Below are 226,833 nucleotides of genomic sequence, written 5' to 3'. Positions count from 1 at the left end.
GATCATCTTCGCCCAGCAACTACCCGCGGCGCTCGGCGTCTCCGCGCCCCCCGGCGGCCGAACCCTGAGCACCTCGGTGCATGTCCTGACCCATGCCGACTGGGCCGCCGCCGCGAACACGCTCGCGGTCGTGGGCTTCGTCGCCGTGGTGATGGTCGCGCTGCCCCGGCTGAGCCCCAGCGCACCGGCATCGCTGCTCGCCGTCGTCGGAGCTACGGTCGGCGTGATCGCGTTGCACGTGCCAGTCGCGGCGATCGGTGAGCTGCCGTCACACCTGCCCGCGCCGGTGCTGCCGACGGTCGACACCGAAGCGCTGCGGACGCTGCTGGGGGCGGCGGTCACCGTCGCCGCGCTGGCGGCCGTCGAATCGCTGCTCTCGGCCCGGGTCGCGGCCACGATGTCACCGACGGGTCGGTACCACCCCGACCGCGAACTGCTGGGCCAGGGACTGGCGTCGGTGGCGTCCGGGGTCTTCGGTGGGATGCCCGCGACCGGCGCGATCGCCAGGACGGCCGTCAACGTCCGCTCGGGTGCACGGACCCGCGTCGCCGCTATCGTGCACTCGGTGGTCCTGCTCGGGGTGGTCTATCTGCTCAGCGGCCCGGTGTCCCGGGTTCCGCTGGCCGCGTTGGCGGGTGTCCTCATGGTGACGTCGTTCCGGATGATTTCGGCGGGCACCATCCGGTCGATACTGCGGTCGGGCCGTTCCGACGCGCTCACGTTCGTGGTGACGGCGGTGATCACGGTGAGTTTCGACCTCATCGAGGCGGTGATGATCGGCGTGTTGGCCGCGGCGTTCTTCGCACTGCGGAATCTGGCAGGCCGCAGCAGCGTAACCCGCGAGGAATTGCCCGGTCCGCGCTCCGAAGGGGACGAACACATCGCTCTGCTGCGGCTCGACGGGGCGATGTTCTTCGGGGCCGCCGAGCGCATCTCCAGCGCGATCGCCGAAGCCTTCGGGGCCGAAGCCGCCGGAATCCGGGTCGTGATCGTCCGGATGTCACAGCTGGGCATGCTCGATGCCACCGGCGCACGCACACTCGCAGAGATCACCGCCGAACTGGAGGCCCGCGGAATCACGGTGATCATCAAAGGTGTGCGCCCAGAGCACCTGAACATGATCACCAGCGTGGGAGTGCTCGACTCCCTCCGTCACGAGAACCACTTGATGGACTCGCTCGACGACGCCATCGCGCACGCCCGAAGCCACGTGGCGGCCAACGCGTCGTGAGGGCCGTCATTGTTCGCTCACGGGGGGAAGCAGTGCCGCATTCGGCGCACAGTCGTAGCGTGGAGTGGTGACCCAACCCCACGATCTTCCCCGGACCGTCGGCGAACTACGCGCCTCCGGTCATCGCGAGCGGGGCGTCAAACAGGAGATCCAGGAGAACCTGCTGGCCGGATTGGCCGAAGGCCGCGATCTGTGGCCCGGGATCCTGGGTTTCGAGGACACGGTGATCCCCCAACTCGAGCGGGCGCTGATCGCCGGACACGACATCGTCCTGCTCGGTGAGCGCGGCCAGGGCAAGACCCGGTTGCTGCGTGCGCTCACCGGACTGCTCGACGAGTGGACGCCCGTCATCGAGGGTTCGGAACTGGGCGAGCACCCGTACAGCCCGATCACCCCGGAGTCGATTCGGCGCGTCGCCGATTCCGGCGACGACCTCAAGGTGGCGTGGCGGCACCGCAGCGAGCGCTACACCGAGAAACTCGCCACCCCCGACACGAGCGTGGCCGACCTGGTCGGCGACATCGACCCGATCAAGGTGGCCGAGGGCCGCAGCCTCGGTGACCCGGAGACCATCGCCTACGGCCTCATTCCGCGCGCCCATCGCGGCATCGTCGCGGTCAACGAACTCCCCGACCTCGCCGAGCGCATCCAGGTGTCGATGCTCAACGTGATGGAGGAGCGCGATATCCAGGTCCGCGGCTACACGCTGCGGCTGCCGCTCGACGTCCTCGTCGTCGCCAGCGCGAACCCGGAGGACTACACCAACCGCGGCCGTATCATCACCCCGCTCAAGGACCGGTTCGGTGCCGAGATCCGCACCCACTATCCGCTGCAGCTCGACGCGGAGGTCGGCGTGATCACCCAGGAGGCGCAGCTCGCGGCGGCCGTCCCCGAGTATCTGCTGCAGATCCTCGCCCGCTTCGCCCGCAACCTTCGCGAATCGGGTTCGGTCGACCAGCGTTCGGGCGTCTCCGCGCGGTTCGCGATCGCTGCGGCGGAGACCGTCGCCGCGGCCGCCCGGCACCGCTCGACGATCCTCGGGGAGCAGGAGCCGGTCGCCCGCGTGGTGGACCTCGGCACGGTCGTCGACGTGCTGCGCGGCAAGTTGGAGTTCGAATCGGGTGAGGAGGGCCGGGAGCAGGCGGTGCTGGAGCATCTGCTGCGCCGCGCCACCGCCGACACCGCGCAGCGGGTGCTCGGTGGTCTCGACGTCGGGCCGTTGGTCGCCGCCCTCGAGGACGGGTCCCCGGTGACGACGGGTGAGCGGGTGTCGGCCAAGGACGTGCTCGCCGCGCTGCCGGACGTGCCGGTGATCGACGCGATCGCGACCCGCCTCGGCGCGCAGACCGACGGTGAACGGGCCGCCGCCGTCGAGCTGGCGCTGGAGGCGCTGTACCTGGCCAAACGGATCGACAAGGTCTCCGGAGAAGGCGAAACGGTCTATGGCTGAACGGGCCTCGGCGCGCGGGCACGGCCGGTCGTCGCGGTACTCCCGCTACACCGGCGGGCCGGATCCACTTGCCCCGCCGGTCGATCTGCGGGAGGCGCTCGAGCAGATCGGCGAGGAAGTGATGGAGGGCAGCTCGCCGCGGCGCGCCCTGTCCGAACTGCTGCGGCGTGGCACCAAGAACATGCGCGGAGCCGACCGGCTGGCCGCCGAGGCCAACCGGCGCCGTCGAGAACTGCTGCAACGCAACAGCCTCGACGGCACGCTGCAGGAGGTCAAGAAGCTGCTCGACGAGGCCGTACTCGCCGAACGCAAGGAACTCGCCCGCGCCATCGACGACGACGCGCGATTCTGCGAGCTGCAGATCGAGGCGCTGTCCCCGTCACCGGCCAAGGCCGTCCAGGAACTGTCGGACTACCAGTGGCGCAGCCCCGAGGGCCGCGAGAAGTACGACCAGATCAAGGATCTGCTCGGCCGCGAGATGCTCGACCAGCGGTTCGCCGGGATGAAAGAGGCGCTGGAGAACGCCACCGACGAGGACCGCCAGCGCGTCAACGACATGCTCGACGACCTCAACGAGTTGCTCGAGAAACACTCGAAAGGACAGGACTCCCCGGAAGACTTTCAAGACTTCATGGCCAAGCACGGCGAGTTCTTCCCGGAGAACCCCCGCAACGTCGACGAACTGCTCGACTCGCTGGCCAAACGCGCGGCGGCCGCGCAGCGCTTCCGCAACAGCCTCTCGCCGGATCAGCGGGCTGAACTCGACGCGCTGGCGCAGCAGGCATTCGGGTCGCCGTCGCTGATGAACGCGCTCAACAGGCTCGACTCCCATCTGCAGGCGGCCCGCCCGGGCGAGGACTGGTCGGGTTCCTCGGAGTTCTCCGGCGACAACCCGCTGGGGATGGGGCAAGGCGCGCAGGCGCTGGCCGACATCGGTGAGCTCGAACAGCTCGCCGAACAGCTGTCGCAGAGCTACCCGGGCGCCACGATGGACGACGTCGACCTCGACGCGCTGGCCCGTCAGCTGGGCGACCAGGCCGCCGTCGACGCGCGGACCCTGGCCGAACTCGAACGCGCCCTGATGAACCAGGGCTTCCTCGACCGCGGGTCCGACGGAAAATGGCGGCTGTCCCCGAAGGCCATGCGTCAGTTGGGGCGGGCCGCGCTCAGCGAAGTGGCGCAACGACTTTCGGGCCGCCACGGTGAGCGCGACACCCGTCGCGCCGGCGCGGCGGGGGAGTTGACCGGAGCCACCCGGCCGTGGCAGTTCGGGGACACCGAACCGTGGAACGTCACCCGCACCCTGACCAACGCCGTGCTACGACAGTCCGGTACGGGCGAACGCGAGATCCCGGTGAGCATCACCGTCGACGACGTCGAGATCTCCGAGACCGAGACCAGGACGCAGGCCGCGGTAGCGCTGCTCGTCGACACCTCGTTCTCGATGGTGATGGAGAACCGGTGGCTGCCCATGAAGCGGACCGCGCTGGCGCTCAACCATCTGGTGAGCACCCGATTCCGCTCCGACGCACTGCAGATCGTCGCGTTCGGCCGGTACGCCAGGACGGTGAGTGCGGCCGAACTGACCGGTCTGGAGGGCGTCTACGAACAGGGCACCAACCTGCACCATGCGCTGGCGCTGGCCACCCGGCATCTGCGCCGGCACCCGAACGCCCAGCCGGTGGTACTGGTGGTGACCGACGGTGAGCCGACCGCCCACCTGGAGGACTTCGGCGGACGCGACGGCGCCCAGGTGTTCTTCGACTACCCGCCGCATCCGCGGACCATCGCCCACACCGTGCGGGGCTTCGACGAGGTGGCCCGCCTCGGCGCGCAGGTCACGATCTTCCGGCTGGGCAGCGACCCGGGGCTGGCCCGCTTCATCGACCAGGTGGCCCGGCGGGTGCAGGGCCGGGTGGTGGTCCCGGACGCGGACGGGCTCGGCGCCGCGGTGGTCGGTGACTACCTGACCTCACGCCGCCGGCGATAATTGCTACGCAAACCCGCGCTTGTGCGTTATCGTTTGCTGAATTCATACCGTCCGGGTGAAGACAGTGGAGGCTCTCCGCGGACGGATCGCACGCAAATTCTGCCGAGGGGAATCAATGGCGAAGCACCGCGCTGAACCGCGTCGTCGGGTCGACGCCGCACCCTCGGGGCGGCTGCACCGGGCGGTGTTGCCTGCCGCGCTGAGCAGCGTGATCGTTGCCAGTGTGGCCACCGCCGGTGGTGTCGCGGTGGTGCACCCGGAGGGCGTCGCCTCGACGATGTACGACGTGGCGGCGCTGATCATCGAGGGCAGCTCGACCAACCCGACCGGGGCCGGGATCGCAGAGTTCTACGGCGGCAAATTCGCCACCGGCAGCCGTGAGGTGGTGCAGGTCAACTTCTTCACCGGACCGTTCGGTGTGTACGACGCGCTGAAGAACCCCACCGACGAGGACGACGAGGACAACGTCGTCATGTCCTCGGGATGGGGTGCGGCCAACGTCAGCCTGCTGCTCAGCTACCTGGAGGCCACCGGCGACCCCGTCGCCGCCAACGCCGTCTACGTGCTCGACAACAACGTCGCCCGCCCCAACGGCGGCTTCGGCACCCGCTACCCGGTGTTCGCGTTGATCGGGGTGAACCCGCTGCCCACACCGACGTCGCCCGGCGCGAAGGTCATCGACGTCGGCTACGAGTACGACATCAACGGCAACACCCCGGCATACGTGCTCAACCCGTTCGCGATGGCGAACTCGCTGGCCGCCTACTTCGGCAACCGGCTCGACCAGGAGGCGGTGGACCTGCCGGTCGACGCGAACGGCAACCTCGACCTCAGCGGCGCGGATTGCGCGGGCGAGTGCCCCAAAGAACTGACTGACGGCGAGGAGATCACCGCCGTGATCGACGGCGAGACCGTCGTCATCGAGCAAGTGGGTGACACCACCTACATCAGCTATCGCAGCGACGGCCTGCCGCTGCTACAACCACTGCGTACCTATGGCGGGGAGGCCGGCAACAAGGTCGCCGACGCGATCGAGGATCCGCTGACCGACGTCGTCAACTACGGCTACCCGGGCAACGACCCCTTGGCAAATCCGGACGTCTACCAGCCGGCTGCGCTGCTACCCACACCGGACGAGACCGAGACGTTCCTGCGCAACCTCGCCGACCCGGACAACAACGCACGTCCTCCGGCGGGCGAGGCCGAGGTCGACGGCACCAGAGTGGAATCGGGTGTGCCCCAGAACAGAGTGGCCAGCTTGCCTACCGGCTTGGTCTCTCCGTCAGCGGACGACAAGACCGCCAACTCCCCGAAGTTCCTGCGCAAAGTGGGGCGCAACGTCACCGGCGCCACATCCGACTCCTCCGCCGAGGCCGGACCGCGGCAGCGGATCGACGATGTGGCAAAGAAGGCGACCGACCGCGGGTCCCAACGTGCTGAAAATAAAGATGGTGACCCGCCCACGAACAAGTCAACCGACTAGTCGGTGGCGGCGGCGCGCTTGCGCCGCCGGCGCTTGACCCGCACGTTTCCCCATAGCGCGAAGCCTGCGATCCGCACGCAGGGCGCGCCGGGTATGCCGTCACCCACGACGCTGTGGTCGAACGATCCCATCAAGGCGCCTCCGTGCAGGTCGACGTTCACCTCCGGCGGCAGCAGGATCGTCTGGCTGCCGAACACGGAGTACGCCCGGATCTCGACCTCAGGGGCGGTGAAGTCCGCGTAGCGCAGGTCCAAGACACCACCGCCGAACAGTGCGACGGTGGTGACCCGCCGCGGCACGTTCCACCGGCCGCGGCGTTCGAATCCGGTCATGATCCCCAGCAACACCGTCGACGGCGCAGGCCGGTACGGTCCGATGCGGCGTGGAGCGGTCATCGCGCCCGGCAGGTCGGCGCTCAGCGAGGCGAGTTCGTCATAGGTCTGGGCGGCGTACGCCTTCTTCAGACGGCTCTCGTACTCGGTCATCTGTAGGCGCCCCTGCGCCGCGGCGTCAGTGAGCAACTGCGCGACCTCGATTCGGTCGGTGTCGGCAGCGCACTTGGAGCCGTTCCGCGGCGTTGCAGGTGTGCTCATCAACCACGAGCCTACGACGAACGCCGGCACATGCAAGGGGGTTGGCTGAACTGTGCCCTTGCCCGCGCCGGCGAACCCTCTAGTCGGTCGCGGTTTCCGTCGCCGTCACCGCATCCGCGCCAAAGTCCGAACATGCGTCGGCAGTTGGGATCCCGGCGATGTGGAGCACCTCAGGGCGACGTGGACCACATCAGCCAGCCCACCTTGGGGGCCGCTTCTCCAGGAACGCCAGCATGCCCTCGCGTGCTTCCTCGGAGACGAACAGCGCGGCGGACTGTTCGGTCAGCGCCGCGGCGTCGCGGTCGAACGCGCGCAGCAACGCCGCCGTCGTCAACGCCTTGGACGCCGCCAGGCCCTGCGGCGATCCCCGGCCGATCTGTGCGGCCAACTCCGCGACCGTGGGCTCGACGTCGTCGGTCGCCACGGTGACCAACCCGATGCGCTCGGCCTCCTGCGCGCCGAACTTCTCGCCGGTGAGGAAGTACCGGCCGGCGGCCCGCGGTGTCATCTTCGGTAGCAACGTCATCGAGATGATCGACGGCGCGACGCCGATGCGGGCCTCGGTCAGCGCGAAGGTGCTGCCCGTGCCGGCCACCACGATGTCGCAGGCACCGACGAGGCCGAGCCCGCCCGCGCGCACATGCCCGTCGATCGCCGCGATCACCGGCACCGGCGACTCGAGGACCGCCCGCAGCGTGCCGGTCAGTTCCCGCGCCCGGTCCACTGCGACCTCACCCGGTTCGCGTCCGGCGGCCTCGCGCAGATCGGCGCCCGCGCAGAACGTGCCCCCGGTGTGACCGAGGACGACGGTCCGCACCCCGGCGTCTTCGCGAGCCTTGCGAAGACCGCCGTGGAGCTGTTCGACCAGCGCCGTCGACAGCGCGTTGCGGTTGTGCGGAGAGTCGAGCGTCAGCCGGGCGACGTTGCCGTCGACGGTGTAGCGCACCAGCTCGGACATCAGCAGGACTCCATCAGTACGACCGAGGCAAGCCGAGCGACGTCTGCGCGACGAAGTTGAGGATCATCTCCCGGCTGACCGGGGCAATACGCGCCAGCCGTGACGCGGTCAACACCGCCGCGACGCCGTACTCCTTGGTCAACCCGTTGCCGCCCATCGACTGCACGGCCTGGTCCACCGCACGAACCGATGCCTCGCCGGCCGAGTACTTCGCCATGTTCGCGGCCTCGGCGGCGCCGGCGTCGTCCCCGATGTCGTAGAGCGCCGCGGCCTTCTGCGTCATCAGCTTGGCGAGTTCGATCTCGACGTGGTTCTGCGCCAGGGGGTGCGCCAACCCCTGGTGCGCGCCGATCGGGGTCTTCCACACCTGGCGGGTCTTCACGTAGTCCACCGCACGGCTCAGGGCGAAGCGGCCCATTCCCACAGCGCTGGCGGCGCCCATGATCCGCTCCGGGTTCAAGCCGGCGAACAACTGCGCGATCGCGGCGTCCTCGGAGCCGACGAGCGCATCGGCGGGTAGCCGGACGTCGTCGAGGAAGAACTGGAACTGGTTCTCCGGGCTGACGAGCTCCATGTCGATCTTCGTCCAGCTCAAACCCGGGGTGTCGGTGGGCACGACGAACAGCGCCGGCTTCAGGTTGCCGGTCTTGTGGTCTTCCATGCGGCCGACCACCAGCACCGCCTGCGCCTGGTCGACGCCGGAGATGTACACCTTCTGACCGTTGAGGATCCAGTCGCCGCCGTCGCGGCGCGCGGTGGTGGTGATTCTGTGGCTGTTCGACCCGGCGTCGGGTTCGGTGATCGCGAAGGCCATCGTGATCGACCCGTCGGCGATTCCGGGCAGCCACCGTCGCTTCTGGTCGTCGGTGCCGAACTTGCTGATGATCGTGCCGTTGATGGCGGGGGACACCACCATCATCAGCAGCGCCGAACCTGCCGCCGACATCTCCTCCATCACCAGGGACAGTTCGTACATGCCTGCGCCGCCGCCGCCGTACTCCTCGGGCAGGTTCACCCCGATGAACCCGAGCTTGCCCGCCTCGGCCCACAGTTCGGTGGTGTGCTCACCGGCGCGGGCCTTGCCCAGGTAGTACTCCTGCCCGTAGTTGGCGGCCATCGTGGCCACCGCCTGGCGCAGGGCCTTTTGTTCTTCGGTTTCGACGAAACCTGTCATGTGTCTTCTCCTTCGGTCTGGACGCGGGCGAGTACTCGCGCTAATACCTGGCCGACCTCGACCTGCTGGCCGATGGTGACGTTGAGTTCGGCGAGCACGCCGTCATCGGGTGCGGTCAGCGTGTGCTCCATCTTCATGGCCTCCAGCCACACCAGCGGCTGGCCGGCGGTGACGGTGTCCCCGACGGCGGCGCCGACGCGCACCACCGCCCCGGGCATCGGCGCGATCAGCGAACCGCGCGCGACGGCGGCCTCCGGGTCGGGGAAGCGCGGCAGTGTGACGAATTCGGCGGCACCAAGCGGGGAGTCGACGAACACCGCATCCCCGTGGCGGGCGACGTCGAACCCGAACTCCACCCCGCCGGTTGCCAGCACCACCCGGTGCGGGGTCGCCGACACCAGCTCCACGTCGTCGCGGTCGGCGAACCGCACACCGGCACGGGTGAACCGGTACCGTACGTCGTGCTCGTCGCCGGCGGTGTCGCGGTACCGCTTGGTCTGATACCCCGAGGCAAGGTTGCGCCAGCCGCTCGGCGCGGCCGCGAACACCGTTGCCGCATGGCGGTTTCGGGCGGCGTCGGCCAGTGCGGCGGCGAGCACGGACAATCCGGCCGCCCGGGGGTCACCGGCCGGTGCGGCGAGTCCGGCCAGGCCGTGGGTGTCGAAGAAGGCGGTGTCGGTTGCCCCGTCGAGGAACGCCGGATGCCGCAGCACGTTGACCAGCAGGTCGCGGTTGGTGCGGACGCCGTGCAGTCGTGTCCGCAGCAGCGCGTCCGCCAGGATCGCCGCGGCCTGTCTGCGGGTGGATGCGTACGAGATCACCTTGGCGAGCATCGGATCGTAGAAGACCGACACCACCGTTGCGTCGACGACGCCGGAGTCCAGCCGCACCCCCGCCCGGGTCTGCGGGCCGAACTGCACTGCGGCGCCGGGCACGTCGAAGTGGTGCACGGTGCCGGCCTGCGGCTGCCAGTTGCGCGCCGGATCTTCCGCGTACAGCCGCACCTCGATCGAATGTCCGCGTGCTGACGGCGCTTCGGCGTCGAGTCGCTGACCGTCGGCCACCAGGAGCTGCAGTTCGACGAGGTCGAGCCCGGTGGTGGCCTCGGTGACGGGGTGCTCGACCTGCAGGCGGGTGTTCATCTCCAGGAAGAAGAAGTCGCCGTTCGAGTCGGCCATGAACTCGACCGTCCCGGCCCCGGTGTATCCGATCGCCTTGGCGGCGAGGCGGGCCGCGTCGAACAGCTTGACGCGCATCCCGGGCGTGCGTTCGACAAGCGGTGACGGCGCCTCCTCGATGATCTTCTGGTGCCTGCGCTGGATCGAGCACTCCCGCTCGCCGACCGCCCACACGGTGCCGTGTGCGTCGGCCATCACCTGGACCTCGATGTGGTGGCCCGCAGCGAGGTATCGCTCGCAGAAGACCGTGGGGTCTCCGAACGCCGACTGCGCTTCGCGCTGCGCGGCGGCCACCTCGTCGGTCAGCGCGTCGAGGTCCCGGACCACCCGCATGCCGCGACCGCCGCCACCGGCGGAGGCCTTCACCAGGACCGGCAACTGGTCGGCGGTCACACCCGCCGGGTCGAGTTCGTCGAGCACCGGCACCCCGGCGGCGGCCATCATCTTCTTGGCCTCGATCTTGCTGCCCATCGCCGCGACGGCGGCGACCGGCGGGCCGATCCACGTCAGCCCGGCCTCCTGCACGGCTGCGGCGAATTCGGCGTTCTCGGAGAGGAAGCCGTATCCGGGGTGGATTGCGTCCGCCCCGGCGGCGCGGGCGGCGGCGACGAGCTGACCGCTGTCGAGGTATCCGTTGTTGCCCTGCAGCCGCACCCGCGCGTCGGCCTCGGCGACGTGCGGGGAGTGGGCGTCTGGGTCGGTGTACACGGCCACGGTGCCGATGCCGAGCCGGCGGCAGGTCGCGAACACGCGGCGGGCGATCTCCCCGCGGTTGGCGACCAGGACTCTGGTGATCACTGTGCCCTCCCTCGCCAGCATCGGCGGCCTCACATCCGGAAGACGCCGAAGTTCGACGTCCCCTCGATCGGCCCGTTGGCGATGGCCGACAGGCACATCCCCAACACGGTGCGGGTGTCGCGCGGATCGATCACCCCGTCGTCGTAGAGCCGCCCCGAAAGGAACATCGGCAGCGACTCGGCCTCGATCTGCGCCTCGATCGCCGCCCGCAGCGCGGCGTCGGCCTCCTCGTCCACCTGCTGGCCGCGCGCCTGGGCGGCTGCGCGGCTGACGATCGAGATGACACCGGCCAGTTGCGTACCGCCCATCACCGCGGCCTTCGCGCTCGGCCAGGCGAACAGGAACCGGGGGTCGTACGCGCGCCCGCACATGCCGTAGTGCCCGGCGCCGTAGGAGGCGCCGATCAACAGCGACAGGTGCGGCACCGTCGAATTCGACACGGCGTTGATCATCATCGCGCCGTGCTTGATCATCCCGCGCTCTTCGTACTGCCTGCCGACCATGTATCCGGTCGTGTTGTGCAGGAACAGAAGTGGGGTGTCCGAGCGGTTCGCCAACTGGATGAACTGGGTGGCCTTCTGCGACTCCTCGTTGAACAGCACCCCTCGGGCGTTGGCCAGGATGCCGATCGGGTAGCCGTACAGCCGCGCCCAGCCCGTCACCAGCGACGAGCCGTAGAGCGCCTTGAACTCGTCGAAGTCTGAGCCGTCGACGATCCGGGCGATCACGTCGCGCGGGTCGAACGGGATCCGCAGATCGGGTGGGACGATGCCGAGCAGCTCCTCGCTGTCGAACAGTGGCTCGGTGACCGGGGCCGGGACCGGTCCCTGCTTGCGCCAGTTCAGTCGTTTGACGATCTGCCGGCCGATCCGCAGCGCGTCGAGTTCGTCGACGGCGAAGTGGTCCGCCAGACCCGATATGCGGGCGTGCATCTCGGCCCCGCCGAGCGATTCGTCGTCGGATTCCTCGCCCGTGGCCATCTTGACCAGCGGCGGCCCGGCCAGGAACACCTTCGAGCGCTCCTTGATCATCACGACGTGGTCGGACATGCCGGGCACGTACGCCCCGCCTGCCGTGGAGTTGCCGAAGACCAGTGCGATCGTGGGGATCCCGGCCGCCGAGAGGCGGGTGAGGTCGCGGAACATCTGCCCGCCGGGGATGAACACCTCTTTCTGGGTGGGCAGGTCGGCGCCGCCTGATTCGACCAGGGAGATCACCGGGAGCCGGTTCTCCCACGCGATCTGGTTGGCGCGCAGAATCTTTCGCAGGGTCCAGGGGTTGCTGGTGCCGCCCTTGACGGTGGGGTCGTTGGCGACGACCAGGCATTCGACACCGTTGACGGCGCCGATCCCGGTGACAATGCTGGCGCCGACGGTGAACTCGCTGCCCCAGGCGGCCAGCGGGCTCAGTTCGACGAAGGGGGAGTCGGGGTCCAGGAGCAGTTCGATGCGCTCGCGGGCGGTGAGTTTGCCGCGCGCATGCTGGCGTTCGACGTACTTGGCGCCGCCGCCGGCGAGCGCCTTGTCGTGTTCGGCATCGAGTTCGGCGAGCTTCGCGGCCATGGCGTCGGCGGCCGCGACATAGCCCGGCGAGGACGGATCGAGCGTGGACTTCAGCGCCGTCACGACCGGTATCCCGATGTCTTGGCGGCCAGGGACGTGAAGATCTCGCCGTCGCCGCCGCCGCCGGACTTCCGCGACTGCTCACGTTCGGCGGTATGCCAGTTGCTCACTGCGCCAACAACTCCTCGGGGATGTCGAGATGACGGCTGCGTAGCCATTCGCCGAGTCCTTTGGCCTGCGGGTCGAACCGGGCCTGGTAGGCCACGCCCTGCCCGAGGATGCCCTCGATGACGAAGTTCACCGCCCGCACGTTCGGCAGCAGATGGCGGGTCACCGGCAGATCGGCGGTCTCCGGGAGCAGGCGGCGCAGCGCGTCGACGGTCAACGTGTGCGCGAGCCAGCGCCACTGGTCGTCGGTTCGCACCCACACCCCGACGTTGGCGCTGCCGCCCTTGTCTCCGCTGCGCGCGCCCGCGATCAGGCCCAGTGGTGCGCGCCGCGTCGGCCCCGGCGGCAGCGGTTCGGGCAGTGCGGGTTCGTCGACCTGCTCCAGAACGCGGGTGTCGGTAGCGGCGGGGATGTCGGTGCGGGTGCCGTCGGCATGTACGGCGATGTGGGGCACCTCGGCGGCGTCGACGTGGCCGGCGGTGAACACACCGTAGACCTGTCCGTCGCTGGGCGGTGCGGTGACGTGGAAACCGGGGTAACTGGCGAGCGCCAGTTCGATTGCCGCGGAGGAGAACCGGCGTCCGACATTGGACGGGTCCGGGTCACGGACCACACAGCGCAGCAGTGCGCTGGCCGTCTCCTCGGTGTCGGCGTCGGGGTGATCGGTGCGGGCCAGTGTCCATTCCAGTTCGGCGGGTTTCACGGTCAGCTCTGCTTCGAGTTGCCGGCGCACGAGGTCGGCCTTCGCCTCGATGTCGAGGCCGGTGAGCACGAACGTCATGGCGTTGCGGAACCCACCCACGCTGTTGAGCGACACCTTCGCCGTCGGTGGCGGTGGTTCGCCCCGCGCACCGCTGATCCGCACCCGGTCGGGCCCGTCGTGCTGCAGTCGCAGTGAGTCGACCCGCAAGGTCACGTCGGGGTTGGCGTAGCGCGCGCCGGCGATCTCGTAGAGCAGCTGTGCGGTGACGGTGTCGACGCTGACGGCGCCGCCGCCGGGGTGCTTGGTGATCACCGACGAGCCGTCGGCGTGGACCTCCGCGAGCGGGAAGCCCGGATGGGTCATGACGCTGAGATCGGGGAAGTCTCTGGCGAAGAAGGCATAGTTCCCGCCGCTGGCCTGCACACCGCATTCGATGACGTGCCCGGCGGCGACGGCCCCGGCGAGGGCGTCGTAGTCGGTGCGCTTCCAGCCGAAGTGCGCGGCGGCGGGGCCGAGCGTCACCGAGGCGTCGGTGACTCGGCCCGTCACCACGACGTCGGCGCCCGAGTTCAGGCAGTCGACGATGCCCCACGCGCCGAGGTAGGCGTTGGCCGCCAGCGGCGTGCCCAACCCGAGTTCACCGGCGCGGCCGATCAGGTCGTCACCTTCGACATGGGCGACGTTGACGGACAGGCCGAGGCGATCGGCCAGCGCACGCACCGCCGCGGCCAACCCGGCCGGGTTCAGGCCGCCGGCGTTGGTGACGATGCGGACGCCGCGCTCGCTGGCGAGGCCGAGGCAGTCCTCGAGTTGGGTGAGGAACGTCTTCGCGTAGCCGCGGTCGGGGTTCTTCGCCCGGTCACGCGCCAGGATCAGCATGGTCAGTTCGGCGAGGTAGTCGCCGGTGAGGAAGTCGAGTTCCCCACCGGTGAGCATCTCGCGCATCGCGGCCAGCCGGTCCCCGTAGAAGCCCGAACAGTTGCCGATGCGCACCGGGTCAGCCAATCCGTACTCCCATGCCCGCTCCCAATCGTCTCGCCCTGTCAACCAACCGGGCCCCGTCAACCAACCGGTAGGTTAGCCGCTACTGCCGGTCCCACGTCAAGGACTTCGGAGCGATTGGTGCCTCCGGCCACCGCACGGTCGTGTGGTTCGGTGTGGTGGTGGCCAGCCTGGTCGTCGCCGCCTACCCGATGCTCTTCGACACCGTGCGCCACCGTCTGGGGCGGCGCTGAACGCCCAGGTTTTGGAGGCGGCGCAGCTCACCGGCTATCCTGGACAGTACTTGCCTGCGGCCCGCGCTCAACCGGGTGGCGCGTGGCACCCAGACCCTTCAGAGGAGAAGCTCGATCATGGCTGTGCCCAAGCGCAGAATGTCGCGTTCGAACACTCGTAGCCGCCGCGCGCAGTGGAAGGCCAAGCCGGCCGAACTCGTCGGGGTGACCGTCGACGGTCAGCACCACAAAGTGCCCCGTCGCCTGCTCAAGGCCGCCCGGATGGGCCTCATCGACCTCGATCGCCGCTAGCCCCACTTCGAGGACCGTAGCGGCGCGCCTCTCAGCCAAGTCTCAGGCGTCGAGGTGAAACTGTGCCTGTGCGCATACTTGTCGTCGACGACGATCGTGCGGTGCGAGAATCCCTGCGCCGGTCTCTGTCTTTCAACGGGTACTCGGTCGAGTTGGCCCAGGACGGTGTCGAAGCTCTCGACCTCATCGCCAATAATCGGCCCGACGCCGTGGTGCTCGACGTGATGATGCCCCGGCTCGACGGCCTCGAGGTGTGCCGGCGGCTGCGCAGCACCGGCGACGACCTGCCGGTCCTGGTGCTGACCGCCCGGGACTCGGTGTCCGAGCGGGTCGCCGGGCTCGATGCCGGCGCCGACGACTACCTGCCCAAACCCTTCGCGCTGGAGGAGCTGCTCGCGCGGATGCGCGCCCTGCTGCGCCGCACCTCACCCGACGACGGCGCGGACTCGCCGGCGCTGACCTTCCTGGATCTGACCCTCGACCCGGTGACCCGCGAGGTGACCAGGGGTTCTCGGCAGATCAGCCTCACCCGCACCGAGTTCGCGTTGCTGGAGATGCTCATCGCCAACCCGCGCCGGGTGCTCACCCGCAGCCGAATCCTCGAGGAAGTGTGGGGCTTCGACTTCCCGACCTCGGGGAACGCGCTCGAGGTGTACATCGGCTATCTGCGCCGTAAAACCGAAGCGTCCGGGGAGCCACGACTGATCCACACCGTGCGCGGTGTGGGGTACGTGCTCCGCGAGACGCCGCCCTGATGACCCTGCCGTTTCCGCCCGCTCCGGCGCCGACGCGGCGCAAACCTCCGCGCAACACCAGCTCGCTGTCATTGCGGTGGCGCGTGATGCTGCTGGCGATGTCGATGGTGGCGATGGTGGTCGTGCTGATGTCGGTCGCCGTCTACGCCGTGGTGTCGCGGGCGCTCTACGACGACATCGACAACCAACTGCACAGCCGAGCGAGGCTGCTGATCGAGAGCGGGTCGCTGGCCGCCGACCCTGGTAAGGCGATCGAGGGCACCGCGTACTCCGACGTCAACGCGATGCTGGTCAATCCGGGCCGGTCCATCTACACCGCCAACCAGCAGGGGCAGACGCTGCCGCTCGGTGAGGCCGAGAAGGACGTCATCTCCGGGGAGCTGCTGCTGTCGCTGCGCACCGTCAACCATCAGCGCATCCTCGCGGTACACCTCACCAACGGCAGTTCGCTGCTCATCTCCAAGAGTCTCGCGCCGACGGGTCAGGTGCTGGGCCGCCTCGGCACGGTGCTGCTGATCGTCGGCGGGGTCGGAGTGGCCGTGGCAGCCATCGCCGGTGGGATGGTCGCCAGTGCGGGGCTGCGGCCGGTGGGCCGGTTGACCCAGGCGGCCGAACGGGTGGCCCGTACCGACGACCTACGGCCCATCCCGGTGTTCGGCAGTGACGAGCTGGCCCGGCTCACCGAGGCGTTCAACATGATGCTGCGGGCGCTGACGGAGTCGCGCGAACGGCAGGCGCGGCTGGTGTCCGACGCGGGTCACGAACTGCGGACGCCGCTGACGTCGCTGCGCACCAACGTCGAGTTGCTCATGGCCTCGCAGGCGCCGGGTGCGCCGCGGCTGCCCGAGGACGAGATGGCCGGTCTGCGATCCGACGTGATCGCCCAGATCGAGGAACTCTCCACTCTGGTAGGCGATCTGGTCGACCTGACCCGCGACGAAGCGGGTGGGGTGGTCTACGAGACCGTCGACATGGCCGAGGTGGTCGACCGCAGCCTGGAGCGAGTTCGTCGGCGCCGCAACGACATCGAGTTCGACGTGAACACCGTCGGCTGGCAGGTCTACGGCGACGCCGCCGGGCTGGCGCGCGCCGTGCTCAATCTCCTCGACAACGCGGCGAAGTGGAGCCCGCCCGGCGGTCGCGTGGGAGTCCGCCTGACCCAGACGGACCCGGTCCACGCCGAACTCGTCGTATCCGATCAGGGGCCGGGCATCCCGGAGGCCGAGCGCGGGTTGGTGTTCGAGCGTTTCTACCGGTCGACCGCCGCCCGCGCGATGCCCGGCTCAGGTCTGGGGCTGGCCATCGTCAAACAGGTCGTCCTCAAACACGGTGGCGCGCTGCGGGTCGAGGACACAGTGGCGGGCGGCAACCCGCCGGGCACCTCGTTCTACGTGATGCTGCCGGGCCGTCCGCTGTCCTCCGACGGCGGCAACGGGGCTCCGGTGCCGACGGCGCAGTTCGACCCCGACATGCGTTCGGCCGGCTCACGCGCGGACCGGCGGGTGATCAAGAACGCCGAAACGAACGGCATGTCTCGGTCCGCTTCGAAGGAACTCTAAGTGGATTCTCAGTCCATCTGGGCACTGTAAGCACACGCCCTTTCGTTGGACGAACTGTCGGATCATCTACCAGGAAGAGCATCGACCGCTATGACGAACCACCCGCGGTACTCGCCGCCGCCGCAACAGCAGCCGCAGCATCGTCCGGTCGGCTCGGACCCGGGCTATCCGGGCGCCCAGCGGGCGGACACGTATTCGCAGCAGCCCTATGACTGGCGTTACGCCGCCCAACCGCAGCAGCAGTTCCGGGCGCCGTACGACCCGTACCGGGGCGCCGTTCAGCCGACCGCGGTGATGCCGCAGCCGCGGCCCCCTCAAAAGCGTTCGCGGGCAGGTCTTCTCACGGCCGGCGCGCTCGCGGTGGCGGTGCTGTCCGCGGGTATCGGCGGCGGTGTGGCGACGATGGTCCACCAGGACCGGCCGTCGTTCGGCAGCTCGGTCACCGGTGCGGCGCCGAGCGTTCCCGCCGCCGCCCTGCCTGCGGGCTCTGTCGAGCAGGTGGCCGCCAAGGTGGTGCCCAGTGTGGTGAAGCTCGAGACGAATCTGGGCCGTGCGTCGGGGGAGGGTTCGGGCATCGTCTTGACCTCGGACGGTCTGATCCTGACGAACAACCACGTCGTGGCCGCGGCCGCCGCCCGGCCCGGCGCGCCGGGTGGCGCCCAGACCAAGGTGATCTTCTCCGACGGCCGCAGCGCGTCGTTCACCGTCGTCGGCACCGACCCGAGCAGTGACATCGCGGTGGTGCGCGCAGAGAACGTCTCGGGACTGACACCGATCGCGCTGGGGTCGTCCGCCGATCTGCGGGTCGGTCAGGACGTGGTCGCCATCGGTTCGCCACTGGGCCTCGAGGGGACGGTCACCACCGGCATCATCAGCGCGTTGAACCGGCCGGTTGCCGCGGGCGGCGATACGCGCAACCAGAACACCGTCCTCGACGCCATCCAGACCGACGCCGCGATCAATCCCGGCAACTCCGGCGGGGCACTGGTGAACATGAACGGCGAGTTGGTCGGGGTGAACTCCGCGATCGCCACCATGGGCGGCGATTCGGCGCAGGCGCAGAGCGGTTCGATCGGCCTGGGCTTCGCGATCCCGGTGGATCAGGCCAAGCGCATCGCCGACGAGCTGATCCGGAACGGCTCCGCCTCACACGCGTCGCTCGGGGTGCAGGTCAGCAACGACGCCGCCACCGACGGCGCGAAGATCGTCGAGGTGAACGACGGCGGCGCCGCGGCCGCGGCGGGGCTGCCCAGCGGCGTGGTGGTGACCAAGGTCGACGACCGGGTGATCAACAGTGCCGATGCGCTGGTGGCGGCGGTGCGGTCGAAGGCGCCCGGCGACAAGGTGACGCTGACCTATCTCGATCCGTCGGGTGAGCCGCAGAGCCTGCAGGTGACGCTCGGAAAGATGCAGCAGTGACGACCGGCACCGGAGCACCGCGAACACTGCGAGTGGCTGCGCCGCTGTGCGTGCCCACCTATACGGTTGAGCTCATGGAGCAGCCAGGGGAGTTGGTGGGCCGCGCGCTCGTCGTCGTCGTCGACGACCGCACCGCCCATGGCGACGAAGAGGACCACAGCGGTCCGTTGGTGACCGAGCTTCTCGGTGAGGCCGGTTTCGTCGTCGACGGTGTCGTGGTGGTGTCCGCCGACGAGGTGGAGATCCGCAACGCGTTGAACACCGCCGTGATCGGCGGGGTGGATCTCGTCGTGTCGGTCGGTGGCACCGGGGTGACGCCGCGCGACGTGACGCCCGAGGCGACGCGCGACATTCTCGACCGCGAAATCCTCGGCATCTCGGAGGCGCTGCGCGCGTCCGGGCTGTCCGCCGGCATCGTCGACGCCGGGGTGTCCCGTGGGCTGGCCGGCATCTCGGGCAGCACCCTGGTGGTCAACATCGCCGGGTCCCGCGCTGCGGTGCGCGACGGCATGGCCACCCTGAGCCCGTTGGCCGTGCAAATCATCGGACAGCTCTCGAGCCTGGAGATCTGAGGTCGATGCGTCGTTTCTGGTTCGCCTCCGTTACCGCCGCTGTCTGCGGCGTTACCGGGAAGTGAACATTAATCGTTGTGGATTTGTGACCTTCGTCACATACGAGGGCTCCGGTGTGTGAGCAACCACACCCGGCCGCCGGTTCAGTTAACAAAATTTTCGGCGACACCCTGCCCGAGACGTCCTCCGACGAACGCGACGACCGGGCGTTCGGGGATCACGCCGAGCACGAGCGCTGGCTGCGCGACAACGTTCCGCCTCACCACCACTGACCGCTGCTTCATGATCAAGCAGGCAGTTCGCTCCGGTCGGAGATAATCCGAGTCATGTCGGGGCCTTTCCGGCGACGTCGAGGACTGTGAACGGTCGGCGTGCCCGGGTGCCGCCTCCTTGCACCGTCCACGGGAAGTCTCAGCAAACCTCGACCGGTGCGGGTCCCTGGTCCGCCGCCGGACTGCGTACGCGTTGCCGCCGGGGTGGCTCCCCGATATGTTCCTCCCGTCACGATGAGCTAGGCGTAAGAACCGTCTGTGGAGTCTCTAATCCGGATCACAGGTTGATCTTGCGGGGTGTTTGGTAAGAGCCGTAGATCAGGCGCCCAACGACAAACTCGGTGAGCAGTCACCGCCATAACAGCTAGGGAGATCATGAAGGCAATCAGTCGGGTGCTGATCGCGTTGGTTGCGGCCATCGCGGCTCTGTTCACGAGCACGGGCACCTCCAACGCAGGTTTGGACAACGAGCTCAGCCTGGTCGACGGGCAGGGCCGGACTCTCACCATCCAGCAGTGGGACACCTTCCTCAACGGGGTGTTCCCGCTCGACCGCAACCGCCTCACGCGCGAGTGGTTCCACTCGGGCCGCGCCAACTACATCGTGGCCGGCGAAGATGCCGACGACTTCGAGGGCACGCTCGAGCTCGGCTACCAGATCGGCTTCCCCTGGTCGCTCGGTGTGGGTATCAACTTCAGCTACACCACCCCCAACATCGCCTTCGATGGGGCGGAGACAAACATTATCGAGAACAACGGGGGAGACTTAAACCTCGACCTCGTGCCGATCGAAGGCATCCAGACCCCGCCGCTGTTCCCCGGTGTGTCGATCAGCGCCGACCTCGGTAACGGCCCGGGCATCCAGGAAGTGGCGACCTTCGCGGTCGACGTCGAGGGTGCCGACGGCGCGGTGGCCGTCTCCAACGCCCACGGCACGGTGACCGGTGCGGCCGGTGGCGTGCTGCTGCGCCCCTACGCCCGGCTGATCGCCTCGGAGGGTGACAGCGTCACCACCTACGGCGAACCGTGGAACATGAACTGACGCTTACAGCGTCACCGAACAGCCCCCGGAGAGATCCGGGGGCTGTTTTGTGTTCGGCCGCTCAGTGGGTGTCGGCGCTGGTGGTCTCGGCGGTGTCGGGGCTGGGGCCGGTGCTGGGGCCGGTGCCCGGTCCGGTGACCGTCGGCCCGGCCGGCCCGTTGCTCTGGGCGAGAATGTCGCGGATCTCGGTGAGCAGGCTCAACTCGGTGTCCTGGGCCTGCTCGACCTGACCCCGTTCGCGCAGCCTCTTGTACGGCAGCACGATCAGGAAGTACACCACCGCCGCCACGAGCAGGAAGTTGATGACCGCGGACAGCAGCACGTTGAGGTCGATGGTCTGACCGCCGCCGATGCCGATCCGCAAGATGCCGTAGTCCGCGTCACCACCGGCTCCGATGCGGCTGATCAGCGGTTCGACGACGCTGTTGGTGAAAGCCGTGACGAGCCCGGTGAAGGCGGTGCCGATGACCACCGCGGTGGACAGGTCCACGATGTTGCCGCGGGCGAGGAACTCCTTGAACCCTTTCAGCATGCGCTCATCCCCTTACTCGTCCGCATGACCGGTGACGGTGCGCCACCTTAGCCCGCTGTTCGGGCGCTCAGTGGAAGGGCTCAGTGGAAGGTGAGCGTGACTGCCTGCGTCAACGATGCGCCCGCCACGTCGTTGGCCGCCTGCGCCGGCAGCGCCACCAGCACGGCGCGCTCACCGGCAGCACCGGGCCCCTGCCGCTTCTCCGACACCAACACCACCACGGCGCGGGTGGCGATCACCCGCGGCCGCGCGTCCACCCCGGGATCCGACATCGGCGCCGCCAACACGTCGACCACGTCGCCGGCGCGCACCAGATCCACCAGTGCGCCGTCGGCCAACTGCAGGGACACAATGCGGGCGTCGGGACCCGCGGCGGCCTCGGCGATCCGCGGCCCGAGCAGCCGTACGTCGGTGAGAACCTCGCCGCGGCGAGCCGGTCCGGCGACCGTCGCGCCGACCACTTCGGCAGGGTCGGCGGCGGCGCCGTCGGGCACGGTCGTCAGTGGGCGGCGCTCCACCCGCACATGAGTTTCGGCCAGCTCGGTGCCCGGAGTGAGATCGTTGGCTGCGACGACGACGTCGACCTGGTCACCGTCGGGATCCGAACGCGCCGCGGCCACCGCGGCGAGCACCACCAGCGCCGCCGCCGCGATGCGGCGCGCTGCAACGGTGCGGCTCCAGTCCGGCCGCAGCCCGATCAGCCGTGCCAGCGGTGTCGGATCCAGTGATTCACCCATGCCGCCACGCTAGGCAGCGGCCGACCCGGCGCGCGCCTGGTCGGCGCGGGCCTGTGGATAACTTCGGGGATCAGCTCGATGCGGCGGCGGGAGTGGAACTCGACGAAGTCGATGACGACCCGGAACTCGACCCCGAATTCGACCCCGACTCGCTCGACGACGAGCTCGACTTCTCCGCAGAACTCGTGGACTCCGAGGCACTGTCGGCCGAGCCGTTGCTCGACGTATTCGCCGGCTCGCGGCTGTCGGTGCGGTAGAAGCCGCTGCCCTTGAACACCACTCCCACCTTGCCGAAGAGCTTGCGCAGCCGGCCGCTGCACTGGGGGCAATCGGTCAGCGCATCGTCGCTGAACGCCTGCACGGCATCGAACCGATTGCCGCATTCGGTGCACGCATAGGAATAGGTAGGCACGAAAACCTCCGAGGTCGTCAAACTTGTTAGCACTCTACCGGCTCAAGTGCTAGAACCGCTACGCGGTCACTCTGATTCCCGCAGCGCGACCAGTCCACACCCCGGTGTGAGGGCATGCGTCATCGGCACGTCGTGACCTTCGGCCGGGACCCGTTCGACGAACTCCTCGTCACGCACCACCGCCACCAGCAGCGCCGCGGGATCCGCCCGCCGCAGCGAGCGGTCGTAGAATCCGGCCCCGCGGCCCAGGCGCACCCCGCAGCGGTCCACCGCCAAGGCCGGAACCAACACGACGGCGGCGTCGGCCACGGCAGCGGCCGGAAGCCACGGTGGTGCCGGTTCACGTAGACCGAATTGTGCGTCGACCAGCAGACCCGGGCGGTACACGCCCCACCGCAGCGGCGTCGGGGCGCCCGCCTCGTCGTGGCGCGCCACTGGCAACAAGACCCGTGCGCCCCGCGCCAGCAGTTCGTCGAGCATCGCCAGCGATCCCGGCTCCGAACCGACCGGCACGTATGCGCACACGGTTGCACCGGCCACGGCGATTCCAGCAAGGTGCGCGGCGAGCGCCGCGGCCTCCCGTTCGCGTGTTTGCGGCGGCACCGTGCGGCGTGCCCGCGACACCTGCGCACGCATCTCGGATTTCGTCGGCGGCCTCACCTCTCCACGATGACATCCCGCCCGCGGAATACAGGTGCCGCCACAACCGGTTCAACCAGCGCACAGCGGTTAATCTGTCTGCGATGAGTCGACCAGAAGTACCCATCCCGTATACCGCCGTCGTGCCCGCCGCTGGGCTCGGTACGCGTTTCCTACCCGCCACCAAGACGGTGCCCAAGGAATTGCTGCCGGTCGTAGACACCCCCGGCATCGAATTGGTGGCCGCCGAGGCCGCCGAGGCGGGCGCCGAACGGCTCGTCATCATCACCTCCGAGGGCAAGGACAGCGTGGTCGCGCACTTCGTCGAGGACCTGGTGCTCGAGGGAACACTCGAAGCCCGCGGCAAGAAGACGATGCTCGAAAAGGTCCGTCGCGCGCCCGCGTTGATCAAGGTGGAATCGGTCGTGCAGGCCGAACCGCTCGGCCTCGGTCATGCCGTCAGCTGTGTCGAGCCCTCGCTGTCCGACGACGAGGACGCCATCGCGGTGCTGCTGCCCGACGACCTGGTCCTACCGACCGGGGTGCTCGAGACGATGTCGAAGGTGCGCGCCAAACGGGGAGGTTCGGTGTTGTGCGCCATCGAGGTGCCGCCCGAGAAGATCAGTGCCTACGGCGTCTTCGACGTCGAGACGGTGCCCGACGCCGCCAACCCCAACGTCCTGCGGGTCAAGGGGATGGTCGAGAAACCGGAGGCGCAGGACGCGCCGTCGCCGTACGCGGCCGCCGGCCGCTACGTCCTCGACCGGGTGATCTTCGACGCGCTGCGACGGGTGAAGCCCGGTGCCGGCAACGAGATCCAGCTGACCGACGCGATTGCGCTGCTCATCGAGGAGGGCCATCCGGTCCACGTGGTGGTGCACCGCGGAACCCGACACGACCTCGGAAATCCCGGCGGCTACCTCAAGGCTGCGGTTGACTTCGCGTTGGAACGCGACGACTACGGCCCCGAGCTGCGGCAGTGGTTGGTTGAGCGATTGGGCCTGCCCGAGAACTAGAACTGCGCGACAGGCCCGGCAGAAGTGGAGAAAGGCGTGTTGTGCGTTCGGTTGAGGAGCAGCAGGCTCGGATAGCGGCCGCCGCGGTGGCTCCGCGACCGGTACGAGTTGCCATCGCCGAAGCCCAGGGCCTGATGTGCGCCGAAGAGGTGGTCACCGAGCGGCCGATGCCCGGTTTCGACCAGGCCGCGATCGACGGTTACGCGGTGCGCAGCGTCGACGTCCTCGGTGTCGGCGGCGGTGTGGGGGCCGATGACCACGATGGCCGCGACGTCAGCCTGCCCGTGATGGCCTTGATCGAGGCGGGTGCCCGGACTCCCAGCCGGTTGCAGCCGCGGCAGGCCGCCCGGGTCCAGACCGGTGCGCCGATGCCGACGTTGGCCGACGCGGTGCTGCCGCTGCGGTGGACCGATGGCGGCGCGAACCGGGTGCGGGTGCTGCGCGGGGTGCGCTCCGGTGCGTACGTCCGCCGTGCCGGCGACGACGTGCAGCCCGGTGACGTGGCGGTGCGCGCGGGCACCATCATCGGTGCAGCACAGGTAGGTCTGCTCGCGGCGGTCGGACGTGAGCGGGTGCTCGTTCACCCACGCCCGCGACTGTCGGTGATGAGCGTGGGGGGTGAGCTGGTCGACGTCTCGCGCACCCCGGGCAATGGCCAGGTCTACGACGTGAACTCCTACGCGCTGGCCGCCGCCGGTCGCGATGCCGGTGCGGAGGTGAACCGGGTCGGCATCGTCGACACCGATCCCGTCCAGCTCCGCGAAGCCGTCGAGGGACAGCTCAACCGCGCCGAAATCGTGGTGATCGCGGGCGCGGTCGGCGGCGCCGCGGCCGAGTCGGTTCGCGCGGTGCTCTCGGAGCTGGGGGAGATGGAGGTCTCCCGCATCGCGATGCACCCCGGTTCGGTGCAGGGCTTCGGCCAGCTCGGCCGCGACCGGGTTCCGGTGTTCCTGTTGCCCGCCAACCCGGTCAGTGCGTTGGTGGTCTTCGAGGTGATGGTGCGGCCGTTGATCCGGTTGTCGCTGGGAAAGCGGGCGCCGATGCGCCGGGTGGTCACCGCGCGTGCGCTGTCTCCGATCACCTCGGTGGCGGGCCGCAAGGGTTACCTACGTGGTCAACTGATGCGCGATCAGGACACCGGCGACTACCTCGTCCAGGCGCTCGGCGGCGCCCCGGGGGCCTCGTCGCACCTGCTCGCCACGCTGGCTGAGGCAAACTGTCTGGTGATCGTCCCCACCGACGTCGATGAGGTCCGTACCGGTGAAACCGTGGACGTCGCCTTCCTGGCGCAACGCGGCTGAGCACGGCTGATGTGAGTCGAGGTGAACCTGCTGCGGTCGAGTTCTCTGCATCCCGGATGGCCGACACCCGCGGGCCCGTTGCGGGTGCCCGCCGGAGTGGTGCGGTTGCGTCCGGTCCGGCTGCGCGACGCCGCGCAGTGGAGCCGCATCCGGTTGGCCGACCGTGCCCATCTGGAACCGTGGGAACCGGTCACCGGCGTGGATTGGCCGCTGCGGCATGCATATTCGTCTTGGCCGTCGGTGTGCTCGACTTTGCGGTCGGAGGCCCGCAAAGGGCGGATGCTGCCGTACGCCATCGAAGTGGACGGGCATTTCGCCGGGCAGTTGACCATCGGCAACGTCACCCATGGCGCACTGCGCTCGGCATGGATCGGCTACTGGGTGGCCAGTGACCGCATCGGAGGCGGCGTGGCGACAGCGGCGCTGGCGCTCGGGGTGGATCACTGCTTCGGTCCGGTGATGCTGCACCGGGTCGAGGCCACCGTGCGACCGGAGAACGCGCCGAGTCGCCGCGTACTGGCAAAGGTCGGCTTCCGCGAAGAGGGTCTACTCAAGCGCTACCTGGAGGTCGACGGTGCGTGGCGTGACCACCTGCTGGTGGCGGTCACCGTCGAGGAGATCAGCGGGTCGGCGTCGTCGACCCTGGTACGTTTGGGCCGCGCCGACTGGGCCTGACTGCTGTTACTGATGTGACATATGTGACTGATGGTGCTTGTCACAAGCGAATTACAGGTGTGTAATTGTCTCGGCGCGTCGACCCCACGTGCGCTGGTCAACCGACCTAGTTTGTAGGGGAAAGGAGCAGGCGCATGCCAAGCATCCCCCAATCTCTGCTGTGGATCTCCCTCGTGGTGCTCTGGCTCTTCGTGCTGGTGCCCATGCTGGTGAGCAAGCGCGATGCCGTGCGGCGCACCAGTGACGTCGCGTTGGCCACCCGCGTGTTGAACTCAGGGCAGAGCGCTCGACTGCTCCGTCGGTCCCGTCCGGCGGCCGGCCACCACTCCGATCCGCAGTGGCGCCCGTCCGCCGACGAACTCGACGAACCCCTCGACGACCGCGAATCCCTCGGCGCCGAGCCTCAGGGCACGGTGGTCCTGGCCGCCGCGCCGCAGTGCGAAACCGAGCCGGACTACCTCGACGTCGACATCGTCGAGGAGGGCTCCGACGCGCTGCCCGTCGGTTCCGCCGCCGACGAGCCGCTCGAAGAGATCCTGCCCACCGCCGAGGGGGCACCGGAGTTCGACGCCGAGTTCGACGCCGAGGACGAGGTCGAGGTCGACGACGAGGATGAGGTCGACGACGAGGATGAGGCCGGCGACGAAAGCGGCGACCAGAGCGCCGAGGGCGCAAAGGGTTCCGACGGCGCCGAGTTCGCCGAGGACGGCACCGAAGACGAATACGAGTACGTGCCGGACTCGTCGGGGATCGAGGCCGCTCCGGACGCCGAGCCGGCCGGTGATTCGCTCGGTGCGGCGCGCCGACGGCGGTACCCGTCGAAGACCGCCGAGGCCGTCAGCGCCCGCAAGTACCGTTTCCGCAAGCGCATGGTGACGTCGATGGCGGTGGCGCTGCTAGCCTCGGCCGTCCTCGCCTCCCTCGTCGTGCCGTGGGCCTGGTGGCTGTGCGGTGCGGTCGCTACGGTGACCGCCCTCTACCTCGGCTACCTACGCAGGCAGACCCGCATCGAAGAACAGGTGCGGCGTAGGCGCGCGCAGCGCGTCCGCCGCTCGCGGCTGGGTGTGGAGAACACCGACGACCCCAAACTCGACGTGGTGCCCGCCCGCCTACGCAGGCCCGGTGCGGCGGTGTTGGAGATCGACGACGATGACCCGAGTTTCGAGCATCTCGACGAGGTTGCGTTCGCCCGGCACTTCGACCTGCCCCGAGCCGCCGGGCAGTAGGTCGGTTTCGGCCGGTGCGCGACGGCTGGTAGCCTTTCGTTCCGGTATCAGGGGCTATGGCGCAGTTGGTAGCGCGACTCGTTCGCATCGAGTAGGTCAGGGGTTCGATTCCCCTTAGCTCCACTGTTCGGCGCCTAAGAAGCCTTACTCGAACCCGCCAGTTTGGCTGTCTACAAGCGGAAAATAGGGCCTGATGTCAGTCGCGGGACTGCCGTTTGACTCGGGTGAGTGGGGGACTCTGAATGTGTGCGCCCTCCCGCTAAGCAGCAAGTAGCGTCTCAGAAACGTGTTGCCGGGTGCAGGAGGTTGAACGGTGCCCCAAGCCGCCAGGTGGTTCCACGCTGCCATGCGAGGAGCACGCTAGCCACGGTGCCGCGGCGCAGGTTGGCGTGGCCAGCCAGGGGCCGACGTCGCATACGCCTCATCAGCACCACTTCGGATCGACACGCCGCGCGACCGACCAGCTATGTCGGGGTCCCCCTCTATCGTCTGAACCCATGCAGACGTTGACCTATCCGCGGATCTCGCTAGACGACGCCGTGGCGCGGCTGGGGCGTGACACGGTTCGCCACGGGACCGAGTACGCCCACAGCGGCCGGGTTCTGCGCTGCCTGTGGAGTCCTAACCCCGGCAGCTTGGTCGGATCTGTTCGCGGAAACCACGGCCGCACGTACGCCACCACCGTGCACCTGGTGCGCGAGCCGGCCGGCACGTGGGCTCTCAAGGGCGGACGGTGCAGCTGCCCGATGCAGCTGAACTGCAAACACGTCGCGGCCTTGGTGGTCACGGCAGCCGGCACCGACCAGACACCCGCGCCACGTGCCGACTGGCGGCAGTCGCTGGACGCGCTGCTGCCTGAGGCCGTCGGACGCACCGGAGCCAGCGCACCCTATGGGGCGGCCATTCCGTTGGGCATCCAGCTGGAGTTGGTCGCGGGCGACAGCTCGCCGACGCTGGAGGCCCGCGTCGTGCGCCCGGGCAAGCGTGGCGGCTGGGTGGGCAGTGACGTGAACTGGTCCAACCTGGCCACTTTGGTGCATAACGGATATCACCCTGAGCACATCGAGAAGTTGCGCAAGTTGTTCGCGCTCTTGCAGTCTCCCGCCACGGGAGGCTACCTGCCTTACTCACACGGCCCTTACTCATACGGCGTCGTGAAGACGATCGACCTGGGCCGGTTGAACAGTGCGCAACTCTGGCCGCTGTTGACCGAGGCCAGGCGAGTGGGTGTGCGGTTGGTGCACGCGGGGACCGGGCAGAAGGTGGCCATGGGCGCTGCGGCGAGAGTAAATCTCGACGTGGCCACCGACAGTTCGGGTGCCCTCACGGTGCGCCCGGTGCTCGAGGTGGACGGCGCATCCGTGACTGTGGCGGCGTTCATCGGATCCCCCGCGCACGGCGTCGCCTACGGCGACCAAGTGCTCCGGATAGCGCCCCTCGCTGCCGCGGCACCAACCGCGCTGCAGAGTCTCATCGTGCGCAACGAGACGCTGGTGATTCCGGCCGATTCGGCCGAACAGTTCGCCGTCGAATACTTCCCTCGGCTCCGCTCGGTCGCCGCGGTGACGTCGTCGGACGGCTCGTTCACCGCCCCGGAGATCACCGGCCCGCAACTGGTGCTGAGTGCCGACTACCGCGCCGCGCATCAACTGGCACTCACCTGGTCTTGGTCGTACCGGGTGGGCGACAAGGAACTCCGCACCCCATTCGACACCTTCGACGACATCGGTGTTCGTGATCTGGACGCCGAACGCGAGTTGGCTGCCGACATCAGTGCGCCCCTGGAGCGGTGTGGTCTGCGCGACGACACGGGAGCGCTGACCGCGACGATCCTCGCCGGCGTCGACACCATGCGTTTCGCGACAGAATTGCAGCCGATGCTGGGTGCCACGGACGGCGTCACCGTCGAGATCACCGGCGAGCCTGCCGATTACCGGGAGGCCGGCGGCTCATTGCAGATCGGAGTGAGGGTTGCCTCGGTCAGCGGCGAAACCGACTGGTTCGACCTGGGAATCACGATCAGTGTCGAGGGCAACAAGATTCCGCTGCCCCGGGTGCTGGCGGCGCTGACCGCCGGCCACGACTACCTGCTGCTCGACGACGGCGCCTACATCGCGCTCGACAAGCCGGAACTGCTGAAGCTGCGTGCGTTGGTCGAAGAAGCCCGCGCTCTCAATGACGGCGACGACCGACCGCGAATCAGCCGTTTCCAGGCGGGACTGTTCGACGACCTGGCTGGCCTGGCCACGGGGGTGCGTCAGGCCAAAGATTGGCGGCGTCAGGTGGCGGGGCTGCGTGAGCTGCAGACCCTCGATCCGATCGCCGTGCCCAACACGCTGAACGCCGAGCTCCGTCCGTACCAGCACGATGGGTTCGCTTGGCTGGCAACGCTCTACGACCACGGCCTGGGCGGAATCCTGGCCGACGACATGGGCCTGGGAAAGACGGTGCAGACGCTGGCGCTGATGTGCCATGCCCGCCAACGGGCTGCGGGCCGGCCATTCCTGGTGGTGGCGCCGGCCAGTGTGTTGTCGAACTGGGTGGTCGAGGCCGCGCGGTTCGCGCCCGGGCTGAAGGTCGTGACGGTGACCGACACCCTGGGCCGGTCCGGTGCGAACCTGGACCAGCTGGTCTGCGATGCCGACGTCGTCGTCACCTCCTACACGCTGTTCCGGCTCGACTGCGACGCTCACGGGGCCCAGGCGTGGTCCGGGTTGATCCTCGACGAGGCGCAGTACGTCAAGAACCGCCACGCCAAGACCCATCAGTGTGCGCGCAAACTTCAGGCACCGTTCAAACTCGCCATCACCGGCACCCCGATGGAGAACAATCTCATGGAGCTGTGGTCGCTGCTGGCGATAACCGCGCCCGGACTGTTCCCCGACCCCGACAAGTTCGCCGGCTACTATGCCAAGCCGATCGAGAAATCGGGTGACGCCGAACTGCTGGAGTTGTTCCGGCGCCGCATCAAGCCACTGGTGAAGCGCCGCACCAAGGCCCTGGTCGCTCCCGAGCTGCCGGCCAAGCAGGAACAGATTTTGAACGTGGAGCTCACCCCACGCCACCGCAAGATCTACGACATCCGGTTGCAGCGGGAGCGTCAGAAGGTGCTCGGCCTGCTCGACGACATCCAACACAACCGGTTCACCATCCTCAAGTCGCTGACCGTACTGCGGCAGCTGGCGCTGCATCCTGGACTGGTCGACCCCGCCCACACCGGGTTGCCCAGCGCCAAGATCGACGCGCTCGTCGAACATCTGCGTGAGGTCGTCTCCGGCGGTCACCGCGCGCTGGTGTTCAGCCAGTTCACCCGATTCCTGGGGCAGGTCCGCGACCGTCTCGACGCGGAGGGCATTGCCTCCTGCTATCTGGACGGCCGAACCCGGGACCGCGCCAAGGCGATCCAACGATTCAAGGACGGTGACGCGCCGGTCTTCCTGATCAGCCTCAAGGCGGGCGGGTTCGGGCTGAACCTCACCGAGGCTGACTACTGCTTCCTTCTCGACCCGTGGTGGAACCCTGCGGTGGAGGCGCAGGCCGTCGACCGCATCCACCGGATCGGACAGACCCGCACCGTCATGGCGTACCGGTTGATCGCGCGCGACACCATCGAGGACAAGGTGCTCGCGCTCAACACACGCAAGGCGGAGCTGTTCGCCAGCGTCATCGACGGCGGCAACGCGTTCGGTTCCGCCCTCAGCGCCGACGACATCCGTGAACTGATCTCGTAGCTGTGCCGACCGGTTCCCGAGGGCGCAGCTGTTCTATGGGCTGCCCGCCACAAGACGGAGTCGAAGTCGTGGACAGGCAGGACCGTTAGGCAGGCGAACTTGGTGGTTACGCCACCGGCAGCTCCTGACTTGCAGGCGCGCCACGTTGACCAGGACCGGCCAAGCGGCATTGGCACGTGGACGCCGTCGACCTGCGCCACGGCTGGTATCCCGTGGCATCGACGCCGACGTGTGGAAGAGTCGACGTGTAGAAGAAGCGAAGCGCCGATCTGCTTTCGTTGCCGGAATCCGACCCCAGAAGTTCACCGAATCTGATGGGTCCGTGCAGGTGCGGGGTATGTCCTTGCCTGATAATCTGCGTCAGCGCGCTTGACGTCAACAGTCCGGGACCAGATCCCACAGAGAAAGGGGAGGCAGATGGCCGAACACGCCGAAGCCCTCGTCCGCAGAACCAAGAAGCTGGGCATCATGGGACTCGGTGCGGTCGCCGTCACCGGAGCCTTCTTGGCGTTCGGAGCCGGGACCGCAGGCGCCGACGTCGACGACGTCGAGGGTGACCCAGCGGCGCCGTCCGCGTTCCCCGTCGCCGAAGACGGCATCCGCGTCGCCGATGTCGGTGTCGTGAACGCCGGGCCCTCGGAGGTGCGCGCGGCCGACATCGGCGCACCGCTGCCGCCGGCCGGCGGTGAGTCGAAGGACTCGCTGCGCGCCGTGCCGTCCGTCACCGCCGGCGAGCTCGGGTGGGGGCCCATCGACGACAATATCTTCGACTCGGGCGGGCCCGAGCTGTTCGAGTGGTGAGCCGCTCTGAGCCGATCTGATTCAACGAGCAGCGCCCGGATCCGTTACCACGGACACCGGGCGCTTTTTGTTGCGGGCAAGACGTCACCGGCCTTTCCTCGTCGGGTCTGGTGCATCTCCGTAGCCTCGGACCCATGTCCGGTATGGCTGCCGTCTGCCCGGACGATCTCGCGGCACTGGACTTCTTCGCCGGCAACTCCACTGAGGACCTGCAGCCGCTGGCGGCGCAGCTGCAGCCGCTGACCGCGGCGCCCGGCGAGATCCTGATGCGCCAGGGCGAACACGGTGTCGTTCCTGCTGATCGGTTCCGGGCGGGTCCAGGTCAGCCACACCGGCGCTGAAGGTCTGCACGCCGTCATCGACGTCCACCACGGCATGATCGTCGGTGAGATCGCCCTGATGCGGGAGACCACCCGCACCGCGACCGTCACCGCGCTCGACGAGGTGACCGGCTGGGTCGGTGCCCACGAAGCGTTCGCCACCATGCTCGACGTCCCCGGCATGATGAACAAACTCGTGCGCCTCGCCCGTCAGCGGCTCGCCACGTTCGTCGCGCCGATTCCGATGCCGCTGCGCGGCGGCACCGAGCTGTATCTGCGGCCGGTGCTGCCCGGCGACAACGAACGTACCGTCAACGGGCCGGTCGAGTTCTCCAGCGAAACGCTCTACCGGCGGTTCCAGTCGGCCCGCAAACCCACGCCGCGGCTGATGGCCTACCTCTTCGAGGTGGATTACGCCGACCATTTCGTGTGGGTGATGACCGACGGCGCCCACGGTCCGGTGGTAGCGGACGCCCGGTTCGTCCGGGACGAAGCTGATCCGACGACCGCCGAGGTCGCGCTCACGGTCGGAGACCACTACCAGGGCCGCGGCGTCGGGACGGTCCTGATGTCCGCGCTCGTCGTCGCGGCGAGCTATGACGGGGTCCGCCGGTTCACCGCCCGGGTGCTGACCGACAACTACGCGATGCGCAGGATCCTGGACCGGTTCGGGGCGCTCTGGCGCCGTGAGGATCTCGGGGTGGTCACCACCACCGTCGACGTGCCAGACCCCGCCACGCTGCCCTTCCCGCCGGAACTGACCGCCGAGATTCGTGACGTGACCCGTCAGGTCATCCGGGCCGTCGGCTGATGGGACGGCCGCCGCTGAGCACGGACGCCCGGCTGTGCAGACCGCTCCAACACCGACTACCTCAATAGGCATCCGCCGTCGGCGCGGCGTTTCGCGACCTCGGGTTCACCTCCGGGACCGTGGCGGCACGCGACGCGAGTAACCGACGAGCTCGCGAAGACCGCCTCGCTACGACTACTACTACTACCGGCGAAGTGTTGGCACGGTCTGCCGAGGTGATCGTCAACGTCACGCCGATCGGCCTCGCCGGAGGCCCCCAAGAGCAGGAGAGGAGCTCGCCCGGGTCGCCGTCCGCCACGGGTCGGCAGAAGTCATCGCCGCGGATGCCGTTTTGGCGTCGCGGACCATTACTGTGCTGGTGGAGTCCGGTGTTGTCGTTCCCCAAGCAAACAGTTGCTTGCAGTCGACAGCATTTCCCCTGTGAATCTCTCAGATGACGCGTGGGACTCGCCTGGCATGCTGCGCAGCTCCCTGGATCGGAAGTGCGCTGAAGATGGTCAGCCTGCAGAATTCCTAGGGGAGGTCGATGGTTCGGAAGTCCGTCCGTTCGCTGGCGCTCGTGATCGGTGCCATTTCAGCGGCGCTGGCGATCGGGTGGTCGGTGACTCTGCCGTCGGCGGTGCACCTGCTCGCCACGGTTCTCGTGATGGGTGGCACGGAACATCCCCTGGTGGGCGAGGACGGCGAATGGGCGGACGACCTTACCTTCGTCGACGAATACGCCACCAGCGCGATCCGGGTGTACGTCGCGCCGAGCGGAATCGGCGGGTCCACCACCTCCGTGGGCTACACCGCCGTCGCGGTTCACACGCCGGAGGAGTTCGCCCCCGTCTTCGGCACCATGACGTTCGACGACTCGGTCGACGCCGGGGTCGTCAACCTGGACAATTGCATTCAGGGCAAGCCGTGCGTGGCGCGATCGGTGCCGGACGATCAGAGACAGAGGCGGAGCCGGAGCCGGTCACACTGCAGGGTCCATTCGTCGTCTACGGCTACTCCCAGAGCGCGGTCATCGCGACCATCGAGAAGCGCAAGCTCGTCGAACGCGCCACAAAATGGTGCGCCGCCGGAGGTCTCCGTCGTGTTGATCGCCAACCCCAACCGGCCCAACGGCGGTGTCCTCCAGCGATTCGCGGGCCTCTACATCCCGCTGCTCGACGTCACCTTCAGCGGAGAGACACCGACGGACAGCCCGCTCGTTGACGCCGAGTACCTGTTTCCCACCATCGACATCGCCCGCCAGTACGACGGCTGGGCGGACTTCCCGGTGTACCCGCTGAACCTCGTGGCCACGACAAACGCGCTGCTCGGGATCTACTACCTGCACGGCGACTACTGGAGCGAAGATGTCGGAACCCCGCTGGAGCAGGGCACTGAGGGGGACACCACCTACTACCTGATCCCCACCGAGCGTCTGCCGCTGCTGATGCCGTTCGAACAACTCGGGGTGCCGTCGCCCATCCTCACCGCACTTGACGCACCACTGCGCGTGATCGTCGAGTGGGGCTATGACCGGGACCCCGAAAATGTCGGCACCCCGACCCGCGCCCGCCTCATCCCGCTGGTCAACCCGGTCACCGGCGTCGTCGACCTGCTTGTCGCGATCCCCACCGGCCTCGACGACGGCCTTGCCGAGGCTGCCGGCGACCCCAGCTTCCGTCCCCTCGGCACGGACCCGGTGACGAGCCCGTACGGCGTGGGCGGCGAAGACCTCGGCCCTGAGCTCGGCGCGACGGAGGTCAATCCCGCAAGTGCAGTAACGGTGGCCGACGACAACCAGGATCTCGCGACGCCACACCATCCGCGGACGCCGATCACCGACCGCCCGCGCGGCTTGAGCAACCTGGCGCCGCCGCGCGAGGACACCGTGCCGGCGGCGCTGGCTGAGCGCCGTGCGTTCGAGCGCTTGTCCACCGGCTCCACCGGCCGTCGTGAACAGAGTCCACAGGACGCCGCCGACACTTCGGAGCAAAACGAACAGGATCGCCCACGCGATAGGGACCGGTTTGCAAGGCACTCCCGGAGTGACCGGGCCGAAAACGACCCGGGCGCAGCCTGACCGAGCCGCGGCGCACGCTGTGATACCGACTGTGGTATCAACGCGACGTGCGCCGCTTCGCGGTCATCTTGGCCGTCGCCGTCAGTGTCTCGTCATGCGGTCAGCCGTCGCCACCCCCTCCTGCCCCGTCGACCGCCGAATCGGCCGGTCCGATCGACCCATCCCGCATGGACCGGGTCCGATACGAGTTGCCGCCGGGTTATGAGGTGGCCGAACTGCAGGGCCGCGTCACACCGCTCGCGCAGTGGGGATACGGCCCCAACTGGACGGCGGACCCGCCGCAGTGCGGCGTGCTGGCCGCGCCCGCAGTCGAGCCGTCGACGGTGCGCGGGCTCTCGGCGTCCGGAGAGGGTGGCATCGTGTACGCGGTGGCGGCCGACGGAGCGGTGCCCGCCGACCGCGCGCTGCTCGACGAGTGCGGCGCTTGGACCATCACGTCAGGTCCGACAACGGGCACCGTGCGCCTCGCCGAGCCGCCGCCGGTGGCCGGAGCCGCCGGCCTCGGCATGGTGGCCGACACCGTCACGGTCGTCGAAGGGGGAGCCGAAACTCGTTCGCACGCCCGGACGTTGGTCGCCTATGAGGACATCCGCCTGGTGTACGTCACCGTGGTCACCGACCCCGGGTCGCCGCACCCTGCGCTCGGCGACGACTTCGCCACGGATCTGCTGACCCGCACCGTGGCGGCGTTGCGGGGTTGACCGCCGCTCGCCCGGTACATTGGCGGCGATGTCCACCTGTAAGAGGACCGCGGCCACGGCCTGCGTCGGACTGCTCGCCGCATGTGGGCCCACCCCGGACGCCGACGCCGACATCGCGCGCATCTCGGAAGTCAGGGCGACGTTCGGGGAACGGTTCCAGTACCGCGACATCGCGCCGACGGGTATCGACCCGAAACTGCTGCAACCGCAGGAGTTGCCGCCCGGCATGACATTTGAGCCTCCTGAGTGCGCGAAGCTGGCCGAAGGACGACTGCCCGAGGGAGATCTGAAGGGCAACATGGCCGCTGCCACCGCCGAAGGTGAAGGCAACCGGTTCATCGCCCTCGCGGTCGAGACGAACGCGCCGTTGCCGGTCACCGATCCGGGAGACTCTTGCAAGAAGGTCGAGTTCGGCGGCCCGGGGCTGCGCGGGGCCGTCGAGGTGGTCGAGGCGCCGCAGATCGACGGTGTGCAGACCAGCGCAACGCACCGCGTCCTGCAGACCGTGGTGGCCGGCGCGCCGCGCACCGGGGAGCTGTACAACTACACCGCCCGCTTCGGGTCTTTCATGGTGATCGTGACGGCGAATCCCCTCGTCATCCCGGACAAGCCGGTGGCGCCGGTCGACACCGAACGGGCCCGCCGGCTGCTCGTCGACGCGGTCGCCGCCGTCCAGGGCTGACCGTCACCGCACGTCGTGCGGCCGGAACTGGATGCTGATCCGCGGGCCGGTCGGCCTGGTGGTCTTCGGGATCGCGTGTTCCCATGTGCGCTGGCACGATCCCCCCATCACCAGCAGGTCGCCGTGGTGGTGCTGGATGCGCAGCGACGGGCCGCCGCCGCGTGGCCTCAGCGCGAAGATCCGGGTGGCGCCCAGGCCGACGATCGCGACCATCGTGTCCTCGCGACTGCTGCGGCCGATGTTGTCGCCGTGCCAAGCCACGCTGTCGTTGCCGTCGCGGTAGAGGCATAGCCCGGCGGTCGTGAACGGTTCACCGAGTTCGCCGCCGTAGGTGTCGTTGAGCCGCCGGCGCATCTGCTTGAGGCGGGGATGGGGCGCCTCGTCGTCGACGAGATCGTGGAAGCTCAGCAGCCGTGGCACGTCGAGCACCCGGTCGTACATCTGTCTGCGCTCGGCCCGCCACGGGATGCCTTCACGGAGTTCGTCGAACAGGGTGGCGGCATCGGTCAGCCAGCCCGACCGGACGTCGAGCCATGCGCCGTTACCGAGCACGCGGCGCTCTGCGTGCTCGAAAAGCGAGGCCTGTAGAGCCAGCTCCATGGAACGCAGTGTATCGCACAAGCGTTCGACAGCTCAGAGGCGAACGGGTCCGGGCCCACTGCCGGCGAGGACGTCGCCGGGGTTGGCGAGGCTGCACGTCTTGAGGCTCAGGCAGCCGCAGCCGATGCAGCCCGCCAGGTTGTCGCGCAGCCGCTGCAGGTGCAGGATCCGATCGTCGAGGTCCTCGCGCCAGCTCTCGGATAGCTTGGCCCAGTCCTTGCTCGTCGGCACCCGGTCGGTGGGCAGGGTGGCCAGCGCCGCGCGGATGCGGGCCAGCGGGATCCCGAGCCGCTGCGACATCCGGATGAAGGCGACCCGCCGCAGCGTCTCGCGTGCGTAGCGGCGCTGGTTGCCCGCGGTGCGCCGGCTGCTGATGAGCCCTTCGCGTTCGTAGAAATGCAGCGCCGAGACCGCGACACCGCTGCGGGCAGACATTTCGCTCGGGGTCAGCTCATGGCCGTCCATGACCTGAACTTTACTTCAGGTCTTGACGGAGAGGTGTTGGCGCTACGGTGCTAAGTGTGACACTGGGCTGCGATTCCGAGGTCGGCGCGCTGCGTGCGGTCATCCTGCACCGCCCCGGCGCGGAGCTGCAGCGGCTGACCCCACGCAACAACGACGCGCTGCTGTTCGACGGGCTGCCATGGGTGGCCCGAGCGCAGGAGGAGCACGACGCGTTCGCCGACCTGTTGCGGTCCCGCGGTGTCGAGGTGCTGCTGTTGGCGGATCTGCTGAGCGAGGCGCTGTCCAGTGGGGCGGCGCGGATGCACGGTATCGCCGCCGCCGTCGACCCGCGACGGTTGGGTTTGCCGCTGGCGCAGGAACTTTCCGCGTATCTGCGGACGCTGGAGGCCGGCGCCCTGGCGCACGTGCTGGTCGCCGGCATGACGTTCAACGAGTTGCCGTTTGCGGCGAGCGACCTGTCGCTGGTGCGTCGGATGCATCACGGCGGGGATTTCGTGATCGAGCCCCTGCCCAATCTGCTGTTCACCCGCGACTCGTCGTTCTGGATCGGCCCGCGGGTGGCGATCACGTCGCTGTCGCTGCCGGCCCGGTCGCGGGAGACGTCGCTGACCGACCTGATCTACGCCCACCACCGGCGGTTCCTCGGTGTGCGACGCGCTTACGAATCCCGGTCGGCCCCGGTCGAAGGTGGTGACGTGCTGTTGCTCGCCCCGGGAGTGGTGGCCGTCGGGGTGGGGGAGCGCACGACGCCCGCGGGAGCGGAGGCGTTGGCGCGCAGCCTGTTCGACGACGATCTGGCGCACACCGTGCTTGCCGTGCCGATCGCGCAGGAGCGGGCGCAGATGCATCTGGACACGGTCTGCACGATGGTCGACGTCGATGCTGTGGTGATGTACCCGAACGTGGTGGACTCGCTGTCGGCGTTCACGATTCGCCGCAACGGCGACGGCGGGGTTCGCATCGACGACGCCGCGCCGTTCGTGAGCGCCGCCGCCGACGCGATGGGGATCGACAGGCTGCGGGTCATCGACACGGGGCTGGACCCGGTGACCGCCGAGCGCGAACAGTGGGACGACGGGAACAACACGCTGGCGCTTGCCCCGGGTGTCGTGGTTGCCTACGAGCGCAACACCGAAACAAACGCCAGGCTTGCGGATTCGGGTATCGAGGTGCTTGCGATCGCCGCGTCGGAGCTGGGGACCGGACGGGGTGGGCCGCGGTGCATGTCGTGTCCGGTGGCCCGTGACCCGCTCTGACGCCGGTTAGCGCGAAGCCCGAAGATTGCGCCGACGGCTGTGGTTCGACTCGTTTCGACGACCGTCAGCGCAAAGTCTGAGGGCCGCACCCGCGGCGGATGAATGCCTCGCGGACCCGGTGCAGGATGAATCGTCGACTGTGCTCCTTGACCACCTTGATGTCGATCCAGCCCTCGCTGTCGATGAGTTCCGCGCGCCCGATGTCGTAGACGTACCGACCCCGATCGGTGCTGTGGTGGGTCCCCTCGTAGTCCAGCCCCACCTTCGGTTCGTCATACCCCATGTCGATGAACGCCTCGCGGTATCCGTCAGTCACGCTGATCTGCGTACGCGGCCGGGGAAGTCCACCGTCGATGAGTGTCAGGCGAAGCTCGGACTCCTTCGGCGACTGCGCCCCGCCGTCCATCAGATCGAGCGCGATGCGTGCACGTGGCAGCCCGCGCGCCCGTGGATACCGCTCGGCAAGAGCGAGCACCTCCGCTGCGGTGATGCCGGTGGCCCGTGCCAACGCGTCGAGATGAGCCACCGCGGAGTCGCGGGGCAGATGCCTCGCGAGATCGAAAGCCGTCCGCCGCGGTGTCGTGACAAGGAGACCGTCCATTACGAGCATTTCGTCGTCGGCGATCCGTTCATTCCGGACGATGATCCCGTCCGGCGGCCGCCCGCACTGCCACAGCATCTCGATGGGCGTTGTCGCGCTCACCCACAGCGCGCCGTGTGTCGCCGCGGCGGCGCGGCCGGTGATCACGCCGTTTCTCCCCGACCACAACCAGGCGCCGGCGACCCTCAGCCGCAGCGTCGGCGGCGACTCCTTCCGCGCGTAGACATCCGGGAAGAGCCGGCGATAGTTCCATCGCAGCTGCCCACGGGTGAGCACTCCACTCGCCAGCATTTCGCCGCCGACCACCGCCTCCGACATGGCTCGATGCTGGCGGGAGTCGCCGACAGATCCGGGTGGCCAGTGGAGATATTGCGCCCAGGGCTGTGGATGATCGTCCGGCAACGACCATGTGTGCAATAACCAGACCGTCGCGCAAACGACCAACGCACAGCTAGCGCCAGCTCGGGAGCCAGATCTGCATGTTCCACGTCGACTGGCTGATTGGGATACCCGTGAGGATCGGGAAGAGCCAGGCGAAATTCGTGACGACCAGCGCCACATAGCCGGCGACGACGATCAGCCCCAGCGTGCGCCGCTCCGCGTTCTGCCTCGGCCCGTGCAGGATGTCGCCGAGGATCAGCGCGATCGTCATCACCAGGAACGGTGCCATCACCGCGGCATAGAAGAAGTACATCTGCCGGTCGATGTCGACGAACCACGGCAGGAAACCCGCCGAATAGCCGACCAGCACAACCGCATAGCGCCAGTCACGCTTGACGAACGCGCGCCATAACGCCCAGCCCAGGATGGGTACCGCGATGAACCACATGGCCGGCGTGCCGACGAGCATCACGGCCTTCACACACGACTGCGCACCGCAGCCCGGCACGTCCTGGTTGTCGATCGCATAGAGCACCGGCCGCAGCGACATCGGCCACGTCCACGGTTTCGACTCCCACGGATGGTGGTTGCCGTCGGAGTTGGTCAGCCCGGAGTGGAACCGGTAGGCGGCGTAGGTGTAATGCCACAGCGACCGAACGGCGTCGGGCACCGGCCACGGGCTGTCCTCGCCGATGGACTGCCCGGCCTCGTGCCGGTTCACCCCGGTCTCGGAGGCGAACCACGGCGTGTACGACGCCAGGTACACGCCGAACGGGACCAGCACCATCGCGTACAGCGACGGCCCGAGGTCTCGCCGGAAGGCCCCCACCCACGGCCTGGGCACCCGGTACTGCCGGCGCGCCGCGATGTCGAGCGCCAACGTCATGACGCCGAAGAACGCCACGAAGTACAGCCCCGACCACTTCGTGGCGCACGCCAGCCCGAGCAGCACACCCGCACCGAACCGCCACCACCGCACGCCCAGTCGCGGACCCCACGGCGTCTCGGCGATCCGGCCCTCGAGCAGCGCGACGTGCATCCGCTCACGGACCTGGTCGCGGTCGACCATCAGGGCGCCGAAGGCCGCGACGACGAAGAACGTGAGGAACCCGTCGAGCAGCGCGGTGCGCGACGTGACGAAGCTGACGCCGTCGGCGATCAGCAGCAGCCCGGCGATGCCGCCCACCGCAGTCGAACGGCTGATCCGCCGGGTGATCCGCGCCACCAGCAGGACCAGCACCACCCCGCACACCGCGCCGGAGAACCGCCAGCCCACCCCGTTGTAGCCGAACAGCGCCTCGCCGATCGCGATCAACTGCTTGCCGACGGGCGGATGCACCACCAACCCGTAGCCGGGATTGTCCTCGACGCCGTGGTTGTGCAGCAGTTGCCAGGCCTGCGGGGCGTAGTGCTTCTCGTCGAAGATCGGGGTGCCCGCGTCGGTGGGCGAGCCGAGGTTGAGGAACCGGGTGATCGCGGCCAGCGCGGTGATCACGGCCGTCATCGCCCAGCCCTGCAACCGGTCGACGGGTCCGAAGTCGGCCACCGGCACCAGAGGGGCGGGGCTGATGACCGGAACCGCGCGCGGAGCTTCGGTGGCGGGGGCGGTCACGTCTTCAGATCGTAGGCTGTGCTGATGGACACCCCCCGGTCCCTGCACTCCTGCCCGCCGAAATGACCGCTGGTCGTCTGCTGCTCGGTGCCACCCCGCTTGGCCAGCCCGGCGACGCATCGGAGCGGCTGGTGAACGCGCTCGCGCGGGCGGACATCGTCGCCGCCGAGGACACCCGCCGTGTTCGCCAGCTGGCTCAGTCGCTGGGCGTTCGGCCGGTGGGCCGGGTGCTGAGTTTGTTCGACCAGAACGAGGCGACGCGCGTTCCGGCGCTGGTCGAGGCGGTCAAGTCGGGGGCGACGGTGCTCGTGGTCAGCGACGCCGGGATGCCGCTGATCAACGACCCCGGATACCGGCTGGTCACTGCCTGTGTGGACGCCGGGCTGACGGTCAGCTGCCTGCCGGGGCCCTCGGCGGTGACGACGGCGTTGGCGGTCTCCGGCCTGCCGTCGGACCGGTTCTGTTTCGAGGGCTTCCCACCGCGTAAACAGGTGGCCCGCACCACCTGGCTGCAGGCGCTCACCACCGAGCAGCGCACCTGCGTGTTCTTCGAATCACCCCGCCGCCTGCCCGACACCCTGCGCGACGCCGCCGGCACGCTCGGCGGCGACCGCAGGGCGGTGGTCTGCCGAGAACTGACGAAGACCCACGAGGAGGTCAGACGCGGCACGCTGGCCGAGCTCGCCGACTGGGCCGCCGACGGTGTACTGGGGGAGATCACGGTCGTGCTCGCGGGTGCGGTGCCGTCCGCCGACCTGGACGTCCTCGTCGCCGACGTCAACGACCGCGTCGCGACCGGCGTGCGCGTCAAGGATGCCTGCGCCGAGGTGATCGCCGCCAACCCCGGCGCCCCGTCGCGGCGCGAACTCTACGACGCGGTGCTGCGCTCGCGCGGCTAGGACTGGCCGGTGGTGATAACTCCGCGGACCGTCGGGTTCGGCGAAACTCGAGAGCGCCTGACGGGAAGCGGCATGGAGGCCGACGTCGGTCTGGTCAGTCACACCGGGTTGACTACCGCGGATCGGTGGGTGCGCCGAACCGGCGAACAGGGCCCGACGATGGACGCGGCCTTGTGCAGGCATTCCTCCCACTCGCGGTCCGGATCGGAATCGGCGGTGATGCCTCCACCGACGCCGAGCACCGCGGATCCGTCCGCGCCGAACTCCACCGTCCGGATCGCGACGTTCAGTTCGCAACCCGCCACCGGAGAAGCCAGGCCGATGGTGCCGCAGTAGACACCGCGTCGATCCGGCTCCCAATTCCGCAGCAGGCTGCGGGCTCGGCCCTTGGGGGTGCCGGTGACCGACGCCGGTGGGAAGGTGGCGTCGAGCACCTCGGCCATCGGCAGGCCGCGGTCCACCTCTGCGGTGACCGTGGACACCAGGTGCCAGACCCCGGGCGCCCGGCGGACGGTCAGCAGTTCGGGCACCGTCACCGTCCCGGTTCTCGCGACGCGACCGAGGTCGTTGCGGACGAGGTCGACGATCATGATGTTCTCCGCCACATCCTTGACCGAGGTGCGCAACTCGGTCGGATCCGCAGTCGACGGCAGCGTGCCCTTGATCGGGCTGGACGTCACCGCCGTGCCGCGGCGGCGCAGGAACAATTCCGGCGACAGCGATGCGACCGCACCCCAGTCACCCGCCAGGTACGCGGCCCGGGCCGGGGTGGTGCGCCGCGCGGTGTCGACGAAGAAGCCCAGCGGGGACCCGTGCAGGCGGCCGGTGAACTGTGTGCACACGCAGGCCTGGTACACCTCGCCCGCGCCGATCGCGTCGAGGCAGTCGGTCACACCCCGGCGGTGGGCGTCGCGATCCGGTGGCCTCCAGTGGATCTGGTGGGCCGGCGGCGCCGTGGGCTGTCGAGCAGCCGCGCACAGCCACGCGGGAGCGGCTGTCCCGCCGAGGCTTTCGTACCACCAGCAGCCGTCGCGGTCACGTCGCAGCACGCAGTCCGACCAGCCGCCGGCCGCCACCGGAATACGCGGGCCGACACCGTTCGCGCCGGGGTCGGGATACGACAGGTAGCCGAACCACCCTCCGCCGACGGTGTTCCCGGCGCCCGGCGGCACGTCGAACACCTCGGTCGGGTCGACGGGAGCGATCGCCACCGACGGGGCGATCACCGCCGAGGATCCGAACCAGTCCCCGATCAGTGCCGCGGGCGGCGAAAGACCGAGCGCGGCACCGGCTGAGGCAACTCCGGCGAGGACCGCCGGCGCGTCGCCGAGGTCGCCTAGCCGCTCCATCCACACTGCCTCAGCTTCTCAGATCATGCGGGTGATCTCCCGGGGGGCATCCACGCCGACCAGCTTGTCCGGGTTGCGCATCGCGTAGAAGTGGCTGATCTTCCCGTCGACGATCTCGACGGTGATGACACCCTCGAAGCTGTCCCCGCTCGACTACGACTCTCTGATCTACGCAGTCGGCAGCACCGGCGCCGCCCTCGATGTGCCGTTGCAGCCGGTCGATGAGAAGACGTCGACGGAGATCACCATGCGGTTTTTCACCGCAGCGTCGACCGGCGACGTCGACGGGCGCGCGAGGTGTTCGGCTTCAGTCAGGACGAGATCGCTGCCGGTCAGCTTTTCCGGATTGGCCATCGCCGAGAGGCCCTTCATGGGCGCGGTTTCGGCGATGCGGATGTGAGCTACATCGCTCAGATGAGGCCGAGGGCGAGCATCGCGTCGGCCACCCGGGTGAAGCCGGCGATGTTGGCGCCGGCCACGTAGTTGCCCGGTTGACCGTATTCGTCGGCCGTCTGCAGGCAGCGGTCATGGATGCGGGACATGATCTCGGCCAGCTTCTGCTCGGTCTGGTCGAACGTCCACGAATCGCGGGAGGCGTTCTGCTGCATCTCCAGCGCGCTGGTCGCCACACCGCCGGCGTTGACGGCCTTACCGGGCGCGAAGACGGTGCCGGCCTCGGCGAAGAGCTTCACCGCCTCCGGGGTGCACGGCATGTTCGCGCCTTCGGCGACGATGCGGCAGCCGCCTTTGACCAGCCGTGCGGCGTCGGCGCCGTTGATCTCGTTCTGCGTGGCGCTGGGCACCGCGATGTCGCACTCCACGTTCCACACGTTGCCGTGGGCGAAACGCGCTCGCCCCTTGCGAATCTCGGCGTAGTCCGCGACGCGGCCGCGCTGGACCTCCTTGACCTCCTTGAGCACCTCGAGGTCGATACCGTCGGGGTCCACCACATAACCGTCGGAGTCCGAACACGCGACGACCGTGCCACCGAGTTGCTGGATCTTCTCGATCGCGTAGATGGCGACGTTGCCCGAACCGGACACCACGGCATGCTTGCCGTCGAACGACTCTCCGCGGGCGCGCAGGATGTCGGCGGTGAAGTAGACGGTCCCATAGCCGGTGGCCTCGGTGCGCACCAGCGATCCGCCCCATGTCATGCCCTTGCCGGTGAGCACTCCGGATTCGTAACGGTTGGTGATGCGTTTGTACTGACCGAACAGGTAGCCGATCTCCCGCATGCCGACGCCGATGTCGCCGGCCGGCACGTCGGTGTACTCGCCGATGTGGCGGTACAGCTCGGTCATGAACGACTGGCAGAACCTCATGATCTCGCCGTTCGAGCGGCCCTTGGGATCGAAGTCCGAACCGCCCTTGCCGCCGCCGATCGGCATACCGGTCAGCGAGTTCTTGAAGATCTGCTCGAACCCGAGGAACTTCACGATGCCGAGATACACCGACGGGTGGAACCGCAGGCCACCCTTGAACGGGCCCAGCGCCGAGTTGAATTCGACGCGGAACCCGCGGTTCATCTGGACGGCGCCGCTGTCGTCCACCCACGGCACCCGGAACAGGATCTGCCGCTCTGGTTCGCACAGCCGGCGGATGACCGCGGCGTCGGCGTACTCGGGATGTTTGGCCACCACCGGTCCCAGGCTCTGCAGCACCTCGTAGACGGCCTGGTGGAACTCGGTCTCGCCGGCGTTGCGCCGGGCGACCTCTTCGAAGATGCCCTGCAGGTTCTCGTGCAGTCCGTTCACGCTTCGTCCACCTGATATCTCGGGAACACCCCAACGGGCTTCGGCAGTGCGGTGCCCGGGGCCAGGCGTACCGAAACGGCGGCGAAGGTGCGCTGATCGGCGGGCTGGCCGAGCAGGTAGAGCAGGGTGGCGGTCGAATCCGGCATCACGGGCTGGGTCAGCAGCGTCGCGATCCGCACGGTCTCGAGCGTCGTGTACAGCACGGTACGGAACCGCACCTGATCGTCGGGCGCCTCCGATTTGCGCAGCACCCACGGCTCCTGGGCGGAGAAGTACCGGTTGGCCGCGCCGAGCACCGACCAGATCGCCTCGAGCGCAAGGTGCATCGCCTGGTGGTCGAAATGGCCGCGGACCCGGTCCAGCAGCGCGTCGGCGGCCTGCAGAAGTGCGACGTCGTCGGGCGTGAACCCGCCCGGCTCCGGCACGGCACTGCCGAGGTTCTTGGCCACCATCGACAGCGAGCGCTGCGCAAGGTTGCCCAGCTCGTTGGCCAGATCGGCGTTGATGCGGCCGATGATGGCCTCCTCGCTGTAGCTGCCGTCCTGGCCGAACGGGACCTCGCGCAGGAAGAAGTAACGCACCTGGTCCAAGCCGAACGTGTCGACGAGGTTGACCGGGTCGACGACGTTGCCGATCGACTTGCTCATCTTCTCGCCGCGGTTGAGCAGCCAGCCGTGGGCGAAGACCTTGCGCGGGAGCTCGAGGCCCGCCGACATCAGGAAAGCGGGCCAGTAGACGGTGTGGAACCGGATGATGTCCTTGCCGATCATGTGCAGATCGGCCGGCCAGTAACGCCGGAATGCCTCTGAGTCGGTGTCCGGGTAGCCGACGCCGGTGAGGTAGTTGGTCAGCGCGTCCACCCACACGTACATGACGTGGTCGGGGTGGCCGGGAACCGGAACCCCCCAGTCGAAGGTGGTGCGGGAGATCGACAGGTCCCGAAGCCCACCGCTGACGAAGCTGACTACCTCGTTGCGCCGCACGTCGGGCTGAATGAACTCGGGGTGGGCTTCATAGTGGGCGAGCAGCCGGTCGGTGTAGGCCGAGAGCCGGAAGAAGTAGGTCTGCTCCTCGGTCCAGGTGACCGGCGCCCCGGTTTCGGTGGCGATGCGGGCGCCGTCGGGCCCGACGCTGGTCTCGCCCTCGGTGAAGAACCGTTCGTCACGCACCGAATACCAGCCGGAGTAGACGTCCAGGTAGATGTCGCCGGCGGCGTTCATCCGCTGCCAGATGTCCCGTGAGGCCGCGTAGTGGTCGGCGTCCGACGTCCGGATGAAGCGGTCGAACGAGATGTTGAGTTTCTCCTGGAGCCGCTCGAACACATCGGAGTTGCGCCGCGCCAATTCGGCGGCGGACACACCGAGCGCCGCCGCCGTCTCGGCCATCTTCTGTCCGTGCACGTCGGTGCCGGTCAGGTAGCGCACGTCGGATCCGTCGAGGCGCTTGAACCGGGCGATCGCATCGGTGGCGATGTACTCGTAGGCATGGCCCACATGCGGATCGCCGTTGGGATAGGCGATCGCGGTCGTGATGTAGAACGGGGCCCCTTGGGTGCTCGTCCCGGCGCCGGGGAGGGTGGTGCTCACGTGGACTGACTCTATGGTGTGGGACGTGAGTCGATCGAACCGTCCGGCGCCGCCGGCTCCCGAACCGCTGGGGCCGCTCATCGATGCGCACACCCATCTGGACGCCTGCGGCGCGCGTGACGGTGACGACGTGCGGGCGGCACTGGACCGGGCGGGCGCGGTCGGGGTGCGCGCCGCAGTGACGATCGCCGACGACCTGGCGTCCGTGCGCTGGGTCACCCAGGCCGCCGAATGGGATGACCGGGTGTACGCGGCGGTGGCTCTGCACCCCACGCGCGCCGGCGCGCTCACCGACGAGGCGAAGGCCGAGATCGAGCGGCTCGCCGCCCACCCGCGGGTCGTGGCGGTCGGCGAGACGGGAATGGACCTGTACTGGCCCGGCAAGCTCGACGGCTGCGCTGAACCGGGCGTGCAGCGCGACGCCTTCGCCTGGCACATCGACTTGGCCAAGCGCATCGGCAAGCCGCTGATGATCCACAACCGCGACGCCGACGCGGTCGTCCTCGACGTGCTCGCGGCCGAGGGTGCACCGGAGACGGTGATCTTCCACTGCTTCTCCTCGGATGCGCAGATGGCGCGCACGTGTGTGGACGCGGGCTGGCTGCTGAGCGTCTCGGGGACGGTGAGCTTCCGGAACGCCCACGCGCTGCGCGAGGCGGCGCAGTTGATCCCCGCCGAGCAGCTCCTCGTCGAAACCGACGCACCGTTTCTCACCCCGCACCCGTACCGCGGGGCACCCAACGAGCCGTACTGCCTGCCGTACACCGTGCGGGCTCTCGCCGAGGTCCGGAGCGGGTCGGCCGAGGAGTTGGCTCGGCAAACCACCGACACCGCCATCGGCGCATACGGGATCGGTGGGGGTTGCTCTCGGTAAGGGAGTTCGTTACCGTCTCGTGATCGTAAGCGGAGTTGGCCGCGCATTCTTCGAAGCGTTCGTACCGAAACCAGGGATTCGACCTTAACTTGACTGCTCTGAACAGGCTGCACGAGGCGCGCTCGCCCATGCTGCGTATCGTCGTGGGCGCACTGCTGGTGGCACTGACCTTCGCGGGGGGTTACGCCGTCGCCGCCCACAAGACGGTCACTCTTTCGGTGGACGGCACCGAGACCACCGTGTCGACGATGAAGTCGCGTGTGATCGACGTCGTGGAGGAGAACGGTTTCGAGGTCGGCGACCGCGACGACCTCTTCCCGGCTGGTGACGCCCAGGTTCGTCAGTCGGAGACCATCGTGCTGCGGCGCAGCCGGCCGCTGGACATCTCGCTCGACGGCCAGCACACCCGGCAGGTGTGGACCACGGCGTCGACGGTCGACGAGGCGCTGGCGCAACTGCAGATGACCGACAGCGCCCCGGCCGCTGCCTCGCGCGCCAGCCGCGTACCGCTCGGCGGGATGTCGCTTCCGGTCGTCACGCCGAAGACCGTCCAGATCGACGACGGCGGAGCGATCAGCACGGTGCGCCTGGCCGCGCCCAATGTGGCCGGTCTGCTCGAGGCCGCTGGCGCACCGCTGCAGCAGCGGGACCAGGTCGTGCCGTCCGCGTCGGCCCCGGTGGTCGACGGAATGCAGGTCCAGGTGACTCGGATCCGCGTCGAGAAGGTCACCGAGCGGCTGCCGCTGCAACCGGCCGACACCCGCATCGAGGACGTCAACCTCAACATGAGCCGGCAGATCGTCGAAGATGCCGGAACTCCCGGTGTACAGGACGTTACCTTTGCGGTCTCAAAGGTAAACGGTGTGGAAACAGGCAGGCTGCCAGTAGCTAATGTCGTCGTTTCCCCTGCAAGGAACGCGGTTCTGCGGGTCGGCGCGAAGCCGGGTACGGAGGTGCCCCCGGTGCGTGCAGGAGCGACCTGGGATGCCCTCGCTCGGTGTGAAGCCGGAGGTAACTGGTCCATCAACACCGGTAACGGTTACTACGGTGGGGTCCAGTTCGATCACAACACCTGGGAGCGCAACGGGGGTCTAAGGTATGCTCCGAGGGCCGATCTGGCGACGGGAGAAGAACAGATCGCGGTTGCTGAGGTCACGCGGGCAAGGCAAGGCTGGGGCGCCTGGCCCACGTGTAGCGGAAGGTTGGGGGCGTCGTGACAATCCGACTACTCGGGCGGACGGAGATCCGGCGCCTTGCGAAAGACATCGATTTCCGCCCACGCAAGTCCTTCGGGCAGAACTTCGTCCATGACGCCAACACCGTGCGCCGGATCGTCTCGGCGTCCGGTGTGCACCGCCATGACCACGTGCTTGAGGTGGGGCCGGGACTCGGATCACTGACGCTGGCGCTCCTCGACCGCGGTGCCCATGTGACCGCGGTGGAGATCGATCCGCTGCTCGCCCAACAGCTTCCGACCACGATCGCCGATCACTCGCACAGCGAGATCAACCGTCTGACGGTCATCAACCAGGACATTCTGACGCTGACGCCGGCGGATCTGGAGAACCAGCCGACCGCACTGGTCGCCAACCTGCCGTACAACGTCGCGGTGCCCGCGCTGCTCCATCTACTCGCGGAGTTCCCGACGATCTGTTCGGTGATGGTCATGGTCCAGGCCGAGGTGGCCGAGCGGCTCGCCGCCGACCCCGGCGGCAAGGACTACGGCGTGCCGAGCGCCAAGGTGCGGTTCTACGGCAACGTCCGCCGCTACGGCATGGTCTCGCCGACGGTCTTCTGGCCCATCCCGCGGGTGTACTCCGGTCTGGTCCGCATCGATCGCTATGAGACGTCCCCGTGGCCCACGGACGCCGATTTCCGCGCACAGGTGTTCGATCTGATCGATATCGGGTTCGCGCAGCGCCGCAAGACGTCGCGCAATGCGTTCGCCGAGTGGGCCGGATCCGGCAACGAATCCGCGCGCCGGCTGCTGGCGGCCAGCATCGACCCCTCGCGGCGGGGCGAGACCCTCGCGATCGCGGACTTCGTTCGGTTGCTGAAGCGCTCTGGGGAGAGCGAGGAGCAGGTTCGCGTCCTCTAGTTCGCATTCGGTTCTCGGTTGGAGTTTGCGCCGCCCACATGCGGCGATAGTGTCGATCGGTGCGCAACGGCAACACCGCCTTTGAGTGGGTGCCCACCGGCTCGGTCACCGTGCGGGTGCCCGGCAAGGTCAACCTCTTCCTGGGCGTCGGTGATCTGCGCGGCGGCTACCACGACGTGACGACGGTCTTCCACGCCGTCTCCCTGTTCGACGAGGTCACCGTCTCCACCGCCGACACGCTGTCGATGGAACTGGCCGGCGAGGGCGCGGAGTCGCTGCCCGCCGACCGCCGTAACCTGGCGTGGAAAGCCGCCGAGCTGATGGCCGAACACGTCGGCAGATCGCCCGATGTGACGGTCTCGATCGAGAAGTCGATCCCGGTGGCCGGCGGCATGGCCGGCGGCAGCGCCGATGCCGCCGGGGTCCTGGTCGCGATGAACCACCTGTGGGAGATCGGTGTGCCGCGGCACGACCTGCACGCGATGGCCGCTGAACTGGGCAGTGACGTGCCGTTCGCCCTGCACGGCGGAACGGCGCTGGGCACTGGTCGCGGGGAGGAGCTCGCAACGGTGCTCGCCCGCAGCACGTTCCACTGGGTGCTCGCCTTCGCGCACAAGGGTCTGTCTACGCCGAAGGTGTTCGGTGAGCTCGACCGCTTGCGCGCGACCGCCGGCGGCACCCGCCCGCAACCGCCCAGGCTCAGCGACCCGGAGCCGATGCTGGCGGCGCTGGCGTCCGGGAATGCCGACCAACTGGCGCCGCTGCTCGGCAACGACCTGCAGGCGGCCGCGCTGAGCCTGTACCCACAGCTGCGCAGGACGCTGCGTGCCGGTTTGGACGCGGGTGCACTGGCCGCGATCGTGTCCGGCTCCGGACCGACGTGCGCCTTCCTGTGCGCCTCGTCGCCACAGGCGATCGACGTCGGCGCGCAGCTGGCCGGCGCGGGCGTGTGCCGGACCGTGCGGGTGGTCAGCGGACCGGTCCACGGCGCGCGCGTAGTGCCTGCCCCGTCGCCGTCGCCGTCGGCGTGAGCCTTTGGGAACCCGGAGGTGTGACGAACGCCTCAATCGGCGCGAGAGTTTGGTAGTTACTTAAGGGTCTCTTAAGATGGTCGACGGTGAAAGTCAGCGGTCGAGCGCCGGACGCGCGTCCTTTCCCCGCCGGCGCCGTCGGCGGGTTCCGACGTGGACCCGCAGCACCCGGGCCAGCCGCGGCGAAACGCCGGGCCGACCGGCCATCACCGTTTCGATACCCAACTGCTCCCCAACCGTGTGCGCGTGCCTACTCGGCAACGCTCGTGGACAGGCGGAGCATGAGAAGCCGGGCAGTGGCGCCGGTCCACAGGAGGATGTCGTGAGCAGGTTCACCGAGAAGATGTACCGCAACGCGCGAACCGTGAGCACCGGCATGGTGACCGGCGAGCCGCACGACCCCGTCCGCCAGACCTGGGGTGAGGTGCACGAGCGCGCCCGCCGCATCGCCGGTGGTCTGGCTGCCGCCGGTGTCGGCCTGGGTGACGCCGTCGGTGTGCTGGCCGGCTTCCCCGTCGAGATCGCCCCCACCGCCCAGGGCCTGTGGATGCGCGGCGCGAGCCTGACCATGCTCCACCAGCCGACCCCGCGCACCGACCTCGCCACGTGGGCCGAGGACACCGTGACGGTGATCGGCATGATCGAGGCCAAGGCCGTCATCGTCTCCGAACCGTTCAACGTCGCCATCCCGGTGCTGCAGGAAAAGGGCTTACTGGTCCTGACGGTCGCCGATCTGCTGACGGCCGCGCCGATCGATCCGATCGACGTCGGGGAGGACGAGCTGGCGCTGATGCAGCTGACGTCCGGGTCCACCGGATCCCCCAAGGCCGTGCAGATCACCCACCGCAACATCCACTCCAACGCCGAGGCCATGTTCATCGGCGCCGAGTACGACGTCACCAAGGACGTCATGGTCAGCTGGCTGCCCTGCTTCCACGACATGGGCATGGTCGGCTTCCTCACCATCCCGATGTACTTCGGCGCCGAGCTGGTCAAGGTCACACCGATGGACTTCCTGCGCGACACCCTGCTGTGGGCGCGGCTGATCGACAAGTACAAGGGCACGATGACGGCCGCGCCGAACTTCGCCTACGCGCTGCTGGCCAAGCGGCTGCGCCGGCAGGCCACCCCCGGTGAGTTCGACCTGTCGACACTGCGGTTCGCGCTCTCGGGCGCCGAGCCGGTGGAACCTGCCGACGTCGAGGACCTGATCGACGCCGGCCGGCCGTTCGGCCTCAAACCGGAGGCCATCCTGCCCGCGTACGGCATGGCCGAGACCACGCTGGCGGTGTCGTTCTCCAAGTGCGGCGCCGGTCTGGTGGTCGACGAGGTCGACGCCGATCTGCTGGCCGCGCTGCGTCGCGCCGTGCCCGCGACCAAGGGCAACACCAAGCGTCTCGCTACGCTGGGACCGCTGCTGGAAGGCCTGGAGGCCCGGATCATCGACGAGCAGGGCAACGTGATGCCCGCCCGCGGCGTCGGCGTCATCGAACTGCGGGGTGAGCCGCTGACCCCCGGCTACATCACGATGGGCGGCTTCGTGCCCGCGCAGGACGAGCACGGCTGGTACGACACCGGTGACCTCGGCTATCTGACCGAAGAGGGCCACGTGGTGGTCTGCGGCCGCGTCAAGGACGTCATCATCATGGCCGGGCGCAACATCTACCCGACCGATATCGAGCGGGCCGCCGGCCGCGTCGAGGGGGTGCGCCCCGGCTGCGCCGTAGCCGTCCGCCTCGACGCCGGACATTCGCGGGAGACCTTCGCCGTCGCGGTGGAGTCCAACGCCTGGCAGGACCCCAACGAGGTGCACCGCATCGAGCGGCAGGTCGCCCACGAGGTGGTGGCCGAGGTCGACGTGCGGCCGCGCAACGTGGTCGTGCTCGGCCCCGGCACCATCCCAAAGACGCCGTCGGGCAAGCTGCGCCGCGCCAACTCGGTCTCGCTGGTCATGTAGCTCGCGGGAACGTCGCTGGCGGTCCGCTACCGTCGTGCACGACACCGGCCATCGGAGCGATCGACCCGGTGAAGCGGTTCGGCGATAACACTGCCGTCGGCGGAATGAAATCAGCGTGCCCGAGGGCTCGGGCTGCACGGCCCCCACGGTAGGGGACAGACCACCGCAGCCGCACCGAGCTGTGGGAGGTGCGCTGCGGCCGCGGCGAAGACGGGGAGTCCGGTCGCGGTGAATGACTACCCTGGCGTTCCGGTTGACACGGCAACTGCAGCGTGGGACGCTTTGCTGGTCTACAGGTGACTAACAAGGGGGGGGATATGTCGACTATGGCGACGCAGATTCGTGGAGGACTTACTCGAGTGCAGGTGGGCGCCGCGGCGTGCGCGGTCGTTGCCGCCGCCGCGTTTCCGGCGGTAGTTGCTAACGCCGAAACCATCGCGCCGGCGCCCATGGCTCCCGCCGTGACACAGATTCTGATCGACGGGCCGTTCGTGCCACTGAGCCCGGTGATGGACATCGCTGAGCAGCCCGTGTGGCTGGAGAACCGGATCGAACGCTTCCAAGCTGTGTTCTTCGAAGTGGTCGAGAGGGTCGACGGATCGCCGTTCCTCAAAGCCATTTTGCCGCCGTACACCGACATCGGAAGAATGATAGTCGACGCGATACTTGCTCGCATTGGGCCGTACGGAACCAGCGACTAGCTGGCCTTTGGCGACGCGGCGAGCGCGGCACGGAACGGACCCCGCACTCGTCGCGGGCCGTACTGGTGCTGGTCACGGAGCGTGCTGGTTAGATCCCGTAGCGCCTGGATCGGTGTCGGCGCACGAAGGACGCCATAACCAGCGCACGAAGGACGCCGTAACCAGCCCATGGGCACCCAGGTCGGCTGGTCACGTTGCTTCGGAGACATATTTGCGCCCGGGTAGGTTGCGCACCGAGGCGGCGTTGACCAGCAGCACGTCGTGTCTGTCGTCGAGCAGGTAGGACACCGGTTTCCAGTAGTCGCTGGGCGCCGCGAGGTGTCAGGGGCGCCCACCGAGGCCGATCGTCCGCTCGGCTCCTGCCCGTGTCCGGCGGTCAGCAGCGTCATGGGGAGTCATGCCCAGGCGTGCACGAGATTCTGAGCCGGCTCCAACCCTTGGGTGATCAGGAGTTCGGTGGCGTCGGCGGCCTGTTCACAGATCGTCGGCACCTCAGTGCGTTCGACGGCCGTGAACGGTTCCAGCACATACGTCGCCGCGTCCTTACGGCCGGGCGGCCGGCCGACTCCCACCCGGACACGCTGAAAATCTTTGCTGCCCAATGCCGCTGCCACCGACTTCAAGCCGTTGTGGCCCGCAACGCCGCCGCCGAACTTCAGCCTGATGCGGCCGAAGTCGATGTCGAGCTCGTCGTGGATGACGATGACGTCGGCGGGCGCGACGGAATAGAACTGCGCGAGCGGGCCGACGTTGCGGCCCGACTCGTTCATGTACGTGCGTGGCTTGGCCAGCACGACGGCCCTGCCCGCCAGGCGACCGGTCGCGATCTCGGCGCCGGACTTGCGGTGCGCCTTGAATCCCGAACCGATCCGCCCGGCCAGCAGGTCCACCACCATGAAGCCGACGTTGTGGCGGGTCTTGGCGTAGTTGGGCCCGGGGTTGCCCAGGCCCACCACCAGCAACGGCTCGGCCATGTCGTCTTACTCGGCCGATCCCTCGGCGGACGCGGAGCCCTCGGCGGCCTGCTCGTCGAGCGACGCCCCGCCGCCCTCGGACTCCAGTTGCTCGGCGCTCGGCGCGCTGACGATGTTGACGACCAGCGTCTCCGGATCGGAGACCAGGGTGACGCCCGAGGGCAGCTCGACCTGGGCGGCGGTGATCTGGGTGCCTTCCTGGGCGCCCTCGACCGACACGACCAGCTGCTCGGGGATCGACTGCACGTCGGCTTCGACGTCGATGGCATTGGCCTCCTGGGTGACCAGCGCGCCCGGCGTGGCCTCACCCTCGACGATGACGTTGACCTCGACGGTCACCTTCTCGCCGCGGCGCACGACCAGCAGATCCGCGTGCTGGATGTTGCGGCGGATCGGGTGGATCTCGAGCGACTTGGTCAGCGCGAGCTGCTCGTCGCCGTCGATGTCGAGGGTCAGCACGGCGTTGGTGCCGGAGTGACGCAGCACCGCGGCGAAGTCGCGGGCGTTGACCTCGAGGTGCTGAGGATCGGTGCCGTGCCCGTAGAGGACGGCGGGCACCTTGCCCTCGCGGCGGGCGCGGCGGGAGGCGCCCTTACCGGTCTCCGTGCGGACCGCGGCGGTCAGCTTGTTGGGCGCATTCTTGGCCATGACGTGTTGCTCCTGTATGCCGGTGGTGGACACGGCAGGGCGGACAACAGCATGAACAGTCTGTTCCCCGTCGATAACGGTGGCCGTGCCACCCTCGCCGTGATGCGGCGTCGAGGTTACCGCAACACGGGGGTCCGTCGGAAATCCGCGGCGGAAGCCTAGAGCGGGAAGGTGGTGCCGGTGAGCTGCTCGGACAGCTCCCACAGCGCCGCGGCGGTCTTCATGTCCCGGGCCCGCGGGGTGCGCCACGCCGGACCGGTCGAACCACGCAGCATGAACCTCGGGCCGACGAAGGTGTCGCCGGGCAGATCCTGGGCCACCGCGTACAGCGTCTGGCGCGCGCCGAAGTCGGCGTCGGTCGCGAAGTACCTGCCGCCCAGGGCCATCACCGCGTCACCGAGCTTGCGGCCGGACTTCCCCTGCAGGTTGGTGTGCGAATAGCCCGGGTGGGCCGCCAGGGCGCGCACCGGCGATCCGGCGCGCCGCAACCGGTTCTGCAGTTCGCTGGTGAACAACAGGTTGGCCAGTTTCGACTGCCCGTAGGCCAGCCACGCCGAATACGGCCGGGCCTTCCAGTTGAGGTCGTCGAGGTTGATGCGGCCGAAGATGTGCATGAACGACGACACCGTGACCACCCGGTCGGTGATCTCGGGCAGCAGCAGGTTGGTCAGCGCGAAATGGCCGAGGTGGTTGGTCCCGATCTGGCTTTCGAACCCGTCGACGGTCCGCGCGTAGGGCACGGCCATGATCCCGGCGTTGTTCACCAGGATGTCGACCCTCCCGGTGCCCGCGGCGAACTCGCGCACCGACGCGAGGTTCTGCAGATCGAGTTCGCGGACGGTGACGTTGCCGGACATGGTTGCCGCCGCCTCGGCGCCCTTGGCGGTGTTGCGCACCGCGAGTACGACGTCGGCGCCCACGCGCGCCAGTTCTCGGGCGGTGACCAGCCCCAGACCGCTGTTGGCGCCGGTGACGATCACCGAGCGGCCGGCGAAGGAGGGAAGGTCGGCTGCGGTCCAGTGACTCATGTCTGCCACTGTATCGGCGCGTGCGGCTACGTCTTCAGCGCGACCGTGAAGCCGGCCAGGATCGCCTCGATGTCCTTGCCGTATTTCTCGGACTCGTTGGCGAAGCTGGTCACGGTCAGCTGGACGAGGTAGCGCTGGTTGGCCGGCGGCGACCCGGTTGCGATGACGATCCGGTTGTAGGTCTGCATCCGCTGGCCGTTGAGGTCGTAGGTGCCCTCGACCATCGCCGACGGCAGGCCGCGCCAGTTGTCCTGCGAGGCGTTGAGTTCCTTGAAATTCTCCGACAGCCGGGCGTCGTCGTCGCCGTGTTTGACCGCCTCGGCGGGGTCGAACTGCCCGCTCAACTCGAACACCATGAGCACCGCGATCGGATACGTGTCACCCTTGGCGATCACCCGGGTGCCCGGTTCGAACTGCCGGCCCGGATACGGCTGCCAGCCGGGGGGCGTGGGGATGCTGACGGTGAGGTCGGGCAGCTTCTCCGGGGCGACCGTGCGGCCGGTGACACCCACTTCCTCGAGGTACTGCGCGATCGGCACCGGCGCCTCGGTCGGTGTCTCCGACGGCGGAGGTGCGCTGCTCGACGTGCTCCAGACCGATTGGTAGTCAGGGGCTTGCGCGCCGCAGGCAGCGGTGGCGAGGACCAGCAGCGCGGTGCCCGCCGCCACGCGGAGAGCCGTCACAGGATCTGTTTCACCGTGTCGATCGGGCCGGCCGACCGGGTGCCCGGAGATGCCGAACCCATCTATGCTGACCCGTCGAAAAGGCTTGTCACCGAACCGTTGTCGAACACCGCACGAATGGTGTTGGCCAGCAGCGGCGCGATCGACAGCACGGTCAGCTGCGGGAACTGCTTGTCCTCGCCGATCGGCAGGGTGTTGGTGACGATCACCTCTCGGGCACCGCATCCGGCGAGCCGCTCACCCGCGGGGGCGGACAGCACACCGTGCGTCGCCGCGACGATCACGTCACCCGCACCGTTCTGCTTGAGCAGCTTCACCGCTCCGGCGATGGTGCCGCCGGTGTCGATCATGTCGTCGGTCAGCACGCAGGTCTTCCCCCGCACGTCGCCGACCACGCGGTTGGCCACCACCTGGTTGGGCACCAGCGGATCGCGGGTCTTGTGGATGAACGCCAGCGGCGTGCCGCCCAGCGAGTCCGCCCACTTCTCGGCGACCCGGACACGACCCGAGTCGGGGGACACCACGACCATGTCCTCGCACGGGTAGTGCTCGGCGATGTAGCCGGTCAGCAGCTTCTGCGCCCGCATGTGGTCGACGGGTCCGTCGAAGAAGCCCTGGATCTGGTCGGTGTGCAGGTCGACGGTGAGGATCCGGTTGGCGCCTGCGGTCTTGAGCAGGTCGGCGACCAGTCGGGCCGAGATCGGCTCACGGCCACGGTGCTTCTTGTCCTGGCGCGCGTACGGGTAGAAGGGCAGGATCGCGGTGATCCGCTTGGCGCTGCCGCGTTTGAGCGCGTCGATCATGATGAGCTGTTCCATCAGGTGCTGGTTCAGCGGCGCCGGATGGGACTGCAGGACGAACGCGTCGCAGCCACGCACGGATTCGTCGAAGCGCACGAAGATCTCGCCGTTGGCGAAGTCGCGGGCGGTCTGCGCGGTCACCGGGGTGTCGAGCTCTTTGGCGACCTGTTCAGCCAGTTCGGGGTGCGCGCGGCCCGAGAACAGCATCAGGTTCTTGCGGTTGTCGGTCCACTCGGTGCCCACTGTGCGCCCTCGCCGGTCGGGGATCGTGTCGGCCCAATCGTACGTAGCGAATCTGAATGTTCGTGGCCGGGTTGCCGGAACGCGAACAGAAGTGGTCGAGGTCACGACCCCTGGTGGTCGTCGCGGTGACCTCGGGCCTGCTCGGCCGCTTCGGCGGCCGCGCGGGCAGCGGCAGAGCCCGGGCGTTTGCGGATCACCCACCCCTCGATGTTGCGCTGCGATCCCGAGGAGACTGCCAGCGCACCCGGCGGGACATCGTCACGGATCACCGTGCCGGCACCGGTGTAGGCGCCGTCGCCGACGGTCACGGGCGCGACGAACATGGTGTCCGACCCGGTGCGGACGTGCGAACCGATCGTCGTGCGGTTCTTGGTCTCGCCGTCGTAGTTGACGAACACGCTCGACGCGCCGATATTGCTGTGCTCCCCGATGTCGGCATCACCGACGTAGGTCAGGTGCGGCACCTTGGTGCCGGCGCCCACCGTCGCGTTCTTCGTCTCGACGAAGGCGCCCAGCTTGCCCTCGGCGCCAAGGACGGTGCCCGGCCGCAGATAGGTGAACGGGCCCACGGAAGCGCCGTCGCCGACGACCGACTCCGAGCCGTGGGTGCGGATCACCGAGGCGGCGTCGCCGACGGTGACGTCGCGCAGCGTGGTGTCCGGTCCGACATCGCAGCGGCCGCCGATGCGGGTGCGGCCGAGAAGTTGAGTGCCGGGGCGGATCACGGTGTCGCGACCGATGGTGACGTCGACGTCGATCCAGGTGGCGCGCGGATCGATCACCGTGACACCGGCCCGCTGGTGGGCGTTGACGATGCGGCGGTTGAGTTCGGCGCCCAGCGTCGCCAGTTGCACGCGGTCGTTGACGCCGGCGACCAGGGCGCTGTCGTCGACGTGTTCGGCGCGCACGCTGCGGCCGTCCTGGCGGAAGATCGCGACGACGTCGGTGAGGTACAACTCGTTCTGCGCGTTGTCCGACCCCAGCCGGCGCAGCGCCGAACGCAGCGCGGTGGTGTCGAAGGCGTAGACGCCGGCGTTGACCTCGCGGATGGCCAGCTGCGACGGGCTGGCGTCGGCCTGCTCGACGATTCCGGTGACCTCGTTGTCCTGGCCCCGCAGGATGCGCCCGTAGCCAGTCGGGTCGTCGACCGTGGTGGTCAGCACGGTCGCCGCGGCCGAACCATGGGTGGCCAGCAGGTTGGCCATGGTGTCCGCGTCGAGCAGCGGGACGTCACCCGCGGTCACGACGACGACGCCGGCGAAGTCTTCGGGTAGCGCCGAGAGCCCGCATTCGGCGGCGTGGCCGGTCCCGAGTTGCCGGTCCTGGATCGCGATGTCGATCGGGCGGCCGAGCTCGATGGCCAGCGCCTCGACCGCGGGCGCGACGCGCTCACGGTCGTGCCCGAGCACCACCACCAGGTGCTGCGGGGCGAGCTTGGCCACGGTGTGCAGGGCGTGCGCGAGCATGCTGCGGCCGCCGAGCGGGTGCAGCACCTTCGGGATGTCCGAACGCATCCGGGTCCCGGCGCCGGCAGCCAGTACGAGGACCGCGGTATCGGTCGATGTGGTCATGTGTGCTCCGTCGCCAGGACTCGAACCTGAACTATCTGAACCAAAATCAGAGGTGCTGCCGATTACACCACGACGGATCGATCACCCGAGATCGTAGTCCAAGCCGATACGCTCCAAGAATGGCAGCGCCCGACAAAGAAGTGCGCGTACCCCGCGCCCGGATGACCGGCAGCGAACGGCGCCAGCAGCTCATCGAGATTGCCAAGTCGCTGTTCGCCGAGCGTGGTTACGAGGGGACCTCCATCGAGGAGGTCGCACAGCGGGCGAACGTGTCCAAGCCCGTGGTCTACGAGCATTTCGGCGGTAAGGAGGGGCTCTATGCGGTGGTGGTCGACCGCGAGATGTCGGCGTTGCTCGACGGCATCACCTCGTCGCTGACCAACAACCGCTCGCGGGTGCGGGTGGAGCGGGTCGCACTCGCGTTGCTGACCTACGTCGAGGAGCGCACCGACGGCTTCCGGATCCTGATCCGGGACTCCCCTGCGGCGATCACCTCGGGCACCTATTCGACGCTGCTCAACGACGCCGTCAACCAGGTCAGCTCGATCCTGGCCGGCGACTTCTCGCGGCGCGGGCTGGACCCGGAACTGGCGCCGCTCTACGCCCAAGCGCTGGTCGGCTCGGTGTCGATGACCGCGCAGTGGTGGCTGGCCACCCGCATGCCCGAGAAGGAGGTCGTCGCCGCGCACCTGGTGAACCTGATGTGGAACGGGCTGACCCACCTCGAAGCCGACCCCGGGCTGCACGACGACGAGTAGCCGGTCCCACCAGGGCGGGCGGCTCCCGGGCGGGGGCGCCTAGGATGGGGTCATCATGACCGTATCGGGGCACCCATCTGTCCAGACCCCGATCGCGGGTCTCGTCGAATTCGCGCTACAGGATCCGTGCCTGGCCGATCTCGCGCGCCGCGCCGCCGGCAAACCCGACGACCTGTCGATGGTCGGGCCGGCCAGCGCGCGGCTGTTCGTCACCGCGGCGCTCGCCCAGGCCGGTCCGCTGCTCGCCGTCACCGCCACCGGCCGTGAGGCCGACGATCTGACCGCAGAGCTGCGCGGTGTCCTCGGCGACTCGGCGGCGCTCTTCCCGTCCTGGGAGACGCTTCCGCACGAGCGGCTCTCACCCGGAGTCGACACCGTCGGGGCGCGGATGATGCTGCTGCGCCGGCTGGCGCATCCCGACGACCCGCGCCTGGGCCCGCCGCTGCGGGTGGTGGTGACCACGGCACGCTCACTGGCGCAGCCGATGGCGGCCGGTCTGGCCGAGGTGGAACCGGTCACGCTGGCCGTCGGCACCGAGATCGAATTCGAGCAGGTGATCGCCCGACTGGTCGGTTTGGCCTACACCCGGTGCGACATGGTGGCCAAGCGCGGTGAGTTCGCCGTCCGGGGCGGCATCCTCGACGTCTTCCCGCCGACCGCCGAACATCCGGTCCGGGTCGAGTTCTGGGGTGACGAGATCTCCGAGATGCGGATGTTCGCCGTCGCCGACCAGCGGTCCATCCCGGAGATCGAGGTCGACACCGTCATCGCGGTGCCCTGCCGCGAGCTGCTGATGAGCGACGAGGTGAGAAGTCGCGCCGCTGTGCTCGCCGCAGCCCACCCGACCCACGAGCACACCGTCCCGGGCAGCGTGCCCGACATGCTGGCCAAACTCGCCGAAGGCATCCCGGTCGACGGGATGGAGGCACTGCTACCGCTGCTGCGCCCGACCGAGCTGGCGATGCTGTCCGACCACCTGCCGGACTCGGCGCCGATCCTGGTGTGCGACCCGGAGAAGGTGCGCACCCGCGCCGGGGACCTGATCAAGACCGGGCGGGAGTTCCTCGAGGCGTCGTGGTCGGCTGCTGCATTCGGTGACGCCAGCACAGCCCCGATCGACCTGGAGGCGATGGGCGCGTCCGGCTTCCTTGGGTTCGAGGAGGTGCGCACCGGCGCTCGGGCCGGCGGCCACCCGTGGTGGACGCTGAGCCAGCTGTCCGACGAGAAGGCGATCGAACTCGACATCCGGTCGGCGCCGTCGGTGCGCGGACAGCAGCACTCGGTCGAGGAGATCTTCGCGATGCTGCGCGCGCACGTGGCGACGGGCGGCTACGCCGCCGTCGTGACACCCGGTGCGGGCACCGCCCAGCGCGTCGTCGAACAACTCGGCGAGAACGACGCTCCCGCAGCGAGGCTGGAGCCCGGCGCGGAACCGGAGCCCGGTGTCGTCGGCGTGCTCAAGGGCCCGCTGCACGACGGGGTCGTCCTGCCGGGCGCCTCGCTGGTGATCGTCACCGAGGCCGATCTGACCGGCAGCCGCGTCGCGGCCACCGAGGGAAAGCGGCTGGCCGCCAAACGTCGCAACGTCGTCGACCCGCTGGCCCTGACCGCCGGCGACCTGGTGGTCCACGATCAGCACGGCATCGGCCGGTTCCTCGAGATGACCGAACGCGTCGTCGGCGGGGCGCGCCGTGAGTATCTCGTGCTGGAGTACGCATCGGGGAAGAGGGGCGCTGGAAAGGACGGCTCGGACCGGCTGTACGTGCCGATGGACTCCCTCGACCAGCTGTCGCGCTATGTCGGCGGCGAGTCGCCGTCGCTGTCCAAACTCGGCGGCAGCGACTGGGCCAACACCAAGACCAAGGCGCGCCGGGCCGTTCGTGAGATCGCCGGCGAACTGGTGTCCCTGTATGCCAAGCGGCAGGCCGCGCCGGGCCACGCCTTCGGGCCGGACACGCCGTGGCAGAACGAGATGGAGGACGCGTTCGGGTTCACCGAGACCGTCGACCAGCTCACGGCCATCCAAGAGGTCAAGGCCGATATGGAAAAGCCGGTGCCGATGGACCGGGTGATCTGCGGTGACGTCGGTTACGGGAAGACCGAGATCGCGGTGCGCGCGGCGTTCAAGGCGGTGCAGGACGGTAAGCAGGTGGCCGTGCTGGTGCCGACGACGCTGCTGGCTGATCAGCATCTGCAGACCTTCACCACTCGGATGTCCGGCTTCCCCGTCACCGTCAAGGGCCTGTCGCGGTTCACCGACCCCGCGCAATCGCGTGCGGTGCTCGAGGGGATGAAGGACGGGTCGGTCGACATCGTGATCGGCACACACCGCCTGCTGCAGACGGGGGTGGTGTGGAAGGACCTCGGGCTGATCGTCGTCGACGAGGAGCAGCGGTTCGGCGTGGAGCACAAAGAGCACATCAAGTCGATGCGCACCCACGTCGACGTGCTCACCATGAGCGCCACCCCGATCCCGCGCACGCTGGAGATGAGCCTGGCCGGCATCCGGGAGATGTCGACGATCCTGACGCCGCCGGAGGAGCGTTACCCGGTGCTGACGTACGTCGGGCCGCAAGACGACAAGCAGGTCGCCGCCGCGTTACGCCGCGAACTGCTGCGCGACGGGCAGGCGTTCTACATCCACAACCGGGTGCGCACCATCGATCAGGCGGCGGCGAAGATCGCGGCGCTGGTGCCGGAGGCACGGGTCGTGGTAGCCCACGGCCAGATGCCCGAGGAGATGCTCGAGAAAACCGTCGAGGGATTCTGGAACCGGGAGTACGACATCCTGGTCTGCACCACGATCGTCGAGACGGGTCTGGACATCTCCAATGCCAACACGCTGATCGTCGAGCGCGCGGACACGTTCGGCCTGTCCCAGCTGCACCAGTTGCGGGGCCGGGTGGGCCGAAGCCGCGAACGCGGGTACGCCTACTTCCTGTATCCGCCCGACCAGCCGCTGACCGAGACGGCCTACGACCGGCTCGCCACGATCGCCCAGAACAACGAACTGGGCGCGGGGATGGCGGTCGCGATGAAGGACCTCGAGATCCGCGGAGCCGGCAACGTGCTGGGCGCCGAACAATCGGGTCACGTGGCCGGCGTCGGATTCGACCTCTACGTGCGACTGGTCGGTGAGGCCGTGGAAGCATATCGGGCGGCGTACTCCGCATCTTTGGAGGGCAAAACCGTTGCCACACCAGAGGAAACGAAGGATGTGCGGATCGACCTGCCGGTCGACGCGAACCTGCCGCCGGACTACATCGGCAGTGACCGGCTGCGGTTGGAGGCGTACCGGCGGCTGGCCGCGGCCGCCGACGACGCCGGGGTGGACGCCGTCGTCGACGAGCTCGTCGACCGGTACGGGCCGCTGCCGGAACCGGCGCAGCGTCTGGTCGGCGTCGCCCGGCTGCGTCTGCTGTGCCGAGAATTCGGCATCACCGACGTCAGCTCGGTGTCGGCGTCGACGGTCAAACTGTCGCCGATGGAGCTGCCCGACTCCGGGCAGCTGCGGCTCAAGCGGATGTATCCGGGCGGCGGCTACCGTGCGACGACGCGGACCGTGACGGTGCCGATTCCGCGGGCGGCCGACAGCGTCGGGTCACCACGCATCCGCGACGCCGAGCTGGTCGCGATGGTGGCTGGTTTGATCCTGGCCCTCAACGGAAAGCCGCAGGCGCAGGTCGACATGGCGAAGATCGGGGGGCCACGAGCATGACGGTCGTCCTGGTCGATCCCCGCCGTCCCTCACTGGTCCCAGTTGAGGCGATCGGACTGCTCGCCGGCGACGTGCAGTACACCGAGGAGATGCCGATCAAGGTTCCGTGGTCGCTGCCGGCGGCCCGGCCATGGTTCTCCGACCCGTCGGACGACGAGGCCGCGCCGGTGCTGTTGTCGTCGGATCCCGACCACCCCGCGGTCAGGTCGCGGCTGGCGGCGGGTGACCGGCTGATCTCGGCCCCCGAACCGCAGCCGGGCGAACGCCTCGTCGACGCCGTCGCGATGATGGACAAGCTGCGCACATCCGGGCCGTGGGAGAGCGAACAGACCCACGATTCGCTGCGCCGCTACCTGCTGGAGGAGACCTACGAAGTCTTCGACGCCGTGCGCAGCGGTGACGCGGACGAACTGCGCGCCGAACTCGGTGACGTGCTGCTGCAGGTGCTGTTCCACGCCCGCATCGCCGAGGACGCGTCGCAGCACGCATTCACCATCGACGACGTGGCCGATTCCCTGATCCGCAAACTCGGCAACCGGGTGCCGGCAGTGCTCGCCGGAGAATCGGTGTCGCTCGACGAGCAGTTGGCACAGTGGGAGGAGCGCAAGGCCGCCGAGAAAGTGCGCGACTCCTGTATGGACGATGTGCCGACCGCTCAACCGGCATTGGCGCTGGCGCAGAAGGTGTTGGCCAGGGTCACCGCGGCCGGCCTGCCCGCCGAGCTGATCCCCGAAACGCTGACGACGGTCAGCGTGTCGGCCGATCACGATGCGGAGAACGCCTTGCGCGCGGACGTTCTCGAATTCATGGACACTGTCCGCCGCGTCGAGCGCGCGGTGGCGGCCGCCCGCCGCGACGAGGACGCCCCGGACGGACTCGACAGCGCGCCCGGCCCGATCACCGAAGCGGAGTGGCGGACGCACTGGCCGTCGGGCGCGGCGCGCGCCGACGAGTCCTAGCCGACGAGTCCTAGCCGACGAGCTGATCCCCGAGGAAGCGATCCTCGCCGGTCACCCCCGGCAGCATGAAGAAGAACCCGCCACCGACGGGCAGGATGTACTCCTCGAGCGGTTCGCCCTTGAGGCGCCGCTGGACGGTCAGGAAGCCCTTCTCGAGGCTGCGCTGGTACGACACGAACGCCAACCCCTGGTCGAGGCGGCCGGCACCGTCGAAGCCCCGCGAGTACGAGAAGCCGCGGCGCAGAATGAGATTCTGTTCGGTCTCGGCCGTGCGGGGGTTCGCCAGCCTGATGTGGGCGTCGAGTTTGATCCGCTTGCCGTCCGGGTCCTGCGCGTAGTTCGGGTCGGCGAACTCGTCGGTCATCCCGATGGGTGCGCCGCTGAGCTTGTGGCGCCCGAAGATGGCTTCCTGCTCGGCGAGCTGAGTCCGGTCCCAGAACTCGACGAACATGCGGATGACGCGCACGGCCTGATACGAGCCGCCGACCGCCCATTCCGGTTCGCCGTCGTCGGGACCCACCCAGACGTGGCGGTTCATCACCGCGTCGTCGTCGGCGTCGAGGTTCGAGGTTCCGTCCTTGAATCCCAACAAGTTTCGTGGTGTCGCTGCCTCCGTCGCCGGGCCCGCGCCGATACCGCGGGCGTAGCCGTCGATCATCCACCGCAACACCAGGTGGCTGCGGGTGCGGCGCATCAGCTGGCGCAGGGCGAACTGCAGGGTGTCGTGGTGACCGGCCTCGAGGATGATCGACACGTCCCCGTGCGAGCGCTTGGGGTCGAGTCGATCGTTCGCCAGGAACGGCATCGTCTCGAGTTCCCGGGGCTTGCGGTCGGCCAGGCCGAACCGCTCGTCGAACAGCGACGCCCCGACGCCGACGACCACCGACAGATCGTCCGGTGGTGGCTTCTCTCCCAGGATCCCGGAGTCGACCGGGGGATAGGCGGGGTCGCGCACCTCGGGCGCTCGGCCGGCCATCAGCCCGCGGATCTCGTCGGTCAGTGCGGCCAGCGTCGCCGCCAGCCCCGCCCGGTCCTGCGACAACACGTTGAAGGAGGCGATCAGCCCTTGCTCGGGGATCGGCACCGCCGTGATCCCGGTCTGGTGCGGGCCGTCGAACGGGACGAACCGCGCTCCGGACACCGGCGCGGCCGGCTGCGCGCCCGAACATCCGGACAGCGCGGCACCGACGCCGACGGCGGCGCCGGTGCCCAGCGCGCCGGTGAGCAACGATCGGCGTGAAAAACCTCTACGCCGCGAACCTCGGGTCACGTCAGCTTCAACACTCCTGACACCTGGGACAGGTTCTCGGACAGGCCGGCCAGCTGCGCCTTCATCTTGTCGATGGTCGCCGGGTCGACGGTCACCTCGGGACAACGCGGCGACGGGTACGGGTCGTTCTCGGTGCAGAACAGCACGAAGCCGTCACCGCGGCGCAGCGGACCCAGGGTCGCGAAGATCTCCGAGAAGCCGGCCTCGATCTCGCCCAGCAGGGCGGGGTCGGCCTCGACCAGTGCCGGCGACAGCCGGTTCACCGCGGCCTGCGAACCCTCGAGGTTCGCCTGGAAGTCCCACAGGTCGGTCTTGGCGTAGCGGTCCTCCTCGCCGGTGATCTTCCCTTCGGACACCTCTTCGATCAGCTCGGCAGCGCCGGTGGACACGTCGACGGGCGTGACGTCGACCGTCGGAAGCTGCGTGCGCAGTGTGGCGATGTCGGCGTCGAGCTGATCGGCGAACGGCGCGCCACCCTCGGTGGTGTTCTGCGAGAACAGCAGGTACTCGAGGCGGTGCCATCCGGTGAACGCCGGGTCGTCGACGCCGGCGAAGTCGTCGACGCGCGCGTCGACCTTGCCGTCGATCTCCTCGACCAGCCCCGCCAGCGGCTCGATGCGCTCCCACGGCAGGCGCGACGGGGCGTAGGCGTCCTGGGCGGCCTGCAGGTTGCCGGCCCGCACCGCGTCGGTCAGCGTCTTGACGGCCCCGACGAGCTCACCGGCCTGTGCGACCGCGTACGCCTTGTAGTCGGCCGCCGCCTTCTCGGCTTCTGGACTCACCGCCGCGGCGGCCTCGGACGTCGTGGTCGTCGACGAGGTGTCGGGTTCGCCGCCACCCTCGCTGTTGCTCGAACAACCGGCCAGAACCACAGCCAGTGCCACCACCGGTACCTGCCAGGCGATTTGCCGTCCCATCGGACCTCCTTGATCGGAGCCGAACATTACCCCGCATCGACGCCAGAGGATAGGCATACCTAAAAGTCGGCCGCGCAATGCCAGTCCACGGCCGCATTTGCGCGAAGTCGATACCCTGGGAGCCGGCCTGTCGACGCGTCGCAGCAACCTCGCCACGGCTTGTGGAAGGGCCGGTTACGTACCGTCGCATGGGAGCATGGAGCGACGACAGTCGGTTGAGGGAGTGCTTTGTCTGACGAGGGGAGCCTGTCGACGCGGACGAAGAGTCGCTTGGTGACCGTGGCCGCCGTCGTCGTCGCGACGCTCCTGGTGCTGGCCTCGAGCTGCTCATGGCAGATGGGCATTCCCATCCCTGAGGGCGTTCCGCCGCCGCCGGGAGATCCCGTGCCCGCGGTCGACACGTACGCCGACGGCCGGGCTGCCGATGCGCTGCACGAGTGGGCCGCGGAGCGGGCGCCGAAGCTGGGCATCCCGGTGACCGCGCTGGAGGCTTACGCCTACGCCGCCCGGGTCGCCGAAGTGGAGAATCCGGACTGCCACCTGACCTGGACCACCCTGGCGGGGATCGGCATGGTCGAAAGCCACCACGGCAACTACCGCGGCGCGATGGTCGCCGCCAACGGTGAGGTCACCCCGCCGATCCGCGGTATGCGGCTGGACGGTTCGAGCGGCAACCTCGAGATCGGCGACACCGACTCCGGGCTGCTCGACGGCGACGACGAACTCGACCGGGCGATGGGGCCGATGCAGTTCATCCCCGAGACCTGGCGGCTGTACGGCGTGGACGCCAACGGCGACGGCAAGGCCCACCCGGACAACATCGACGATGCGGCCCTGTCCGCGGCCGGCTACCTCTGCTACACCGGCAAGGATCTCGCCACTCCACGCGGCTGGATGAACGGGCTACGCGCCTACAACTACTCCGAGCAGTACGCCCGCACGGTGCGCGACTGGGCCACCGCGTACGCCGAGGGCCGCCGACTGTAGGCGGCCAACTCCTGTGGCGCCGCCGACGGCCACAGCATCTAGGCTGATGGGCGCATGCCCGAGCCCACGCAGATCACTCTCAAGGAGACGCCAGTGCCCATCATCGAGCAGGTCGGAGCCCGCGAGATCCTCGACTCCCGCGGCAACCCGACGGTCGAGGTCGAGTTGGCGCTGACCGACGGCACCTTCGCGCGCGCCGCGGTGCCCTCGGGCGCGTCCACAGGTGAACACGAGGCCGTCGAACTGCGCGACGGTGGTGCCCGTTACCTCGGCAAGGGCGTCGACAAGGCCGTGCAGGCCGTCCTCGACGAGATCGCACCCGCGGTGATCGGGATGAGCGCCGACGATCAGCGGATCATCGACCAGGCCCTGCTCGACCTCGACGGGACCCCGGACAAGTCCCGGCTGGGCGCCAACGCGATCCTCGGGGTCTCGCTGGCCGTGTCCAAGGCCGCGGCCGAATCGGCCGGTCTTCCGCTGTTCCGCTACCTCGGTGGCCCGAACGCGCACATCCTGCCGGTGCCGATGATGAACATCCTCAACGGCGGTGCGCACGCGGACACCGGCGTCGACGTGCAGGAGTTCATGGTGGCCCCGATCGGCGCCCCGTCGTTCAAGGAGGCGCTGCGTTGGGGTGCCGAGGTGTACCACTCGCTCAAGTCGGTGCTCAAGAAGCAGGGGTTGGCCACCGGGCTCGGTGACGAGGGCGGTTTCGCGCCGGACGTGGCAGGTACCAAGGCCGCGCTCGACCTGATTTCCTCGGCGATCGAGGCCGCCGGGTTCAAGCTCGGCACCGATGTGACGCTGGCGCTCGACGTGGCGGCCACGGAGTTCTACACCGAAGCCACCGGGTACAGCTTCGAGAAACAGACCCGCACCGCCGAGCAGATGGCCGAGTTCTACGCCTCGCTGCTGGAGGCCTATCCGCTGGTGTCGATCGAGGATCCGCTGTCCGAGGACGACTGGGACGGCTGGGTGTCGTTGACGACGCGGATCGGCGACCGGGTGCAGTTGGTCGGTGACGACCTGTTCGTCACCAATCCCGAGCGTCTGGAGGAGGGCATCGAACGCGGAGCCGCCAACGCGCTGCTGGTGAAGGTGAACCAGATCGGCACGCTGACCGAGACACTCGACGCCGTCGCGCTGGCCCACAACAGCGGGTACCGCACGATGATGAGCCACCGCAGCGGCGAGACCGAGGACACCACGATCGCCGACCTCGCCGTCGCCGTCGGCAGCGGCCAGATCAAGACCGGCGCGCCTGCGCGCAGCGAGCGCGTCGCCAAGTACAACCAGTTGCTGCGCATCGAGGAGACCCTCGGTGACGCGGCTCGCTACGCAGGCGACCTGGCCTTCCCGCGCTTCGCCCCGGAGACCAAATAGCCCGTGCCGGAATCGAAGCGGCCCGATCCGAAACGTCGGTCCCCGGCCCCCCGGCCGGGTAAGCCCGGCGGTGCGAATCGGGGCCGCCCGAAGGGCACGTCGACTCAGCGCCGGGAACCGCGCGCCATCGAGGCCAAACCGGCGTCCGAACAGCACGACACCGAATCGGTCGGTCATGCGATCGTGCGGCGGGCCGAACGGATCGCCGAGGAGCAGTCCGAGCAGCGTTTCGGTTCGGCCGCGCGCCGGGCCGCGATCCTGGCAGCCGTGGTGTGTGTGCTGACCCTGACGATCGCCGGGCCGGTGCGCACCTACTTCGCGCAACGCACGGAGATGCAGCAGCTCAAGGCCACCGAGGAGCAGTTGCGTGAGCAGATCGCCGAACTCGAGGAGCAGAAGGTGAAGTTGGCCGATCCGGTGTTCATCGCGGCGCAGGCGCGTGAGCGGCTCGGTTTCGTGATGCCGGGAGACATCCCGTTCCAGGTGCAGCTGCCGCCCGGGGCGGTGGCGCCCGGCAGCCGACCGGCAGACGAACAGCCGAACGGCCCGTCCGGGCAACCCTGGTACACCGCCCTGTGGCAGACGATCGCCGACGACCCGCACGGTGCACCCGCCCCACCCCCCGCTCCCGGGCCTGCGCCCCCACCACCCCTGCCGCCCGGTGGTTGAGCGAAGCGACCTGGACGCCGTCGCACGGCAGTTGGGCCGCGAACCGCGCGGTGTCCTGGAGATCGCCTACCGCTGCCCCAACGGAGAGCCCGGTGTCGTCAAGACTGCGCCGCGGCTGCCCGACGGCACCCCGTTCCCGACGCTGTACTACCTCACCCATCCGGTGCTGACCGCGGCGGCGAGCCGCCTGGAATCCGAGGGCCTGATGCGGGAGATGACCGAAAAGCTCTCGCAGGACCCCACTCTGGCCGACGCGTACCGGCGGGCGCACGAGTCGTTCCTGGCCGAACGCGACGCGATCGAACCGCTGGGGACCACCTTCTCCGGTGGCGGAATGCCCGACCGGGTGAAGTGTCTGCACGTGGTGATCGCACACTCGCTGGCGAAGGGGCCGGGGGTGAACCCGTTCGGTGACGAGGCGCTGGCGATCCTGGCCGCGGAACCGGGTATGGAGGGGATCCTGGAGCGGGACAGGTGGGGGCGCGCGTGAGGAACAGAGTTGCGGCAGTCGATTGCGGGACGAACTCGATCAGGCTGCTGATCGCCGACGCGGCCGACGGCCGGCTGACCGACGTACACCGCGAGATGCGCATCGTGCGGTTGGGTCAAGGGGTTGACGCCACAGGCGAATTCGCGCCGGACGCACTGGCCCGCACGCGGGCTGCGCTGGCCGCGTACGCGGAACTGATGCGTGCGCACCAGGTGGCGAAGGTACGCATGGTCGCGACGTCGGCGGCCCGTGATGTCGCCAACCGCGACGCGTTCTTCCAGATGACCGCCGACGTGCTGGGTGAGGTGGCCGACGGGGCGGCTGCGGAGGTCATCACCGGCATCGAGGAGGCCGAGTTGTCGTTCCGCGGCGCGGTGGGTGACCTGGATCCGGCCGACGCGCCGTTCGTGGTCGTCGATCTCGGCGGCGGGTCGACAGAGGTGGTGGTGGGCCGGGAAGCCGTGGATGCCAGCTTCTCGGCCGACATCGGCTGCGTGCGGTTGACCGAGCGGTGTCTGCACTCCGATCCGCCGACCGCCGGGGAGGTGGCGGCCGCTCGCCAGGTGATTCGGGGTGCACTCGACGAGGCGCTGCGGCACGTGCCGGTGGCGGGTGCGCGCACCTGGGTAGGGGTGGCCGGGACCATGACGACGCTGGCGGCGCTGGCGCATCAGATGACGACATACGACTCAGACGCGATCCACTTGTCGCGGGTCGGATTCGGTTCGCTGCTGGCGGTATGCGACGAACTCATCGCGATGACGCGTCAGCAGCGGGCGGCGCTGGGCCCGATGCACGAGGGGCGGGTCGACGTGATCGGTGGCGGCGCGATCATCGTCGAAGAATTGGCACGTGAACTCGGCGAGCGGGCCGGTATCGACGAACTGGTCGTCAGCGAGCACGACATCCTCGACGGCATCGCTCTGTCGATCGGTTAGCGCACGGCGACGATCGGTAGCGCGGCACCCGCGGTGGCCGGAAGCCGTTGGCGCGCCGACGCCGGCCACGCATGCACGGCGCCGAGGTGCTACGCCAGGCGTCATTGACGGAACGGCGGCCCACCGACCCGCGGCGGTTCGGTTCACGAGGCGAGGGACAGTCCGGCGGCCAACGCGAAGCCGAGGACAGCGGCGAGCCCGGCCTGTTCGCGGGCCTTCTCGGTGGCTTCCGGGATCATCGAGCCGACGAGCATGACCAGCAGCGCACCGGCCGCGAAACCGTCGATGCCGCCTTGCAACGGTGCGCCTGCTATCTCCTGCAACTGGTAGCCACCCACGGTGGCGGCGGCGCAGAGCAGGGCGACCGCCGTCCAGCCGAGGACGACGCCCCTGGTGCGGTGACCGGCGGCGCGCAGATCGCTGGCCGATCCGATGGCCTCGGGAAGGTTCGAGACGAAGATCGCCGTGAGCAGCGCAGGGCTGACCGACCCACCGCCGGCAATCCCGATCCCGAGCACCGCTTGTTCGGGGATGCCGTCCAGCAGGGCACCCAGTAGTAGGGGTATGCCCGCTGCCTCTTTGCCCCCGCTGCCGAGGCGGTCGACGAGATGATCGGCGACGAAGAACGTCACCGCCCCGACCGCCAGGCCGAGGGACACTGCAAGGGCGCCGCCAACGCGGAAACCCTCCTCCGCCAACTCGAAGGAGATGCTGGCGACCAGCGCACCGGCGCCGAAGCCGAGAACCAGTCCGACCAGGCGCCGGTTCCAGTCGCGTGCGACACCCGCCAGGGCACCGATGATCAACGACGAGGCGGCGACGAGCCCCCACAGCAGCGCGCTGAGCACCGGCTAGGCCCGGGGCTTGGCGCGTGAAGGAGATCGCGGCTTCGTCGGGTCGTGTTGTGCGGCAAGGGTCAGAGCCAGCACCAGCATCACGACGCCCAGCGCGAAGTGCAGCCAGTTGTCGGCGCGGTTTAGGGGGAACACGTCCGCGATACCGCTGCGTCCGGAGAGGGCGCGGTAGATCCATACGCCGAGCAACGCGATGCCGCCGGCGAGCAGGTACGCCCGCGACGCCGCATAGGTACGCGCGCAGAACAAGCCGGCAACGCCGAGCAAGAGATGGAGCACGTTGTGGAGCCCCGAGACGGCGAAGACACCGAACAGCAGCGCGTCGGACTGATGCCCGGCCCACCGGAGACTCTCGTAATCGGTGGTCACGCCGGGGAGGAAGCCGAGGGCGCCGAGGAGGAGGTACCCGGTACCGACGATGAGTGCCGCACCCTGGACGGCCATCAACGTGGGCCTCTTCACCATCGCTTACCTCTTGTCGACCTGACCAAACCGACAACGCAACACCCGGGCGGGTGCCTGATCAGTCGGAACCGCCCGAGTATCGCCTCGAATCAGCGGGTGCTCGGCGGCGCCGTGCCACCCGTCGCGAGGGCATTATTGCCACGACTGAGCGCGACGCCGAGGCCGATCATGCCGATGGCCAGCACGAGGTGCAGCCAGTTGTCGGCGTTGTTGACCGGGATGAAATTCGCGCTACTGTCGGGATCGATCAGCAGACCGTAGATGAACAGCAAGAGGTAGATGACGCCGCCGCCGATGAGATAGACGCGCGCCCCGTTCCAGCTGCGTGCCATCAGGACTCCCGCCACGCCGAAAGCCAAGTGCACGATGTTGTGCAGGATCGACACGTTGAAGATGCCGAGTAGAGCGGCCTCGGATTCGTGCCCGGCGAATGTCATCGTGTCGTAGTCGGTCGTGATGCCTGGGATGAATCCCAGGATCCCGATGAGGAGAAAGACGGCGCCAACCGCGGCGGCCGCTTTCTGCAGCGTGGTCGTGTAACTCCCCATTACTCCGCCGGCCCTCGCCGAATTGCTGTATGCCATGGTCACTCCTTTTCCTGGGTGGACGTCGGCACAGGTACCCGAGTACAGCCGGTGCAAACCCACACTTATACGCCAGCACACGCGGTCTGCAGGTCATGGCCCTTTATTCAGGTTCGTCGTCGTCGTCGTCGTCGCCGTCGCCGTCGCCGTCGCCGTCGCCGTCGCCGTCGCCGTCGCCGTCGCCGTTGTCGCCGCCATTGCTGAGGTAGCGGTGGGGGTGGAAGTGGTGGTTGAGGCGGGGTTGGCCGGTGTCGTGGTGTTTTGGTGGGTTCCAGTGGGTGCGGCCGTTGCCGGGGCGGTGGGTGGTCCAGCCGGTTTTGTCGATCATGAGGTTGGCGGGTTGACAGGCCAGGGTGAGGTTGTTTGCAAGTCGGGAAGCTACCCCCTGGCGGACCAGAGGGCGTCGATGGGGACGGCTGCGAGCCGGTCGCCGAATGGCTGGGCTTGTGGACCGGTGTGGAGGATGAGGCCGCCGGCGAAGCGTGTCCCGACTCTGTCGCGGAGTCGGGTGATCCAGCGGGTGTCTTTGCTTCGGAGGGTTGCCGCCGACTTGATCTCGATCGCGGCGATGAGGCCGTCGGCGGTTTCCAGTATCAGGTCTACCTCGGCGCCGTCTCGATCGCGATAGTGGAAGAGTCGAGGGGTCTGTTGTGACCATCCGAGTTGTCGCCGGAGTTCCGAGATCACGAAAGTTTCGATGATGGCCCCTGCTGCGTCCGGGTTGGCATTCGGCCCGGCTCCAGTAGGTGAGACGTTGACGAGGCGAGCGGCCAGTCCGGAATCGAGGAGGAGGACTTTCGGTCGATCGACGACCCGCTTGGAAAGGTTGGTCGACCATGCGGGTATGCGATCGATGAGATACAGGGTCTCGAGGAGATCGAGGTAGGGCGGCAGGGTGCGCACGGGGATCTCCGCGTCAGCGGCCAGGGAACTCAGGTTGAGCTCGGATGCGCTGCGTGCGGCCAGGAGTCGGATGAGCCGCGGCAGGTCGGCGATGCGTTGGAGATTGGAGACGTCCAATGCATCGCGTTTGACGATGCGGTCGACGTAGTTATCCAGCCATGCATTTCGGCGTCTGGTTGACGTTCGGTTGACAGCCTCGGGGTAGCTGCCGGTACAGGCGCGGGTGAGATAGTCATGACGGGTCAGGTCGCTTTCGTGACCAAGGAAGAGATCGCCGGCAAACAGCCGGTCGATGAAGGCATCAGTAACTCCGGCGAGTTCGCCTTGGCTAAATCCGAAGAGTTCGAGGCTCTCAGCCCGGCCGGCGAGGCTGTCCTCGGTCGCTGGGAGCTGCAAGAGATTGGCGGATCCGGTGAGCAGATACTGGCCTGGCCTCTGGTCGGCGTCAACGGTGGCCTTGAGCGCAAGGACCAGTTCTGGGGCCCGTTGCACTTCGTCGATCGTGAGTAGTTCGTCGGGGAACTGGCGAACGAAACTGTGGGGATCTGTGGCCGCTGCCGTTCGGGTCACGTCATCGTCGAGGGTGACTAAACGCCCGCCGCGGTGGCGTGTGATCTCGGCCGCCAGCGTGGACTTGCCAACCTGTCGCGCGCCCTGAACGACAACGATCCGCGTGTCGGCCAGCGCCTCTTCAACCCTCGGACGCAGGTTTCGAGCGACACGGTGCGGCACATTCACTGCGACAATATATCCAAGAGCTCGCCGATCCGCGATGGCTGCATCGCCGATTCGCGTTATCTACTTCGCCGATCCGCGGGATATGTGGTCGCCGATTCGCGGGATGTAGCCGGAGCCGGTGCCCTCGCAGCGGCCCTCTCGACCGAAGCCATCGGCGACCTGGAGGTGTCCGCGCATGTGCGCGCCATCCTGGGCACCATCAGCGATCTCGCCGACCAAGGAGTTAGCGGCATCAGGCGCTGGCTACACACCCTCGGTTTCCGCGGCCACATCACCAGCAAATCCCGGCGCTACTCCACCACCATGACCGCACTGCGCGAACGACGCGCCACCTGGACCCACGAACAACACGCAAAAAACGCTGCACAACAGACTGATTCAACATTGGGCGACGACTCCACTAGCTCTTTTGATGCTGACGATCTGGTGGCGTGGGAGTTTGACCGCGCCGGCCACCCCAGCGTCGGCGACCGCACGTTGATCATCAGTGCATCACTGCGTCGCATCCAGCAGCGTCATACCGCGCGCGAGGCACTGCAACCACAGCGCCGTGACGCTCCTGTCGGGGTGCCCGATGGCTAGCATCCATAAGGGCAACGCGGAGCGGAGGATCGAGAAGTCCTATAGTCGTGAAGAATTCACCGCCTGGCTGGTCGAATCCTGTGAGCGCCAACAACTCGCCGTCACCATCACCAATCCCGCCATTCTCCCCGATATCGCCACCCTGCTGCGCTGAGCACGGCAACCGACAGATCTGAGCGAGTGCCAGCACGAAGGAGCCCCAACAGCTATGTTGTTTCTCGCCTGGTCATATCAGCGCAGTCCTGTTGGCTGGCAGTTGGTGTCAAGGCCAGCGCCGCGTGCGGTCAACCACCGGGTTGAGCCTTGACATCGACCGTCAGCCAACACGCTCGACCGCGACCAGGCAGCAGCACGAACCACGATTCAATGCCGGTTCACTCGCGACGTGAAGTGGCCGTCATCCGCATCGCCAGCGCAACGAGCGATAGGGTGCCGCCCGGATACCCCGCTACGAGTGGTCACGGGGTCAGTTCGCCGAGTCCCTCGTCGATGTCTGGGGTGACGTGACGCTCAGTGAACAGCGCATCGAACGCCGACTGGTCGTCATCATCCCAGTCGCGGTAGGCCGCGCGCCGAAAACCCCGCAGGGCGCCATCCGCCGGCCAGGGTAGACGGCTCTCCGACTCGCGTCGATCGCAGACTTTCCGCCAGATTCTGGCGTACACATCGACGGCCTGATCGCGTAACCTGTTGCGCCACAACCACACACTCACCGCGGCGGCCTGATCAGTGGGGCGCAGGTGAGGCTCTTGATTGTGTGACCACCAGGCCAGCATCCGCGTATGGCGCTCATCGGCTTGGGCGTCGGTGAGCATCTCCATGGTCGCGGCATCCATCCTCGACCGCCTCGGTGGACCGGTGCCCCGTTCATCCAGGGCGATCCAGTCGTCCTCCCGATCGGCCGACCAGTCCACAAACCGTGACCACAACCACACCTTGGACATCCCGGCATACGGTTGCAGCGGCCAATCCAGTAGCGGATTGATTCGCCAGCTGTGTGCCGTCACTGGTGACAGTGGCTCCCACGCCGCTCGCACCTGCTCATCGGTCACCGGCTCGGACACCGACCCAGTGGTGTGCGGGCGGGTGCGCTCATGTACCCAGGTGCGCAGCTGATCGCACCACCCGGTCATCGCCACCCCTTCGCTCATTGCTCGTCGGTGTCGGTGACGCGGTCGGCCCCCGCGGCGTGTAGCAGGACGTCACGTGCGGGATAGAGACGGTCCAATGCTGCGGTGAGGTCGAGGGCGGCATCGGCAAGCAACGCCCGCCCGGCCGGATGACCGTGCGCAGCCAGTACTTGGGCCGCGGCTCGCAGATCCTCGGCGTAGCCGAGCAACTGCACCGTGTAGCGGGCGGTGGCCATCGCCGTGGCACCGTCTGGCGTGTGCAGGTGGCTGTTCATCAACCCGAGCCAGTCGTTGACGGTGCGGCGATCACCCGAATACAAGGCATTGAGCACCCAGTTTTGCCACCGTGACGGGCGGGAAGCAGGAACACGAAGCGGAAAAGGTGGAGTAACCATGCCCCGACCATAAGAGGGCGGTACGACACCCGGTTTATACCCGGACCGCAGCTCACGCTCACGGAGGCGATTGCGCGTCGAAATTGCTCACCGACCTGCTGCGATGGGGATGACGTGCGGCGGTAGCAAACCCGGTGCTGCTGACGAACAGGGGTGTGGTCAGGTGATACTGTGCCGGATAGCTATCTGTGGTCGAGGGGGATTGTGGTGCCAGATCGGCTGGCCGTCGATGCGGCAGGACTCAGCGCGGCTGCAACCGCCAGCGTGGACATCGCCCAAGGACTGGCGGCCAACCCCAGCGGCAGCGCAGCGGGTAGCCAACCAAGTCACGCGGGTGTGGCCGCGCTGGACGGGTCACTGGCCGCGGCACGGACGCGCCAAGCCCGACGGGTACAGGGTCAGGGCAGCGATCTGCGGGCCGCGGGCGCGGTGTACACCCGCACCGACGAATCCGCTGCCGAGGACGTGACGAGGACGATATGAGCGCGGTGAAGGCACCGGCAGCTGCGGTACCGACGCGCTCGCAGATCGAAACCTGGGACATCACCCACCTTGAGGACGCCGCAGAACGGTGGCGAACCTCAGCCGGCGAGTCCGACGAACTAATCGACCAGCACCGACAGAATATTGCTGCGCCGGGCGGCACCGGCTGGGAAGGTACGGCTAAAGACGCAGCACTCGACCGTGTTACGCGGGACAGCAGCGTCGTACGCGCGGCCAGCGACACCGTGCGCGCTGCTGCCGATTTGGCGTCAGCCGGTGCGGGTGATCTTCGGGCGGCCCAGCGCGACGCACTGGAGGCGATCCGCGAAGCGGAAGCCGACGGGTTCAGGGTCAGCGACGACTTGGGCGTGACCGATACCCGACGAATCGATATCTCCACCATGGCAGCGCGATACACCGCCACTGCCGAACACGCCGAGAATATCCGGTGGAACGCCGAACAGCTTCTGCCACCGACACCCTCATCGGCCGGCGGATCACCGCCAAAGCCACCGAACTCGACACCGTCACCTTCGACGGGGAGAACAGCGGCCAGGACGCAACAATCCAGCCCGTCGACAACGAAATCGGCGGTGACCGCGACGCCCGCCACCCCGACGGGCGCGAACGCGATCCCGACGGCGAATACGGGCGGCGGGTCCGCGACGACGATTTGTTCCGGCGACCCGAAGGCGGCGATAGCGGCGGCAGCGACTGGCTCGACAGCGACTGGGCCGGACGCGCCATCCTCGACCGCTACCTCGTCGGCGGAGGCCGTGACTGGACCATCCAAGACAACCCCGAATGGTCGCAATACATGATGAACCACAACGGCCTGGCCCGAGAACTCGACGGCCACGTGCACAGCCAAGCTCAACAATCACTCACTGAATACCTGGCGGGTGGTGGCGCTGACCGCGACTACTCTGATCAGTTCGCTGCGACAACGCAGAACGGTGAATCCATCACCGGATACCAGTACCTCAACGGCACCAACGCCGACGCGGGCGGCTTCAAAATTGACGGGACAACCCACGTGGAACCGTTATCCGATGGCGCCTACAAGGTGACAGTGAACGGCGGCTATCAATGGAACGACATCATCGACGCCAATGCCCAGTACGCGACGGATACGTTCAAAGACAAGGTCGCTGAGATCATCACCCTTGGGCAGGCGCAGCCCTACCAAATTCACATCGGCTGGCACAGCCAAACCGAGTTTATCCTCGACCAGAGCGGAGCTTTGGTGAGCGCGAAAGGCTACCCGTACCAATGACATTCCGAATCGTCACCACCGTGACGCTCGTGCTCGCGGTGGCCGCGGCCGTTGTCGGCTGCGGCCTGTTCGGTCGCGACAACGAGATCGACAAGCGTGCCGTGCGCCCCGGAGAACCGAAAACCTCGCCGTCGGGGCTTTACACCGCCTATGCCGAGGACGGTGAGCCGCAGAACACGGTGAAGACATTGGTCGATGTCATCCGCGACCAAGACGGCAACGAGGTCTACCGCGACGATGCCGCCTACAGCACCCGCCACGGCGTGCTGTTCACCTGGCTAACCACCGAACCCCATCAACTGTGGATCCTGTCCAGCGACGTGGGAACCTTCTACGTCTCGCCAGACGACCACGGCACCTGGAACAAACAGCATGCCACCGAGGTCCCCCAGGAAATCAAAGAGCTGCGCGGCTACTGATCCCCTCAACGTTGATGCCCACCGAGCATCCCGATGTTCCTATCGAATTCTGCGGGGTCAGGTAGCTGCGGCGGTCGTCAGTCGGCGTCGGGCCGCTGCCAGTCCTGCCCTTTGCCTTCTTTGCCGTTGGCCAAGCAGAGCGCCGAGCGGGGAGTAAACCTCACTGATCGATCCCCAAGCCATGCTGACGTCATCAGGCGTGTCGACGCCATCAGGGTGGCAAAGGCCGGCTGACCTCGCAGACCCGCCAGCTGCCGACGCGATTCGCAGGCCAGAAGCAGCTGTGACCGCGAATACTGAGCATCGCGGCGCCCCGGGCTTTTCGTTGTCGCGTATATCGTGTAGATTCCAGGTAACAGACCCCGCCAGGGCTAGAGCGCAAGCTTCCCCAACCAGGCGGGGCTTTTTCGTTGGCTAGTATGCCCGGAATGGTGAAACCTGCGCTGCCGATCGATAGGCAGATCGAGCTGCTGGCCCAACGAGGCCTGCCCATTCCGCTTCCGTCCCATGACGACTATGAGCAGCGCAAGGCGAGTATCACGCGGCGGTGCGCCTCTTGATCGACAACAACTACTACCGGCTCTCGGGATACTGGCGATACTTCCAGGTCCGGCCAGGCCACGGCGACAACCGGTTCACCGCTGCGGGCACCGTGGCTCAGATCAGGTCGACCTACACCTTCGACCACGAACTGCGCTGCATCCTGATGGAAGGACTGTCAATCCTGGAAGTGACGTTCCGTTCACGATTGGCCTACTACGTGGCGATGCACATGCCCGTTGACAGCTATCTGGACCCCGCGTCCTACATCGACAAGCGAGACCGCTACGGCAATGTGCTTCGGGACTTCCTGATCACCGACATCGGAGGCGAACTCACTCGCTCCAAAGAGAAATTCGTGGCTCATCACACCGCCAAGAACGAGACGCCACCGATATGGGCAGCGGTGGAGGTGCTCACCTTCGGAACACTATCGAAGATGTATGGGCTGCTCGATCAGCACACCGTCCGAACCGCCGTGTGTAAGACCTTCGGGTTTCCCCACGCCGGGTTCACCGCATCACTGATGAGATCGCTGGTCGTACTGCGCAACATCTGCGCTCACCACTCCCGCGTATGGCACCGCGTACCGGAAATCCCGCCGCCAGTGCTCAACAACTTCAAACGTGCCGAGCCGCAGCTCTATCAGACAGCGTCACCATGGGCGTGGCTGGTGATGCTCGCCGAACTCGTCGACAGCATCCGCAAGGACAAGGTGTACTCGTCGAAGCTGTGGGCACACATCAACTCTCGGCCCGATCTGCGCGACGGCTACCAATACCCACGACACACCTGAACGGTCGCCAAGTCGTTTCAATCTGTTGAATGAGTATGGGGCACAAGTCAAACCGCGTGAGAGCCCTGACCTTACCAAGCGTTTCCGACAATGCCGATCCATGGCTCGGCGGGTACAACCCGATGACATGGCGATCAAACCGGCAGGGGCTCTGATCGGAGAAGCGAAAGGCATCCAACGCTGTCTAGACTAGATGCGCCACGCTGGCTGGACCCGGTTGATATCCAACTTGCGGGAGCCGGGGGTGCCGGGCGCGATCACGGCGTGATCAAGCACCGATTTCACGACCGCTTGCTGGCGGTCGATGTCGAGGTCATTCCATTGGCCGCGCAGCACGTTACCGGTGCCCGCCAAATCCACCACTGCACTGGTGTCAGTGGCCTTGGCGATGTCGCGGCGCGCTGCAGCGCTGCGGTCGTTGATGGGGTCGCGGCAGCGATCCATTCCCGCGCTGATACCGCACCCTCGGCATACAGTCCGGCCAACTCATCCAACCGGGTTGTGTCAGCGTCGAGCTGGGCCGCCAATGCGGCGACATCAGCATCGACCCTGGCCCTACCGTTGAGCGCGTCGGCGAGCTGTGGTGAGTCGAGGCGGGTCAGCACCGCGTCGGTGAGCAGTTCCTCGACCGGTAGTGCGACGACGGTGACTCGGCCGCAGCCGCCATGGTCGGGGCCTTTCAAGCAGACGTAGCGGCGAACCCGGTTAGTCGGATTGTTATGGCGGGCTTGGGAAACAATCGGTTCCCGCAGCGCCCGCACCGCAGCATGCCTGAGAGTAGGTAGGTGCGTGGGGCGCGAGTCTTGGTCACCGAGCGGGCAGTCATCCGGGCCAGGATGCGGTCGCGTTCGGCGGGGGTGATGATCGCCGGCCACGCCGCCGCGCCGATCACCTCGCCATGATGCTCGCGGAGCCCGGCGATACGCCCGGAAATCAGGATTTGGCGCACCGCGGTGGTTTGCCACGACTTCGCTACCGCTGGGGCGACACCGGTGTCGTTGAGCCTGATCGTCAGCGACCGGATCGACGCGCCAGCAAGGTAGCGGTCGACCATCTCCCGAATGACTTTCGCTTCGGCGGGGCGGATTGTGATCTTGTCGGGTTCGTAGCCGAACGGTCGTGCCGAGCCGTGCGGCAATCCTTGTTCGTGCCGGGAGGTGGCGGCCATGCGGATCAGGTCGCGGAGGGGCAGGCGGTTGCCGCCGCCGGTGTGGGCCCATCCGGCGGCGCGTTCGAGTTCGCCGAGGGTGGTGCTGGCGACGATGGTGGCGGGCACGCCGGCGACCTGACCGAGCCGGCCTGAGGCCACGGTGTCGCGCAGGACGGTTTTGATGGCGTCGTGGTGGTGTTGGCCGGCGGTGCGGTGGTCGCGGCCGGTGCGGGCGGCATCGTGGGTGTCGTCGTGGGTGTCGTGGTGGGTGTCGTGGTGGGTGTCGTGGTGGGGCAGGTTGGCGCCGGGGGCGGCGTGTTTGGCCAGCACCACATCGAGGAAGGCCCGGAATTCGGGGTCGATCCAGCCGTCGAGGTGGCTCATCCCGTCGGCCTGCTGGCGGCCTACCGTGACGGTGCGGCGGCGTTGTTGGGTGGGGTAGTCGGGTTCGGCGCCGTCCTGGTCGATGTGGGCCAGCAAGGTCTCGGCGACTTTGCGGAAGTCCTCGGGCACCAACGTCTGCGCGTGGGTGACGAGGTCGTGTTCGTAGTCGTCGCGGCGGGCGAACGACACCCATGTCGGCAGTCTTTTCACGAAGTCCTGGATGATCCGCACATGGGCGACGCCGATCACGCCGCGAGACAACGCGTCGGCAGTATGGGGCAGATCGGACTGCAGTCGTTCGCCGGTGAGGGTGTACTTCGGCCCCAATTGGCGGGCGTCGGTGAGGCGGTCACCGGCATCGGCGTCGGTGATTCGGAGCCGCTCGGTGAGCAGCTTCTTGATCGACGTGGCGCCCATCTCATGGGGATCGGCTTGGTCGATGAGGCGGGCGGTCAGGGCGTGGTCGAGCCAGGTCGCGGCGATGCCCGCGTTCACGCATCTGCAAGACGGTCAGCGTCTGGGCGGCGGTCAGCGACTCCACGGATAAGCCGGCGAGCGCCTCGCGAGCTGCCTCGAATCCGGCAAACGCCGCGAGCACCGCTTCTCCATCCATACCTCGAACACTAGTTCGAACCGCCGACAAAACACCGCGAATTGTGACAGCAGAAACCGAAGTGGCCAAAGTTGTTTGGCGATACCGGGATAGAAGCGGTCGCTACCGCTTCTCACGCAGCACCGGCTGAAGATTGTCCAGCACCGCCTCGTCTTCGATCGTCGAGGGAAGCGGCTCGTCGCGCCCCTCGGCGATACCGCGCATCGTCTTGCGCAGGATCTTGCCCGAGCGGGTCTTCGGCAGCGCGGGGACCACGTCGACCTGCCTCAAAGCCGCCACGGCACCGATGTAGTCGCGCACAGTCGCGACGAGCTGCGCTTCGATCCCCTCCGCGTCGGCGCCGGTCTTGAGGACCACGAACCCTCGCGGGACCTGCCCCTTGATCTCGTCGGCCACCCCGATCACCGCGCATTCGGCGACGGAAGGATGTGCGGCGAGCACCGCCTCGATCGCGCCCGTCGACATCCGGTGACCCGCCACGTTGATTACGTCGTCGGTGCGGCCCATCACGAACAAGTAGCCGTCCTCGTCGATGTAGCCTCCGTCGCCGGTCAGGTAGTAACCCGGGAACGCGCGCAGATACGACGCGATGTAACGGTCGTCGTCACCCCACAGCGTCGGCAGCGTGCCGGGCGGCAGCGGCAGCTTCACACAGATCGCGCCTTCTTCGTTCGCAGAGCACTCCGAGCCGTCTGAACGCAGGACCCGGACGTCGTATCCGGGCATCGGCAGCGTCGCCGATCCGGGCTTCACCGGCATTGGTTCGACGCCCATCGGGTCGGCGGCGATCGCCCAGCCGGTCTCGGTCTGCCACCAGTGATCGATCACCGGGATGCCGAGCTTGTCCGACGCCCACTGGTATGTGTCCGGGTCGAGCCGCTCGCCGGCCTGGAAGAGGTATTCGAGTTTCGACAGGTCGTAGCGGCCCAGCTGACGGCCTTGCGGATCGTCCTTCTTGATCGCGCGGATGGCCGTCGGCGCGGTGAACAGCGCCTTCACCCCGTACTCCGCGGCGACCCGCCAGAACGCGCCCGCGTCCGGGGTGCCGACCGGTTTGCCTTCGTAGAGAACGGTTGTGGCGCCCAACAGCAATGGCGCGTACACGATGTACGAGTGCCCGACCACCCAGCCGACATCCGAGGCGGCCCAGTACACGTCGCCAGGCTGGGTGTCGTAGATGTGACGCATGCTCCACAACAGCGCGACGGCATGGCCGCCGTTGTCGCGGACGATGCCCTTGGGCTTGCCGGTGGTGCCCGAGGTGTAGAGGACGTAGAGCGGGTCGGTGGCGGCCACCGGCACAGGGTCGACGGCCTCGGCGCCGGCGATCAGGTCGGTCCAGTCGTGGTCACGTCCGGCGGTGAGCTCGCAGCGGTGACGATCGCGCTGCAGGATGACGCAAGCGGCCGGTTTGTGCTCGGCCATGTCCAGTGCGGCGTCGAGCATCGGTTTGTACTCGACGGTGCGGGTCGGTTCGACACCGCAGGAGGCCGAGACCACCGCGGTGGGCCTGGCGTCGTCGATGCGTGTGGCGAGTTCATGAGCGGCGAATCCCCCGAAGACCACGGAGTGCACCGCGCCCAAGCGGGCGCACGCCAACATCGCGATCAGCGCCTCGGGCACCATCGGGAGGTAGATGACGACGCGGTTGCCCTTCTGGACGCCCAGCCCGCGCAGTGCGCCGGCGAACCGTGCGGTCTGATCGAGCAATTCTCGGTAGGTGTAGGTGCGTTTGGCGCCGGTGACGGGCGAGTCGTAGATCAGCGCGGCCTGATCACCGCGGCCGTCGTCGACGTGGCGGTCCAAGGCGTTCACGCAGGTATTCAGCTCGCCGTCAGGGAACCAGCGGTAGAACGGCGGGTTGGTGTCGTCGAGGACGCGGGTCGGCTCGCGCGTCCAGGTGACTGCCTCGGCGGCCTTCGCCCAGAACTTCTCCGGTTCGTCGATGCTGGCCCTGAAAAGGTCTCGATAACCGCTCATATCGGCACGGTATACCGATCGGCACCGACCCGGTGAGAAGACACAAAAGTGCCCGAAAATGCCACAGAACGGCACATCCGGCCCGCAGACGGACCACGACGCGGTCCATTCTCAGGGGGCGGGGCTGACACGGCGGCTTGGCCTTCCTGCGCCGCAACCCAGACTTTGCCGCAACCCAGACTTTGAAGACGGTCAGGTAGGGGCGAGGGCTTCTGCGTTTGCGGGAAAGCTGGTGGGCACCTTGGCGATCAGCGCCAGCGACTCGACGAAGAAGTAAATGGCTTTGAAGAACTCCAGCAGATCGCCGCGCTCCAACAAAAGCTTTCGATACATCACCGTCCGCAGTGCGTCGTAGCCTTCGTGCAACGCTTTCCAGTCTCGGAAGTCGGCGGCCAGAACGTAGGTAGCGTCCGCCGTCTCGGAACCGTCGACAATGCGGCAATCCGTGACATGACCGTCGCCCCACGCCACCACGAGATAGCGCTCACCACCGCCCAGCTCCGCGGGCAGATCGCGGACGCCGAGCGCCCACGAGGAGCGGTACGTGTAGCGGATCAGGTTGCAGAAATCCCAGTACTCCGGCAGTTTCCCGGCGAGGGTTGCTTCGTCGGGGCCGGCCTCGAGCGCCTTCCCCACGGCCTCGGCCCATGACGGACTGAAGAATATCGGCGACGTCATGGTCAGCCCCCTGCCAGCACCGGCTGGATCTGCACGAGCAGGTCGTCCAACTCCTGGGACAGAGAAATGCCGACGTCGTTCATCTTTCGACGAAGCTGTTGGATCAGCAGGACACGAACTTCGTCTTCGGTCCAACCCAGCGGTTCGTAGTACAACGTCCGGCTGGAAACGCCGCTGATCATCAGGATGGTGTTGAGTGTGTCGTGGATCTCCTTCAACATCGTCGGGTCACGCCGCACCGCGTCCTGGAGGTACCGCATACCGCCTTGCACGTGTCGCGACTCGTCACGGCACGTCGCGGTGAACCCGGTGTAGTACGCGGGAAGGAAACCGCGCCAGCGCGCGTAGGACAGGGTGACCTTCATGACCGACAGCGCAAGCACACCCTCGATCCACAGGAAGTAGGTCGTCCCGTACCGGACGCGAGCACGCTGGTCATAGGGATTTCTGCGCAGTTCGTCCGCCTGATATGCGAGCAATCCGAACGGACCGACGAACGTTTCCTGCACCCACGGGAAGGTACGGTCGAGCACCTCCATGATGTCGGCGCCCCCGATACCCACCACCTCGCGGTAGAACCGGTCGAAGAACACCGTGTGTCGAGCCTCGTCCTCGATCTGGGCGGCGATGTGGAGCTTCTCCTCCTCAGTGGCGCCGATCATGAACACCGGCAGCTCGATCTCCACCTGCCGTTCGCCGTGATGAAATCCCGACGCGATCCCGACGAAGGACTCCCTCTCCTCCTCGGTCATCTTCTCGGTCCAGTCGATGCGGTCCTGGGTGAAGTCCAGTTCGTAGACGTCCCACCGCTGCTTGAGGTATTTGCGGTACAGGGTTTCGAAGTCAGGGAGTTTCCTCAGGCCGTGGTGCACATACTCGATGACGTCGTCGATGTCGACCTGGCGAATTCCCTTCAGGTCTTGCCGTTCGATATCGGCGGTTTCGGCTTCCGACAGACTGCGGGGGCCTTCGTGTAATACAGCGGTCGGCGTCTTTAGTTCGGACATGGCGTTCCTTCCGTTCCGTCCAATCGATCATCCCATCCGGGGGCTGCCGCGGAGGCGAAATTGGGATGTGGCCGAATTCTTGTTGAGCCCATGAGGCCGGCGGCGAAGCTCGCTGGTGACGCTCCTGCTCCCATCTGGAAGCGCGCCTGTCCGAGCTGTTCACTCGATCCGACTCTGCTGCCAGCCAGCCCCTTCTCAAATATTGATGTTCACGGCTACCCCGGTGCCGGAGTTCGTTCGCCGACCGGGGCTGGGCCTCGACGCGTCCAGCGCCGCGGAGTCGACGCCGCAGTGGTCAGCGGACAGCGCCAACCTTCGGCGACGCCCGCTGGCTGCGCGAGGAGATGGAATAGGGTCTGAGCTGCAACGCCCCCATAGCCCAATTGGCAGAGGCAGCGGACTTAAAATCCGCCAAGTGTCGGTTCGAGTCCGACTGGGGGCACCGACGTGTTCCATGAGCTTAGGACCAGTGTGCCCTGATTTTGCCAGGGTGATGGGACTACCGGGGTTGCCAGTTGTAGGACCACCGGCGCGTCGCGTCGGTGGTCTCGCTCGTAAGTTCGGAAAGCGCCGGGATAAACCGGCATGAAGAAGGAGATGTGAGAGCTCTACATCGAAGGAGTAGCGGTCGACGGTGGCCCCGAGCCATGCGTCGGCGTTCCGTGAGGGCGCAGCGAAGCGTTGGACAGGGGTGGGCTATTGAGCCACGAAATGAGAGAGTCCGGGGGTGCCGACGTCGTCGAACTTGGCGGAAGGCAACATCGTCGGCTGCGCTATCGCGAGTCGTCGATGGACCCCGCGCGGTCAGAGAACCTGTGCATGTACGGAATCTTCATGCGTGAGAACCGGGAGATCCCATGTCTTGCCCGCCGTCGTTGATCGAGGGGCGGGCCGCTGGGGGAACGTTGAGGCGGCATGCCGGAGATGCAAGAGCGTGGGAAGTCGGACATGCCCGTAGTACCTGCGAAGTCGCTGAACAAGGCCACGTCCGTGGCGGCGGAGGTGATGGAGGGAAGGGGGCATGACCAAGGGGAACACGGCCAGCGAAACACGCTCTGGACACAGGGCCGGACCAGGCGTGCCAAGTGCGCTGGATCGTGTGCGTCAGGTAGCACGACAGGATAATGACGTGCGGTTCACGGCGCTGCTGCACCATGTCACCGTCGATCGCCTGCGGGCGGCGTTCTGGGCGCTTCGCCGGAAGGCCGCGCCGGGAGTGGACGGGGTGACGTGGGGGTCTATCGGCATGAGTTGGGGGCCAACCTCGACGACTTGCACGCACGGCTGCACAGTGGGCGCTACCACGCGAAACCGTCACGGAGCGTGTACATCCTGAAGGCGGACGGGCGGCAGCGACCGCTCGGTATCGCCTCGCTGGAGGACAAGATCGTCCAGCGGGCCGTCGTCGAGGTATTGAACGCTGTCTACGAGGCGGATTTCAGGGGGTTTCCTACGGGTTCCGGCCAGGACACGGCCCGCATCACGCGTTGGATGCGCTCGCGGTTGGGATCGAACGCAGGAAAGTGAACTGGGTGCTCGGCGCGGATGTCCGCAATTTCTTCAACCAGCTTGATCACAGTTGGCTGGAGAAGTTTCTCGAGCACCGGATCGCGGATCAACGGGTCCTGCGGCTCATCCGGAAATGGTTGAGCGCGGGAGCCGTTGAGGACGGGGAATGGTCGGAGAGCGTGGGTGGTGCACCGCAGGGCGGCTCCGCGTCGCCGTTGCTGGCCAACGTGTACCTCCACTACGTCTTCGACCTATGGGGCGTTTGGTGTACGGTCCGACCATGACCGCACCCGGCAAGCGCACCGGCAGCCGCGCCGTGATGTATCTGCGCGTGTCCACAGACGATCAGGCCACGTCGGTAGAGGCGCAGCGGGCGGCCTGTACCCGTATCGCTGCCCAAAACGGTTACGAAATCGTTGGTGAGTACGTAGACGAGAACGTGAGCGTAACCAAGCGCATCGATCAGCGACCAGCACTCAAACGCGCACTGGCTGACCTGGCCAGCGATAAGGCCGACCGGCTGATTGTCGCCAAGCTCGACCGATTGGCTCGCAACGTGCGCGTGGCTCTCGAAATCGAAGAGGACTTCGCGACACGTCACGGGTGGGGAATCGTGTTAGGTGACATGGATATTGACACGTTTACCGCGGCGGGCAAGCTGCAACTATCCATGTTCGCGTCTGTGGCCCGATTCGAGCGCGACCGCATTAGCGAGCGAACCCGCGAGGCGCTGGCGGTGAAGCGAGCGCAAGGTGTGCGCCTTGGCAGGCCATCGGCGCTACCGGCTGAGATTGTGTCGCGAATCGTGACCGAGCGAGTCGAAGGCGCATCGCTGCGCGGGATCGCTGACGGACTGACCCGTGACGGGATCGCTACCGCCCAAGGTGGCAAGGCATGGTACGCCAGCACGGTAAGCAAGGTATTGGCCCGCCAACAGGCGAAGGCGAAGACGGGGGAGACGGCGTGACCAGTCCGGCAGTAATCAAGACTCAGCACATCGGGGCAGCCGGTGAATTGCTGGTGCAATATCAGTTGCTCAAGTACGGGATCGATAGCGCACGATTGACCACCGATTCGGGGATTGATCTGGTGATGTACGTACCCGGTACCAAGGTGGCTGCGACTATCCAGGTGAAATCCGTACTAGTACCCAAGTCGCAACAGCCTGGCGGTAAGCCGATATTTGGTCTGAATTTCCCTGACACCTGCCAAGCGCAATGGCTCGCTGGTGCTGACCTGTCTCGGGATCACGTGTGGCTGATCCGTACGGACCATGCGCGACAAATGGCACAACAGCACCGGCCCAACGGAATTCGCGCTCTGTACTGGTACATCAACAGCAGCGAGCGCACGGGCGTGGCCTACGCGGAGGCCGACCTAGACCCGTACCGAATGCCGGTCGTCGCCGCACACCTGTTGGCGGGCGAATCGGTGATAGCCGATGGAGATTCGTAGCTATGGCGTATGTGATAGCGCACGACACGAAAGCCAGCGCACGCGGGCCTCAATAGTTCGTGCGACCAGCAGATTGCGGGTGGCCTTGTGTAGGTGGCCTGTGATCGTAAGCTCGTCGTCGCTTGCCGGTGTAAGTCCGGTCCGGGTAGTTGCCAGGAGGCCCGGTAGCAGACTGGCGGCTTGGTTTGGAAACGGATCAGGTGGAAGCCCAGTGTCGAAAGTCCTTGAAAGGGGAAGCGACTGAGCGGTCCGTAGCATGACGCGAAGCCTGCGGCGTCGTTAGAGGTTCCGCCCGGTGAGGGTGGGGAGCAGGGAGTGCCGAGCCCCCGAAATTGGGGTGAAGGCCATGGAAGGCGTTGAAGACCTGGAAGTGCAGACGCTGAAGGACTCCCCGGCGTATGGGGCGCGGAACGTTCAGATAGTGGCGGCGGGAACTGGTGAGGCCCTCCCCGGCCCGGTGATCTGCGGGATGGTGTTGCTCGAGCGTGGCGCTTGATAACCGATGACCTCGGGAAACGAGTGGCCAGCCGGAAGGGTGTCGGAGGCGGCCATAGTACTGGTTGAGCCGAGCGGACAACATAACCGCCGGGGAGGGAAGGGCCGCTGCTTCGTCGATGCGTGTTGCGTGTTGTGGAGGTGCCCGGTGAGTGCCGTTTCGGCTAGTCCCATCGTTTCGGGGTCCGCGCCTGCGGATCCGGTGCGTGCCCTGCAGCATGCGCTTTACCGGGCGGCCAAGGCCGACCCCGGGCGACGGTTTGATGCGTTGCGGGACGAGATCTGCCGCAGAGATGTCCTGTGGCGCGGGTGGGTCGCGGTGCGCTCCAACAATGGCGCTCCGGGCGTCGACGAGACCACGCTGGATCAGATCGAACAGCAGTACGGGATCGTCCGGCTGCTCGACGAGCTGGCCCTCGAATTGCGGAACGGGTCGTATCGGCCGTTGCCGACGCGTCGGGTGGTCATCCCGAAGCCGGGCACGACCGAGCAGCGCCCGTTGTCGATTCCCGCTGTTGGAGACCGGATTGTGCAGGCCGCGTGCAAGATCGTGCTCGAGCCGATCTTCGAGGCCGACTTCATGCCGTGCTGGTTCGGGTTCCGCCCGAAGCGAGCTGCGCACGACGCTCTACAGGTTCTCGTAGACCAGGCCTGGCGAGGTCGCCGGTGGGTGGTTGAGACGGACATCGCGAACTGTTTGTCGGCGATTCCGCACGATAAGTTGATGCAGGCGGTCGAGGAACGCGCGTGTGCGATCAGGCCGTGCTCACACTGCTGCGCGCGATGCGGCGTGCAGGGGTGATGAGCAACGGTGCGCTCCGGCGCGAGGTGACCCGAACCCCACAGGGCGGCGTGGTCACGCCCCTTGATGTGCAACGTGTACCTGCACCGGATTGACCGGTCGTGGGATGTGCGGGCACACGGGGTGCTGGTCCGTTCGCCGACGATGCCGTGGTGATGTGCCGTTCGCGTGAGCAGGCTCAGGCCGCGCTGGCGCAACTGAGGGCACTGTTGGCCGAACTCGGGCTGGAACCGAAGGCGGCCAAGACGAGGATCGTGCACCTGGCCGAGGGAGGTGAGGGTTTTGATTTCCTCGGCTTCCACCATCGGTGGGTGCGTGCGCGCAGGCGCACCGGCGGCAAAGGTGCCACTTTCCTCGCTCGCTGGCCCGCGGGCAAAGCGATGCAGCACGCACGCAACCGGATTCGTGAGCTCACGGGTCGGCGGCGCACGATGCTGCCGGTGAACTACATCGTGGGAGACGTCAATCGCTTCCTACGGGGATGGGCCGGGTACTTCCGGTATGGAAACTCGATTCAGCAGTTCTCCACGATCAGAACCTACGCGATGATGCGGCTGGCGGGATTCATCGCCAAGAAGCATCATCGTCCCCGAGGATACGGATGGTGGGTGATCGCCTTCGCCGCCGACAACCAACTCGGGCTGATTCGCTTTGCTCGGCTTGTCGCCGCACCCAGGCCGTTCCAGGCTTGGCGGGTGGTGCCGAATGCCGTCGGTGAACGGCGTCGGTAAGCCGTGTGCGGGAGAACCGCATGCACGGATTGACCGGCGGGAGCTGGAAACGGCACACAGATCAGGCCAGGGCCACGGAGATGAAGGACACCAGGGGAAACCCCGGCGATCATAGCGGCTCCGAGACCTACCGCCGATCCGCGTCACCGCGCCAGCTCTCGACCCTCCACGGTCCCCCGAGTTCTCCTCAGCCGCCGCCAGGGGAGAACTCGGGCGACCGTGAAACTTTGAGGCTAGCTAACCCCGATCGGGGGGATGAGATTTGTGATCCACATCACGGAACCCTTACGCTGTTCGCGCGGGCTGGAATAGATCAGTTCACAGGGATATCAGTCCACAGGGATGGGGAAAGAAGTATGTGGTTCCGTCTTTCAGTCGACACACTGGCGATCGCTGCCGCCGCGGTGGCGTTCGCGCCACTTGCAAGCGCCGCGCCGACGGCGCCCTTACCGCAGCAGCCGGCATCGTCATGTGATTCGAACTACTCGGGTGTCTGCGTTCCGATCGACAGCGATGTCGACTGTGCTGGTGGTAGCGGAAACGGACCGTCATATGTCTCGGGTCCTGTGACGGTGGTCGCAACTGACGTCTACGGGCTTGATCGAGACGGCAACGGGACCGGTTGCGAATAGACGGACCGCAACCGCGACACCGCCTTAGCTCCGATTTTCGCGCGACGCGCAAACATGGAGGTTGGCGTGGGGGCGACCATCGTGGCGTCCTCTTGATGGACCATCACGCGGCCTTCCAGCAACTGCAATCGGCCTGGGAAGTCCGACCCCGTCACCGGCGCCACGCCGGCGGCGGGATAGCGGCGGAGGCCCAACGGCCGCAGGGGGACACCCGGCCGCCCAAGCGACGCACCAAAGATATCGACATAGCCGGCAGGACGTACAGCCGCCCGGTCGATCGTGAGCTGCTCATCGCGTCTGTAGCCGCTGGCGCGTCGTGGGAACACGTTCGGCATGCTCGCCGGCGACGTTCGTCAGCAAGGGTAAGGACCGGCCGACTCGGAAACCTCAGCCGTCTCACCCGCAGTTTCGGACTTGTCGCCAACCGTGGACCACCGTCCCTGAGGTGAGAGGCCGCAGCTCGTTGTCAGTGATTCGGTCATTCGGGTGTCAATGCACAGCTCAGACTCAGCTACCTGCGGGCGGTGCGGATCCTGATGCTTCTCGGTGCTGCGGCCATTGAGGTGGCGTCGGGGCTCATTCGTGTGGCGCAACGGCAAACGGACAACTTCCAGCATTGGCCGCCGTGGCGGGCACCTGGTCGTCGAGACTGCCCGCGCGTGCTCGACTGCACCGGCCGCCGGTACCACCGAAGCCGCCCTCGACATCATGGGAAAACCGCACGCTCTCTTGGAGACTCTCTCCGACACAGCGGATTCCGACGATCAGCGCGAAAGGCGATGACGGAGACTTATGCGCTGCTGACCGCCGGGCAGTTGGGGTTCGGCAGTCGATGGGTCGTCGGGTCGGGTCGTGTTTCGACAATGCTGCTGCTACGGAGGCGTCTTATCCTCGCTGGAATGCGAAGTGCTGTCGGGCAATAGCTTTCGTTATCACATTCGCGCAGGCTGGGTTATCGACTGGCACTACACCTTCTACCAACCACCAACGCCGACTACAACCGCCAATGCCGGCACAGTGCCGCCGACGGGCTATTGCCCGTCAACTACGAGATCAGGGAATCCAGGACCAAGCCGGAAGCGGCATAGGAAACCCTTCACAATTTCGGGGGAACCATCGACCGACGCGGCACACCGGCGGACCGGAACGCTCATTGGGACCAGTCGGCGTCGGTGAGGTCGTCGAGCAACCGGAGCCGTCCGGCCATTGCTGCGGCGGCGATGCGGTTGGTGACGCCGAGTTTGTGCAGCAACGCGGCGACCATCCGTTTGGCGGTGCGTTCGGAGACCACCATCCGCCGCGCGATATCGCTGGTCTCCATGCCCGTGGCAACCAACCTCCACAATTGGAGTTCCTGCGTACTGAGATTTTCCCGCAACGCGGGCCGCGGTTCGTGAGATTTGGCCAGCAGCTCGTCAAGAAGCGCGCCGTCGATGACCCGCCACCCTTCGGCGATGGTCCATAGCGGGCCGGCCAGTGCTTCGGGCCGCGCCGTCTTGGGAAGGAATCCGTCGGCGCCGGCGCGCAGCGCGTCCTCGGCCAACTCGAGGTTGCCGGTTCCCGACAGCGTCAATATCCGGGTTTTGGGATGACGAGCCTTGATCTGCCGGATGGCGGCCAACCCGCCGAGTGGCGGCATGGACAAGTCGACGATCGTGACGTCGGCCGCGCAGCGTGCCACCAGCTCGGCAGCCTCCTCGACGTAGGCGGTGTGCCCTCCGACGGTGAACAGCTCGCCCCAGTGCCGGTTGAGCAGCAAAGCCAGCCCTTGCGAGAAGAGCTCGTGGTCGTCGACGATCGCAACAACGTACGGCTTGGTGCTCATTGCCGAGACGCTACTCCGGCCCTAATGTCGGGCCGGTGAGATCGGTCCATCAGCACCGTTGGATGGCAACGGGATACGGCGGCGGGCTGGCTCGCACCGTCGTCGGCGTGCGGGTCGCTGTGGTGATCTCCCTCGGGATGCTGTTGCCCGCCGCCCCGCCAGGGGTCCGCGTGTATCTCGCGGTGCTGGTGGCGACGACGATGGTCTACGCGGTGATCCTGTTCGTGCATCCGCAGCTGGAGCTACGCCGCACGGGTTACCGTTGGCTGGTCACCGGCTTCGACTCGATGTTCGCGCTGGTGTTCGTTGCTCTGACTGGCGGGGTACACAGCCCGGCGGTGTCGGTGCTGATGCTGGTCGTCATCGCCTCCGCGGCTCGGCTGTCGTTTTCTGAGACGCTGGGCTTGGCAATGGTACTGGCCGCCGGGTACATCGCCGTCGCGCTACTGGCCTCCAGTGCCGCGAATGTCGCACTAACGCCGGTGCCCGAGAGCACTTGGTGGGCGCTGTACCTTGTGTTCACGGCGATCATCACGGCGGGGTTGTCTTCCCTAGCCGAACGCGAACACCGATCCGGTGTTCGGGCGTTGGTCGAGGCCGAAGCCGAACACGCCGCCGCCGAAGAGGAACGTGACCTGCGAAACCGATTGTTACAGTCCTATCAGTCCCAGCAGGACGGACTACAGGTGCTCGTGCACGAACTCCGCACCCCGATCGCCTCCTTGGAGGCGTTGACGGACGCGCTCACATCGGCCACACCGATGACGGAGTCCGACCGTTCCGCCAGCATGCGGCTGGCCGGCCGCCACGTTGAGCACCTCGCCGACATGCTTGAAGCCTTGTCCGACGTCGCGTTGAGCCGGCACCCCACCTTCTCGGCGGGCCGAGTCCGCCGCGTCGACATCGTCGGCCTGATCACCGCTGCCGCCGACGCCGTAGGCCGGGCTCCATCGCAGCTGCGGTTGACGGTCAGCGGCGACGTCGGGGCGGTAGCGGTCAACGCTCAGGGGCTGCGGCGCGTGCTGACCAACCTGCTGGAGAATGCCTCCCGGCACAGCCGCGATGCTCCCGTCGAGGTGACGTGCGCGCGCACCGGCAAGGACATCGTCATCGAGATCGCCGACCACGGTCCCGGCATCCCCGCTCAAGGTCTCGGCGGGTTGACGGCCAAGTACGTCAGCGTCGGCGACCGCCGCGGGACCGCAGGGCTGGGCCTCTGGATCGTGCAGCAAATTCTTGAAGCGATTGGTGGACGGGTCGATTTCAGCGCGCGCGACGGCGGCGGGCTCATAGCGACCGTTCGGGTTCCGATCGAGTAAGCAGGTCGGGCGCTGAAGGGACCGGAAGGCCACTGATTGCCATGCGCGCCTCGCATGCCATGCCGCGATCTAGATCGCAGCGGGACCGCCGCATTAGCGGACACGTACGGGTCCATGGGTCTACGCACCGGTCGCGTGTCTGGCGGCGGCGGTAGCCGACGGCGCTGACTGTATTGACGGGAGTCGGGCAGCTCTGCGGGACCGTGAGGATGTATTCGGTGCGGCGGCCTCGACGACCACGATGTGGCGGCTGGTCGACCACCGCGGCGATGCCAAGCACCTGCCGGGAGTTAGCGCTGCCCGCGCTCTGCATCCCGCGAAGGCAAAGCCACTGGGCTGGCCAACCTGCCCTGTCACAGCTTCTGGCGCTGCGCCACAACGGATCACCAACGCGCGGGGCACCGCATCCGCTGTCTTCCCTGACCCGCCAACCAACCCCTACCGGCACAGCACGGAGATGCGGTTGGCCCACGTGGGCCAGAGTTGGCACGAATGCCCGGTGCGGTGATGCTGGTCACTTGGGCAGGTTAGACGTAGCGCAGGACACAACCGTGGGCAACACGACGACGAAACTGTTGTGCCTCACGTACCCAAACGGCTGGAACGCCGGTGAGACCCACCCTGCGTTCGTCGCCTCTACGCGACCGGGTCATCGATCTTGAGGAGCAACAGTGAACAAGACTTCTGCGGCAATTAGCGGGCTCGATTCGGGAGGTGCTTATGCGGTCGCTCTAGACGACATCGACGTCAGCGATCCGGAACTGTACCGAAATTGCACGTGGCAGCCGTACTTCAAGCGGTTACGGGAGGAGGACCCGGTCCACTTCTGCAGGAACAGCATGTTTGGCCCATATTGGTCGATTACGAAGTTCGCCGACATCATGCAGGTGGATACCTCACCCGAACTCTTTTCCTCGGAGGCGAAATTCGGCGGCATTACGATCATGGACGACAACAAGGCCGCGAGCCTGCCGATGTTCATCGCGATGGACCCCCCCAAACACGATGCGCAGCGTCTGGCGGTCAGTCCGATCGTCGCACCGGAGAACCTCGCCAAGATGGAGTCGGTCATCCGTGAGCGCACTGCGAGTTTGCTTGACAGTTTGCCTCTCAATGAGACATTCGACTGGGTCGAAAACGTGTCGATCAACTTGACCACACAAATGTTGGCGACCTTGTTCGACTTTCCCTGGGAGGAACGCGCCAAGTTGACACGTTGGTCCGATGTGACGACGGCCATTCCCGGTGCCGGCTTGATCGAGTCCGAGGAACAGCGGATGGGCGAGTTGCTTGAGTGCGCCGCTTACATGACAGGGCTGTGGAATGACCGCGTTAACGCCGAACCGCGTAACGACCTCATCTCGATGATGGCGCATTCCCCGGCAACCCGAAACCAAACGCCGGAAGAGTTCTTGGGCAACATCCTGTTGTTGATCGTCGGCGGTAACGACACGACCCGCAATTCGATGACGGGCGGCATCGTCGCTCTCAACGAGTTCCCCGATGAGTATCGCAAACTGTGCGGCAATCCTGCCCTGGTCAGTTCCATGGTCCCCGAGGTCATCCGTTGGCAGACACCGCTGTCGCACATGCGCCGCACCGCTCTGACCGACACCGAGATCGGCGGGAAGTCGATCCGCAAGGGCGACAAGGTCGTGATGTGGTACGTGTCGGGTAACCGCGATCCGGAGGCCATCGAGAATCCGGATGCATTCATCATCGATCGTGCCCGGCCCCGCCATCACCTCTCATTCGGGTTCGGGATTCACCGCTGTGTCGGCAACCGCCTGGCCGAGTTGCAGTTGCGAATCGTGTGGGAGGAGCTTCTCAAGCGTTGGCCCAAACCGATGCAGATCGAGATGGTTGGAGCCCCCATCCGGGTGACGTCGCCGTTCATCAACGGCTACGAGTCCCTGCCCGTTCGCATCAACGTTTGATACGGCGAGTTCGAGGAGATGACGCCAAATGAACCAAGCCGTCCTCGTCGTCAGCGGCCGTCACGCCGGCGGGCAGGCGGTGGCCAGCCTGCGACTAAACGAATTCGACGGACGAACCGTTCTCGTCGGGGCGGAGCCGGTGTCGCCTTATCACCGGCCCCCGTGATCGAAGGCATTTCTGGCCCGCCGCCTACCGGTGAAGGGGCTGTTGGGGTCGGTACCACCGAGACCGCCTGCCCGCCTGCGGCCACCGGCCTGAGCCGCGGTTCTGACCGGGTAGCGATTCGTGGCGAGCCGGACACCACGTCGTTCGCAGCGTTTTACTGGCGCGACGGTCGGATACCCGCCGCGGTATCACTCGACTGGGTGCTGCCCTTGTCCGCTATCCAACCCAAATCGGCGACCTTAGTTGCCCTTACTGCAAAAGGATTGAAATGACCAAGATCACCTACGTAGACCACAACGGAGAATCCAGAACCGTCGACGGGATCGCCGGCGAGTCTCTGATGGAGGCCGCGGTGTCGAACCTGGTGCCAGGCATCGACGGTGACTGCGGCGGTGCATGTGCCTGCGCCACCTGCCACGTGCACGTCGAAGCCGACTGGCTCGACAAACTACCGCCGATAGAGCCCACCGAAAAGTCCATGCTGGAATTCTGCGAAGGCGCCGACGGGACGTCTCGGCTGGGCTGCCAGATCAAGATCGGCCCGGCTCTCGACGGCATCGTAGTCAGCACTCCAATCGCCCAGCACTGACTGGCTGGACCTGGCGTCGGCGCGGTCGCGAGGCGCAGTCGATGGCATCGAATGCCGCTGTCAAGCAGTTGGGACGGTGTTCGGTTGATCTCACAGGCCAAGAACCCCCAGATCGACGGCACCTACCGCTTCCATGGCCGTCGACGGCACCTACCGCTTCCATGCCCGCGGTGAGGACATCGGCCAGATGTGCTTGCTGGGCACGTTCTCGGAATACACCGTGGTACCGAAGGCGTCCGTGGTCAGAGTCGACCACGGGACACCGTTGGACAAGGCGGCTTTGATCGGTTGCGGTGTCACGACCGGTTACGGCTCGGCGGTGCACACCGGCGAAGTGCGGGCCGGGGACACGGTGGTCGTGATCGGCGCCGGCGGCATCGGGATGAATGCGATTCAAGGCGCCCGCATCGCCGGCGCGTTGGCCATCGCGGCCGTCGACCCGGTGGAGTTCAAACGCGAACAAGCCGGCGGTTTCGGCGCGACGCATGCCGTTGCCACCGTCGATGAGGCCTGGGCACTGATCAGCGACATCACCCGCGGCAAACTCGCCGACGTCTGCATCCTGACCACCGGCGTCGCCGAAGCGGCCTACACCGCCGAGGCGCTGTCGCTGGTCGGTAAACGCGGCCGTGTGGTCATCACCGCGATCGGACACCCCGAAGACACCTCAATGTCGGGCTCACTGCTGGAATTGACGCTGTATGAAAAGCAGATCCGCGGTGCCCTCTACGGCTCGTCCAACGCCGTACACGACATCCCGCGGCTCGTCGAACTCTACAACTCCGGACATCTCAAACTCGACGAGTTGGTCACCCGTGAATACACCCTCGATCAGATCAACGACGGCTACGCAGACATGCGATCAGGCCGCAACATCCGAGGACTCATCCGATTCTGATCCTCGAGCGCCAGGTCGGCATGTAAGTAGTTGCTAGTCGCGGTTGGGCTGTCGTGACCGAGCCAACGGCGATCACCGCGACGTCGATGCCGGCGCGCAGGAGGGTCATGGTCGCGGAGTGTCGCAAGGTGTGCGGAGTGACAGTGGCCACCGTCCCGCCAAGCAAAGCGCATTGACGGCGTTGTGGGCACGCCGAGGCCGGCCGGGCAAGACAGCCGAGCAGCTCGAGTCGGAGGAGGCTCGGCCCGACACCCACGCCCCGTGCAGCTCCCCTTGCGGTGGCCCCTCAGGGCCAGAGTTGGCCCATGCAGGCCTTCCGCATCATGTGACCAGCGTCATACCCTCACACTGTGACTAGCGTCATAGATCTCATCCATCACGGATTACCTCACGGATTGCACGACGCATATGCGGAAAGGACTCCCACACCATGACCGAGATACTCTCTCGAATGCAGGCACTACCGAGCGAAACTCCGCTCGAAGACGAGGCCTTGGCCGCGTATGAGAAGAAGTTCCGCGAGGACAACACGATCTGGGCCGAGCTGTTGCAGGAAAACCTCGACCGCCTGGGACGCGGCTCGTTCTCGCTGCACTGGATGGACACCGAGAAGGCGAATTGGGGGGTACGGGCGCGGCCGAGTTCGCGGGGATTGACCTACACCGACATCAACCGCCCCCCGGCCTACGGCACGCTGCCCGAACACAACGCGTCACGTAACTTCGCGCCGCGCGGCTCGGTCCGCGACCCTTACGCCGAGCAGATGCCGACCATCGACGCCTACGACATCCTGGACAAGAAGGAAGCGTGGGCGGACAACGTGATGACGCTGTACGAAGAGGCCAAGGCGAGGCAGTGGAACTCCACCAGCGACATCCCTTGGAGCGAGCTGGAGCCGGTCAGCGAGGACCTGGAGAAGGCCGCGTGTCAGCTGGCCACCTCGCTGACCGAGGTCGAGTTCGTCGCCGGTGACTTCCCGTCGCGCTGGGTGTACCGCACCTCACCGGATTTCTACGAGATCAAGAATTTCCTCGTGACGCAGATGATGGACGAGGCCCGCCACATGGAGGTGTTCCGCAAGCGGGCGCTGGCCGGCGGTGGCGGCTTGTTGCACGCCAACCCGGCTCTGGAGTGGGCGCTGAAGGCGATCCTCGAATCGCCGAGCCACACCCAGGGCACGTTCCTTCTCAATGTCTTGGGTGAAGGGCTTGTTCTCACCATCTTCCGGGCCGGTGAATTCCTGGCCAAGACGCATGTGGACAAGGAGATCTTCCGGCGTTGCATGCAAGACGAGGCCCGGCACGTCTCGTACGGCACGCTGGAGTTGAAGAACTTCCTCGACAGCTCCACCAACCGCGACAAGGCGCTGTCGGATATGCACCGCTTCGCCGACCTGGGCGAGCAGATCATCCTCACCGCGCTGAGCAGCCCCGCACTGCTCGAGCCGCTAGCGGTTCTCATGGGCGGTGGAGTCGACAAGATCGACGACGGCATGGAGGGCGTGTCCTTCCTGTGGGGAACCATCGTCGAGGAGTATCTGCAACGCTGCGATCGCGCGGGTTTCGACCGCCGCGAGAAGGTGACGATCCCGTTGGAGATGCCGTGGACGGCGTGAGCACGACCACCGATCTTCCCACCGTCGACTGGCTGACCCGGCTCGCGGAGGCCAGCCAGGAAGACCTCGCCGAGTTCCGTAAACTCGGCGAGGTCGACTGCCGGTTCGCCGTCAACATCTACGACGGCGGCCCCGACGGCTCCGCGCTGATCGTCCAACTGCGTTTCGACGGCTTCGACGTCGACGAGATCAAGCAGATCACCGACACCGACCTGGAGTCGATGGACTTTGTCATCGAGACCGACCGGGACTCGTGGCTGGAGATGGTGGACAACATCCGCGCCGGCAACGGGCAGCCGGACCTCGGTCACACCCTCAACTCGCTGAGCATGGCGGCGACACCGATACGGGTCTGGTCGTCCGATCCGCTGGGCAGGGACATGTTCTTCCGCTACAACCAGAGTCTGCAGCAATTCTTCAACAACTGCCATCGGCTGTGAACCGCCCCATCAGCGAAGAGGAACACACATGAGCGGGGTTCGGCGCGGCCACTTCTACATCGATGACACGTGCATCGGGTGCGGAGCGTGTGAACATGCGTGCCCGGGCCGGGTCGACGCAATATCCAAGAACACCCAGGATTTCCTCGGCCGATTCGTCATCGACCTCGAACAGTGCATCGACTGCGGGAAATGCGTGCCGCTGTGCCCGGTCGACTGCATTCACGACGGCCGAGTGGAACCCGAGTTCGTGCCGGACAACGGCTACACGAAGATCGCCAAGCTGCACGACTGGGCGGCCCGCAAAGACAGCTGAACACATCAAGGGTTTCAGGAACTGAGGAGCTTTATCCATGGGCGTTTTCAAAGACGGCGACGAGGCGGCGAGCTACATCGCCGGGATCTTCGAGGAGGCGGTGGCGGACGAATCGATCGCCGACCAACTCGCGGCATCCGGTGTCGTGCTGCAACTCAATTGCACCGACCCCGACATCCAGGTCACGGTCGACATGCCCAACAAGAAGGTGATCACCGGGAGCTGCGACCTCTCGCCCACCGTGGCAATGTCGATGACCTCCGACATGGCCAATCAATTCTGGCAGGGCAAACTGAACCTGGCTGTCGCGCTGGCCAAGGGCCAGGTCCGCGCCAAGGGTCCGGTACCGAAAATCCTCAAGCTCGTGCCCGTCGCCAAGAAGCTCTTTCCCCGCTATGAGGAGTCGTTGCGGGCCGAGGGGCGCACCGACTTACTGGCTGTTTGACCGCGGCGGCACAACGGCGAACCAAAACGGCGGACCAAACGTTTTCGAAGTACACCGTGGTGCCAAGGCGTCGGTGGTGAAACCCGACTGAGGGACCCCACTGGAAAAGGCCGCGCTGATCGGGTGCGGTGTCACGACGGTTGACGGGTCGGCGGTGCCTACCGGGAAGGTGCGCGCCGGAGACACCGTGGTCGTGGCGGGGCGGGCGAGTGGATTCGGCGCGACGCACACCAGCCGCATCCCACAGCTGGTCGAGCTCTACAACGGCGGGCAATTGAAACTGGAGGAGTGCTCGCGGTGAACCCCGGCCGCGTTGCCACGCCAGAACGCCAACCGCCGCCGGATCTCGTCCGCGACCAGATGACCGACCCGCTGACACCAAGCTGCGGCCTCACTGAGGCGCCGGGACGGGTAAACCGCGAGGCCTCTGCCACCAATCCGCGCGTTCACCCGATATGTGCCCGATCTGCGACACTGAACGTCCGTCGGCTGCCGCTGAAGGAGGACGCTGGTCGTGCGCAGTGACTACCAGGGCGACGGCTACCGGGATGCCGACTCACCTTCGGCGTCATGACGGAGCCGGTGGCCGGCAGCGACCGCCGCGCCGAATCCCGGCGCGGGTGGATCTTCATCTGCGCAACCGCCGTCGTGGCGGGTGTGGCGATCGGTTTCATCGGCGGCGCCTTCCGCTGGTGTCTGCAGACCGCGGACCGGTTGCGGATCGACTTCGTCGAATGGGCGCACGAACTGACGGGTCCGGGATGGTTGGCACCCATGGCGGCCGCAGCGCTCGGCGCGACGCTGGCAGCGCTGATCGTGCGCTGGGTGCCCCTGGCCGCCGGCAGCGGTATCCAGCACGTGGAAGCCGTCTACCGGGGCGACGCCCAGGCCCCGCTGCTCGTTCTCCTGCCCGCGAAGTTCATCGGCGGGATCTTGTCCATCGGTTCCGGACTCGTGCTCGGGCGCGAAGGACCGACGGTGCACATGGGCGCGGCGATCGGCGCTGAGGCGGCCCGCCGTGCGCGGCTTCCCGACCCGGACATCCGGATGATGCAGACGGCCGTCGGGGGCGCGGGTCTCGCTGTCGCCTTCAACGCGCCGATCGGCGGCACGCTTTTCGCGCTCGAGGAAGTGACCAAATCGTTCCGGCTACCGGCGGTGTTGGCGACCCTGCTCGCGGCCGCGACCGCCGTCGGCTGTGTCCGCTTCATCCTCGGAAACGACCCCGACTTCTTCGTCACGTCCGTCGACACCCCGGCGCTGGGATGGTTACCCCTTTTCGTGGTGTTCGGGCTGCTGACCGGATTCCTCGGTGCGGTGTACAACCGGTTGGTGCTGTGGTTCCTCGACCATGTCGGCGGGTTACGTCGGGTCTCGGCGATCGCCAAGGCCGCGCTGATCGGGGCCATCGTCGGCCTCGCGATGTTCGTCTACCCGCAGGCCGTCGGGGGAGGCGACACGTTGACGCAGTTGATTCTCGGCGGCCACGAGATCGTGCTCCCCGTGGTGATCGGATACCTGCTGGTGCGCTTCGTCGCCGGGCCGCTGTCGTACTCGGCTGCGGTTCCGGGTGGACTGTTCGCGCCGTTGCTCGCGGTCGGCGCGCTGTGGGGGCTGCTCTTCGTGGGCGTGACGGACCCGCTGTTGCCCGCCGACGTCGCGGCACTCGCGATCCCGATGGCGCTGGTCGGCATGGCGGCATTCTTCGGAGCCACGGTGCGGGCACCTGTGACGGGCATCGTCGTCGTCATCGAGATGACGGCCACCACGGCCGTTGCCATTCCGATGCTGGCCGCCACGGCCGCGGCCGTACTGGTCACCGAGCTGATCGGATCGCCACCCATCTACGACTCCCTGCGGGAGCGCATGCTTCCCGAAGCGGAGCGCTGACGCGCAATGTTCTGCGGCGCCGCCCGGCCCACCCCCGCACAGGGCCCGAGCCCGCCGGCCAACGGCTGGCCGGGTCGACTGTGGGTCACAGCATGGCGGTGAGGAACGAGACGATCGTCAGCACCCCGAGGATGAGCCCGTCGACTCGACCGCTGGGCTTGATCGGCGTCGGAATCGGGGGCCCCTTTGACCGAGGTCTTCATTGTCGGTCTTTATTGTCGTCGGTCTTTATTGTCGCGAAGAGACCCGACCAGGCGATGCGCGAGACACCCGCTGGTGGCGGTCGCATCGCGCATGAGTTCGTCGGGGACCGTCGCGTACCGCAGTGGGAACGGTGATGTCCAAACCCGACCGGTGCATGAGGTTGGAGTCGATCCAGAGCGCGGTACCGGCAGGTCCGGTGACCTGGTCGATCCCGAACCTCTCGGCCGCGGCGGTGAGCGCCTGGCGAGTGGCATTTTCGTTCGTGGACAACGGTACAGATTTAGATGTACTGTCGAGCGGTGCTGACGCTGACCCACACCGACGCCCTCGCGCGTTTCGGCCATGCACTGTCGGACACCACACGCACGCGAATCCTGCTGCGGTTGAACCGAGCACCTGGCTATCCCTCGGAATTGGCCGAACAACTCGGCGTCAGCCGGCAGATTCTGTCGAACCATCTGTCCTGTCTGCGTGGCTGCGGCCTGGTGGTGGCGGCGCCGGAGGGGCGACGTACCCGCTACGAACTGGCAGACCCCCGTATCGGCGCGGCGCTCACCGACCTGCTGGGGCTGGTGCTGGGGGTGGACCCGAACTGCTGTTGCGCCGGAGCCGGCGGCAACGGGTGCGAGTGCTGCTGATGTCTACCGATGAAGCCGTCGTGGCACACCGGCGCGACGTCCTTTCGCGACGTATCCGGTGGTTTGTCGCGGCCACCATCTCCTACAACGTGGTCGAGGCGATCGTCGCGATCACCGAAGGTGCCCGGGTGTCGTCGTCGGCGCTGATCGGGTTCGGGCTGGATTCGGTGATCGAGGTGTCGTCGGCCGCGGCGGTGGCGTGGCAGTTCGCCGGTCGCGATCCCGAAGCCCGGGAGAAGGTCGCGTTACGGGTGATCGCGTTCTCGTTCTTCGGACTGGCGGCGTTCGTGACGGTCGACGCCGTTCGCGCGCTGTCTGGTATCGGTGAGGCACGGCACTCGACGGTCGGGATCGTGCTCGCCGCGGTCAGCCTCGTGGTCATGCCGGTCTTGTCGTGGGCGCAGCGCCGGGCCGGTCGTGAGCTGGGGTCGATATCGGCTGTGGCCGATTCGAAGCAGACGCTCCTGTGCACCTATCTCTCGGCGGTGCTGCTGGCGGGCCTGGTGCTCAACAGCGCCGTCGGGTGGTCATGGGCCGATCCGGCGGCCGCGCTGGTGATCGCCGCCGTGGCGGTCAGAGAAGGCCGGGAAGCCTGGCGCGGGGAGACCTGCCGCGACGGCTGTCGCTGAGCGAACTGACCTCGGCGGGCCGGCGGTGGCGGTGGCGGTGGCGGCGGTACAGCCAGACGCCGAGCACCGCTCCTGCCAAGTCGGCCTGGGGTGCGCTCAACTGGCACAACGTGGTTGGACGGCTGGTCGGGAAAGGCGGGCTGCCACCGAGGGGCCGTGATTAGAGTCGCGGGGGTGGACAACACGCTGGCCTATATCGACCAGGCATCGTTTCTCGGGCTGCGGGCGCTCGGCCGTGGGCCGCTCATCCAGTTCACCTGGGTCTACGACCGCCCGGTCGACGTCGAAGGCCTCCGACGGTTCCACCGCAACCTCGGCCACGGGCTGTTGGGGCGCCGTGTCGAACGCTCGCCGCTGCCGTTCGGCCGGCATCGCTGGGTGGCGTCCACCGGACCCGCCGACCTCGACATCGCCGCCGACGACCGTCCGCGCCAAGACGTGTGGACGTGGGCCGACGAGCGGGCCGCCCTGCCCGTCGACCCCGAGTTCGGACCGCAATGGCACCTGGGGGCACAACCGCTGATCGGCGGCGGTGCGGCGGTCAGCCTGGTGGTGTCGCACACCATCGGTGACGGGTTGGCCATCTGCGAGGCGGTGAGCGACGCGGCGACCGGTGTGCGGCGCGATCTCGGATATCCGCCGCCGTCGTCGCGGACTCGGGGCCAGGCGATGGCCGAAGACGCCCGCCAGACGCTACGTGCGATCCCCGACATGGGGCGCGCCGTGGCCGCGACCGTGCGGGTGGCCCGGTCACAGCGCGACGATCTGGCGTCGTCGATGTCCTCGGCGCGCGCGCAGACGGTCACCCGCGAGACGCACACCGTGGTCGCTCCCTGTGTGGTGACGACGGTCGGTATCGACCAGTGGGATGCGCGGGCGAAAGAGCTGGGCGGAAACAGCAATTCGCTGCTGGCCGGGTTCGCCGCGCGGCTCGGTGACCTGCTGGGCCGTACCGACGACGCCGGTCTGGTGACGCTGTCGTACCCGGTGAGCGAACGCGTGGCAGGCGACACCCGCGGCAACGCTCTCACCGAGGCGAGGATGAAGGCGGACCCGGTTCGGGTCACCACCGATCTCGCCGAGCTGCGTGCCACCATGAAGCGGGAATTCGCCGCGCTGCGGGAGAAGCCCAACGAGTTGCTCCAACCGCTCCCGCTGACGCCGCTCACACCCCGGCTGCTCGTGCGCCGGCTGGAGTCGATGATCGTCGAGCGGGGCACCCCGATCGGATGCTCGAACCTCGGTGATCTGGACGCCGCAGTGAACCGTCCGGATGGCACGGAGGCCACCTTCATGGCGCCGCGCATCGTCGAACCCAAGATCACCACCACGATCCTCGACCGGTCGGGCGGGCTGCTGTTCCTCGGCTCGAGCCGCCTGGGCGGTCTGGTCACCGTGACGGTCGCCGCCTGGCGGCCCGGCGGCCAGAACACGAAAGCCGCGCTGCGCGAGGTGGTCACCGAGGCGCTGGACGACCTCGGCCTCACCGGCACGGTGGAACCCGAACCTAACAGCCTCCGCAAGGTCTGATAACACTCTCGTCAAGGCCGGCGCTTCGCCGGCGGTGCCCCGCCCGGCCGCTGTTAGCGTCGCCGGCGTCCGGAGACGAGATGGAGAAGCGGTGGCGCAGCGATTCAGCGGCTGGAGATGGACACGGACTTTGGGTACGGTGCTGCTCGCCGCGCTGCTGCCGGTGTCGTTGACGATGGCGCCGGGCGCGACCGCGTACTCCCGCGACGGGCTACCCGTCGAGACGCTCGAGGTGCCGTCGGCGGCGATGGGGCGCAACATCGGTGTCCAATTCCAGGGTGGCGGACCGCATTCGGTGTATCTGCTCGATGGTCTGCGCGCGCAGGAAGACGCCAACGGCTGGGACATCAACACTGCGGCATTCGAGTGGTTCTACGAGTCCGGGGTGTCGGTCGTGATGCCGGTCGGCGGGCAGTCGAGCTTCTACGCCGACTGGTATCAGCCCGCCGCCAACAGTGCCGGCGTAGTGACCTACAAGTGGGAGACCTTCCTGACTCAGGAGCTTCCGGGGTGGCTGGCCGCCAACCGGGGCCAGGACCCTCGCGGAAATGCCGTTGTGGGCCTGTCGATGTCGGGTGGCGCTGCGCTGAACCTCGCGACCTGGTATCCCACCCAGTTCGTCTTCGCGAGCTCGCTGTCCGGTTACCTCAATCCGTCGGCCGGCCTGTGGCCGACGCTGATCGGCTTCGCGATGAAGGACGCCGGGGGTTTCAACCCACAGAACATGTGGGGACCGACCAGCGACGTGGCGTGGCGGCGCAACGATCCGATGGTCAACGTCGGCCGGCTGGCGGCCAACGGCACCGCACTGTGGGTCTACTGCGGCGGAGGCGTGGCCGCCGAACTCGACACCGGCAACGACTTCGGCGGCAACTTCAGCGCGGGGTACCTGGAGAACATCACACTGTCGACGAACAAGGAGTTCCAGCAGAAGTACCTCGCTGCCGGTGGCCACAACGCGGTGTTCAACTTCCCCGCGAAGGGCACCCACAGCTGGGGATACTGGGGTGCACAGCTGCAGGCGATGAAACCGGACCTGCTGCGGGTGCTGGGGGTGGGGGTCGCTCCACCGCCCCCTCCGCCCGCCGCCTCGGTCCCGGCACCGCCCGTGCCGCCGGCCATCGCGCCGGCCGGCCCCCCGCCGGCACCCGGTCCGTGACGACCGTCCAACCCGTGCCACACGTAGCCGTGCGGTCCGGCGATCCGGTCTGGCTCGCCGACGCCGCACGCGTTGAGGGCCTCGCGGTGGTCGAGTACGCAGGGTGGTTGCGGCGCGGCCACGGCGATTTTCGCGACATCCGCGGGGTGATGGTGCACCACACGGGATCGGACACCGCGACCGCCGCCTCGATCGCCGAGGGCCGCCCGGACCTTCCCGGGCCGCTGTCGCAGCTGCACATCGCCCGTGATGGCACTGTGACCACCGTCGCCGCCGGCCTCGCCTGGCATGCGGGTGCCGGGCGGTATCGGTGGCTGCCGGCGGACACGGGGAACCGGCACACCATCGGCATCGAATGCGCCAACAGCGGGACCAACGCCACTGCGCCGCACCGCACGAACTGGCCGGACGCGCAGTACCTCACTCTGGTGGGTTGCTGTGCGGCGATCATGCGGTGTCTGGGCTTCAGCGCCGCCCGCACGATCGGCCACCGGGAGTACGCGGGACGGGCCCAGGGCAAGTGGGACCCCGGCGCCATCGACACGGACATCCTGCGCGCCGACGTGCAAGCCCGGATAGGTACGGTGCCCGATTCGATGCGGCTGGAGCTGTCCCGCGGCTCGGTGGGCGAGGCGGTCGCGAAGGTACAGCGGCGGCTAAAACACGCCTACCGCAGTTACGCGGGACACCTCGACGTCGACGGCGTCTACGGCCCGGCGACCGAGGACGCGGTCCGGGAGTTCCAGCGCAGAACGCCGGGTCTGCGGCTCGAAGGCATCGTCGGGCCGGCCACCGCCGCGGCGCTACGGTTCACGACCGGGTAGGTCCTCACCACGTCGCCAGCGAAGGTCCGGTTACCCGTTGCTGTGGCCGCCGTCGCACCCGGTGCGCGGAACGAGCCCTCATCGCCAGGATCGTCCAGGTCAGTTTTGCTGCGTGTCCTGGTGTGATCTACCGCTCATTTTTCGGCGGAAAGGTAAGAACTCGCGTTCGCGGGCATCGTGACGTTTGACCATGGCCGTTTTGCCGACAGCGTTAATACACTGGTCACTCAACTGGCAGAATTCGCCACCAAATCGTCACAAGTGCGTAACGAACACTTTCCTAAGTGAGCTCTGAGATTCCGCGCAAGCCGACCGGACGCCCGACGAAACCGCCGCGATAACACTGGTTGAACCGTCGCTAGACTCGAGCGGAACCGTGCCATCCCGGCGCGATGAACGACTGAGAACAACGGCCGGTGCACGCCATACCGGCGGAGGTGCCGAGAACGATGGCAAATATTTTCACGGGTAAGCAGACGCCCGTCGCCGCTCCGGAGGCGACGGGTCTGACCGCACACGACCCACGGGTCGCGGTGCTCGCCGCCGCGGCGTTGCCGCGGGGACCGGTCGGCGACATCGCCATCGACACCGCGTCCGGGTTCGTGGTGACGACCAACTCCGCGGACCGTTCGATCTCCGTGCTCGATGCCGACACTCTCGCCTGCGCCAAAGTGGTGGCGGTGGGCGGTGACCCGGGCCTCGTCGCCGTGGCGGAGGGCCGCGCCTACGTCACCACGTCCTCGCTGCACGACGACGCGGTCACCGTGGTCGACACGCGGGCGGGCGCCGTCATCGCCCGCTACCCGCTGGCCCTAACAGCGACGGCGATGGCCATAACCCCAGACGGTAAGCGGCTCTACATCGGCCGCACGGGCGACCACGACGTCGACGTCGCCGTACTCGACACCGCGGCGGAGCGCTTCGGCACCATCGGGATCGGCTACCGGCCCGGGGCCACCCTGGATGCCATCCGCGTCGACGCCGCAGGGCGTCGGCTGTACGTGGCGACGACCGGGCTCGCGGGCAGTGCGCTGCTGACCGTCGACACGGAGACCGCGCGGGTGGTCAGGCGGTTGCGGCTCCCGTCGCCGATCCGCGATCTCGCCCTCGGGCGCGACGGTCTGGCGTACGTCCTGCGCTCCGACCGCCGCCACGGTGGCAGCATCGACGTCGTCGACCTGCGCGCCAACGCCGTGATCGACTCGGTCGCGATCGGCGGCGCCCCCACGCAGTTGGTCGTCGATGCCGACGGGGCACGGGCGTACGTCGTTGACTACGACCGGGTCGCCGTGTTCGACGCGATGAGCTGCAAGATCCTCGACGAGATCACCGGCGACGGATCATCTCCCGCCTGCGTGGGCGTGCGCGACGACGGCCGCCGGCTCTATGTCGCCGACTTCGCCGGGGTCATGACCTCTCTGGCCGTGCCGTCGGCCACACCGCGGACACGTTCGCGTCTCGGCGTGGCCGATCCGATCGTCAGGCCCGACCTGCGCGAACTTTCGCCCGCCGTCTAACGGTCAGCGCCACTGGCAGCAGGTCTTCCGACGTCTCAGCCCGCGCAGTTGAGCGTGACCGACACCGACCGCCTGACGACCACCGGATCGAACACGGAGATGTCGTCGTCGAGGCCGAACCGGTCGAACGATGTGACGGTCCGGGGATTGCGGATGTTGGTCACCACGCATTCGCTCAGCGGGGCCGATCCGACCCGGTCGATGTTGACCGTGTAGCCCTCACGCTGCAACCGATTGATGGTCTCCTGTGCCGAATCGTCCGCCGACGCCAAGCCCGCCGGTGCCGCGATCACCCCGCACGCCGCCGCGGTCGCCGTGGCGAGAGCCCACTTGGTACGCATGGCACATCTCCGATCGATCCGTTCATTTCACCCACTACATCAGTCCACCTAGTACATCGCTCGTGGGACGGGAAAGCTTCCCCGACTCGTGGTGGACCTGACCTGATAACGGCCTCGGGGCTCGAACGGTTCGGTCGGACGGCAGTGTCAGCGGTTGGCCCGCTGGTATGCGGTGACCACCGCCGCACCCCCCAACCCGATGTTGTGCTGCAGCGCCGCGTTGACGTCGTCGACCTGACGCGCGTCGGCGGTCCCCCGCAGCTGCCAGGTCAACTCCGCGCACTGCGCCAGACCGGTCGCGCCGAGTGGGTGGCCCTTGGAGATCAGGCCGCCCGACGGGTTGACCACCCACCGCCCGCCGTAGGTGGTGTCGTCGTTGTCGATCAGTTTGGGCGCCTCACCCTCGCCGCACAGGCCCAACGCCTCGTACAGCAGGAGTTCGTTGGCCGAGAAGCAGTCGTGCAGTTCGATGACCTGAAAGTCGGCGGGGCCCAGGCCCGACTGCTCGTAGACCTGTTGCGCGGCTTTGACGTTCATGTCGTAGCCGATGAGGTTCTTGGCGCTGCCGTCGAACGTGCTGGTGAAATCCGTGGTCATCGCCTGGCCGACGATCTCGACGGCGCGCTCGGCGAGGCCGTGCTTGTCGACGAACGCCTCGCTGGCCACGATCGCCGCACCGGAACCGTCGGAAGTGGGCGAACATTGCAGCTTGGTAATCGGGTCGGAGATCATCCGCGAGCCCAGGATATCGTCGAGGGTGTACGCGTCCTGGAACTGGGCGTACGGGTTGTTGACCGAATGCTTGTGGTTCTTGAAGCCGATCTTCGCGAAATGCTCGGCAGTCGAACCGTGCTGACGCATGTGTTCGCGCCCAGCCGCACCGAACATCCATGGGGCCACCGGCATCGCGAACTCGTCGATCTCTGCCATCGCCTTGACGTGGCGGCCCAGCGGCGACTCCCGGTCGCTCGCCCCGCCGCCCAGCGATCCGGGCTGCATCTTCTCGAAGCCCAGGGCGATGGCGCAGTCGGCCAACCCGCCGCGGATGGTCTGCGCGGCAAGGTACAGCGCCGTCGACCCGGTCGAGCAGTTGTTGTTGACGTTGACCACCGGGATGCCGGTCATGCCGAGTTCGTAGAGGGCGCGCTGGCCCGACGTCGAGTCACCCGAGCAGTACCCGACGAAGCCGTGCTCCACTTCGGAGTAGTCGATGCCGGCGTCGGCGAGCGCGTTGGTGCCCGACTCCTTGGCCATCTGCGGGTAGTCCCAGCCCTCCCGGCGGCCGGGCTTCTCGAACTTCGTCATCCCTACGCCGACGACGAACACCTTCTGTGGCATGTGCGCACCTTCTCTGAATCGGCGAGCGTGCGTATTCGTACGCCCAATATCGGCGTATTGCGTACGGACCCGCACGTTGCGCCGAATCGAGTAGAACGTATTGCAGTTCGGGGGTCAAGAGGCGTGACACCACGGAGAAGGCGCTGTGGGGGTCCGATGCAGAAGTCGGCGGTGGGAACCTCCCGGCAAGCAACTGCGCCGTCGTCCCTTGTGGATCAGGCCTGCTTCGCGCTGCGTTCGCGCGCCATCTTGGTGATGTCGTGGGGCAGGGCGTCGATGCCGAGTAACCGCGGGAGCAGGTCGGGTTCCCGGGTGATCGCGCGGAACACGAATCCGACAGTGATGCCGTGGTCGGGGCGGTGGAGCACCGTCACCTCGTCGCCGGCCCGCACCATGCCGGGACGGATCACCCGGAGATAGGCGCCGGGCACGGCGGCCGCGGTGAACGTCTTGATGAGGTCGGGGATCTCGAGGAACGCCGCGAAGGTCCGGCACGGGGTGCGCGGTGCGGTCACCTCGAGCAGCAGACCTCCGGTGCCCACCTGCCACCGCTCACCGATGTGAGCACCGGTGACGTCGACGCCGCAGGTGCTGAAGTTCTCCCCGAAGTTGCCGTTGGCCAGCGGCCGGTGCAGCTTGGTCTGCCACTGGTCGAGATCCTCGCGCGCGTAGGCATAGACCGCCTGATCGTCGCCGCCGTGCAGCTTCTTGTTGCCGATGACGTCGTCGGTCAGACCGCTGCCGAGGCCGCTGCGCATCGGGCCGGGCGCCCGCACCGTGACCGCGTCGCCGGTGGGCACCTTGTCGATGCCGGTGAGCCCGGTGGTCTTGGCGGGGTTGGGACGTGGCCGGGCGATGTTGACGGAGAGGACGCGTGACACCGGTCCAGGGTAAAACCCGTGGGCCGGGTGCACCGGTCAACCGTGGATGCCCTCCCGGTCCGGTTCGGCGGCCTTGCTGCTCAGCAGCACGTCCGACCACCGGGCGGCCGGGTCGACGTCCACCAGCAGCGTCTTGGCGAGCAGGGTCAACGGGATCGCCAGCAGCGCACCGAACGCGCCGAGCACCCAGCCCCAGAAGATCAGCGCGGCCATCGCCAGCGTTACCGACAGGCCGGCGCTGTCCCCGACGACCTTCGGTTGGATCACCGTTTGCACCACGAAGTTGATGGCGCACCATACACCATGAGCAGCGTGAGACACACCGCGGCCCACGAAGGCGAGCCTCGGCGGCGCAACCACTCCTGCATCGGATGGGCGGCGATCACGAGCATCAGCGCGAAGAACGCCGGCCCGAGGATGCTCGCCGACGCCTTCATCCCCGCAATTACCACGACGCCGCCTGGCACACTGCGGCCTGTCAGCACCCGCACATTCGTGGTGGCCGGCGGGTAGGCCGGCGAGCTCGCCGCGTTCCTCGGCCGAGTCACGGCGCCGGCAGCGGCGAGAACCCCGACTTCTCGTACTGGTCGAGCACCTCTTCGGCCACCGACCGGCCCGCCTCGACGACCTCGGCCGCCCGGTGGAAGTCCAGGCTGCGACTGACCGACCGCGGAACCTCGATCAGCAGGTCGGGCGGGTAGGCGGCCAGCGTGTGGCGGGCGAGCGCGGCCTGCGCGATGTCGATGGTGCGGTTCATTACCTCGAAGCTGCCCAGTTTGGGCACCGAGGCTTCCCGGGCTGCGTCGACGAGTTGTTCGGCGCTGCTGTCACCGTCGGCCGGTTCCCCGGCTTCGGCGGCCGCGCGCGCGTCGTCTTCACCGACCGTGCCGAAACGGTTGATCATGGACTGCACCGCGGGCGTGTCCAACACCGCACGTGCCGATTTCGAATCCAGCAGCGCAGAGGTGCTGCGCAGCAGACGGTTCAGCCAGTCGGCGCTGGGATTGACGCCAGCGTAGTCCGGTCCGGCACGGCCACCGGATTCGCTGCCGCCGAGGCTCACCGCGATCGTCACATCGGCGTTGACCGCGGCGACCGGGGCCATCGGCAGCGGGTCGAGAATCCCGCCGTCGGCGAGCAATCGGCCGTCGAGCACGTGCGGGGTGATGACGCCGGGGATGGCGATCGAGGCGCGGATGGCGGCATCGACGGGCCCTCGCTGCAACCACACCGACCGGCCGGCGATCAGATCGGTGGCGACCGCGGTGAAGGGCACCGGCAGATCCTCGATGCAGACGTCGCCGAGGACATCGCGGACCGCGTCGAGGATCTTTTCGGCCCGCAGCACCCCGGCCGCGGTGATCGACGGGTCCAGCAAGCGCAGCACCGCCCGCTGCGTCAGCGATTTCGCCCACTCGGTGTACTCGTCGAGCTTGCCCGCCGCCTGAAGGCCGCCGACCAGCGCGCCCATCGACGACCCCGCGATACCCACGATCTCGTAGCCACGGGCGCGTAGTTCATCGATGACGCCGATGTGCGCGTACCCGCGGGCACCCCCGCTGCCGAGCACCAGGGCGACACGCTTGCTCATGGCGTCATTGTGCGCCCGCCGCCGACCACGGGTCCCCGCCGGAGCCGGGTCAGCGCGTAGTGTCAGCCGCAGAGCTGGTCCGCGGCGGCCTCGACGGCGACGATGACCGCGGCTTGCCGGGCCGGCTCCAGCTGGGACCACGGCGTGCCGAAGGTGCCCGGCCCCGCCGAGTCGCTGCGCTGCAGCTCCGCGAGATACGGCTCGACCTTCGTCTTCGGATCGCCGCCGCGTTCGGTGATCCAGATGCGGGCGGCGTTACAGGCCTGGAAGTATTCTTCTTCGGTCGACTCCGCGGGCGCCCCCACCGCTGTGGTGACTCCGTCCGGCGACGTGCCGACCGTGCCGGGCGCCGCGGTGCGGGCCGCCGTGGTGGTCGCCGTCGTATTCGAGGTCGTGTCCGAGGTCGCGGCCGGCGACTCCGTGGGCGCAGGGGCACTTTCGCCACCGGAGGAACAGCCGGCGAGCGCGGTGGCAGCCGAGAGGGCAAGGGTGGCCAGGGGGACGGCGGGGTACCTGCGCATACCCGCAATCTATGCAACAGCGGCCACCGTGATGGAGCCGACCGCGGTTCTGGATGTTGTCGGGTCTACGCCCACCCCTGCCCCTGCCGACGCGCCCGCTTTAGCTCTTCTCGTCGGCGTGCAGCAGAGGGCGCAGCCGCCCGGTCTTCTCCGGCGTCCAGCCGGGCGGCTGCAGAACCGCCGCCCAGCCGTTGGCAACGTCCTTCACGTAGCGGTGACCGTGGCCGTCGGGGACGTCGACCGCGACCGCCATATCCGCCGACACCTGCAGGAATGTCACCACCGGTATCCACTTCATCCGGGCCGTGCGGCCGTAACCCGGAGGCTCCCTCAGCCAGTCCGGGCGGGCGAACAACAAGTCGGGATTCCACCAGGCGATCGGGTCGGAAGCGTGCTGCAGGTACACCACCCGTGGTGTGCCCCAGGGGTCTTGGGGTCGCTCGAGGTCGTCGGGGCGGGCGGCGAAGCGGACGTTCTCACCGTCGTCGTAGATCGGCAGCCACTCCGGTGATCCGGGATCACGTTGGCGGGTGAGCTCGGTCCAGATGGTGTTGTTGAAGGTCGGTCCGGAGAACAGCGCTCCGTCGGTGCGCGCGATCAGGTTGTTGAGCGCCAGGAACGGCGCCTCGCCCCCGAAGGATCCCAGGCTCTCACCGAAGACGACGAGACGGGGCCGCTGCGCCTCGGGCCGCTCGCGGATCAATTCGTCAACCGCCTCGAACAACGCCTGTCCGGCCTGTCGGGCATTCTCCTTGTCGACGAGGAACGACAGCCAGCTGGGCAGGAACGAGTACTGCATCGACACGATCGCGGTGTCGCCGTTGAACATGTACTCCAGCGCAGAGGCCTCGGCCTCGTTGATCCACCCTGTGCCGGTGGTGGTGGCGACGGCGATCACCGAACGGTTCAGGCCGCCGGTGCGCAGGAGCTCCTGGGCGGCCAGAGTTGCGGTGGCCCGGATGCCGTCCGCTGAATTGAGCCCGGCGTAGACGCGGATCGGTTCGATCGCGGGTGCCCCGTTGAAGGCGCTCAGTTCGGCGACCGTCGGACCGCCCGAGACGAAGATGCGGCCCTGATGGCCCAGCGACTCCCAGCTCACCAGTGACTGCGGACCGCCCGAACGCAGTGCGCTGGCCGGGGCGGGGGTGTCCGGGTCGGTCTCGTCGTTGACGGTCTCGAACGTGTTGTTGATCGCGCTCATCGCCCCGCGGACCACGACACCGTTCAACAGTGCGATGGTCAGCGCCACCAGCAGGGCGACCACGATGACAGCCGAGACCCGCGGTGGGGCAACACGATCGAGCTGGCGCACCAGGAACCGGACCAGTCTCCCGATCTGCTGGCCCACCTCGACGAGCGCGAACAGCACGACGATCGCCAGCGCCGCGGTGAGCGGGTACGCCCAGAACCCCATCCTCGGCACGCCCATCGCGTCGCGGACTTGGCCCTGCCAGACGTGGAAGTACACGATCATCAGCACCTGGCCGACGACGCCGACCACGACCAGCACCAGCCATGCCCACCGCGGCGCCGGTGGACTGGTGCCCTTGGAGAGCATGTAGCGCACGAGCCAGACCGCGAACACGCCGATCCCATACCCGGCGGCACCGGCCCCGCCGCTGACCAGGCCCTGGAAAAGGGGGCCGCGCGGCAACAGTGACGGGGTGAGGGAGAACCATAGGAACACCAGCCCGACGGCAGTGCCGAAGAACGTGTAGTGGCGCAGCCACCACGCCCGCTGCTGTGGTCGCCGTTCCTGCGGCAGCGCCTGCTCGGTGACCTCCGCGGTATCGCTCACCAGAGCAGATTAGCGATGGGTGAAGTTGGCGGGGCGCTTCTCGCTGAACGCCGCCATACCTTCCTTCTGGTCCTCCGTCGCGAAAGTGGAATGAAAGAGCCGGCGCTCGTAGAGCAGGCCCTCGGTCAGCGTTGATTCGAAGGCACGGTCGACCGCTTCCTTGGCCATCCGGGATGCGTTGCGCGACATCGCAGCAATCGTCGCGGCGACCTCGTTGGCCTCGTCGAGCAGCCGGTCAGCGGGCACCACCCGCGATACCAGACCGCTGCGCTCGGCCTCCTCGGCGCCGATCGTGCGGCCGGTCAGGATCAGGTCCATCGCCTTGGCCTTGCCGATGGCGCGGGTGAGACGCTGGGAACCACCCATACCCGGCAGCACGCCGAGTTTGATCTCGGGCTGCCCGAACTTCGCGGTGTCGGCGGCGATGAGGATGTCGCACATCATCGCCAGCTCACACCCACCGCCGAGCGCGTAGCCGGCGACGGCGGCGATGGTGGGGGTGCGAGTGGCGGCGAATCTGCCCCAGAGCGCGAAGAAGTCGGAGGTGAACACCTCGGCGAAGGACAGCCCCGCCATCTCCTTGATGTCGGCGCCCGCCGCGAAGGCCTTTTCGCTGCCGGTGATGACGATGGCGCCGATCCTCTCGTCCGCATCGAATTCGGCTGCGGCCGTGGTGACTTCGACCATCACCCGCGAGTTGAGCGCGTTGAGGGCCTTGGGTCGGTTCAACATGATCGTGCCGACGCGGCCGTCGCGGGTGACGAGGATGGTCTCGTAATCCATGACTACTCCTTAGGGGAACGTGAGTTCGGGGTCGGCGGGTACGAAGTAGGCGTCGACGTCCGCGGCGGTGACCTCCGAGACCGACTGGTGCGACCACTTCGGGTTGCGATCCTTGTCGACGAGTTGGGCGCGGATGCCCTCGACGAAGTCGTGGGAACGCAGCGATGCACATGAGACGCGGTATTCGTCGCGGAGCACGTCTTCCAGTGTGTCCAGTCGGGCCGCCCGGCGGACGGATTCCAGCGCGACGGCCAGCGCGACGGGGGAGCGCGAAGCGATGAGGTCGGCGGCGTCGTTCGCCGGGCCGGCGTCGTGACCGCGCAGGGCGGCGACGATGTCTGCGACGGTGTCACCCGCGTAGCACTCGTCGATCCAGTCACGTTGGGACAGCAGTGCACTCGCGGGTGGCTCGACCGCGTGGGCGGCCAGCGCCGCAGCGACACCGTCGGCGATGACCGCGGCCTTGAAGTCGTCCAGCGTGTCCTGCGGCACGAAGTGGTCGGCGAAGCCCATGGCGATCGCGTCGGCACCGGAGAACGGGGCGCCGGTCAGGGCGGCGTGGAGACCGAGGCGCCCGGGGGCACGGGAGAGCAAGTAGGTGCCGCCGACGTCCGGGATGAAGCCGATGCCCACCTCGGGCATACCCATCTTCGTGGTATCGGTGACCACACGCACGTCGCCGTGCGCGCTGACGCCGACGCCACCGCCCATGACGATGCCGTCCATCACGGCCACATACGGTTTGGGATAGCGGCCGATGTAGGAGTTGAGCTGATACTCGTCGTACCAGAACCGCCGCGCGTCCTCGCCGCCGGCTTTGGCGCTGTGGTAAAGCGCGATCACGTCGCCACCGGCGCACAGGCCGCGTTCACCCGTACCGGAGAGCAGCACGGCGTGCACACCGTCGTCCTTTTCCCAGGCGCGCAACGCGTTCGCCAGCGTGGTCACCATGCCGTGGGTCAGCGAGTTGATCGCCTTCGGCCGGTTCAGGGTGAGGAGTCCAACGCCGTTCTCAACAGAAACTAGGACATCCCCGTTTTGCGCCACGGGAAGCAATGTAGATCGTCGCCCGCAGCCCGCGCGCGACGGGTAAGGTCTTGCTCGACGTCCTGGGAAGTTCCCGTGAGATGTTGTTCGATTTCGGGAACTCACGCCGGACCGTCGATCGTTGACCGTGTGTTCGTCATCGAACCACCTACGAGAGGACCCGACGGTGCGCGAGAGCAGCAACCCGGTATTCCGCTCCCTGCCGAAGACGCAGGGCGGATACGCGACATTCGGTACCGGAGCCGCCGGCTACGGTACCCAGCAGGTACAGGCTGAGCCGTATACGACCCGGTACCCGGAGCAGACCGGCGTCGCCCGGCCGATGACCATCGACGACGTCGTCACGAAGACCGGCATCACGCTGGCCGTGCTGTCGGCCGTCGCCGTCGTCTCCTACTTCCTGGTCGGGATGAACCCGGGGCTGGCCGCCCCGCTGACCATGATCGGCGCCATCGGCGGCCTGGTGATGGTTCTGATCGCGACCTTCGGCCGCAAGCAGGACAACCCCGCCATCGTGCTGACCTACGCGGGCCTTGAGGGCCTGTTTTTGGGCGCGATCTCGTGGTTGTTCGGCAATGTCGTCGTCGCGGGCGGCAGCGCGGGCGCGCTGATCACCCAGGCGGTGCTCGCCACGCTGGGCGTGTTCTTCGGCATGCTCGTCGTCTACAAGACCGGCGCCATCCGCGTCACGCCGAAGTTCACTCGCATGATCGTCGCCGGCTTGTTCGGCGTGCTGGTGCTGATGCTCGGCAACTTGGTGCTCGCGATGTTCGGTGTGGGCGGCGGCGAAGGCATGGGCCTGCGCAGCGGTGGAACCATCGCGATCATCTTCTCGCTCGTCTGCATCGGCCTCGCTGCGTTCAGCTTCCTGCTCGACTTCGACGCCGCCGACCAGATGATCCGTGCCGGTGCGCCCGAGAAGGCCGCCTGGGGCGTCGCCCTCGGCCTGACCGTCACGCTGGTCTGGCTGTACATCGAGATCCTGCGGCTGCTGAGTTACTTCCAGAACGACTAGCAGCCCTCTAGGGAAGCCCGGCACCGGCGGTGCCGGGCTTTCTGCTGTGCAGGCCCTGTTCCCCGGAAGGGAAGGTTCCCCGGAAGGGAAGGCTAGGAAAGCCGCTCGATGATCATCGCCATGCCCTGTCCACCACCCACACACATCGTCTCCAGACCGAACTGCTTGTCGTGGGTCTGCAGGTTGTTCAGCAGCGTCGCGGTGATGCGGGCGCCGGTCATTCCGAACGGATGCCCCAGCGCGATTGCGCCGCCGGACACGTTGAGCTTGTCCTCGTCCATGCCCAGCTCCCGCGCGGACCCCAGCACCTGGACGGCGAACGCCTCGTTGATCTCGTAGAGGTCGATGTCGCCGATGCCCATCCCGGCGTTGGCCAGCGCCCTCTTCGACGCCTCGATCGGACCGAGCCCCATGATTTCGGGCGACAACCCCGACACCCCGGTCGCGACGATGCGGGCCAGCGGGGTCAGCCCGAGCTGACCGGCCTTCTCGTCGCTCATGATGACCACCGCGGCGGCGCCGTCGTTCAGCGGGCACGCATTGCCCGCCGTGATCGTGCCGTTGGGCCGGAAGACCGGTTTGAGCTGGCTGATCTTCTCGTACGTGGTGCCAGCTCGCGGACCGTCGTCCTTGGACACGACCGTGCCGTCCGGCAACGTCACCGGCGAGATCTCGCGCTCGAAGAAGCCGCTGTTGATGGCCTCCTCGGCACGGTTCTGCGACCGCACCCCCCAGTGGTCCTGGTCCTCTCGGCTGATGCCGGTGTAGAGTGCGACGTTCTCGGCGGTCTGGCCCATCGCGATGTAGACGTCCGGCAGGTTGCCGTCCTCGCGCGGGTCGTGCCACTCGTCGCCACCGGTGGCGGCCTGGTTGGACCGTTCCGCAGCCTCGGCGAACATCGGGTTCATGGTGTCGGGCCAGCCGTCGGCGCTGCCCTTCGCGAAGCGCGACACCGTCTCCACACCCGCCGAGATGAACGCGTGGCCCTCGCCGGCCTTGATCGCGTGGAACGCCATCCGGGAGGTCTGCAGAGACGACGAGCAGTACCGGTTCACGGTGGCGCCCGGCATGAAGTCGTAGCCCAGCGCAACGGCCACCGTGCGGCCGATGTTGAAGCCGGACTCGCCGGCGGGCTGGCCGCAGCCCATGATCAGGTCGTCGATGTCGTGCGGGTCGAGCGAGGGGACCTTGTCCAGCGCTGCGCGCACCATTTGGGCGGCGAGGTCGTCGGGCCGCATGTCGACCAGCGACCCCTTGTTGGCGCGGCCGATCGGCGAACGCGCGGTCGAGACGATGACGGCTTCAGGCATGACGGCTCCTCGTTCGGGTGACACGGAGAAACTAGCGTGCCGACGCGATCACCGGCGCGGGCACCCCGGTGGTCCGACGCCACAACCGGGTGATCCCACCGACCTTGGCCAGCAGCGTGCTGACATCGGCGGCGCGGGTCCGCAGCGCCTGCTGGGAGGCGCCCTGGGGACTCTGCTCGCCGAGCGCCTCGCACAGCGCAGGCAGCAGCTGGCTGGCAGCCAGCGCGTACCCCGCCGCCGACGGGTGGAACATGTCCTCGGAGAACAGCACGTCGGGCTGCTTGTAGAAGTGCGGCGCGAGTAGGTCTGAGAAGGGCACCGGCACACCGCCTGCGGCGCGCACCGCCGACGCCTGCGCCCGCGCCAGGCGCAGTCCCAGCGTCCGGGCGACCGTGCGTAGGGGTTGCGGAATCGCGGTGATCACCCCGAAGTCCGGGCAGGTGCCGACGACGACGACGGCGCCACTCGACCGCAGGCGGGCGACGGCCTTACCCACCCTGCGGGCCGACTGCGGGATGCCGTTGAGGGCGGTGATGTCGTTGGCACCGATCATGATGACCGCGGTGTCCGGCGGCGGGCCGGCCACGAACATCGCGTCGATCTGACCGGCCAGCCCCTTGGACGTGGCCCCGACGATCGCCTTGGTGCTCAGCCGGATCCGCTTCCCGGACTGCTCGGCGAGTCCACGCGCGATGAGCACGCCGGGCACTTCGTCGGCGGTGCGGCAGCCGTAGCCGGTCGCAGTGGAGTCGCCGAAGATCATCAGGTGCAGGTCGAACGGGTCGCCGCGATGCCAGCGCTCGACGGCGCCGCCGCCGGGGGAGTAGACGCCGTCTGCGCGCGGCGGGACGTCCCAGGCCTTCGGGATGACCTGACGGGCCTGTTCGGCCTGGCCGGTCAGCAGATTGCGCACCCCGACATAGGCCGAACCCGTCGATGCGAGTGTGGCCGCCGCTGCCAGGGCACCGCGTGATGTTCGCACAAGAGTATTTTACGGACGCTCGGCGGGCCAGATTCGACAGTGATCACGGTGCGGTATCAAACCCGGAACGAATTTTGTTTGAACACTTGTAGTATCGGTTAAACGTGCGAAGCTGGGTTACGGAGATCGGCTCAGTAGCTGAGCACCTAAACTACAGCGACGTAGAAGGTGGTGGTGGCGATGACGGCACCGATGAGGGTCCCCAGCTCTTCGTTTGCTGGCCTCCGAGTAGGCAATGCCCGCAGGTGGCGGCGCTTTCCCGGCAGTGACGGCGCACCCGTCGAGGTCGTCGAGGACGGGCCCAGTATCGGCGGTCGGGTGATGGCCCTGGCCGCGCTGATGACCATCAAGCCGGCGCTGTCGATCGGTAGCCGCGCTCCCAAGTTGCCCTGGCCATGGGGTGCGTTGGACTTCGCTGGCCGCATCCTCCGTCCGGTCCCGGGCACCGTCCGCGCCACCATCGCACTGCAGAACTGCACCGCTCAGCTGGTCCGCGCACCGGGCGTGCTCCCGGCCGACGGCAAACGCAGCGTCATTCTGTATCTGCACGGTGGAGCGTTTTTGACCTGCGGGGTGAACTCGCACAGCCGGCTGGTCACGGCACTGTCGAAGTTCGCTGACAGCCCGGCGCTGATCGTCAACTACCGGATGATCCCGGAGCATTCGGTGGGTCAGGCCCTCGACGACTGCTACGACGGCTACCAGTGGCTGCGCCGCAAGGGTTACGAGCCCGACCAGATCGTGCTGGCCGGCGATTCCGCCGGCGGCTACCTGGCGCTGGCGCTCGCCGAGCGGTTGCAGCTCGAGGATGAGACGCCTGCCGCGGTGGTCGCCATGTCGCCGCTGTTCGAGCTGGACAACGAGGCCCGCGCCGACCACCCGAACGTCCGCAGCGACGCGATGTTCCCGCAGCGCGCCTTCCACGCACTCGTGGAGCTCATCGAGCACGCCGCCGGCAAGCACCTCGTCGACGGCCGCCCGGAACCGGTGTACGAGCCGCTCGACCACATCGAACCCGGGCTGCCGCGGACGCTGATCCACGTATCCGGCTCCGAGGTGCTGATCAGCGATGCGCGAAAGGCCGCGCGGCTGCTGGCGGCCGCCGGCGTGCCGGTCGAGATCCGCGTGTGGCCGGGGCAGATACACGTCTTCCAGCTGTGGTCGCCGTTGGTGTCGGAGGCGCAGCGCTCGCTGCGCCAGATCGGCGAGTACATCCGCGAGGCCACCTGGTAGACCGGCCGGAGGCCGACTGGATGCAGTGTTTCGGGCCTGAGACGATGGACACATGCGTATCGCCAGGCACGTCAGTGACCTCATCGGCAACACCCCCCTGGTACAGCTGAATTCGGTGGTCCCTGCGGGTGCGGGCACCGTCGCGGCCAAGATCGAATACCTCAACCCCGGCGGCAGCTCCAAGGACCGCATCGCGGTCAAGATGATCGACGCCGCCGAGGCCAGCGGTGAGCTGAAGCCCGGCGGCACCATCGTCGAACCCACCTCGGGCAACACCGGTGTCGGGCTGGCGCTGGTCGCCCAGCAGCGCGGCTACAAGTGCATCTTCGTCTGCCCCGACAAGGTCAGCGAGGACAAGCGCAACGTGCTGCGCGCCTATGGCGCGGACGTCGTGGTATGCCCGACGGCGGTCGCCCCGAGCGACCCGGACAGCTACTACAGCGTCTCCAACCGGCTGGTCACCGAGATCGAGGGTGCCTGGAAGCCCGACCAGTACTCCAACCCGATGGGGCCGGAGTCGCACTACGAGACCACCGGGCCGGAGATCTGGCGCGACACCGACGGCAAGGTCACCCACTTCGTGGCCGGCGTGGGAACCGGCGGCACCATCACCGGCGCCGGGCGGTACCTCAAGGAGGTGTCCGACGGCAAGGTCAGGGTCATCGGCGCCGACCCCGAGGGTTCGGTGTACTCCGGCGGCACCGGCAGGCCGTACCTGGTCGAGGGCGTCGGAGAGGACTTTTGGCCCTCGGCCTACGACCCCGCGGTGCCGGACGAGATCATCGCCGTCTCGGACGCAGACTCGTTCGACATGACGCGGCGGCTGGCCCGCGAAGAGGGGCTGCTGGTCGGCGGCTCGTGCGGGATGGCTGTGGTGGCCGCCATCGAGGTCGCCCAGAAAGCGGGCCCGGACGCGTTGGTGGTGGTACTGCTGCCCGACGGCGGCCGCGGCTACCTGTCGAAGATCTTCAACGACGCGTGGATGTCGTCCTACGGCTTCCTGCGCAACCGGCTCGACGGGTCGATCGAACAGCCCACCGTCGGCGATGTGTTGCGCCGCAAGTCCGGTGCGCTGCCGGACCTGGTGCACACCCATCCGTCGGAGACCGTGCGCGACGCGATCGGCATCCTGCGCGAGTACGGCGTCTCGCAGATGCCCGTCGTCGGCGCCGAACCGCCGGTGATGGCGGGTGAGGTTGCGGGCAGCGTCTCCGAACGCGAACTGCTTTCGGCGGTGTTCGAGGGCCGCGCGAAGCTGGCCGATGCGGTAGCCGAACACATGAGCCCGCCCATGCCGCTGGTCGGTGCCGGCGAGTTGGTCACCACTGCTGCCAAGACCCTGCGCGAGTGCGATGCGCTGATGGTGGTCGAGGACGGTAAGCCGGTCGGTGTGCTGACCCGTCACGACCTGCTGGGCTTCCTGTCGGATGGCGGCACACGCCGTTAGCGTGGGCGAACTAGGCCCTGCCTTCTGCCGGGGTGATGAATTCCCTGCGACGGCCGTGAACTCCGGTACTGTTAGCTCGCTCGTTCCCAGCTGACCGCACATCGGAGAGCGTCCATGACCGACCAACCGCCCCCGCCGCCCGGTGGTTACCCGCCCCCGCCGCCCGGTGGTTACCCGCCGCCCCCGCCGCCCGGTGGATACCCACCCCCGCCGCCCGGTGGTTACCCGCCGCCCCCGCCGCCGCAGGGCGGGTATCCGCCACCGCCGCCGCAGGGCGGGTATCCGCCGCCGCAGGGAAATTACCCCCCGGACGGCTATCCCCCTGGCCCCCAAGGCGGTTACCCGTCTGCCAACTTCGGGCCCGGTGGGTACAGCGTCGGCGACGCGTTCTCGTGGGCGTGGAACAAGTTCAGCAAGAACGCCGTCCCACTCATCGTCGCCACACTGGCGTACGGAGTCATCGTCATCGCGATCCAGGCGCTGACCAATGCGCTGTCGGCGGCAGTGGATCCGGGTGATTCCACCAACTCCATGTCCGATGGCAGCGGCTTCGCGTTCTCCTACAGCGTCGACAGCCCTGCCGGCGTCATCGTCGCGTTCATCGGTTGGCTGGTCTCGCTCGTGGTCGCCGCCGCGGTGCAGTCCGCATACCTCGGCGGCGTGCTCGACATCGCCGACGGTCGGGAGGTCTCGATAGGGTCCTTCTTCCGCCCACGCAACATCGGCGGCGTCATCGTCGCGGGCCTGATCGTGGGCGTCATCACCACGGTCGGCCTCTTGCTGTGCGTCATCCCCGGCCTGATCGCGAGCATCATGCTGATGTTCACGGTGGTCAGCCTCATCGACCGCAACATCGCGCCGCTCGACGCCGTCAAGACCAGTTTCAACATCAGCAAGGCGCATTTCGGAAACGTCTTCCTGGCCTGGCTGGTGATGGTCGTCACCGTGTTCGTCGGGGCACTGCTCTGCGGCGTCGGCCTGCTCGTGGCCGCCCCCGTCGCCACACTGATCCTCGTCTACACCTACCGCGTCCTCACCGGCGGTCAGGTCGCGCCGAAGCAGCAGTAGCCAAGGTCATCCACGGAAGGCGCTGATACCGGTCAGCGCCTGCCCGATGACCATCTGGTGCACCTCGGAGGTGCCCTCGTAGGTCAGCACCGACTCCAGGTTGTTGGCGTGCCGCAGCACCGGATACTCGAGCGTGATCCCGTTGGCGCCGAGCAGCGTGCGGCACTGACGCGCGATCGCCAGCGCCTCGCGGACGTTGTTGAGCTTGCCGAAGCTGACCTGGTCGGGACGGATCCGGCCCTCGTCCTTGAGCCGGCCGAGGTGCAGCGCGAGCAATTGCGCCTTGCCCAGTTCGACGGCCATGTCGGCGATCTTGGCCTGGGTCAGCTGGTAGGCCGCCAGCGGTTTGTCGAACACCTCGCGGCTGCCGACGTAGTCCAGCGTCGTCTCCAGGCAGTCCCGGGCCGCGCCGACACTGCCGAACACGATGCCGAACCGGGCCTCCGACAGACACGCCAGCGGCCCGGCCAGGCCACGCGCTTCGGGAAGCTGAGCCTCGGCCGGAAGCCGGACGTCGTCGAGGTGGAGTTCCGAGGTGTTCGAGGCCCGCAGGGACAGTTTGTGTTTCATCTCCAGGCCGGAGAATCCCGCGGTGCCGGCGGGGACGACGAAACCCAGGATGCCCTCCGCTGAACTGTCTTGGCTACGCGCCCAGACCACCGCGACGTCGGCGACCGAACCGTTGGTGATCCACATCTTCGACCCGTTGAGGATCCAGTCCGAGCCGTCGCGTCGTGCGGTGGTGCGCATCCCCGCGGGATTGGACCCGAAGTCCGGTTCGGTCAGACCGAAGCAACCGATCACGTCACCGGTGGCCATCGCGGGCAGCCACTGCTTGCGCTGCTCCTCACTGCCGTGCTGGTGGATGGCGAACATCGCCAGCGAACCCTGCACCGAGACCATGCTGCGCAGCCCGCTGTCGACCGCCTCGAGTTCCTGGCACACCAGCCCGTACGCGGTGGCCGTCGAACCACCGCAGCCGTACCCCTGCAGGTGCATGCCGAGCAGACCCAGCTTGCCGAACTCCGAAGCCAGTTCGCGCACCGGCACCTCACCCGCCTCGAACCACTCGCCGACGTGGGGGCGCAGGCGCTGCTCACCGAAGTGACGCACGGTCTGACGCAGCTCCCGTTCCTCAGGGGCCAGCATCGCGTCGGTGTCCAGCAGATCGTCGATATGTACGGTCATGAACCCATGTCTACACCGCGTTTCGATACGCTCGACGGTGTTATGACCGAACAGCGCAACGCCCACGGACTGGCGACCAAAGCGATCCACGCCGGGTACGCCCCCGACCCTCGCACCGGTGCGGTGAACACGCCCATCTACGCCAGCTCCACCTTCGCCCAGGACGGCGTCGGCGGCCTACGAGGTGGCTTCGAGTACGCCCGCACCGGCAACCCGACGCGCCAATCACTCGAGTCGGCGTTGGCGGCAGTGGAGGAAGCAGCCTACGGCCGCGCCTTCGCCTCCGGGATGGCCGCCACCGACTGTGCGCTGCGCGCCGTCCTGCGTCCGGGCGACCACCTGGTCATACCCGACGACGCCTACGGCGGAACCTTCCGGCTGATCGACAAGGTGTTCTCCCAGTGGGGCGTCACCTACACCGCGGTGGCGCTGTCAGACCTCGACGCGGTGGGCGCGGCGATCACGCCGCAGACCCGCATGGTGTGGGTGGAGACGCCGACCAACCCGTTGCTGTCGATCGCCGACATCTCCGACATCGCCGGCATCGCGTCCGGCGCGGGCCTCAAAGTCTTGGTGGACAACACTTTCGCCTCACCGGCGTTGCAGCAGCCGTTGACACTCGGCGCTGACATCGTGCTGCACTCCACCACGAAGTACATCGGCGGACACTCCGACGTCGTCGGTGGCGCACTGCTGACCAACGACGAGGAACTCGACTCGGCGTTCGCGTTCCTCCAGAATGGGTCGGGCGCCGTCCCCGGCCCGTTCGACGCATACCTCACCCTGCGCGGACTCAAGACGCTGGTGGTGCGAATGCAGCGGCACAGCGAGAACGCCGCGGCGGTCGCCGAATTCCTCGACTCCCACCCGGCGATCGAATCGGTGCGCTATCCCGGTCTGCCCAGCCACCCCGGACACGAGGTGGCCGCCAAGCAGATGGCCGGATTCGGCGGCATGGTGTCGGTGCGGTTGCGCGGCGGCCCCCAGGCTGCGCGGGACTTCTGCTCGCGCACAAGGCTTTTCATTCTCGCCGAATCGCTCGGCGGGGTGGAGTCGCTGATCGAGCACCCGGGGGCGATGACGCATGCTTCCACCGCCGGTTCGCAGCTGGAGGTGCCCGAGGATCTGGTGCGGTTGTCCGTCGGCATCGAGGATCGTGCCGACCTGATCGCCGACCTGGAGCAGGCGCTAGGCTAACGCGGCGCGTATCGCCGCGGCGGTGACGGCGAGGTTCACCTCGGCCAGCCCCGTCGGTGATTCGTCGACCCAGCTGCCGAGCGAGATCTCCCCGGCCCTGCCGTGCACCCATCGCCAACCCCGGTCGTTGAGGCTGAGCAGCGCACCCAACCCGTCCACCGCATGCAGCAGCGTGATGACCGCCGCGGTGGAAGGGGTCGGTGGGGTGCGGTCGAACAGCGCCGAGAGCACCTGCGAGCGTGAGTGCGCCGCCCGGTCGCGGTTGGCCACCGGCCATCCGTAGTTCTGGCCGATCCGCTTACCGGGAAGCTCCACCCGCCCGATCTGACCGGTGTCCGCGAGGTGGGCGAGCAGCGCTGCCTCGGTGTGCCCGCGAAGTTTGTCGATCGCCGACAGCGGACGCAGGGCTCGCCGCTGCAGCAGCCGGAAGGCCGGTTCGGCGACCGGGTCGAGGGGACCGCGACGCCTCAGCGCGACGAGTCGTCCTGCCGGCGCGGGGTCACCGTCGACAGCCGGCCGGATGAGGCAGGCGTGTGCGAGGTCGAGCAGCACCGCGGCGGCGAGTACCCGCTCGCGACGAGGATTGTCCAGGCACGGCTGAGCGGACGCGTTGTCCAGCAGCAGCAGCAACAACTCTTCGGCGATGCGCGCCATGGACGGTCAGGAGTGGTACGGCTCCGCGCTGACGAGGGTGACTTCGACGGTGCTGCCGCTGGGGACGGTGTAGGTGCGCGTCTCGCCCACCTTGGCGTCGATCAGCGCGGCGCCGAGCGGCGACGCGGGGGAGTACACCTCGAGCTTGCCGTCGTTGACGGCCTGCTCACGGGTGCCGATCAGGAATGTCTCGGTGTCGTTCTCGTCACCGTCGTAATAGACCTTCACCACGGACCCGGGCAGCGCGACGCCCGACTGCTCGGGTGCCTCGCCGACCTTGGCGTTGTTGAGCAGCTCCTGCAGCTGACGGATGCGCGCCTCTTCCTGGCCCTGCTGCTCTCGGGCGGCGTGGTAACCGCCGTTCTCGCGGAGGTCGCCCTCCTCGCGACGGTCGTTGATCTCGGCGGCGATGACGGGGCGGTTGGCAATCAGCTGGTCCAGCTCCGCCTTCAGCCGGTCGTATGACTCCTGGGTCAACCACGTGACCTGAGTGTCAGTCATGTCCTTCGCGCTCCTGTCGTCGTTTCTCGCGCCGTGTTCCCGTAGGAAGTCTTGTTGAGGTCGAGGGCCGGGCGCGGGTGGCGTGTATCGCTGCGGCCCCCTGCTCGTGCGTTGCCCGGGGCACGAAGATGCGTGCAAATGCAGCAATACACGGCCCCAGCCGGAACCGTGTACCAGTCGATCGTACCACCGACGCGACAGCGGACGTTCACGATTTCGCTGTCAGCCGTTCGCCGCGCGGCCGGGCCGGGCTAGGGCGCCACCAGGTAGGGCGGGACGTCGAGTCCGCACCCGTACACGTCGCCGACCGCAGGTGGCCTGCTGGCCTCGACAACGGTGGTGACCTGCACTGTCGCCTGCTCTGAGGGGGGAACGAGGATCTCTCGGCGGCCGGTCTCGCTGCCGTCCCTGGAGCGGGCCCGCACGATGCACACCGCGGGTTGCGACGGGTGCTGCCGAGTGACGCTGAGCGTCACCTCGACGGTCCGGTCGTCGATGAGCCGATAGGCGCCCAGCTCGCCCTCGACGTCCTGGGGGCCCAACCTCTGGGCGGCCACGATCGCCACGACCACCCCGGCGACCACGACTCCCGCGGCCAGGACGGCGACCACCAGTCGACGCGTCCGGCGCGATACCCGCTGCCGCCCGTAACGGGCGGCGGGACGTTCGATCATGCGTTTGGGGTGCCCGTCGGTCGGTCGGCTCTGTCAGGACTGAGACTATAGAGCGCAACGGGTGCGATCCGAAGACGAGCCCGGGCAGGAAACGGACGGGGACCGGCCCGGGGCATAGTCGCGACGAACCCGGGGCATAGTCGCGACGAAGTCGTAGTTAGATGAGATGAGATGAGTGAACTGCGCTTGATGGCGGTGCATGCGCACCCCGACGACGAGTCGAGCAAGGGTGCCGCCACCATGGCCAAATACGCCGACGCCGGCGCCCGGGTGATGGTGGTGACGCTCACCGGCGGTGAGCGCGGCGACATCCTGAACCCGGCGATGGACATCCCCGAGGTACGCGGGCGGATGGCCGAGATCCGGCGGGACGAGATGGCCAAGGCGGCCGAGATCCTTGGCGTCGAACACCGGTGGCTGGGGTTCGTCGACTCCGGTCTTCCCGAGGGTGATCCGCCGCCGCGGCTGCCCGAAGGCTGCTTCGCCCTGGCGCCGCTGGAGGAGTCCACCGAAGCGCTGGTGCGGGTGATACGGGAGTTCAAACCACACGTCATGACCACTTATGACGAGACGGGCGGCTATCCGCACCCCGATCACATCCGCTGCCATGGGGTGTCGGTGGCCGCCTACGAGGCGGCCGGCGATTACCGCCGGTATCCCGACGCGGGTGAGCCGTGGAACGTGTCGAAGCTGTACTACATCCACGGGTTCCTGCGGGATCGTATGCAGCTGCTGCAGGACGAGTTCGCCAAGCACGGGCTCGAAGGGCCCTACGCCAAGTGGTTGGAGCACTGGGACCCCGACCGGGACCTCTTCGCCAAGCGGGTGACCACCCGGGTGGAGTGCGCCAAGTACTTCCCGCAGCGGGACGATGCGTTGCGCGCGCACGCCACCCAGATCGACCCGAACAGCTTCTTCTTCGCGGCGCCGATGGAGTGGCAGGAACGGCTGTGGCCGACGGAGGAATTCGAACTGGCCCGCTCCCGCGTCCCGGTCACCCTGCCCGAGACCGACTTGTTCGAAGGTGTCGAGGTGGACCGATGATCGAGACCGTGCTGCTCGCGACGGTGTGGCTCGCCCAGGAGCAGCCCCGCGAGACCGGCCCGGACTTCGGTAAGGCCAGCCCGTTCGGTCTGCTCATCGTCGCGGTCCTGCTGGTCGCGGCCTTCCTGCTGGTGTGGTCGATGAACCGCCACCTCAAGCGGCTGCCGGAGTCGTTCGACCCGGAGCATCCCGAGCCCGATCAGGCCGTGGACGACGGCACCGTCGACCTCGGCACCGTCGACCTCGGCACCGCCCCTGGCACCGACTCCGGCGCCGTGGCCGAGAACCGGAAACCACCGCGTGAGTCCGGGGGCTAACGAGCTCGCCGGGGCCACCAGCCCCTACCTGCGCCAGCACGCCGACAACCCGGTGCACTGGCGCCAGTGGACTCCCGCCGCGCTGGCCGAGGCCGCCGAGCGCGACGTGCCGATCCTGCTGTCGATCGGCTACGCGGCCTGCCACTGGTGTCACGTCATGGCCCACGAATCGTTCGAGGACCCCGACGTCGCGGCCGCCGCGAACGCGGACTTCGTGTGCATCAAGGTCGACCGCGAGGAGCGGCCGGATCTTGACTCGGTGTACATGAACGCCACCGTCGCGCTCACCGGCCAGGGCGGTTGGCCGATGACATGCTTCCTCACCCCCGACGGCCGGCCGTTCTTCTGCGGCACCTACTACCCGAAGCCCGACTTCCTGCAGTTGCTGGCCGCCGTCGCGGCGACCTGGCGTCAGCGTCGCGGCGAGGTCGAGGAGGCCTCCGAGCGCATCGCCGGCGAACTGCGGACCATGGCAGCCGGGCTGCCGGCGGCCGGGTCACCGGTGCGGCCCGAGCTCTGCGATGCCGCGGTCGCCGCCGTGCTGGGCGACGAGGACACCGTGCGCGGCGGATTCGTGTCCGGTCCTCACGCCGCGCCGAAGTTCCCGCCGTCGGCACTGCTGGAGGCGCTGCTGCGCCACCACGAGCGCACCGGCTCGTCGGAGTCGCTCGGCGCCGTCGAGCGCACGGCGACGGCGATGGCCCGTGGCGGCATCTACGACCAGCTCGCCGGCGGCTTCGCGCGCTACAGCGTGGACGCCGAGTGGGTGGTGCCGCACTTCGAGAAGATGCTCTACGACAACGCGCTGCTGCTGCGCGCATACGCGCACTGGGCGCGCCGCACCGGCGACCCGCTCGCACACCGGGTGGCCGGTGAGACGGCCCGGTTCATCATCGACGACCTGGGTGCCGACGCGATGTTCACCTCGTCGCTCGACGCTGACGCCGCCGGCGTGGAAGGCCTCACCTACGCATGGACGCCCGCCCAGCTGCGCGACGTGCTCGGCGCGGAGGACGGGGATTGGGCTGCAGCTCTTTTCGCCGTGACAGAGGGCGGGACGTTCGAGCACGGGACGTCGGTTCTGCAGTTGCCCGCCGATCCCGACGACCATGCCCGCTACGAGCGGGTGCGGACCGCGCTACGGGCCGCGCGATCGACGCGTCCGCAACCCGGCCGCGACGACAAGGTCGTCACCGCGTGGAACGGGCTGGCGATCACTGCGCTCGTCGAAGCCGCCGTCGCTCTCGACGACACCGAACTGCTCGAGGCGGCAGCGCAATCCGCGCAGGCGATCGTCGGCCTGCACATCGTCGACGGCCGGCTGCGGCGGGCCAGCCTCGGTGGAAAGGTGGGGCAGAGCGCGGCGATCCTCGAGGACCATGCCGCGCTGGCCACCGGACTGCTCACCCTGCATCAGGCGACCGGTGAAGGGTCCTGGCTGCAGACCGGTCTGCACCTGGCCGACGTGGCGCTCGCTCATTTCGCCGACCCGCAGCGAGACGGGCACTGGTTCGACACCGCCGACGACGCCGAGCAGCTCGTGCTGCGGCCCGCGGATCCCTTCGACGGCGCCACACCGTCGGGTGCCTCGCTGATCGCGGAGGCACTGCAGCTGGCCGCCCACCTGGCACCGGCCGCGACGGCCGGGCGGTACACCGCGGCCGCGGACGCCACGTTGGCCACGGCCGCGCTGATCCTCGACCGGGCGCCCCGCTCCGGTGGACACTGGCTGGCGGTGGCCGAGGCCGCCGTCCGCGGACCGATCCAGATCGCGGTGGCGTGCGAACCGGCGCACTCCGAATTGCTGCGCGCCGCACGGGTACTGGCACCCGGCGGGGCGATCGTGGTGGGCGGCCCTGTCGACTCGTCGGAATTGCTGCTCGACCGCGACCGGGTGGGCGGCGCAGACGCCGCCTACGTGTGCCGCGGCCGGGTGTGCGATCTGCCGGTGACCACCAGCCGGGAACTCGCCGCGGCGCTCGCGCGCCGGTAGGCCTACTGCGGTCGCTAGCGCTAGCTGGAGAAGACCGCGAACCACATCGCGATGTAGTGGCAGATCGCCGCGATCGCGGTGCAGGCGTGGAAGAACTCGTGGTGGCCGAAGGTCGTCGGCCACGGGTTCGGCCACTTCAGTCCGTAAAGCACCCCGCCGATGCTGTACAACGCTCCGCCCACGATCAGCAGCACCACCGCGGCGACGCCCGCTCCGTCCATGATGGGCCCGATGAACCACGCGGCGACCCAGCCGAGCAGCAGGTACAGCGGCACCCCGACCCACGCGGGGGCCGACGGCCAGAACATCTTCAGCAGCACACCCGCGATCGCGCCGCCCCAGACGATCCAGAACAGCACCATGCCCTTCTCCTGCGGAAGTGCCAGCAGGGCGAACGGCGTGTAGCTGCCCGCGATGAAGACGAAGATCATCGAGTGGTCGGCGCGCTTCATCCATTTGCGCGCCGTCGGGGAGCGCCAGGCAACCCGGTGGTAGGTGCCGCTCACGGTGAACATCGCGACGATCGTGAACGTGTAGATCAGCGTGGCGATACCCGCACGGGTGGACACCACCGCCCACGACACGGAGACCAGCGTCGCGCCGCAGATGAGCGCGACGACCGCGGAGTAGACGTGGATCCAGCCGCGCGCACGCGGCCTGCCGATGAAGCTGGCCACCCGCTCGGCGACCGCCTCGGGGAAGTCCTCCGGATCTGGCTGCGGACGCGACTCGTCCGCGTCGATCGGCGTGCACCGGTTTGTCATGTCACCTCCCTCAACCCGGGTGAGCCACTCCGCCGCCACAGTAGTCTGGACGCCTATGGACATCATTCCCCGTGACCTCAAGGAGCCCGCATACCGGCTCTACGAGATGCGGTTGCGTCACGAGCTGATGCGGTCCAAATCACAACTACCGCGGCACATTGCGGTACTGTGCGACGGTAACCGCCGTTGGGCCCGTGATGCTGGTCACCACGATGTCAGTTTCGGCTACCGCATGGGCGCGGCGAAGATCGCCGAGATGCTGCGCTGGTGTCAGGCCGCCGGCATCGAGATGGCCACCGTCTATCTGCTCTCGACCGAGAACCTGCAGCGCGACGCGGACGAACTCACAGAACTCATCGAGATCATCACCGACGTCGTCGAGGAGATCTGCGCACCGGCCAACCAGTGGAGCGTTCGCACTGTCGGCGATCTCTCGCTGCTCGGTGAGGAACCCGCGCGCCGGCTGCGCGACGCCGTCGAATCGGCACGGACGGAGAAGACTGCCGGCTGCCTCCATGTCAACGTCGCGGTCGCCTACGGCGGCAGGCAGGAGATCGTCGACGCGGTGCGCGCCCTGCTCAGCAAGAAACTGGCCGACGGCGCATCCGGGGACCAGTTGGTCGACGCGGTCACCGCAGAGGCGATCTCGGAGAACCTCTACACCTCCGGCCAGCCGGACCCGGACCTGGTGATCCGGACCTCCGGTGAGCAGCGGCTGTCGGGATTCCTGCTGTGGCAGAGCGCCTATTCGGAGATGTGGTTCACCGAGGCGTACTGGCCCGCGTTCCGGCGGGTGGACTTCCTGCGCGCACTGCGCGACTACACGCGCCGGGATCGGCGGTACGGCGTCTGAGATGCGCAGCGCTAGAGCTTGCGCAGGCGCAGGCGGTTGATCGCGTGGTCGGCGTCTTTGCGCAGCACCAGCGTCGCTCGCGGCCTGGTCGGCAGGATGTTCTCGATGAGGTTGGGGCGGTTGATCGAATGCCAGATGTCGCGTGCGGCGAAGACGGCCTGTTCGTCGGTCAGCGTCGCATAGTGATGGAAGTGCGACGCCGGATCGGCGAACGCCGTCGACCGCATCGCCAGGAACCGGGAAATGTACCAGCCCTCGATGTCCTCGAGGCGGGCGTCGACATAGACGGAGAAGTCGAACAGGTCCGAGACCATCAGCGCCGGCCCGGTCTGCAACACGTTCAGACCCTCGAGAATGAGGATGTCCGGATGACGGATGACCTGCTCCTCGCCGGGCACGATGTCGTAGAGCAGATGCGAGTACACCGGTGCGCATGCGTAGTCGGCACCAGACTTCACCGCGGTGACGAACCGCATGAGCGCCCTGCGGTCGTAACTTTCCGGAAAGCTCTTGCGGTGCATGAGATTGCGGCGGGCCAACTCGGCGTTGGGGTAGAGGAAACCGTCCGTGGTGACCAGGTCGACGCGGGCGTGGTCGCCCCAGCGGGCCAACAGCGCCTGCAGCACCCGGGCAGTGGTGGACTTGCCGACGGCCACGCTGCCCGCGACGCCGATGATGAACGGCACCGGCCGGTCCGGGTTCTGCTGCGGTTCGCCGAGGAACTCCGCCGTCGCGGCGAACAACCGCTGCCGTGCGGCCACCTGCAGGTGGATCAGTCGGGCCAACGGCAGATACACCTCTTCGACCTCGAGGAGGTCGAGTTTCTCGCCGATACCCCGAAGCTTCTTCAGCTCGCCTTCGGTCAGCTTCAGCGGCGTCGACATCCGCAGCGCACCCCACTCGGTGCGGTCGAACTCGACGTAGGGGCTCGGTTCGCTCAGCCGCGCCATGCGGTCAGTCTTGCAGCACGGGCTCATGCGTGAACGTCTGGGGCGATCCGATTAGCGTGGCAGGCATGGAGCCCGACACCTTCATCCGCGAGTATCTGCTCCTCGGTCTGCGCTTCGACCGCGTGGAGCACGGCTACGTCGACTCCTTCACCGGTGACCCCGCACTACGGCGCGCGGTGGCCGACGAGGCCGCCCCTGACCCCGCAGATCTGGCCCGCCAGGCCCGGCGACTGCTGGCCGCACTGCCCGACACGCCGCGCACCGGTGGGTTCGACGAAGCGCGCGCCGACTATCTCGCCGCGCATCTGCGGGCGCTGGAGCTGGCCGGGCGCAAGTTCGGCGGCGAAGACGTCAAGTTCCTCGACGAGGTCGAGGCGTACTTCGACGTGCGGATCGCCAAAGGCGATCCGGATGCCTACCGCCAGGCGCACGTCGCGCTGGACGAGGCGCTCGGCGGCACCGGGCCGCTGGCCGAGCGGATCCGGGCGCACCGCGTCGCCGACGAGATCCCGCCCGAGCGGCTCGAGGAGTGCATCCACGCGTTCTCCAGCGCGTTGCGCGACCGGGTTCGGGCCATGTATCCGCTGCCCGATTCGGAGACCGTCACCTACCAGGTCGTCACCGACAAACCGTGGTCGGGATTCAACTACTACCTGGGCGACTACCGGTCGACGGTCGCGGTGAACGCGGACCTCAAACAGCAGATGGCCAACCTGCCGCGGCTGGTCGCCCACGAGTCGTATCCGGGTCACCACACCGAGCACTGCCGCAAGGAGGCCGGGCTGGTGGCGGGTAAGGGCCAGATCGAGCAGACCATCTTCCTGGTCAACACGCCGCAGTGTCTGATGGCCGAAGGGCTCGCGGATCTGGCGCTGTACGCGGCGATCGGTCCCGGGCCGGGCGAGGCGACAGGGGATGGGCAGGGCTGGGGGAGTTGGGCATCCGAGATCTACGCAGACCTCGGGTTGCGGTTCGACGGCGCGCGGGCCGAGGCGGTGTCGGCGGCGACGACCGCGCTGGCCGACGTGCGGCAGGACGCGGCGATCATGCTGCACGACGAACACCGCCCGGTGGACGAGGTCGTGGCGTTCCTCCGGCGGTGGCTGCTCGTCGACGACGACCGGGCGCGGCAGATGCTGCGGTTCCTGTCGTCCCCGCTGTGGCGGGCTTACACCAGCACGTACGTCGAGGGGTACCGGCTGCTGCGCGGATGGCTCGATACGCGGCCCTCGGGTGTGGGATTGACCGAGCGGTTCGGGCGGCTGCTCGACGAGCCGTTGATCCCGTCGGCGCTGCGCGTCGTCTGACTCGCCGAGTGTGCGATTTCGGACCGAACGCGCGGGCGGGGTGTGTCAGTTCGCACATCGGAGCGGCAGGTGCCTGATTATCGGGCGGTCGCGCTGCGCGATTACCCTCGACAGCATGACTGCAGACTCCGTGACCTCGTCGGCGGCCGCTCCCGGCGCCGAGTACGCCGACACCGCGAGCGCCGCCTACCAGGCCGCTCTTCGGGTCATCGAGTCCGTCGAGCCCCGGATTGCGGCGGCCACCCGCAAAGAGCTGGCCGACCAACGGGGTTCGCTCAAGCTGATCGCCAGCGAGAACTACGCCTCACCGGCCGTGCTGCTGACCATGGGCACCTGGCTGAGCGACAAATACGCCGAGGGCACCATCGGCCACCGCTTCTACGCGGGCTGCCAGAACGTCGACGTGGTCGAGAGTGTCGCTGCCGAACACGCCCGTGAACTGTTCGGCGCGCCGTACGCCTATGCCCAGCCGCACTCCGGCATCGACGCCAACCTGGTCGCCTTCTGGGCGGTTCTGGCCACCCGCGTCGAGGCCCCCGAGCTCGCCGAGCTCGGCGCCAAGCACGTCAACGACCTGTCCGAGGCGGACTGGGAGACGCTGCGCAACAAGTTGGGCAACCAGCGGTTGCTCGGCATGTCGCTCGACGCCGGCGGTCACCTCACCCACGGTTTCCGCCCCAACATCAGCGGCAAGATGTTCCACCAGCGCAGCTACGGCACTGACCCGGAGACCGGGCTGCTCGACTACGACAAGCTCGCCGCCGCCGCCCGCGAGTTCAAACCGCTGATCCTCGTCGGCGGCTACTCGGCCTACCCGCGACGGGTGAACTTCGCCAAACTGCGCGAGATCGCCGACGAGGTCGGCGCCACGCTGATGGTGGACATGGCGCACTTCGCCGGTCTGGTCGCCGGCAAGGTCTTCACCGGCGACGAGAACCCGGTGCCGCACGCCCACGTCACGACCACCACCACGCACAAATCGCTGCGCGGCCCCCGCGGCGGGCTCGTGCTTGCCCAGCCCGAATACTCCGACGCCGTCGACAAAGGCTGCCCGATGGTGCTGGGCGGACCGCTGTCCCACGTGATGGCCGCCAAGGCGGTCGCGCTCGCCGAGGCCCGTCAGCCGTCGTTCCAGGCGTACGCGCAGCGCGTCGCCGACAACGCCAAGGCGCTCGCGGAGGGCTTCCTCAATCGCGGCGCCCGCCTGGTCACTGGCGGCACCGACAACCACATCGTGCTGCTCGACGTGACCAGTTTCGGACTGACCGGCCGCCAGGCCGAGTCCGCGCTGCTCGACGCCGGCGTCGTGACCAACCGCAATTCGATTCCCGCCGACCCCAACGGCGCCTGGTACACCAGCGGGATCCGGTTCGGCACCCCGGCGCTGACCACCCGCGGCTTCGGTTCAGCGGAGTTCGACCGGGTCGCCGAGCTGGTCGTCGACGTGCTGAACAACACTCAGCCGGCATCGACGGGACCGACCGGGTTCTCCAAGGCCAAGTACACGCTGGCCGACGGAACCGCCGAACGCGTACAGGCGGCGTCGGCCGAGATACTCGCGGCCAATCCGCTCTACCCGGGTCTCACACTTTAGGGACGACGCGCCGTCGCGAAATTTTACGATCCCCACAGGATTGGGTTACTGTAACCGGATGGCACAGAAACCTGTTCCTAATGCGCTCACCGTCGAGCTGGAGCCGGTCGTCAAGGACGAACTGCGGCGCCACCTCGACTCCGAGGACCTGTGGTACGCGCACGACTACGTGCCGTTCGACCAGGGTGAGAACTTCGCGTTCCTCGGCGGTCGGGACTGGGATCGGTCGCAGGTCACACTGCCCGAGCAGATCACCGACGCGCTCGAGATCCTCTTGATCACCAAGGACAACCTCGCCGGCTACCACCGCGAACTCGTCGAGCACTTCATCCTCGAGGAAAAGTGGGGTCGCTGGATCGGCCGCTGGACCGCCGAGGAGCACCTGCACGCCGTCGCGCTGCGCAACTACCTCGTGGTCACCCGCGAGGTGGACCCGGCCGCCAACGAGGACGTGCGCGTCGAGCACGTGATGAATGGCTACCGCGCCGACCGCTTCAGCCAGATCGAGACGTTGGCGTTCATGGCGTTCTTCGAGCGTTCCCACGCCGTGTTCTGCCGCAACCTCGAAGCCCAGATCACCGAACCGGTGCTCAAATCGCTGATCGGCCGCATCGCCGCCGACGAAGAACGCCACGAGATGTTCTTCTCCAACCTGGTGGCGCACTGCCTGCAGAGCCACCGCGACGAGACCGTGGCGGCCATCGCGCAGCGTGCGGCGGAACTCGACGTGGTCGGCGCCGACATCGACGCCTACCGCGACAAGATCGCCGCGATGGCCGAGCACGGCATTTTCGACAAGGGCCGGTTGCGAACCGTCATCTGCGACCGGATCACCGCCTGGGACCTGGCCGACGAGCCGTCGTTGCGCAAGTTCACGAACGCTTAACTTCATGCGCGCCGCGCACCCGGCGCGTCGACGCGGCGCAGTCCCCGCGACGAGAGTAGCGTCGGCTCCGATGGCTAGCGAATTGCTCTGCTGTCCGGGCGGCACCCGATCGTTGCGATCACGAGAGGGCCGGCCCCGGCCCTGGTGCCGCAGTGTCCGCCGACAGGTTCGCGGGGGACCCGCGGATAGCAGGAGCGCTACGTGACCGATTCGCCTCTCCGGACCTACGTGCTCGACACCTCCGTATTGCTGTCTGATCCCTGGGCAGCGACGCGGTTCGCCGAACACGAGGTGGTCGTCCCGCTGGTGGTCATCAGTGAATTGGAAGCCAAACGGCACCACCACGAGCTTGGCTGGTTCGCCCGGCAGGCGTTGCGCCTGCTCGACGACCTCCGACTCCAGTACGGCCGCCTCGATCGGCCCATTCCAGTTGGGGCCGAAGGGGGAACGCTGCACGTCGAGTTGAACCACAGCGACCCGTCGGTGCTGCCGGCCGGGTTCCGCAACGACACCAACGATGCCAGGATCCTCACGGTGGCAGCCAATCTCGCCGCCGATGGGAAACGGGTCACACTGGTCAGCAAGGACATCCCCCTGCGTGTGAAGGCCGGCGCCGTCGGCCTGGACGCCGACGAGTACCACGCCCAGGACGTCGTGGTCTCCGGCTGGACCGGGATGGACGAGATCGACGTGGCGGCCGACGAGGTGGACGCGCTGTTCTCCGACGGCGAGATCGATCTGGCGGCAGCACGGGATCTGCCCTGCCACACCGGTATTCGGCTGCTGGGCGGAACTTCACACGCGCTCGGACGGGTCAACGCCGCCAAACACGTGCAGCTGGTGCGGGGTGATCGCGAAGTGTTCGGCCTTCGGGGAAGGTCGGCCGAACAACGAGTCGCTCTGGACCTGCTGCAGGACGAATCCGTCGGCATCGTCTCGCTCGGCGGGAAGGCCGGCACCGGCAAGTCCGCGCTGGCACTGTGCGCGGGCCTGGAGGCGGTGCTCGAGCGGCGCACACAGCGCAAGGTCGTGGTGTTCCGGCCGCTCTACGCCGTCGGCGGACAGGACCTCGGCTACCTGCCCGGCAGTGAGAGCGACAAGATGGGCCCGTGGGCGCAAGCCGTCTTCGACACCCTCGAAGGGCTCGCCAGCCCCGCGGTGCTCGAAGAGGTGCTCGCCCGCGGCATGCTGGAAGTGCTGCCACTCACCCACATTCGCGGTCGCTCGCTGCACGATTCCTTCGTGATCGTCGACGAGGCGCAGTCGCTGGAACGCAACGTCCTGCTGACGGTGCTGTCCCGCCTTGGCGCCGGGTCGCGGGTGGTGCTCACCCACGACGTCGCCCAGCGCGACAACCTGCGGGTCGGGCGTCACGACGGCGTGGCGGCGGTAATCGAGAAGCTCAAGGGCCATCCGCTGTTCGCCCACATCACGCTGCAGCGCAGCGAACGCTCGCCGATCGCCGCGCTGGTCACCGAGATGCTCGAGGAGATCAGCCCCGGCGCGCTCCCATGACGTGGTGATTTCGGTGCCGAAATCGCGAGTGACCTAAGGCCCTAGCCCGGTGGACCGGCGCTGGCGATGCTGAAGGCATGGTCGATTCCCAGGTCATCCGCGACGCCGTCCAACTGGCCTGCCGCGCGCCGTCATTGCACAACAGCCAACCGTGGCGTTGGGTCGTCGAGGGCGACCAGCTCCGCCTGTTCCTCGACCCGGCGCGACTGTTGCATTCGGCGGACCGCTCCGGCCGCGAAGCTGTGATCAGCTGCGGCGCGGTGCTCGACCATCTGCGCGTCTCGTTGGCTGCCGCCGGATGGACCGCGCACATCGACCGGCTGCCGGACCGTAACCATCGCGACCACTTGGCGACCGTCACCGTGACACCGATGGAGTTCGTCACCGAGGCGGATCGCCGGCGCGCGGACGCGATCCTCTTGCGTCGCACCGACCGCCTGCCCATGGCGACCGTGCCCGACTGGGAGTCCTTCGAGCCGTTGATGCGCGCCCGCCTCGAGTCCGACGTCCAACTCGACGTCCTGCCCGACGACGTCCATCCCGAGCTCGCCGAGGCCTCGCAGCTGACCGAGGCGCTGCGCCTCTACGACTGCTCCTACCATGCCGAACTGGGCTGGTGGACAGCACCGTTCGAGATCGGCGAAGGCATCCCGCAGAGCTCGCTGGTGTCCGCCGCCGAGAGTGAACGCGTCGACCTGGGCCGCAGCTTCACCGTCACCCGGGGCGGCGAGCGGCGGCCGACCATCGAGGGGGACCGCGCCACCATCGTGGTGCTGTCCACCGACGGCGACGATCGCCTCGACGCGTTGCGCAGCGGTGAGGCGATGTCGGCGGTCCTACTCGAGGCCACCATGGCCGGATTGGGTACCTGCACTGTGACCCACGTGACCGAACTGCCGTCCAGCCGCGCGCTGGTCGGCGGGCTGCTCGAGCGGGCGGCGCGGCCGCAGGTGCTCATCCGCATCGGGTTGGCCCCCGCCGTCGAGCAGGTGCCGCCTCCCACGCCACGCAGGCCGCTCGAGCACGTCCTGCAGTTCGTCCGGCACGAGGTTTGCGATCGGCCGCGTGGGTTGTGACACTGTCGACCATGGTCCGGGTCTTTCTGGTCGACGACCACGAGGTGGTGCGTCGTGGGCTCACCGACCTGCTGAGCGCCGACCCGGAACTCGACGTGGTGGGCGAAGCCGATTCGGTGGCCTCGGCGCTGGCCCGCATCCCCGCACTGCAACCCGACGTCGCGGTTCTCGACGTGCGGCTGCCCGACGGCAACGGCATCGAACTGTGCCGGGATCTGCTCGCACGGCTACCGGACCTGCGGTGCCTGATGCTGACCTCGTTCACCTCCGACGAGGCGCTGCTCGACGCGATCCTCGCCGGTGCCAGCGGATTCGTCGTCAAAGACATCAAGGGGATGGAACTGGCCAAGGCGATCAAGGACGTCGGGGCCGGGCGCTCGCTGCTGGACAACCGCGCCGCCGCCGCGCTGATGTCCAAGCTGCGCGGCGACGCCGAACGGTCGGATCCGCTGTCGGGGCTGTCCGCCCAGGAACGGGTGCTGCTCGACCTGCTCGGTGAGGGCCTGACCAACAAGCAGATCGCCGCGCGGATGTTCCTGGCGGAGAAGACGGTCAAGAACTACGTGTCGCGGCTGCTGACCAAACTGGGTATGGAACGGCGCACCCAGGCCGCGGTGTTCGTGTCGAAGCTCGATCGCCCCACACGCGACGACGGCTAGGTTGCAGGGGTGACCGAGCCGGTCGGACCCGACGAATCCGCGGACCACGTCCCCTGCGCGACACTCTGTCCGGGTTGCGGCTGCGGGAACTGCTCACCGAGGTGCAGGACCGCATCGATCAGCTCGTCGAAGGGCGCGATCGCCTCGACGGGCTGGTCGAAGCCATGCTCGTCGTCACCGCGGGTCTCGACCTGGACGTCACGCTGCGCACCATCGGGCACACCGCGATCCAGCTTGGCGGCGGCGCGCCGGGGGCGACCCGCCTGCGTCAGCGCGTCGACCAGGCGATCGGGCAGTTCGCCGGCGCCGGATTGCACGCCACCAGTCAGTTCGTCGGACCGCTCTCGGTGGTCGACGCGACGCTGGCCGACCATGCCGAGGCGGTCGTGCGCGAAGCGGTGAGCAATGCCGTCCGGCACGCCGATGCCACCGAGTTGACAGTGCGGGACACCGTCGCCGACGACCTGTGCATCGAGGTGGCCGACAACGGCCGCGGCATCGACGGGTCGATCACCGAGAGCGGACTGCACAACTTGCGCACCAGGGCGGACGACGCTGCCGGCATATTCACCGTCGGCGGCAGGGCCGGCGGCGGAACGCTGTTGCGGTGGTGCGCGCCGCTGCCCTGATCAGACCGACAGCGGGCCCCGCGGTGTGGCGGGCAGTGTGTCCGCCTCCTCGGGCGCCCAGCCGATGCGGAGCAGCATCTGCGGGTGGGCCTGCGACTCGAAGATCTCCTCGCGCAACGTCGCCCGGGTCTCGGGCACCTCCAGCGGTTCGGTGACCGGGCATCCGGCCAGGCCGATCGACGCCGCCGTGAGCAGCACCACGCTGGTCGCCTCCCCGGCGCGTAACCGGGCCAGTGCATCGTCGTCCCGGGTGCCCAGCGCTAGGATCGCCGCGTTGTCGGGGTCGTCGGCGGACGGCGACGGAGCAGCCATCGGGGTGTCGGCGAACAGTCGTGTTGGTGCCGCGGCGGCGATGTCGGCCGGCGCGACGTTGGCCTCCGGAACGCCGGCCACCGACCCGTGCCGGAAGCTCCATCTGGTGAGCTCGTGCAGGTAGGCGTCATCGTGCAGGTGTTCACGCACCGCGCGGTCCACGGCGGTGTGCAGCCCGGTCAGCGACTCCACCCGGCGCAGCGACACCCCGCCCCGCGCCGCGCGTGCCCCCATAACGGCGATGTCGGCGGGGGAGACCTCGCGGCTGACGTAGCGCCTGCGGTCGGTGCGCCGGCGCGGTATTGCCGCGGCGAGCGCCAGGTCGGGTTCGGTCGGTGGGCGCGGGGAAAACGTCAGCTTCGCAAGGTGATCGGGGTCCGAGGGTTCGGGGAACCGGTGCACACGCGCCTGCCAGCCGAGCGCCGCGAGCGCGACGACGGCGTGGTGTAGCGTCGCACCGCAACTGAGCATGAAGTCGCGGCCGCCGGGGTCGACGTGATGCAGACGAAGATCGGGCACGGCGAGCAGATCCAGCTGGTCGGCGCCGACCTGCCAACGCCATGGCCGGCTGTTGTGCACCGACGGGGCCCGTACCGCCGACGCCAGCGCGGTACGCAACGTCTCGGCGTCGGGGCGCGTGGTCACCGCTCGAGAATGGTCCCGCCGAGCACAGGGACGGTAGGGCACAAAGGCCTGTATGTGATCCGAAGGCCGGAGCGCAGCCATGGTGACGGCCTCACGGTCACCGAATCGCCACTCAGTCGCCGTCCTTGACCTTCGCCATCGCGAGCACGTCGAGGCGCCGGTCGAGTTCCTCCTCGGAGAGCTTGTCGCCGATCAGCCCGCGGTCGATGACCGTCTGGCGGATCGTCTTCTTCTCTTTGAGTGCCTCCTTGGCGACCTTGGCCGCCTCCTCGTAACCGATCGCCGAATTCAGCGGCGTCACGATCGACGGCGACGACTCCGCCTGCTCGCGCATGTGCGCCTCGTTGGCCACCAGCCCGTCGATACAACGCCCGGCGAACAACCGCGACACGTTGGTCAGCAGCTTGAACGACTCGAGCAGGTTGCGGGCCATCATCGGGATGTACACGTTGAGCTCGAACGCGCCGGCCGCGCCACCCCAGGCGACGGCGGCGTCGTTGCCGACCACCTGGGCGGCGACCTGCGTGACCGCCTCGGGCAGGACGGGGTTGACCTTGCCCGGCATGATCGAGCTGCCCGGCTGCAGATCCGGCAGCTGGATCTCGGCCAGCCCGGTCAGCGGACCGGAGCCCATCCAGCGGATGTCGTTGGCGATCTTGGTCAGCGACACCGCGATCACGCGCAGCGCACCGGACGCCTCGACCATCCCGTCGCGGGCGGCCTGGGCCTCGAAAGAGTTTTTCGCCGTGGTCAATTCGCCGAGGCCGGTCTGGTCGACGAGCACCTCGACGACCTTGGCGCCGAAGCCGTCCGGGGCGTTGAGTCCGGTGCCCACGGCGGTACCGCCGATGGCCAGCTCACCGAGCCGGGGCAGCGTCGCGCGCACCCTCTCTATACCGGCCTCGATCTGACGGGCGTACCCGCCGAACTCCTGGCCCAGCGTCACCGGCACCGCATCCATCAGGTGCGTGCGCCCGGACTTCACCACGGTGCGCCACTGCCGCGCCTTTCCGGCCAGTGACTCGTGCAGCACCTCCAGCGCCGGGATCAGGTGGCGGACAGCGGCTTCGGTGGCCGCGATGTGGGTGGCGGTCGGGAACGTGTCGTTGGAGCTCTGCGACATGTTCACGTCGTCGTTGGGGTGCACGGTGACCCCGCCGGCCGCCGCGATCGACGCGATGACCTCGTTGGTGTTCATGTTCGAGCTGGTGCCCGAACCGGTCTGGAACACGTCGATCGGAAATTGGTCGTCGTGCTGCCCGTCGGCGATCTCGGCGGCCGCGGCGATGATCGCGTCCGCCTTCTCCGGGGCGAGCAGTCCGAGGTCCTTGTTCACCTGTGCGCAGGCACCTTTGAGCAGCCCGAGCGCGCGGATCTGGGTGCGCTCCAGACCACGGCCCGAGATCGGGAAGTTCTCGACGGCCCGCTGGGTCTGAGCCCGCCACAGCGCATCCCTGGGCACGCGAACCTCGCCCATGGTGTCGTGCTCGATGCGGTACTCGGTGTTCTGGTCGACAGCGCTGTCGGCGGTCATGATGCCCTTCTGATCGGTTACGGCAGCGGATAGGCGGCGTTGCTGTCGCCGGTGAAGTCGACAGCGGAGTATTCGTTGAGTTTGGACAGGCGGTGATACGCTTCGATCATGCGGACCGTGCCCGACTTCGACCGCATCACGATCGACTGGGTGGTGCAGCCGCCGCCGAAGTAGCGAACACCCTGCAGCAGGTCGCCGTCGGTGACGCCGGTGGCGCAGAAGAACACGTTTTCCCCGGACACCAGGTCCTCGGTCGTGAGCACCCGGTCGGTGTCGTGGCCGGCGTCGACGGCCTGCTGGCGTTCCTCGTCGTCCTTGGGGGCGAGCTGGGCGTGGATGGCACCACCCATGCAGCGGATGGCGGCGGCGGTGATGATGCCCTCGGGAGTGCCGCCGATACCGGCCAGCATGTCGGTGCCGGAGTTGGGTCGGCACGCCGAGATCGCGCCCGCGACGTCACCGTCGGAGATGAGCCGGATGCGCGCCCCGGCGTCCCGGACGTCGGCGATGAGTTGTTCGTGACGCGGCCGGTCGAGAATGCAGACCGTCACGTCGCGCACCGACAGGCCCTTGACCTTGGCGACGGCGCGCACGTTCTCGCCGATCGGTGCGGTGATGTCGATGGCGTCGACGGCGTCCGGGCCCACGGCGATCTTGTTCATGTAGAACACCGCTGACGGGTCGAACATCGCACCGCGTTCGGCCACCGCGAGTACCGAGATCGCGTTGGGCATGCCTTTGCTCATCAGCGTGGTGCCGTCGATCGGGTCGACGGCGAAGTCGCAGTCCGGCCCGTCGCCGTTGCCGACCTCTTCGCCGTTGTAGAGCATCGGGGCGTTGTCCTTCTCGCCCTCTCCGATCACCACGATGCCGCGCATGGAGACCGAGTTGACCAGCTCGCGCATGGCATCGACGGCCGCACCGTCGCCGCCCTCTTTGTCTCCGCGCCCTACCCAGCGGCCCGCCGCCATGGCGCCGGCTTCGGTGACGCGGACAAGTTCGAGGGCGAGGTTGCGGTCCGGGGGTTCGCGGCGTCGCGATGAGCCGCTTGCGCGAACGGCATCGGGGTCAGCAGGCATGCCGATGATTGTCCCAGAAGCCGGTCACTATCGGGGAGCTGGGATACTGGCACCTATGAGCGTCGACCCCGGGCGGCCGGAACCGCCCCCGCAGGAGTGGTCCGGGCCTGCGCCCAAGGAGGCCAAGCCGCGGGCGTTTCAGGACGGCCGAGACATGTTCTGGTCACTGGCCCCGTTGGTCGTGGTGTGCATCGTGCTGGCGGGTCTGCTGGGGATGTGCTCCTTCCAGGGCCGGGGCCCGACCGAGGGTCCCGCACCCTCCTATGACGCGCCGGCCGCACTGCAGGCGGACGCAGACGCCCTCGAGATCCCGGTCCGCCTGCCCGCGCTGCCGGACGGCTGGAGGTCGAACTCGGGCGGCCGATCGGGCATCGAGGCGGGCGCCCTGGACCCGGGCACCGGGGCGCCGACGCGCGCGGTGGTCTCGAGGGTCGGCTATCTGGCTCCGAGCGGTAGATACCTGAGCCTCACCCAGAGCAACGCCGAGGAGGAGCAGCTCGTCGAGTCCATCACCCCGGGACTGGTCGCCTCCGGCGCGCAGGACGTCGACGGTGTGGGCTGGGTGGTCTACCAAGGCGGTGAGGGCATCGAGCCGGTGTGGACGACGCGCCTACCCGACTCCGCCCAGATCGCCATCACCGGCGCCGGCAACCCCGACGAGTTCCGTACGCTGGCGGCCGCGACACAGCGGCAGCAGCCACTGACACCGAGGTAGGCGAGAGGACGACGCACATGACCGCACGCAAGCCAGGAGTCGCCGCCGGGGCGGCTCCGCAGTCAGACCTCACGGGCTGGACCGCCGAACCGTTCACCGCCGCCGGCTACACCCACGACGTCTACCGCAAGGGCGACGGCCCCGGCGTCGTCCTCATCCCCGAGATGCCCGGGTTGCACCCGCACGTGCTGGCGCTGGGCAACCATCTGGTCGACAACGGGTTCACCGTCGCGGCCCCGTCGCTGTTCGGCACGCCCGGTGCGCCGGCGATGCGGCCCGGCATGGCTGCTGTGCTGCTCAAGGGCTGCGTGTCCAAGGAGTTCGCCGCGTTCGCGACCAACGCCGACCGCCCGGTGGCACACTACCTTCGCGCACTGGCCCGCGACCTCAACGCCCGCACCCCGGGCAAGGGCGTCGGCGTCATCGGGCAGTGCTTCACGGGCGGTTTCGCGCTGGCCGCCGCCGTCGACGACAGCGTGCTGGCGCCCGTGCTCAGCCAGCCGGCGCTGCCGCTGCCGGTCACGCCCAAGCACCGGCGCGATCCCGGACTGTCCGAAGGCGAACTGCGGATCATCGAACAGCGCGCCGCCGAGGACGGGTTGTGCGCACTCGGGTTGCGGTTCAGCAAGGACATGTTGTCGCCGGGGGAACGGTTCAGCACGCTCAAGGCTCGGTTGGGCGACGCGTTCGAGGTCATCGAGATCGACTCGGCCAAGGGAAATCCGCACGGGATCTCGCCGGCTGCCCATTCGGTGCTCACCGACCAGATCCGTGAGGTCGACGGTCACCCCGCCTACGAAGCCCGTAAGCGGGTCGTCGAGTTCCTCACCCAGCGGCTGGTCGAGGCGTAGCGGCCGGCTGCCGTCGGCCGAACCGCTCCCGCACCCAACGCCACCACCGTGGCGTGTCCGCGGGCCGTGGCGCGGTGTCGTCGTCCGCGGTCAACGGAACACCCCGGTAGACCGCCAGATACACGCTGATCGTGGTGACGATGATGATCATCATCACCGGGCCCAGCACGATGCCCCAGAACCCGAACATCGCGATGCCCGAGAACACCGCGAGCAGCATCAGCGCCGGGTCCAGGCGCGCCGCCCTCGGAACCAGGATGGGCCGCAGGAAGTTGTCGATGTTGGTGACCGCGATGAGGTGGAATCCCACGACGAAGAGTCCCCCGACCACGTTGCCGAACAGCGCCATCCCGATACCGAACGGGATGGTGACCACGCCGCTGCCGAGCGGGATCACCGACAGCGTGCTCAAGATGACGGCGAAGAAGAAGATGCCCTCGTGGAAACCCGCGACATAGATCGAGATGGCGCCGGCCACGCCCTGTGCCACCGCGATGACGAACTGACCCATGACCGTGCCGCGCACCATCGCGCCGGTCTTCTCCAGGTACAGATCGGTGATCTCTTCGCCCAGCGGATTGAGCTGTCCGATCAGCGTGCGCAGTTGGTCTCGTTTGGTGAGCAGTGAGATGAACACATAGAGGAAGATCATCGTCGCCGCGAGCGCGCCCACCACGCCGCCCAGCGCGCCCTGCAGCACCGCGAGCAGCCACTCGCCGACGCGCTGCGACACGGTCACCACACCGTTGCGCAACGTGTCGGGGGTGACGTGGATGTCGAGATAGGGCAATTCGGCGGCGGTGTCGTTGACCACCTCGAGGGCGCGGTCGCCCAGGGTGCTGACGTCGGTCTCCTCCATCCACTGGCTGACGGTGTCAACCATCTGGGTGATCTCGACGATCGCCAAGAACACCACCAGGCTGACCGGGACGATCACGACGAGGACCGCGGCCAACAGCGTCAACGTCGCCGACAAACCGGTGCCGAGCCGTCGCTGAAGCCGTTCGTAGAGCGGTGCGAACAGGTAGGCCGCCACAGCGGCCACCACGATGAGAATGAAGAAGGCGCGCAGGAAGTACGCCCCGAAGGCGATGCCCAACACGGTGAACACCGCGAGCGCGCGTTGCTGCGTGGAGGTCAGGCGCCTGCCGATGTCGTCAGGCGCCCGCTCGTCTCCGGTCGACACGGCAGCACCCTATCCCGAGTCCGCGAGGGGTGACTCTGCGACTCGACGTGATCCGGTTGCGTCGTCAATCGTCGATGTCGCGTTCAGCCAATGCCGACTCGATGCGCTGACGGGCCCCGGCTAAGTGCTGCTCACAGCATCGGGCCAGTTCCTCGCCGCGTTCCCAGAGCTTCAGCGACGCATCGAGATCGAGGCCGCCCTGTTCTAGCTGCTGCACGACGGCGACGAGTTCGTCGCGCGCCTCTTCGTACCCCAAATCGCTAATGGGCTTCATCGGTTCCCTCACTCACCGCTGTGATCGCACCGTCGGCCACCCGGATGCGCAGGCGCGTACCCGCCGGCGCATCAGCAGTCGTCCGCAGCACATGGGTATCGGGCATCGTCTGGACGACCGCGTAGCCGCGCGCCAGGGTGGCGGCCGGGCCCAGGGTCGTCAGCCGGGCGGTGAGGTGGCCGACCCGTTCTGTCTCCACCGTGAGCATCCGCTTGACGTCGCGGCGCGCGGCGGACCGGGCGCGGCGCACCTCGTCGGCGCGGGCATCGATCGCCTGCAGGGGACGGGCCAGCACCGGCCGGCTCCGCAACTGGTCGAGGTGGTGCTGTTCGCGGTGCACCCAGTGACGCAGGGCGCGGGCGCTGCGGCGGCGCAGGTCGGCGACGAAGGCCTGTTCGGCCGCGGCGTCGGGCACGACCCGTTTGGCGGCGTCGGTGGGGGTGGCGGCGCGCAGGTCGGCGACCAGGTCGCAGAGCGGGTTGTCGGGTTCGTGGCCGACGGCGCTGATCACCGGGGTGGTGCACCCGGCGATCTCCCGGCACAGCGTCTCGTCGGAGAACGGCAGGAGATCCTCGACACTGCCGCCGCCCCGGGCCAGCACGATGACGTCCACGCCCGGATCCCGGTCCAGTTCGCGAAGCGCGCCGACGATCTGCGGCACCGCATTGGGGCCCTGCACGATGGTGTTGCGGACGGCGAACCGGACCGCGGGCCACCGGTTCGCCGCGACCGTCATCACGTCGCGCTCGGCGTGGCTGGCCCGGCCGGTGATCAGGCCGACCGTGCCGGGCAGGAACGGAATGGGTCGCTTGAGCCGGGAATCGAAGAGTCCTTCGGCGTCGAGCAGCCGGCGCAGGCGGTCGATCCGGGCCAGCAGCTCCCCGATGCCGACGGCCCGGATCTCGCTGATCCGCAGGCTGAACGAGCCGTTGCGGGTGTAGAACTGCGGCTTGCCAAGCACGACGACCTGGGCGCCTTCCGCCAGCGGCACCGGGGCGTTCGCAACGAGGTCACGCGGGCAGCTCATCGACAGCGACATGTCGGCGGCGGGGTCGCGTAGCACCATCCAGGCCGTCGTCTGGCGGACCTTCAGCTCGGTGAGCTGGCCTTCGATCCACACCATGCCCAGCCGGTCGATGTACTTGGCTACCCGGGTGGCGACAGCCCGGACCGGCCACGGGTTGTCGGGTGAGCGGCCCTGCTCGTCAGTCACTTCCCGGCCCGCCGGGGTGCTCACTTCGCCGTGGCGCGGGTGATCCGGTTGGCCAGCAGGGTGAGGAATGGTGCGCGTGAGCGGGTGGCGCCCTCGTAGGCGAGCAGCGCCTCGAGATCGTCGACCCCCAGCGACGGCAGCCGCGCGCGCAGCTGCGCCAGGGTCAGCGACTCGTAGTCCAGCTCAATGACGATCGCCGGGGTTTGGGTCGCCGCCGATGCACGCCGCGGCGTGCTCGATTCGCCGTCCTGCGACGTCTCCGGTTCACCGCTGGTAAACAGTGCGAACCGTCCCTCGGTGCGCCGTTCGCCGTCGCCCCCCGCTGCCCCGGAATCGGCGTCGTCCTCGTCGAACGTGGCCCACTCGGGCTGCTCGTCCTTGGGTGGGAAGAGGTTCTCCAAGGTTTCGTCGCCCTTGTTCACCAGGTCGGCGAGGTTCTGCTGCAGATGGATCACGATGCTCGCGACCTGACTGGCCACGGTCATCGGATACATCAGGATGGTGTGTGGCAGCTTGCGGGTTTCCTCGACCGCGGTGGCGGCGGCGCCGACCAGCAGGCGAACCCCATAGGGTGCGGTAGCCATGCCGACAGCCTACGGCCGGGCGGACGGCGACATCGGTCAGTACCCTGGGTGTCATGCCGTCGACGATCAACATGGGGATTCCGGGCGCGTCCAGCTCGGTGACGGGCGGCGTCTCCGGTAAGCGAGTTCTGCTGGCGGAGCCGCGCGGTTACTGCGCCGGCGTGGACCGCGCGGTGGAGACCGTGGAGCGCGCACTCGAGAAGCACGGCGCTCCCGTCTACGTGCGCCACGAGATCGTGCACAACCGCTACGTCGTGGAGACCCTCGCCAAGGCCGGCGCCGTATTCGTGGAGCAGACCGACGAGGTACCCGAGGGTGCCATCGTCGTCTTCTCCGCCCACGGGGTCGCGCCGACCGTGCACGTCGAGGCGGCCGCCCGCAACCTGAAGACGATCGACGCCACCTGTCCGCTGGTGACGAAGGTGCACAACGAGGCCAAGCGCTTCGCCCGCGACGACTACGACATCCTGCTCGTCGGCCACGAGGGCCACGAGGAGGTGGTCGGTACCGCCGGCGAGGCACCTGACCACGTCCAAGTCGTCGACAACCCCGACGCGGTGGACAAGGTCACCGTACGCGACCCGAACAAGGTCATCTGGCTGTCCCAGACCACGCTGAGCGTCGACGAGACGATGGAGACGGTGCGCCGGCTGCGGGAGAAGTTCCCGACGCTGCAGGATCCCCCCAGCGACGACATCTGCTACGCCACCCAGAACCGCCAGGTCGCCGTCAAGGCGATGGCCCCGGAGTGTGACCTGGTCGTCGTCGTCGGCTCGAAGAACTCGTCGAACTCGGTGCGGTTGGTCGAGGTGGCCCTCGGCGCCGGGTCGGACGCGGCGCACCTGGTCGACTACGCCGAGGACATCGACCCGGCGTGGCTCCATGGTGTCACCACGGTCGGCGTCACCTCCGGGGCGTCGGTGCCCGAGGTACTGGTGCGCGGCGTGCTCGACCGGCTCGCCGAGTACGGTTTCGCCACCGTGCAGCCGGTGACCACCGCCAACGAGACACTGGTGTTCGCCCTGCCCCGGGAGATCCGTCCCGCCCGCAGCTGAGCCGTTCCCTGGGCTGGGCGTGTTCTTCTTCCTGTTCGGCGGCCTCAGCACCAAGCAGCAGTACCTCGGCGCCGGGCAGACCCGCACCTGTCCGCGCTGCCACAACACCACGCAATGGACGCGGATGCGTCAGTCGCGGGCTGAAGGCCAGACGTCGTACTCCCAGGCGTCGGCTTCCCAGCTGCGTCGCGCACGGGTGCGGCTGTGGTCCCCGGTGCGCTCGTCGTCGTCCTCCGCGCCGCGGTAGCGCACCCGCGAGACCGGGTGGTAGCTCGAGCTGCCGTTGGGAGTGTGCGGTTCCAGCGGCCCATAGGGCTCGTACGGTTGGTAGCCCTCGACGCGGCTGCGGCGTTCCGACCGCCGTTCGGGCCGTTCATAGGTGGAGCGGCGTTGCGGCGGCATCTTGCGGGCCTCGCGCGGTTCGCGGGTCTCCCGGGCTTCACGCGACGCCTGGGCACGGGGCCGCCGGCGCGGCTCGGGGGTGTCCGGGGTGCGCGGCGTCGAGCGGGACCGGCGCGGTCGGTCGACGACCGGTTCGATGATCTCGGTCTCGGGCGGGCGGCTGTGCCGCGAACGTGACGGCGTGCGTTCGGCCGGTTTGCGTGCCGCTGCGCCGCGTGCGGTGTCACGGCCCGAACGTGTCCGCTCGGCGGCTGGTCTGGCGGTGCGCCGTGGCCGTTGGGCGCCGCGGCTGCGGGGTGGCGGCTCGTGGTCTGCGGCGTCGTCGGTGGCGGGTGCGGCGGGTGCGGCGAGGACGCCGGACACCTTGCGCTTGAGCTTCGAGACCAGTCCGCTGGCCGCCGCAGTTGTAGGACCCGCCTCGGATTTTTCCTTGGTGGCGGCCGTCGCCGATGTGGCCGTCGCCCGGCGCGACGACATCCCCAGATACCAGCGGCCCATCCCGACGAGCAGGGTCGCCGCGGAGGTGAAGAACATCAGCGGGAACCGCTCGATGAGCGGATACCCGCAGTTGATCGCCAGGTCCTTGAGGCCGTGGATCTCAGAGCTGTGGAATAGGAAGTACGCGCCCGGCACGGTGACGAACAGCAGCAGCGGCGGCTGGATCACCGCGGTGAAGATGCCCGACTGGCGGACGGCGAGTACGGCGAGCAGGCAGCCGAGCACGTAGCAGGCAGAGAAGACGAAACCGAGCTCTCGGCTGCCCGAACCGGCGTCGAAGGCGAAACCGACCGCGGTGACGGTGAACGCGAGCACCACTGCACCCCACCACGGCAGCCCCGGGAGAAAGGGGTGCACAGAGCGGTGGTCGGCCGGCACTGCCGACCGTGCGCGCTGTCCTGACACAGGTAGACCGTACCGGCTGATCTCCACTGCGTGTGTCCAGCGCGCGCGGGCGTGCCCCGCGCGCTCTGGCAGACTGTGGTCCCTGTGGGGCTCAACCTGGGAATCGTCGGACTGCCGAATGTCGGTAAGTCGACTCTGTTCAACGCGCTGACGCGCAACGACGTGCTCGCGGCGAACTACCCGTTCGCGACGATCGAGCCCAACGAGGGTGTGGTTGCGCTGCCGGATCCCCGGCTCGACGTGCTGGCGAAGATCTTCCATTCCGACAAGATTGTGCCTGCGCCGGTGACGTTCGTCGACATCGCCGGCATCGTGAAGGGCGCTTCCGAGGGCGCCGGGCTGGGTAACAAGTTCCTGGCCAACATCCGCGAATGTGACGCTGTCTGTCAGGTGGTGCGCGTGTTCGCCGACGACGACGTCGTCCACGTCGACGGCAAGGTGGATCCCGAATCCGACATCGAGATCGTCGAGACGGAGCTGATCCTCGCCGACATGCAGACGCTGGAGAAGGCCGTGCCGCGGCTCGAGAAGGAAGTCCGCACGCACAAGGACCGCAAGCCGGTACTCGATGCGGCGGTCACGGCGCAGGAGGTGCTGAATTCGGGTACGACGCTGTTCGGGGCCGGAACGGACGTCAGCCTGCTGCGCGAGCTCAACTTGATGACGACCAAACCGTTCCTGTACGTGTTCAACGCCGATGAGACGGTGCTGACCGACGAGGCCCGCAAGGCCGAACTGCGCGAGCTGGTGGCCCCGGCGGACTGCGTGTTCCTCGACGCGAAGATCGAGGCAGAACTGCAGGAACTCGACGACGAGTCGGCGGCGGAGCTGCTCGAGTCGATCGGCCAGACCGAACGCGGACTCGATGCGCTGGCGCGCGCCGGGTTTAACACCTTGAAGCTGCAGACCTTCCTGACGGCCGGGCCCAAGGAGTCACGGGCGTGGACGATCCACCAGGGCGACACCGCGCCGAAGGCCGCCGGAGTGATCCACTCCGACTTCGAGAAGGGGTTCATCAAGGCGGAGATCGTGTCCTTCGACGATCTGGTGGAAGCCGGCGCGATGGCGGCTGCCAAGGCGGCGGGCAAAGTCCGCATGGAGGGCAAGGACTACGTGATGGCCGACGGTGACGTGGTGGAGTTCAGGTTCGGACAAGCGTCTAAGACCAAGCAGTAGGCGTCGGAATCGGGCGGAAAGATCACACTCCGGCGAGCGCCATCGCCCGCCCGTTGGTGATGGCCGGGACGACCACGTCGCGCAGGTAAGTGCACTTCGGTGACGACCAGTTGCCGCGCGACGGATGTCGCAGGGACACCCAGACGAATCCGTTGCCGTTCAGATTGCAGGCCTTCACATTTACCGCTACCGACCGGTTGGCCCCGAGGGCCGCGGCGACGGGCTCGCCGGCTCGCCGATCAGCGAGTGCGCCATCACGCGACGGGTCCACAGGAGGTGGCGGGGGAGATACCGCGATCAGCGCGCCCTGCGGGGACATCACCACGTCGTTGCGGTTGGACACCGGCTATGGGTGAGGTGGTGCATCATCGTGACCATGCCGTCCATACCCGCCCCCGCGGGGACATCCGTGCGCAAGGTCGCCGAGTTCTCCGGATCGAGGCGCCCGCGGTGGCAGGCGAGTTATCCGCGCCGCCCGAGGGATCCGACACCTTGCGCCACTTTCGGCCGCTCGACAGCCGGCGCGTCCCGGTGTCAGCCGACGACAGCGACGCCGACATTGCGCGGCCTGTCGGTCGCCGTGCGCGGTACCGACGAACCCGCCGGCCGAGACCTCAACTCGCACCACCGTCGAAAGGACCCATTCATGGCGCCCACGCTCGAATACCGCGACCAGATCGCCGTGCTGACGCTCGGAGACGACGAGAACCGGCTCTCTCCGGGCTGGCTCGACGCCGTCAACGAGAAACTGGATGACATCGAGGAAGATGCTCACGGCCTCGTCACCACCGGGCTGGGGAAGTTCTACTCCAACGGTCTGGACCTCGACTGGCTGACGGCGAACGGTGAACGAACTCAGTGGTACGTCGGTCGAGTGCAGGAACTGTTCAGCCGCATCCTGACGTTTCCGCGGCCCACCGTCGCCGCCGTGAACGGCCATGCCTTCGGGGCGGGCTCCATGCTGGCGATCGCGCACGACTACCGCGTCATGCGCGTCGACCGAGGCTATTTCTGCTTTCCGGAGGTCGACATCAACATCCCATTTACTGTCGGCATGGCCGCAATGATCCAGGCCAAGCTCTTGCCGCAGACCGCCGTCACCGCGATGACCACCGGACACCGCTACGGCGGTCCGGAAGCAGTCAGCGCCGCGCTGGTCGACGAGACCGCCCCCGAACCGGAAATCGTCACTGCGGCAGCCGCTCGGCTCCAACCCATCATCGGCAAGGACCCGGGCACGTTGAGCAAGATCAAGTCGACGATGTACGCCAGTGTCACCGCAGCACTGCGCACAGAACAGTAGCCGACTCCTGCTCGGTCAGGCCGTATCCGAAGACGACCACACCCAGCTCACCGGGCCGTTGCGGCGCACCAGGAAGTTCTTGTCCTGCCGGACTGCCCAGGCAAGAGTGGGTCGCCGCGACGCCTGGCGGTCACCGGCTGACGAAACCGACGACAGCGTCGGTGAACGCGTCATTGTCGTCACCGGCAGCGGTGTGCCCGGCTCCGGACAGCTCGACGAGCTCCGCATCGGGCACCAGGCGCAGGAACTCCTCCACCCCTTCGGAACTGACCACGTCGGAGAGCTTGCCACGGATGAGCAGAATCGGAATGGTCAGCTCCACCGCGGCCTGCTCGAGCTTCTCGACCCGGATGAGCGGGTCGTCGCCGGGTTTGGTCAGGAATGCCGGATCCCAGTGCCAGTACCACCGCCCGTCGCGCTGGCGCAGATTCTTCTTGAGCCCCTCCGGGCTCTTCGGTTTGGGCCGGTGCGGCAGGTAGGACGCCACCGCCTCGGCGGCCTCGTCCAGGGTGTCGAACCCGTGGACGTGGTTGAACATGAACTCGCGGATGCGCGCGCTGCCGTCCTTCTCGTAGCGGGGCACGACGTCGACGAGCACCAATTGCGTGACCCGCTGCGGGCCCGCCGCGCGGGCGACGAGGATGCCGGTCAGCCCGCCCATGCTGGCCCCGATAAGCGCCACCGGCCTGCCGATCTGGTCGAGCACCTCCAGGGTGTCTGCGCACAGCGTCTCCACCGAGTAGTTGGCCTGCGGTGAGCGGTCGCTGTCGCCGTGGCCCCGGCTGTCGAGCGCGACCACGTGCAGGCCGGCGTCGGCCAGCACCTGCCCGGTGTTCTTCCACGAGAATCGGTTCTGGCCGCCGCCGTGCAACATCAGCACGGTGGGCCTGGCGGCGGCCGACTCGGCGCCGCGGTTCCATTCGTCGCCCACCAGGGTGAGCCCTTCTGCACCCCGGAATGACACGGTCTTTGCGGTACTCACGGACACCGGCGTCACGTTACCCGCTCCGATCGGTCCGATCGCGATTGGTTCACGCACCGCCAGGCATGTCGCCGCCTGTGGCCTGCGGCCGCCACGTAACGTTTGGCGGAAGGTCGGGACGAGGATGCCGGGTGCGGCAGAGGAGCAGATGTGGCAGACCATGCCCCCGCAGCCGACGGAGAACCGGGCGCGCGAGGCCAAGGAACAGCGGATCGCGGCCGTGGTCGACGTCCCCGCGGCCGCATCGGTCAGCGCGGAGGCCGATCATGCGGTGGTGCTGCTGCTGACACCGCCTCCAGCGTCCGGGTCACCCTTGACACGGTCGGCGACCAGTGGCTGATCTCCGAATTGCAGCCGATCCGATGACGCCGCGCTGGTTGGACGTGGCCACCCCTGCAGGGCAACTGCGGGCATTGGTCTGGGGCCCAGCGGAGGGCCCGATCGCGTTGTGCCTGCACGGCTTCCCCGACACCGCGTACGGATGGCGCAAGCTAGCCCCCGTGCTGGCCGACGCCGGCTGGCGGGTGGTGGCGCCGTTCATGCGCGGATACGTGCCGTCGTCGGTTCCGTCCGACCGCAGCTACCACGTGGGGGCGTTGATGGACGATGCCCTCCGCGTACACGCGGCGGCGGGGCCGACGGACCGCGACGTCGTCATCGGACACGACTGGGGCGCCGTCGCCGGTACCGGCCTGGCGGCGATGCCCCACAGCCCCTTCCGGCGGGCCGTCATCATGTCGGTGCCACCGGCCGCCGCGTTCCGCCCCCTCGGCCGTGTCCCGGACGGGTTGCGGCTGGCCGCCCAGCTGCCCCGGCAGACGCTGCGCAGCTGGTACATCATGTACTTCCAGCTGCCATGGCTGCCGGACCGGTCCGCGTCATGGGTGGTGCCCCGGCTGTGGCGACAGTGGTCGCCCGGCTACCACGCCGCCGAGGATCTGCGGCATGTCGATGCCGCCATCGGTGCGCGCCGGCGTTGGCGGGCCGCGCTGGGCTACTACCGCGCAACCGTCCGCAATTCGCGGCCGCCCGCACAGTATGCCGAGCTACATCGGTACTGGCTGTCAGCGCCGGCTCTGCCGACGCTGTACCTGCATGGGCGCGACGACGGTTGTGCCGGACCAGAGTTCACGCCCTGGGTGGAGCGGGCGCTGCCCGAGGGGAGCGCGGTCGCGGTGGTCGACAACGCCGGGCACTTCCTGGCGCTCGAAGAACCCGACGTGGTCGGTCACCACATCCTGGACTTCATCGGGGCCGCCCGCTGAGGAGCGCGCTTCATGCCGGCCTGGGTGCGGCCAAGATCGGCACGACCAACCGCCGCGGCCACCTGAATGGCGGCAGCATGATCCGGTGACAAGCGCCACCCCGGCGGTGCTGCCGCAAGCATGCGGCACAGCTTAACCTCGGGCGCTATGACGGCACGCCGGCTCGCGGCGGTCGACGCCCAGAACCTGTGGATGTCGGCCAAGATCCCGAACGACCAGTTCCTGGTCTACGGCTTCGCCGGGGTTCCGGACGACCTGCCCGGCACGCTGGCGGCAGTTCTGGACCGGGCCCGGGTCTGCGGGGATTTGCGGCTGCGGGCGTGCGACCGTGGGTGGCTGCGGTATCCGCAGTGGGTCGACGGCGGTGTCGAGGAAAGCCAGGTGTGCACGCACGCGGTCGGCGACTGGGCGAGGTGCCTCGCGGCGATCACCTCGCTCACCGCTCACCAGCTCGACGCGGGGAAGTCGACCTGGCGGCTGCACGTGTTCGCCCCCGTGCGCGGAGTGCCCGGAGTCGAGGGTCCTGGTGTGGTGGCGGTGGTGCAGATGTCGCACGCGCTTGCCGACGGCGTCCGCTCCGCGGCGCTGGCGGCGTGGTTGTTCGGCAAGTGCACACCGATGACCGCCGCACCGGCGATCCCGGGTTGGGAAACCGCGACACTCCCGGTGCGCGCGGTGCGCGCGGCTCGCGCCCACCGGCAGCTGATGCGCGATGTGGAAGCCGGAGCCGTCGCGGCGCAGGCTGATCGGCGTCCGGCCCTGCGAAGCAACAGCCACCCGAACGGCGCCCGAAGTCTGCGCACCGTGATCCGGCACCGCACCGAACTGCCGGACGGCACCGTCACCGTCGCGGTGCTGGCCGCCGTCTCGCGCGCCATGGCCGACCATCTGCGCGGTCTCGGCGACGACCCGGCCACGCTCGGCGCCGAAGTGCCGATGGCGAGCCAGGGGCCGCGCCGGGCGCACAACCACTTCGGCAACGTCGGCATCGGGCTGCACCCCGAGCTGCCGTACGCCGAGCGCAGCACCCGTATCGCCGGGGAGTTGGCCCAGCGCCGACAGCGGGCCGCCCACCCCGCCATGTCGGCCGCCGGCCTGGCGTCGGCCGCGGTCCCGGCGCCGTTGATGCGGTGGGGTGTCGCGGCATTCGACCCGACGGTGCGCTCACCGACGGTGATCGGGAACACGGTGGTGTCGAGCGTCCGCCGAGGCGCGGCCGACCTACGCTTCGGTGGTGCACCGGTGGTGCTGACGACCGGCTGCCCGTCGTTGTCGCCGATGATGGGCCTGACCCACGGCATCCACGGCATCGGTGACACCGTCGCGGTCAGTGTGCACGCGGCCGAGTCGGCCGTCGGAGATGTCGACGCCTACGTCGACCGGTTGGCCGATGCGCTGGACCGGCATGCTTAGCCGGCGTGGGGTGGTCGCCGGCTTACAGATGGCCTAGATTCTGTTTGCATGACTGCCCTCGACGTCGGCGTTCTGATCCTGCGCGTGGTGCTGGGCCTGACCATGGCCGCGCACGGCTACAACAAGTTCTTCGGCGGCGGCCGGATCCCCGGCACCGCCAGCTGGTTCGACAGCATCGGCATGAAACCGGGCATGTTCCACGCCAGGGTCGCGGCGACCACGGAGATGGCCGCGGGCATCGGCCTGGCGGTCGGCCTGCTCACCCCGGTGCCCGCTGCTGGTTTCGTCGCGCTGATGCTGGTCGCCGCATGGACCGTGCACCGGGCCAACGGCTTCTTCGTCGTCAATCAGGGGTGGGAGTACAACCTCGTCCTCGCCGCGGGGGCCGTCGCCATCCCCGCCATCGGGCCGGGCAGGCTCAGCCTGGACTACGCGCTCTTCCACGGCACCGCGATGTGGGACGTGGTGCAGGGCTGGTGGGGTCTGGTGATCGCGCTGGCCCTCGGCCTCGGTGGCGGCATCGGGCAGCTGGTCATCTTCTACCGCCCACCGGCCAAGACCGGCGCCTGAGTTCGGCGGGAAGGGGCGCGAGCGGTACGCAAAAGGCTCAGCCCATCACGTCGCGGACCTTGACCGTCTCCAGGCCCTGAAGCAGCAATGCGCGCGCGGTGTCGAGGTGTTTACGCCAGTGCGCCTCGGCTGCCGCGCCGTCGCCGGATCGCATCAGCTGCACCAGCCTGCGGTAGGAGCGCATCAGCTTCTCGTAGTCGGCCTTCGACGGCGGGTTGCTCTCCTTCATCGCGAACGCCGTGTGGCGCACGGTGATCTCGTGCAGCATGCCAGCCATGATGGTCAGCGTGGCGTTGCCCGACAGCTCGACCATGCGGCGGTGGAAGTCGCCGGTCGTCTCGGCGAGCCGGCCGGACTGCCAGCTGTGGGCGACGTGCTCGTCGAGGGTCTGCTCGAGCTCGTCGAAGGCCGCGGCGTTGCCCGATTCGGTGAGCAGGCGCACAGCCATGGGTTCGATGCCGGAGCGGGCGGTCATCACGTCGGCGATCGTGGCGCCGGACAACTCCAGCAGCAGGCCCGCCGGACGCGCGACGATCTCCGGGCCGGGGACCCGGACTCGGGCGCCGGTGCGCGAACCGCGGCGGACCTCGACGAGGCGCTCGGATTCGAGCACCCGCACCGCCTCGCGCAGCGTCGGTCTGCTGACGCCGAAGTGGGCCATCAACTCCGCTTCGTTGGGCAGGAAGTCGCCCTCGTTGAGCTTGCCGTCGACGACCATGCGGCGAAGGGTCCCGGCGACCAGCTCGGCTGTCTTGGGGGAGCGAACAGCGGTCGTCGAAGGGCCCGCCCCGATCATGGGGGCCAGCGGTGTCGTTCGAGCCACCTGATCTCCCGGGTCCTGCGCAATGCCGGCCGGCGGCCAGCTATACAACTCAGTAAACCATCTGACCGGGCGTCGAGCCGCGGCCTGACGCCACCAACCAGTAGGTTGACCTAGTAAACCTGGTCATCTACCGTCGGTTCCAAGCGTGTGGAGTATCCGACTTCGAAGGAGAAGTGTCATGGCTGAAGCCGTCATCGTCGAGGCAGTGCGGTCGCCCGTCGGCAAGCGCAACGGTGGGCTGTCGGGGGTGCATCCGGCCGAACTGTCCGCCCAGGTGCTCAACGGGCTGGTGCAGCGCGCGGGTGTCGACCCGGCGCTCGTGGACGACGTGATCTGGGGCTGCGTCATGCAGGCCGGCGAGCAGGCTGTCGACATCGGCCGCACCGCTGTGCTGACCGCCGGCTGGCCCGACAGCGTGCCGGGCGTGACTGTCGACCGGCAGTGCGGATCCAGCCAGCAGTCGGTGCACTTCGCCGCCGCCGGTGTGGTGGCCGGGCACTACGACGTGGTCGTCGCCGGCGGTGTCGAGTCGATGTCGCGGACCCCGATGGGCGCGTCGCTGGCCAACGGCGGCAACCCCTTCCCGCAGGGCTTCAAGGACCGCTACCAGCAGACCCCGAACCAGGGTGTCGGCGCCGAGATGATCGCCGAGCAGTGGGGCTTCAGCCGCACCGATCTCGACCAGTTCTCCCTGAACTCACACGAGAAGGCCGCCGCCGCGCAGGATGCCGGCGCGTTCGACGATCAAATCGTGGCGATCAAGGACTCCGAAGGAAATGCCGTTCTCAAGGATGAGGGCATCCGTCGCGGCACCACGCTGGAGAAGATGGGTCAGCTCAAGCCGGCTTTCAAGGAGGACGGCGTGATCCACGCGGGGAACTCCTCGCAGATCTCCGACGGCTCGGCGGCGCTGCTGTTCATGTCCGCCGAGAAAGCCAAGGAACTCGGTCTCAAGCCGCTGGCGAAGGTGCACACCGCGGTGCTCGCCGCTGCCGACCCGGTCATCATGCTCACCGCGCCGATCCCGGCGACCCAGAAGGCGCTCAAGCGGTCCGGACTCACCATCGACCAGATCGGCGCGTTCGAGGTGAACGAGGCGTTCGCTCCGGTTCCCATGTCGTGGCTCAAGGACATCGGCGCCGACGAGAAGAAGCTCAACCCCAATGGCGGCGCGATCGCGCTCGGCCACCCGCTCGGCGGTTCGGGTGCGCGCATCATGACCACGTTGCTCTACCACATGCGCGACAACGGCATTCAGTACGGCCTGCAGACCATGTGTGAGGGCGGCGGCCAGGCCAACGCCACCATCCTCGAGCTGCTGTGACCGAAACGTCCACCGCGCCGGGCGCTCTCGTCGAGCGCCGGGGCAACGTCATGGTCGTGACGATCAACCGGCCCGAGGCCCGCAACGCCGTCAATTCCGCCGTCTCCATCGCCCTGGGTGACGCGCTCGAGGAGGCGCAGCAGGACCCCGATGTCTGGGTGGTCGTGGTCACCGGGGCAGGAGACAAATCGTTCTGCGCCGGAGCCGATCTCAAGGCGCTGTCCCGCGGTGAGAACCTCGGTCACCCCGACCACCCCAAGTGGGGCTTCGCCGGGTACGTCCGTCACTTCATCGACAAGCCGACGATCGCGGCGGTCAACGGCACCGCGCTGGGAGGCGGTACCGAACTCGTGCTGGCAAGCGATCTCGTCGTCGCCGGTGAGAGTGCCATATTCGGTCTGCCGGAAGTGAAGCGAGGGCTGATCGCCGCTGCCGGCGGGGTCTTCCGCCTCGTCGACCAGATCCCACGCAAGGTCGCCTTGCAGATGATGTTCACCGGAGAGCCCATCACCTCCGGTGAGGCACTGCGGCTTGGCTTGGTCAACGAGGTCGTGCCCGACGGCGAAGAAGGCGCAGTGCTCGACGCCGCGCTGGCACTCGCCGAGCGGATCACCGTCAACGCGCCGCTGGCGGTTCAGGCCAGCAAGCGCGTGGCGATGGGCGCCGACGACGGCGTCGTGGCGGCCGACGAACCGGGTTGGTCACGCACCATGCGGGAAGTGGCAACGGTCTTCGCCACCGAAGATGCCAAGGAAGGACCGCTCGCGTTCGCGCAGAAGCGCCAGCCCGTCTGGAAAGCCAAGTAAGCGAATACATGGGGACATGAGGACTCAGCGATGAAGCGAACGATCTACGACGCCGAACACGAGGCGTTCCGCGAGACGGTCAAGGAATACATCGAGCGTGAGCTCGTCCCCAACCACGACAGGTGGGAGAACGAACGCATCGTCGACCGCTCGGCGTACTCCGCGGCAGGCAAGTACGGGCTGGTCGGGTTCAACATGCCCGAGGAGTACGGCGGCGGCGGTTCGGACGACTTCCGGTTCAACGCCGTCATCGACGAGGAGATCGCGAAGGCCGGTGTGCACGGCCCCGCGCTGAGCCTGCACAACGACGTGGTCGGGCCCTACTTCAAGAACCTCACCAACGACGAGCAGAAGCAGCGTTGGCTGCCCGGCATCGCCAGCGGCGAGACGATCATCGCGGTTGCCATGACCGAACCGGGCGCGGGCAGCGACCTGGCCGGCATCCGCACCTCGGCGGTGCGTGACGGCGACGACTGGATCCTCAACGGCTCCAAGACCTTCATCTCATCGGGCATCAACTGCGACCTGTGCGTCGTCGTGGCCCGGACCGACCCGGAAGCCGGGCACAAGGGCTTCTCGCTGTTCGTGGTCGAGCGCGACATGGAGGGTTTCAACCGAGGTCGCAAGCTCGACAAGATGGGTCTGCACAGCCAGGACACCTCGGAGCTGCACTTCGAGAACGTGCGGGTGCCGGGCGCCAATCTCCTCGGTAAGGAGGGTCGCGGTTTCTACCACCTGATGACCAACCTGCCGTCGGAGCGGCTGTCGATCGCCATCTCGGCGATCGCCGGGGCCCGTGCGGTGTTCCAGGAGACGCTGCAGTACGCCAAAGACCGCAAGGCGTTCGGCCAGCCGATCGGCAGTTTTCAGCACAACCGCTTCCTGCTCGCCGAGATGGAGACAGAGCTTGAAGTCACCGAGAACTACGTCGACCGCTGCCTGCAGGGCGTCGTCGACGGGGAGCTGACCGCGGTCGAGGCGGCCAAGGCGAAATGGTGGGCCACCGAGGTCGCCAAGAAGGTCGTCGACCAGTGCGTGCAGCTACACGGTGGTTACGGCTACATGCTCGAGTACCGTGTCGCGCGCGCCTACGTCGACGGACGCATCCAGACCATCTTCGGTGGCACCACCGAGATCATGAAGGAGATCATCGGCCGCGACTTGGGGGTCTAGCCCGATCTGGCCCCGCTTGCCCGGGAAGGAACTCAGCCGATCGGGGCATCCGCGGCCGGGATGTCGGCCGCAGCGGCAGGGGTCTCGGCCGGCAGTGGAGCGGGTTCGGTGGCCGGGGCTGTCGAGGTGGCCGGGGTGCTCGAGGTGGCCGGGGTGCTCGAGGTCGTCGGAGTGGTAGAGGTCGTCGGAGTGGTAGAGGTGGAGGTCGAGGTCGACGAGGTGCCCGACGGCGTGACCGCATCGGGCGCCGCCGCCGGATCGAGCACCGTGTCGATCAGGTAGATGCGGGCGTTGGCGGCCGGGATGCCGCCGCAGATCACCTTGGCGGTGTCGTTGACCTTGATGTCGCCGTTGGTGCCCACGATTTTGATCTCGGCGCCCTGCTGGGTGGCGCGCTGCCCCTTCACGTCGCCGGGACCGAGCAGTCCGAGGAACACGTGGTAGTAGTCCAGGTCGGTCAACGCGGCCGGGTCGCTCTTGAGCGCCTCCAGCTGCTCCGGCGGAAGCTTCGCGAACGCCTCGTCCGTCGGGGCGAACACGACGTAGGGGCCGTTGTCCAGCACCGGGGCGACGTTCACCGCGGGATTGAGCCCGCCGGAGATCGCGGCGCTGAAGGTGCTGATGTCGGGGATCTGGGTCAGCACCTGGCTGACCGGCTGGTCGATGAAGCTCTTCCAGGTCGGCACCGCGGCCCGGAAGGGATCGCAGTCGCCCTCGAGGTTGGGCAGTGGGGTCTCCACGGTCGCCGGTTCGGCGTGGGCGGTGATCGACAGGGGCAGTGACACCGCGATGGCGGCGGCGCCCACAGCGGCGCCCAGTGTCCTGGTACGGGTCTTCACGATCGGCTCCTCAGCTCGTCAGGACGCCTGCCGATGGGGCGGCGCCGGGCCGGCTACCTATGCGGCGCCGTCTCGGATCGTAAGGGCACGAAATGGTCACGGCCAACTCGTCGCCGTCCCCGAAGCCGCGTGAAAGGGCCTGACCTGGGGCGATGCGGTTTGTAACGTTGGTTGTCTCACAGTCTCTGGAGCCGCTTACGATGACGCCATGCCGCAACCGCTGATTCTCGCCCTGGGCGAGTACGCACCCGAACTCCACGACACGGCGTGGGTGGCGCCGAACGCCGCCGTGATCGGCCGGGTGACACTGTCAGACAAGGCCAGTGTCTGGTACGGCGCCACCCTGCGCGCCGAGATCGAGCCCATCGGGATCGGCACCGGCAGCAATATCCAGGACGGGGTGACCATCCACGTCGACCCCGGGTTCCCCGCCGCCATCGGAGCCAACGTCAGTGTCGGGCACAACGCCGTGCTGCACGGGTGCACGGTCGAGGACGGCTGCCTGATCGGGATGGGCGCGGTCGTCCTCAACGGAGCCCGGATCGGTCGCGGTTCGCTGGTCGCCGCGGGAGCGGTGGTCGCCCAGGGTGTCCAGGTTCCGCCCGGATCGCTGGTCGCCGGGGTTCCGGGCAAGGTCCGCCGCGAACTGACTGAGCAGGAGATCGACGGCAACCGGACCAACGCGCTGCTCTACCAGCATCTCGTGGATATGCACCGCCAGCAGTGAGTGTGGCGTAGCAAACGGCTTTCCGACGGTTCCCAGTGGGCGGGCCAGGGTACCTGGCTATGGTGAAAAACGTGCGAGTCCTGGTCACCGGCGCCACCGGATATGTCGGGTCGCGCCTGACAAGCGCGCTGGTGGACGTGGGTGCCGACGTGGTGGTGGCCAGCCGGAACCCTGACCGGCTGCGCTCCTTCGGTTGGTACGAGGATGTGACGTGCCTGGCGCTCGACGCCGAGCAACCGCAGACGGTGAAGCAGGCGCTCGCCGACGCCGGGTCCGTCGAAGTCATCTACTACCTGGTGCACGCGATCGGCCAACCGGGCTTCCGCGACACCGACAACCGGGCCGCCGCCAACGTCGCCGAAGCCGCTCGAGAGGCCGGCGTCAAAAGGATCGTCTACCTCGGCGGTTTCGTTCCCACCGACGAGACCCTGTCCGAGCATCTGGCCGGCCGCGCCGAGGTCGCCGAGGCGCTCACCGTCCCGTTAGGACCCGAGGTGGTGTGGTTGGGGGCGGCGATCATCATCGGTGCGGGCTCGACCTCGTTCGAGATGGTGCGGTATGTCGCCGACCGCTTCCTGGTGCTCCCGATGCCGAAGTGGGCGGCCAACCCGATCGACCCCATCTCCATCCGCGACGTGCTGCACTATCTGGTGGCCGCGGCCGACATCGAGAACGTCCCCGCCGGCGCGTACGACATCCACGGCCCCGAGACCACCACCTACGGCGAACTGCTGCAGTCCTACGCCCGGCTGGCCGGCAGGAAGCGCGCCCCACTGCCGGTGCGCGGTATCGACACCTCGGTGGTCTCGCGCCTGAGCGGCCTGGTGCTGCCGGTGCCCGGCGGGCTGGCGGGTGACCTGATCGAAAGCCTCGACCACCCGATGACCGCCTCCAAGGAGGGACTGCGCGACATCGTGGAAGACCCGGTCGGCGGGTTGACCGGAATCGACGAGGCGATCCGGCGTTCCCTGTCCCCGCAATGGCCACGACCGGTCAACACGCTGGTCGACGTGCACCACCTCGCCGACACCGATCCACAGTGGGCCGGCGGGGACAACCAGCGCATCACTCAGCTGGTCCGCAGCGTCACCCCGCCCATCGCGCGGCCGGCGCTCGGACTTCTCGGCCTGGTACCCGGACCGGTGGCGGGCGCGATGCGCACCGGTCTGGACACCTTCGTCAACCTGATACCGAAAGGGCATTCGGCATGACCGAAACCGGCCGATCGTCACCGACGCCCGCGCCGTGCGACGAACGGACCGGTTTGTTCCATGCGGCACGCGATGTCGTCATGAGCGTCGCCTCCCCGGCCGGCGAGTGGCCCGCGGTGATCCGCCGCCGCAGGATCGTCGTCGCGGTGTTCGTCGTGGTCGGTTTCGGCCTGCTCGGCTACTCCTTGTCGATCCCACCGGGCGACCCGGACTTCTACTGGTTCACCGCGGCACTGGCCGTCTGGTGGACCGCGGGTGCCTTCCTGTCCGGGCCGCTCCACTTGGGGCGCATCTGTTTTCGTGGACGCAATCAGCGGCCAGTGATCACCGGCACCGCCGTCGGGCTGGTCCTCGGAGGCGCGTTCCTGGTCGCCGGTCTGGTGGCCCGGGAGATCCCACTGATGCGGGAGTACGCCGTGCGCGTGCTCGAACACGCCAACGTGGGGGCGCTGTGGCTGGTCGTGATCATCACGGTGGTCAACGGTCTGGCCGAGGAACTGTTCTTCCGGGGCGCCCTGTACACCTCGCTCGGCAACCGTTGGAACGGATGGTGGGCGGTGCTCTGGTCGACGGCGGTGTACGTCGTGGTGACGGGTGTGAGCACTCAGAACTTCATGCTGGCCATCGCGGCGATCGTGCTGGGCACGGTATGCGCCTTCGAACGCCGCGCGACCGGGGGAGTGCTCGCACCCATGCTCACCCACTTCTTCTGGGGCCTGGTCATGGTGCTCGCACTGCCCGCGATCTTCGGGGTCTGACCCGTCAGCGGAAAGGATGGGCGGTCGACCTTTCCGGTCAGAAGAGCTCGTGAGACGACGCTCAGTGATCGGTGAAGGAGGGGCTACGGCGTTCCCGGAACGCCCGGGCACCCTCGCGGAAGTCGTGCGCCGACAGCAGCGCCAACTGCCATTCGGTCTCCCGCCCCAGGGCGCCTTCGAGTTCGGTCAGCGTCGTCGCGTTGATGGCCTGCTTGGTTTTCCGCAGCGCCACGACGGGGCCCGACTTCAGCGTCGCCAGCACCTTGTCGACCTCGCCGTCGAACTCGCCGGCGGGATACACGGCGGTCACCAGACCCCAGTCAAACGCCTCGGCCGCCGAGATCCGCTCCGCCAGCAACGCCATCCGCATCGTGCGGATCCGCCCCACCGCCGCGGCGAACAGCGCCGACGCACCGCCGTCGGGCATCAACCCGATCTTGGTGAACGCCAGCATGAAAAACGCCTTCTCCGAAGCCATGACGACGTCCGATGCCAACGCCAGTGAGGCGCCGACACCGGCCGCCGGACCCTGCACTACCGCGACCACCGGTTTCGGCACCGAGACGATCGCCCGGACCGCGCGGTTGGTCGCGTCGAGAACGGCGTTGATGCCGATCTCCGCCTTCTTCGTCTGATCTTCTTCGCTGATGCTCGCACCGGAGCTGAACCCGCGCCCGGCGCCACCGAGCCGCACCACCTTCACCGCCGGGTCGTCGGCGGCCCGATCGAGCGTTTGGGCGACCCCGTCGAGCATCTCGGGAGTCAGGGAGTTGAGGCTGTCCGGCCGATTCAGCGTCACCGACAGCACCCCGTCGTCGAGCTGCACGGTGAGGTCGTCAATGCTGACGTATGCGCCGGTACCGGGGTCGGTGGTCGTCACGGCTACACCTTCGCACGGGTGGGATGATGCCCGTGGCCGGTCGAGAAGGTTATATAAGTAAGCTATGTCGCGGTGAACTACTCCGAAGGGGCGGTAGAAAATGGCGGGACCACTGCAAGGCCTGCGTGTCGTGGAATTGGCCGGTATCGGACCAGGCCCCCACGCGGCGATGATCCTCGGTGACCTGGGTGCGGACGTGGTCCGTATCGAACGGCCCGGCAACGGGCCCGGGATCCCGATCAAGGGACGCGACCAACTGCTCCGTAACCGTCGATCGGTCGCCGCCAACCTCAAGACCGACGAGGGCCGTGAACTGGTGCTCAAGCTGATCGCCAAGGCCGACGTGCTCATCGAGGGGTTTCGGCCCGGCGTCACCGAGCGGCTCGGGCTCGGCCCCGAGGACTGCGCCAAGGTCAACGAGCGGCTGATCTACGGGCGGATGACGGGCTGGGGCCAGACCGGCCCGCGCAGCCAGCAGGCTGGGCACGACATCAACTACATCTCGCTCAACGGTGTGCTGCACGCCGTCGGCCACGCCGGCGAACGTCCGGTGCCCCCGCTGAACCTCGCCGGCGACTTCGGCGGCGGGTCGATGTTCCTGCTGGTCGGCATCCTGGCCGCCCTGTGGGAGCGGGAGCGTTCGGGCACGGGGCAGGTCATCGACGCCGCGATGGTCGACGGGTCCAGCGTGCTGGCGCAGATGATGTGGGCCTTCCGCGCGATGGGGATGTGGTCCGACGAGCGCGGCGTCAACATGCTCGACACCGGCGCCCCCTTCTACGACACCTACGAGACCTCCGACGGCCGCTACGTCGCCGTCGGAGCGATCGAACCGCAGTTCTACGCCGAGATGCTCGACAAGCTCGGCCTCGACCCGGTCGAGCTGCCCGACCAGCATGACATGAGCGGCTGGCCCGCACTGCGCGCCCGCCTCACCGCGGCGTTCGCCGAACACGACCGCGACCACTGGACGAAGGTGTTCACCGGCAGCGACGCGTGCGTGACACCAGTGCTGTCATTCGGCGAGGTGGAAAGCGAACCGCACAACACCGACCGCGGCACGTTCTACCGCGAAGGCGAAAACCTGTTCCCGGCGCCCGCGCCGCGGTTCTCCCGAACCGTGCCTGCGGCACCGAAGCCGCCCGGCGCACCAGGCGCCGACACCGAAGCAGTCCTCGACGAGTGGGTTTGACCTCAACCAACAGACCTCAACCAACAGACCTCAACCAACAGAAAGGTACATGCGAGTGGAAATCAAAAACGCTGCCGCCGTCGTCACCGGCGGAGCATCGGGTCTCGGCCTGGCCACCACGAAGCGGCTGCTCGACCGGGGGGCCTCCGTCGTGGTGCTCGACCTCAAAGGTGAGGAGGTCGTGGCCGGACTCGGCGACCGGGCAAAGTTCGTGCAGGCCAACGTCGTCGACCCGGAGCAGGTCAGCGCTGCGCTGGACGCCGCGGAGGAGATGGGCCCGCTGCGCATCAACGTCAACTGCGCCGGCATCGGCAACGCGATCAAGACGCTGAGCAAGAACGGCGCCTTCCCGCTCGACGAGTTCAACAAGGTCATCCAGGTCAACCTCGTCGGCACCTTCAACGTGCTGCGCCTGGCCGCCGAGCGGATCGCCAAGACAGAACCCATCGGTGAAGAGCGCGGTGTCATCGTCAACACCGCCTCCGTCGCGGCATTCGAGGGCCAGATCGGGCAGGCGGCGTACTCGGCGTCCAAGGGCGGCGTCGTCGGGATGACGCTTCCGATCGCCCGCGACCTGTCGCGTGAGCTGATCCGCGTTTGCACCATCGCCCCCGGACTGTTCAAGACGCCGCTGCTCGGTGCACTACCCGAGGAGGCGCAGAAGTCGCTCGGCCAGCAGGTTCCGCACCCGGCGCGGCTCGGCGATCCCGACGAGTACGGCGCGCTGGCGACCCACATCATCGAGAACCCGATGCTCAACGGCGAGGTGATCCGTCTCGACGGTGCAATCCGCATGGCGCCCCGATGAGCAACAGCTGATGGACACGCGCGCCTACTCGGGCGCGCGTTTTCATCCGGCTTGAGCGAGCGGGCTCCAGTCGTCGAGCTGCTCCGAGGTGTCCCCCTCGACAAGGAAATCGCCGTGGTAGAGAGCCTCGAAATCAACCTTGATGACATCGGCACTGGTGTCGTCGATCCACATGAGACTGAGCGTATGAGTCACCATTAAGGAATCATTGAGTCACGATTCGGAAAATGGTGGCAATCCTACTTCTGGGTAGGTTTCTAGCCAGTAGGTGTGGTGGGCCCGCATGCCGCTGGTTTCCCGCCTTCATGCATCTGTCGGGGCGCTGGAACTCGTGGTCACCCAGGCCGGCAAGCCTGCACGAACGATTCGGCATCGGCGAATCCGCGGATCCCGTCTTTGCCCGAACCGGTGGCGGCGCGCCCGAGGTGAGTAGAGGATGGACCGGTGAGCGCCGACGTCGACAACCCCTTCTTCGCCCGCCTGTGGACGGCCATGTCCGGTCATGAAACCGAGGAGATGCGGCGGCTGCGCGGCGACAACCTCGCCGGCCTCGCAGGCCGGGTGCTGGAGGTCGGCGCGGGCACCGGGACCAACTTCGCGCACTATCCGCCGTCGGTGACCGAAGTGGTCGCCATCGAACCGGAGCGCCGCCTGGCCGCGCGCGCCCGTGAGGCTGCGGCGAATGCGCCTGTCCCGGTGACCGTCACCATGGACAGCGTCGAGCACTTGAGCCCGGCCGAGCCGTTCGACGCCGTCGTCTGCTCGCTGGTGCTGTGTTCGGTGGACGATCCCGATGCTGTACTGCGCCAACTGTTCTCGATGCTGCGGCCCGGCGGCGAACTCCGCTACCTCGAGCACATCGCGGGCACGGGCGCGCGGGCGAGCCTGCAGAAGATCGCGGACGCGACGGTGTGGCCAAGGATGCTGGGTAACTGCCACACCCATCGGCACACCGAAACGGCGATCACCACGGCGGGCTTCCGGGTCGAGGACGCGCGGCGGGAACGGATGTTCCCGTCCTGGGTGCCGCTGCCCGTGTCGGAGCTGGCGCTGGGGCGGGCGGTGCGGCCCGCCTGAACTACGGGAGCAGTTCGGGAAGGCGCTGCAGCAGGGTCGGGAGCGCCCCGGCGGCGGTCTCCCGCAGCGACACCGTCGCGCTGTCGGACAGCGGTGTGCGTTCAGGATTGACCTCGACGACCGCAGTCCCCTGGGCCAGCGCCATCTCGGGGAGACCTGCGGCCGGGTAGACGATCGACGACGTGCCCACGACGATCACCACATCGGCGGTGAGCACGGCGTTGACCGAGTGCTGCCAGGCGGCCTCGGGCAGCGCCTCGCCGAACCACACCACATTCGGGCGGATCAGGCCACCGCACGGGCACCGCGGCGGATCGACCGACTCGACGGGTTCGGACATGGTCGGCAGCGTGCCCTCGAAGCGGGAGCCGCAAGCGTCACACTGGAACTCGAACAGACTCCCGTGCAGGTGGTAGACGTTCCGGCTACCGGCCCGCTCGTGCAGGTCGTCGACGTTCTGGGTGACCACGTGCACGTCGGCGTAGTCCTGCCAGGCCGCGACGGCTCGGTGCCCGTTGTTGGGCTGCACCGCATCCATCATGTAATGGCGCCACAGGTACCAGGCCCACACCTTCTCGGGGTTCGCCCGCCACCCCTGCGCACTCGAGATCTCGTACGGATCGACCTTGGCCCACAGACCCGTCTCGACATCACGGAACGTCGGCACCCCGCTCTCCGCGGAGATACCGGCCCCACTGAGCACCGTCACCTGCACGTCACCAACGTAACCGGTATGTGGTTCCCCCGAAATCGTGGAGGGTTTTCTATGCCGCTTCCGGCTTGGTCTTGGATTCCCTGATCTCGTAGTTGACGGGTGAGAGCCCGTCGGCGGCACTGTGCCGGCGTTGGTGATTGTAGAAGGTGTAGCACCAGTCGATAACCGCCGCCTGCGCATGAATGGTATCACGGAAGCGATTGCGGGACAGCACTTCCCATTCCAGCGAGGAGAAGAACGCCTCCGCTGCGGCATTGTCGAAACACGACCCGACCCGGCCCATCGACTGCCGAATCCCCAACTGCCGGCACAGCGTGGTGAACGCGTGTGCGGTATAGGTGCTGCCGCGGTCGGTGTGGAATATCACCCGCTCGGACTGCTCATCGCGCCAGATCACCTGGCCGCCGCGCGGCCACGGCCATCTTGATCGCCGCACACGCCAAGTCGGCATCCGGGTGCAGGCCCATCGCCGCCCCCAACAAACGGCGGCTATAGAGGTCCAGCACGGTCGCCAAATACAGTTTCTGCCCGCACTCAGTGGGGATCTCGGTCATGTCACCGACCCACTTCCGGTCCGGCGCCGCCGCGGAGAAATCTCGTTGGACCAGGTCAGGGAACTTCGGTGCCGTCTTGTCCTGCTTGGTGAGCCCGTTACGGCGCTTGATCTGGCGCGCCACCAAACCCTGGCGGCGCATCGAGTGGGCCACCGTCTTCTCCGACACCTCCCACCCCAGATCACGTAGATCAGCGATCAGCCGCGGCGACCCATGCAGCCCCTTGGCCGCGGTGAACGCCGCCGCCACTGCCGTATCGAGGCGCGCGCGGCGCCGATCGGTGTCGGTGTGCAACCCATCGGCGGATTCAGCACGGGTGATCCACTTGTAGAACCACGACACGCTGACACCCAACAGCACACATGTGATCGTATGCGGCACTCGGTATTTGGTCCTCTGGTCGGCGATGAAACGTGCCACGCTCACTTCGTCGCCTCCTTCACCCACAGGACCACTGATCGCTTGAGGACATCGCGCTCCATCCGCAGCTCAGCGTTCTCGCTGCGCAGGCGTTTGAGCTCCTCGACATCGTCGCGGGTCAACTCGCCCCGACCCTCGCGGGCCTCGCGGTCCTGGGTGACCCAATTGCCCAACGTGCCCTCGTGGACCCCCAGGTCCCGCGCCACCGCCGCGATCGACTTACCCGTCTCACGCACGATCCGAACAGCCCCCTCACGGAACTCCCGGTCGTACTTCTTCCGTTTCTCTGACATCGCTACCCCTTATAGCTGATGCCTCCACGGTCTCGGGGGAATGTCAGTATGCGAGATACTGGTCACGTGGCCGGTTTGGGGGAGTGGTTGGCGGTCGACCCGCGAGCGACCCGGCCCTTGTTCGACCAGTTGCGGACCCAGATCATCGACGCCGTCCGTGACGGCAGACTCCCGCCCGGAACCCGGCTGCCGACGGTGCGTGAGCTCGCCGGCCAGATCGGCCTCGCGGTCAACACGGTGGTGCGGGCGTACCGCGAACTGGAGAACGCCGGCGTCCTCGAGACACGGGGACGGTTCGGCACCTTCGTCTCACGCGTGGACCCCGCCGACACGGCGATGGCGACCGCCGCGCAGAGCTTCGTCGACACGGCGAGGGGGCTGGGCGTCGAGAAGTCCGAGGCGCTGCGTTACGTCGAGTCGGCGTTCGACTGAGGGCGCGCCCAGCCGAACTCGAGCAGCGTCCAGACCGGGCGGACGGCATCGAACACCGGAATCCGCTGCACCGTCCACAGCAGCGCGTTGAGCACCCGTCCGCGGCCCTCCGGCATCGGCACGTTGTGCACGGCGCGGATCCCGGGCACGGCATTCACCAGGTCGGCGGCCTCGGCGGGGCTGAGGCTGAACGGCATCGGAGGTACCTTGTAGCGCAACGACGCTCGCATCCCCTGGCGTGCCCACCAGGCGAACCACGACGGCGGCAGGTCGAACATCATCTGCCCACCCGGGAACCGCTGTGCGCACGCCCGGATGAGCGACAGCGCCTCGGCGGGCTGCAGATACATCAGCAGGCCCTCGGCGGTGACGAACACGCCCGCGGAGTCGTCGACCTGGTCCATCCAGGAGAAGTCCAGCGCGGACTGAGCGCATACCCGCACCCGGTCCGACGGCGGGAGGAGCTTGGTGCGCAACTCGATGATCGGCGGGAGGTCGACGGTGAGCCAGCGGAAGTCGTGGCCGACGTCCGATGCGTCGAGCCGGTAGAAGCTGGTCTGCAGTCCTTCGGCGAGCGCGACGACGGTGGCCCTCGGATGATCGCGCAGATAGCGGCGGGTGTAGTGGTCGAATCCCTTGGCCCGCAATGCCATGTCCTGACGGCGGCTCGGTCCGAACTTCCCGAAGTCGACATCGATCGATTCGACCAGCCGGACCGCCATCGGATCGTCGATGAGCCCGTCGCGGCGGCGTGCTTCGTTGGCCCGGACCTGCAGGGTGAGCAGCGCGGTTTCCGACACCCCGGTCAGCGCGCTGCCGTCCACCTTCGGCGGTGTGTTCGTCACCTCGCCGAATTTACCGAACGCAGCACCTCCTTCCCGGTGTGCAGATTGCGGGTGACGCCGCCGACGTTGACCCCGCCCAGGAAGCCCACGAAGCGGGTCATGACGCGGACTCTGGCCGGGTGATGCTTGCCCGGCCACGGCGATGAAGGGAGAATCCGATCCAGCGGCGGCCGGGACATTCGTCCACAGCGTGGCCGCCGAGACACCCTCGAGAATGCTGCCGTCGATCACCGCCATGTGCCGGGTATGGACGTAGGCTCGCAGCATGGCGCGCCAGGTGTTCGACGACAAGCTGTTGGCTCTGATCAGCGGTAACTCGCTGGGGGTTCTCGCCACCATCAAACGCGACGGCCGCCCACAGTTGTCGAACGTCTCCTACCATTTCGATCCCCGGGCGGTGGCGATCGAGGTGTCGATCACCGAACCCCGGGCCAAGACCCGCAACCTGCGCCGCGACCCACGGGCCTCGATCCACGTGAGCTCCGACGACGGTTGGGCCTACGCCGTCGCCGAGGGCGACGCCGTCCTCACCCCGCCCGCCGCATCACCGGACGACGACACCGTCGAAGCACTGGTCGCGTTGTACCGCAACATCGCGGGGGAACATCCGGACTGGGACGACTACCGTCGCGCGATGGTGGACGACCGCCGGGTGCTGCTCACCGTGGCGATCACCCATCTCTACGGGATGCCGCCGGGGCTGCGGTAAAACGCGGTGACGGCGGCGCGCGCACGCGTTACGCTGCCGACATGGCTGAGGAACCCGAAGACGACACCAAGCGCAAGTTCCGGGAGGCCCTCGAACGCAAGAAGGCCAACTCGGCGGGCACCGCGGGACAGCGCAACGGCGGACCGAAGCTACCCAAGGCGCACGGCCCGGTGGAGAACCGCCGCGAATTCCGCCGCAAGAGCGGTTAACCCGTCCGGGCCCGCTCCCGCGACCGGATCGCGACCAGGCACACTGAGGCCAGCGCCGCGACCGCGATGGCGAACCCCACACCCGCCGTCTGCAACCCGAACGCCTGCGCGGCCAGGCCCTCACCGATCACCGGCAACGAGATCGCCACGTAGGCGACGACGAAGTAGGTGGAGCTGACCTCGGCACGCCGCTCGGGTGGTGTGCGTTCCGCGACGGCCGCCAGCCCGCGACTGAAGCTCATCCCCTGACCGGCACCGGCGACCACCGCTGCGGCGATGAGGCCGGGCAACGACGAGAACTGCAGGGCCACTGCCAGAACCGTCATCCCGGCCACCAGGATGGCGCAACCGGCGGCCACCGCCCGCGGCGGGGGAACGCGGTTGGCGGCGATCTGGGTGAGCGCCGAGGCGGCGAAGATCGAGCAGACGATCGCGCCGGCCACCGCGTGATTCTCGATGCCGACGACCTCGTCGAGGAACGACGGCGCCACCGCGGTGAACAACCCGGTGACCGCGAAACCGGCGAAGGCCGCCAGCGCCGCGATCGCGAACATCGGCTGCGCCTCGGGGGGAACGGACAGCCGCTGCAACCGAATGCGGCCGCTTCGCGGCGAGGTCTCGGGAACGACGAGCACTGCGACACCGCCCAGCACCGCCATCGCGATGTGGACGGCGAACACCAGATCCAGGGGCTGTGGTGCGTATTGCACGAGCATGCCGGCGAGCAGAGGGCCCAGTCCCAGCCCGCCGATGTTGGCGACAGTGGCCACCGCGGCGGCCCGGGAGTGCCAGCGTTCCGGGGCGGCCTCGATGACCGCTGCCGTCCCCGTCCCGGTGAAGATCCCGGCCGACACACCGGAAAGGACCCGTGCGACCAGCAGCACCGGCACCGAATCGGCGACCAAGAACACCACCGCGCTGGTGATGGCGAACCCCACGCCGGCCAACAGCATGGGTCGTCGGCCCACGGCGTCGGACCACCGCCCGAACGCCAGCAGCGCCACCAGCACACCGCCCGCGTACGCCGCGTAGATGACCGTGGTGGTGAACACCGCGAAATCCATCCGGTCGGCGTAGAGGGCGTAGAGCGGAGTGGGCACCGTGGTGCCGAGCATGGTCACCGCGAACGCGTAGGCCAGCAGGGCGAACGCGTATCGGCTCAGGGGACGCGGCACGACATCCGACGGTAGGGCATGGCCCACAACGGCTCAGTAGGGCTTCGCCCCAACGGCACAGTAGGGCTTCGCCCCAACGGCACAGTAGGGCTTCGCCCCAACGGCACAGTAGGGCTTCGCCCCAACGGCACAGTAGGGCTTCGCCCCAACGGCACAGTAGGGCTTCGCCCCAACGGCACAGTAGGGCTTCGCCCCAACGGCACAGTAGGGCTTCGCCCCAATGGCTCAGTGCGCGACGGCCTTCTCCGAACCCACCCCGGTCAGCGAGCGCACCTCCATCTCGGCGGCGATCGTCGGGTCCTCGTCGTCCGGTGACGTCAGCGTGCCGACGATGCCGAGGATGAACGCCAGCGGGATCGACACGATGCCCGGGTTGGCCAACGGGAACCACGCGAAGTCCATCCCCTTGATCATCGAGGTCGCCGTACCGGAGACCGCGGGGGAGAACACGATCAGCACGATCGTCGAGACCAACCCGCCGTACATGCTCCACAGCGCACCGCGGGTGTTGAACCGCCGCCAGTACAGCGAGTAGAGGATGGTCGGCAGGTTCGCCGCCGCCGCCACCGCGAACGCCAGCGCCACCAGGAACGCGACGTTCTGCTCGCGGGCCAGGATGCCGAGCCCGATCGCGAGCGTGCCCAGCACCACTGCGGTGATGCGCGAGATCTTGACCTGTTCGCTCTCGGAGACGTTGTCGTTCCTCAGCACGCTGGCGTAGATGTCGTGTGCGAAGGATGCCGATGCGGTGATGGTCAGACCGGCGACCACCGCGAGGATGGTCGCGAACGCCACCGCGGAGATGATGCCCAGCAGCACGACGCCACCGAGTTCGAACGCCAGCTGCGGCGCAGCCGAATTGACGCCGCCCGGTGCGGCCAGGATGCGGTCGGGCCCGACCAGGGCCGCGGCGCCGTAGCCGAGAACCAGGGTGAACAGGTAGAACGCGCCGATGAGGGCGATCGCCCAGACCACCGAGCGACGCGCCTCCTTGGCGGTGGGCACGGTGTAGAAGCGCATGAGCACGTGCGGCAGACCCGCGGTGCCGAGCACCAGGGCCAAGGCCAGCGAGATGAAGTTGATCTGCGTGGTCAGCGACGCGCCGTACTGCGCGCCGGGGGCCAGCACGTCGCGCGAGGCGACCTTGGCATCCGCGCTGTCGCTGACCATCGACTGCGCCGCGCCGAGCATCTCCGAGAAGTTGAACCCGAACTTGGCCAACACCATCACCGTCATGATGCCCGCGCCGCCGATCAGCAGGACCGCCTTGATGATCTGCACCCAGGTGGTGCCCTTCATGCCGCCGACCAGGACGTAGACGATCATCAGCACACCCACGACGGCGATCACGATCGACTGGCCCAGATCGCTTTCGATGTTGAGCAGCAGTGCGACCAGCACGCCGGCGCCCGCCATCTGGGCCAGCAGGTAGAACAGCGATACGGCCAGGGTGTTGGTGGCCGCGGCCAACCGCACGGGCCGCTGCTTGAGGCGGAAGCTCAGCACATCCGCCATGGTGAATTTCCCGGTGTTGCGCAGCAATTCGGCGACCAGCAGCAGGGCCACCAACCAGGCGACCAGGAATCCGATCGAGTAGAGGAAGCCGTCGTAGCCGTAGACGGCGATCGCGCCGGCGATGCCGAGGAAGCTCGCGGCCGACAGGTAGTCACCGCTGATCGCGATGCCGTTCTGCGGGCCGGTGAATGCGCGGCCCGCGGTGAAGAACTCGGTGGCGGTGGCGTTCTTCTTGCTGGCCTTGATGACGATGTAGAGCGTCACCAGCACGAACGCCGCGAAGATCGCCATGTTGGCGACGGGGTTGCCGATGGTCTCGGCGGCGAGCACGGTCACGGTGCCTGGCCTTCCAGTTCGGCGCGGATCGCCGCAGCGCGCGGATCGATCACCTTGTTGGCGAACCGCACGTAGACGGCGGTGATGAGGAAGGTGGTGACGAACTGACCGATGCCGATCAGCAGGCCGACGTTGACGTTGCCGAACACCCGGATCGCCATGAAATCGGTGGCGAAGGCGCCGAGCAATACATAGGTGGTGTACCAGATGAGGAACGCTGCGCTCATCGGGAACACGAAGCGCCGCAACCTGTTGCGCAGGTCCTGGAACTCTGGGCTGGCCTGTATGGCCAAATACTGGTCACCGCTGGGCATCGCTGCCTCCCGCGGTGGAAGATCCGTTTCGGACACGGTGACTCCTGACCTCGTCGTGTGACCCAGTTCTCCACTGACATTAGAGGAGATGCAGGTCACATACCGCCGCCTTGGCGTTGTTTACACGGCGCGAAGATCTGCGCGACGTCCGGCGGCGCACCGCGACGGGAAAGGCGGGCTGACCACGACCAGCACCGCCGCGAGGACGACCGCAAAATCGCCGGACATCTGCTGTTGGTGCTCCTCGACGTCCGCGTCACCTCACGGGATTCCGGCCAACTTAAACTGGCGGCGTGTTGCGTCCTGGAAGTTGGATTGGACTAGCCGGTGAAAGTCCCGTCCCGGTAGGTCCGCAATCTGCGTGCTGGTCAAGCTGGTCAGTGGACTGGGGAGTGGTTCAACGGGCACGGCCTGCACCGCCTGCGCGGCACCATCCGATACCCGAAGGCTGCGTAACCATGTCAAGAAGATCATCGGTAAGCCGTGTGCGGGAAGACCGCACGCACGGATTGAGAGGGGGATGGGGAAACGGGTCCGCACTGCGGATACCGCGCCCCTGACTACCAATGGCGAAACTGCAGCTGGTCCAGGACCCGGAGGCCGACGCGCTTCTGGAATCGAATCCGTTTGCGCTGCTGGTCGGCATGTTGCTTGATCAGCAGTACCCCATGGAGGCGGCGTTCGCGGGTCCCAAGAAGATCGCCGATCGGATGGGCGGTGTCGACGCCCGCGAGATCGCCGAGCACGACCCGGAGGCGTTCGCCGCGCTGTGTTCGGCAACCCCTGCGGTGCATCGGTTTCCCGGGTCGATGGCCAAACGCATCCAGGCGCTGGCGCGACTGATCGTCGAGCGCTACGACGGTGACGCCGCCGCGCTGTGGACCTCAGGTGACCCAGACGGCGACGAGGTGCTGCGCCGGCTCAAGGCGTTGCCGGGATTCGGCGACCAGAAGGCCAGGATCTTCCTCGCGCTGCTGGGCAAGCAGTACGGGGTGACCCCGCCCGGTTGGCGCGAGGCGGCCGGTGACTACGGCAAGGCCGGGACATACATGTCGATCGCCGACGTGACCGATCCCGGCGCGCTGGAGAAGGTGCGCTCGTACAAGAAACAGGTGAAGGCCAAGGCGAAAGATCAAGCCAAGACCGCGAAGGGCTGAGCACGCGCGGAAGGTCTCCGCGAGCGGGTGACTCATATGCCGGTGTGCGAATAGGCTGAGGCGCATGAAAACACACTTGAACTGTCCGTGCGGTGAGGCCATCACCGGCAAGGACGAAGAGGACCTGGTCGACAAGGCCCAGCAGCACCTGTCGGAGGCGCATCCCGGCCGCGATTACGACCGCGACGCCATCCTGTTCATGGCCTACTAGGCCGTTCCGTGGACGCAGAGCCCGCAACGAGAAATCCCCGGTCGACGATGTGGCCGGGGATTTGTCGTTCCAGGGTCAGGGCACGACCGTCGATCCGATGGTCGGTATGAATTGGCACTGCTTGTCGGTGGTGGTGACCTGGCCGAAGATCGTCGACATGATGCTGCCCGATCCGGTGTCGACGATCGCGGTCAGCGTCGTCGGGCCCTGGGGGTTGATGTCCGAACGCGGCTTGAGCGTCGCGCTGCCCGACTTGCCCGTGGTCAGGTTCACCCACGTCACGTTGAGCGGGAGTTTCTGCTCGGGCGCAGGCCCCGGCGTGCCCACCGCGGTGAACACGTACGCCGTCTGACCGGGCCCCGGTCCTGGCGCCGGGATCTTCGCCGGGCCAGCCACCGAGATCGCCGTCGCGAGGACGTTTCCCCCATCTGTCAGGCATCCGTTGCTGATGGATGGATACATGAAGTCCTGCGTCGGCGGGGCGTCCGGGCCGAATCCGGGCGGACCGGGTGCCGGTGCCGGCGCGGGAGCCGGCCCGGGCAGCGCTCCGGCGGCGTCGGCCACCGGCGCGGCAACCGGAACCGCGACCGGTGCCTCGGGGACCGGTGCGGGAGCGGCGGCGGGTGCGGCCAGCGGATCGGCGACCGGCGTGACCGGCTCAGGACCCGGCTCCGGCGGGGTGGCGCCTGCAGGGAGCGGACCGACGGCGTGTGCCGGGTTGACCCCGGCAGGCAGGTGCGCCTGCGTTCCCGGCACGGCACCCGGTGCGGGGACATGCGCTGCCGGATCGGCCACGAACTGATTGACCGCCGACGCCACGTCGCGCGACGAGGCGGGCGCCGCCACATCTCCGGCGAACACCGCTGCAGCCGCCATCAGCATCGAGGCGGCGTTGTTCGGATCGGCCGCCGCCTGCTGGATGACCGGACCGAGGCTTTCCATCGCGGGCAGACCGGGCGCCTGTAGCGCGTCGATCGGGAGCCCGGGTGTGGGGTCGGCGTTGGCCGTCGCGCTGCCGAACAGCAGTGCGACGGACGCGCCGACCCCGGCCGCGGTGGTCAGCAGAGTTCGAGTCGGTGACATGTCACTCCTCGGGAGTTTCGGTCAGGACAACAGGCGAGCGGGCGTCGATCAGGGCAGGGCCGAGACCGGGAAGATCGGCGGAGTCACCGGCGCCGGTGCCCCCGCAGGCGGTGTGGTGGGCGTCGCCGCGGGCAGCAGGCTCGTCAGCGGCGAGCCGGCCGGCATCAGCGAGGCCAGCCCGCTCGGCAGGTTCAGCCCGGGCACCGGTGACGCGGCGGCCGGTGTGCCGGGCACCGCAGAGGCCGCGCCGGGCAGGGCCGGGGTCTGCGGCAGGGTGATCGAGGCCGTGGCGCCCGGTGCGGCGGCCGGTGTGGCGGGCGCCGAGGGGGTGGACGCCGGCATGCCGGTGCCCGCCAGCGCCGAGGCGAAGGTTTGCAGCAGCTGCGGCGCGTTGCCGAGCTGATCCAGGAACGGGATGGCCGGCGCGGGCGGTGCGGGGGCCGCGGGCTGGGCGGCGGCCGTCGCACTGAGGCCCAGCGCGAGCGGAAGCGCTCCGGCCGCAGCAATTACGCTGGTCACGATGGTTTTTCTGGTGAGTTTCATGGATCTCCCAATCCGTTGACAGCACGTCTGCGACCGACGCTACGCAGTTACTGGTGTTACTCAAGTGACATGTGTGGCATTTATTCAACCGTTACGGAGGTGACGGGAATCGGTTACCGGATCAGTAGAGTCGGGCAGATAAGCGACTCCACCGTCTCCACCGTCTTCACCGTCGACGCGGCGGCTGCGACTCGACTGCCGAGCCGACTGGCTGCGGCGGCGCCCGTGCTGTTGGTGCTCAGCATCGCGGCGCGGCTCGCGTGGACCTATCTCGTCGCCAACGGCGCCAACTTCGTCGACCTGCACGTCTATGTCGGCGGTGCGGGGGCGCTCGACGAGCCGGGCACGCTTTACGGCTACGTCTACGCCGACCAGACACCGGACTTCCCGCTGCCGTTCACCTATCCGCCGTTCGCCGCGGTGATCTTCTATCCGCTTCACCTGCTCCCGTTCGGGCTCGTCGCCTTCGTCTGGCAGATCGGCACCATCGCCGCGCTCTACGGCGTGGCCCGCCTCAGCCAGCGGCTGCTCGCCGGGGGCGGCGACCGCCGGACCGCGATGTTGTGGACCGCGATCGGGATCTGGCTCGAGCCGCTGCGCAGCACGTTCGACTACGGGCAGGTCAACGTGTTGCTCGTGCTGGCGGTGCTCGCCGCGGTGCACAGTTGTCGGTGGTGGTGGTCGGGGCTGCTGGTCGGACTCGCCGCCGGGGTCAAGCTCACGCCCGCGGTCTCCGGTTTGTACTTCCTCGGCGCCGGGCGCTGGAAGGCTGCGGTGTTCTCGGCGGTGGTGTTCGCGGGCACGGTCGCGGTGTCGGTGGCCGTGGTGGGTCAGCAGGCGCGGTACTACTTCACCGAACTGCTCGGCGACGCCGACCGCGTCGGCCCGATCGGCACGTCGTTCAACCAGTCCTGGCGCGGCGGCATCTCCCGCATCGTCGGTCACGACGCCGGCTACGGCCCGGTGGTGGTCGCGGCGATCATCGCCACCGCATTGCTGGCGTTGCTGGCGTGGCGGGCGGTCGGTGGCAGCACGGACCGGTTGGGCGCCGTCGTGATCGTGCAGTTGTTCGGTCTTCTGCTGTCACCGATCTCGTGGACCCACCACTGGGTGTGGGTGCTGCCGTTGATGATCTGGTTGTGGCACGGCCCGCTGCGGCAGCGGACCGGCGCGCGAGTGCTGCGCTGGGGATGGCTCGCGCTGACGGTGATCGGCGTGCCGTGGCTGCTCAGCTTCGCCCAGCCGACGATCTGGGAGATCGGACGGCCGTGGTACCTCGCGTGGGCCGGGCTGGTCTACATCGTCGCCGCGCTGGTGACGCTGGCGTGGGTGGCCGCTACGGGTCGACGATCGCGTCGATCTCCCGGGCCATCCCCAAATCCTTCTCCGTGATACCACCCTCGGAATGCGTGACGAGTGCGAAAGTAACTGTTCGCCAACGGATATCGATATCGGGGTGGTGGTCGGCGGCCTCGGCGCGCTCGGCCACCCGGCGCACCGCCTCGATGCCGTCCAGGAATGCCGGGAACTTCACCGACCGTCGCAGCATCCCGCCGGCGCGCTCCCAGCCGTTGAGCTCCGGCAGTGCGGCGTCCACTTGATCGTCGGTCAACACAGCCATGCCTGCGACGGTATACCGTCACCGCTGATGGCAGAGCAGATCGTCGTGGCCGGCGCCCTGATCGCGGGGTCGGAACTGTTGGTCGCGCAGCGCAACCGCCCGCCCGACCTGGCCGGGTTGTGGGAACTGCCGGGCGGCAAGGTCGTCGCGGGCGAGAGCGAGGCCGCGGCGCTGACCCGGGAATTGCAGGAAGAGTTGGGGATCGACGTCGCGGTGGGCGCGCGCATCGGCGCCGACATCGCTTTGACTGCGACGACCGTGCTGCGCGCGTATCTCGTCACCCACACCGGCGGAGAACTGCGGCCGATCGACCACCGCGCGCTGCGCTGGGTCGGCGTCGGCGAGCTCGACGGCCTGCCGTGGGTTCCCGCCGACCGGGCATGGCTCGGTGCCCTCGGTCAGGCGCTGCGCAACGGCAGCCGATAGCCGTTGCGCAGGGGTCCTGACGGTGGCTGGTCGGGGAGAATTGGCGCCATTACATTGCCACGGGGCGATCGGGCCGCGGTGACCTCTCTCGCACGGTTGGCAGCGCATTTCGCGATCGAGTCACCGCACTGCGACAATGAACGACGTGGATTTTCGGAATGTCGCCATCGTCGCTCACGTCGACCACGGCAAGACGACCCTGGTCGATGCGATGCTGCGGCAGTCCGGTGCGCTGAGCCACCGCGGCGATGACGCCGTCGAGCGGTTGATGGATTCCGGTGACTTGGAGAAGGAAAAAGGCATCACCATCCTCGCCAAGAACACCGCGGTGCACCGGCACCACCCCGACGGCACCATGACGGTCATCAACGTGATCGACACCCCCGGCCACGCCGACTTCGGCGGTGAGGTCGAGCGCGGACTGTCCATGGTCGACGGCGTGCTGCTGCTGGTCGACGCCTCCGAGGGGCCGCTGCCGCAGACCCGCTTCGTGCTGCGCAAGGCGCTGGCCGCCCACCTGCCCGTCATCCTCGTGGTGAACAAGACCGACCGCCCCGACGCCCGGATCGCGGAGGTGGTCTCCGAGAGCCACGACCTGCTGCTCGACGTCGCGTCCGACCTCGACGACGCCGCGCAGAAGGCCGCCGAAGAGGCGCTGGGTCTGCCGGTGCTGTACGCGTCGGGCCGGGCCGGTATCGCGAGCACCACCGAACCCGCCAACGGTGAGAACCCCGACGGGGAGAATCTCGACCCACTGTTCGACGTCCTGCTCGAGCACATCCCGCCGCCGCAAGGTGACCCGGAGGCGCCGCTGCAGGCGCTGGTGACCAACCTGGATGCCTCGGCTTTCCTGGGACGGCTCGCGCTGATCCGCATCTACCGGGGCCGTATCCGCAAGGGCCAGCAGGCGGCCTGGATGCGCGAGGTCGACGGACACCCGGTGGTGACCAACGCCAAGATCACCGAACTACTGGTGACCGTGGGCGTCGAACGCACCGCCACGGAGGAAGCCGTCGCCGGTGACATCGTCGCCGTCGCCGGAATTCCCGACATCATGATCGGCGACACGCTGGCCGATCCGCACCACGCGCACGCGCTGCCGCGCATCACCGTCGACGAGCCCGCAATCTCGGTCACCATCGGCACCAACACCTCGCCGCTGGCCGGCAAGGTGTCCGGTCACAAGCTGACCGCCCGGATGGTCAAGTCCCGACTGGACTCCGAACTCGTCGGCAACGTGTCGCTCAAGATCGTCGACATCGGCAGGCCGGACGCGTGGGAGGTCCAGGGCCGTGGCGAGCTGGCACTGGCCGTGCTCGTCGAGCAGATGCGCCGCGAAGGCTTCGAGCTCACTGTCGGCAAGCCGCAAGTGGTCACCCGCACCATCGACGGCAAGCTGCACGAGCCGTACGAGGCCCTGACGGTCGACTGTCCCGAGGAGTTCGTCGGCGCGATCACCCAGTTGATGGCCGCCCGCAAGGGCCGCATGGAGGAGATGGCCAACCACGCCGCGGGTTGGGTGCGGATGGACTTCATCGTCCCGAGCCGCGGTCTGATCGGCTTCCGCACCGACTTCCTCACGCTGACCCGCGGTACCGGCATCGCGAACGCGGTCTTCGACGGCTACCGCCCGTGGGCGGGGGAGATCCGCGCCCGCCACACCGGCTCGCTCGTATCGGACCGCAGCGGGTCGGTGACGCCGTTCGCCATGATCCAGCTGGCCGACCGCGGCCAGTTCTTCGTCGAGCCGGGCGACGACACCTACGAAGGCCAGGTCGTCGGGATCAATCCGCGCGCCGAGGACCTCGACGTCAACGTTACCCGGGAGAAGAAGCTGACCAACATGCGCAGCTCAACTGCCGACGTGATGGAAACGCTCGCCCGTCCGCTCGAGCTCGGCCTCGAACAGGCCATGGAGTTCTGCGCCGAGGACGAATGCGTCGAGGTCACTCCCGAGGTGGTGCGGGTGCGCAAGGTCGAGTTGGACGCCACCCTGCGGGCCCGCGCGCGCTCGCGGGCGAAGGCGCGCAACTAGCGGCCGATACTCTGAGGAACGTGCTGACCTCTCCCCGCCGTCGTCGTGTGACGCTGGGGGTGTGCCTCTCCGCCACCGCACTGCTGCTGGGTGGTTGCACCGTGAGCCCGCCGCCGGCGCCGCAGAGCACCGAGACGCCGGAGACCACCCCGCCGCCGGCGCGCAAGGCGACCCAGATCATCGTGGCCATCGATTCGATCGGTCCCGGATTCAACCCACATCTGCTGTCGGATCAGTCGCCGGTCAACGCCGCTATCGCCGCACTGGTGCTCCCGAGTTCGTTCCGGCCGATCCCTGATCCCGACACGCCGACCGGGTCGCGGTGGGAGCTCGACCCGACGCTGCTGGATTCGGCCGAGGTGACCAACGAGAACCCGTTCACCGTCACCTACAACATCCGGCCCGAGGCACAGTGGACCGACAACGCGCCCATCGGCGCCGACGACTACTGGTATCTGTGGCGCCAGATGGTCAGCCAGCCCGGCGTCGTCGATCCCGCTGGTTACGACCTCATCACCGGCGTGCAGTCCGTCGAGGGTGCCAAGCAGGTCGTCGTCACCTTCTCCCAGCCGTACCCCGCGTGGCGGGAGTTGTTCAACAACATCCTGCCAGCGCACATCGTCAAGGACGTGCCGGGCGGCTTCGGCGCCGGGCTGGCCGAAGCGATGCCGGTGACCGGCGGGCAGTTCCGGGTGGAGAGCATCGATCCGCAGCGTGACGAGATTCTGCTGGCCCGCAACGACCGGTACTGGAGTGCCCCGGCCAAACCCGACCTCGTGCTGTTCCGCCGGGGTGGGGCGCCCGCAGCGCTGGCGGACTCGATCCGCAACGGTGACACCCAGGTCGCCCAGGTGCACGGCGGCGCAGCGACGTTCGCTCAACTCAGCGCCATCCCCGATGTTCGGACGGCGCGGATCGTGACGCCGCGGGTCATGCAGGTGACGTTGCGCGGCCAGCTCCCCAAACTGGCCGATCCGTCCGTGCGCCGGGCGATCCTCGGCCTGCTCGACGTCGACTTGCTGGCCTCGGTGGGTGCCGGTGACGACAACACGGTCACGCTGGCCCAGGCGCAGGTACGCTCGCCGTCCGATCCCGGATACGTGCCGACGGCGCCGCGCGCGCTGGGCACCGAGGCGGCTCTGGAACTGCTGGCCGACGCGGGCTATCAGACGGCACCGGTGGGCGATGCGCCGCCGGCCGCGCCGGGTGCACCGGCACCGGACCACAGCCGCGGGCGGATCTCGAAAGACGGTGTGCCGCTGACACTGGTGCTCGGGGTGGCCGCCAACGATCCGACGTCGGTCGCAGTGGCCAACACCGCCGCCGATCAGCTCCGCAACGTCGGCATCGAGGCGTCGGTGCTGGCGCTCGATCCGGTCACGCTCTACGGCGAGGCGCTGACCGAGAGCCGGGTCGACGCCGTGGTGGGCTGGCATCGGGCCGGCGGAGACCTGGCGACGGCGCTGGCCTCGCGCTACGGCTGTCCCGCGCTGGAGGCGACACCCGTCGTGACCGCCCCATCTGTGCCCCGGCCATCACAGTCCGCACCCACACCACCTGCCGCCACACCTACCACCACGCCGACCGCCACACCTACCACCACGCCGAGGCCCGCACCGGAATCCGATGCGCTGGTGCAGGCGCCGAGCAACATCACCGGTGTGTGTGACCGCGGCATCCAGCCGAAGATCGACGCCGCCCTCGACGGCACAGAGCCGATCGCCGAGGTCATCGACGCCGTCGAGCCACGGCTGTGGAACATGTGGACGGTGTTGCCGATCCTGCAGGACACCACGATCGTCGCGGCGGGGCCGAGCGTGCGCAACGTGACCCTCTCGGGTGCCGTGCCCGTCGGCATCGTCGGTGACGCCGGCAGCTGGGTGAAATCCCCGCAGTGACGGGACGGCAGCGCAAAGCGGCCCCGGACCGAGGTCCGGGGCCGCCTGCGTGGTGATTACTTCGATGCCGCGCTGGGCTCGCTGTCGCCGGACTTCTTGTTCTCGGTCGTCGAACGATCGCTCGACTTCTTGTCGCCGCCGACAGCGCTCTTGACGTTCTTCCGCACCCCGTCCACGTTCTTGCGGGTCTGCTCCGCCGCCCCCTTGAGGTTCTCACGGGTTTGGTCCGCGGCCCCCTTGAGGTTCTTGCGGGTTTGGTCGGCGGCCCCCTTGAGGTTCTCACGGGTTTGGTCGGCGGCCCCCTTGAGGTTCTTGCGGGTTTGGTCGGCGGCCCCTTTGAGGTTCTCACGGGTTTGGTCGGCGGCCCCTTTGAGGTTCTTGCGGGTTTGGTCGAGCCCCTCGTTGACCTGCTTGCCCGCAGTGTCGAGGGCCTCGCGCAGTTGCACCTGGCCCTGCATGACTCGCGTTTGCTGGGTCGCTTGTCCCTCGGCAGGAGAATTGGCGTTCAACGACACCATTTGGTTCGGCGTGCCCGAAATCTCCGTGACCGCTGACGGATCGACCTCAGCCGACGTTACGGTCGGCGTGCCTTCATCGCGCTTGGTGACATCACCGACGGCCTCACCACGGAGGTCACCGAAGCCGCCCAGGCCCCCGCCGATGGCACCACCGATCGCGGCGCTGATGGCACCGCCGATGTTGACGTCGCTGGCGGCCTCGGCGAGCGCCTGCGTCGCGGCGTAGATGCCGGCTCCGATGGCCTGCAGTGCGTCGTTGCCGTTCTCCAGGGCCGACACCGCCGTGGCCCGGAACGCTTCGACGACGGCATCGGTCGCTGCGGCGACGTTGTCGACCGCGTCGACACCGATCTGGGTGACCGCGTCAGCCGCCGCACCGAACTGCTCACCGGCTTCGGCGAAGGATTCGACGAACTCGGCCGGGGTCGGCAGGCCTTCCAGGCTCGCGCCGATAGCCGCCGAGATGTCCGCACCGACATCGGCGAAGCCTTGCAGCGCTGCCGCCCCGAGGTCCAGGCCGGCTTCCAGCCCGGCCTCTACTGAGGCACCGAGATCGGCCAGCACCGTCCCGAGCGAAGCCGAGGCATCGACCAGCGCGCGGATGAAGACCGCCGGGCTCGGCAGATTCTCCAGCGCGGCCTCGAACGCAGCGGCAAGTGTGCCACCGCCTGCCACCAAACCCTGGAGGAAGTCGCCGAATGCGGCGCTGCCGATGCCGATCCCCGACTGGATGGCGGCGGTCAGCGCGGCCGAGACGTTGCCGATCGCTTCGGCGGTCGCATCGGCGATTGCGTTGAAGCCAGGCGCGAACGCGGTGATCGAGCGTTCGACCGCCGCGACGAGATCCGCCGGTGTCGGAAAGTCCTCGAACGCCGCGTCGAAGGCCGCGGCCAACTCCGCTCCGGCGTTGAGGAGCGCGTCGGCGATCACGCCGGCATCGAGGTCGATGTTGAGGTCGACGATCAGCTCCAGCGCGGCCTCTAGGGAGAGGCCAAGGTCGACGTCGATCGCCGCGAATGCGTCCACCAGCGCCTCGAGGAACGTTTCGGGCGTCGGGAAGGCGCCGAGCGCGGCTTCGAACGCTGCGGCCAGCTGGCCGCCGGCGTCCTGCAGTCCGACGATGAACGCCTCGAAGGCCGTCTCGCCTACGGCCAGCCCGGCATCGATGGCCGTCGACAGCGCGCTCGAGAAGTTCCCAATCGCGGTCTCGGTGGCGTCTGCCAGTGCGGTGAGGCCGGGGATGACACGTTCCAGAGCTGACTCGAAGGCAGCGACGAATTCAGCCGGCGACGAAAAATCTTCGAGGGCGGCGTCGAAGATGGCTCCCAGCTCTTCCCCTGCCGCGGCGAGTGCCTCGCCGATCGCCGTGGCGTCCAGATTCAGGCCCAGCTCGCCGAAGACCTCCAGTGCAGCGTCGATGGCGCCTGCGAGGTCGACGTCGATGGCGCCGAAGGCGGAGACCAGGGCGTCGATGAACGCTTCGGGCGTCGGGAAGGCCTCGATTGCGGTGTTGAACGCGGCGGCGAGCTCGCTGCCCGCATCCAGCAAGCCGGCGACGACGGCGTCGAAGGCCTCGACTCCGGCGGCGAGACGGGTCTCCAGCGCCGTGGTCAGGGCGTCTGAGAGCTCGGCGATCACCTCGGCGGTGGCCGCAGCGACCGCGTCGAAGCCCGGGACGACACCCTCAAGGGCGGCATTGAAGGCCGTGATGAAGTCCCCGGGAGTCGGGAAGTCGTCGAGCACACCGTTGACCAGTGCGGCGAACTCGGAACCCGCAGCGAGGAACGCATCGGCGATCGCGCCCGGGTCCAGATCCACGCCGAGGTCGACGAGCGCCGCGAGCGCGACGTCGAGCGCCGCACCCAGGTCGACGTCGATGGCGCCGAAGGCCGACACCAGCGCGTCGACGAACGCACCGGGCGTGGGGAAGGGCTCGATCGCTGCGGCCAAAGCGGCCGCGAGCCCACTCCCGGCGTCCTGCAGCCCGGCGACCACGGTCTCGAAAGCGTCCAGACCCGCGGCGAAGCCGTCCTCCAGCGCACCCGACAGGGCACTTGACAACTCGGTGAACGCCTCGGCAGCACCTGCGGCGAACGCGTTGAACCCCGGAGCCAGTTCCACGATGACGGTATTGAATGCGGAGAAGAACTCGGCGGGGGTCGGGTAGCCTGCGATCTCACCTTCCAGCACCGCGGCCAGCTCGGGGGCGGCCTCGATGAGCGCAGCGGCGATCCCCACGGGGTTGGGGGCAAGGGCGATGTTGATGAGGGCCCCGAGTGCGACGCGAACCGCGTCACCCAGGTCGACGTCGATGGCGGCGAACGCCTGGACCAGCGTGTCGACGAACGCCCTGGGTGTCGGGAACGCCTCGATCGCCGCAGCCAAAGCGGCGGAGAGGCCGCTGCCCGTGTCTTGCAGAGCGCCGACGATGGCGTCGAACGTCTCGATTCCGGCTGCGGCGCCCTCGTTGACAGCGGTGGCCAGCGCACCCGACAGGTCGGTGAGCGATTCGGCGGCGGCTTGGGCGAAGGTATTGAGCCCGGGCAGGGCGCCTGTGATCGCGGCGTTGAAGGCGGCAAAGAAGTCGCCGGGCGCGGGGAAGCCGTCGAACACATCCCCGAAGGCGGCGGCGAGGTCGGCACCGGCTTCGATGAGCGACTCGGCGATGGCGCCGGCGTCGATGTCGATGCCAAGGTCGACGAGCGCCGCGAGTGCGACGTCGAGCGCAGCGCCGAGGTCGACGTCGACGGCGCCGAACGCGTCCGCCAGGGCGTCGATGAACGCAGCAGGACTCGGGAAGGCAGCCAGAGCGGCGTTGAATACCGCCGCCAGGTCACCACCGGAGTCGAGGAGTCCCTCGACGAGCGCGTCGAAGGCGGTAACACCCGCTGCAAGACCGGCCTCGATCGTGGCGGCGAGCTGACCCGAGAGGTCGGTGAACGCCTCGGCCGCAGCCGTGGCCACGGCGTTGAAGCCCGGGATCACATCACCCAGGGCCGCCTCGAAGGCCGCGACGAATTCCTGCGGGTTGGGAAAGGCGGCCAGTGCCGTGTTGAATGCGGCGGCCAGTTCGGTTCCGGCATTGAGGAGCGCCTCACCGATGGTGCCGGCGTCCAAGCCGATGCCGAGTTGCAGCGCGACCTCGAGTGCGACCTCGATGGCGTCGGCCAGGTCGAGGTTGACGGATGCAAACGCCGACACCATGGCGTCAACGAAGGCTTCCGGCGACGGGAAGTTGGCGATGGCGTTGTCGATGGCGGTCGCGAGCACGCTGCCGCCGTCGAGTAGCCCGTCGACAACGGCTTGGAACGCGTCGGTGTCCTGCCCGGCAGCCTCGACCAGCGCTGCCTCGAGCGCTCCGCTCAGTCCGAGGATGGCCGCCTGGGCGGCTTGGGAGGCGCTGTCCACTGCACCGCCGATCGGCGCCCACGCGGCCTGCGCGTCGGCGATCAGATCAGCCAGCGAAGACAGGGAAACGTCTTCGAGCACAGCGACCATCCGCTCGCCCCGGATCTGGAAGTCCGGCGGCAATACTTCGACCGGAGCCAACGCAATCGATGTGGCGCCTACGACGGCCACACCGGCGGCCAGATATGACCGAACAGCAACTTCCATGACATCCCCTCAGAGTCTCGAACAGCTCGACGGAGCAAAACATACCTGAGAAGCAGCTAAGTAACAAAGCGATCTACGTCTTTTTCTATGACCATTTTTAGATGGCTTCATATCGTTTGCCTCGGGTTTGGGAACTAGAATTAGCCGAGCCGGTTGCAGCGGGCAGAGCGGAGCATAAGTGGCAAATGGGGGGAGCGATTTCGGAATAGAACTGGAACCGAGCGCGGAACGTATTGCGCGTGGCCCAATTTAATTGCTGTGATTGCGTATTCCGGGGGATTGCGCAGGAGAGCAGTGGCGCCTTCGGCCGTCGGGCATTGGCCCGCACAGCCTGTCGGCGCGGGATCGAGATGGCACGCCGAGCACCGTGCACACAAAGGCCCACGATCTCGTTGCTTCGGCAAGGACCGGTTGCCTTCGGCTGCGTATCGCCAGCTCTTCGCTAAGTGCCGCTTAGTGGCAGATTGGCGGCGGATACTGATGGCGCGGATTCCAGGGGCGTCGGGGGCGGCCTGGCGGGCGTGCGTGCGGACTTGCCCCGCGCGCCTACCCGGCGGCGGTGAGCCGGCTGTTCGTGCCTGGTGTCGCTGCTAAGCGACTTGTTTCCGCGAGCGAACGCGGGTGCCTGTCCAGGACATTTTGTGCCCTAGTGCGGACACCGAGTGGCGGGTCTAGTCTGTCGGTGTAGATACTCATGGATGCCATTAGCGCCCGCGGACCGCACGACAGTCGGAAGGTTGCCGACAAGTAGCCCATGAGCAAATTCGGATGGTCGAAGTGGTTAGCTACCTTGTCAAGGATATCGGAAACTGAGAGTTAGCTGAGTTGCTCAGTTAACTCCATCCAACCCGCACGTAGCGAACGTGCCAGGTCGGCGACACCGCGGCGTCGACGGGCGCTTGCCAAAGACGGGTCATCAGGACCACCGCCGAGCAGATCCCAATCGGATCGTTGCGGGGCATTGCCTTGTCGCGCGTGCTGTTGTCGCGCGTGCTGAATGCGGTGGAGGGCAATCCGAAGAGCGGATCGTCACTGTGACGATTCAACACCGACTTCTGGATGGCTTCGTCCTGGTCGGCCGTCACATCGCCACATCGCCACATCGCCGGTCCTGCGACGGTGCGTTGTTCGTGGAGCCCGAGGACGGCGGCTCGTCGACCGGGTCGTCGTGCCGCCTACCAGACGTGCGCTGAGCGGCTCGACGGTGAGCCGGTGCAGCGACTCGACGGTCCCATCGGTCCCGGTGACCAACTCACGAATGACTGCAACGTCGACACGAGCGCAACGGCATGAGCCATATTGACTTGCTTGACGAACGATATGCCGGCCTCACCGCGTCACCTGGCTCACCGCCCCTTGGCGTACATTCACCGCCGATGTCAGAAGTTCCTCGCCTGCTCTTCGTCCACGCTCACCCCGACGACGAGACGCTCACCACCGGCGGCACCATCGCTCACTACGTCTGCCGCGGCGCGGATGTCCGCGTGGTCACCTGCACCCTCGGTGAGGAAGGTGAGGTGATCGGGGAGATGTACGCCCAACTCGCCGTAGACCACGCCGACCAACTCGGCGGCTACCGGATCGCCGAACTCACCGCCGCGCTCGCCGCGCTGGGTGTGGACGGACCGCGGTTCCTCGGCGGTGCAGGCCACTGGCGGGACTCCGGTATGGCCGGCACTCCGGCCCGCCACCACCCACGATTCGTCGACGCCGACATGGCCGAGGCCGCCGGTCTGCTCGCCGCGATACTCGACGAGTTCCAGCCGCACGTCGTGGTCACCTATGACCCCGACGGCGGGTACGGCCACCCGGACCACATCCAGACCCACCGCGTCACCACCGCGGCCGTCGAGCGTGCGCAGTGGCGGGTGCCGAAGTCCTACTGGACCGTCATGTCGAAGAGCGGCATGGGCGACGCGTTCGCCGCGGCCCGCGACGTCCCCGAGCAGTGGCTGCGGGTGAGTGTCGACGACGTGCCGTTCCTCTACCCCGACGATGGGATCGACGCCGTCGTCGACGTCAGCCACAGCCTCGAGGAGAAGGTCGCCGCCATGCGCGCGCACGCCACGCAGATTTCCGTCGCACCCAACGGGCAGTCCTGCGCGCTGTCGAACAACATCGCGATGCCGGTCCCCGCCGCGGAGCATTATGTTCTCGCCTCCGGCGACCCAGGCCCGCGCGACGAACGCGGTTGGGAAACCGATCTGCTCTCCGGGTTGAACCTGGCGTAGCGAATTGGGCCCGCGGTAAGCTCCACGTCATCCGGCGACACCGAAGGGGCATTCGTGGATACCGACCTTGGTCAGAGCCTGCAGCACCGGCAGGACCGGCCCGACAGCATCCCGACCTGACGGCGCCGCCGCGCGGTTCCCGTCCGGCCGCAGATTCGCCCCTGCGCGGTGCCGTTCTGGCGCTACTGACCCTCGACGGCGTGATCACCGCCGTCGTCGGCGCCTTCTTCCTGCCGCTGCGTATCGGGTCGGTGCCGTTCCCGCTGAGTGCTTTCGTCGTCGGTCTGGTCAACGCCACGCTGGTCTGGGCCGCGATCCAATGGACTGAGTCCGGCCGGCTCGTCGCACTGCCGATCTGGTCTTGGTTCGCCACCCTCGCCGTCCTCACCCTCGGTGGGCCCGGCGGAGACGTCGTTTTCGGTGGGCGTGGCGCCATGGCCTACAGTGTTTTGCTCTACACCGCCGTCGGTGTCGCTCCAGCAGCCTGGCTGCTCTGGCGCCGGAGTCTCCGCACCGTCTGAGAGCACCGGCGCAACTGTCGCGGACTACTGTGGCCGATATGCCGCACGCAGTGCTTCTAGGACGTGGGACAGGCGGATGAAAGTTGCCATCGCCGGGGTTACAGGGAAGTGGCTCTGAACCCCCAGCACGGCGCTGATCTCCCCAGCCCGGCGGTCCCGCCGCAGCCTGCAGTGCCCAGTCCCGCCGCGATGAGGCGCGTGCTCCGCCGGGCTCACGACGGTGTCGCACTCAATGTCGACGAGGCCGCGATCGCGATGGCGGCGCGCGGTGAGGACCTGGCAGACCTCTGCTCCAGCGCCGCCCGCGTCCGCGACGCGGGGTTGACGTCCGCTGGTCGCCGCGGGCGCAATGGGCGCCTGCCGGTCACGTACTCCCGCAAGGTCTTCGTTCCCGTGACGCATCTGTGCCGCGACACCTGCCACTACTGCACCTTCGTCACCGTGCCGGGGCGGCTGCGCGCGCACGGCGTTGGCATGTACATGGAGCCCGACGAGATCCTCGACGTCGCCGCCCGTGGTGCGGAATTAGGCTGCAAGGAAGCGCTGTTCACTTTGGGCGACCGTCCGGAGGCCCGATGGGCCGAGGCGCGTCAATGGTTGGACGAACGCGGTTACGACTCCACGCTGGACTACGTCCGCGCCATGGCCATCCGCGTACTGGAGGAGACCGGCCTGCTGCCGCACCTCAACCCCGGGGTGATGAGCTGGTCGGAGCTCTCACGGCTCAAACCCGTTGCGCCGTCCATGGGAATGATGCTGGAGACGACGTCCCGGCGCCTCTTCGAGACGAAGGGGCTGGCGCACTACGGCAGCCCGGACAAGGATCCGGCCGTGCGGCTGCGCACGCTCGACGACGCCGGCCGGCTGTCCATCCCGTTCACCACGGGCCTGCTCGTCGGAATCGGTGAGACGCTCACCGAACGCGCCGAGACCATGCATGCCATCCGCAAGTCGCACAGGGAGTTCGGGCACGTCCAAGAAGTGATCGTGCAGAACTTCCGGGCGAAGGACCACACCGCGATGGCATCGTCGCCGGACGCCGGTATCGAGGACTTCCTCGCCACGGTCGCGACGACCCGCCTCGTGCTGGGTCCCAAGGTGCGTGTGCAGGCGCCACCGAACCTGGTGTCGCGCGACGAATGCCTGGCCCTCATTGCCGCCGGCGTCGACGACTGGGGTGGCGTCTCGCCGCTGACCCCAGACCACGTCAACCCCGAACGGCCGTGGCCGGCACTCGACGAGTTGGCCGACGTGACCGCCGAGGCGGGATACGACCTGGTGCAGCGGCTCACCGCGCAACCGCAGTACCTGCAGGCCGGCGCCGCCTGGATCGATCCGCGCGTGCGCGGGCACGTCGACGCGCTCGCCGATCGGGATACCGGTCTCGCGCTCGACGTCAACCCCCAGGGCCGTCCGTGGCAGGAACCCGACGAGGCGTTGCAGTCTCTGGGGCGCATCGACCTGAACGAGGCCATCGACGGCGCGGGCCGGCTCACCGAGACCCGCAGCGACCTCGGCAGCGCGTTCGGTGACTGGGAGTCGATCCGCGAGAAGGTCAGCGAACTGGCGGCGCGTGCGCCGGAGCGGGTGGACACCGACGTGCTCACGGCACTGCGCTCCGCGGAGCGCGACCCGGCATCGCTGTCCGACGACGCCTACCTGGCGCTGGCCACCGCGGACGGGCCTGCCTTGGAAGCCGTCGCAGCGCTGGCGGATTCACTGCGCCGCGATACCGTGGGCGACGACGTGACCTTCGTGGTCAACCGCAACATCAACTTCACCAACATCTGCTACACCGGTTGCCGGTTCTGTGCGTTCGCGCAGCGCAAAGGTGACGCCGACGCGTATTCACTGTCGACCGACGAGGTCGCCGACCGCGCGTGGGAGGCGCACGTCGCCGGAGCCACCGAAGTGTGCATGCAGGGCGGGATCGACCCTGAACTTCCGGTCACCGGTTATGCCGACCTGGTGCGTGCGGTCAAGAAGCGGGTGCCGTCGATGCACGTCCATGCCTTCTCGCCGATGGAGATCGCCAACGGCGTGACGAAGAGCGGGCTGTCGGTGCGGGACTGGCTGACCGCGCTGCGCGAAGCCGGACTGGACACGATCCCGGGCACCGCCGCGGAGATCCTCGACGACGAGGTGCGCTGGGTGCTGACCAAGGGGAAGCTGCCGACCTCGATGTGGATCGACGTCGTCACCACCGCGCACGAGGTGGGGCTGCGGTCGAGTTCGACGATGATGTACGGCCACGTCGACCAACCCCGGCACTGGGTCGGCCACCTTCGCGTGCTGCGGGAGATCCAGGACCGCACGGGCGGGTTCACCGAGTTCGTCCCACTACCGTTCGTGCACCAGTCATCCCCGCTGTACCTGGCCGGCGGTGCCCGCCCCGGCCCGACGCACCGGGACAACCGGGCGGTCCATGCACTGGCGCGGATCATGTTGCACGGCAGGATCGATCACATCCAGACCAGCTGGGTCAAGCTCGGCGTCGAACGTACGCAGGTGATGCTGCAGGGCGGCGCCAACGACCTCGGCGGGACGTTGATGGAGGAGACCATCTCGCGGATGGCCGGCTCGGAGAACGGCTCGGCCAAGACTGTCGCGGAACTCGTCGCGATCGCCGAGGGAATCGGTAGGCCGGCGCGCCAGCGAACCACCACTTACGCGCCCCTGGCTGCCTGACACCGAGGCCTTTGCCCCCGGTTCCCCAACGCACGGTTACTTGCGCGGCTCCGTTGTGGCGGCTGGCAGTTTTGTATGTGCGACGTTTAGTATCAGTTACCACGCGGAACTCCCAGTCCGGATTGGCGCGTGAAAGTTAGGGCACACTGAGACGACCGTCCAGGTATCGGCTGGGGATACTTCCAGGCGGAACCGGCACCACCGCCTCGGCGGCCCAGCCGAGTCGGCAGCCCACTGGACAGTTGGACCGAGGAACACGGAGGAGAACCCGGTGACGTACACGATTGCCGAACCCTGTGTCGACGTGAAGGACAAGGCATGCATCGAGGAGTGCCCCGTCGACTGCATCTATGAGGGCGCACGCATGCTGTACATCCACCCCGACGAATGCGTCGACTGTGGAGCCTGCGAGCCGGTGTGCCCGGTGGAGGCGATCTACTACGAGGACGACGTCCCGGATCAGTGGAGTGCCTACACGCAGTACAACGCGGACTTCTTCGTCGAACTCGGGTCCCCCGGCGGTGCGTCGAAGGTCGGCCAGACTGACAACGACCCGCAGGCCGTGAAGGACTTGCCGCCGCAGGGCGAGGGCTGACACGGCGCCCCACGAGTACGCCGCTGAGGTGGCCCGCCGAGTGGTCTCCGCGAAGCTGCCCGAGTTCCCCTGGGACACGCTCGCGGCGGCCGGTGCGCTGGCCCGCTCACACCCGGACGGCATCGTCGACCTGTCTGTCGGCACCCCCGTGGACGAGGTCGCGCCGGTCATCCGTGAGGCGCTCCTGGCGGCCAGCGCAGCGCCCGGGTATCCGACGACCGCCGGCACACCCCGGTTGCGGGCGTCGGCGAAGGCCGCGCTCGAACGTCGGTTCGGCATCACCGGCCTGGCGGACGGTGCGGTGCTGCCCGTCATCGGCACCAAGGAACTCATCGCGTGGTTGCCCACGCTGCTGGGGGCGGGGTCCGACGACCTCGTGGTGGTGCCGGAACTGGCGTATCCCACCTACGACGTCGGCGCCCGGCTGGCGGGGGCCAAGGTCGTCCGGGCCGATTCGCTCACCCAGTTGGGTCCGCAGACCCCGGTGCTGATCTTCCTCAATTCGCCGAGTAACCCGACGGGCCGGGTGTTGGGCGTCGACCACCTCCGCAAGGTCGTCGGCTGGGCCCGTGAGCGGGGTGTCCTGGTCGCTTCCGACGAGTGCTACCTCGGCCTCGGCTGGGACACCGCGCCCGTCTCGGTGCTGCACCCCTCGGTCTGCGACGGCGACCACACCGGTCTGCTGGCTGTGCACTCACTGTCGAAGACGTCGTCGCTAGCCGGGTACCGCGCCGGCTTCGTCGCCGGCGACCCGGCGGTGGTCGCCGAACTGCTCGCGGTGCGCAAACACGCCGGGATGATGGTGCCGACGCCCGTGCAGGCGGCGATGGTGGCCGCACTCGACGACGACGCCCATGCACAGCAGCAGCGCGAACGCTATGCGCGGCGCCGCGATGTGCTGCTGCCCGCGATGAAGGCCGCCGGCTACACCGTCGACCACTCCGAGGCGGGGCTGTATCTGTGGGCCACCCGCGGCGAGGAGTGCCGCGCGACCGTCGACCGGCTTGCCCGGCTCGGGATCCTCGCCGCACCGGGTGAGTTCTACGGCCCCCGCGGCGCACAGCACGTGAGGCTGGCACTGACCGCCACCGACGAGCGTATCGACGCCGCCGCCGAACGGCTTTCGGCGAATCACGGTTAGCCCGCCGCAACCCGTAATACCGTCGGTGTCGATCAGCGACGAGGACGTCGAGGACGTCGACCGGCCTGAACTGGTACACGACCGATCCCACCCTGCAGTTCACCCTCGCCTACTACCTGCCGCCGGACCACAGGTGCCCGTCGCGGAGACACATCTGGCCCGGATGGGCGAGCTGATGGGTGGCGCGGTGGCCCGGTGGGCCGAGGAGACCGACGTCGATCCCGACGTGCGCCCCACCTACCTGCGCAACCAGGCCAACATCGGGATGGGCTGCGCGCTGGGCAACCGGCCGGCGGCATGGTTCAGGCACTGGTGGCCGCGTATGCAGCCGCCGACGTGCGCGACCACGTGCCGGCGAAATTCGAATCCGGTGAGTGGGCCAGGGAGACGGCACAGGTGTTCACCGAGCGCACCGGCGGCCCAGGCGATGGTTTTCGACGGCACCGGGCTGGCCAATCACCGTCCGCGGCGGCGCGTCCGGCAGCGCATCGTGGTGCCCGTCACCAAACTCAAGGTGTGCCGGCTCGGCATCACAGCCGCATCGGACGCGATCGAGATCCACGGCGGCAACGGCTATATCGAGGACTGGCCGGTTGCCCGGCTGCTGCGCGATTCGCAGGTCTACACCATCTGGGAAGGTCCCGACAACATGTTTTACCTAGACGGTGTTGTACCTGGACGGTGTTGTGCCCGGACGTGGCACGGGGCATCCGGCGTGTCGAGGCGCACCAACCGCTGCTGGGCCGGATGCACGATGCGGTGTCGGTATGCGACGACGACCCGACAACGCAGCTGGTGTCGCAGCGCGTCGACGATCTCGACGCGGCGATCACCGCATGGACGAAGCTCGAGGGCGCGGTCGCCGACGCGCGGCTGTTCCCGCCGGCGCAGTTCATGGCCGACGTGTACGGGGGAGCGCTGCTGACCGAACAGGCGGCGTGGGAACGCGCCGAACGCGGCGGCGAGCGAAAAGCTCTCGTGGCGAGGCTGTATACGCGCCGCTACCTCGACGATCCCGGGCGGTTACGCGGTATCGACGAGGACCGTGAGTAGGCGCTGGAGCGCTTCGACGAACTGGCCGACGGCGCGTTCACCGGCTGAGCGCCCTCGGCGGGTGCCCAGCACCCGCTCGATGCGGTAACCCGACAATGAGCTACTTAGGTGACCAGTGCAGTGATCAGCGCTGCGGTCTGGCGCAGCGCCTGTGCGCCGATGTTGCCGATGGGTTCGTCGAGCGCGGCGGTGGGCAGCCACTGGACGAGTTCTGGCAGCACCGCGCCTTCGGGCTGCTGGACTGCTACGACCATCGCCATAGCGGCGTCGGGGATTCGGCCGGGAACGAAGGCGCAAGAGATGAGCCTGCCGGAGTCAGCGGCGAGGTGGATGGAGTTCGAGAGGATGACCACATAGGCCTCGTGTCCGGTGTCCCGCCGTGGCGCGATGTCACCGGGTGTGATCACAGGTCGGCAGCCCTGTTGGCCTGGTAGATCTTGGCGGCGTAGTCGTCGATGTTGAGCGCCGGCACGGTGTGCGCGGTGTAGTTCTGCAGGGCGAGGCGCAGATGTTCGTGCCGCAGCGCCTGCTCGATGAGTTCGGACCGGTTCATGCCGACAGCCGTGGCGTCGGCGTCTGCGGCGGCGAGCACATCGGTATCGACGGTGACGGACACCTTATTTTTGACCATACATTCATCCTACCGAAGGTAGGATACCTGGCGGTCGGCCGAATGCCACTGCGGACAACCCGACTACGAACGCTCCCAGAGCAACAGCATCCCGTACGCCGCGATGCTCTGTGCATCGGTGATCTCCCCGTCGGCGACCATCCGCTCGAACTCGCCGCGGGTGACCCAGGCGCTGCGCATGTCCTGCTCCTCGTGTTCCCGGTCATGGTCGCCCTCGGTCAGTTCGGTGGCGAGGAATACCGAGCCGCGCTGACTGCTCATCCCGGGCGCCACGTCGAGCAGGCCCAGTTTGACGATGGCCTTCGCCCGCAGCCCCGTCTCCTCGCGTAACTCACGCGCAGCCAAGTCGAACGGCTCCATGTCGGCCCGCCCCGGGGCGGTGCCCTGCGGGAACTCCCACCGGCGTAATCCGAGCGGGTAGCGAAACTGCTCGACCAGCTTGAGGCGGTCACCGTCACACGCGATGACCAACGCGTAGTTGGGCTTGTCGACGACGGCGTAGATGCCGTCGCTGCCGTCCGGACGTCTGATCCCGTCCTCGCGCAACGTCAGCCAGTCGTTCCGGTACACCTCGCGCGACGACACCTGCCGGATCCAATCCACGGGCCCAGTATCGCCCAGTCCTGACGAGTAGCCTCGTCGGCGTGTTGCTGAGCTCGCTGAACCCCGCCGCGGTCGCCGGCGGCGCCGACATCGCCGACGCGGTCACGATCGGGAAGGCGGTGCTCAGTCGAAGCGATCTCGTCGGGGCCGCGACGTCGGTCGCCGAGCGTGTCGGCGCGGCGCACCGGGTCGCGGTGCTGGCCAGGCCGACGCCGGCAACGGTGCTCGCGATGACCGGCTGCCTCATCGCCGGCGTCCCCGTCGTTCCGGTCCCCGCCGACGTGGGTGTCGCCGAACGCCGCCACATCCTCTCCGACTCCGGCGCCCAGGCCTGGCTCGGCGAGAAGCCCGAGAATCTGGAGGACACCGGGCTCCCGCACATCCCGGTTCGCCTGCACGCCCGGTCTTGGCACCGCTACGCCGAACCCCATCCCGACTCCGCCGCACTGATCATCTACACCTCCGGTACGACCGGACCGCCGAAGGGCGTCGTCATCAGCCGCGGCGCCATCGCCGCCGACCTGGACGCGCTCGCCGAGGCATGGCAGTGGACCGCCGAGGACACCCTTGTCCACGGTCTGCCGCTCTATCACGTGCACGGACTGGTGCTGGGACTTCTCGGTTCCCTACGCATCGGCAACAGGTTCATCCACACCGGCCGGCCCAGCCCCGAGGCCTATGCGCAGGCGCGGGGCACGATCTACTTCGGGGTGCCGACAGTGTGGTCACGAATCGCCGCCGACGGGAACGCCGCGCGCGCACTGATGGCGGCGCGACTGCTGGTGTCGGGCAGCGCCGGGCTGCCCGTTCCGGTCTTCGACCGGGTGAGCGCACTGACCGGTCACCAACCGGTCGAGCGCTACGGCAGCACCGAATCGTTGATCACCCTCAGTACTCGCGTCGACGGGGAACGCCGCCCCGGCTGGGTGGGGCTCCCGCTGGCCGGGGTGCAGACCCGCCTCGTCGGCGACGACGGCGCACCAGTGCCCCACGACGCGGAAACGATTGCGCGCCTCGAAGTCCGGGGCCCGATGCTCTTCGACGGCTATTTGAACCGGCCCGACGCGACGGCTGACGTGTTCGACGCTGACGGCTGGTACCGCACCGGTGACGTTGCGGTCGTCGATGCCGACGGTATGCACCGCATCGTCGGGCGGGAGTCGGTCGACCTGATCAAGACGGGCGGTTTCCGGGTCGGGGCGGGGGAGATCGAGACGGTCCTGCTGGGCCACGACGGCGTCGACGAGGCCGCGGTGGTCGGGGTGCCTGACGACGACCTCGGTGAGCGCATCGTCGCGTTCGTCGTCGGTGACGCCACACCGGCCACGTTGGTCGACTATGTGGCCGAGCAACTTTCAGTGCACAAGTGTCCCCGTGAGGTGCGCATCGTCGACAGCCTGCCCCGCAACGCCATGGGTAAGGTGCTCAAGAAGGAACTGGCGCAATGGGTCTGAGTTTCACCGATCTGTGCGTCGATGCGGCCGAGATTCACGCCCTCGGCGGCTGGTGCGCCCGGAGTGTGATCAGACGCCGGCCAGGGCGTCGATCGCCGCCTGCAGCCGGGTGGTGACCTCTTCGGCGACCGGCTGCAGCTGGGGCTCACCGGTGACGTCCACGAGCAGCTGCGGGTTCATCGCCTCGACGAGCGTGGTGTGCGGGTCGTCGGGATCGCTGCGCACCACCACGTTGCACGGCAGCAGCAGGCCGATCTGCCGGTCCACGCCGATCGCGCGGTGCGCCAGCGGCGGGTTGCAGGCACCCAGAATCAGGTAGTTCTCCATGTCCTCGTCGAGCTTGTTCTTCAGTGTCGACTTGACGTCGATCTCGGTAAGGACCCCGAACCCGTGTTGGGACAGCGCCTCACGGGTACGCGCCACGGCGTCGTCGAACGTCATCTTCAGGCTGGTGGACAGTGCGATGCTCATCATGACTCCTTCGTCGATTCGTCAGGCCAGTGCGAGGAACAACTTCTCGAGTTCGGCCACCGTCATCGGATCTTTCGCATCGGCACCCTCCCCCGCGACGCATTCCCGCAATCCGGTGGCCACGATCTTGAACCCGGCGCGGTCCAGAGCGCGAGACACCGCTGCGAGCTGAGTCACGACCTCCTTGCAGTCGCGGCCCTGCTCGATCATCGATATCACCCCCGAAAGCTGGCCATGGGCCCGGCGCAGCCGGTTGAGGACCGCGTCGATGGCTTCCTGATCACCGACCATGGTGTTCCTTTCGTTTACCTGGCGCCGATGTTACCCCGAGGGGTATGGTGGTCAAGAAGCGGGGGTACCCCAGGGGGTATGCATCGCAACAGTAGAAGGAGTCGATGATGCGCGAGCAGTACGACAACGCGTGGGTCGACAAGGCGTGGGTCGACAAGCCGTGGGTGGACGCCCACGCCGCCGTTTGACACGAGAGAGGAGAGGCAGATGTGCTACGCCGTGACATGCCCGTCCTGCGGTAAAACGACGTGGGACGGCTGCGGCCGACACGTCGACGACGTGATGCGGTCGGTTCCTACCGCGGACCGTTGCCGCTGTGAGCCGGTCGACGCGCCGCCGAGCCCCGCTGTCCGCCGGTTCTGGCGCCGGTGACCGCGCCAGCCGCGACGGCAATCTGATCGGCGATGATTTCTCCACAACGCCGAGCAGTTGGCCGCTCAGTTCACGTGCAGCGCCTCGTTGAGCGTGATGCCGGTGCCGTCGCGTCTGACCACCTCGACGGCACCGGACAGCGAATTGCGCCGGAACAACAGGTTGTTCACACCGGAGAGTTCGCGGGCCTTCACCGTCTGCCCGTCGCTCGTCTGCACCTTGGTGCCCGCGGTGACGTACAACCCTGCCTCGACCACGCAGTCGTCGCCGAGCGAGATTCCCACCCCAGCGTTCGCGCCGAGCAGGCACCGCTTGCCGACCGAGATGACCTCCTTGCCGCCGCCCGACAGGGTGCCCATGATCGATGCGCCGCCGCCGACGTCGGATCCGTCGCCGACCACCACACCGGCCGAGATCCGGCCCTCAACCATCGACGAACCCAGCGTCCCGGCGTTGAAGTTCACGAACCCCTCGTGCATCACCGTCGTCCCCGCCGCCAGGTGCGCACCCAGGCGCACCCGGTCGGCGTCGGCGATGCGGACCCCCGCCGGGGTCACGTAGTCGACCATCCGCGGGAACTTGTCGATCCCGAAGACGGTGACGGTGCCGCAGCGGCGCAGCCGGGCGCGGACGGTCTCGAAGCCGTCCACCGCACACGGGCCGTAGTTCGTCCACACGACGTTGGCCAGCACACCGAAGATGCCGTCCACGTTCGCGCCGTGCGGCTGGATCAGCCGGTGAGAGAGCAGGTGCAACCGCAGATAGGCGTCGTACCCGTCGGCGGGTTTGTCTTCCAGCGAGGCGATGACGGTGCGCACGGCGACGAGGTCGACCTCGCGGTCCTCGTCACGGCCGGTCAGCTCACCGAGTTCGGCGGGCACCTCGGCGACCGACATCCGAACCGTGCCCGACTCCCCGAGATCGGCTCCGAGTTCCGGCGCCGGATACCAGGTGTCGAGGACGGTTCCGTCGGCGGCGATGGTCGCCAGGCCGATTCCAGCAGCAGAAGTCACGAGCCTAGAGACTACCGTTGTTCCATGGCCCTCGACCTGCACGGTGACCCCGTCGAGTTGACCGCAGCTTTGGTCGACATCCCCAGCGAATCGCGGCACGAACAGTGCATCGCCGACGAGATCGAGGCCGCACTGCGCGAACAGACCGACGGTGTCGAGATCGTTCGCAATGGTGACGCGGTGCTGGCCCGCACGAACCGCGGACTCCCGTCTCGCGTGCTCCTCGCGGGGCACATCGACACCGTGCCCGCCGCGGATAACGTGCCCAGCCGCCGTGAAGGTGACGCCCTGTACGGCTGCGGCACCTCCGACATGAAGTCCGGCGACGCGGTGTTCCTGCACCTCGCCGCCACCGTCGGGAACCCAGCGCACGACCTCACGCTGGTGATGTACGACTGCGAGGAGATCGAGGCCTCGGCCAACGGACTGGGCCGTATCGAACGCGAACTGCCCGACTGGCTGCAGGCCGACCTCGCGATCCTCGGTGAACCGTCCGGCGGCTTCATCGAGGCCGGCTGCCAGGGCACCCTCCGAGTACTGGTGCGCACCACCGGGACGCGCGCGCACTCGGCGCGATCATGGCTGGGAGACAACGCCATTCACAAACTCGCGCCGGTGCTCGACCGGTTGGCGACCTACCAGGCGCGCAGCGTCGACATCGACGGCTGCGTCTACCGGGAAGGGCTTTCCGCGGTGCGGATCGAGGGCGGCATCGCGGGCAACGTGATCCCCGACGCCGCGTCGATCACCGTCAATTTCCGGTTCGCGCCCGACCGCACCGTCGAGCAGGCGCTGGCCCACGTGCTCGCGGTGCTCGACGGACTCGACGTCACCGTCGAGCAGACCGACGCCGCCGCAGGCGCCCTGCCGGGGCTGACCAAGCCGGCCGCCGCTGCCCTGGTCGAGGCTGCCGGCGGGCAGGCGCGGGCGAAATACGGGTGGACCGACGTGGCGCGGTTCGCGGCGCTGGGCATTCCGGCCGTCAACTACGGCCCGGGCGACCCGAACCTCGCCCACCGGGCGGACGAGCGGGTGGAGGTCGGTCAGATCACCGCCACCACCGAGCTGCTGCGGCGCTACTTATCTGCTTGACGGACAGCGCTATCGTGGAAGCCATGCTGGGAATCGACGACATCTCCGGGTGACCGGAGCCATCACCTGAGTCGTCCTGTTCCGTTCTGCGGTGCCTCGGTGGCCCGCAGCCCACGAGAGATCTCTCGCATGCCTGATCCATCGATCGTCTGTTCCGACCTGTCGTTCGCCTGGCCCGACGACACCGTCGTTTTCACCGACCTGTCCGCCACTTTCGTCACCGGCCGCACCGGTCTCGTCGCGCCGAACGGCGCGGGTAAATCCACTCTGCTGCGGCTGATCGCGGGAGAGTTGCGGCCGACGTCCGGGACCGTGTCGGTCACCGGCGCGCTCGGTTACCTCCCGCAGACCCTGCCGGTGGCCGCCGATTTAACCGTCGCCGAAGTGCTCGGCATCGCCCCGGTGATCGCCGCGCTGAACGCGCTGGCCGGCGGGGATGCCAGTGACGCAATCTTCACCGCGGTCGGCGACGACTGGGACGTCGAAGAACGGGCCCGCGCCCAACTGGACCGGCTGGGGCTCGCGCACGTCGGTCTCGACCGTCGTCTCGAAACGCTGTCCGGGGGCGAGATCGTCTCCCTCGGCCTGGCGGCGCAACTCCTCGAGCGGCCCGATGTGCTGCTGCTCGACGAGCCGACCAACAACCTCGACGCCGACGCCAGGCATTCGCTCTACGCGGCGCTCGACGACTTCGGCGGAACCCTGCTGCTGGTCAGCCACGACCGGGTGCTGCTCGACCGGATGGACCGGATCGCCGAACTCAACCGAGGGGAGATCGTCTTCTACGGTGGGAATTTCACGGCCTACCGCGAGGCGGTGGCGCTCGAACAACAGGCCGCCGAAAGCGACCTGCGCAATGCCCGACAACAGCTGAAACGCGAGAAACGCCAGATGCAGGAGGCCCGCGAACGTGCGGCGCGGCGTGCGAACACCGCGGCGCGCAACCTCTCCGACGCCGGTCTGCCGAAGATCGTCACGGGGGCCAGAAAACGCAGAGCCCAGGAGTCCGCGGGCAAGTCCGATGACGTCCACGCCAAGCGGGTGGGCGACGCGCGGGCGCGGGTCGATCATGCCGAGCGTTCAGTGCGGGACGACGATGCGATCGCGCTGGACCTGCCGGACAGCCGCGTGCCCGCCGACCGGAACCTGTTCACCGGCCACGGGCTCCGCGTCAACCGCGGCGGTCGGGAACTGTTCGGGGAAAACGGAATCGATTTGTCACTGCGCGGACCGGAACGCATCGCGCTGACGGGGCCGAACGGCGCGGGCAAGTCCACGCTGCTGCGGGTCATCGTCGGCGCCGTCGAGCCCGACGCGGGCTCGGTGCAACGGGCCGACGGCCGCACCGCCTACATCTCTCAGCGGCTGGACCTGCTCGACGACGATCTGTCGGTGGCCGAGAGCCTGGCCCGATTCGCCCCCGAGATGACCCTGACCAGGAGACGCCACTTGTTGGCGCAGTTCCTGTTTCGCGGCGACCGGATCCATCTGCCGGTGTCGGCGCTGTCGGGTGGCGAGCGGTTGCGGGCGACGCTGGCGTGCGTGCTGTATCCCGAACCCGCACCTCAGCTTCTGCTGCTCGACGAGCCGACCAACAACCTCGATCTGCTCAGCGTCGGCCAGCTCGAATCGGCGCTCAACGGCTATGAGGGCGCATTCGTTGCGGTGAGCCACGACGACCGGTTTTTGGCGGAGATCGGCGTGAATCGGTGGCTGCGTCTGGCCGACGGGGTCCTGGTCGAGACGTGAGGCTCAGACCTGCTGCGTCGGGATGGGGGCGGCGGGCCCGCTGTCGCGGTTGTCTTGCACGGGCGCCCGCTCCGACTCCGTTGTGGCCTCGGCTCCGGGTTCCTCGGCGCCGGTCGCCCCGCCCGCCGCGCCACCCGCGGCGTTCGCAGGATTGCCGCCGCTCGCGGGACCGTCGGGCCCGCCGGCCTCTCCCGTCGGCGCCAGTGCGGCCCCGCATCGCGTAACAGTGCCACCGCACCCTCCAGATCGCCGCGGGCGACGAGCACGTCGGCGATCAGCACCACCTCGCCGGTCGCCCGCCCCCGGCTGCTGCAGTTCAGCGAATCCGGTGAGCCGGCGGGCCAATTCATGTGCGCGGTCAAGTCAACCGGACATCATCAGCGCCGCCGCTGACAACGGCGCCGGAGCGTTGGCGAACACCCGCCTCGATGGAATCGAGTGCCGGTTTGTGCGGTGCCACCACCCCGGTCCACAGGCACCGCCGGATGGTAGGACCGTCTAGGTTGTGCGTGTGCCCGACCGACCCGACCGCCCGTGGGCAGTCTGTGTGTACTGCGCGTCCAGCCCCACTGACGAACGGTTGCTGAGCCTTGCCGCTCGCGTCGGTGAGGCGATCGCCGACCGCGGGTGGACGCTGGTGTCCGGCGGGGGGAACGTCTCCGCCATGGGGGCCCTCGCCCACGCCGCCCGGGCGCACGGCGGCCGGACCGTCGGGGTGATCCCCAAGGCGCTGGTGCACCGGGAGGTGGCCGATGTCGACGCCGACGAACTCGTGGTCACCGACACGATGCGCGAGCGCAAACAGGTGATGGAGGATCGCGCCGACGCGTTCCTGTCGCTGCCCGGCGGTATCGGCACACTCGAGGAATTTTTCGAAGCCTGGACTGCGGCTTATCTTGGTATGCATGACAAGCCGGTGGTGATGCTCGATCCGATCGGTCACTACGACGGTCTGCTGGCCTGGTTGCACGGGTTGGTCGACAGCGGTTACGTCGCCCGCGGTGCGCTGGACCGGTTGATTGTCGTCGGCGACCTCGACGAGGCGATGAAAGCGTGTGCCCCTCGCCGCTAGCTGGATCGGGCGTGGTTAGGTGTTGCGCACGGACGACGATCGGAGGGGTCACACCGCATGAGCGACGAGAAATCGGGGACGCGGAACAGCGTCGGGCTGCTCGACATCGCTTCGAGACTGCCGGGGTTCCTTCGGGACGCACCCACGATCCTCGGTGGCGTCGTCACCGGCTTCGGCGCACGGCCGTCGGCCAAGACGTCGATCGGCAAGGTCTTCCAGGAGCGGGCCGCCAAGTACGCCGACAATACCTTCCTGAGGTTCGAGGACCGGGAGATCTCCTATCGGGAGGCCAACGAGACGGTTAACCGTTACGCTGCCGTGCTGGCCGCACGCGGGGTGGGCCACGGTGACGTCGTGGCGATCATGCTGCGCAACTCACCCGAACCGGTGCTGCTCATGCTCGCCGCGGTCAAATGCGGCGCGATCTCCGGGATGCTCAACTACCACCAGCGCGGCGACGTGCTCGAACACAGCCTCGGCCTGCTCTCGGCCAAGGTCGTGATCGCCGACCCCGACTTCGTCGACCCCATCAAGGAGTGCGGTGCGGACACCGACGGACTGCTGACGGTCGACGAGTTCGAGCGGCTCGCCGAGACGGCCCCTACCGGCAACCCGGCATCGGCGTCCGCGGTGCTCGCGAAGGACAAGGCGTTCTACATCTTCACCTCCGGCACCACCGGGATGCCGAAGGCAAGCGTGATGACGCACTATCGTTGGCTGCGCGCACTGGGCGGCTTCGGTGGGCTCGGCGTGCGGCTGACCAGCAAGGACACCATGTACTGCTGCCTACCGCTCTACCACAACAACGCGCTGACGGTGGCGCTGTCGTCGGTGCTGAACGCCGGAGCCACGTTTGCGTTGGGCAGGTCGTTCTCGGCGTCGAGGTTCTGGGACGAGATCATCCGGTACGACGCCACGGCGTTCGTCTACATCGGCGAGATCTGCACCTATCTGCTCAACCAGCCCAAGAAGGAAACCGATCGCCAGCACAAGGTTCGTGTCATCGTGGGCAACGGTCTGCGACCTGCGATCTGGGACGAGTTCACCAACCGGTTCGGCATCGACCGGGTGTGTGAGTTCTACGCCGCCAGTGAGGGCAACACCGCCTTCGTCAACGCGCTCAACCTCGACAAGACCACCGGCATCTGCCCGAGCCCGGTCGCGTTCGTCGAATACGACGGCGACTCGGGGGAACCGGTCCGCGACGAGAAGGGCCGGGTCAAGAAGGTCCGCAACGGTGAGCCGGGACTGCTGCTGAGCAAGGTCAGCAGTTTCCAGCCCTTCGACGGCTACACCGACGACAAGGAGTCCGAGAAGAAGCTGGTCCGCGACGCCTTCAAGGATGGCGACGTGTGGTTCAACACCGGTGACCTGATGCGCTATCAGGGCCTCGGGCATGCCGCGTTCGTCGACCGCCTCGGCGACACCTTCCGGTGGAAGGGGGAGAACGTCGCCACCACCGAGGTCGAGGCCGCGTTGTCGGTGGACCCGACCGTCGACGAGTGCACCGTCTACGGCGTCGAGGTGGAAGGCACCGGTGGCCGTGCGGGCATGGCGGCGATCAAACTCACCGAGGGCAGCGACTTCGACGGCAAGACGCTGGCGCAGACCCTTTACGAACGGCTGCCCTCTTACGCCGTCCCGCTGTTCGTCCGCGTCGTCGGCGAACTCGCGCAGACCTCGACCTTCAAGAGCCAGAAGGTCGACCTCCGTAAGGAGGGCCACGGCACCCACATCGACGACCCACTGTACGTGCTCAAGGGCCGCGACGAGGGCTACGTCGAGTACTACGAGGAGTACGCCGACGAGGTGAAGGCCGGCAAACGCCCGAAGTGAGGGTGTGAGCCGAACGTAACCTGGCAGGGTGCAGTCGACCTTCTGCGGACGCCCGGTGGCCGGTGACCGTGCGACGATCATGGCGATCCTGAACCGGACGCCCGACTCGTTCTACGACAGGGGCGCGACCTTCACCGACGAGGCCGCCAAGTCCGCCGCGCACCGCGTCGTCGAGGACGGTGCCGACGTCGTCGACGTCGGTGGGGTCAAGGCCGGACCCGGTCAGACCGTGGGCGCGGAGGAGGAGATCGCCCGCGTCGTTCCGTTCATCGAATGGCTGCGTGGCACGTTCCCGGACGTCGTCATCAGCGTCGACACCTGGCGTGCGGCGGTGGCGAAACAGGCATGCGCCGCGGGTGCCGATCTGATCAACGACACTTGGGGCGGCGTCGATCCGGATCTCCCCGCGGTCGCCGCTGAGTTCAACGCCGGACTGGTCTGCTCACACACCGGGGGAGCGCTGCCGCGTACCCGCCCGTTCCGCGTGAACTATGGCATCACCGAACGCGGTGTGGTCGACGACGTGATCGCCGAGGTCACCTCGGCGGCCCGACGGGCGGTCGCTGCGGGGGTCTCGCCGAATCGCATCCTCATCGACCCGACGCACGATTTCGGCAAGAACACTCACCACGGTCTTAGTTTGTTGCGGCATGTGGAAGAGCTTGTAAAAACTGGATGGCCGGTCCTGATGGCGCTGAGTAACAAGGATTTCGTCGGGGAGACTCTGGGTGTGGGTTTGACTGAACGCCTCGAGGGCACCCTCGCCGCGACCGCACTGGCGGCGCATGCCGGTGCGGCGATGTTCAGGGTGCACGAGGTTGGATCCACTCGGCGCGTACTCGAGATGGTCGCGTCGATCCAAGGCGTGCGTCCGCCGACGCGCACGGTGAGGGGACTGGCATGACTGTTATTTCACGGTTACCGGAACTGGAGGGCCCGCAACTGCACTCCGCCGACGCGATCGCGCGGCACCGCTGGTTCGACACGCATAGTTGGAACCGTCCGACGTGGACGATCGCCGAGCTGGAAGCCGCCAAGGCCGGGCGCACCGTATCGGTGGTGCTGCCGGCGCTCAACGAGGAGGACACCGTGGCCGGGGTGGTCGAGACGATCACCCCGCTGCTCGGAGGGCTGGTCGACGAGTTGGTTGTGCTGGATTCGGGCTCCACGGACGACACCGCCATCCGGGCCTTGTCCGCCGGTGCCCGGGTGGTCAGCCGGGAGACTGCGCTGCCCGAGGTCACCCCGCAACCCGGCAAGGGCGAGGTGCTGTGGCGCTCGCTGGCGGCCACCAGCGGTGACGTGGTGGTTTTCGTGGACTCCGACCTGCTCGACCCGGATCCCATGTTCGTTCCGAAACTGCTCGGCCCGCTGTTGCTCACCCCGGGCGTGCACCTGGTGAAGGGTTTCTACCGGCGGCCGCTGAAGGTGAGCGGCCGCGAGGACGCCAACGGCGGCGGCCGCGTCACCGAACTGGTGGCCCGCCCGCTGCTGGCGTCGCTGCGGCCCGAGCTGACCTGTCTGCTCCAGCCGCTGGGCGGCGAGTACGCCGGCACCCGGGAGCTGTTGACCTCGGTGCCCTTCGCGCCCGGCTACGGCGTGGAGATCGGCCTGCTGGTCGACACCTACGACCGGCTGGGCCTCGACGGCATCGCCCAGGTGAACCTCGGCGTGCGCACCCACCGCAACCGCCCGCTGACTGAACTCGCGTCGATGAGCCGACAGGTGATCGCGACGCTGATGTCACGCTGCGGGGTCGGTGACTCCGGCGTCGGGCTCACCCAGTTCTATGCCGACGGTGACGGGTTCGCCCCGCGCGCGTCCGGTGTCTCGCTCGACGACCGTCCGCCGATGGTCACCTTGCGGCCGCACTGAGGTCTGTCACACCGGTCAGGCAGTATCGATGTCGTGACGTTGATACTGCTCTACCTGGTGGTGCTCGTCCTGGTGGCTGTCGTGCTGTTCGGGGTGGGCAGCGTGCTTTTCGGCCGCGGGGAATCGCTGCCGCCGCTGCCACGCGCCACCACCGCGACGGTGTTGCCGGCTTCGGGCGTCACCGGTGCCGATGTCGACGCGGTGAAGTTCACCCAGACGCTGCGCGGCTACAAACCCGGTGAGGTCGACTGGGTGCTCGACCGTCTCGGCCAGGAGATCGACGCGCTGCGCGGTGAACTCGCCGCGGTGCGCGCGGCCGCCGAAATGGCCGAGCGATCCCCGTGACCGCCGTGGTGGACGACGGACGCGTCCGCTGTGGCTGGCTGAACGGATCAGGCGTGGCTGCAGCAGATTTCGAGCTCTACCAGGATTACCACGACTACGAGTGGGGTCGGCCGGTTCGTAAGACGCCCGCGCTGTTCGAGCGGATCAGCCTGGAGGCGTTCCAGAGTGGCTTGTCGTGGCTCACCATCCTGCGCAAGCGGGAGAACTTCCGGCAGGCGTTCGACGGCTTCGACATCGGGCGGATCGCTGCGTACACCGACCGCGATGTCGAGCGATTGATGGCCGACACCGGAATTGTCCGCAACCGCGCGAAGATCGAGGCGACGATCGGCAACGCGCGTGCGGCCGCCGCGCTCGACGTCGATCTCGCCGAGCTGCTGTGGTCGTTCGCGCCGGAGCGTCGCGACAGGCCGGCGGACCTTTCGCAGGTGCCCGCGGTGACCCGCGAATCGACTGCGATGGCCAAGGAACTCAAACGCCGCGGCTTCCGGTTCGTCGGTCCCACGACCGCCTATGCACTCATGCAGGCGACCGGCATGGTGGACGACCACGTCGCGACGTGCTGGGTGCCACTGGCCGCCGAGGTGCCTCGAGGCAACGGTTCAACGGGTCTTTGCATACCCGGTCGTGCTGATAGGGAACAATGGAGGAGTTGAGTGCCGGTCCGCCTAGAGGTGGGCGACCTGGCGGTTGGTTCGGTGTGGAGGGAGCTCTCGATGGCGGCGATGAAGCCCCGGACCGGTGACGGTCCCCTGGAAGCAACCAAGGAGGGGCGCGGCATCGTGATGCGGGTACCACTGGAAGGTGGTGGCCGGCTCGTCGTCGAATTGACTCCCGATGAGGCGGCGGCGCTGGGCGACGAACTGAAGAACGTCACCAGCTAGCAGTTGTGGCAACACCGGCGCGGAGACTCTCGAGTCCCGCGCCGGTTGGTCGTATGCCCAAGCGGTGCGCTGCGGGCTACGCCGACACCTTGCGATAGATATCCATGGTTTGCTCGGCGATGTGCGCCCACGAGAACTCGGCGATGCACCGCTGGCGGCCCGCGACACCGTAGGCGTGGGCTCGCTGCGGTTCGGCGATTAGCGAGTTGACGGCATCGGCCAGCCGCGTCTCGAAGAAGCCGGTGTCGTTCGCGTCGTAATGCACCAGCAGTCCGGTCTGGTGGTCGGCGACGACCTCGGGAATTCCCCCGACGTCCGATGCGACCACCGCCGTCCCACAGGCCATCGCCTCGAGGTTGACGATCCCCAGCGGCTCGTACACCGAAGGACAAACGAACACGGTTGCTGCAGAAAGTATCTCGCGAATCTTGCCGATCGGCAGCATCTCGCGTACCCAGTAGATCCCGGTGCGGGTCCGGGCCAGTTCCTGCACGGCGGCCCTCACCTCTTCGGCGATTTCGGGTGTGTCGGGTGCGCCGGCGCAGAGCACCAACTGCACCTCGGGCGCGAAGTGGTGGGCGGCCGCAACCAGATGCGCAACCCCCTTCTGCCGGGTGATGCGGCCGACGAACGCCACGATCGGCCTGGCGGGATCCACGCCGAGCTCAGCCAGCACCGACTCGCCGTGCTGCGGCTCGACCCTCGTCCTGCTCCTCGCGTCTCCAACGGGGTACCAGACGTCGGTGTCGATCCCGTTTCGCACAACGTGCACCCGGTTCGGGTCCAGCGCGGGATAGGTCTTCAGCACGTCGTCGCGCATTCCGGAACTCACCGCGATCACCGCGTCGGCGGCCTCCACCGCCGTCTTCTCGACCCACGACGAGACCCGGTATCCGCCGCCGAGCTGTTCGGCCTTCCACGGCCGCATCGGCTCCAGCGAGTGCGCGGTGAGCACGTGCGGGACGCCGTGCAGCAGCGCCGACAGGTGGCCGGCAAGCCCGGTGTACCAGGTGTGGGAGTGCACGACGGTGGCCCCGCCGGCGGCGTTGACCATGTTCAGGTCCGCCGACAGCGTGGACAGCGCCGGGTTCGCACCGGCCAGAGCGGGATCCGGCGCGGCGACGGAAGCATCCGCCCGCGGGGCCCCCATGCAATGCACGTCGACCTCACAGATGCGGCGCAACTGGGCGACGAGCTCGGTGACGTGTACGCCTGCCCCGCCATAGACCTCGGGTGGATACTCCCGAGTCATCATCGCCACCCGCATGGTGACGACGGTAGTGGTCGCGCTCGGCACACGACAGTCCCGTTCGCGAACGGGATTGCGACGGGTGTTCCAGGCTCGAGACCGTCGTTCTACTACCCGTGGACGCGCGCAACGGCTGGCCCCAGTCACCACCGCCGGATAGGTTTGAGTCATGAGGGAATTGCCACACGTGCTGGGCATCGTCCTGGCCGGCGGGGAGGGCAAGCGGCTATATCCGCTCACGGCGGACCGCGCCAAGCCGGCGGTTCCCTTCGGTGGTGCCTACCGGCTCATCGACTTCGTGCTGTCGAACCTCGTCAATGCGCGCTACCTGCGGATCTGCGTTCTGACCCAGTACAAATCGCATTCGCTCGACCGGCATATCTCGCAGAACTGGCGGTTGAGCGGTCTCGCGGGGGAGTACATCACGCCGGTTCCCGCCCAGCAGCGGCTCGGGCCCCGCTGGTACACCGGGTCTGCTGACGCGATCTACCAGTCGATGAACCTGGTTTACGACGAGGATCCTGACTACATCGTGGTCTTCGGCGCCGACCACGTGTACCGGATGGATCCCGAGCAGATGGTCCAGTTCCACATCCAGAGCGGCGCGGGCGCGACGGTCGCCGGGATCCGGGTACCGCGTTCGGAGGCCAGCGCGTTCGGGGTCATCGACGCCGACGAATCGGGCCGCATCCGCAGCTTCGTCGAAAAACCCGCCGATCCGCCCGGAACGCCCGACAACCCGGACGAGGCCTTCGTCTCGATGGGCAACTACATCTTCACGACCAAGGTGCTCATCGACGCCATCCGCGCCGACGCCGACGACGACGACTCCGACCACGACATGGGCGGCGACATCATCCCGCGACTGGTTTCCGACGGCATGGCCGCGGTCTACGACTTCAGCGACAACGAGGTGCCCGGCGCGACCGAACGCGATCACGGCTACTGGCGCGACGTCGGAACGCTCGACGCGTTCTACGAAGCCCACATGGACCTGGTGTCGGTGCACCCGATCTTCAACCTCTACAACAAGCGCTGGCCGATTCGCGGTGAGTCCGAGAATCTCGCGCCGGCCAAGTTCGTCAACGGCGGCTCGGCGCAGGAGTCGGTGGTGGGCGCCGGCAGCATCATCTCCGCGGCGTCGGTGCGCAACTCGGTTCTGTCGTCCAACGTCTACATCGACGACGGCGCGATCGTCGAGGGAAGCGTCATCATGCCCGGCACCCGGATCGGTCGTGGCGCGGTCGTGCGCCACGCGATCCTCGACAAGAACGTCGTGGTGGGTCCGGGCGAGATGGTCGGGGTTTACCTCGACAAGGACCGGGAGCGGTTCTCGATCAGTGCCGGCGGCGTCGTGACGGTCGGCAAGGGCATCTGGATCTGATCGATCATCCGCGCCGCGGGCGTTACGCGCGGCTAAGTCGACTGTTCAGCCCAGCAGCGCGCCGAAGATCACGATGCCGAAGATCACGATGGCGATGACCTCGGAGCAGATGAGCTCGGCGAGTTGCGTCGTGGTGGTGTGGACGCCGTCGTCACCCTCGGCGGCGAGCATGCGGGCCGGTCAGTTCGTTGGTCGCCGCAGCGCGATCAACCACTTCGTCATCGAGCCGAAGGACACCCGCCCAGAATGCGACGACCGAGACTTTGGCGCGACGACTCGGCGAGATCGACGAAATGGCGGCGACTACTCGTAGTTTCGCGCCCGTTTGTTCGTTTCGGCGAAACCGGAGAGTCAGTCGCGGGCGGCGGCGAGCAGGCCGTCGCCGAGTGGGACCAGAACGGGGGTCAGGCGCTCGTCCTCGGCGATCAGCCTGGCCGCCTCTCGGACCGCGATCACCTCGGGGTCGTTGGCGGCGGCGTCCCCCGCCCGGCCGCCGAGCGCGGCGCGGTGAACGACGATTGCGCCGCCGGAGCGCAGCAGTCGGACTCCCTCGACCACGAACTGCGGCTGGTCGATCGGGTCACCGTCGATGAACACCAGGTCGTAGGAATCGTCGGCCAAGCGGGTCAGCACGTCCTGGGCGCGACCGCTGATCAGTCGCGTACGGCCCGGTCCGATACCAGCCTCGATGAACGCCTGTTTGGCGATGCGCTGGTGTTCGGGTTCCACGTCGATGGTCGTCAGCACGCCATCCTCACGCATGCCGGACAGCAGCCAGAGCCCGCTGACGCCTGCGCCGGTGCCGACCTCGACGACGGCCTTCGCCTCGGTCAGCCGCGCCATCACGGACAGCAGGGCCCCGACCGCGGGTGTGATTGCGCCGGCGCCGATGTCCACGGCACGTTCACGGGCCGCCGCGACGATCGCGTCCTCGGAGATGGACTGTTCGGCGTGCGTGACGATCGCCTCGGCGCGGCTTGGTCGCTGACCCGCCGGGTCGTCGGTGCTGGCCATGCCCGCACTTTAAGGCGCGGCCGCGAGGCCCGGCCCTGCGACACGCCCGGGCGGCAACGTGTGATGTACGTCAGATCTGCCCCGTTTTCGCAGGTGAACAAACGGGTATCGCACCTTCTCAGGAAACGTTCATATCGTTCATATCACTACCACACCCCGTTCGGGAACGGTGGCTGGCATGGAGCACGGGAGGCGTCTGCGCTTCGGGAATAGGCACGCCGCCGATCGTGTTGCGCACGATGACCAGCCGACGACCATGACCGACGCCGGCCATGACTCAGCCGGCCTTGACTTGGAGGATCTGACGACCACCACGACTGCCGCAGCGCAAGCCGCTCCCGTCTCGATGGCGCACCTCGAACAGTTCAGTGATTCGGACTGGGTGGAGCCGACCGACGAACTCACCGGGACGGCCGTATACGACGCCACCGGCGACAAGACGACGATGCCGTCCTGGGACGAGCTGGTGCGTCAGCACGCCGACCGGGTGTATCGCCTCGCCTACCGCCTGTCGGGCAACCAGCACGACGCCGAGGACCTCACCCAGGAGACGTTCATCCGCGTCTTCCGGTCGGTGCAGAACTACCAGCCCGGCACCTTCGAGGGCTGGCTCCACCGCATCACCACGAACCTGTTCCTGGACATGGTCCGGCGCCGCGGCCGCATCCGCATGGAGGCGCTGCCCGAGGACTACGACCGGGTGCCCGCCGACGATCCGAACCCGGAGCAGATCTACCACGATTCCCGTCTCGGCCCGGACCTGCAGGCCGCACTCGACTCCCTGCCGCCGGAGTTCCGCGCCGCGGTTGTCCTGTGCGACGTCGAAGGTCTGTCCTACGAGGAGATCGGCGCCACGCTCGGCGTGAAGCTGGGAACGGTCCGCAGCCGGATCCACCGCGGCAGGCAGGCGTTACGCGACTACCTGGCCCGTCACGCGCCGGGCGCCGCCGCATCGGCCTGATCATCGCGATGTCTTGGCGGGCCGGTGCGCGCTACATTCGTGGGGGCGGCGTCGTACAGACCGGTGAGCGAGCCGAGAGGAGCTGCGTGATGGTCGATCCCGGGCACATGTTCCGGCGGGCGTTCTCCTGGCTTCCCGCTCAATTCGCCTCTCAGAGCAAGGCGCCGGTGGGCGCACCCCGCCAGTTCGGTTCCACCGAGCATCTGTCCATCGAGGCCGTCGCGGCTTTCGTCGACGGTGAGCTGAGCATGACCGCGCACATGCGGGCGGCCAACCATCTGTCGCTGTGCGCGCAGTGCGCCGCGGAGGTCGACGCGCAGGGCCAAGCCCGGACGGCGTTGCGGGATTCTCAGCCGATCGCGATACCGAACACTCTTCTCGGAATGTTGTCGCAGATCCCGCAGCACATGCCGCACTCACCAGTTGAGGGAGCCGAGCAGCCGAAGTTTGCTGACGACCGCGCGCGCGACCGGCGTAAACGCCGGTAGGCTGGTCTGCGGAGTCGAGCAGCGACTGCGCCCGGCCACGCCGGGCGCTCCGATAGAGAGTGATATCACCGGTGACCAATCAGGACCAGGCCAGCCGTCGCATGGCACCTCGCCCCGTCGAACGGCCTCCGGTCGACCCGGCGGCCCAACGTGCTTTCGCCCGGCCCAGTGGTGTCAGCGGTTCGTTCCTCGGCGTGGACCCGCACCGCCACCAGGCGGAGTACACCCCGAAGGACCCGGCGCCCGACCCGGTGCTGGCCGAAGCCTTCGGCCGTCCGCCGAACGCCAGCGACTCCCTGCAGCGCCATCCCGCCGACGCCGGAGCGCTCGATGCCGAACGGTCCGGCGACACCGCCGACACCGAACCCGATCCGTGGCGTGACCCCAACGCCCCCGTGGCGCTGGGCACCCCGGCCGTCCATGCCCCCGCACCGGTCCAGCCGCCCGCGCACGTCGGCAGACTAGGTGTGCGCGACGTGCTGTTCGGGCGCAAGGTGTCTTACGTCGGCCTCGCCATCCTCCTGCTCACCGCGTTGATGGTCGGTGCGCTCGGTGGCTGGGTCGGCAACAAGACCGCCGAGACGGTACAGGCCTTCACCACCTCGAAGGTCACGCTGGAGACCAGTGACAGTGGTGACCCACCCGAGGGTCGCATCACCAAGGTGGCTGACGCGGTCGCCGACTCCGTGGTGACCATCGAGGCCAAGAGCGGTCAGGAGGGATCGCAGGGGTCCGGCGTGGTCATCGACGGCCGCGGCTACATCGTCACCAACAACCACGTGATTTCCGAGGCGGCCACCAACCCCGCCGCGTTCGAGATGACCGTCGTGTTCAACGACGGCAAAGAGGTGCCCGCCAACCTGGTCGGTCGCGACCCGAAGACCGACCTCGCCGTGCTCAAGGTCGACAACGTCGACAACCTCACCGTCGCCAAGATGGGCGACTCCGACACATTGCAGGTCGGCGAAGAGGTGATCGCGGCGGGCGCCCCGCTCGGACTGCGCAGCACCGTCACCGCCGGCATCATCAGCGCGCTGAACCGGCCGGTTCCGCTGTCGGGCGACGGATCCGACACCGACACCGTGATCGACGGCGTCCAGACCGACGCCTCGATCAACCACGGCAACTCCGGTGGCCCGCTGATCGACATGGACGCCAACGTGATCGGCATCAACACCGCTGGCAAGTCGCTGTCCGAGAGCGCAAGCGGTCTCGGCTTCGCGATCCCAGTCAACGAAGTCAAGACCGTCGTCGAGGCGCTCATCAGGGACGGCAGGATCTCCCACCCGACGCTCGGCCTGACCGCGAAGTCCGTCAGCAACGACGTGGCCTCTGGCGCCCAGGTCGCCAACGTCATGGCCGGCAGCGCCGCCGAGCGCGCCGGCATCCTGGAAAACGATGTGGTCGTCAAGGTGGGCACCCGCGACGTCGCGGACGCCGACGAGTTCGTGGTGGCCGTGCGTCAGCTCAAGATAGGTGAACCCGCACCGATCGAGGTCGTCCGCGACGGCCGTCCGGTGACGCTGACCGTCACCCCGACGCCCGACGCCAGCACCGACTGATGTTCTCCAACATCGGCTGGGGGGAGATGCTGATCCTGGTGATCGCCGGGTTGGTGATCTTGGGCCCGGAACGGCTCCCTGGCGCGATCCGCTGGACGTCGGACGCGGTGCGCCAGGCCCGCGACTACGTCAGCGGTGCGACCACACAGTTGCGCCAGGACTTCGGTGCCGAGTTCGAAGACCTGCGAGAACCCATCACCGAACTGCAGAAGCTGCGCCGGATGACGCCGCGCGCTGCGCTGACCAAACACCTGCTCGACGGCGACGATTCGTTCTTCACCGGCAAGTTCGAACAGCAGAACGGCAACCCGACCACGGGTCAGGAGAAGCCTGCCACCCCGGTGACTCCGCCCGCCGCCGCTGCCGATCCGCCGCGCGAGTCGACCGCGACGCCGTACGACAGCGACGCCACGTAACGGCTCAACGGCCGGCCGGGTCCAGACCGAGCGACATTCCGGCCAGCCCCCGCTTGCGCGCCGACAGGGCGTCCGCGACGCCGCGCAGTTCCTTACCGGCCGGTGAGTCGGGCGCCGAGAGCACCAGCGGCACTCCTGAGTCGCCCGCGGAGACCAGCGCCGGATCCAACGGGACCTGACCGAGCAGCGGTACGTCCGCGCCGACCGCGCGGCTCAGCCGCTCGGCGACTTGGCGGCCTCCGCCCTCGCCGAACAGCGGCATCGTCGACCCGTCGGGCATCAGCAGCCCGGACATGTTCTCCACGACACCGACGACGCGCTGGCGGGTCTGCAGGGCGATCGCCCCGGCCCGCTCGGCCACCTCGGCGGCCGCCAGCTGCGGTGTGGTCACCACGAGGATCTCCGCGCCCGGGATCAGCTGGGCCACCGAGATCGCCACGTCCCCGGTGCCCGGGGGAAGGTCGAGCAGCAGCACGTCGAGATCACCCCAGAACACGTCGGCGAGGAACTGCTGCAGCGCCCGGTGCAGCATCGGACCACGCCACACCACAGGGGTGTTGCCCTGGGTGAACATCGCGATCGAGATGACCTTCACCTCGTGCGCGATGGGCGGCAAGATCATCGAGTCGACCTGGGTGGGCCGGTCGGTGGTGCCCATCATCCGGGGCACGGAGTGGCCGTAGATGTCCGCGTCGAGCACCCCGACGGACAGGCCGCGGGCCGCCATCGCCGTGGCGATGTTCACCGTGACGCTGGACTTGCCGACCCCGCCCTTACCTGATGCGACGGCGTAGACGCGGGTCAGCGAACCGGGCTGGGCGAAGGGGATCACCGGCTCGCGGGAGTCGCCGCGCAGCTGTTTGCGCAGTTCGGCGCGTTGCTCGTCGTTCATCACGTCGAGGCTGACCCGGACTGCGCCGGTGCCGGGCACGTCGGCGACCGCACGCTGGACCTGTTCGGTGATCTCGTTGCGCTTCGGGCAGGCGGCGGTGGTCAGGTATACCTCGACGTGCACTGACCCGTCACCGGAGTCCACGGTCACGTTCTTGACCATGCCGAGGTCGGTGATCGGTCGGCGCAGTTCGGGGTCGATCACCTTGGCCAGCGCGGCGCGGATCGCCGTCTGGCGGCCATCGGGAGTTTGAGACATCATCCGCGAGTGTAGGCCGACCCGACGAGCAGTTCAGGCGCGGGCGGTATCGCTGCTCACACCACCGGCCCCGGGGCCGGACCGATCGGTGCCGGAGCCGGAAGGGGGGCTGCCGGTGCAGGCGGCGCAGGCGCCAGGACCGGTCCAGGGGCGCGCGCGGCAGGTGGACCGGGAAGCGTGGGCGACGCCGCCGGTGGCACCGGTCCGGGAGCGGGTAGGGCGGCCGGTGCCGGCGTGTCGTCAAGGCAGAACACCACGCAGCTGGGTGGCGGCGGCGGGGGCGGGGCCATCCACGGCGGCACCCAGGGTGCAAGCGCAGCGGGCGCCGGAGCGGTGGTCGCCGGCGCCTTCGGCGCCGGGCCGGGCAGCGGGCCGAGCCGCTGTCCGGGCGCGAAGCCGGGCACGTTGGTGCCGGGCATCCGGCTCGCGTCGGTGCGGGTCAGCAGCGGTACCAGGGCCAAGGGATCGTCGGCGGGCAGGCCCATCGCATTGAGGGGGGTGCCGGGGCCGAGGCCGTCGGAGCGGTCGACGTGGGACTCGCCGAGCGCCGGGACGGGTCCGTTGATCGGTGGCAGGTCCACCGGCACCACGCCCGTCGCGTAACCACCCGCCCAGCCGAGCACGTTGCGGGCGTAGGCCACGGAGTTGTTGTACCGCAGGATCGCCGACATCACCTGCGACGGGTCGCGCAGGTTCAGCCCGCCGCTACACAGATAGCGCGCGGCGGCCAGCGCCGAGTCGTAGAGGTTCTGCACGTCGGCCTTGCCGTCACCGTCACCGTCGGAGGCGTAGCGCGCCCACGTGCCGGGCAGGAACTGCATCGGTCCCATCGCCCGGGCGTACGTCACCCGGTTCGCGTTGCGGCTCAGCTCGATGACCTCGTTGCCCGGCAGGGTGCCGTCCAGCGCGGGACCGTAGATCGGGCTGACCGCAGTGCCACGGGAGTCGGTCGCGCCGCCGTAGGCGTGCCCGGATTCGATGCGTCCGATACCGGCAAGCAGGTTCCAGCTCACACCGCAGTTCGGGACGGCGGCGGCCATCATCCGCTCGGCGTTGCGGTAGGCGCTCAGCGCCATCGCAGGGATCTTCATGCTGCCCGGGGAGTTGACCACCACGGCCGGCGGCGGCGAGGACACCGTGGAGGCGGCGATGCGGAAGGCGCTCGGCGCCTTCTTGACCGCCACGACCGACGGACCCGTGGAGTTGCGCTGACCCGACGCGACAGCTGCCAGCGGTGTGACCGCGGCGTTGCTCACCGAATGCTGCAACGTCGGCGCGGATGCGCCGACAGCGCCCGCCAGCACGAGCGGTGCGATGATGACTACGCCTGCGGCCGGTTTGCCCAGTACCTTGCCCGCACGACGCCGGGCCGCCACCACCGCGGCTGCTCCCCCTATGTGCACTCCAACCGTCCTAAGCGTCTGCGCTGGCCCGACCCAGGTGTGTGAACCAAGTCACCATACAACCCTCGTGTCACATCCGTTGCAGCAATGCGCAATGCGGCTCAGCCGGTCCGCTTGGACCGCCGGTCGTCGCCGTCGTTCGCGGCGAGCAGCGTCGCGACCATCTCGCGCAGTTCCTCGAGCTCGCGGCGCAGGTAGTCGCGGGTGGCGACCTCTCCGACGGCCAGCCGCAACGCGGCCAGTTCGCGGGCGAGGTACTCGGTGTCGGCCTTGGTCTGGGCGGCGCGCCTCCGATCCTCTTCCAGCGACACCCGGTCGCGGTTCTCCTGACGGTTCTGCGCCAGCAGGATCAGCGGCGCGGCGTAGGCCGCCTGTGTGGAGAACGCCAGGTTGAGCAGGATGAACGGATACGGGTCCCACCGCAGCGAGACGGCAAACAGGTTCAACGCGATCCAGACGATCACGATCATCGTCTGCACGGCCAGATACCGGCCGGTGCCGAGGAACCGTGCGACCCGCTCGCCGAATTGGCCGGCCGCCTCCCGGTCGACGTTGAACGAGATGCGGCGCGGCGTCCTCGGGGTGTCCAGCCGCCCGCGGGCCGACAAGTCGCTCATACCGTCCCTTCGGTGCCGGTCAGTTCGGGCTCGGTCACCCGTTCGCGCCAGTCGTCGGGCAGCAGGTGGTCGAGGACGTCGTCGACGGACACCGCGCCCAGCAGGTGGTTCTGCTCATCGACGACCGGGCCGCAGACGAGATTGTAGGCAGCGAAGTAACGCGTCACCGCGCCGAGGGAGTCCTGCGGGGTCAGGCTCGGCAGGTCCGTGTCGAGGATCCCACTCACCAGCGTCGCGGGTGGCTCCCGCAGCAGCCGTTGCAGGTGCACGCACCCGAGGTACTGCCCGGTCGGCGTCGCGGTGGGTGGTCGCGCGACGAACACCAGCGATGCCAGCGCGGGCGTCAGATCGGGGTCGCGCACCCGGGCCAGCGCCTCGGCCACGGTGACGTCGGGGGCCAGCACCACCGGTTCCGACGTCATCAGGCCGCCGGCGGTGTCGGGGGAGTGGCTCAGCAGGCGGCGTACGTCCTGGGAGTCCTCGGGGTCCATGCGGCGCAGCAGCGTTTCGGCGTCGGCGGGCGTCATGGAGCCGAGCAGGTCGGCGGCGTCGTCGGGGTCCATCGCCTCCAGTACGTCGGCCGCCCGATCGGTCTTCATCTGGCGCAGCACGTCGGCCTGATCGTCCACGGGCAGTTCCTGCAGGACGTCGGCGAGTCGTTCGTCGTCGAGGGCGTTGACGACTTCATAGCGGCGTTTGGCCGGCAGTTCGCGGATCGCCTCGGCCACCTCCACCGCCCGCTGACCCTCGAACTGTTCGAGCAGCGAGGCCACACCCTGATCGGGCATCGCCAGACCCGACGGCGTGAGGCCGTGCACGTGCGCCCATTCGACGACGTGGATGTTGGACCGCCGGCCTAGGCGCCGCTGGGTGCGCACGGCGACGCGGGTCACCAGCCAATCGCGGGTGCGGCTCTGCTCGATGCCGAGATCGACCACCACCACGTCGATTCCGGCGAGCTGGCTCAGGTCGGGGTCGTCGACGCGCACCCGTGTGTCGAGGACCTGACCCACCACCAGCACCTCGCCCGGGCGCTGGACGAACTTCCGCAGCGACACGTTGGCCGTGGTGAGCGTGACCGCGCTGGGTTCGATCGCGGTGACCCGGAGAATCGGTACGAAAATCCTTCGGCGGCTGAGCAATTCGACGACGAGGCCGAGGACCCGCGGCTGCTGGCGGACGATGCTGATGCTGATCACGATGTCGCGTACGCGGCCGATCGACTCGCCGTCGGGACCCAGCACGACCATTCCCGCGAGCCGTGCCGCATAGACCCTGTTCACCGACGCCATGACTCAAAGGGTAGAGAGTAGAGCCGTGAACCACGCGATTCCACCCCGCGAACCCGGCGATTCGGCCCGGCCGCGTCGGACGTGCCTCTCGGTCCCCGGCAGCAGCGCCAAGATGATCGAGAAGGCCAAGCGGTTGCCGGCCGACGAGGTGTTCCTCGATCTGGAGGACGCCGTCGCCCCGGAGGCGAAGGCCGAAGCTCGCACCCGGGTCGCGATGGCGCTAGGCGAATCCGGTTGGGGCGGCCAGTTGCGCGGCGTGCGGGTCAACGACTGGACCACGCCGTGGACCTACGCCGATGTCATCGAGGTCGTCTCGACCGCCGGGGCCGAGCTCGACCTCATCGTGTTGCCGAAGGTCACCGACGTCTCACATGTCCACGCGCTCGATCTCCTGTTGACACAACTGGAGACGACGCACGGGCTGCCGGTGGGGCGCATCGGCATCGAGGCGCAGATCGAGAACGCCGCCGGACTGACCCACATCGACGCGATCGCCGCGGGCCCGCGTATGCAGGCGCTCGTGCTGGGCCCCGCGGATTTGATGGCCAGCCTCAACATGCGCACGCTGGTCGTGGGCGAACAACCCGAGGGGTACGACGTCGGCGACGCCTACCACCACGTCTTCATGCGCCTCCTCATCGCCGCACGCACCCACGGGATCCACGCCATCGACGGACCGTTCCTCAAGGTGCGCGACGTC

Annotated in this window: 221 protein-coding genes, 3 tRNA genes and 12 pseudogenes (2 of these 236 running past the window's edge); 138 read left to right on the top strand and 98 right to left on the bottom strand. The window is 68.0% G+C overall.

Going from position 1 to position 226,833, the window contains the following annotated elements; all coding sequences use genetic code 11:
- The 4 genes from G6N07_RS15005 to G6N07_RS14990 form a co-directional block, all read left to right on the top strand.
- A protein-coding gene (locus G6N07_RS15005; protein WP_085188054.1) for a SulP family inorganic anion transporter crosses the window boundary here: on the top strand, window positions 1-1,231 show its 3' portion. It extends 407 nt beyond the left edge of the window; the window shows 1,231 of its 1,638 coding nt (coding positions 408-1,638); its start codon lies off the left edge, out of view; its stop codon occupies window positions 1,229-1,231.
- Window positions 1,232-1,298: 67 nt separating this feature from the next.
- Entirely contained in the window at window positions 1,299-2,681 is a 1,383-nt protein-coding gene (locus G6N07_RS15000; protein WP_085188160.1) for a sigma 54-interacting transcriptional regulator, read from the top strand.
- Complete coding sequence (locus G6N07_RS14995; protein WP_085188056.1) at window positions 2,674-4,671, top strand: VWA domain-containing protein; 1,998 nt, start codon at window positions 2,674-2,676, stop codon at window positions 4,669-4,671. Before G6N07_RS15000 ends, G6N07_RS14995 begins: the two co-directional genes overlap by 8 nt.
- A gap of 115 nt (window positions 4,672-4,786) precedes the next feature.
- Window positions 4,787-6,154, top strand: coding sequence for a PE-PPE domain-containing protein (locus G6N07_RS14990; protein ID WP_235849539.1), 1,368 nt, complete (start codon window positions 4,787-4,789; stop codon window positions 6,152-6,154).
- On the opposite strand, the gene G6N07_RS14985 is transcribed toward G6N07_RS14990, so the two are convergent.
- The 6 genes from G6N07_RS14985 to G6N07_RS14960 form a co-directional block, all read right to left on the bottom strand.
- Window positions 6,151-6,747 (bottom strand): DUF1707 SHOCT-like domain-containing protein, encoded by a 597-nt coding sequence (locus tag G6N07_RS14985; RefSeq protein ID WP_085188058.1) that lies wholly within the window; start codon window positions 6,745-6,747, stop codon window positions 6,151-6,153. The genes G6N07_RS14990 and G6N07_RS14985 overlap by 4 nt on opposite strands.
- Window positions 6,748-6,937: 190 nt before the next feature.
- A complete protein-coding gene (locus tag G6N07_RS14980) occupies window positions 6,938-7,705 on the bottom strand; it encodes an enoyl-CoA hydratase family protein (RefSeq protein WP_085188060.1) in 768 nt (255 codons plus the stop codon).
- A 13-nt stretch (window positions 7,706-7,718) separates the two neighbouring features.
- Complete coding sequence (locus G6N07_RS14975; RefSeq protein ID WP_085188062.1) at window positions 7,719-8,879, bottom strand: acyl-CoA dehydrogenase family protein; 1,161 nt, start codon at window positions 8,877-8,879, stop codon at window positions 7,719-7,721.
- Window positions 8,876-10,855: an acetyl/propionyl/methylcrotonyl-CoA carboxylase subunit alpha gene (locus G6N07_RS14970; RefSeq protein ID WP_085188064.1), complete on the bottom strand. Its 1,980-nt coding sequence runs from the start codon at window positions 10,853-10,855 to the stop codon at window positions 8,876-8,878. The genes G6N07_RS14975 and G6N07_RS14970 overlap by 4 nt, the downstream gene beginning before the upstream one ends.
- Before the next feature lie 29 nt (window positions 10,856-10,884).
- Entirely contained in the window at window positions 10,885-12,480 is a 1,596-nt protein-coding gene (locus G6N07_RS14965) for an acyl-CoA carboxylase subunit beta (protein WP_085188066.1), read from the bottom strand.
- 103 nt (window positions 12,481-12,583) lie between these two features.
- Window positions 12,584-14,281 (bottom strand): acyclic terpene utilization AtuA family protein, encoded by a 1,698-nt coding sequence (locus tag G6N07_RS14960; protein WP_420866507.1) that lies wholly within the window; start codon window positions 14,279-14,281, stop codon window positions 12,584-12,586.
- Window positions 14,282-14,640: 359 nt separating this feature from the next.
- Between G6N07_RS14960 and rpmF the strand changes: the two genes are divergently transcribed.
- From rpmF to G6N07_RS14930, 7 genes are all read left to right on the top strand, one after another.
- The gene (gene rpmF / locus G6N07_RS14955) at window positions 14,641-14,814 is read left to right on the top strand and encodes a 50S ribosomal protein L32 (protein ID WP_085188070.1); all 174 of its coding nucleotides are present in this window, start codon (window positions 14,641-14,643) and stop codon (window positions 14,812-14,814) included.
- A 68-nt stretch (window positions 14,815-14,882) separates the two neighbouring features.
- Window positions 14,883-15,569 carry a response regulator transcription factor gene (locus tag G6N07_RS14950; protein ID WP_085188072.1) on the top strand — a complete coding sequence of 229 codons (687 nt, stop codon included), beginning with the start codon at window positions 14,883-14,885 and terminating at the stop codon, window positions 15,567-15,569.
- Window positions 15,569-17,128: a HAMP domain-containing sensor histidine kinase gene (locus G6N07_RS14945; RefSeq protein WP_085188074.1), complete on the top strand. Its 1,560-nt coding sequence runs from the start codon at window positions 15,569-15,571 to the stop codon at window positions 17,126-17,128. Before G6N07_RS14950 ends, G6N07_RS14945 begins: the two co-directional genes overlap by 1 nt.
- Before the next feature lie 90 nt (window positions 17,129-17,218).
- Window positions 17,219-18,547 carry a S1C family serine protease gene (locus G6N07_RS14940; protein ID WP_085188076.1) on the top strand — a complete coding sequence of 443 codons (1,329 nt, stop codon included), beginning with the start codon at window positions 17,219-17,221 and terminating at the stop codon, window positions 18,545-18,547.
- Window positions 18,548-18,621: 74 nt separating this feature from the next.
- A complete protein-coding gene (locus G6N07_RS14935; RefSeq protein WP_179960045.1) occupies window positions 18,622-19,119 on the top strand; it encodes a MogA/MoaB family molybdenum cofactor biosynthesis protein in 498 nt (165 codons plus the stop codon).
- A gap of 113 nt (window positions 19,120-19,232) precedes the next feature.
- Window positions 19,233-19,391 (top strand): hypothetical protein, encoded by a 159-nt coding sequence (locus G6N07_RS19745; protein WP_099050121.1) that lies wholly within the window; start codon window positions 19,233-19,235, stop codon window positions 19,389-19,391.
- A 375-nt stretch (window positions 19,392-19,766) separates the two neighbouring features.
- On the top strand, window positions 19,767-20,432 hold the full coding sequence (locus G6N07_RS14930) for a porin MspA (protein WP_085188080.1): 666 nt from the start codon (window positions 19,767-19,769) through the stop codon (window positions 20,430-20,432).
- A 61-nt stretch (window positions 20,433-20,493) separates the two neighbouring features.
- Here G6N07_RS14930 and mscL read toward each other — a convergent pair whose 3' ends face one another.
- The 4 genes from mscL to G6N07_RS14910 all read right to left on the bottom strand — a co-directional run bounded on the left by mscL (window position 20,494) and on the right by G6N07_RS14910 (window position 22,773).
- Window positions 20,494-20,964, bottom strand: a complete 471-nt coding sequence (mscL, locus tag G6N07_RS14925) for a large-conductance mechanosensitive channel protein MscL (RefSeq protein WP_085188082.1) — start codon at window positions 20,962-20,964, stop codon at window positions 20,494-20,496.
- An 80-nt stretch (window positions 20,965-21,044) separates the two neighbouring features.
- Entirely contained in the window at window positions 21,045-21,701 is a 657-nt protein-coding gene (locus G6N07_RS14920) for an SAF domain-containing protein (protein ID WP_085188084.1), read from the bottom strand.
- Between the two features lie 70 nt (window positions 21,702-21,771).
- Complete coding sequence (locus G6N07_RS14915) at window positions 21,772-22,113, bottom strand: FmdB family zinc ribbon protein (protein WP_085188162.1); 342 nt, start codon at window positions 22,111-22,113, stop codon at window positions 21,772-21,774.
- 66 nt (window positions 22,114-22,179) lie between these two features.
- Window positions 22,180-22,773: a 5-formyltetrahydrofolate cyclo-ligase gene (locus G6N07_RS14910; RefSeq protein WP_099050122.1), complete on the bottom strand. Its 594-nt coding sequence runs from the start codon at window positions 22,771-22,773 to the stop codon at window positions 22,180-22,182.
- Between the two features lie 83 nt (window positions 22,774-22,856).
- Between G6N07_RS14910 and G6N07_RS14905 the strand changes: the two genes are divergently transcribed.
- The 11 genes and pseudogenes from G6N07_RS14905 to G6N07_RS14855 all read left to right on the top strand — a co-directional run bounded on the left by G6N07_RS14905 (window position 22,857) and on the right by G6N07_RS14855 (window position 36,075).
- A complete protein-coding gene (locus G6N07_RS14905; RefSeq protein ID WP_085188088.1) occupies window positions 22,857-23,768 on the top strand; it encodes a UTP--glucose-1-phosphate uridylyltransferase in 912 nt (303 codons plus the stop codon).
- 41 nt (window positions 23,769-23,809) lie between these two features.
- Window positions 23,810-25,069: a molybdotransferase-like divisome protein Glp gene (gene glp, locus G6N07_RS14900; protein ID WP_085188090.1), complete on the top strand. Its 1,260-nt coding sequence runs from the start codon at window positions 23,810-23,812 to the stop codon at window positions 25,067-25,069.
- A gap of 21 nt (window positions 25,070-25,090) precedes the next feature.
- Window positions 25,091-25,744: a GNAT family N-acetyltransferase gene (locus G6N07_RS14895; RefSeq protein ID WP_085188092.1), complete on the top strand. Its 654-nt coding sequence runs from the start codon at window positions 25,091-25,093 to the stop codon at window positions 25,742-25,744.
- 134 nt (window positions 25,745-25,878) lie between these two features.
- On the top strand, window positions 25,879-26,970 hold the full coding sequence (sepX, locus tag G6N07_RS14890) for a divisome protein SepX/GlpR (protein ID WP_085188094.1): 1,092 nt from the start codon (window positions 25,879-25,881) through the stop codon (window positions 26,968-26,970).
- A gap of 50 nt (window positions 26,971-27,020) precedes the next feature.
- A tRNA-Ala gene (locus G6N07_RS14885) sits at window positions 27,021-27,093 on the top strand.
- Window positions 27,094-27,467: 374 nt separating this feature from the next.
- Entirely contained in the window at window positions 27,468-30,701 is a 3,234-nt protein-coding gene (locus G6N07_RS14880) for a DEAD/DEAH box helicase (protein ID WP_085188096.1), read from the top strand.
- 417 nt (window positions 30,702-31,118) lie between these two features.
- Window positions 31,119-31,502 carry a hypothetical protein gene (locus G6N07_RS14875; RefSeq protein ID WP_085188098.1) on the top strand — a complete coding sequence of 128 codons (384 nt, stop codon included), beginning with the start codon at window positions 31,119-31,121 and terminating at the stop codon, window positions 31,500-31,502.
- Window positions 31,503-31,636: 134 nt separating this feature from the next.
- Window positions 31,637-32,633, top strand: a pseudogene (locus G6N07_RS14870) (GNAT family N-acetyltransferase).
- 526 nt (window positions 32,634-33,159) lie between these two features.
- Window positions 33,160-34,692, top strand: a complete 1,533-nt coding sequence (locus tag G6N07_RS14865; RefSeq protein WP_085188100.1) for a PE-PPE domain-containing protein — start codon at window positions 33,160-33,162, stop codon at window positions 34,690-34,692.
- 47 nt (window positions 34,693-34,739) lie between these two features.
- On the top strand, window positions 34,740-35,393 hold the full coding sequence (locus tag G6N07_RS14860; RefSeq protein WP_085188102.1) for a DUF5642 family protein: 654 nt from the start codon (window positions 34,740-34,742) through the stop codon (window positions 35,391-35,393).
- A gap of 28 nt (window positions 35,394-35,421) precedes the next feature.
- Window positions 35,422-36,075: a DUF5642 family protein gene (locus G6N07_RS14855; RefSeq protein WP_085188104.1), complete on the top strand. Its 654-nt coding sequence runs from the start codon at window positions 35,422-35,424 to the stop codon at window positions 36,073-36,075.
- Between the two features lie 3 nt (window positions 36,076-36,078).
- On the opposite strand, the gene G6N07_RS14850 is transcribed toward G6N07_RS14855, so the two are convergent.
- Window positions 36,079-36,675: an alpha-ketoglutarate-dependent dioxygenase AlkB gene (locus G6N07_RS14850; RefSeq protein ID WP_085188106.1), complete on the bottom strand. Its 597-nt coding sequence runs from the start codon at window positions 36,673-36,675 to the stop codon at window positions 36,079-36,081.
- 33 nt (window positions 36,676-36,708) lie between these two features.
- On the bottom strand, window positions 36,709-37,140 hold the full coding sequence (soxR, locus tag G6N07_RS14845) for a redox-sensitive transcriptional activator SoxR (RefSeq protein WP_085188108.1): 432 nt from the start codon (window positions 37,138-37,140) through the stop codon (window positions 36,709-36,711).
- Window positions 37,141-37,196: 56 nt separating this feature from the next.
- Between soxR and arcA the strand changes: the two genes are divergently transcribed.
- Window positions 37,197-38,396, top strand: coding sequence for an arginine deiminase (gene arcA, locus G6N07_RS14840; protein WP_085188110.1), 1,200 nt, complete (start codon window positions 37,197-37,199; stop codon window positions 38,394-38,396).
- 64 nt (window positions 38,397-38,460) lie between these two features.
- On the opposite strand, the gene G6N07_RS14835 is transcribed toward arcA, so the two are convergent.
- Both G6N07_RS14835 and G6N07_RS14830 read right to left on the bottom strand, forming a co-directional pair.
- A complete protein-coding gene (locus G6N07_RS14835) occupies window positions 38,461-39,315 on the bottom strand; it encodes a type IV toxin-antitoxin system AbiEi family antitoxin (protein WP_085188112.1) in 855 nt (284 codons plus the stop codon).
- 133 nt (window positions 39,316-39,448) lie between these two features.
- Window positions 39,449-40,990: a dolichyl-phosphate-mannose--protein mannosyltransferase gene (locus G6N07_RS14830; protein ID WP_085188114.1), complete on the bottom strand. Its 1,542-nt coding sequence runs from the start codon at window positions 40,988-40,990 to the stop codon at window positions 39,449-39,451.
- Window positions 40,991-41,052: 62 nt separating this feature from the next.
- Here G6N07_RS14830 and rsmI point away from each other — a divergent pair, with 62 nt between their 5' ends.
- Window positions 41,053-41,889 carry a 16S rRNA (cytidine(1402)-2'-O)-methyltransferase gene (rsmI, locus tag G6N07_RS14825; RefSeq protein WP_085188116.1) on the top strand — a complete coding sequence of 279 codons (837 nt, stop codon included), beginning with the start codon at window positions 41,053-41,055 and terminating at the stop codon, window positions 41,887-41,889.
- A gap of 98 nt (window positions 41,890-41,987) precedes the next feature.
- On the opposite strand, the gene G6N07_RS14820 is transcribed toward rsmI, so the two are convergent.
- Window positions 41,988-43,244 (bottom strand): aminodeoxychorismate synthase component I, encoded by a 1,257-nt coding sequence (locus G6N07_RS14820; RefSeq protein ID WP_085188117.1) that lies wholly within the window; start codon window positions 43,242-43,244, stop codon window positions 41,988-41,990.
- A gap of 12 nt (window positions 43,245-43,256) precedes the next feature.
- Window positions 43,257-43,385 (bottom strand): annotated as a pseudogene (locus G6N07_RS20475) (RNA polymerase subunit sigma-24); the annotation flags it as partial.
- On the opposite strand from G6N07_RS20475, the gene G6N07_RS14810 reads away from it, so the two are divergent.
- On the top strand, window positions 43,360-43,638 hold the full coding sequence (locus G6N07_RS14810; RefSeq protein WP_133055514.1) for a hypothetical protein: 279 nt from the start codon (window positions 43,360-43,362) through the stop codon (window positions 43,636-43,638). The pseudogene G6N07_RS20475 and the gene G6N07_RS14810 sit on opposite strands and share 26 nt — an antisense overlap.
- A 10-nt stretch (window positions 43,639-43,648) precedes the next feature.
- Here the strand turns inward: G6N07_RS14810 and gdhA are convergent, their stop codons facing one another.
- Together gdhA and metG are read right to left on the bottom strand one after the other, a co-directional pair.
- Window positions 43,649-44,995, bottom strand: a complete 1,347-nt coding sequence (gene gdhA / locus G6N07_RS14805) for an NADP-specific glutamate dehydrogenase (protein ID WP_085188121.1) — start codon at window positions 44,993-44,995, stop codon at window positions 43,649-43,651.
- Entirely contained in the window at window positions 44,992-46,581 is a 1,590-nt protein-coding gene (gene metG / locus G6N07_RS14800) for a methionine--tRNA ligase (protein WP_085188123.1), read from the bottom strand. Before metG ends, gdhA begins: the two co-directional genes overlap by 4 nt.
- A gap of 13 nt (window positions 46,582-46,594) precedes the next feature.
- Here metG and G6N07_RS14795 point away from each other — a divergent pair, with 13 nt between their 5' ends.
- The 6 genes from G6N07_RS14795 (at window position 46,595) to G6N07_RS14770 (ending at window position 53,242) form a co-directional block, all read left to right on the top strand.
- On the top strand, window positions 46,595-47,455 hold the full coding sequence (locus G6N07_RS14795) for a TatD family hydrolase (protein ID WP_085188125.1): 861 nt from the start codon (window positions 46,595-46,597) through the stop codon (window positions 47,453-47,455).
- Between the two features lie 89 nt (window positions 47,456-47,544).
- Window positions 47,545-48,672, top strand: a complete 1,128-nt coding sequence (locus G6N07_RS14790) for a resuscitation-promoting factor (RefSeq protein WP_085188164.1) — start codon at window positions 47,545-47,547, stop codon at window positions 48,670-48,672.
- Window positions 48,669-49,553 carry a 16S rRNA (adenine(1518)-N(6)/adenine(1519)-N(6))-dimethyltransferase RsmA gene (gene rsmA / locus G6N07_RS14785; protein WP_085188127.1) on the top strand — a complete coding sequence of 295 codons (885 nt, stop codon included), beginning with the start codon at window positions 48,669-48,671 and terminating at the stop codon, window positions 49,551-49,553. The genes G6N07_RS14790 and rsmA overlap by 4 nt, the downstream gene beginning before the upstream one ends.
- Before the next feature lie 59 nt (window positions 49,554-49,612).
- Window positions 49,613-50,584, top strand: a complete 972-nt coding sequence (locus G6N07_RS14780; protein WP_085188129.1) for a 4-(cytidine 5'-diphospho)-2-C-methyl-D-erythritol kinase — start codon at window positions 49,613-49,615, stop codon at window positions 50,582-50,584.
- Window positions 50,585-50,906: 322 nt separating this feature from the next.
- Window positions 50,907-52,541, top strand: coding sequence for a fatty acyl-AMP ligase (locus G6N07_RS14775; RefSeq protein WP_085188131.1), 1,635 nt, complete (start codon window positions 50,907-50,909; stop codon window positions 52,539-52,541).
- Window positions 52,542-52,858: 317 nt separating this feature from the next.
- The gene (locus G6N07_RS14770; protein WP_085188166.1) at window positions 52,859-53,242 is read left to right on the top strand and encodes a hypothetical protein; all 384 of its coding nucleotides are present in this window, start codon (window positions 52,859-52,861) and stop codon (window positions 53,240-53,242) included.
- 192 nt (window positions 53,243-53,434) lie between these two features.
- Here the strand turns inward: G6N07_RS14770 and G6N07_RS21065 are convergent.
- The 8 genes and pseudogenes from G6N07_RS21065 to G6N07_RS14735 all read right to left on the bottom strand — a co-directional run.
- Window positions 53,435-53,560: pseudogene (locus tag G6N07_RS21065) on the bottom strand (IS110 family transposase); the annotation flags it as partial.
- Window positions 53,561-53,637: 77 nt separating this feature from the next.
- Window positions 53,638-54,216 (bottom strand): aminoacyl-tRNA hydrolase, encoded by a 579-nt coding sequence (pth, locus tag G6N07_RS14765; protein ID WP_085188133.1) that lies wholly within the window; start codon window positions 54,214-54,216, stop codon window positions 53,638-53,640.
- Window positions 54,217-54,222: 6 nt separating this feature from the next.
- Window positions 54,223-54,864, bottom strand: a complete 642-nt coding sequence (locus tag G6N07_RS14760) for a 50S ribosomal protein L25/general stress protein Ctc (protein WP_085188168.1) — start codon at window positions 54,862-54,864, stop codon at window positions 54,223-54,225.
- 158 nt (window positions 54,865-55,022) lie between these two features.
- Window positions 55,023-55,892, bottom strand: coding sequence for an oxidoreductase (locus G6N07_RS14755; RefSeq protein ID WP_085188135.1), 870 nt, complete (start codon window positions 55,890-55,892; stop codon window positions 55,023-55,025).
- Window positions 55,893-55,918: 26 nt separating this feature from the next.
- Window positions 55,919-56,575: an LpqN/LpqT family lipoprotein gene (locus G6N07_RS14750; RefSeq protein WP_085188137.1), complete on the bottom strand. Its 657-nt coding sequence runs from the start codon at window positions 56,573-56,575 to the stop codon at window positions 55,919-55,921.
- Between the two features lie 62 nt (window positions 56,576-56,637).
- Window positions 56,638-57,618 (bottom strand): ribose-phosphate diphosphokinase, encoded by a 981-nt coding sequence (locus G6N07_RS14745; protein WP_085188139.1) that lies wholly within the window; start codon window positions 57,616-57,618, stop codon window positions 56,638-56,640.
- A 101-nt stretch (window positions 57,619-57,719) separates the two neighbouring features.
- Window positions 57,720-59,189, bottom strand: coding sequence for a bifunctional UDP-N-acetylglucosamine diphosphorylase/glucosamine-1-phosphate N-acetyltransferase GlmU (glmU, locus tag G6N07_RS14740; protein ID WP_085188141.1), 1,470 nt, complete (start codon window positions 59,187-59,189; stop codon window positions 57,720-57,722).
- 5 nt (window positions 59,190-59,194) lie between these two features.
- A tRNA-Gln gene (locus G6N07_RS14735) sits at window positions 59,195-59,266 on the bottom strand.
- A gap of 42 nt (window positions 59,267-59,308) precedes the next feature.
- Between G6N07_RS14735 and G6N07_RS14730 the strand changes: the two genes are divergently transcribed.
- Genes G6N07_RS14730 through G6N07_RS14720 form a run of 3 tightly spaced genes read left to right on the top strand, consistent with a single transcriptional unit; the run spans window position 59,309 to window position 64,624 of the window.
- Entirely contained in the window at window positions 59,309-59,947 is a 639-nt protein-coding gene (locus G6N07_RS14730) for a TetR/AcrR family transcriptional regulator (protein ID WP_085188143.1), read from the top strand.
- A gap of 55 nt (window positions 59,948-60,002) precedes the next feature.
- Window positions 60,003-63,665, top strand: a complete 3,663-nt coding sequence (mfd, locus tag G6N07_RS14725) for a transcription-repair coupling factor (protein ID WP_085188145.1) — start codon at window positions 60,003-60,005, stop codon at window positions 63,663-63,665.
- Entirely contained in the window at window positions 63,662-64,624 is a 963-nt protein-coding gene (locus G6N07_RS14720; protein WP_085188147.1) for a nucleoside triphosphate pyrophosphohydrolase, read from the top strand. Before mfd ends, G6N07_RS14720 begins: the two co-directional genes overlap by 4 nt.
- A gap of 10 nt (window positions 64,625-64,634) precedes the next feature.
- Here G6N07_RS14720 and G6N07_RS14715 read toward each other — a convergent pair whose 3' ends face one another.
- Window positions 64,635-65,894, bottom strand: a complete 1,260-nt coding sequence (locus G6N07_RS14715) for a Dyp-type peroxidase (protein WP_085188149.1) — start codon at window positions 65,892-65,894, stop codon at window positions 64,635-64,637.
- The gene (locus G6N07_RS14710) at window positions 65,891-66,811 is read right to left on the bottom strand and encodes an EfeM/EfeO family lipoprotein (protein ID WP_085188170.1); all 921 of its coding nucleotides are present in this window, start codon (window positions 66,809-66,811) and stop codon (window positions 65,891-65,893) included. The genes G6N07_RS14715 and G6N07_RS14710 overlap by 4 nt, the downstream gene beginning before the upstream one ends.
- Before the next feature lie 228 nt (window positions 66,812-67,039).
- On the opposite strand from G6N07_RS14710, the gene G6N07_RS14705 reads away from it, so the two are divergent.
- From G6N07_RS14705 to G6N07_RS14685, 5 genes are all read left to right on the top strand, one after another.
- Complete coding sequence (locus tag G6N07_RS14705; RefSeq protein WP_085188151.1) at window positions 67,040-67,798, top strand: lytic transglycosylase domain-containing protein; 759 nt, start codon at window positions 67,040-67,042, stop codon at window positions 67,796-67,798.
- 93 nt (window positions 67,799-67,891) lie between these two features.
- Entirely contained in the window at window positions 67,892-69,181 is a 1,290-nt protein-coding gene (gene eno, locus G6N07_RS14700) for a phosphopyruvate hydratase (RefSeq protein ID WP_085188172.1), read from the top strand.
- Between the two features lie 3 nt (window positions 69,182-69,184).
- Window positions 69,185-69,850: an FtsB family cell division protein gene (locus G6N07_RS14695; protein WP_163784216.1), complete on the top strand. Its 666-nt coding sequence runs from the start codon at window positions 69,185-69,187 to the stop codon at window positions 69,848-69,850.
- Window positions 69,843-70,340 (top strand): DUF501 domain-containing protein, encoded by a 498-nt coding sequence (locus tag G6N07_RS14690; protein ID WP_085190002.1) that lies wholly within the window; start codon window positions 69,843-69,845, stop codon window positions 70,338-70,340. The genes G6N07_RS14695 and G6N07_RS14690 overlap by 8 nt, the downstream gene beginning before the upstream one ends.
- Window positions 70,337-71,278 (top strand): Ppx/GppA phosphatase family protein, encoded by a 942-nt coding sequence (locus G6N07_RS14685; protein ID WP_085190008.1) that lies wholly within the window; start codon window positions 70,337-70,339, stop codon window positions 71,276-71,278. The genes G6N07_RS14690 and G6N07_RS14685 overlap by 4 nt, the downstream gene beginning before the upstream one ends.
- A gap of 143 nt (window positions 71,279-71,421) precedes the next feature.
- On the opposite strand, the gene G6N07_RS14680 is transcribed toward G6N07_RS14685, so the two are convergent.
- The 5 genes from G6N07_RS14680 to G6N07_RS14660 form a co-directional block, all read right to left on the bottom strand.
- The gene (locus G6N07_RS14680; protein WP_085190000.1) at window positions 71,422-72,126 is read right to left on the bottom strand and encodes a ZIP family metal transporter; all 705 of its coding nucleotides are present in this window, start codon (window positions 72,124-72,126) and stop codon (window positions 71,422-71,424) included.
- Window positions 72,127-72,129: 3 nt separating this feature from the next.
- The gene (locus G6N07_RS14675) at window positions 72,130-72,597 is read right to left on the bottom strand and encodes a DUF4383 domain-containing protein (RefSeq protein WP_085189998.1); all 468 of its coding nucleotides are present in this window, start codon (window positions 72,595-72,597) and stop codon (window positions 72,130-72,132) included.
- Window positions 72,598-72,686: 89 nt separating this feature from the next.
- Window positions 72,687-73,181 (bottom strand): DUF4383 domain-containing protein, encoded by a 495-nt coding sequence (locus G6N07_RS14670; RefSeq protein ID WP_197913026.1) that lies wholly within the window; start codon window positions 73,179-73,181, stop codon window positions 72,687-72,689.
- Window positions 73,182-73,284: 103 nt separating this feature from the next.
- Entirely contained in the window at window positions 73,285-73,509 is a 225-nt protein-coding gene (locus tag G6N07_RS20470; protein ID WP_235849680.1) for a hypothetical protein, read from the bottom strand.
- A 50-nt stretch (window positions 73,510-73,559) separates the two neighbouring features.
- Entirely contained in the window at window positions 73,560-74,822 is a 1,263-nt protein-coding gene (locus G6N07_RS14660; protein ID WP_085189994.1) for an ATP-binding protein, read from the bottom strand.
- A gap of 84 nt (window positions 74,823-74,906) precedes the next feature.
- Here G6N07_RS14660 and G6N07_RS14655 point away from each other — a divergent pair, with 84 nt between their 5' ends.
- Together G6N07_RS14655 and G6N07_RS19740 are read left to right on the top strand one after the other, a co-directional pair.
- Window positions 74,907-75,404, top strand: a complete 498-nt coding sequence (locus G6N07_RS14655) for a replication initiator (protein ID WP_372507522.1) — start codon at window positions 74,907-74,909, stop codon at window positions 75,402-75,404.
- The gene (locus tag G6N07_RS19740) at window positions 75,397-75,558 is read left to right on the top strand and encodes a hypothetical protein (RefSeq protein ID WP_165756756.1); all 162 of its coding nucleotides are present in this window, start codon (window positions 75,397-75,399) and stop codon (window positions 75,556-75,558) included. The genes G6N07_RS14655 and G6N07_RS19740 overlap by 8 nt, the downstream gene beginning before the upstream one ends.
- A gap of 304 nt (window positions 75,559-75,862) precedes the next feature.
- On the opposite strand, the gene G6N07_RS14650 is transcribed toward G6N07_RS19740, so the two are convergent.
- Both G6N07_RS14650 and G6N07_RS14645 read right to left on the bottom strand, forming a co-directional pair.
- On the bottom strand, window positions 75,863-76,555 hold the full coding sequence (locus G6N07_RS14650) for a hypothetical protein (protein ID WP_085189992.1): 693 nt from the start codon (window positions 76,553-76,555) through the stop codon (window positions 75,863-75,865).
- Window positions 76,552-76,866 carry a hypothetical protein gene (locus G6N07_RS14645; protein ID WP_235849679.1) on the bottom strand — a complete coding sequence of 105 codons (315 nt, stop codon included), beginning with the start codon at window positions 76,864-76,866 and terminating at the stop codon, window positions 76,552-76,554. The genes G6N07_RS14650 and G6N07_RS14645 overlap by 4 nt, the downstream gene beginning before the upstream one ends.
- Window positions 76,867-77,136: 270 nt before the next feature.
- On the opposite strand from G6N07_RS14645, the gene G6N07_RS14640 reads away from it, so the two are divergent.
- The 4 genes from G6N07_RS14640 to G6N07_RS14625 all read left to right on the top strand — a co-directional run bounded on the left by G6N07_RS14640 (window position 77,137) and on the right by G6N07_RS14625 (window position 80,443).
- Window positions 77,137-77,412 carry a hypothetical protein gene (locus G6N07_RS14640; protein ID WP_133055528.1) on the top strand — a complete coding sequence of 92 codons (276 nt, stop codon included), beginning with the start codon at window positions 77,137-77,139 and terminating at the stop codon, window positions 77,410-77,412.
- Between the two features lie 448 nt (window positions 77,413-77,860).
- A complete protein-coding gene (locus G6N07_RS19845) occupies window positions 77,861-78,688 on the top strand; it encodes a hypothetical protein (protein ID WP_179959925.1) in 828 nt (275 codons plus the stop codon).
- A 20-nt stretch (window positions 78,689-78,708) separates the two neighbouring features.
- Window positions 78,709-79,107: a hypothetical protein gene (locus G6N07_RS14630; protein ID WP_179959993.1), complete on the top strand. Its 399-nt coding sequence runs from the start codon at window positions 78,709-78,711 to the stop codon at window positions 79,105-79,107.
- Window positions 79,108-79,654: 547 nt separating this feature from the next.
- Window positions 79,655-80,443: an Abi family protein gene (locus G6N07_RS14625; RefSeq protein WP_085189986.1), complete on the top strand. Its 789-nt coding sequence runs from the start codon at window positions 79,655-79,657 to the stop codon at window positions 80,441-80,443.
- A gap of 189 nt (window positions 80,444-80,632) precedes the next feature.
- Here the strand turns inward: G6N07_RS14625 and G6N07_RS20805 are convergent.
- The 5 genes and pseudogenes from G6N07_RS20805 to G6N07_RS14600 form a co-directional block, all read right to left on the bottom strand.
- Window positions 80,633-81,593 (bottom strand): annotated as a pseudogene (locus G6N07_RS20805) (recombinase family protein); the annotation flags it as partial.
- A 60-nt stretch (window positions 81,594-81,653) separates the two neighbouring features.
- A pseudogene (locus tag G6N07_RS20800) lies at window positions 81,654-82,394 on the bottom strand (DUF222 domain-containing protein); the annotation flags it as partial.
- A gap of 298 nt (window positions 82,395-82,692) precedes the next feature.
- Window positions 82,693-84,570, bottom strand: a complete 1,878-nt coding sequence (locus G6N07_RS14610) for a propionyl-CoA synthetase (RefSeq protein WP_085192241.1) — start codon at window positions 84,568-84,570, stop codon at window positions 82,693-82,695.
- A gap of 192 nt (window positions 84,571-84,762) precedes the next feature.
- On the bottom strand, window positions 84,763-85,248 hold the full coding sequence (locus G6N07_RS14605) for a hypothetical protein (RefSeq protein WP_085192240.1): 486 nt from the start codon (window positions 85,246-85,248) through the stop codon (window positions 84,763-84,765).
- A 2-nt stretch (window positions 85,249-85,250) separates the two neighbouring features.
- The gene (locus G6N07_RS14600) at window positions 85,251-86,255 is read right to left on the bottom strand and encodes a hypothetical protein (RefSeq protein ID WP_197913025.1); all 1,005 of its coding nucleotides are present in this window, start codon (window positions 86,253-86,255) and stop codon (window positions 85,251-85,253) included.
- Window positions 86,256-86,623: 368 nt separating this feature from the next.
- On the opposite strand from G6N07_RS14600, the gene G6N07_RS14595 reads away from it, so the two are divergent.
- From G6N07_RS14595 to G6N07_RS20455, 7 genes are all read left to right on the top strand, one after another.
- Window positions 86,624-86,697 (top strand) — tRNA-Leu (locus tag G6N07_RS14595).
- Between the two features lie 881 nt (window positions 86,698-87,578).
- A complete protein-coding gene (locus tag G6N07_RS21060) occupies window positions 87,579-87,782 on the top strand; it encodes a hypothetical protein (RefSeq protein ID WP_372507523.1) in 204 nt (67 codons plus the stop codon).
- Window positions 87,743-88,048 (top strand): reverse transcriptase domain-containing protein, encoded by a 306-nt coding sequence (locus G6N07_RS21055; protein ID WP_372507524.1) that lies wholly within the window; start codon window positions 87,743-87,745, stop codon window positions 88,046-88,048. The genes G6N07_RS21060 and G6N07_RS21055 overlap by 40 nt, the downstream gene beginning before the upstream one ends.
- Complete coding sequence (locus G6N07_RS14585; RefSeq protein ID WP_085192242.1) at window positions 88,045-88,731, top strand: recombinase family protein; 687 nt, start codon at window positions 88,045-88,047, stop codon at window positions 88,729-88,731. Before G6N07_RS21055 ends, G6N07_RS14585 begins: the two co-directional genes overlap by 4 nt.
- Window positions 88,728-89,219: a hypothetical protein gene (locus G6N07_RS14580; protein ID WP_085192239.1), complete on the top strand. Its 492-nt coding sequence runs from the start codon at window positions 88,728-88,730 to the stop codon at window positions 89,217-89,219. The genes G6N07_RS14585 and G6N07_RS14580 overlap by 4 nt, the downstream gene beginning before the upstream one ends.
- Before the next feature lie 643 nt (window positions 89,220-89,862).
- The gene (locus G6N07_RS20460) at window positions 89,863-90,516 is read left to right on the top strand and encodes a reverse transcriptase domain-containing protein (protein WP_170301070.1); all 654 of its coding nucleotides are present in this window, start codon (window positions 89,863-89,865) and stop codon (window positions 90,514-90,516) included.
- Window positions 90,517-90,671: 155 nt separating this feature from the next.
- Window positions 90,672-91,247 (top strand): group II intron maturase-specific domain-containing protein, encoded by a 576-nt coding sequence (locus tag G6N07_RS20455; protein ID WP_165756773.1) that lies wholly within the window; start codon window positions 90,672-90,674, stop codon window positions 91,245-91,247.
- A gap of 1,782 nt (window positions 91,248-93,029) precedes the next feature.
- On the opposite strand, the gene G6N07_RS14565 is transcribed toward G6N07_RS20455, so the two are convergent.
- Window positions 93,030-93,704 (bottom strand): response regulator transcription factor, encoded by a 675-nt coding sequence (locus G6N07_RS14565; RefSeq protein ID WP_085192235.1) that lies wholly within the window; start codon window positions 93,702-93,704, stop codon window positions 93,030-93,032.
- A 62-nt stretch (window positions 93,705-93,766) separates the two neighbouring features.
- Between G6N07_RS14565 and G6N07_RS14560 the strand changes: the two genes are divergently transcribed.
- From G6N07_RS14560 to G6N07_RS14500, 13 genes and pseudogenes are all read left to right on the top strand, one after another.
- Window positions 93,767-95,023: a sensor histidine kinase gene (locus G6N07_RS14560; protein ID WP_085192234.1), complete on the top strand. Its 1,257-nt coding sequence runs from the start codon at window positions 93,767-93,769 to the stop codon at window positions 95,021-95,023.
- 72 nt (window positions 95,024-95,095) lie between these two features.
- Window positions 95,096-95,399 (top strand): annotated as a pseudogene (locus G6N07_RS14555) (IS1380 family transposase); the annotation flags it as partial.
- A 295-nt stretch (window positions 95,400-95,694) separates the two neighbouring features.
- Window positions 95,695-96,960: a cytochrome P450 gene (locus G6N07_RS14550; RefSeq protein WP_085192233.1), complete on the top strand. Its 1,266-nt coding sequence runs from the start codon at window positions 95,695-95,697 to the stop codon at window positions 96,958-96,960.
- A gap of 28 nt (window positions 96,961-96,988) precedes the next feature.
- Window positions 96,989-97,126, top strand: coding sequence for a hypothetical protein (locus tag G6N07_RS14545; protein WP_163784214.1), 138 nt, complete (start codon window positions 96,989-96,991; stop codon window positions 97,124-97,126).
- Window positions 97,123-97,398: an oxidoreductase C-terminal domain-containing protein gene (locus G6N07_RS21050; protein ID WP_163784212.1), complete on the top strand. Its 276-nt coding sequence runs from the start codon at window positions 97,123-97,125 to the stop codon at window positions 97,396-97,398. Before G6N07_RS14545 ends, G6N07_RS21050 begins: the two co-directional genes overlap by 4 nt.
- A complete protein-coding gene (locus G6N07_RS14535) occupies window positions 97,395-97,715 on the top strand; it encodes a 2Fe-2S iron-sulfur cluster-binding protein (protein ID WP_085192232.1) in 321 nt (106 codons plus the stop codon). The genes G6N07_RS21050 and G6N07_RS14535 overlap by 4 nt, the downstream gene beginning before the upstream one ends.
- Before the next feature lie 139 nt (window positions 97,716-97,854).
- Window positions 97,855-98,613: pseudogene (locus G6N07_RS14530) on the top strand (zinc-binding dehydrogenase); the annotation flags it as partial.
- A gap of 451 nt (window positions 98,614-99,064) precedes the next feature.
- Complete coding sequence (locus tag G6N07_RS14525) at window positions 99,065-100,228, top strand: ferritin-like domain-containing protein (RefSeq protein WP_235849944.1); 1,164 nt, start codon at window positions 99,065-99,067, stop codon at window positions 100,226-100,228.
- Window positions 100,225-100,668, top strand: a complete 444-nt coding sequence (locus tag G6N07_RS14520; RefSeq protein ID WP_133055582.1) for a hypothetical protein — start codon at window positions 100,225-100,227, stop codon at window positions 100,666-100,668. The genes G6N07_RS14525 and G6N07_RS14520 overlap by 4 nt, the downstream gene beginning before the upstream one ends.
- Before the next feature lie 28 nt (window positions 100,669-100,696).
- A complete protein-coding gene (locus G6N07_RS14515) occupies window positions 100,697-100,984 on the top strand; it encodes an NADH-quinone oxidoreductase subunit I (protein WP_085192746.1) in 288 nt (95 codons plus the stop codon).
- Window positions 100,985-101,021: 37 nt separating this feature from the next.
- Entirely contained in the window at window positions 101,022-101,429 is a 408-nt protein-coding gene (locus G6N07_RS14510) for an SCP2 sterol-binding domain-containing protein (protein WP_085192747.1), read from the top strand.
- Window positions 101,430-101,467: 38 nt separating this feature from the next.
- Window positions 101,468-101,664 (top strand): annotated as a pseudogene (locus G6N07_RS14505) (alcohol dehydrogenase); the annotation flags it as partial.
- Between the two features lie 335 nt (window positions 101,665-101,999).
- A complete protein-coding gene (locus G6N07_RS14500) occupies window positions 102,000-103,319 on the top strand; it encodes a H(+)/Cl(-) exchange transporter ClcA (RefSeq protein WP_085192748.1) in 1,320 nt (439 codons plus the stop codon).
- Between the two features lie 333 nt (window positions 103,320-103,652).
- On the opposite strand, the pseudogene G6N07_RS20450 reads toward G6N07_RS14500, so the two are convergent.
- Window positions 103,653-103,769, bottom strand: a pseudogene (locus tag G6N07_RS20450) (ectoine hydroxylase); the annotation flags it as partial.
- Window positions 103,770-103,807: 38 nt separating this feature from the next.
- Here G6N07_RS20450 and G6N07_RS14490 point away from each other — a divergent pair.
- From G6N07_RS14490 to G6N07_RS14465, 6 genes are all read left to right on the top strand, one after another.
- Window positions 103,808-104,161, top strand: coding sequence for an ArsR/SmtB family transcription factor (locus G6N07_RS14490; protein WP_085192750.1), 354 nt, complete (start codon window positions 103,808-103,810; stop codon window positions 104,159-104,161).
- Window positions 104,161-104,790: a cation efflux transmembrane domain-containing protein gene (locus tag G6N07_RS14485; protein WP_085192766.1), complete on the top strand. Its 630-nt coding sequence runs from the start codon at window positions 104,161-104,163 to the stop codon at window positions 104,788-104,790. The genes G6N07_RS14490 and G6N07_RS14485 overlap by 1 nt, the downstream gene beginning before the upstream one ends.
- A 174-nt stretch (window positions 104,791-104,964) precedes the next feature.
- The gene (locus G6N07_RS14480; protein ID WP_235849945.1) at window positions 104,965-106,320 is read left to right on the top strand and encodes a hypothetical protein; all 1,356 of its coding nucleotides are present in this window, start codon (window positions 104,965-104,967) and stop codon (window positions 106,318-106,320) included.
- 91 nt (window positions 106,321-106,411) lie between these two features.
- A complete protein-coding gene (locus tag G6N07_RS14475) occupies window positions 106,412-107,479 on the top strand; it encodes an esterase family protein (RefSeq protein ID WP_085192752.1) in 1,068 nt (355 codons plus the stop codon).
- 14 nt (window positions 107,480-107,493) lie between these two features.
- Complete coding sequence (locus G6N07_RS14470; protein ID WP_170301069.1) at window positions 107,494-108,303, top strand: peptidoglycan recognition protein family protein; 810 nt, start codon at window positions 107,494-107,496, stop codon at window positions 108,301-108,303.
- 449 nt (window positions 108,304-108,752) lie between these two features.
- Window positions 108,753-109,820 carry an MmpL3/TtfA transport complex stabilizer gene (locus G6N07_RS14465; protein ID WP_085192768.1) on the top strand — a complete coding sequence of 356 codons (1,068 nt, stop codon included), beginning with the start codon at window positions 108,753-108,755 and terminating at the stop codon, window positions 109,818-109,820.
- 35 nt (window positions 109,821-109,855) lie between these two features.
- On the opposite strand, the gene G6N07_RS14460 is transcribed toward G6N07_RS14465, so the two are convergent.
- The 4 genes from G6N07_RS14460 to G6N07_RS14445 all read right to left on the bottom strand — a co-directional run bounded on the left by G6N07_RS14460 (window position 109,856) and on the right by G6N07_RS14445 (window position 112,701).
- A complete protein-coding gene (locus tag G6N07_RS14460) occupies window positions 109,856-110,161 on the bottom strand; it encodes a hypothetical protein (protein WP_085192753.1) in 306 nt (101 codons plus the stop codon).
- A gap of 147 nt (window positions 110,162-110,308) precedes the next feature.
- The gene (locus G6N07_RS14455) at window positions 110,309-111,499 is read right to left on the bottom strand and encodes a lipid-transfer protein (RefSeq protein WP_085192754.1); all 1,191 of its coding nucleotides are present in this window, start codon (window positions 111,497-111,499) and stop codon (window positions 110,309-110,311) included.
- Between the two features lie 215 nt (window positions 111,500-111,714).
- Window positions 111,715-112,380: an MOSC domain-containing protein gene (locus G6N07_RS14450; protein WP_085192755.1), complete on the bottom strand. Its 666-nt coding sequence runs from the start codon at window positions 112,378-112,380 to the stop codon at window positions 111,715-111,717.
- Between the two features lie 36 nt (window positions 112,381-112,416).
- On the bottom strand, window positions 112,417-112,701 hold the full coding sequence (locus G6N07_RS14445; protein WP_404822137.1) for an AI-2E family transporter: 285 nt from the start codon (window positions 112,699-112,701) through the stop codon (window positions 112,417-112,419).
- On the opposite strand from G6N07_RS14445, the gene G6N07_RS14440 reads away from it, so the two are divergent.
- Window positions 112,693-112,893: a hypothetical protein gene (locus G6N07_RS14440; protein ID WP_163784013.1), complete on the top strand. Its 201-nt coding sequence runs from the start codon at window positions 112,693-112,695 to the stop codon at window positions 112,891-112,893. The two genes, G6N07_RS14445 and G6N07_RS14440, sit on opposite strands and share 9 nt — an antisense overlap.
- 31 nt (window positions 112,894-112,924) lie before the next feature.
- Here the strand turns inward: G6N07_RS14440 and G6N07_RS14435 are convergent, their stop codons facing one another.
- The 5 genes from G6N07_RS14435 to G6N07_RS14415 form a co-directional block, all read right to left on the bottom strand.
- A complete protein-coding gene (locus tag G6N07_RS14435) occupies window positions 112,925-113,971 on the bottom strand; it encodes a patatin-like phospholipase family protein (protein WP_085192757.1) in 1,047 nt (348 codons plus the stop codon).
- Window positions 113,972-114,033: 62 nt separating this feature from the next.
- Window positions 114,034-114,492 (bottom strand): lipoprotein LpqV, encoded by a 459-nt coding sequence (gene lpqV / locus G6N07_RS14430; RefSeq protein WP_085192758.1) that lies wholly within the window; start codon window positions 114,490-114,492, stop codon window positions 114,034-114,036.
- 100 nt (window positions 114,493-114,592) lie between these two features.
- Window positions 114,593-116,290 carry an alpha/beta hydrolase gene (locus tag G6N07_RS14425; RefSeq protein WP_085192759.1) on the bottom strand — a complete coding sequence of 566 codons (1,698 nt, stop codon included), beginning with the start codon at window positions 116,288-116,290 and terminating at the stop codon, window positions 114,593-114,595.
- Between the two features lie 9 nt (window positions 116,291-116,299).
- Window positions 116,300-117,073 carry an enoyl-CoA hydratase gene (locus tag G6N07_RS14420; protein ID WP_085192760.1) on the bottom strand — a complete coding sequence of 258 codons (774 nt, stop codon included), beginning with the start codon at window positions 117,071-117,073 and terminating at the stop codon, window positions 116,300-116,302.
- Between the two features lie 9 nt (window positions 117,074-117,082).
- Entirely contained in the window at window positions 117,083-118,120 is a 1,038-nt protein-coding gene (locus tag G6N07_RS14415) for an enoyl-CoA hydratase/isomerase family protein (RefSeq protein WP_085192761.1), read from the bottom strand.
- 166 nt (window positions 118,121-118,286) lie between these two features.
- On the opposite strand from G6N07_RS14415, the gene G6N07_RS14410 reads away from it, so the two are divergent.
- The gene (locus G6N07_RS14410) at window positions 118,287-119,135 is read left to right on the top strand and encodes a Bax inhibitor-1/YccA family protein (RefSeq protein WP_085192762.1); all 849 of its coding nucleotides are present in this window, start codon (window positions 118,287-118,289) and stop codon (window positions 119,133-119,135) included.
- 92 nt (window positions 119,136-119,227) lie between these two features.
- On the opposite strand, the gene G6N07_RS14405 is transcribed toward G6N07_RS14410, so the two are convergent.
- Entirely contained in the window at window positions 119,228-120,445 is a 1,218-nt protein-coding gene (locus tag G6N07_RS14405) for an acetyl-CoA C-acetyltransferase (RefSeq protein ID WP_085192763.1), read from the bottom strand.
- 31 nt (window positions 120,446-120,476) lie between these two features.
- Complete coding sequence (locus G6N07_RS14400) at window positions 120,477-121,427, bottom strand: SGNH/GDSL hydrolase family protein (RefSeq protein WP_085192764.1); 951 nt, start codon at window positions 121,425-121,427, stop codon at window positions 120,477-120,479.
- Between the two features lie 180 nt (window positions 121,428-121,607).
- Here G6N07_RS14400 and G6N07_RS14395 point away from each other — a divergent pair, with 180 nt between their 5' ends.
- The 3 genes from G6N07_RS14395 (at window position 121,608) to G6N07_RS14385 (ending at window position 125,175) form a co-directional block, all read left to right on the top strand.
- Window positions 121,608-122,660, top strand: a complete 1,053-nt coding sequence (locus G6N07_RS14395) for an alpha/beta hydrolase (protein ID WP_085192769.1) — start codon at window positions 121,608-121,610, stop codon at window positions 122,658-122,660.
- Between the two features lie 52 nt (window positions 122,661-122,712).
- Window positions 122,713-124,107 carry a cystathionine beta-synthase gene (locus G6N07_RS14390; protein ID WP_085192765.1) on the top strand — a complete coding sequence of 465 codons (1,395 nt, stop codon included), beginning with the start codon at window positions 122,713-122,715 and terminating at the stop codon, window positions 124,105-124,107.
- Between the two features lie 114 nt (window positions 124,108-124,221).
- Window positions 124,222-125,175 (top strand): DUF2189 domain-containing protein, encoded by a 954-nt coding sequence (locus G6N07_RS14385; RefSeq protein ID WP_163784210.1) that lies wholly within the window; start codon window positions 124,222-124,224, stop codon window positions 125,173-125,175.
- 6 nt (window positions 125,176-125,181) lie between these two features.
- On the opposite strand, the gene G6N07_RS14380 is transcribed toward G6N07_RS14385, so the two are convergent.
- A complete protein-coding gene (locus tag G6N07_RS14380; RefSeq protein ID WP_099050251.1) occupies window positions 125,182-126,363 on the bottom strand; it encodes an acyl-CoA dehydrogenase family protein in 1,182 nt (393 codons plus the stop codon).
- Window positions 126,364-126,405: 42 nt separating this feature from the next.
- On the opposite strand from G6N07_RS14380, the gene G6N07_RS14375 reads away from it, so the two are divergent.
- Window positions 126,406-127,560, top strand: a complete 1,155-nt coding sequence (locus tag G6N07_RS14375; protein WP_085191708.1) for a cystathionine gamma-synthase — start codon at window positions 126,406-126,408, stop codon at window positions 127,558-127,560.
- Here the strand turns inward: G6N07_RS14375 and G6N07_RS14370 are convergent.
- From G6N07_RS14370 to G6N07_RS14360, 3 genes are all read right to left on the bottom strand, one after another.
- Window positions 127,552-128,214 (bottom strand): GOLPH3/VPS74 family protein, encoded by a 663-nt coding sequence (locus G6N07_RS14370; protein ID WP_085191710.1) that lies wholly within the window; start codon window positions 128,212-128,214, stop codon window positions 127,552-127,554. The genes G6N07_RS14375 and G6N07_RS14370 overlap by 9 nt on opposite strands.
- A 6-nt stretch (window positions 128,215-128,220) precedes the next feature.
- Window positions 128,221-128,715: a transcription elongation factor GreA gene (gene greA / locus G6N07_RS14365; RefSeq protein ID WP_085191711.1), complete on the bottom strand. Its 495-nt coding sequence runs from the start codon at window positions 128,713-128,715 to the stop codon at window positions 128,221-128,223.
- A 251-nt stretch (window positions 128,716-128,966) separates the two neighbouring features.
- Window positions 128,967-129,389, bottom strand: a complete 423-nt coding sequence (locus G6N07_RS14360) for a DUF4307 domain-containing protein (RefSeq protein ID WP_085191713.1) — start codon at window positions 129,387-129,389, stop codon at window positions 128,967-128,969.
- 171 nt (window positions 129,390-129,560) lie between these two features.
- On the opposite strand from G6N07_RS14360, the gene mca reads away from it, so the two are divergent.
- The 3 genes from mca to G6N07_RS14345 are packed head-to-tail and all read left to right on the top strand — an operon-like array spanning window position 129,561 to window position 132,743.
- Window positions 129,561-130,433 (top strand): mycothiol conjugate amidase Mca, encoded by an 873-nt coding sequence (mca, locus tag G6N07_RS14355; protein ID WP_085191715.1) that lies wholly within the window; start codon window positions 129,561-129,563, stop codon window positions 130,431-130,433.
- Window positions 130,430-130,750: a hypothetical protein gene (locus G6N07_RS14350; protein ID WP_085191716.1), complete on the top strand. Its 321-nt coding sequence runs from the start codon at window positions 130,430-130,432 to the stop codon at window positions 130,748-130,750. Before mca ends, G6N07_RS14350 begins: the two co-directional genes overlap by 4 nt.
- Window positions 130,734-132,743, top strand: a complete 2,010-nt coding sequence (locus G6N07_RS14345) for a thioredoxin domain-containing protein (protein ID WP_085191718.1) — start codon at window positions 130,734-130,736, stop codon at window positions 132,741-132,743. Before G6N07_RS14350 ends, G6N07_RS14345 begins: the two co-directional genes overlap by 17 nt.
- A gap of 20 nt (window positions 132,744-132,763) precedes the next feature.
- Here G6N07_RS14345 and trhA read toward each other — a convergent pair whose 3' ends face one another.
- Complete coding sequence (trhA, locus tag G6N07_RS14340; protein WP_085191788.1) at window positions 132,764-133,507, bottom strand: PAQR family membrane homeostasis protein TrhA; 744 nt, start codon at window positions 133,505-133,507, stop codon at window positions 132,764-132,766.
- Window positions 133,508-133,562: 55 nt separating this feature from the next.
- On the opposite strand from trhA, the gene G6N07_RS14335 reads away from it, so the two are divergent.
- Window positions 133,563-134,360, top strand: coding sequence for a (2Z,6E)-farnesyl diphosphate synthase (locus tag G6N07_RS14335; protein ID WP_085191720.1), 798 nt, complete (start codon window positions 133,563-133,565; stop codon window positions 134,358-134,360).
- Window positions 134,361-134,371: 11 nt separating this feature from the next.
- Here G6N07_RS14335 and coaA read toward each other — a convergent pair whose 3' ends face one another.
- Window positions 134,372-135,310: a type I pantothenate kinase gene (coaA, locus tag G6N07_RS14330; protein WP_163784207.1), complete on the bottom strand. Its 939-nt coding sequence runs from the start codon at window positions 135,308-135,310 to the stop codon at window positions 134,372-134,374.
- 65 nt (window positions 135,311-135,375) lie between these two features.
- Between coaA and G6N07_RS14325 the strand changes: the two genes are divergently transcribed.
- From G6N07_RS14325 to G6N07_RS14295, 7 genes are all read left to right on the top strand, one after another.
- On the top strand, window positions 135,376-136,617 hold the full coding sequence (locus G6N07_RS14325; RefSeq protein WP_085191722.1) for a DUF885 domain-containing protein: 1,242 nt from the start codon (window positions 135,376-135,378) through the stop codon (window positions 136,615-136,617).
- A 115-nt stretch (window positions 136,618-136,732) separates the two neighbouring features.
- Complete coding sequence (locus G6N07_RS14320) at window positions 136,733-138,211, top strand: glycine hydroxymethyltransferase (RefSeq protein WP_085191724.1); 1,479 nt, start codon at window positions 136,733-136,735, stop codon at window positions 138,209-138,211.
- A gap of 58 nt (window positions 138,212-138,269) precedes the next feature.
- Window positions 138,270-139,097: an acyl-ACP desaturase gene (locus tag G6N07_RS14315; RefSeq protein WP_085191726.1), complete on the top strand. Its 828-nt coding sequence runs from the start codon at window positions 138,270-138,272 to the stop codon at window positions 139,095-139,097.
- Between the two features lie 201 nt (window positions 139,098-139,298).
- The gene (locus G6N07_RS14310; protein ID WP_085191728.1) at window positions 139,299-140,612 is read left to right on the top strand and encodes an RNA 5'-3' helicase PhoH2; all 1,314 of its coding nucleotides are present in this window, start codon (window positions 139,299-139,301) and stop codon (window positions 140,610-140,612) included.
- Window positions 140,613-140,689: 77 nt separating this feature from the next.
- Window positions 140,690-141,688, top strand: a complete 999-nt coding sequence (locus G6N07_RS14305) for an Acg family FMN-binding oxidoreductase (RefSeq protein ID WP_085191730.1) — start codon at window positions 140,690-140,692, stop codon at window positions 141,686-141,688.
- Window positions 141,689-141,699: 11 nt separating this feature from the next.
- A complete protein-coding gene (dosR, locus tag G6N07_RS14300) occupies window positions 141,700-142,347 on the top strand; it encodes a hypoxia response regulator transcription factor DosR/DevR (protein WP_085191792.1) in 648 nt (215 codons plus the stop codon).
- Window positions 142,348-142,382: 35 nt separating this feature from the next.
- Complete coding sequence (locus tag G6N07_RS14295; protein ID WP_449867009.1) at window positions 142,383-142,976, top strand: sensor histidine kinase; 594 nt, start codon at window positions 142,383-142,385, stop codon at window positions 142,974-142,976.
- On the opposite strand, the gene G6N07_RS14290 is transcribed toward G6N07_RS14295, so the two are convergent.
- From G6N07_RS14290 to glpX, 3 genes are all read right to left on the bottom strand, one after another.
- Complete coding sequence (locus G6N07_RS14290; RefSeq protein WP_085191732.1) at window positions 142,977-143,933, bottom strand: Acg family FMN-binding oxidoreductase; 957 nt, start codon at window positions 143,931-143,933, stop codon at window positions 142,977-142,979.
- A 112-nt stretch (window positions 143,934-144,045) separates the two neighbouring features.
- On the bottom strand, window positions 144,046-145,467 hold the full coding sequence (locus G6N07_RS14285; RefSeq protein ID WP_085191733.1) for a class II fumarate hydratase: 1,422 nt from the start codon (window positions 145,465-145,467) through the stop codon (window positions 144,046-144,048).
- 17 nt (window positions 145,468-145,484) lie between these two features.
- Window positions 145,485-146,546 carry a class II fructose-bisphosphatase gene (glpX, locus tag G6N07_RS14280; RefSeq protein WP_085191735.1) on the bottom strand — a complete coding sequence of 354 codons (1,062 nt, stop codon included), beginning with the start codon at window positions 146,544-146,546 and terminating at the stop codon, window positions 145,485-145,487.
- A gap of 55 nt (window positions 146,547-146,601) precedes the next feature.
- On the opposite strand from glpX, the gene G6N07_RS14275 reads away from it, so the two are divergent.
- Both G6N07_RS14275 and G6N07_RS14270 read left to right on the top strand, forming a co-directional pair.
- A complete protein-coding gene (locus G6N07_RS14275) occupies window positions 146,602-147,261 on the top strand; it encodes a DUF4245 domain-containing protein (protein ID WP_085191737.1) in 660 nt (219 codons plus the stop codon).
- 17 nt (window positions 147,262-147,278) lie between these two features.
- Entirely contained in the window at window positions 147,279-148,112 is an 834-nt protein-coding gene (locus G6N07_RS14270; RefSeq protein ID WP_085191739.1) for a dienelactone hydrolase family protein, read from the top strand.
- On the opposite strand, the gene G6N07_RS14265 is transcribed toward G6N07_RS14270, so the two are convergent.
- The 4 genes from G6N07_RS14265 to G6N07_RS14250 all read right to left on the bottom strand — a co-directional run bounded on the left by G6N07_RS14265 (window position 148,087) and on the right by G6N07_RS14250 (window position 151,369).
- Window positions 148,087-149,265, bottom strand: a complete 1,179-nt coding sequence (locus G6N07_RS14265) for an AI-2E family transporter (protein ID WP_085191796.1) — start codon at window positions 149,263-149,265, stop codon at window positions 148,087-148,089. The two genes, G6N07_RS14270 and G6N07_RS14265, sit on opposite strands and share 26 nt — an antisense overlap.
- Before the next feature lie 97 nt (window positions 149,266-149,362).
- Window positions 149,363-149,572 carry an exodeoxyribonuclease VII small subunit gene (locus G6N07_RS14260; RefSeq protein ID WP_085191741.1) on the bottom strand — a complete coding sequence of 70 codons (210 nt, stop codon included), beginning with the start codon at window positions 149,570-149,572 and terminating at the stop codon, window positions 149,363-149,365.
- Window positions 149,559-150,785, bottom strand: coding sequence for an exodeoxyribonuclease VII large subunit (gene xseA, locus G6N07_RS14255; protein WP_372507572.1), 1,227 nt, complete (start codon window positions 150,783-150,785; stop codon window positions 149,559-149,561). The genes G6N07_RS14260 and xseA overlap by 14 nt, the downstream gene beginning before the upstream one ends.
- Window positions 150,786-150,805: 20 nt before the next feature.
- Window positions 150,806-151,369, bottom strand: coding sequence for a lipid droplet-associated protein (locus tag G6N07_RS14250; RefSeq protein WP_085191744.1), 564 nt, complete (start codon window positions 151,367-151,369; stop codon window positions 150,806-150,808).
- A 53-nt stretch (window positions 151,370-151,422) separates the two neighbouring features.
- Between G6N07_RS14250 and G6N07_RS14245 the strand changes: the two genes are divergently transcribed.
- Window positions 151,423-152,424, top strand: a complete 1,002-nt coding sequence (locus tag G6N07_RS14245) for a 4-hydroxy-3-methylbut-2-enyl diphosphate reductase (protein WP_085191746.1) — start codon at window positions 151,423-151,425, stop codon at window positions 152,422-152,424.
- A 19-nt stretch (window positions 152,425-152,443) separates the two neighbouring features.
- Window positions 152,444-152,557: pseudogene (locus tag G6N07_RS20445) on the top strand (zinc-ribbon domain-containing protein); the annotation flags it as partial.
- On the opposite strand, the gene G6N07_RS14235 reads toward G6N07_RS20445, so the two are convergent.
- Window positions 152,554-153,729: a DUF6542 domain-containing protein gene (locus G6N07_RS14235; protein WP_099050252.1), complete on the bottom strand. Its 1,176-nt coding sequence runs from the start codon at window positions 153,727-153,729 to the stop codon at window positions 152,554-152,556. The pseudogene G6N07_RS20445 and the gene G6N07_RS14235 sit on opposite strands and share 4 nt — an antisense overlap.
- Before the next feature lie 84 nt (window positions 153,730-153,813).
- On the opposite strand from G6N07_RS14235, the gene ychF reads away from it, so the two are divergent.
- The gene (ychF, locus tag G6N07_RS14230; protein WP_085191798.1) at window positions 153,814-154,905 is read left to right on the top strand and encodes a redox-regulated ATPase YchF; all 1,092 of its coding nucleotides are present in this window, start codon (window positions 153,814-153,816) and stop codon (window positions 154,903-154,905) included.
- Between the two features lie 22 nt (window positions 154,906-154,927).
- On the opposite strand, the gene G6N07_RS14225 is transcribed toward ychF, so the two are convergent.
- On the bottom strand, window positions 154,928-155,248 hold the full coding sequence (locus G6N07_RS14225) for a hypothetical protein (RefSeq protein ID WP_085191751.1): 321 nt from the start codon (window positions 155,246-155,248) through the stop codon (window positions 154,928-154,930).
- A 303-nt stretch (window positions 155,249-155,551) separates the two neighbouring features.
- Between G6N07_RS14225 and G6N07_RS14220 the strand changes: the two genes are divergently transcribed.
- A complete protein-coding gene (locus G6N07_RS14220; RefSeq protein WP_085191800.1) occupies window positions 155,552-156,208 on the top strand; it encodes an enoyl-CoA hydratase/isomerase family protein in 657 nt (218 codons plus the stop codon).
- A gap of 130 nt (window positions 156,209-156,338) precedes the next feature.
- On the opposite strand, the gene G6N07_RS14215 is transcribed toward G6N07_RS14220, so the two are convergent.
- Window positions 156,339-157,205: an alpha/beta fold hydrolase gene (locus tag G6N07_RS14215; protein WP_372507573.1), complete on the bottom strand. Its 867-nt coding sequence runs from the start codon at window positions 157,203-157,205 to the stop codon at window positions 156,339-156,341.
- A 109-nt stretch (window positions 157,206-157,314) separates the two neighbouring features.
- On the opposite strand from G6N07_RS14215, the gene G6N07_RS14210 reads away from it, so the two are divergent.
- The 4 genes from G6N07_RS14210 to G6N07_RS14195 all read left to right on the top strand — a co-directional run bounded on the left by G6N07_RS14210 (window position 157,315) and on the right by G6N07_RS14195 (window position 160,438).
- On the top strand, window positions 157,315-157,530 hold the full coding sequence (locus tag G6N07_RS14210) for a hypothetical protein (RefSeq protein WP_085191753.1): 216 nt from the start codon (window positions 157,315-157,317) through the stop codon (window positions 157,528-157,530).
- 22 nt (window positions 157,531-157,552) lie between these two features.
- Window positions 157,553-158,455 (top strand): alpha/beta fold hydrolase, encoded by a 903-nt coding sequence (locus G6N07_RS14205; protein WP_085191755.1) that lies wholly within the window; start codon window positions 157,553-157,555, stop codon window positions 158,453-158,455.
- A gap of 147 nt (window positions 158,456-158,602) precedes the next feature.
- Window positions 158,603-159,868: a WS/DGAT domain-containing protein gene (locus G6N07_RS14200; protein WP_085191757.1), complete on the top strand. Its 1,266-nt coding sequence runs from the start codon at window positions 158,603-158,605 to the stop codon at window positions 159,866-159,868.
- 48 nt (window positions 159,869-159,916) lie between these two features.
- The gene (locus G6N07_RS14195) at window positions 159,917-160,438 is read left to right on the top strand and encodes a DoxX family protein (RefSeq protein ID WP_085191759.1); all 522 of its coding nucleotides are present in this window, start codon (window positions 159,917-159,919) and stop codon (window positions 160,436-160,438) included.
- A 37-nt stretch (window positions 160,439-160,475) separates the two neighbouring features.
- Here G6N07_RS14195 and G6N07_RS14190 read toward each other — a convergent pair whose 3' ends face one another.
- Window positions 160,476-161,261 (bottom strand): FadR/GntR family transcriptional regulator, encoded by a 786-nt coding sequence (locus G6N07_RS14190; protein ID WP_085191761.1) that lies wholly within the window; start codon window positions 161,259-161,261, stop codon window positions 160,476-160,478.
- A 178-nt stretch (window positions 161,262-161,439) separates the two neighbouring features.
- Between G6N07_RS14190 and G6N07_RS14185 the strand changes: the two genes are divergently transcribed.
- From G6N07_RS14185 to G6N07_RS14175, 3 genes are read left to right on the top strand one after another with little or no spacing between them, the layout of a single operon-like run.
- Window positions 161,440-162,585, top strand: coding sequence for a thiolase family protein (locus tag G6N07_RS14185; protein WP_085191763.1), 1,146 nt, complete (start codon window positions 161,440-161,442; stop codon window positions 162,583-162,585).
- The gene (locus G6N07_RS14180) at window positions 162,582-163,391 is read left to right on the top strand and encodes a crotonase/enoyl-CoA hydratase family protein (RefSeq protein WP_085191765.1); all 810 of its coding nucleotides are present in this window, start codon (window positions 162,582-162,584) and stop codon (window positions 163,389-163,391) included. Before G6N07_RS14185 ends, G6N07_RS14180 begins: the two co-directional genes overlap by 4 nt.
- 30 nt (window positions 163,392-163,421) lie before the next feature.
- The gene (locus tag G6N07_RS14175) at window positions 163,422-164,564 is read left to right on the top strand and encodes an acyl-CoA dehydrogenase family protein (protein ID WP_085191767.1); all 1,143 of its coding nucleotides are present in this window, start codon (window positions 163,422-163,424) and stop codon (window positions 164,562-164,564) included.
- Between the two features lie 32 nt (window positions 164,565-164,596).
- Here the strand turns inward: G6N07_RS14175 and G6N07_RS14170 are convergent, their stop codons facing one another.
- Window positions 164,597-165,403, bottom strand: a complete 807-nt coding sequence (locus G6N07_RS14170) for a fasciclin domain-containing protein (protein WP_085191769.1) — start codon at window positions 165,401-165,403, stop codon at window positions 164,597-164,599.
- A 208-nt stretch (window positions 165,404-165,611) separates the two neighbouring features.
- On the opposite strand from G6N07_RS14170, the gene G6N07_RS14165 reads away from it, so the two are divergent.
- From G6N07_RS14165 to G6N07_RS14155, 3 genes are all read left to right on the top strand, one after another.
- Complete coding sequence (locus tag G6N07_RS14165) at window positions 165,612-166,130, top strand: gamma carbonic anhydrase family protein (RefSeq protein ID WP_085191771.1); 519 nt, start codon at window positions 165,612-165,614, stop codon at window positions 166,128-166,130.
- A 62-nt stretch (window positions 166,131-166,192) separates the two neighbouring features.
- Complete coding sequence (locus tag G6N07_RS14160) at window positions 166,193-167,341, top strand: NAD(P)H-binding protein (protein ID WP_085191804.1); 1,149 nt, start codon at window positions 166,193-166,195, stop codon at window positions 167,339-167,341.
- Window positions 167,338-168,099 carry a CPBP family intramembrane glutamic endopeptidase gene (locus G6N07_RS14155; RefSeq protein ID WP_085191772.1) on the top strand — a complete coding sequence of 254 codons (762 nt, stop codon included), beginning with the start codon at window positions 167,338-167,340 and terminating at the stop codon, window positions 168,097-168,099. Before G6N07_RS14160 ends, G6N07_RS14155 begins: the two co-directional genes overlap by 4 nt.
- Before the next feature lie 61 nt (window positions 168,100-168,160).
- Here G6N07_RS14155 and G6N07_RS14150 read toward each other — a convergent pair whose 3' ends face one another.
- Entirely contained in the window at window positions 168,161-168,979 is an 819-nt protein-coding gene (locus G6N07_RS14150; protein ID WP_085191774.1) for an enoyl-CoA hydratase, read from the bottom strand.
- A 100-nt stretch (window positions 168,980-169,079) separates the two neighbouring features.
- Between G6N07_RS14150 and G6N07_RS14145 the strand changes: the two genes are divergently transcribed.
- Together G6N07_RS14145 and G6N07_RS14140 are read left to right on the top strand one after the other, a co-directional pair.
- On the top strand, window positions 169,080-170,171 hold the full coding sequence (locus G6N07_RS14145; RefSeq protein WP_085191776.1) for a CaiB/BaiF CoA transferase family protein: 1,092 nt from the start codon (window positions 169,080-169,082) through the stop codon (window positions 170,169-170,171).
- Window positions 170,172-170,226: 55 nt separating this feature from the next.
- Window positions 170,227-170,979, top strand: a complete 753-nt coding sequence (locus G6N07_RS14140) for a 3-hydroxyacyl-CoA dehydrogenase (protein WP_085191778.1) — start codon at window positions 170,227-170,229, stop codon at window positions 170,977-170,979.
- Between the two features lie 42 nt (window positions 170,980-171,021).
- Here the strand turns inward: G6N07_RS14140 and G6N07_RS20735 are convergent, their stop codons facing one another.
- Window positions 171,022-171,153 (bottom strand): hypothetical protein, encoded by a 132-nt coding sequence (locus tag G6N07_RS20735; protein ID WP_011561444.1) that lies wholly within the window; start codon window positions 171,151-171,153, stop codon window positions 171,022-171,024.
- A 270-nt stretch (window positions 171,154-171,423) separates the two neighbouring features.
- On the opposite strand from G6N07_RS20735, the gene G6N07_RS14135 reads away from it, so the two are divergent.
- Complete coding sequence (locus G6N07_RS14135; protein ID WP_085191780.1) at window positions 171,424-172,056, top strand: class I SAM-dependent methyltransferase; 633 nt, start codon at window positions 171,424-171,426, stop codon at window positions 172,054-172,056.
- A gap of 1 nt (window position 172,057) precedes the next feature.
- Here the strand turns inward: G6N07_RS14135 and G6N07_RS14130 are convergent, their stop codons facing one another.
- The 3 genes and pseudogenes from G6N07_RS14130 to G6N07_RS14120 form a co-directional block, all read right to left on the bottom strand.
- Entirely contained in the window at window positions 172,058-172,771 is a 714-nt protein-coding gene (locus G6N07_RS14130; protein ID WP_085191782.1) for an NAD-dependent deacylase, read from the bottom strand.
- A gap of 49 nt (window positions 172,772-172,820) precedes the next feature.
- Window positions 172,821-173,751, bottom strand: a pseudogene (locus G6N07_RS20795) (IS3 family transposase).
- Window positions 173,748-174,038 carry a transposase gene (locus tag G6N07_RS14120; RefSeq protein ID WP_163784204.1) on the bottom strand — a complete coding sequence of 97 codons (291 nt, stop codon included), beginning with the start codon at window positions 174,036-174,038 and terminating at the stop codon, window positions 173,748-173,750. Before G6N07_RS14120 ends, G6N07_RS20795 begins: the two are co-directional and overlap by 4 nt.
- Before the next feature lie 66 nt (window positions 174,039-174,104).
- Here G6N07_RS14120 and G6N07_RS14115 point away from each other — a divergent pair, with 66 nt between their 5' ends.
- Window positions 174,105-174,470 carry an Rv1152 family transcriptional regulator gene (locus tag G6N07_RS14115; RefSeq protein ID WP_099050171.1) on the top strand — a complete coding sequence of 122 codons (366 nt, stop codon included), beginning with the start codon at window positions 174,105-174,107 and terminating at the stop codon, window positions 174,468-174,470.
- Here the strand turns inward: G6N07_RS14115 and G6N07_RS14110 are convergent.
- On the bottom strand, window positions 174,446-175,315 hold the full coding sequence (locus tag G6N07_RS14110) for a class I SAM-dependent methyltransferase (RefSeq protein WP_085189313.1): 870 nt from the start codon (window positions 175,313-175,315) through the stop codon (window positions 174,446-174,448). The two genes, G6N07_RS14115 and G6N07_RS14110, sit on opposite strands and share 25 nt — an antisense overlap.
- Window positions 175,316-175,580: 265 nt before the next feature.
- On the opposite strand from G6N07_RS14110, the gene G6N07_RS14105 reads away from it, so the two are divergent.
- Together G6N07_RS14105 and G6N07_RS14100 are read left to right on the top strand one after the other, a co-directional pair.
- Window positions 175,581-176,024 carry a PPOX class F420-dependent oxidoreductase gene (locus G6N07_RS14105; protein WP_085189311.1) on the top strand — a complete coding sequence of 148 codons (444 nt, stop codon included), beginning with the start codon at window positions 175,581-175,583 and terminating at the stop codon, window positions 176,022-176,024.
- Between the two features lie 41 nt (window positions 176,025-176,065).
- The gene (locus tag G6N07_RS14100; RefSeq protein ID WP_163784202.1) at window positions 176,066-176,233 is read left to right on the top strand and encodes a DUF5302 domain-containing protein; all 168 of its coding nucleotides are present in this window, start codon (window positions 176,066-176,068) and stop codon (window positions 176,231-176,233) included.
- Here the strand turns inward: G6N07_RS14100 and G6N07_RS14095 are convergent.
- From G6N07_RS14095 to G6N07_RS14085, 3 genes are all read right to left on the bottom strand, one after another.
- On the bottom strand, window positions 176,230-177,408 hold the full coding sequence (locus tag G6N07_RS14095) for an MFS transporter (protein ID WP_263858041.1): 1,179 nt from the start codon (window positions 177,406-177,408) through the stop codon (window positions 176,230-176,232). The two genes, G6N07_RS14100 and G6N07_RS14095, sit on opposite strands and share 4 nt — an antisense overlap.
- A 225-nt stretch (window positions 177,409-177,633) precedes the next feature.
- Window positions 177,634-179,214: a monocarboxylic acid transporter gene (locus tag G6N07_RS14090; protein WP_085189335.1), complete on the bottom strand. Its 1,581-nt coding sequence runs from the start codon at window positions 179,212-179,214 to the stop codon at window positions 177,634-177,636.
- A gap of 41 nt (window positions 179,215-179,255) precedes the next feature.
- Entirely contained in the window at window positions 179,256-179,609 is a 354-nt protein-coding gene (locus G6N07_RS14085) for a DUF485 domain-containing protein (protein ID WP_372507545.1), read from the bottom strand.
- Between the two features lie 530 nt (window positions 179,610-180,139).
- On the opposite strand from G6N07_RS14085, the gene G6N07_RS14080 reads away from it, so the two are divergent.
- The gene (locus G6N07_RS14080; RefSeq protein WP_085189305.1) at window positions 180,140-180,730 is read left to right on the top strand and encodes an HhH-GPD-type base excision DNA repair protein; all 591 of its coding nucleotides are present in this window, start codon (window positions 180,140-180,142) and stop codon (window positions 180,728-180,730) included.
- Window positions 180,731-180,794: 64 nt separating this feature from the next.
- Window positions 180,795-180,941, top strand: coding sequence for a DUF1059 domain-containing protein (locus G6N07_RS14075; RefSeq protein WP_085189303.1), 147 nt, complete (start codon window positions 180,795-180,797; stop codon window positions 180,939-180,941).
- 75 nt (window positions 180,942-181,016) lie between these two features.
- Here G6N07_RS14075 and G6N07_RS14070 read toward each other — a convergent pair whose 3' ends face one another.
- Window positions 181,017-182,024, bottom strand: a complete 1,008-nt coding sequence (locus G6N07_RS14070) for an Rv1157c family protein (RefSeq protein ID WP_085189301.1) — start codon at window positions 182,022-182,024, stop codon at window positions 181,017-181,019.
- Between the two features lie 48 nt (window positions 182,025-182,072).
- Entirely contained in the window at window positions 182,073-182,567 is a 495-nt protein-coding gene (locus tag G6N07_RS14065; protein ID WP_085189299.1) for a hypothetical protein, read from the bottom strand.
- 69 nt (window positions 182,568-182,636) lie between these two features.
- On the opposite strand from G6N07_RS14065, the gene G6N07_RS14060 reads away from it, so the two are divergent.
- Window positions 182,637-183,959 (top strand): mannosyltransferase, encoded by a 1,323-nt coding sequence (locus tag G6N07_RS14060; RefSeq protein ID WP_085189297.1) that lies wholly within the window; start codon window positions 182,637-182,639, stop codon window positions 183,957-183,959.
- On the opposite strand, the gene G6N07_RS14055 is transcribed toward G6N07_RS14060, so the two are convergent.
- Entirely contained in the window at window positions 183,904-184,188 is a 285-nt protein-coding gene (locus G6N07_RS14055) for a 4a-hydroxytetrahydrobiopterin dehydratase (protein WP_085189295.1), read from the bottom strand. The genes G6N07_RS14060 and G6N07_RS14055 overlap by 56 nt on opposite strands.
- Window positions 184,189-184,215: 27 nt before the next feature.
- Between G6N07_RS14055 and G6N07_RS14050 the strand changes: the two genes are divergently transcribed.
- The 3 genes from G6N07_RS14050 (at window position 184,216) to G6N07_RS14040 (ending at window position 188,547) form a co-directional block, all read left to right on the top strand.
- Window positions 184,216-184,614, top strand: a complete 399-nt coding sequence (locus G6N07_RS14050) for a (deoxy)nucleoside triphosphate pyrophosphohydrolase (RefSeq protein WP_085189293.1) — start codon at window positions 184,216-184,218, stop codon at window positions 184,612-184,614.
- A gap of 136 nt (window positions 184,615-184,750) precedes the next feature.
- Window positions 184,751-186,649 (top strand): translational GTPase TypA, encoded by a 1,899-nt coding sequence (gene typA, locus G6N07_RS14045; protein WP_085189291.1) that lies wholly within the window; start codon window positions 184,751-184,753, stop codon window positions 186,647-186,649.
- A gap of 20 nt (window positions 186,650-186,669) precedes the next feature.
- Window positions 186,670-188,547, top strand: a complete 1,878-nt coding sequence (locus G6N07_RS14040; protein WP_085189289.1) for an ABC transporter family substrate-binding protein — start codon at window positions 186,670-186,672, stop codon at window positions 188,545-188,547.
- 56 nt (window positions 188,548-188,603) lie between these two features.
- Here the strand turns inward: G6N07_RS14040 and G6N07_RS14035 are convergent, their stop codons facing one another.
- Window positions 188,604-192,680, bottom strand: coding sequence for a hypothetical protein (locus G6N07_RS14035; RefSeq protein WP_085189287.1), 4,077 nt, complete (start codon window positions 192,678-192,680; stop codon window positions 188,604-188,606).
- A gap of 833 nt (window positions 192,681-193,513) precedes the next feature.
- Window positions 193,514-193,765 carry a hypothetical protein gene (locus G6N07_RS14030; protein WP_085189285.1) on the bottom strand — a complete coding sequence of 84 codons (252 nt, stop codon included), beginning with the start codon at window positions 193,763-193,765 and terminating at the stop codon, window positions 193,514-193,516.
- 291 nt (window positions 193,766-194,056) lie between these two features.
- Here G6N07_RS14030 and mshB point away from each other — a divergent pair, with 291 nt between their 5' ends.
- The 6 genes and pseudogenes from mshB to G6N07_RS14000 all read left to right on the top strand — a co-directional run.
- Complete coding sequence (gene mshB, locus G6N07_RS14025) at window positions 194,057-194,911, top strand: N-acetyl-1-D-myo-inositol-2-amino-2-deoxy-alpha-D-glucopyranoside deacetylase (protein WP_085189283.1); 855 nt, start codon at window positions 194,057-194,059, stop codon at window positions 194,909-194,911.
- Between the two features lie 116 nt (window positions 194,912-195,027).
- The gene (locus G6N07_RS14020) at window positions 195,028-195,432 is read left to right on the top strand and encodes a hypothetical protein (protein ID WP_372507548.1); all 405 of its coding nucleotides are present in this window, start codon (window positions 195,028-195,030) and stop codon (window positions 195,430-195,432) included.
- A gap of 108 nt (window positions 195,433-195,540) precedes the next feature.
- Window positions 195,541-198,120, top strand: coding sequence for a bifunctional FO biosynthesis protein CofGH (locus G6N07_RS14015; protein ID WP_085189281.1), 2,580 nt, complete (start codon window positions 195,541-195,543; stop codon window positions 198,118-198,120).
- A 271-nt stretch (window positions 198,121-198,391) separates the two neighbouring features.
- Window positions 198,392-198,715 carry a ferredoxin gene (fdxA, locus tag G6N07_RS14010; protein WP_085189279.1) on the top strand — a complete coding sequence of 108 codons (324 nt, stop codon included), beginning with the start codon at window positions 198,392-198,394 and terminating at the stop codon, window positions 198,713-198,715.
- 40 nt (window positions 198,716-198,755) lie between these two features.
- Entirely contained in the window at window positions 198,756-199,856 is a 1,101-nt protein-coding gene (dapC, locus tag G6N07_RS14005) for a succinyldiaminopimelate transaminase (protein ID WP_372507546.1), read from the top strand.
- Between the two features lie 29 nt (window positions 199,857-199,885).
- A pseudogene (locus tag G6N07_RS14000) lies at window positions 199,886-200,909 on the top strand (acyl-CoA dehydrogenase family protein); the annotation flags it as partial.
- Between the two features lie 104 nt (window positions 200,910-201,013).
- Here the strand turns inward: G6N07_RS14000 and G6N07_RS13995 are convergent.
- The 3 genes from G6N07_RS13995 to G6N07_RS13985 all read right to left on the bottom strand — a co-directional run bounded on the left by G6N07_RS13995 (window position 201,014) and on the right by G6N07_RS13985 (window position 202,143).
- Window positions 201,014-201,316, bottom strand: coding sequence for a toxin (locus G6N07_RS13995; RefSeq protein ID WP_085189275.1), 303 nt, complete (start codon window positions 201,314-201,316; stop codon window positions 201,014-201,016).
- Window positions 201,313-201,540: a ribbon-helix-helix protein, CopG family gene (locus tag G6N07_RS13990; RefSeq protein ID WP_085189274.1), complete on the bottom strand. Its 228-nt coding sequence runs from the start codon at window positions 201,538-201,540 to the stop codon at window positions 201,313-201,315. The genes G6N07_RS13995 and G6N07_RS13990 overlap by 4 nt, the downstream gene beginning before the upstream one ends.
- Before the next feature lie 63 nt (window positions 201,541-201,603).
- Window positions 201,604-202,143, bottom strand: a complete 540-nt coding sequence (locus G6N07_RS13985; RefSeq protein ID WP_085189272.1) for an NUDIX domain-containing protein — start codon at window positions 202,141-202,143, stop codon at window positions 201,604-201,606.
- A gap of 41 nt (window positions 202,144-202,184) precedes the next feature.
- Between G6N07_RS13985 and G6N07_RS13980 the strand changes: the two genes are divergently transcribed.
- Window positions 202,185-203,597, top strand: coding sequence for an acyl-CoA synthetase (locus tag G6N07_RS13980; RefSeq protein WP_085189270.1), 1,413 nt, complete (start codon window positions 202,185-202,187; stop codon window positions 203,595-203,597).
- Window positions 203,598-203,666: 69 nt separating this feature from the next.
- Here the strand turns inward: G6N07_RS13980 and G6N07_RS13970 are convergent, their stop codons facing one another.
- The 3 genes from G6N07_RS13970 to dapD all read right to left on the bottom strand — a co-directional run bounded on the left by G6N07_RS13970 (window position 203,667) and on the right by dapD (window position 205,744).
- Window positions 203,667-204,068: a DUF302 domain-containing protein gene (locus tag G6N07_RS13970; protein WP_085189331.1), complete on the bottom strand. Its 402-nt coding sequence runs from the start codon at window positions 204,066-204,068 to the stop codon at window positions 203,667-203,669.
- 21 nt (window positions 204,069-204,089) lie between these two features.
- Window positions 204,090-204,359 (bottom strand): metal-sensitive transcriptional regulator, encoded by a 270-nt coding sequence (locus G6N07_RS13965; protein WP_085189268.1) that lies wholly within the window; start codon window positions 204,357-204,359, stop codon window positions 204,090-204,092.
- Between the two features lie 437 nt (window positions 204,360-204,796).
- Window positions 204,797-205,744, bottom strand: a complete 948-nt coding sequence (dapD, locus tag G6N07_RS13960; RefSeq protein WP_085189266.1) for a 2,3,4,5-tetrahydropyridine-2,6-dicarboxylate N-succinyltransferase — start codon at window positions 205,742-205,744, stop codon at window positions 204,797-204,799.
- Window positions 205,745-205,768: 24 nt separating this feature from the next.
- On the opposite strand from dapD, the gene dapE reads away from it, so the two are divergent.
- The 9 genes from dapE to G6N07_RS13910 all read left to right on the top strand — a co-directional run bounded on the left by dapE (window position 205,769) and on the right by G6N07_RS13910 (window position 214,597).
- Entirely contained in the window at window positions 205,769-206,836 is a 1,068-nt protein-coding gene (gene dapE, locus G6N07_RS13955) for a succinyl-diaminopimelate desuccinylase (protein ID WP_085189264.1), read from the top strand.
- A gap of 129 nt (window positions 206,837-206,965) precedes the next feature.
- Window positions 206,966-208,585, top strand: a complete 1,620-nt coding sequence (locus G6N07_RS13950; RefSeq protein ID WP_085189262.1) for an ABC-F family ATP-binding cassette domain-containing protein — start codon at window positions 206,966-206,968, stop codon at window positions 208,583-208,585.
- Window positions 208,586-209,090: 505 nt separating this feature from the next.
- On the top strand, window positions 209,091-209,657 hold the full coding sequence (locus G6N07_RS13940; protein ID WP_085189261.1) for a cytokinin riboside 5'-monophosphate phosphoribohydrolase: 567 nt from the start codon (window positions 209,091-209,093) through the stop codon (window positions 209,655-209,657).
- A gap of 57 nt (window positions 209,658-209,714) precedes the next feature.
- Window positions 209,715-211,493: a long-chain-acyl-CoA synthetase FadD6 gene (fadD6, locus tag G6N07_RS13935; RefSeq protein ID WP_085189259.1), complete on the top strand. Its 1,779-nt coding sequence runs from the start codon at window positions 209,715-209,717 to the stop codon at window positions 211,491-211,493.
- Between the two features lie 28 nt (window positions 211,494-211,521).
- Window positions 211,522-212,397: a dihydropteroate synthase gene (gene folP, locus G6N07_RS13930; RefSeq protein WP_085189257.1), complete on the top strand. Its 876-nt coding sequence runs from the start codon at window positions 211,522-211,524 to the stop codon at window positions 212,395-212,397.
- Entirely contained in the window at window positions 212,394-213,368 is a 975-nt protein-coding gene (locus G6N07_RS13925) for a glucosyl-3-phosphoglycerate synthase (protein WP_085189255.1), read from the top strand. Before folP ends, G6N07_RS13925 begins: the two co-directional genes overlap by 4 nt.
- A gap of 33 nt (window positions 213,369-213,401) precedes the next feature.
- Window positions 213,402-213,713 (top strand): DivIVA domain-containing protein, encoded by a 312-nt coding sequence (locus G6N07_RS13920; protein ID WP_085189253.1) that lies wholly within the window; start codon window positions 213,402-213,404, stop codon window positions 213,711-213,713.
- A complete protein-coding gene (locus tag G6N07_RS13915) occupies window positions 213,710-214,369 on the top strand; it encodes a DNA-3-methyladenine glycosylase I (RefSeq protein ID WP_372507547.1) in 660 nt (219 codons plus the stop codon). Before G6N07_RS13920 ends, G6N07_RS13915 begins: the two co-directional genes overlap by 4 nt.
- Window positions 214,370-214,429: 60 nt before the next feature.
- A complete protein-coding gene (locus G6N07_RS13910; RefSeq protein ID WP_005059648.1) occupies window positions 214,430-214,597 on the top strand; it encodes a DUF3117 domain-containing protein in 168 nt (55 codons plus the stop codon).
- Window positions 214,598-214,673: 76 nt separating this feature from the next.
- Here the strand turns inward: G6N07_RS13910 and glgA are convergent, their stop codons facing one another.
- Window positions 214,674-215,864, bottom strand: a complete 1,191-nt coding sequence (glgA, locus tag G6N07_RS13905; protein WP_099050174.1) for a glycogen synthase — start codon at window positions 215,862-215,864, stop codon at window positions 214,674-214,676.
- Window positions 215,865-216,015: 151 nt separating this feature from the next.
- On the opposite strand from glgA, the gene glgC reads away from it, so the two are divergent.
- Window positions 216,016-217,230, top strand: a complete 1,215-nt coding sequence (gene glgC / locus G6N07_RS13900) for a glucose-1-phosphate adenylyltransferase (protein WP_085189251.1) — start codon at window positions 216,016-216,018, stop codon at window positions 217,228-217,230.
- Window positions 217,231-217,275: 45 nt separating this feature from the next.
- Here the strand turns inward: glgC and G6N07_RS20730 are convergent, their stop codons facing one another.
- Together G6N07_RS20730 and G6N07_RS13895 are read right to left on the bottom strand one after the other, a co-directional pair.
- The gene (locus tag G6N07_RS20730) at window positions 217,276-217,401 is read right to left on the bottom strand and encodes a hypothetical protein (protein WP_263858040.1); all 126 of its coding nucleotides are present in this window, start codon (window positions 217,399-217,401) and stop codon (window positions 217,276-217,278) included.
- Window positions 217,402-217,581: 180 nt separating this feature from the next.
- Entirely contained in the window at window positions 217,582-218,244 is a 663-nt protein-coding gene (locus tag G6N07_RS13895; protein ID WP_085189249.1) for an O-methyltransferase, read from the bottom strand.
- 178 nt (window positions 218,245-218,422) lie between these two features.
- Here G6N07_RS13895 and sigE point away from each other — a divergent pair, with 178 nt between their 5' ends.
- The 4 genes from sigE to tatB all read left to right on the top strand — a co-directional run bounded on the left by sigE (window position 218,423) and on the right by tatB (window position 221,671).
- The gene (gene sigE / locus G6N07_RS13890) at window positions 218,423-219,205 is read left to right on the top strand and encodes an RNA polymerase sigma factor SigE (protein ID WP_085189247.1); all 783 of its coding nucleotides are present in this window, start codon (window positions 218,423-218,425) and stop codon (window positions 219,203-219,205) included.
- A gap of 89 nt (window positions 219,206-219,294) precedes the next feature.
- Window positions 219,295-219,693: an anti-sigma E factor RseA gene (rseA, locus tag G6N07_RS13885; RefSeq protein ID WP_085189245.1), complete on the top strand. Its 399-nt coding sequence runs from the start codon at window positions 219,295-219,297 to the stop codon at window positions 219,691-219,693.
- A 71-nt stretch (window positions 219,694-219,764) separates the two neighbouring features.
- Window positions 219,765-221,255, top strand: a complete 1,491-nt coding sequence (htrA, locus tag G6N07_RS13880; RefSeq protein ID WP_085189243.1) for a serine protease HtrA — start codon at window positions 219,765-219,767, stop codon at window positions 221,253-221,255.
- On the top strand, window positions 221,255-221,671 hold the full coding sequence (gene tatB, locus G6N07_RS13875) for a Sec-independent protein translocase protein TatB (RefSeq protein ID WP_085189241.1): 417 nt from the start codon (window positions 221,255-221,257) through the stop codon (window positions 221,669-221,671). Before htrA ends, tatB begins: the two co-directional genes overlap by 1 nt.
- A gap of 4 nt (window positions 221,672-221,675) precedes the next feature.
- Here the strand turns inward: tatB and G6N07_RS13870 are convergent, their stop codons facing one another.
- From G6N07_RS13870 to G6N07_RS13855, 4 genes are all read right to left on the bottom strand, one after another.
- The gene (locus G6N07_RS13870; RefSeq protein WP_085189325.1) at window positions 221,676-222,821 is read right to left on the bottom strand and encodes an Mrp/NBP35 family ATP-binding protein; all 1,146 of its coding nucleotides are present in this window, start codon (window positions 222,819-222,821) and stop codon (window positions 221,676-221,678) included.
- A 56-nt stretch (window positions 222,822-222,877) separates the two neighbouring features.
- Window positions 222,878-224,200: a lytic transglycosylase domain-containing protein gene (locus tag G6N07_RS13865; protein WP_085189239.1), complete on the bottom strand. Its 1,323-nt coding sequence runs from the start codon at window positions 224,198-224,200 to the stop codon at window positions 222,878-222,880.
- 125 nt (window positions 224,201-224,325) lie between these two features.
- The gene (locus tag G6N07_RS13860; protein ID WP_085189237.1) at window positions 224,326-224,841 is read right to left on the bottom strand and encodes a DUF1003 domain-containing protein; all 516 of its coding nucleotides are present in this window, start codon (window positions 224,839-224,841) and stop codon (window positions 224,326-224,328) included.
- Window positions 224,838-226,133 (bottom strand): magnesium transporter MgtE N-terminal domain-containing protein, encoded by a 1,296-nt coding sequence (locus G6N07_RS13855; RefSeq protein WP_085189235.1) that lies wholly within the window; start codon window positions 226,131-226,133, stop codon window positions 224,838-224,840. The genes G6N07_RS13860 and G6N07_RS13855 overlap by 4 nt, the downstream gene beginning before the upstream one ends.
- 25 nt (window positions 226,134-226,158) lie before the next feature.
- Here G6N07_RS13855 and G6N07_RS13850 point away from each other — a divergent pair, with 25 nt between their 5' ends.
- Window positions 226,159-226,833, top strand: the 5' portion of a protein-coding gene (locus G6N07_RS13850; protein WP_085189233.1) for an HpcH/HpaI aldolase/citrate lyase family protein. Its footprint extends 309 nt past the window's final position; only the first 675 of its 984 coding nucleotides appear in the window; it begins with the start codon at window positions 226,159-226,161; the stop codon falls past the right edge of the window.

This window comes from Mycolicibacterium doricum (genome assembly GCF_010728155.1).
Lineage (GTDB): Bacteria > Actinomycetota > Actinomycetes > Mycobacteriales > Mycobacteriaceae > Mycobacterium > Mycobacterium doricum.
Note: the sequence above shows the minus strand (reverse complement) of the source record. Positions and strands in the feature narration are given on the sequence as shown.

Bases quoted from the DNA above. Each gene is read 5' to 3' on its own strand.
- G6N07_RS14995 (WP_085188056.1), top strand. From the start codon at position 2,674: ATGGCTGAACGGGCCTCGGCGCGCGGGCACGGCCGGTCGTCGCGGTAC.
- G6N07_RS14990 (WP_235849539.1), top strand. From the start codon at position 4,787: ATGGCGAAGCACCGCGCTGAACCGCGTCGTCGGGTCGACGCCGCACCC.
- G6N07_RS14985 (WP_085188058.1), bottom strand. From the start codon at position 6,747: ATGAGCACACCTGCAACGCCGCGGAACGGCTCCAAGTGCGCTGCCGAC.
- G6N07_RS14980 (WP_085188060.1), bottom strand. From the start codon at position 7,705: ATGTCCGAGCTGGTGCGCTACACCGTCGACGGCAACGTCGCCCGGCTG.
- G6N07_RS14975 (WP_085188062.1), bottom strand. From the start codon at position 8,879: ATGACAGGTTTCGTCGAAACCGAAGAACAAAAGGCCCTGCGCCAGGCG.
- rpmF (WP_085188070.1), top strand. From the start codon at position 14,641: ATGGCTGTGCCCAAGCGCAGAATGTCGCGTTCGAACACTCGTAGCCGC.
- G6N07_RS14945 (WP_085188074.1), top strand. From the start codon at position 15,569: ATGACCCTGCCGTTTCCGCCCGCTCCGGCGCCGACGCGGCGCAAACCT.
- G6N07_RS14940 (WP_085188076.1), top strand. From the start codon at position 17,219: ATGACGAACCACCCGCGGTACTCGCCGCCGCCGCAACAGCAGCCGCAG.
- G6N07_RS14935 (WP_179960045.1), top strand. From the start codon at position 18,622: ATGGAGCAGCCAGGGGAGTTGGTGGGCCGCGCGCTCGTCGTCGTCGTC.
- G6N07_RS14930 (WP_085188080.1), top strand. From the start codon at position 19,767: ATGAAGGCAATCAGTCGGGTGCTGATCGCGTTGGTTGCGGCCATCGCG.
- mscL (WP_085188082.1), bottom strand. From the start codon at position 20,964: ATGCTGAAAGGGTTCAAGGAGTTCCTCGCCCGCGGCAACATCGTGGAC.
- G6N07_RS14920 (WP_085188084.1), bottom strand. From the start codon at position 21,701: ATGGGTGAATCACTGGATCCGACACCGCTGGCACGGCTGATCGGGCTG.
- G6N07_RS14905 (WP_085188088.1), top strand. From the start codon at position 22,857: ATGAGTCGACCAGAAGTACCCATCCCGTATACCGCCGTCGTGCCCGCC.
- sepX (WP_085188094.1), top strand. From the start codon at position 25,879: ATGCCAAGCATCCCCCAATCTCTGCTGTGGATCTCCCTCGTGGTGCTC.
- G6N07_RS14880 (WP_085188096.1), top strand. From the start codon at position 27,468: ATGCAGACGTTGACCTATCCGCGGATCTCGCTAGACGACGCCGTGGCG.
- G6N07_RS14875 (WP_085188098.1), top strand. From the start codon at position 31,119: ATGGCCGAACACGCCGAAGCCCTCGTCCGCAGAACCAAGAAGCTGGGC.
- G6N07_RS14865 (WP_085188100.1), top strand. From the start codon at position 33,160: ATGGTTCGGAAGTCCGTCCGTTCGCTGGCGCTCGTGATCGGTGCCATT.
- G6N07_RS14855 (WP_085188104.1), top strand. From the start codon at position 35,422: ATGTCCACCTGTAAGAGGACCGCGGCCACGGCCTGCGTCGGACTGCTC.
- G6N07_RS14850 (WP_085188106.1), bottom strand. From the start codon at position 36,675: ATGGAGCTGGCTCTACAGGCCTCGCTTTTCGAGCACGCAGAGCGCCGC.
- soxR (WP_085188108.1), bottom strand. From the start codon at position 37,140: ATGGACGGCCATGAGCTGACCCCGAGCGAAATGTCTGCCCGCAGCGGT.
- G6N07_RS14835 (WP_085188112.1), bottom strand. From the start codon at position 39,315: ATGTCGGAGGCGGTGGTCGGCGGCGAAATGCTGGCGAGTGGAGTGCTC.
- rsmI (WP_085188116.1), top strand. From the start codon at position 41,053: ATGACCGCTGGTCGTCTGCTGCTCGGTGCCACCCCGCTTGGCCAGCCC.
- G6N07_RS14795 (WP_085188125.1), top strand. From the start codon at position 46,595: ATGGTGTGGGACGTGAGTCGATCGAACCGTCCGGCGCCGCCGGCTCCC.
- G6N07_RS14770 (WP_085188166.1), top strand. From the start codon at position 52,859: ATGTCGACTATGGCGACGCAGATTCGTGGAGGACTTACTCGAGTGCAG.
- pth (WP_085188133.1), bottom strand. From the start codon at position 54,216: ATGGCCGAGCCGTTGCTGGTGGTGGGCCTGGGCAACCCCGGGCCCAAC.
- G6N07_RS14760 (WP_085188168.1), bottom strand. From the start codon at position 54,864: ATGGCCAAGAATGCGCCCAACAAGCTGACCGCCGCGGTCCGCACGGAG.
- G6N07_RS14755 (WP_085188135.1), bottom strand. From the start codon at position 55,892: ATGAGTCACTGGACCGCAGCCGACCTTCCCTCCTTCGCCGGCCGCTCG.
- glmU (WP_085188141.1), bottom strand. From the start codon at position 59,189: ATGACCACATCGACCGATACCGCGGTCCTCGTACTGGCTGCCGGCGCC.
- G6N07_RS14730 (WP_085188143.1), top strand. From the start codon at position 59,309: ATGGCAGCGCCCGACAAAGAAGTGCGCGTACCCCGCGCCCGGATGACC.
- mfd (WP_085188145.1), top strand. From the start codon at position 60,003: ATGACCGTATCGGGGCACCCATCTGTCCAGACCCCGATCGCGGGTCTC.
- G6N07_RS14720 (WP_085188147.1), top strand. From the start codon at position 63,662: ATGACGGTCGTCCTGGTCGATCCCCGCCGTCCCTCACTGGTCCCAGTT.
- G6N07_RS14710 (WP_085188170.1), bottom strand. From the start codon at position 66,811: ATGGGACGGCAAATCGCCTGGCAGGTACCGGTGGTGGCACTGGCTGTG.
- G6N07_RS14675 (WP_085189998.1), bottom strand. From the start codon at position 72,597: ATGGTGAAGAGGCCCACGTTGATGGCCGTCCAGGGTGCGGCACTCATC.
- G6N07_RS14670 (WP_197913026.1), bottom strand. From the start codon at position 73,181: ATGGCATACAGCAATTCGGCGAGGGCCGGCGGAGTAATGGGGAGTTAC.
- G6N07_RS20470 (WP_235849680.1), bottom strand. From the start codon at position 73,509: ATGATCGACAAAACCGGCTGGACCACCCACCGCCCCGGCAACGGCCGC.
- G6N07_RS19740 (WP_165756756.1), top strand. From the start codon at position 75,397: ATGGCTAGCATCCATAAGGGCAACGCGGAGCGGAGGATCGAGAAGTCC.
- G6N07_RS14650 (WP_085189992.1), bottom strand. From the start codon at position 76,555: ATGAGCGAAGGGGTGGCGATGACCGGGTGGTGCGATCAGCTGCGCACC.
- G6N07_RS14610 (WP_085192241.1), bottom strand. From the start codon at position 84,570: ATGAGCGGTTATCGAGACCTTTTCAGGGCCAGCATCGACGAACCGGAG.
- G6N07_RS14605 (WP_085192240.1), bottom strand. From the start codon at position 85,248: ATGACGTCGCCGATATTCTTCAGTCCGTCATGGGCCGAGGCCGTGGGG.
- G6N07_RS14600 (WP_197913025.1), bottom strand. From the start codon at position 86,255: ATGTCCGAACTAAAGACGCCGACCGCTGTATTACACGAAGGCCCCCGC.
- G6N07_RS14585 (WP_085192242.1), top strand. From the start codon at position 88,045: ATGACCGCACCCGGCAAGCGCACCGGCAGCCGCGCCGTGATGTATCTG.
- G6N07_RS20455 (WP_165756773.1), top strand. From the start codon at position 90,672: ATGTGCCGTTCGCGTGAGCAGGCTCAGGCCGCGCTGGCGCAACTGAGG.
- G6N07_RS14565 (WP_085192235.1), bottom strand. From the start codon at position 93,704: ATGAGCACCAAGCCGTACGTTGTTGCGATCGTCGACGACCACGAGCTC.
- G6N07_RS14560 (WP_085192234.1), top strand. From the start codon at position 93,767: ATGGCAACGGGATACGGCGGCGGGCTGGCTCGCACCGTCGTCGGCGTG.
- G6N07_RS14545 (WP_163784214.1), top strand. From the start codon at position 96,989: ATGAACCAAGCCGTCCTCGTCGTCAGCGGCCGTCACGCCGGCGGGCAG.
- G6N07_RS14535 (WP_085192232.1), top strand. From the start codon at position 97,395: ATGACCAAGATCACCTACGTAGACCACAACGGAGAATCCAGAACCGTC.
- G6N07_RS14525 (WP_235849944.1), top strand. From the start codon at position 99,065: ATGCAGGCACTACCGAGCGAAACTCCGCTCGAAGACGAGGCCTTGGCC.
- G6N07_RS14515 (WP_085192746.1), top strand. From the start codon at position 100,697: ATGAGCGGGGTTCGGCGCGGCCACTTCTACATCGATGACACGTGCATC.
- G6N07_RS14510 (WP_085192747.1), top strand. From the start codon at position 101,022: ATGGGCGTTTTCAAAGACGGCGACGAGGCGGCGAGCTACATCGCCGGG.
- G6N07_RS14500 (WP_085192748.1), top strand. From the start codon at position 102,000: ATGACGGAGCCGGTGGCCGGCAGCGACCGCCGCGCCGAATCCCGGCGC.
- G6N07_RS14490 (WP_085192750.1), top strand. From the start codon at position 103,808: ATGTACTGTCGAGCGGTGCTGACGCTGACCCACACCGACGCCCTCGCG.
- G6N07_RS14485 (WP_085192766.1), top strand. From the start codon at position 104,161: ATGTCTACCGATGAAGCCGTCGTGGCACACCGGCGCGACGTCCTTTCG.
- G6N07_RS14465 (WP_085192768.1), top strand. From the start codon at position 108,753: ATGGCAAATATTTTCACGGGTAAGCAGACGCCCGTCGCCGCTCCGGAG.
- G6N07_RS14460 (WP_085192753.1), bottom strand. From the start codon at position 110,161: ATGCGTACCAAGTGGGCTCTCGCCACGGCGACCGCGGCGGCGTGCGGG.
- G6N07_RS14455 (WP_085192754.1), bottom strand. From the start codon at position 111,499: ATGCCACAGAAGGTGTTCGTCGTCGGCGTAGGGATGACGAAGTTCGAG.
- G6N07_RS14435 (WP_085192757.1), bottom strand. From the start codon at position 113,971: ATGAGCAAGCGTGTCGCCCTGGTGCTCGGCAGCGGGGGTGCCCGCGGG.
- lpqV (WP_085192758.1), bottom strand. From the start codon at position 114,492: ATGCGCAGGTACCCCGCCGTCCCCCTGGCCACCCTTGCCCTCTCGGCT.
- G6N07_RS14420 (WP_085192760.1), bottom strand. From the start codon at position 117,073: ATGGATTACGAGACCATCCTCGTCACCCGCGACGGCCGCGTCGGCACG.
- G6N07_RS14405 (WP_085192763.1), bottom strand. From the start codon at position 120,445: ATGCCTGAAGCCGTCATCGTCTCGACCGCGCGTTCGCCGATCGGCCGC.
- G6N07_RS14395 (WP_085192769.1), top strand. From the start codon at position 121,608: ATGACGGCACCGATGAGGGTCCCCAGCTCTTCGTTTGCTGGCCTCCGA.
- G6N07_RS14390 (WP_085192765.1), top strand. From the start codon at position 122,713: ATGCGTATCGCCAGGCACGTCAGTGACCTCATCGGCAACACCCCCCTG.
- G6N07_RS14385 (WP_163784210.1), top strand. From the start codon at position 124,222: ATGACCGACCAACCGCCCCCGCCGCCCGGTGGTTACCCGCCCCCGCCG.
- G6N07_RS14380 (WP_099050251.1), bottom strand. From the start codon at position 126,363: ATGACCGTACATATCGACGATCTGCTGGACACCGACGCGATGCTGGCC.
- G6N07_RS14375 (WP_085191708.1), top strand. From the start codon at position 126,406: ATGACCGAACAGCGCAACGCCCACGGACTGGCGACCAAAGCGATCCAC.
- G6N07_RS14370 (WP_085191710.1), bottom strand. From the start codon at position 128,214: ATGGCGCGCATCGCCGAAGAGTTGTTGCTGCTGCTGCTGGACAACGCG.
- greA (WP_085191711.1), bottom strand. From the start codon at position 128,715: ATGACTGACACTCAGGTCACGTGGTTGACCCAGGAGTCATACGACCGG.
- G6N07_RS14360 (WP_085191713.1), bottom strand. From the start codon at position 129,389: ATGATCGAACGTCCCGCCGCCCGTTACGGGCGGCAGCGGGTATCGCGC.
- mca (WP_085191715.1), top strand. From the start codon at position 129,561: ATGAGTGAACTGCGCTTGATGGCGGTGCATGCGCACCCCGACGACGAG.
- G6N07_RS14350 (WP_085191716.1), top strand. From the start codon at position 130,430: ATGATCGAGACCGTGCTGCTCGCGACGGTGTGGCTCGCCCAGGAGCAG.
- trhA (WP_085191788.1), bottom strand. From the start codon at position 133,507: ATGACAAACCGGTGCACGCCGATCGACGCGGACGAGTCGCGTCCGCAG.
- G6N07_RS14335 (WP_085191720.1), top strand. From the start codon at position 133,563: ATGGACATCATTCCCCGTGACCTCAAGGAGCCCGCATACCGGCTCTAC.
- coaA (WP_163784207.1), bottom strand. From the start codon at position 135,310: ATGGCGCGGCTGAGCGAACCGAGCCCCTACGTCGAGTTCGACCGCACC.
- G6N07_RS14325 (WP_085191722.1), top strand. From the start codon at position 135,376: ATGGAGCCCGACACCTTCATCCGCGAGTATCTGCTCCTCGGTCTGCGC.
- G6N07_RS14320 (WP_085191724.1), top strand. From the start codon at position 136,733: ATGACTGCAGACTCCGTGACCTCGTCGGCGGCCGCTCCCGGCGCCGAG.
- G6N07_RS14315 (WP_085191726.1), top strand. From the start codon at position 138,270: ATGGCACAGAAACCTGTTCCTAATGCGCTCACCGTCGAGCTGGAGCCG.
- G6N07_RS14305 (WP_085191730.1), top strand. From the start codon at position 140,690: ATGGTCGATTCCCAGGTCATCCGCGACGCCGTCCAACTGGCCTGCCGC.
- dosR (WP_085191792.1), top strand. From the start codon at position 141,700: ATGGTCCGGGTCTTTCTGGTCGACGACCACGAGGTGGTGCGTCGTGGG.
- G6N07_RS14285 (WP_085191733.1), bottom strand. From the start codon at position 145,467: ATGACCGCCGACAGCGCTGTCGACCAGAACACCGAGTACCGCATCGAG.
- glpX (WP_085191735.1), bottom strand. From the start codon at position 146,546: ATGCCTGCTGACCCCGATGCCGTTCGCGCAAGCGGCTCATCGCGACGC.
- G6N07_RS14275 (WP_085191737.1), top strand. From the start codon at position 146,602: ATGAGCGTCGACCCCGGGCGGCCGGAACCGCCCCCGCAGGAGTGGTCC.
- G6N07_RS14270 (WP_085191739.1), top strand. From the start codon at position 147,279: ATGACCGCACGCAAGCCAGGAGTCGCCGCCGGGGCGGCTCCGCAGTCA.
- G6N07_RS14260 (WP_085191741.1), bottom strand. From the start codon at position 149,572: ATGAAGCCCATTAGCGATTTGGGGTACGAAGAGGCGCGCGACGAACTC.
- G6N07_RS14250 (WP_085191744.1), bottom strand. From the start codon at position 151,369: ATGGCTACCGCACCCTATGGGGTTCGCCTGCTGGTCGGCGCCGCCGCC.
- G6N07_RS14245 (WP_085191746.1), top strand. From the start codon at position 151,423: ATGCCGTCGACGATCAACATGGGGATTCCGGGCGCGTCCAGCTCGGTG.
- G6N07_RS14220 (WP_085191800.1), top strand. From the start codon at position 155,552: ATGGCGCCCACGCTCGAATACCGCGACCAGATCGCCGTGCTGACGCTC.
- G6N07_RS14210 (WP_085191753.1), top strand. From the start codon at position 157,315: ATGCCGGGTGCGGCAGAGGAGCAGATGTGGCAGACCATGCCCCCGCAG.
- G6N07_RS14205 (WP_085191755.1), top strand. From the start codon at position 157,553: ATGACGCCGCGCTGGTTGGACGTGGCCACCCCTGCAGGGCAACTGCGG.
- G6N07_RS14200 (WP_085191757.1), top strand. From the start codon at position 158,603: ATGACGGCACGCCGGCTCGCGGCGGTCGACGCCCAGAACCTGTGGATG.
- G6N07_RS14195 (WP_085191759.1), top strand. From the start codon at position 159,917: ATGACTGCCCTCGACGTCGGCGTTCTGATCCTGCGCGTGGTGCTGGGC.
- G6N07_RS14185 (WP_085191763.1), top strand. From the start codon at position 161,440: ATGGCTGAAGCCGTCATCGTCGAGGCAGTGCGGTCGCCCGTCGGCAAG.
- G6N07_RS14175 (WP_085191767.1), top strand. From the start codon at position 163,422: ATGAAGCGAACGATCTACGACGCCGAACACGAGGCGTTCCGCGAGACG.
- G6N07_RS14165 (WP_085191771.1), top strand. From the start codon at position 165,612: ATGCCGCAACCGCTGATTCTCGCCCTGGGCGAGTACGCACCCGAACTC.
- G6N07_RS14155 (WP_085191772.1), top strand. From the start codon at position 167,338: ATGACCGAAACCGGCCGATCGTCACCGACGCCCGCGCCGTGCGACGAA.
- G6N07_RS14145 (WP_085191776.1), top strand. From the start codon at position 169,080: ATGGCGGGACCACTGCAAGGCCTGCGTGTCGTGGAATTGGCCGGTATC.
- G6N07_RS20735 (WP_011561444.1), bottom strand. From the start codon at position 171,153: ATGTGGATCGACGACACCAGTGCCGATGTCATCAAGGTTGATTTCGAG.
- G6N07_RS14120 (WP_163784204.1), bottom strand. From the start codon at position 174,038: ATGTCAGAGAAACGGAAGAAGTACGACCGGGAGTTCCGTGAGGGGGCT.
- G6N07_RS14105 (WP_085189311.1), top strand. From the start codon at position 175,581: ATGGCGCGCCAGGTGTTCGACGACAAGCTGTTGGCTCTGATCAGCGGT.
- G6N07_RS14100 (WP_163784202.1), top strand. From the start codon at position 176,066: ATGGCTGAGGAACCCGAAGACGACACCAAGCGCAAGTTCCGGGAGGCC.
- G6N07_RS14090 (WP_085189335.1), bottom strand. From the start codon at position 179,214: ATGGCGATCTTCGCGGCGTTCGTGCTGGTGACGCTCTACATCGTCATC.
- G6N07_RS14080 (WP_085189305.1), top strand. From the start codon at position 180,140: ATGGCGAAACTGCAGCTGGTCCAGGACCCGGAGGCCGACGCGCTTCTG.
- G6N07_RS14075 (WP_085189303.1), top strand. From the start codon at position 180,795: ATGAAAACACACTTGAACTGTCCGTGCGGTGAGGCCATCACCGGCAAG.
- G6N07_RS14070 (WP_085189301.1), bottom strand. From the start codon at position 182,024: ATGTCACCGACTCGAACTCTGCTGACCACCGCGGCCGGGGTCGGCGCG.
- G6N07_RS14065 (WP_085189299.1), bottom strand. From the start codon at position 182,567: ATGAAACTCACCAGAAAAACCATCGTGACCAGCGTAATTGCTGCGGCC.
- G6N07_RS14060 (WP_085189297.1), top strand. From the start codon at position 182,637: ATGTGTGGCATTTATTCAACCGTTACGGAGGTGACGGGAATCGGTTAC.
- G6N07_RS14055 (WP_085189295.1), bottom strand. From the start codon at position 184,188: ATGGCTGTGTTGACCGACGATCAAGTGGACGCCGCACTGCCGGAGCTC.
- G6N07_RS14050 (WP_085189293.1), top strand. From the start codon at position 184,216: ATGGCAGAGCAGATCGTCGTGGCCGGCGCCCTGATCGCGGGGTCGGAA.
- typA (WP_085189291.1), top strand. From the start codon at position 184,751: ATGAACGACGTGGATTTTCGGAATGTCGCCATCGTCGCTCACGTCGAC.
- G6N07_RS14035 (WP_085189287.1), bottom strand. From the start codon at position 192,680: ATGGAAGTTGCTGTTCGGTCATATCTGGCCGCCGGTGTGGCCGTCGTA.
- mshB (WP_085189283.1), top strand. From the start codon at position 194,057: ATGTCAGAAGTTCCTCGCCTGCTCTTCGTCCACGCTCACCCCGACGAC.
- G6N07_RS13990 (WP_085189274.1), bottom strand. From the start codon at position 201,540: ATGGTCAAAAATAAGGTGTCCGTCACCGTCGATACCGATGTGCTCGCC.
- G6N07_RS13970 (WP_085189331.1), bottom strand. From the start codon at position 204,068: ATGAGCATCGCACTGTCCACCAGCCTGAAGATGACGTTCGACGACGCC.
- G6N07_RS13965 (WP_085189268.1), bottom strand. From the start codon at position 204,359: ATGGTCGGTGATCAGGAAGCCATCGACGCGGTCCTCAACCGGCTGCGC.
- dapE (WP_085189264.1), top strand. From the start codon at position 205,769: ATGGCCCTCGACCTGCACGGTGACCCCGTCGAGTTGACCGCAGCTTTG.
- G6N07_RS13950 (WP_085189262.1), top strand. From the start codon at position 206,966: ATGCCTGATCCATCGATCGTCTGTTCCGACCTGTCGTTCGCCTGGCCC.
- fadD6 (WP_085189259.1), top strand. From the start codon at position 209,715: ATGAGCGACGAGAAATCGGGGACGCGGAACAGCGTCGGGCTGCTCGAC.
- G6N07_RS13925 (WP_085189255.1), top strand. From the start codon at position 212,394: ATGACTGTTATTTCACGGTTACCGGAACTGGAGGGCCCGCAACTGCAC.
- G6N07_RS13910 (WP_005059648.1), top strand. From the start codon at position 214,430: ATGGCGGCGATGAAGCCCCGGACCGGTGACGGTCCCCTGGAAGCAACC.
- glgA (WP_099050174.1), bottom strand. From the start codon at position 215,864: ATGCGGGTGGCGATGATGACTCGGGAGTATCCACCCGAGGTCTATGGC.
- glgC (WP_085189251.1), top strand. From the start codon at position 216,016: ATGAGGGAATTGCCACACGTGCTGGGCATCGTCCTGGCCGGCGGGGAG.
- G6N07_RS20730 (WP_263858040.1), bottom strand. From the start codon at position 217,401: ATGCTCGCCGCCGAGGGTGACGACGGCGTCCACACCACCACGACGCAA.
- G6N07_RS13895 (WP_085189249.1), bottom strand. From the start codon at position 218,244: ATGGCCAGCACCGACGACCCGGCGGGTCAGCGACCAAGCCGCGCCGAG.
- sigE (WP_085189247.1), top strand. From the start codon at position 218,423: ATGGAGCACGGGAGGCGTCTGCGCTTCGGGAATAGGCACGCCGCCGAT.
- rseA (WP_085189245.1), top strand. From the start codon at position 219,295: ATGGTCGATCCCGGGCACATGTTCCGGCGGGCGTTCTCCTGGCTTCCC.
- tatB (WP_085189241.1), top strand. From the start codon at position 221,255: ATGTTCTCCAACATCGGCTGGGGGGAGATGCTGATCCTGGTGATCGCC.
- G6N07_RS13870 (WP_085189325.1), bottom strand. From the start codon at position 222,821: ATGTCTCAAACTCCCGATGGCCGCCAGACGGCGATCCGCGCCGCGCTG.
- G6N07_RS13860 (WP_085189237.1), bottom strand. From the start codon at position 224,841: ATGAGCGACTTGTCGGCCCGCGGGCGGCTGGACACCCCGAGGACGCCG.
- G6N07_RS13855 (WP_085189235.1), bottom strand. From the start codon at position 226,133: ATGGCGTCGGTGAACAGGGTCTATGCGGCACGGCTCGCGGGAATGGTC.